217 protein-coding genes, 3 tRNA genes and 6 pseudogenes (1 of these 226 cut by a window edge) are annotated in these 230,686 nt (G+C 55.4%); 114 read left to right on the top strand and 112 right to left on the bottom strand.

From position 1 onward, the window contains the following. From ftsY to AC2FIB_RS01115, 4 genes are all read left to right on the top strand, one after another. Positions 1–1,095 carry the 3' portion of a signal recognition particle-docking protein FtsY gene (gene ftsY / locus AC2FIB_RS01130; RefSeq protein WP_496841547.1) on the top strand. It extends 69 nt beyond the left edge of the window, so the window shows 1,095 of its 1,164 coding nt (coding positions 70–1,164); its start codon lies beyond the left edge, outside the window; it ends in the stop codon at positions 1,093–1,095. 86 nt (positions 1,096–1,181) lie between these two features. Next, positions 1,182–2,084 carry a DMT family transporter gene (locus AC2FIB_RS01125; protein ID WP_496732939.1) on the top strand — a complete coding sequence of 301 codons (903 nt, stop codon included), beginning with the start codon at positions 1,182–1,184 and terminating at the stop codon, positions 2,082–2,084. Positions 2,085–2,100: 16 nt separating this feature from the next. After that, positions 2,101–2,706, top strand: a complete 606-nt coding sequence (locus AC2FIB_RS01120; RefSeq protein WP_496732938.1) for an inner membrane-spanning protein YciB — start codon at positions 2,101–2,103, stop codon at positions 2,704–2,706. 160 nt (positions 2,707–2,866) lie between these two features. Beyond that, positions 2,867–3,535, top strand: a complete 669-nt coding sequence (locus AC2FIB_RS01115; protein ID WP_058274845.1) for a Crp/Fnr family transcriptional regulator — start codon at positions 2,867–2,869, stop codon at positions 3,533–3,535. Positions 3,536–3,755: 220 nt separating this feature from the next. Here AC2FIB_RS01115 and AC2FIB_RS01110 read toward each other — a convergent pair whose 3' ends face one another. From AC2FIB_RS01110 to rpiA, 6 genes are all read right to left on the bottom strand, one after another. After that, positions 3,756–5,192 carry a Do family serine endopeptidase gene (locus AC2FIB_RS01110; RefSeq protein WP_496841769.1) on the bottom strand — a complete coding sequence of 479 codons (1,437 nt, stop codon included), beginning with the start codon at positions 5,190–5,192 and terminating at the stop codon, positions 3,756–3,758. Positions 5,193–5,377: 185 nt separating this feature from the next. Next, positions 5,378–5,572 carry a DUF2065 domain-containing protein gene (locus AC2FIB_RS01105; RefSeq protein WP_282118760.1) on the bottom strand — a complete coding sequence of 65 codons (195 nt, stop codon included), beginning with the start codon at positions 5,570–5,572 and terminating at the stop codon, positions 5,378–5,380. Beyond that, a complete protein-coding gene (gene hflC / locus AC2FIB_RS01100; protein ID WP_108858947.1) occupies positions 5,572–6,468 on the bottom strand; it encodes a protease modulator HflC in 897 nt (298 codons plus the stop codon). Before hflC ends, AC2FIB_RS01105 begins: the two co-directional genes overlap by 1 nt. Continuing rightward, entirely contained in the window at positions 6,468–7,613 is a 1,146-nt protein-coding gene (gene hflK / locus AC2FIB_RS01095; RefSeq protein ID WP_496732937.1) for an FtsH protease activity modulator HflK, read from the bottom strand. The genes hflC and hflK overlap by 1 nt, the downstream gene beginning before the upstream one ends. Before the next feature lie 72 nt (positions 7,614–7,685). Beyond that, positions 7,686–9,044 (bottom strand): glutathione-disulfide reductase, encoded by a 1,359-nt coding sequence (gene gor, locus AC2FIB_RS01090; RefSeq protein ID WP_496722148.1) that lies wholly within the window; start codon positions 9,042–9,044, stop codon positions 7,686–7,688. Between the two features lie 323 nt (positions 9,045–9,367). Then, positions 9,368–10,153 carry a ribose-5-phosphate isomerase RpiA gene (rpiA, locus tag AC2FIB_RS01085; RefSeq protein ID WP_496732936.1) on the bottom strand — a complete coding sequence of 262 codons (786 nt, stop codon included), beginning with the start codon at positions 10,151–10,153 and terminating at the stop codon, positions 9,368–9,370. A 167-nt stretch (positions 10,154–10,320) separates the two neighbouring features. On the opposite strand from rpiA, the gene AC2FIB_RS01080 reads away from it, so the two are divergent. Genes AC2FIB_RS01080 through AC2FIB_RS01065 form a run of 4 tightly spaced genes read left to right on the top strand, consistent with a single transcriptional unit; the run spans position 10,321 to position 13,786 of the window. After that, positions 10,321–11,022 (top strand): glutathione S-transferase family protein, encoded by a 702-nt coding sequence (locus AC2FIB_RS01080; RefSeq protein WP_496732935.1) that lies wholly within the window; start codon positions 10,321–10,323, stop codon positions 11,020–11,022. A 1-nt stretch (position 11,023) separates the two neighbouring features. Continuing rightward, a complete protein-coding gene (locus AC2FIB_RS01075; protein WP_496732934.1) occupies positions 11,024–12,397 on the top strand; it encodes an L-serine ammonia-lyase in 1,374 nt (457 codons plus the stop codon). A gap of 24 nt (positions 12,398–12,421) precedes the next feature. Next, entirely contained in the window at positions 12,422–12,832 is a 411-nt protein-coding gene (locus tag AC2FIB_RS01070) for a GFA family protein (protein WP_109311724.1), read from the top strand. 39 nt (positions 12,833–12,871) lie between these two features. Then, positions 12,872–13,786, top strand: coding sequence for a DMT family transporter (locus tag AC2FIB_RS01065; RefSeq protein WP_496732933.1), 915 nt, complete (start codon positions 12,872–12,874; stop codon positions 13,784–13,786). Here AC2FIB_RS01065 and AC2FIB_RS01060 read toward each other — a convergent pair. After that, positions 13,731–14,438, bottom strand: coding sequence for a thiamine diphosphokinase (locus AC2FIB_RS01060; protein ID WP_109311722.1), 708 nt, complete (start codon positions 14,436–14,438; stop codon positions 13,731–13,733). The two genes, AC2FIB_RS01065 and AC2FIB_RS01060, sit on opposite strands and share 56 nt — an antisense overlap. Before the next feature lie 121 nt (positions 14,439–14,559). Between AC2FIB_RS01060 and AC2FIB_RS01055 the strand changes: the two genes are divergently transcribed. Beyond that, positions 14,560–16,191, top strand: a complete 1,632-nt coding sequence (locus AC2FIB_RS01055; RefSeq protein WP_496732932.1) for a hypothetical protein — start codon at positions 14,560–14,562, stop codon at positions 16,189–16,191. Positions 16,192–16,266: 75 nt separating this feature from the next. Here AC2FIB_RS01055 and AC2FIB_RS01050 read toward each other — a convergent pair whose 3' ends face one another. The 5 genes from AC2FIB_RS01050 to nthA all read right to left on the bottom strand — a co-directional run bounded on the left by AC2FIB_RS01050 (position 16,267) and on the right by nthA (position 19,521). Further along, entirely contained in the window at positions 16,267–16,509 is a 243-nt protein-coding gene (locus tag AC2FIB_RS01050; RefSeq protein ID WP_496719854.1) for a DUF2842 domain-containing protein, read from the bottom strand. After that, a complete protein-coding gene (locus AC2FIB_RS01045; RefSeq protein WP_496841541.1) occupies positions 16,509–17,801 on the bottom strand; it encodes an adenylosuccinate synthase in 1,293 nt (430 codons plus the stop codon). The genes AC2FIB_RS01050 and AC2FIB_RS01045 overlap by 1 nt, the downstream gene beginning before the upstream one ends. Positions 17,802–17,900: 99 nt before the next feature. Beyond that, positions 17,901–18,236 carry a nitrile hydratase accessory protein gene (locus tag AC2FIB_RS01040; protein ID WP_496841539.1) on the bottom strand — a complete coding sequence of 112 codons (336 nt, stop codon included), beginning with the start codon at positions 18,234–18,236 and terminating at the stop codon, positions 17,901–17,903. After that, entirely contained in the window at positions 18,233–18,910 is a 678-nt protein-coding gene (nthB, locus tag AC2FIB_RS01035) for a nitrile hydratase subunit beta (protein ID WP_282118770.1), read from the bottom strand. The genes AC2FIB_RS01040 and nthB overlap by 4 nt, the downstream gene beginning before the upstream one ends. Further along, complete coding sequence (gene nthA, locus AC2FIB_RS01030; RefSeq protein WP_496841537.1) at positions 18,907–19,521, bottom strand: nitrile hydratase subunit alpha; 615 nt, start codon at positions 19,519–19,521, stop codon at positions 18,907–18,909. Before nthA ends, nthB begins: the two co-directional genes overlap by 4 nt. Before the next feature lie 150 nt (positions 19,522–19,671). Between nthA and secG the strand changes: the two genes are divergently transcribed. The 11 genes from secG (at position 19,672) to AC2FIB_RS00975 (ending at position 28,558) form a co-directional block, all read left to right on the top strand. Continuing rightward, the gene (gene secG / locus AC2FIB_RS01025; RefSeq protein ID WP_058276104.1) at positions 19,672–20,037 is read left to right on the top strand and encodes a preprotein translocase subunit SecG; all 366 of its coding nucleotides are present in this window, start codon (positions 19,672–19,674) and stop codon (positions 20,035–20,037) included. 158 nt (positions 20,038–20,195) lie between these two features. Then, the gene (gene pyrG / locus AC2FIB_RS01020; protein WP_058276105.1) at positions 20,196–21,839 is read left to right on the top strand and encodes a CTP synthase; all 1,644 of its coding nucleotides are present in this window, start codon (positions 20,196–20,198) and stop codon (positions 21,837–21,839) included. A 122-nt stretch (positions 21,840–21,961) separates the two neighbouring features. Continuing rightward, positions 21,962–22,444 (top strand): bacterioferritin, encoded by a 483-nt coding sequence (locus tag AC2FIB_RS01015; protein WP_058276106.1) that lies wholly within the window; start codon positions 21,962–21,964, stop codon positions 22,442–22,444. A 160-nt stretch (positions 22,445–22,604) separates the two neighbouring features. Further along, positions 22,605–23,381 carry an isocitrate lyase/PEP mutase family protein gene (locus AC2FIB_RS01010; RefSeq protein ID WP_496732928.1) on the top strand — a complete coding sequence of 259 codons (777 nt, stop codon included), beginning with the start codon at positions 22,605–22,607 and terminating at the stop codon, positions 23,379–23,381. A gap of 110 nt (positions 23,382–23,491) precedes the next feature. Further along, the gene (locus AC2FIB_RS01005) at positions 23,492–23,941 is read left to right on the top strand and encodes a tellurite resistance TerB family protein (protein WP_058276107.1); all 450 of its coding nucleotides are present in this window, start codon (positions 23,492–23,494) and stop codon (positions 23,939–23,941) included. Positions 23,942–23,961: 20 nt separating this feature from the next. After that, positions 23,962–24,399, top strand: coding sequence for a tellurite resistance TerB family protein (locus tag AC2FIB_RS01000; protein ID WP_496732927.1), 438 nt, complete (start codon positions 23,962–23,964; stop codon positions 24,397–24,399). After that, positions 24,396–25,148 carry a phosphate/phosphite/phosphonate ABC transporter substrate-binding protein gene (locus AC2FIB_RS00995; protein ID WP_496732926.1) on the top strand — a complete coding sequence of 251 codons (753 nt, stop codon included), beginning with the start codon at positions 24,396–24,398 and terminating at the stop codon, positions 25,146–25,148. The genes AC2FIB_RS01000 and AC2FIB_RS00995 overlap by 4 nt, the downstream gene beginning before the upstream one ends. A 125-nt stretch (positions 25,149–25,273) precedes the next feature. Continuing rightward, positions 25,274–26,050, top strand: coding sequence for an ABC transporter ATP-binding protein (locus AC2FIB_RS00990; RefSeq protein ID WP_058274821.1), 777 nt, complete (start codon positions 25,274–25,276; stop codon positions 26,048–26,050). Positions 26,051–26,082: 32 nt separating this feature from the next. Continuing rightward, positions 26,083–26,796 carry a transporter substrate-binding domain-containing protein gene (locus AC2FIB_RS00985; protein WP_058276110.1) on the top strand — a complete coding sequence of 238 codons (714 nt, stop codon included), beginning with the start codon at positions 26,083–26,085 and terminating at the stop codon, positions 26,794–26,796. Positions 26,797–26,867: 71 nt separating this feature from the next. Beyond that, positions 26,868–27,755: an ABC transporter permease gene (locus AC2FIB_RS00980; RefSeq protein WP_108858966.1), complete on the top strand. Its 888-nt coding sequence runs from the start codon at positions 26,868–26,870 to the stop codon at positions 27,753–27,755. Next, positions 27,752–28,558 carry an ABC transporter permease gene (locus AC2FIB_RS00975; RefSeq protein WP_282118774.1) on the top strand — a complete coding sequence of 269 codons (807 nt, stop codon included), beginning with the start codon at positions 27,752–27,754 and terminating at the stop codon, positions 28,556–28,558. Before AC2FIB_RS00980 ends, AC2FIB_RS00975 begins: the two co-directional genes overlap by 4 nt. A gap of 104 nt (positions 28,559–28,662) precedes the next feature. On the opposite strand, the gene AC2FIB_RS00970 is transcribed toward AC2FIB_RS00975, so the two are convergent. Then, positions 28,663–28,739 (bottom strand) — tRNA-His (locus tag AC2FIB_RS00970). Between the two features lie 47 nt (positions 28,740–28,786). Further along, entirely contained in the window at positions 28,787–29,269 is a 483-nt protein-coding gene (locus AC2FIB_RS00965) for a GNAT family N-acetyltransferase (RefSeq protein ID WP_496732924.1), read from the bottom strand. Positions 29,270–29,346: 77 nt separating this feature from the next. Between AC2FIB_RS00965 and AC2FIB_RS00960 the strand changes: the two genes are divergently transcribed. Then, entirely contained in the window at positions 29,347–29,535 is a 189-nt protein-coding gene (locus tag AC2FIB_RS00960) for a DUF6324 family protein (RefSeq protein WP_058274816.1), read from the top strand. Positions 29,536–29,539: 4 nt separating this feature from the next. On the opposite strand, the gene AC2FIB_RS00955 is transcribed toward AC2FIB_RS00960, so the two are convergent. Then, positions 29,540–29,971: an MmcB family DNA repair protein gene (locus tag AC2FIB_RS00955; RefSeq protein ID WP_496732923.1), complete on the bottom strand. Its 432-nt coding sequence runs from the start codon at positions 29,969–29,971 to the stop codon at positions 29,540–29,542. Positions 29,972–30,087: 116 nt separating this feature from the next. Between AC2FIB_RS00955 and AC2FIB_RS00950 the strand changes: the two genes are divergently transcribed. Together AC2FIB_RS00950 and AC2FIB_RS00945 are read left to right on the top strand one after the other, a co-directional pair. Then, a complete protein-coding gene (locus AC2FIB_RS00950) occupies positions 30,088–30,408 on the top strand; it encodes an ArsR/SmtB family transcription factor (RefSeq protein WP_109311983.1) in 321 nt (106 codons plus the stop codon). Continuing rightward, a complete protein-coding gene (locus tag AC2FIB_RS00945; protein ID WP_496732922.1) occupies positions 30,405–30,830 on the top strand; it encodes an SRPBCC family protein in 426 nt (141 codons plus the stop codon). The genes AC2FIB_RS00950 and AC2FIB_RS00945 overlap by 4 nt, the downstream gene beginning before the upstream one ends. Positions 30,831–31,085: 255 nt before the next feature. Here AC2FIB_RS00945 and AC2FIB_RS00940 read toward each other — a convergent pair whose 3' ends face one another. After that, positions 31,086–31,382 carry a hypothetical protein gene (locus AC2FIB_RS00940; RefSeq protein ID WP_058277312.1) on the bottom strand — a complete coding sequence of 99 codons (297 nt, stop codon included), beginning with the start codon at positions 31,380–31,382 and terminating at the stop codon, positions 31,086–31,088. A 94-nt stretch (positions 31,383–31,476) separates the two neighbouring features. Between AC2FIB_RS00940 and AC2FIB_RS00935 the strand changes: the two genes are divergently transcribed. Continuing rightward, on the top strand, positions 31,477–32,256 hold the full coding sequence (locus AC2FIB_RS00935) for a helix-turn-helix transcriptional regulator (RefSeq protein WP_496732921.1): 780 nt from the start codon (positions 31,477–31,479) through the stop codon (positions 32,254–32,256). A 154-nt stretch (positions 32,257–32,410) separates the two neighbouring features. Here the strand turns inward: AC2FIB_RS00935 and nusB are convergent, their stop codons facing one another. Genes nusB through ribB form a run of 3 tightly spaced genes read right to left on the bottom strand, consistent with a single transcriptional unit; the run spans position 32,411 to position 34,565 of the window. Next, complete coding sequence (gene nusB, locus AC2FIB_RS00930; protein WP_108858974.1) at positions 32,411–32,893, bottom strand: transcription antitermination factor NusB; 483 nt, start codon at positions 32,891–32,893, stop codon at positions 32,411–32,413. Continuing rightward, on the bottom strand, positions 32,890–33,441 hold the full coding sequence (locus AC2FIB_RS00925) for a 6,7-dimethyl-8-ribityllumazine synthase (protein WP_496732920.1): 552 nt from the start codon (positions 33,439–33,441) through the stop codon (positions 32,890–32,892). Before AC2FIB_RS00925 ends, nusB begins: the two co-directional genes overlap by 4 nt. 2 nt (positions 33,442–33,443) lie before the next feature. Next, positions 33,444–34,565 (bottom strand): 3,4-dihydroxy-2-butanone-4-phosphate synthase, encoded by a 1,122-nt coding sequence (gene ribB / locus AC2FIB_RS00920; protein WP_496732919.1) that lies wholly within the window; start codon positions 34,563–34,565, stop codon positions 33,444–33,446. A gap of 265 nt (positions 34,566–34,830) precedes the next feature. Here ribB and AC2FIB_RS00915 point away from each other — a divergent pair, with 265 nt between their 5' ends. Further along, entirely contained in the window at positions 34,831–35,943 is a 1,113-nt protein-coding gene (locus AC2FIB_RS00915; RefSeq protein ID WP_496732918.1) for a phosphatase PAP2 family protein, read from the top strand. On the opposite strand, the gene AC2FIB_RS00910 is transcribed toward AC2FIB_RS00915, so the two are convergent. Beyond that, entirely contained in the window at positions 35,898–36,500 is a 603-nt protein-coding gene (locus AC2FIB_RS00910; protein WP_496732917.1) for a riboflavin synthase, read from the bottom strand. The genes AC2FIB_RS00915 and AC2FIB_RS00910 overlap by 46 nt on opposite strands. 141 nt (positions 36,501–36,641) lie before the next feature. Here AC2FIB_RS00910 and AC2FIB_RS00905 point away from each other — a divergent pair, with 141 nt between their 5' ends. The 3 genes from AC2FIB_RS00905 to AC2FIB_RS00895 all read left to right on the top strand — a co-directional run bounded on the left by AC2FIB_RS00905 (position 36,642) and on the right by AC2FIB_RS00895 (position 41,169). After that, the gene (locus AC2FIB_RS00905) at positions 36,642–37,940 is read left to right on the top strand and encodes a capsule polysaccharide biogenesis protein (protein ID WP_496732916.1); all 1,299 of its coding nucleotides are present in this window, start codon (positions 36,642–36,644) and stop codon (positions 37,938–37,940) included. An 80-nt stretch (positions 37,941–38,020) separates the two neighbouring features. Next, the gene (locus AC2FIB_RS00900) at positions 38,021–39,172 is read left to right on the top strand and encodes a polysaccharide biosynthesis/export family protein (protein ID WP_496732915.1); all 1,152 of its coding nucleotides are present in this window, start codon (positions 38,021–38,023) and stop codon (positions 39,170–39,172) included. After that, entirely contained in the window at positions 39,172–41,169 is a 1,998-nt protein-coding gene (locus tag AC2FIB_RS00895) for a capsule polysaccharide biogenesis protein (protein WP_496732914.1), read from the top strand. Before AC2FIB_RS00900 ends, AC2FIB_RS00895 begins: the two co-directional genes overlap by 1 nt. On the opposite strand, the gene ribD is transcribed toward AC2FIB_RS00895, so the two are convergent. From ribD to AC2FIB_RS00865, 6 genes are all read right to left on the bottom strand, one after another. Continuing rightward, positions 41,166–42,266, bottom strand: a complete 1,101-nt coding sequence (gene ribD, locus AC2FIB_RS00890) for a bifunctional diaminohydroxyphosphoribosylaminopyrimidine deaminase/5-amino-6-(5-phosphoribosylamino)uracil reductase RibD (RefSeq protein WP_496841529.1) — start codon at positions 42,264–42,266, stop codon at positions 41,166–41,168. The two genes, AC2FIB_RS00895 and ribD, sit on opposite strands and share 4 nt — an antisense overlap. Further along, positions 42,263–42,733, bottom strand: coding sequence for a transcriptional regulator NrdR (nrdR, locus tag AC2FIB_RS00885; protein ID WP_058274803.1), 471 nt, complete (start codon positions 42,731–42,733; stop codon positions 42,263–42,265). Before nrdR ends, ribD begins: the two co-directional genes overlap by 4 nt. A gap of 121 nt (positions 42,734–42,854) precedes the next feature. After that, the gene (locus AC2FIB_RS00880) at positions 42,855–43,268 is read right to left on the bottom strand and encodes a secondary thiamine-phosphate synthase enzyme YjbQ (protein ID WP_496841527.1); all 414 of its coding nucleotides are present in this window, start codon (positions 43,266–43,268) and stop codon (positions 42,855–42,857) included. An 18-nt stretch (positions 43,269–43,286) separates the two neighbouring features. Continuing rightward, positions 43,287–43,688, bottom strand: a complete 402-nt coding sequence (locus tag AC2FIB_RS00875) for a hypothetical protein (protein ID WP_282118790.1) — start codon at positions 43,686–43,688, stop codon at positions 43,287–43,289. A 78-nt stretch (positions 43,689–43,766) separates the two neighbouring features. Then, complete coding sequence (locus AC2FIB_RS00870; RefSeq protein WP_496841525.1) at positions 43,767–44,315, bottom strand: DUF4166 domain-containing protein; 549 nt, start codon at positions 44,313–44,315, stop codon at positions 43,767–43,769. After that, positions 44,316–44,750, bottom strand: coding sequence for a thiol-disulfide oxidoreductase DCC family protein (locus tag AC2FIB_RS00865; RefSeq protein ID WP_496841523.1), 435 nt, complete (start codon positions 44,748–44,750; stop codon positions 44,316–44,318). 294 nt (positions 44,751–45,044) lie between these two features. On the opposite strand from AC2FIB_RS00865, the gene AC2FIB_RS00860 reads away from it, so the two are divergent. Then, positions 45,045–46,052, top strand: coding sequence for a helix-turn-helix domain-containing protein (locus tag AC2FIB_RS00860; protein WP_058274879.1), 1,008 nt, complete (start codon positions 45,045–45,047; stop codon positions 46,050–46,052). Positions 46,053–46,245: 193 nt separating this feature from the next. On the opposite strand, the gene rpoD is transcribed toward AC2FIB_RS00860, so the two are convergent. The 4 genes from rpoD to AC2FIB_RS00840 form a co-directional block, all read right to left on the bottom strand. Further along, positions 46,246–48,234, bottom strand: coding sequence for an RNA polymerase sigma factor RpoD (rpoD, locus tag AC2FIB_RS00855; protein ID WP_058277324.1), 1,989 nt, complete (start codon positions 48,232–48,234; stop codon positions 46,246–46,248). Between the two features lie 114 nt (positions 48,235–48,348). Beyond that, positions 48,349–50,298, bottom strand: a complete 1,950-nt coding sequence (gene dnaG, locus AC2FIB_RS00850) for a DNA primase (RefSeq protein WP_496841520.1) — start codon at positions 50,296–50,298, stop codon at positions 48,349–48,351. Between the two features lie 80 nt (positions 50,299–50,378). After that, positions 50,379–50,675, bottom strand: a complete 297-nt coding sequence (locus AC2FIB_RS00845; RefSeq protein WP_496738824.1) for a hypothetical protein — start codon at positions 50,673–50,675, stop codon at positions 50,379–50,381. Positions 50,676–50,828: 153 nt separating this feature from the next. Then, a complete protein-coding gene (locus tag AC2FIB_RS00840) occupies positions 50,829–52,259 on the bottom strand; it encodes a Glu/Leu/Phe/Val family dehydrogenase (RefSeq protein WP_496704433.1) in 1,431 nt (476 codons plus the stop codon). A gap of 325 nt (positions 52,260–52,584) precedes the next feature. Between AC2FIB_RS00840 and AC2FIB_RS00835 the strand changes: the two genes are divergently transcribed. Genes AC2FIB_RS00835 through AC2FIB_RS00825 form a run of 3 tightly spaced genes read left to right on the top strand, consistent with a single transcriptional unit; the run spans position 52,585 to position 55,521 of the window. Next, positions 52,585–54,390 carry a TadE/TadG family type IV pilus assembly protein gene (locus tag AC2FIB_RS00835; RefSeq protein ID WP_496732907.1) on the top strand — a complete coding sequence of 602 codons (1,806 nt, stop codon included), beginning with the start codon at positions 52,585–52,587 and terminating at the stop codon, positions 54,388–54,390. Then, positions 54,387–54,920 (top strand): TadE/TadG family type IV pilus assembly protein, encoded by a 534-nt coding sequence (locus tag AC2FIB_RS00830; RefSeq protein ID WP_496732906.1) that lies wholly within the window; start codon positions 54,387–54,389, stop codon positions 54,918–54,920. The genes AC2FIB_RS00835 and AC2FIB_RS00830 overlap by 4 nt, the downstream gene beginning before the upstream one ends. 1 nt (position 54,921) lies before the next feature. Then, complete coding sequence (locus tag AC2FIB_RS00825) at positions 54,922–55,521, top strand: TadE/TadG family type IV pilus assembly protein (protein WP_496732905.1); 600 nt, start codon at positions 54,922–54,924, stop codon at positions 55,519–55,521. Here the strand turns inward: AC2FIB_RS00825 and AC2FIB_RS00820 are convergent. Continuing rightward, positions 55,490–55,984 (bottom strand): hypothetical protein, encoded by a 495-nt coding sequence (locus AC2FIB_RS00820; protein ID WP_496732904.1) that lies wholly within the window; start codon positions 55,982–55,984, stop codon positions 55,490–55,492. The two genes, AC2FIB_RS00825 and AC2FIB_RS00820, sit on opposite strands and share 32 nt — an antisense overlap. 158 nt (positions 55,985–56,142) lie before the next feature. Between AC2FIB_RS00820 and AC2FIB_RS00815 the strand changes: the two genes are divergently transcribed. Continuing rightward, a complete protein-coding gene (locus tag AC2FIB_RS00815) occupies positions 56,143–57,054 on the top strand; it encodes a pirin family protein (protein ID WP_496732903.1) in 912 nt (303 codons plus the stop codon). A 14-nt stretch (positions 57,055–57,068) separates the two neighbouring features. Here the strand turns inward: AC2FIB_RS00815 and AC2FIB_RS00810 are convergent, their stop codons facing one another. Further along, positions 57,069–57,656, bottom strand: a complete 588-nt coding sequence (locus AC2FIB_RS00810) for a TetR/AcrR family transcriptional regulator (protein WP_496841516.1) — start codon at positions 57,654–57,656, stop codon at positions 57,069–57,071. Between the two features lie 99 nt (positions 57,657–57,755). Between AC2FIB_RS00810 and AC2FIB_RS00805 the strand changes: the two genes are divergently transcribed. From AC2FIB_RS00805 to AC2FIB_RS00780, 6 genes are all read left to right on the top strand, one after another. Continuing rightward, the gene (locus AC2FIB_RS00805) at positions 57,756–58,004 is read left to right on the top strand and encodes a hypothetical protein (RefSeq protein ID WP_496732901.1); all 249 of its coding nucleotides are present in this window, start codon (positions 57,756–57,758) and stop codon (positions 58,002–58,004) included. Between the two features lie 127 nt (positions 58,005–58,131). Then, a complete protein-coding gene (locus tag AC2FIB_RS00800) occupies positions 58,132–59,418 on the top strand; it encodes a homoserine dehydrogenase (RefSeq protein ID WP_496732900.1) in 1,287 nt (428 codons plus the stop codon). 69 nt (positions 59,419–59,487) lie between these two features. Further along, positions 59,488–60,471 carry a class II fructose-bisphosphatase gene (glpX, locus tag AC2FIB_RS00795; RefSeq protein WP_058274789.1) on the top strand — a complete coding sequence of 328 codons (984 nt, stop codon included), beginning with the start codon at positions 59,488–59,490 and terminating at the stop codon, positions 60,469–60,471. Between the two features lie 90 nt (positions 60,472–60,561). Further along, positions 60,562–62,304 carry a single-stranded-DNA-specific exonuclease RecJ gene (gene recJ / locus AC2FIB_RS00790; protein WP_496732899.1) on the top strand — a complete coding sequence of 581 codons (1,743 nt, stop codon included), beginning with the start codon at positions 60,562–60,564 and terminating at the stop codon, positions 62,302–62,304. 98 nt (positions 62,305–62,402) lie between these two features. Then, positions 62,403–62,477, top strand: a tRNA-Glu gene (locus AC2FIB_RS00785). A gap of 24 nt (positions 62,478–62,501) precedes the next feature. Then, a tRNA-Glu gene (locus AC2FIB_RS00780) sits at positions 62,502–62,576 on the top strand. A gap of 10 nt (positions 62,577–62,586) precedes the next feature. Here the strand turns inward: AC2FIB_RS00780 and AC2FIB_RS00775 are convergent. From AC2FIB_RS00775 to AC2FIB_RS00740, 8 genes are all read right to left on the bottom strand, one after another. Then, positions 62,587–64,428 (bottom strand): V-type ATP synthase subunit A, encoded by a 1,842-nt coding sequence (locus tag AC2FIB_RS00775; RefSeq protein WP_496732898.1) that lies wholly within the window; start codon positions 64,426–64,428, stop codon positions 62,587–62,589. Continuing rightward, positions 64,425–65,117, bottom strand: a complete 693-nt coding sequence (locus AC2FIB_RS00770; protein WP_496841513.1) for a hypothetical protein — start codon at positions 65,115–65,117, stop codon at positions 64,425–64,427. The genes AC2FIB_RS00775 and AC2FIB_RS00770 overlap by 4 nt, the downstream gene beginning before the upstream one ends. 1 nt (position 65,118) lies before the next feature. Then, the gene (locus AC2FIB_RS00765) at positions 65,119–65,796 is read right to left on the bottom strand and encodes a hypothetical protein (RefSeq protein WP_496732896.1); all 678 of its coding nucleotides are present in this window, start codon (positions 65,794–65,796) and stop codon (positions 65,119–65,121) included. Beyond that, positions 65,796–66,239 carry an ATP synthase subunit C gene (locus AC2FIB_RS00760; RefSeq protein ID WP_496732895.1) on the bottom strand — a complete coding sequence of 148 codons (444 nt, stop codon included), beginning with the start codon at positions 66,237–66,239 and terminating at the stop codon, positions 65,796–65,798. Before AC2FIB_RS00760 ends, AC2FIB_RS00765 begins: the two co-directional genes overlap by 1 nt. Beyond that, the gene (locus AC2FIB_RS00755; RefSeq protein ID WP_496732894.1) at positions 66,236–68,032 is read right to left on the bottom strand and encodes a V-type ATP synthase subunit I; all 1,797 of its coding nucleotides are present in this window, start codon (positions 68,030–68,032) and stop codon (positions 66,236–66,238) included. The genes AC2FIB_RS00760 and AC2FIB_RS00755 overlap by 4 nt, the downstream gene beginning before the upstream one ends. Next, entirely contained in the window at positions 68,029–68,634 is a 606-nt protein-coding gene (locus AC2FIB_RS00750) for a V-type ATP synthase subunit D (protein ID WP_496841510.1), read from the bottom strand. The genes AC2FIB_RS00755 and AC2FIB_RS00750 overlap by 4 nt, the downstream gene beginning before the upstream one ends. Then, complete coding sequence (locus AC2FIB_RS00745) at positions 68,612–69,973, bottom strand: V-type ATP synthase subunit B (RefSeq protein ID WP_170558129.1); 1,362 nt, start codon at positions 69,971–69,973, stop codon at positions 68,612–68,614. Before AC2FIB_RS00745 ends, AC2FIB_RS00750 begins: the two co-directional genes overlap by 23 nt. 192 nt (positions 69,974–70,165) lie before the next feature. Then, positions 70,166–71,569 (bottom strand): MATE family efflux transporter, encoded by a 1,404-nt coding sequence (locus AC2FIB_RS00740; RefSeq protein ID WP_496732892.1) that lies wholly within the window; start codon positions 71,567–71,569, stop codon positions 70,166–70,168. 548 nt (positions 71,570–72,117) lie between these two features. On the opposite strand from AC2FIB_RS00740, the gene AC2FIB_RS00735 reads away from it, so the two are divergent. The 3 genes from AC2FIB_RS00735 (at position 72,118) to AC2FIB_RS00725 (ending at position 75,945) form a co-directional block, all read left to right on the top strand. Further along, on the top strand, positions 72,118–74,040 hold the full coding sequence (locus AC2FIB_RS00735) for a DUF3604 domain-containing protein (RefSeq protein WP_496732891.1): 1,923 nt from the start codon (positions 72,118–72,120) through the stop codon (positions 74,038–74,040). Between the two features lie 76 nt (positions 74,041–74,116). Continuing rightward, positions 74,117–74,947 carry a peptidyl-prolyl cis-trans isomerase gene (locus tag AC2FIB_RS00730; RefSeq protein ID WP_496841507.1) on the top strand — a complete coding sequence of 277 codons (831 nt, stop codon included), beginning with the start codon at positions 74,117–74,119 and terminating at the stop codon, positions 74,945–74,947. After that, on the top strand, positions 74,944–75,945 hold the full coding sequence (locus tag AC2FIB_RS00725) for a HupE/UreJ family protein (RefSeq protein ID WP_496732889.1): 1,002 nt from the start codon (positions 74,944–74,946) through the stop codon (positions 75,943–75,945). Before AC2FIB_RS00730 ends, AC2FIB_RS00725 begins: the two co-directional genes overlap by 4 nt. Before the next feature lie 12 nt (positions 75,946–75,957). Here AC2FIB_RS00725 and AC2FIB_RS00720 read toward each other — a convergent pair whose 3' ends face one another. Next, entirely contained in the window at positions 75,958–79,065 is a 3,108-nt protein-coding gene (locus AC2FIB_RS00720) for an ATP-binding protein (protein WP_496841505.1), read from the bottom strand. 292 nt (positions 79,066–79,357) lie between these two features. Here AC2FIB_RS00720 and AC2FIB_RS00715 point away from each other — a divergent pair, with 292 nt between their 5' ends. After that, on the top strand, positions 79,358–80,695 hold the full coding sequence (locus tag AC2FIB_RS00715) for a serine hydrolase domain-containing protein (protein ID WP_496732887.1): 1,338 nt from the start codon (positions 79,358–79,360) through the stop codon (positions 80,693–80,695). Between the two features lie 30 nt (positions 80,696–80,725). Here AC2FIB_RS00715 and AC2FIB_RS00710 read toward each other — a convergent pair whose 3' ends face one another. The 3 genes from AC2FIB_RS00710 to AC2FIB_RS00700 form a co-directional block, all read right to left on the bottom strand. Then, positions 80,726–81,505, bottom strand: coding sequence for a COG3904 family protein (locus AC2FIB_RS00710; RefSeq protein WP_496732886.1), 780 nt, complete (start codon positions 81,503–81,505; stop codon positions 80,726–80,728). Further along, positions 81,505–82,785 (bottom strand): hypothetical protein, encoded by a 1,281-nt coding sequence (locus AC2FIB_RS00705; RefSeq protein WP_496841503.1) that lies wholly within the window; start codon positions 82,783–82,785, stop codon positions 81,505–81,507. Before AC2FIB_RS00705 ends, AC2FIB_RS00710 begins: the two co-directional genes overlap by 1 nt. Positions 82,786–82,914: 129 nt before the next feature. After that, a complete protein-coding gene (locus tag AC2FIB_RS00700; RefSeq protein WP_496732884.1) occupies positions 82,915–83,583 on the bottom strand; it encodes a TetR/AcrR family transcriptional regulator in 669 nt (222 codons plus the stop codon). 68 nt (positions 83,584–83,651) lie between these two features. On the opposite strand from AC2FIB_RS00700, the gene AC2FIB_RS00695 reads away from it, so the two are divergent. From AC2FIB_RS00695 to AC2FIB_RS00680, 4 genes are read left to right on the top strand one after another with little or no spacing between them, the layout of a single operon-like run. Further along, a complete protein-coding gene (locus AC2FIB_RS00695) occupies positions 83,652–85,007 on the top strand; it encodes a flavin-containing monooxygenase (RefSeq protein WP_496841500.1) in 1,356 nt (451 codons plus the stop codon). Beyond that, complete coding sequence (locus AC2FIB_RS00690; protein ID WP_496841499.1) at positions 85,004–85,918, top strand: bile acid:sodium symporter family protein; 915 nt, start codon at positions 85,004–85,006, stop codon at positions 85,916–85,918. Before AC2FIB_RS00695 ends, AC2FIB_RS00690 begins: the two co-directional genes overlap by 4 nt. Further along, a complete protein-coding gene (locus AC2FIB_RS00685) occupies positions 85,903–86,841 on the top strand; it encodes an SDR family oxidoreductase (RefSeq protein ID WP_496841497.1) in 939 nt (312 codons plus the stop codon). Before AC2FIB_RS00690 ends, AC2FIB_RS00685 begins: the two co-directional genes overlap by 16 nt. Next, positions 86,838–87,617: an SDR family NAD(P)-dependent oxidoreductase gene (locus AC2FIB_RS00680; RefSeq protein ID WP_496841495.1), complete on the top strand. Its 780-nt coding sequence runs from the start codon at positions 86,838–86,840 to the stop codon at positions 87,615–87,617. The genes AC2FIB_RS00685 and AC2FIB_RS00680 overlap by 4 nt, the downstream gene beginning before the upstream one ends. Before the next feature lie 4 nt (positions 87,618–87,621). Here the strand turns inward: AC2FIB_RS00680 and AC2FIB_RS00675 are convergent, their stop codons facing one another. The 23 genes and pseudogenes from AC2FIB_RS00675 to AC2FIB_RS00565 all read right to left on the bottom strand — a co-directional run bounded on the left by AC2FIB_RS00675 (position 87,622) and on the right by AC2FIB_RS00565 (position 114,679). Beyond that, positions 87,622–89,826 (bottom strand): hybrid sensor histidine kinase/response regulator, encoded by a 2,205-nt coding sequence (locus tag AC2FIB_RS00675; RefSeq protein WP_496841493.1) that lies wholly within the window; start codon positions 89,824–89,826, stop codon positions 87,622–87,624. A gap of 3 nt (positions 89,827–89,829) precedes the next feature. Continuing rightward, the gene (locus AC2FIB_RS00670; RefSeq protein WP_496841491.1) at positions 89,830–90,999 is read right to left on the bottom strand and encodes an FIST N-terminal domain-containing protein; all 1,170 of its coding nucleotides are present in this window, start codon (positions 90,997–90,999) and stop codon (positions 89,830–89,832) included. Between the two features lie 51 nt (positions 91,000–91,050). Next, positions 91,051–91,728 carry a response regulator gene (locus tag AC2FIB_RS00665; RefSeq protein WP_496732877.1) on the bottom strand — a complete coding sequence of 226 codons (678 nt, stop codon included), beginning with the start codon at positions 91,726–91,728 and terminating at the stop codon, positions 91,051–91,053. 96 nt (positions 91,729–91,824) lie between these two features. Further along, positions 91,825–92,295 carry a putative molybdenum carrier protein gene (locus AC2FIB_RS00660; protein WP_496732876.1) on the bottom strand — a complete coding sequence of 157 codons (471 nt, stop codon included), beginning with the start codon at positions 92,293–92,295 and terminating at the stop codon, positions 91,825–91,827. Between the two features lie 31 nt (positions 92,296–92,326). Continuing rightward, a complete protein-coding gene (locus AC2FIB_RS00655; RefSeq protein WP_058277356.1) occupies positions 92,327–92,761 on the bottom strand; it encodes a hypothetical protein in 435 nt (144 codons plus the stop codon). Next, positions 92,758–94,824 (bottom strand): glycosyltransferase, encoded by a 2,067-nt coding sequence (locus AC2FIB_RS00650; RefSeq protein WP_496732875.1) that lies wholly within the window; start codon positions 94,822–94,824, stop codon positions 92,758–92,760. Before AC2FIB_RS00650 ends, AC2FIB_RS00655 begins: the two co-directional genes overlap by 4 nt. Continuing rightward, the gene (locus AC2FIB_RS00645) at positions 94,821–95,894 is read right to left on the bottom strand and encodes a glycosyltransferase (RefSeq protein WP_496732874.1); all 1,074 of its coding nucleotides are present in this window, start codon (positions 95,892–95,894) and stop codon (positions 94,821–94,823) included. Before AC2FIB_RS00645 ends, AC2FIB_RS00650 begins: the two co-directional genes overlap by 4 nt. A 14-nt stretch (positions 95,895–95,908) precedes the next feature. After that, positions 95,909–96,229, bottom strand: a complete 321-nt coding sequence (locus AC2FIB_RS00640; protein ID WP_496732873.1) for a hypothetical protein — start codon at positions 96,227–96,229, stop codon at positions 95,909–95,911. Between the two features lie 76 nt (positions 96,230–96,305). Beyond that, positions 96,306–98,309, bottom strand: a complete 2,004-nt coding sequence (locus AC2FIB_RS00635) for a hypothetical protein (RefSeq protein WP_496841487.1) — start codon at positions 98,307–98,309, stop codon at positions 96,306–96,308. A gap of 392 nt (positions 98,310–98,701) precedes the next feature. Continuing rightward, positions 98,702–99,010, bottom strand: coding sequence for a Dabb family protein (locus tag AC2FIB_RS00630; RefSeq protein ID WP_496732871.1), 309 nt, complete (start codon positions 99,008–99,010; stop codon positions 98,702–98,704). Positions 99,011–99,119: 109 nt separating this feature from the next. Further along, a complete protein-coding gene (locus AC2FIB_RS00625) occupies positions 99,120–99,875 on the bottom strand; it encodes an ABC transporter ATP-binding protein (protein ID WP_058274761.1) in 756 nt (251 codons plus the stop codon). A gap of 9 nt (positions 99,876–99,884) precedes the next feature. Next, positions 99,885–100,640, bottom strand: a complete 756-nt coding sequence (locus AC2FIB_RS00620; RefSeq protein WP_282118831.1) for an ABC transporter ATP-binding protein — start codon at positions 100,638–100,640, stop codon at positions 99,885–99,887. A gap of 10 nt (positions 100,641–100,650) precedes the next feature. Continuing rightward, positions 100,651–101,856 carry a branched-chain amino acid ABC transporter permease gene (locus tag AC2FIB_RS00615; protein ID WP_058274759.1) on the bottom strand — a complete coding sequence of 402 codons (1,206 nt, stop codon included), beginning with the start codon at positions 101,854–101,856 and terminating at the stop codon, positions 100,651–100,653. A gap of 3 nt (positions 101,857–101,859) precedes the next feature. Beyond that, on the bottom strand, positions 101,860–102,891 hold the full coding sequence (locus AC2FIB_RS00610) for a branched-chain amino acid ABC transporter permease (RefSeq protein ID WP_109311932.1): 1,032 nt from the start codon (positions 102,889–102,891) through the stop codon (positions 101,860–101,862). A 113-nt stretch (positions 102,892–103,004) separates the two neighbouring features. Beyond that, positions 103,005–104,351 carry a substrate-binding protein gene (locus AC2FIB_RS00605; RefSeq protein ID WP_058274871.1) on the bottom strand — a complete coding sequence of 449 codons (1,347 nt, stop codon included), beginning with the start codon at positions 104,349–104,351 and terminating at the stop codon, positions 103,005–103,007. 702 nt (positions 104,352–105,053) lie between these two features. Then, a pseudogene (locus AC2FIB_RS00600) lies at positions 105,054–105,727 on the bottom strand (IS6 family transposase). Between the two features lie 216 nt (positions 105,728–105,943). Next, positions 105,944–107,506 (bottom strand): trimethylamine methyltransferase family protein, encoded by a 1,563-nt coding sequence (locus AC2FIB_RS00595; protein ID WP_496732870.1) that lies wholly within the window; start codon positions 107,504–107,506, stop codon positions 105,944–105,946. Further along, positions 107,499–108,731: an aromatic ring-hydroxylating oxygenase subunit alpha gene (locus AC2FIB_RS00590; protein WP_496732869.1), complete on the bottom strand. Its 1,233-nt coding sequence runs from the start codon at positions 108,729–108,731 to the stop codon at positions 107,499–107,501. The genes AC2FIB_RS00595 and AC2FIB_RS00590 overlap by 8 nt, the downstream gene beginning before the upstream one ends. After that, positions 108,731–110,791, bottom strand: a complete 2,061-nt coding sequence (locus AC2FIB_RS00585) for an oxidoreductase (protein WP_496841484.1) — start codon at positions 110,789–110,791, stop codon at positions 108,731–108,733. The genes AC2FIB_RS00590 and AC2FIB_RS00585 overlap by 1 nt, the downstream gene beginning before the upstream one ends. Positions 110,792–110,851: 60 nt before the next feature. Beyond that, positions 110,852–111,913, bottom strand: coding sequence for an extracellular solute-binding protein (locus AC2FIB_RS00580; RefSeq protein WP_058278606.1), 1,062 nt, complete (start codon positions 111,911–111,913; stop codon positions 110,852–110,854). 17 nt (positions 111,914–111,930) lie between these two features. After that, a complete protein-coding gene (locus AC2FIB_RS00575; RefSeq protein ID WP_496732867.1) occupies positions 111,931–113,028 on the bottom strand; it encodes an ABC transporter ATP-binding protein in 1,098 nt (365 codons plus the stop codon). Then, positions 113,025–113,813, bottom strand: coding sequence for an ABC transporter permease (locus AC2FIB_RS00570; RefSeq protein ID WP_109310914.1), 789 nt, complete (start codon positions 113,811–113,813; stop codon positions 113,025–113,027). Before AC2FIB_RS00570 ends, AC2FIB_RS00575 begins: the two co-directional genes overlap by 4 nt. Next, positions 113,810–114,679: an ABC transporter permease gene (locus AC2FIB_RS00565; protein WP_496732866.1), complete on the bottom strand. Its 870-nt coding sequence runs from the start codon at positions 114,677–114,679 to the stop codon at positions 113,810–113,812. The genes AC2FIB_RS00570 and AC2FIB_RS00565 overlap by 4 nt, the downstream gene beginning before the upstream one ends. A gap of 109 nt (positions 114,680–114,788) precedes the next feature. Here AC2FIB_RS00565 and AC2FIB_RS00560 point away from each other — a divergent pair, with 109 nt between their 5' ends. Then, positions 114,789–115,442 carry a TetR/AcrR family transcriptional regulator gene (locus tag AC2FIB_RS00560; protein WP_496732865.1) on the top strand — a complete coding sequence of 218 codons (654 nt, stop codon included), beginning with the start codon at positions 114,789–114,791 and terminating at the stop codon, positions 115,440–115,442. A 452-nt stretch (positions 115,443–115,894) separates the two neighbouring features. On the opposite strand, the gene AC2FIB_RS00555 is transcribed toward AC2FIB_RS00560, so the two are convergent. The 6 genes from AC2FIB_RS00555 to AC2FIB_RS00530 are packed head-to-tail and all read right to left on the bottom strand — an operon-like array spanning position 115,895 to position 123,367. Next, entirely contained in the window at positions 115,895–117,550 is a 1,656-nt protein-coding gene (locus AC2FIB_RS00555) for a sulfatase-like hydrolase/transferase (RefSeq protein ID WP_496737995.1), read from the bottom strand. After that, positions 117,547–118,782, bottom strand: a complete 1,236-nt coding sequence (locus AC2FIB_RS00550) for a Tm-1-like ATP-binding domain-containing protein (RefSeq protein ID WP_496732863.1) — start codon at positions 118,780–118,782, stop codon at positions 117,547–117,549. The genes AC2FIB_RS00555 and AC2FIB_RS00550 overlap by 4 nt, the downstream gene beginning before the upstream one ends. Positions 118,783–118,810: 28 nt before the next feature. Further along, positions 118,811–120,295, bottom strand: a complete 1,485-nt coding sequence (locus tag AC2FIB_RS00545) for an aldehyde dehydrogenase (RefSeq protein WP_496732862.1) — start codon at positions 120,293–120,295, stop codon at positions 118,811–118,813. A gap of 7 nt (positions 120,296–120,302) precedes the next feature. Then, positions 120,303–121,835: a tripartite tricarboxylate transporter permease gene (locus tag AC2FIB_RS00540; protein ID WP_496732861.1), complete on the bottom strand. Its 1,533-nt coding sequence runs from the start codon at positions 121,833–121,835 to the stop codon at positions 120,303–120,305. A gap of 9 nt (positions 121,836–121,844) precedes the next feature. Further along, positions 121,845–122,381 carry a tripartite tricarboxylate transporter TctB family protein gene (locus AC2FIB_RS00535; protein ID WP_496732860.1) on the bottom strand — a complete coding sequence of 179 codons (537 nt, stop codon included), beginning with the start codon at positions 122,379–122,381 and terminating at the stop codon, positions 121,845–121,847. A 56-nt stretch (positions 122,382–122,437) separates the two neighbouring features. Beyond that, positions 122,438–123,367, bottom strand: coding sequence for a tripartite tricarboxylate transporter substrate binding protein (locus tag AC2FIB_RS00530; RefSeq protein WP_058274540.1), 930 nt, complete (start codon positions 123,365–123,367; stop codon positions 122,438–122,440). A gap of 108 nt (positions 123,368–123,475) precedes the next feature. Here AC2FIB_RS00530 and AC2FIB_RS00525 point away from each other — a divergent pair, with 108 nt between their 5' ends. Both AC2FIB_RS00525 and AC2FIB_RS00520 read left to right on the top strand, forming a co-directional pair. Continuing rightward, positions 123,476–124,255, top strand: a complete 780-nt coding sequence (locus tag AC2FIB_RS00525) for an IclR family transcriptional regulator (RefSeq protein WP_496732859.1) — start codon at positions 123,476–123,478, stop codon at positions 124,253–124,255. A gap of 35 nt (positions 124,256–124,290) precedes the next feature. Next, entirely contained in the window at positions 124,291–125,643 is a 1,353-nt protein-coding gene (locus AC2FIB_RS00520; protein ID WP_496732858.1) for an aminotransferase class III-fold pyridoxal phosphate-dependent enzyme, read from the top strand. Between the two features lie 33 nt (positions 125,644–125,676). On the opposite strand, the gene hpaR is transcribed toward AC2FIB_RS00520, so the two are convergent. After that, positions 125,677–126,117 carry a homoprotocatechuate degradation operon regulator HpaR gene (hpaR, locus tag AC2FIB_RS00515; protein ID WP_496732857.1) on the bottom strand — a complete coding sequence of 147 codons (441 nt, stop codon included), beginning with the start codon at positions 126,115–126,117 and terminating at the stop codon, positions 125,677–125,679. A gap of 106 nt (positions 126,118–126,223) precedes the next feature. Here hpaR and AC2FIB_RS00510 point away from each other — a divergent pair, with 106 nt between their 5' ends. From AC2FIB_RS00510 to AC2FIB_RS00475, 8 genes are all read left to right on the top strand, one after another. Further along, a complete protein-coding gene (locus tag AC2FIB_RS00510; protein WP_496732856.1) occupies positions 126,224–126,622 on the top strand; it encodes a 5-carboxymethyl-2-hydroxymuconate Delta-isomerase in 399 nt (132 codons plus the stop codon). A 3-nt stretch (positions 126,623–126,625) separates the two neighbouring features. Then, positions 126,626–128,134, top strand: coding sequence for a 5-carboxymethyl-2-hydroxymuconate semialdehyde dehydrogenase (gene hpaE / locus AC2FIB_RS00505; RefSeq protein WP_496732855.1), 1,509 nt, complete (start codon positions 126,626–126,628; stop codon positions 128,132–128,134). A 164-nt stretch (positions 128,135–128,298) separates the two neighbouring features. Continuing rightward, positions 128,299–129,141 carry a 3,4-dihydroxyphenylacetate 2,3-dioxygenase gene (gene hpaD / locus AC2FIB_RS00500; protein ID WP_282170371.1) on the top strand — a complete coding sequence of 281 codons (843 nt, stop codon included), beginning with the start codon at positions 128,299–128,301 and terminating at the stop codon, positions 129,139–129,141. 24 nt (positions 129,142–129,165) lie between these two features. Then, the gene (locus tag AC2FIB_RS00495; protein ID WP_496841477.1) at positions 129,166–130,647 is read left to right on the top strand and encodes an NAD-dependent succinate-semialdehyde dehydrogenase; all 1,482 of its coding nucleotides are present in this window, start codon (positions 129,166–129,168) and stop codon (positions 130,645–130,647) included. Further along, positions 130,647–131,501, top strand: coding sequence for a fumarylacetoacetate hydrolase family protein (locus AC2FIB_RS00490; RefSeq protein ID WP_496841475.1), 855 nt, complete (start codon positions 130,647–130,649; stop codon positions 131,499–131,501). The genes AC2FIB_RS00495 and AC2FIB_RS00490 overlap by 1 nt, the downstream gene beginning before the upstream one ends. Further along, positions 131,498–132,298: a 2-oxo-hept-4-ene-1,7-dioate hydratase gene (gene hpaH / locus AC2FIB_RS00485; RefSeq protein ID WP_496732852.1), complete on the top strand. Its 801-nt coding sequence runs from the start codon at positions 131,498–131,500 to the stop codon at positions 132,296–132,298. Before AC2FIB_RS00490 ends, hpaH begins: the two co-directional genes overlap by 4 nt. Before the next feature lie 11 nt (positions 132,299–132,309). After that, a complete protein-coding gene (locus tag AC2FIB_RS00480; protein ID WP_496732851.1) occupies positions 132,310–133,365 on the top strand; it encodes an aldolase/citrate lyase family protein in 1,056 nt (351 codons plus the stop codon). Between the two features lie 43 nt (positions 133,366–133,408). Continuing rightward, a complete protein-coding gene (locus tag AC2FIB_RS00475) occupies positions 133,409–134,137 on the top strand; it encodes a metallophosphoesterase family protein (RefSeq protein WP_496732850.1) in 729 nt (242 codons plus the stop codon). Positions 134,138–134,150: 13 nt separating this feature from the next. On the opposite strand, the gene AC2FIB_RS00470 is transcribed toward AC2FIB_RS00475, so the two are convergent. Next, positions 134,151–134,333, bottom strand: coding sequence for a hypothetical protein (locus AC2FIB_RS00470; RefSeq protein ID WP_496732849.1), 183 nt, complete (start codon positions 134,331–134,333; stop codon positions 134,151–134,153). Between the two features lie 166 nt (positions 134,334–134,499). On the opposite strand from AC2FIB_RS00470, the gene AC2FIB_RS00465 reads away from it, so the two are divergent. From AC2FIB_RS00465 to maiA, 8 genes are all read left to right on the top strand, one after another. Further along, positions 134,500–135,450, top strand: a complete 951-nt coding sequence (locus AC2FIB_RS00465; RefSeq protein WP_496732848.1) for an MBL fold metallo-hydrolase — start codon at positions 134,500–134,502, stop codon at positions 135,448–135,450. A 25-nt stretch (positions 135,451–135,475) separates the two neighbouring features. Then, positions 135,476–137,110 (top strand): FAD-dependent oxidoreductase, encoded by a 1,635-nt coding sequence (locus AC2FIB_RS00460; RefSeq protein ID WP_496732847.1) that lies wholly within the window; start codon positions 135,476–135,478, stop codon positions 137,108–137,110. Then, complete coding sequence (locus tag AC2FIB_RS00455) at positions 137,107–137,298, top strand: DUF2783 domain-containing protein (protein ID WP_496732846.1); 192 nt, start codon at positions 137,107–137,109, stop codon at positions 137,296–137,298. Before AC2FIB_RS00460 ends, AC2FIB_RS00455 begins: the two co-directional genes overlap by 4 nt. Positions 137,299–137,314: 16 nt before the next feature. Next, positions 137,315–138,349 (top strand): TRAP transporter substrate-binding protein, encoded by a 1,035-nt coding sequence (locus tag AC2FIB_RS00450; RefSeq protein ID WP_496732845.1) that lies wholly within the window; start codon positions 137,315–137,317, stop codon positions 138,347–138,349. Between the two features lie 3 nt (positions 138,350–138,352). Continuing rightward, positions 138,353–138,901: a TRAP transporter small permease gene (locus AC2FIB_RS00445; protein WP_496732844.1), complete on the top strand. Its 549-nt coding sequence runs from the start codon at positions 138,353–138,355 to the stop codon at positions 138,899–138,901. Then, a complete protein-coding gene (locus tag AC2FIB_RS00440; protein ID WP_058278629.1) occupies positions 138,898–140,214 on the top strand; it encodes a TRAP transporter large permease in 1,317 nt (438 codons plus the stop codon). The genes AC2FIB_RS00445 and AC2FIB_RS00440 overlap by 4 nt, the downstream gene beginning before the upstream one ends. A 63-nt stretch (positions 140,215–140,277) precedes the next feature. Further along, the gene (locus AC2FIB_RS00435) at positions 140,278–140,823 is read left to right on the top strand and encodes a VOC family protein (RefSeq protein ID WP_058274548.1); all 546 of its coding nucleotides are present in this window, start codon (positions 140,278–140,280) and stop codon (positions 140,821–140,823) included. An 85-nt stretch (positions 140,824–140,908) separates the two neighbouring features. Then, a complete protein-coding gene (gene maiA / locus AC2FIB_RS00430; RefSeq protein ID WP_496733574.1) occupies positions 140,909–141,541 on the top strand; it encodes a maleylacetoacetate isomerase in 633 nt (210 codons plus the stop codon). A gap of 156 nt (positions 141,542–141,697) precedes the next feature. Here the strand turns inward: maiA and AC2FIB_RS00425 are convergent, their stop codons facing one another. Beyond that, the gene (locus tag AC2FIB_RS00425) at positions 141,698–142,126 is read right to left on the bottom strand and encodes a MarR family winged helix-turn-helix transcriptional regulator (protein WP_113788302.1); all 429 of its coding nucleotides are present in this window, start codon (positions 142,124–142,126) and stop codon (positions 141,698–141,700) included. Positions 142,127–142,571: 445 nt separating this feature from the next. Here AC2FIB_RS00425 and AC2FIB_RS00420 point away from each other — a divergent pair, with 445 nt between their 5' ends. Genes AC2FIB_RS00420 through AC2FIB_RS00395 form a run of 6 tightly spaced genes read left to right on the top strand, consistent with a single transcriptional unit; the run spans position 142,572 to position 149,759 of the window. Then, positions 142,572–143,873 carry an amidohydrolase family protein gene (locus AC2FIB_RS00420; RefSeq protein ID WP_496841470.1) on the top strand — a complete coding sequence of 434 codons (1,302 nt, stop codon included), beginning with the start codon at positions 142,572–142,574 and terminating at the stop codon, positions 143,871–143,873. Between the two features lie 39 nt (positions 143,874–143,912). Then, positions 143,913–144,896 carry a BMP family protein gene (locus AC2FIB_RS00415; protein WP_496841469.1) on the top strand — a complete coding sequence of 328 codons (984 nt, stop codon included), beginning with the start codon at positions 143,913–143,915 and terminating at the stop codon, positions 144,894–144,896. Further along, on the top strand, positions 144,865–146,271 hold the full coding sequence (locus tag AC2FIB_RS00410) for an amidase (protein WP_496732841.1): 1,407 nt from the start codon (positions 144,865–144,867) through the stop codon (positions 146,269–146,271). The genes AC2FIB_RS00415 and AC2FIB_RS00410 overlap by 32 nt, the downstream gene beginning before the upstream one ends. After that, positions 146,268–147,788 carry an ABC transporter ATP-binding protein gene (locus AC2FIB_RS00405; protein ID WP_496732840.1) on the top strand — a complete coding sequence of 507 codons (1,521 nt, stop codon included), beginning with the start codon at positions 146,268–146,270 and terminating at the stop codon, positions 147,786–147,788. The genes AC2FIB_RS00410 and AC2FIB_RS00405 overlap by 4 nt, the downstream gene beginning before the upstream one ends. Next, positions 147,778–148,821, top strand: coding sequence for an ABC transporter permease (locus AC2FIB_RS00400; RefSeq protein ID WP_282121007.1), 1,044 nt, complete (start codon positions 147,778–147,780; stop codon positions 148,819–148,821). The genes AC2FIB_RS00405 and AC2FIB_RS00400 overlap by 11 nt, the downstream gene beginning before the upstream one ends. After that, complete coding sequence (locus AC2FIB_RS00395; RefSeq protein WP_496732839.1) at positions 148,818–149,759, top strand: ABC transporter permease; 942 nt, start codon at positions 148,818–148,820, stop codon at positions 149,757–149,759. The genes AC2FIB_RS00400 and AC2FIB_RS00395 overlap by 4 nt, the downstream gene beginning before the upstream one ends. 256 nt (positions 149,760–150,015) lie before the next feature. Here AC2FIB_RS00395 and AC2FIB_RS00390 read toward each other — a convergent pair. Both AC2FIB_RS00390 and htpX read right to left on the bottom strand, forming a co-directional pair. Further along, positions 150,016–150,692, bottom strand: a pseudogene (locus AC2FIB_RS00390) (IS6 family transposase). Positions 150,693–150,840: 148 nt separating this feature from the next. Further along, on the bottom strand, positions 150,841–151,746 hold the full coding sequence (gene htpX, locus AC2FIB_RS00385) for a zinc metalloprotease HtpX (protein ID WP_496732838.1): 906 nt from the start codon (positions 151,744–151,746) through the stop codon (positions 150,841–150,843). 283 nt (positions 151,747–152,029) lie between these two features. On the opposite strand from htpX, the gene AC2FIB_RS00380 reads away from it, so the two are divergent. The 3 genes from AC2FIB_RS00380 (at position 152,030) to AC2FIB_RS00370 (ending at position 156,249) form a co-directional block, all read left to right on the top strand. Continuing rightward, entirely contained in the window at positions 152,030–152,449 is a 420-nt protein-coding gene (locus AC2FIB_RS00380; RefSeq protein ID WP_496732837.1) for a hypothetical protein, read from the top strand. A 530-nt stretch (positions 152,450–152,979) separates the two neighbouring features. Then, positions 152,980–153,924, top strand: a complete 945-nt coding sequence (locus tag AC2FIB_RS00375; protein ID WP_496841466.1) for a hypothetical protein — start codon at positions 152,980–152,982, stop codon at positions 153,922–153,924. A gap of 429 nt (positions 153,925–154,353) precedes the next feature. Then, entirely contained in the window at positions 154,354–156,249 is a 1,896-nt protein-coding gene (locus AC2FIB_RS00370; RefSeq protein WP_496841465.1) for an amidohydrolase, read from the top strand. 306 nt (positions 156,250–156,555) lie between these two features. On the opposite strand, the gene AC2FIB_RS00365 is transcribed toward AC2FIB_RS00370, so the two are convergent. From AC2FIB_RS00365 to AC2FIB_RS00355, 3 genes are all read right to left on the bottom strand, one after another. Continuing rightward, the gene (locus tag AC2FIB_RS00365; RefSeq protein WP_496737481.1) at positions 156,556–157,446 is read right to left on the bottom strand and encodes a DUF2950 family protein; all 891 of its coding nucleotides are present in this window, start codon (positions 157,444–157,446) and stop codon (positions 156,556–156,558) included. Position 157,447: 1 nt separating this feature from the next. After that, positions 157,448–158,785: a DUF3300 domain-containing protein gene (locus AC2FIB_RS00360; protein ID WP_496737480.1), complete on the bottom strand. Its 1,338-nt coding sequence runs from the start codon at positions 158,783–158,785 to the stop codon at positions 157,448–157,450. 628 nt (positions 158,786–159,413) lie between these two features. After that, positions 159,414–160,823 (bottom strand): amidohydrolase, encoded by a 1,410-nt coding sequence (locus AC2FIB_RS00355; protein WP_496841462.1) that lies wholly within the window; start codon positions 160,821–160,823, stop codon positions 159,414–159,416. 127 nt (positions 160,824–160,950) lie between these two features. On the opposite strand from AC2FIB_RS00355, the gene AC2FIB_RS00350 reads away from it, so the two are divergent. Beyond that, positions 160,951–161,397 carry an NAD(P)/FAD-dependent oxidoreductase gene (locus AC2FIB_RS00350; RefSeq protein ID WP_496841460.1) on the top strand — a complete coding sequence of 149 codons (447 nt, stop codon included), beginning with the start codon at positions 160,951–160,953 and terminating at the stop codon, positions 161,395–161,397. Positions 161,398–161,418: 21 nt separating this feature from the next. On the opposite strand, the gene AC2FIB_RS00345 is transcribed toward AC2FIB_RS00350, so the two are convergent. Both AC2FIB_RS00345 and AC2FIB_RS00340 read right to left on the bottom strand, forming a co-directional pair. Continuing rightward, positions 161,419–162,720 (bottom strand): MATE family efflux transporter, encoded by a 1,302-nt coding sequence (locus tag AC2FIB_RS00345; protein ID WP_496737468.1) that lies wholly within the window; start codon positions 162,718–162,720, stop codon positions 161,419–161,421. Between the two features lie 78 nt (positions 162,721–162,798). Next, a complete protein-coding gene (locus AC2FIB_RS00340) occupies positions 162,799–163,437 on the bottom strand; it encodes a TetR family transcriptional regulator C-terminal domain-containing protein (protein WP_170477235.1) in 639 nt (212 codons plus the stop codon). A 139-nt stretch (positions 163,438–163,576) separates the two neighbouring features. Here AC2FIB_RS00340 and AC2FIB_RS00335 point away from each other — a divergent pair, with 139 nt between their 5' ends. The 4 genes from AC2FIB_RS00335 to AC2FIB_RS00320 are packed head-to-tail and all read left to right on the top strand — an operon-like array spanning position 163,577 to position 169,308. Next, positions 163,577–165,214, top strand: a complete 1,638-nt coding sequence (locus tag AC2FIB_RS00335) for a phytoene desaturase family protein (protein WP_496737467.1) — start codon at positions 163,577–163,579, stop codon at positions 165,212–165,214. Beyond that, a complete protein-coding gene (locus AC2FIB_RS00330; protein WP_496737465.1) occupies positions 165,211–166,743 on the top strand; it encodes a phytoene desaturase family protein in 1,533 nt (510 codons plus the stop codon). The genes AC2FIB_RS00335 and AC2FIB_RS00330 overlap by 4 nt, the downstream gene beginning before the upstream one ends. Then, on the top strand, positions 166,740–167,915 hold the full coding sequence (locus AC2FIB_RS00325; RefSeq protein WP_496841458.1) for an aminomethyl transferase family protein: 1,176 nt from the start codon (positions 166,740–166,742) through the stop codon (positions 167,913–167,915). Before AC2FIB_RS00330 ends, AC2FIB_RS00325 begins: the two co-directional genes overlap by 4 nt. A 13-nt stretch (positions 167,916–167,928) precedes the next feature. After that, on the top strand, positions 167,929–169,308 hold the full coding sequence (locus tag AC2FIB_RS00320; RefSeq protein ID WP_496841457.1) for an aminotransferase: 1,380 nt from the start codon (positions 167,929–167,931) through the stop codon (positions 169,306–169,308). Positions 169,309–169,341: 33 nt separating this feature from the next. Here the strand turns inward: AC2FIB_RS00320 and AC2FIB_RS00315 are convergent, their stop codons facing one another. Continuing rightward, positions 169,342–170,121, bottom strand: coding sequence for a methyltransferase domain-containing protein (locus AC2FIB_RS00315; protein ID WP_496737460.1), 780 nt, complete (start codon positions 170,119–170,121; stop codon positions 169,342–169,344). A gap of 187 nt (positions 170,122–170,308) precedes the next feature. On the opposite strand from AC2FIB_RS00315, the gene AC2FIB_RS00310 reads away from it, so the two are divergent. After that, complete coding sequence (locus AC2FIB_RS00310) at positions 170,309–172,768, top strand: GcvT family protein (RefSeq protein ID WP_496737458.1); 2,460 nt, start codon at positions 170,309–170,311, stop codon at positions 172,766–172,768. A gap of 25 nt (positions 172,769–172,793) precedes the next feature. On the opposite strand, the gene AC2FIB_RS00305 is transcribed toward AC2FIB_RS00310, so the two are convergent. From AC2FIB_RS00305 to AC2FIB_RS00285, 5 genes are all read right to left on the bottom strand, one after another. Then, positions 172,794–173,357 (bottom strand): TetR/AcrR family transcriptional regulator, encoded by a 564-nt coding sequence (locus AC2FIB_RS00305; protein ID WP_496841456.1) that lies wholly within the window; start codon positions 173,355–173,357, stop codon positions 172,794–172,796. Between the two features lie 70 nt (positions 173,358–173,427). After that, positions 173,428–174,270, bottom strand: a complete 843-nt coding sequence (locus AC2FIB_RS00300; protein WP_496841455.1) for an ABC transporter permease subunit — start codon at positions 174,268–174,270, stop codon at positions 173,428–173,430. Next, complete coding sequence (locus AC2FIB_RS00295; protein WP_496841454.1) at positions 174,271–175,233, bottom strand: ABC transporter permease subunit; 963 nt, start codon at positions 175,231–175,233, stop codon at positions 174,271–174,273. Continuing rightward, entirely contained in the window at positions 175,230–176,372 is a 1,143-nt protein-coding gene (locus tag AC2FIB_RS00290; protein ID WP_058280801.1) for an ABC transporter ATP-binding protein, read from the bottom strand. Before AC2FIB_RS00290 ends, AC2FIB_RS00295 begins: the two co-directional genes overlap by 4 nt. An 87-nt stretch (positions 176,373–176,459) precedes the next feature. After that, positions 176,460–177,482 (bottom strand): extracellular solute-binding protein, encoded by a 1,023-nt coding sequence (locus AC2FIB_RS00285; RefSeq protein WP_496841453.1) that lies wholly within the window; start codon positions 177,480–177,482, stop codon positions 176,460–176,462. On the opposite strand from AC2FIB_RS00285, the gene AC2FIB_RS00280 reads away from it, so the two are divergent. After that, a complete protein-coding gene (locus AC2FIB_RS00280) occupies positions 177,451–178,494 on the top strand; it encodes a flavin monoamine oxidase family protein (RefSeq protein WP_496841452.1) in 1,044 nt (347 codons plus the stop codon). The genes AC2FIB_RS00285 and AC2FIB_RS00280 overlap by 32 nt on opposite strands. Before the next feature lie 133 nt (positions 178,495–178,627). Here AC2FIB_RS00280 and AC2FIB_RS00275 read toward each other — a convergent pair. From AC2FIB_RS00275 to urtA, 7 genes and pseudogenes are all read right to left on the bottom strand, one after another. Beyond that, positions 178,628–178,702, bottom strand: a pseudogene (locus tag AC2FIB_RS00275) (IS6 family transposase); the annotation flags it as partial. 101 nt (positions 178,703–178,803) lie between these two features. After that, positions 178,804–178,980 (bottom strand): annotated as a pseudogene (locus AC2FIB_RS00270) (IS6 family transposase); the annotation flags it as partial. A 278-nt stretch (positions 178,981–179,258) separates the two neighbouring features. Continuing rightward, the gene (gene urtE / locus AC2FIB_RS00265; protein WP_496737447.1) at positions 179,259–179,954 is read right to left on the bottom strand and encodes an urea ABC transporter ATP-binding subunit UrtE; all 696 of its coding nucleotides are present in this window, start codon (positions 179,952–179,954) and stop codon (positions 179,259–179,261) included. Positions 179,955–179,957: 3 nt separating this feature from the next. Further along, positions 179,958–180,698, bottom strand: a complete 741-nt coding sequence (gene urtD / locus AC2FIB_RS00260; protein ID WP_496737446.1) for an urea ABC transporter ATP-binding protein UrtD — start codon at positions 180,696–180,698, stop codon at positions 179,958–179,960. Then, a complete protein-coding gene (urtC, locus tag AC2FIB_RS00255; protein WP_496737445.1) occupies positions 180,695–181,924 on the bottom strand; it encodes an urea ABC transporter permease subunit UrtC in 1,230 nt (409 codons plus the stop codon). The genes urtD and urtC overlap by 4 nt, the downstream gene beginning before the upstream one ends. A gap of 3 nt (positions 181,925–181,927) precedes the next feature. Further along, positions 181,928–183,880, bottom strand: coding sequence for an urea ABC transporter permease subunit UrtB (gene urtB / locus AC2FIB_RS00250; protein WP_496737443.1), 1,953 nt, complete (start codon positions 183,878–183,880; stop codon positions 181,928–181,930). 59 nt (positions 183,881–183,939) lie between these two features. Then, positions 183,940–185,220, bottom strand: a complete 1,281-nt coding sequence (gene urtA, locus AC2FIB_RS00245) for an urea ABC transporter substrate-binding protein (RefSeq protein ID WP_496737442.1) — start codon at positions 185,218–185,220, stop codon at positions 183,940–183,942. Positions 185,221–185,595: 375 nt separating this feature from the next. Between urtA and AC2FIB_RS00240 the strand changes: the two genes are divergently transcribed. From AC2FIB_RS00240 to AC2FIB_RS00170, 15 genes are all read left to right on the top strand, one after another. Further along, a complete protein-coding gene (locus AC2FIB_RS00240; protein ID WP_496737483.1) occupies positions 185,596–186,432 on the top strand; it encodes an urease accessory protein UreD in 837 nt (278 codons plus the stop codon). Position 186,433: 1 nt separating this feature from the next. Further along, a complete protein-coding gene (locus AC2FIB_RS00235; RefSeq protein ID WP_058276342.1) occupies positions 186,434–186,736 on the top strand; it encodes an urease subunit gamma in 303 nt (100 codons plus the stop codon). 18 nt (positions 186,737–186,754) lie between these two features. Continuing rightward, positions 186,755–186,916: a hypothetical protein gene (locus AC2FIB_RS00230; protein ID WP_158506935.1), complete on the top strand. Its 162-nt coding sequence runs from the start codon at positions 186,755–186,757 to the stop codon at positions 186,914–186,916. Next, the gene (locus AC2FIB_RS00225) at positions 186,913–187,245 is read left to right on the top strand and encodes an urease subunit beta (protein ID WP_496737440.1); all 333 of its coding nucleotides are present in this window, start codon (positions 186,913–186,915) and stop codon (positions 187,243–187,245) included. Before AC2FIB_RS00230 ends, AC2FIB_RS00225 begins: the two co-directional genes overlap by 4 nt. Then, positions 187,220–188,980, top strand: coding sequence for an urease subunit alpha (gene ureC / locus AC2FIB_RS00220; protein WP_496737438.1), 1,761 nt, complete (start codon positions 187,220–187,222; stop codon positions 188,978–188,980). The genes AC2FIB_RS00225 and ureC overlap by 26 nt, the downstream gene beginning before the upstream one ends. A 121-nt stretch (positions 188,981–189,101) precedes the next feature. Continuing rightward, positions 189,102–189,326: a hypothetical protein gene (locus tag AC2FIB_RS00215; protein WP_496737436.1), complete on the top strand. Its 225-nt coding sequence runs from the start codon at positions 189,102–189,104 to the stop codon at positions 189,324–189,326. 28 nt (positions 189,327–189,354) lie between these two features. Beyond that, complete coding sequence (gene ureE / locus AC2FIB_RS00210; RefSeq protein WP_058272433.1) at positions 189,355–189,807, top strand: urease accessory protein UreE; 453 nt, start codon at positions 189,355–189,357, stop codon at positions 189,805–189,807. After that, positions 189,779–190,444, top strand: coding sequence for an urease accessory protein UreF (locus AC2FIB_RS00205; protein ID WP_496737435.1), 666 nt, complete (start codon positions 189,779–189,781; stop codon positions 190,442–190,444). The genes ureE and AC2FIB_RS00205 overlap by 29 nt, the downstream gene beginning before the upstream one ends. Then, positions 190,441–191,070: an urease accessory protein UreG gene (gene ureG, locus AC2FIB_RS00200; protein WP_299639292.1), complete on the top strand. Its 630-nt coding sequence runs from the start codon at positions 190,441–190,443 to the stop codon at positions 191,068–191,070. The genes AC2FIB_RS00205 and ureG overlap by 4 nt, the downstream gene beginning before the upstream one ends. A gap of 955 nt (positions 191,071–192,025) precedes the next feature. Further along, on the top strand, positions 192,026–193,186 hold the full coding sequence (locus tag AC2FIB_RS00195; protein ID WP_496737433.1) for a LacI family DNA-binding transcriptional regulator: 1,161 nt from the start codon (positions 192,026–192,028) through the stop codon (positions 193,184–193,186). Continuing rightward, entirely contained in the window at positions 193,183–194,538 is a 1,356-nt protein-coding gene (locus AC2FIB_RS00190) for an ABC transporter substrate-binding protein (RefSeq protein WP_496737431.1), read from the top strand. The genes AC2FIB_RS00195 and AC2FIB_RS00190 overlap by 4 nt, the downstream gene beginning before the upstream one ends. A 57-nt stretch (positions 194,539–194,595) precedes the next feature. Then, positions 194,596–195,828 (top strand): carbohydrate ABC transporter permease, encoded by a 1,233-nt coding sequence (locus AC2FIB_RS00185; RefSeq protein WP_496841451.1) that lies wholly within the window; start codon positions 194,596–194,598, stop codon positions 195,826–195,828. Next, positions 195,828–197,036 (top strand): carbohydrate ABC transporter permease, encoded by a 1,209-nt coding sequence (locus tag AC2FIB_RS00180; protein ID WP_058277449.1) that lies wholly within the window; start codon positions 195,828–195,830, stop codon positions 197,034–197,036. The genes AC2FIB_RS00185 and AC2FIB_RS00180 overlap by 1 nt, the downstream gene beginning before the upstream one ends. Positions 197,037–197,041: 5 nt before the next feature. Further along, positions 197,042–198,289, top strand: a complete 1,248-nt coding sequence (locus tag AC2FIB_RS00175) for an MGH1-like glycoside hydrolase domain-containing protein (protein WP_496841450.1) — start codon at positions 197,042–197,044, stop codon at positions 198,287–198,289. Then, positions 198,289–199,344 (top strand): ABC transporter ATP-binding protein, encoded by a 1,056-nt coding sequence (locus tag AC2FIB_RS00170; protein ID WP_496737426.1) that lies wholly within the window; start codon positions 198,289–198,291, stop codon positions 199,342–199,344. Before AC2FIB_RS00175 ends, AC2FIB_RS00170 begins: the two co-directional genes overlap by 1 nt. Before the next feature lie 350 nt (positions 199,345–199,694). Here AC2FIB_RS00170 and AC2FIB_RS00165 read toward each other — a convergent pair whose 3' ends face one another. Further along, on the bottom strand, positions 199,695–200,570 hold the full coding sequence (locus tag AC2FIB_RS00165) for a lysophospholipid acyltransferase family protein (protein ID WP_496737424.1): 876 nt from the start codon (positions 200,568–200,570) through the stop codon (positions 199,695–199,697). Between the two features lie 219 nt (positions 200,571–200,789). Here AC2FIB_RS00165 and AC2FIB_RS00160 point away from each other — a divergent pair, with 219 nt between their 5' ends. Further along, entirely contained in the window at positions 200,790–201,545 is a 756-nt protein-coding gene (locus AC2FIB_RS00160) for an N-acyl homoserine lactonase family protein (RefSeq protein WP_496737422.1), read from the top strand. Positions 201,546–201,638: 93 nt separating this feature from the next. On the opposite strand, the gene AC2FIB_RS00155 is transcribed toward AC2FIB_RS00160, so the two are convergent. Beyond that, positions 201,639–203,312, bottom strand: a complete 1,674-nt coding sequence (locus tag AC2FIB_RS00155; RefSeq protein ID WP_496737420.1) for an acetolactate synthase large subunit — start codon at positions 203,310–203,312, stop codon at positions 201,639–201,641. A gap of 300 nt (positions 203,313–203,612) precedes the next feature. Beyond that, a pseudogene (locus tag AC2FIB_RS00150) lies at positions 203,613–203,864 on the bottom strand (DDE-type integrase/transposase/recombinase); the annotation flags it as partial. A gap of 25 nt (positions 203,865–203,889) precedes the next feature. Here AC2FIB_RS00150 and AC2FIB_RS00145 point away from each other — a divergent pair. Beyond that, positions 203,890–204,615, top strand: a complete 726-nt coding sequence (locus tag AC2FIB_RS00145) for a hypothetical protein (RefSeq protein ID WP_496737418.1) — start codon at positions 203,890–203,892, stop codon at positions 204,613–204,615. Here AC2FIB_RS00145 and AC2FIB_RS00140 read toward each other — a convergent pair. From AC2FIB_RS00140 to AC2FIB_RS00125, 4 genes are all read right to left on the bottom strand, one after another. Next, on the bottom strand, positions 204,597–205,304 hold the full coding sequence (locus AC2FIB_RS00140; RefSeq protein ID WP_496841438.1) for an IS6 family transposase: 708 nt from the start codon (positions 205,302–205,304) through the stop codon (positions 204,597–204,599). The two genes, AC2FIB_RS00145 and AC2FIB_RS00140, sit on opposite strands and share 19 nt — an antisense overlap. 119 nt (positions 205,305–205,423) lie before the next feature. Next, positions 205,424–206,758: a sensor histidine kinase gene (locus tag AC2FIB_RS00135; protein ID WP_496737786.1), complete on the bottom strand. Its 1,335-nt coding sequence runs from the start codon at positions 206,756–206,758 to the stop codon at positions 205,424–205,426. After that, positions 206,758–207,417 (bottom strand): response regulator, encoded by a 660-nt coding sequence (locus AC2FIB_RS00130; protein WP_058278674.1) that lies wholly within the window; start codon positions 207,415–207,417, stop codon positions 206,758–206,760. Before AC2FIB_RS00130 ends, AC2FIB_RS00135 begins: the two co-directional genes overlap by 1 nt. Before the next feature lie 37 nt (positions 207,418–207,454). Next, positions 207,455–208,126, bottom strand: coding sequence for a PepSY domain-containing protein (locus AC2FIB_RS00125; protein ID WP_496739861.1), 672 nt, complete (start codon positions 208,124–208,126; stop codon positions 207,455–207,457). A 206-nt stretch (positions 208,127–208,332) separates the two neighbouring features. Here AC2FIB_RS00125 and AC2FIB_RS00120 point away from each other — a divergent pair, with 206 nt between their 5' ends. After that, a complete protein-coding gene (locus AC2FIB_RS00120; protein WP_496841447.1) occupies positions 208,333–209,586 on the top strand; it encodes a hypothetical protein in 1,254 nt (417 codons plus the stop codon). A 201-nt stretch (positions 209,587–209,787) separates the two neighbouring features. Here AC2FIB_RS00120 and AC2FIB_RS00115 read toward each other — a convergent pair whose 3' ends face one another. Next, a complete protein-coding gene (locus AC2FIB_RS00115; protein WP_496841445.1) occupies positions 209,788–209,976 on the bottom strand; it encodes a hypothetical protein in 189 nt (62 codons plus the stop codon). A gap of 316 nt (positions 209,977–210,292) precedes the next feature. Continuing rightward, a complete protein-coding gene (locus AC2FIB_RS00110; RefSeq protein ID WP_496737789.1) occupies positions 210,293–211,081 on the bottom strand; it encodes a helix-turn-helix transcriptional regulator in 789 nt (262 codons plus the stop codon). Positions 211,082–211,640: 559 nt separating this feature from the next. On the opposite strand from AC2FIB_RS00110, the gene AC2FIB_RS00105 reads away from it, so the two are divergent. From AC2FIB_RS00105 to AC2FIB_RS00065, 9 genes are all read left to right on the top strand, one after another. Further along, positions 211,641–211,832 (top strand): Flp family type IVb pilin, encoded by a 192-nt coding sequence (locus tag AC2FIB_RS00105; protein WP_282171115.1) that lies wholly within the window; start codon positions 211,641–211,643, stop codon positions 211,830–211,832. 170 nt (positions 211,833–212,002) lie between these two features. Next, on the top strand, positions 212,003–212,962 hold the full coding sequence (cpaB, locus tag AC2FIB_RS00100) for a Flp pilus assembly protein CpaB (protein ID WP_282171114.1): 960 nt from the start codon (positions 212,003–212,005) through the stop codon (positions 212,960–212,962). Positions 212,963–212,971: 9 nt separating this feature from the next. After that, a complete protein-coding gene (locus tag AC2FIB_RS00095) occupies positions 212,972–214,507 on the top strand; it encodes a pilus assembly protein TadG-related protein (RefSeq protein WP_496737791.1) in 1,536 nt (511 codons plus the stop codon). Between the two features lie 14 nt (positions 214,508–214,521). After that, the gene (locus AC2FIB_RS00090) at positions 214,522–215,019 is read left to right on the top strand and encodes a TadE/TadG family type IV pilus assembly protein (protein ID WP_496737792.1); all 498 of its coding nucleotides are present in this window, start codon (positions 214,522–214,524) and stop codon (positions 215,017–215,019) included. Continuing rightward, the gene (locus AC2FIB_RS00085; protein WP_496841442.1) at positions 215,016–215,663 is read left to right on the top strand and encodes a TadE/TadG family type IV pilus assembly protein; all 648 of its coding nucleotides are present in this window, start codon (positions 215,016–215,018) and stop codon (positions 215,661–215,663) included. The genes AC2FIB_RS00090 and AC2FIB_RS00085 overlap by 4 nt, the downstream gene beginning before the upstream one ends. Further along, positions 215,660–216,889: a CpaE/TadZ family protein gene (locus AC2FIB_RS00080; protein WP_496737794.1), complete on the top strand. Its 1,230-nt coding sequence runs from the start codon at positions 215,660–215,662 to the stop codon at positions 216,887–216,889. The genes AC2FIB_RS00085 and AC2FIB_RS00080 overlap by 4 nt, the downstream gene beginning before the upstream one ends. A gap of 12 nt (positions 216,890–216,901) precedes the next feature. Continuing rightward, complete coding sequence (locus tag AC2FIB_RS00075; protein ID WP_058278683.1) at positions 216,902–218,293, top strand: TadA family conjugal transfer-associated ATPase; 1,392 nt, start codon at positions 216,902–216,904, stop codon at positions 218,291–218,293. Beyond that, positions 218,290–219,258, top strand: coding sequence for a type II secretion system F family protein (locus tag AC2FIB_RS00070; RefSeq protein ID WP_058278684.1), 969 nt, complete (start codon positions 218,290–218,292; stop codon positions 219,256–219,258). The genes AC2FIB_RS00075 and AC2FIB_RS00070 overlap by 4 nt, the downstream gene beginning before the upstream one ends. 14 nt (positions 219,259–219,272) lie before the next feature. After that, positions 219,273–220,259 carry a type II secretion system F family protein gene (locus AC2FIB_RS00065; RefSeq protein ID WP_058278685.1) on the top strand — a complete coding sequence of 329 codons (987 nt, stop codon included), beginning with the start codon at positions 219,273–219,275 and terminating at the stop codon, positions 220,257–220,259. Positions 220,260–220,357: 98 nt separating this feature from the next. Here AC2FIB_RS00065 and AC2FIB_RS00060 read toward each other — a convergent pair whose 3' ends face one another. The 3 genes from AC2FIB_RS00060 to AC2FIB_RS00050 form a co-directional block, all read right to left on the bottom strand. Then, positions 220,358–221,089, bottom strand: coding sequence for an IS6 family transposase (locus AC2FIB_RS00060; RefSeq protein ID WP_496841768.1), 732 nt, complete (start codon positions 221,087–221,089; stop codon positions 220,358–220,360). Positions 221,090–221,220: 131 nt separating this feature from the next. Next, positions 221,221–222,675, bottom strand: a complete 1,455-nt coding sequence (locus AC2FIB_RS00055; RefSeq protein ID WP_496737795.1) for a SpoIIE family protein phosphatase — start codon at positions 222,673–222,675, stop codon at positions 221,221–221,223. Between the two features lie 25 nt (positions 222,676–222,700). Then, on the bottom strand, positions 222,701–223,078 hold the full coding sequence (locus AC2FIB_RS00050) for a hypothetical protein (protein WP_496699989.1): 378 nt from the start codon (positions 223,076–223,078) through the stop codon (positions 222,701–222,703). Positions 223,079–223,198: 120 nt separating this feature from the next. On the opposite strand from AC2FIB_RS00050, the gene AC2FIB_RS00045 reads away from it, so the two are divergent. From AC2FIB_RS00045 to AC2FIB_RS00035, 3 genes are read left to right on the top strand one after another with little or no spacing between them, the layout of a single operon-like run. Beyond that, positions 223,199–223,753 carry a SiaB family protein kinase gene (locus AC2FIB_RS00045; RefSeq protein WP_496739860.1) on the top strand — a complete coding sequence of 185 codons (555 nt, stop codon included), beginning with the start codon at positions 223,199–223,201 and terminating at the stop codon, positions 223,751–223,753. 10 nt (positions 223,754–223,763) lie between these two features. Further along, the gene (locus AC2FIB_RS00040) at positions 223,764–224,153 is read left to right on the top strand and encodes a DUF1987 domain-containing protein (RefSeq protein WP_282151851.1); all 390 of its coding nucleotides are present in this window, start codon (positions 223,764–223,766) and stop codon (positions 224,151–224,153) included. Beyond that, a complete protein-coding gene (locus tag AC2FIB_RS00035) occupies positions 224,150–225,208 on the top strand; it encodes an adenylate/guanylate cyclase domain-containing protein (RefSeq protein WP_496699987.1) in 1,059 nt (352 codons plus the stop codon). Before AC2FIB_RS00040 ends, AC2FIB_RS00035 begins: the two co-directional genes overlap by 4 nt. Positions 225,209–225,316: 108 nt before the next feature. Here AC2FIB_RS00035 and AC2FIB_RS00030 read toward each other — a convergent pair whose 3' ends face one another. Further along, a complete protein-coding gene (locus AC2FIB_RS00030) occupies positions 225,317–226,024 on the bottom strand; it encodes an IS6 family transposase (protein ID WP_496841438.1) in 708 nt (235 codons plus the stop codon). Positions 226,025–226,067: 43 nt separating this feature from the next. Then, positions 226,068–226,601, bottom strand: a pseudogene (locus AC2FIB_RS00025) (IS6 family transposase); the annotation flags it as partial. A gap of 776 nt (positions 226,602–227,377) precedes the next feature. On the opposite strand from AC2FIB_RS00025, the gene AC2FIB_RS00020 reads away from it, so the two are divergent. Beyond that, entirely contained in the window at positions 227,378–227,737 is a 360-nt protein-coding gene (locus tag AC2FIB_RS00020; protein WP_145974847.1) for a hypothetical protein, read from the top strand. 133 nt (positions 227,738–227,870) lie between these two features. On the opposite strand, the gene AC2FIB_RS00015 is transcribed toward AC2FIB_RS00020, so the two are convergent. Beyond that, positions 227,871–228,302 carry a hypothetical protein gene (locus tag AC2FIB_RS00015; protein WP_496841436.1) on the bottom strand — a complete coding sequence of 144 codons (432 nt, stop codon included), beginning with the start codon at positions 228,300–228,302 and terminating at the stop codon, positions 227,871–227,873. Between AC2FIB_RS00015 and AC2FIB_RS00010 the strand changes: the two genes are divergently transcribed. Further along, on the top strand, positions 228,301–230,166 hold the full coding sequence (locus AC2FIB_RS00010) for an AMP-binding protein (protein ID WP_496737924.1): 1,866 nt from the start codon (positions 228,301–228,303) through the stop codon (positions 230,164–230,166). The two genes, AC2FIB_RS00015 and AC2FIB_RS00010, sit on opposite strands and share 2 nt — an antisense overlap. Before the next feature lie 284 nt (positions 230,167–230,450). Here the strand turns inward: AC2FIB_RS00010 and AC2FIB_RS00005 are convergent. Beyond that, the coding region (locus tag AC2FIB_RS00005; RefSeq protein ID WP_496841434.1) for a CopD family protein at positions 230,451–230,686 on the bottom strand (236 nt) is incomplete at its 5' end.

Genomic DNA, 230,686 nt, shown 5'->3' with positions numbered 1-230,686 from the left:
GCCATCGTCGAAGATGGTGGCGAGGAAACGACTGCCCCCGATCCAGTTATCCCCGAGCCTGAGCCGCAGCCAGAACCAGTTCCCGAAATTCCGCAGCCGGTTCCAGAGACACCTGAACCCGCCCCTGTGCCACAGCCGGTCGAAACGCCTGAACCCGCACCGGTCGATCCAACCCCTGCTCCGCCGCCGCCTGAGGCCGCGCCATCCAAAGGGGTGTTGGGACGCCTGTTTGGCCGGAACGAAGCCAAGGCCGTCATCCGTCGTACGTTGGACGACGATATGCTTGAGCAGCTAGAGGAACTGCTGATCGCCTCGGATATGGGCGTCGACACCGCTTTGCGGGTCACATCCAACATGGCTGAGGGGCGATTGGGCCGGAAACTCTCCACGCAAGAGATCAAGCAATTGCTCGCCCAGGAAGTCGCCCGTGTGATGGAACCGGTTGCCAAGCCTCTGCCCATCTACCCCAAGCGCCCGCAGGTCGTGCTGGTCGTTGGCGTCAACGGGTCCGGCAAGACCACAACCATCGGTAAGCTGGCCAGCCAGTTCAAAGCCGCGGGCAAAAAGGTCGTCATCGCCGCCGGGGACACCTTCCGCGCCGCCGCCGTCGAACAGCTCCAGGTCTGGGGCGACCGCGCCGGCGTGCCGGTGCTGACCGCACCCGAAGGGTCTGACCCGGCCTCCTTGGCTTTCGACGCCCTGACCCGCGCGCAGCAAGACGGCGCAGACCTGCTGATGATCGACACGGCCGGTCGCCTGCAAAACCGGGCGGACCTGATGGAGGAACTGGCGAAGATCGTCCGCGTAATCCGCAAAATCGACAAGACCGCCCCGCACAACACGCTGCTGGTGCTGGACGCCACCACGGGCCAGAACGCGCTGAGCCAGGTCCGGACATTCCGCGACCTCGCTGACGTGTCAGGCCTGGTGATGACCAAACTCGATGGCACCGCCAAAGGTGGCGTATTGGTTGCACTGGCCGACAAGTTCGGCCTGCCAATCCATGCCATAGGCGTCGGAGAACAGATCGACGACCTCGCCCCCTTCGACCCTCAGGAGTTCGCCGCCGCCCTCACTGGCCTGGACCAAACCTGATCCCCCCTTCATCTGGCCCCAAATATCCTCCGGGGGTCTGGGGGTGGAAAACCCCCAGCCTCTCCACCCAGCGAAAAGACTGACATTTGAGCGACTGGCTGATTTCTCTCGAAGGCACCGAAGCGGGCCATCAGCTGGCTCTTGGCCTCGCTCTGATGGCCGCCTTCCTGCATGCTGTATTTGGCGCGCTGCAGAAGGGCCGCCACGATCCCTGGCTGTCCCGTGGGGCAATCGACGCCTGCTATTGCCTGATGGCCGCCCCTTTTGCCTTTTTCGTGGTGCCGTGGCCTGAACCCTACATGTGGTCCATCTTCGCCGTGGTCTGGGTGATCCACATCGCCTACAAGGTCCTTCAGGCCATGGCCTATACAAAGGGTTCATACACTGTCGTCTACCCGGTCGTACGCGGCACTGGCCCCCTTTTCACGGTCATCGGCGCCTATCTGCTCTTTGGCGAGACCTTTACCGGGATTCAATGGTTTGGCGTTTTGGTCCTGCTGGCCGGTATCTTCGGCCTGGCCGCCTATAATTTGCGTTTTCTGGAAACCAACCGGGAAACGCTGGGCATCGCGCTGTTACTGGCCATCGCAACCGGCCTGTTTGTCGCGCTCTACACGACTTATGACGCCTATGGAATCCGGGCCACCGCCGACCCGTTCACCTTTCTGGCTTGGTTTTTCATGATCGACGGTTTTGCGATGCCGATTTACGCCTTCTTCAGATGGCGCGCCTTGATCAACCGCCCGGCCGTCGGACCATTGATGTTGCGGGGGTTGGCCGGAGGCATCATCGCCCCTATGTCCTTCGGAGCAATCATGCTGGCCACCCGTCTGGACAAGGTCGGCGAAGCCGCCGTCCTACGTGAAACCTCGACGGTCTTTGCGGCGCTAATCGGGTGGCTGGTGCTAAAAGAAACCGTGGGACCAAGACGGGTCGCGCTGATGGGACTGATTGCATTGGGCGCCGTAATAGTTGAAATGGGCGGGTAAAAATCAGGAAACCGACATGCCAGGCAAAAAAGAAATCAATCCATTTCTGAAACAGGCGTTGGAGCTTGGGCCCCCACTGGCCTTTTTTTTCATCTACCTACGCCTGCGTGACGACAGTTTCCTGATCGGAGGTACCGAATATTCCGGCTTTATCGTCGCGACGATCATCTTCGTCCCGCTGATGCTGGCTGCCATGGGCATACTCTGGGTTCTGACCGGCAAACTTAGCCGGATGCAGATATTCACCGCCTTCATGGTCATCTTCTTTGGGGGCCTGACCGCTTGGTTCAATGATGAGCGGTTCTTCAAGATGAAAACCACGCTGGTTTACGGTTTTTTCTCGGTCATCCTTGGTATTGGCCTTCTGCAGGGGAAATCCTATTTGGCCTATGTCCTCGAAGATATGCTGCCGATGCGCCATGAGGGCTGGATGATCCTGACCCGCCGGTTGTGCGGCTGCTTTGCGGTTCTGGCCGTTGCCAATGAATTTGTCTGGCGAACCATGTCGACGGACCTGTGGGTCAAAATTGAAACTTTCGCCTTTCCGATCGCGCTGATGGCGTTCCTGATGCTTCAGTTCAGTCTGTTGCAACGCTACATGGATGATCCAGACCACCAATAGGCGAACACTGATACTCGGTGCGCAGCTTAAGCGTTTGCTTTCATATTGAGCCGTCACACAGCGCGCAATCAGGCAAACCAATAAAAACCTTGGAATAATAGCCCGGCTGTGGAACATTAGGACACCACTCAACACCAACAGCCGGAGACCCCTCAACCACATGAAGGCACTCCCAAACAGCGGATTCCTGTCCGAGGCATCAGACCGACTCAGGGCTATGCTTTCGGCACTCGCGACCGAGATTTCCTTGGATCAGGGCCAGGTGCTGTTTGAGCAGGGGGACGAAGGCGATGCGCTGTATGTGATTTCTGAAGGTACGCTCGAGGTTTCATTCCTTGCGATGAGCGGGCGCAAGCTGTCTTTGACCCTTATGAAGCCTGGCGAAGTGTTTGGCGAAATTGCGTTGTTCGACAGCGGACCGCGGACCGCCACGATAGCGGCGGCCGAGCCATCTAGCGTGCTGCGCGTGCGCCGCAGCGACGTGATGGACCAGATCCGCCAGCACCCCGATCTTGCCGTCGACATGATCCGTCTGGCGGGCCTGCGCATGCGCTGGATGGGGTCACAGCTGAACGAACAGGTGTTCTTGCCGATGCCCATTCGTCTGGCGCGCAAATTGCTGCATCTGTCTGCCCTTCAGGACGACCCCGCCATGCGCATCACCCTGTCCCAAAGCGAATTGGCCGAGTTCGTCGGTGCCACGCGCGAGGCTGTATCCAAGACGATTTCCACCTGGAAACGCGACAATGTTGTCGAGGCATCCCGCGGCGGGTTGATGATCCAGGACTTTAACGCCCTGAAAGAACTGGCCGAATCCGACTTAATCTGACCTTGTGACCTCCTTCACATACGGCGCATGCCAAAATAGCTAATGTCTTAGTTGTTACCGTAGGGGGCCAGAGAATCATCCCCGATATCTGTCCACTGGCCTCTCCCTGTACCAGAGCCATGCGCCTCCCCGGCGTGTGGCTCACTTACTTTCAGCGCCACGTGGAACGGAAAAGGCCGTGGCATTGCCCCGGCCTTGTCACAACGTTTGATGTGATGCGTTACTCGCCCAAGCTCAGCGCCACAAAGCGGGGGTCGCCACCGCGACGTACAAGCAACAACAGCGATTTACGCCCGGCCTCACGCGCTTCTTCCATGCGTGCTTCCAGATCTGCAATCGACGTCACCTTTTGCTGTCCAGCCTCGGTGATCAGATCACCGGCGCGCAAACCTTTGGAAAACGCCTCAGAAGCCTCATCCACTTCGGTCACAACCAGCCCCTCGGCGTCTTCTTCCAAACCAAGATCCGTACGTAGCGTGTCCGTCAGTGGCGAAATGGTCAGGCCCAGAATAGCTGCGTTCTCTTCTGATGGAGCTTCAGAGGTTTCCTCGTCGCCCTGCTCGGCCCGTTCAGCATCCTCACGACGTCCCAGAGTAACCAAGACGGTCTGTGTGCCGCCATCGCGATGCACGACAACGCGCACGGCTTTGCCTACGGTCGTCTCACCGACCTGACGCACAAGACCGCGTGTATCTTCGACCTCGACCCCATCAAAACTGAGGATCACGTCACCAGCCAGCAGACCAGCATCTTTCGCCGGCCCATCCGGAACATCGCTGATCAGCGCACCGCCCGGCTTGGCCAACCCCATTGCCTCGGCCATGTCCTCGGTCACGTCCTGAATGCGAACGCCCAGCCAACCACGGCGGGTTTCGCCGAATTCACGCAGTTGGTCGACCACCTTGACCACGACGTTGGACGCCATTGAAAAGCCAATCCCGATCGAGCCGCCGTTGGGCGACAAAATCGCTGTATTCACACCAATCACTTCGCCGTTCATGTTGAACAGCGGACCGCCCGAGTTGCCCCGATTGATGGCCGCGTCGGTCTGGATGTAGTCGTCATACGAGCCGCTCAGCGCCCTGTTGCGGGCCGAAACGATCCCGGCCGAAACCGAGAAGCCCTGCCCCAACGGGTTGCCCATGGCAATAACCCAATCACCGACACGGGCGACGTCACTGTCGCCAAACTGCACGTATTGCAGCGGGCCCGGGGCCTCGACCTTCAGCAGCGCAATATCGGTTTTTTCGTCCGTGCCTATCACCTTGGCAGGCAGTTCCTCCGGCGGCTGTCCATCACCGGGGAAGAACTCCACCAGGATTTCATCGGCCTCGGCGATCACGTGATTGTTGGTGACGATGTAGCCGTCTTCAGAAATCACGAACCCCGAACCCAGCGCGTTACTGCGGCGCGGGCGATTTTCGTCATCACCGTTCCGGTCCTGAAAATCGCGAAAGAAATCTTCGAACGGTGATCCCTCGGGCACAATGCCCTGCGGGCCGGTCTGGCCTTCAATCAACGTTGAGGTGGTAATGTTGACCACGGCCGGGCTGATCTTGTCTGCCAGCGGCGCCAGACTTTCGCTCCGCGCCTGCGCAGCGACGGTTTGGGCCAGAACAAGAATCATCCCCGCAATGGCCAGCCACATCAGCCGCATTAAACCAACACCCTCGTCCTGCCGGACTGAAATACTGCGTGCTTGTGCCTGCACTTGGGAACTCCTTGTCAACAAGTCTTGTAAAACTGCCCTCGGGCAAATCTTCTCAGGAACCAATGTAGTCGGTTTGTCCTTGCCCGCAACTCGGGATCGCGGGGAAATCACCTGCAAGTGAGGTCACCGCATCAAAACCCAACCTGATAAGCCCCCCATAGCAGGACAAACCCACTAACTACGCTCAGCAGACCGGCCAGCCGCCGCGCCTGCTCGGGCAATGACCGCAATGCCTCTAACATGCGCTCAATAAGCGAAGGGGCCAGCGCATAGGCCAGCCCCTCTACAATCAATACCAGCCCGAAAGCCAAAAGGATCAGCCCCATTATTCGGAGGCCGCAGCAGCCGGAGCTGGTCGTCCGGTCGGCGAAGCGAGGTAGTTGAAGAACTCGGAATCCGGGCTCAGAACCAACGAGCTATTGCCGCCCTGCAACGCGTTCTCATACGCGGTCAGCGAACGGTAGAATTCAAAGAACTCCGGGTCCGCGCCATAGGCTTCGGCAAAGATCGCGTTACGTTCAGCGTCCGCTACACCACGGGTGATTTCGGCCTCACGACGTGCATCTGACACCAGTTCGACCACGGTCCGGTCAGCTTGCGCACGCACACGCTGCGCCGCCTCGTTACCACGGGCACGTTCGTCTGTTGCTTCACGTTCCCGCTCGGCCTTCATACGGTCGAAGGTCGCCTCAAGGTTGGCCTGTGGCAAGTCGGTCGCCTTCAAACGCACGTCGATTACAGTCACGCCCAGCGCCTGTGCTTCGGCAATCGCGCTGTTTCGGATGCGCAGCATCAGCGCCGCACGGTCCGAGCTCAGGATGTCACGAGACGAAACCGAACCCAGCACTTCGCGGGTTTCGGCCCGCAAAATACGATCCAGGCGATCCTCGGCAACCGGGATACCGCCGACACCAACGGCCTGACGGAACTGATTCAAATCTGAAATCCGGTAACGTGCGAATGCATCGACAACCAGACGCCGATCGTCCAGAGGGGTCACCTCAAGGGGCTGTACGTCAATAGACAGGATACGGTCGTCATAGCGGACAACTTCTTGAATCACCGGGATTTTGAACGCCAGACCGGGGTCTTCCTTGACCGCGACGACACGACCAAATTGCAAGACCAGCGCGCGTTCACGTTCATCCACGATGAAGATCGAAGACAGGCCAACGACGCCAAGGATCACGACAAGAATGAGGATAATGGGTGATTTACGCATCAGTTGCTCTCCCCGGCTGGGCTACGACGCAGTTCGTTCAGCGGCAGATAGGGCACAACACCCTGCCCTTGCCCGGATGAGTTCTGGTCCAGAATGATTTTGTCAACGTCACCCAGAATCTGCTCCATACGCTCCAGATACAGACGCTTACGCGTCACATCGGGTGCTTTGGTGTATTCTTCCAGAACTGCGCTAAAGCGGCTGGCTTCACCCCGCGCACTGTTGATCTGTTGGGCACGATAACCTTCCGCCTCTTCCAGAACCTGCGCAGCTTCGCCGCGCGCTTCCGCCAATACCTTGTTCGCATAGGCATCGGCTACGTTCTGCAACCGGTCCCGTTCCTGCGCGGCAGCCTGAACGTCGCGGAACGCGGCGATCACGTCCTGCGGCGGGTCGGCTTTGTCAAAGTTGACGCGGACAATGTTGATTCCTGAATCATAACTGTCCATCGTGGATTGGATAAGTTCCTGCAAGCGATCCGCGATAACACCACGATCCCGGTTTAGGATCGGTGCAAGCTCGCTTTGAGCGATAATCTCGCGCATCGCTGATTCCGACACCGCCCGGATCGTTTGGCGCGGATCACGCAAGTTGAACAGGAACTTCGCAGGGTCATTGATGTTCCAGACGACTTGATAGTCGATATCGACCACGTTTTCGTCGCCGGTCAGCATCAAGCCATCATCGCTGCCGCGCGCGCCGCCCATATCTTCGTTCTGTTCGCGGGTGACCGGGATGACCTCGGCGGTAACGAAAGGCCACGGCGCAAAGTTCAGACCCGGATTTCCGACGGCCGAGAATTCGCCGAGGAACAACTCAACCGACTGTTCTTCAGGCTTGACTGTGTAAAAACTGGCCGCCCCCCACAATACCGCCGCGACGACGACACCAATAAGAACCGTACCTTTTGTGAAGATAGGGCCACCGCCGCCAGAGCCCTGACCGTTGCCACCGCGGCCTGAACCACCGCGGCCGCCCATCAGGACGCGCAGCTGTTCCTGGCCTTTCTTCATCAATTCATCAATCTCGGGGATCTGCGGACCATCGCCTTCGGGGGGCTTGCGCCCATCACCGTTATCACCCCGATTTCCTCCGCCGCCCGAAGAGCCTCCGCCCCCCCAGGGGCCGCCGCTATTGCCCGCCATATGTATCTATTCCCTTGTGTTGGACCGTGTGATCACGGGTTCCCTTGTAACTTGTGTGCGCGCGGTTGCAAATCAAGCAGTGCGCACAGGTTGCCGCATTGTTACCAATTCCTCTGCCATCACCGGATGAACGGCAACCGTGCGGTCGAAATCTTCCTTGGTTGCGCCCATTTTAACGGCGATGCCAGCCAGCTGGATCATCTCACCCGCGCCCGGCGCGACGATGTGGCAACCCAGAACCTTACGGGTCGCCTGGCTGACAATCAGCTTCATCAACACGCGCTGCGTTCCACCGGCAAAGGCCTTTTGCATCGGCTTGAACGATGTCGCGTAAACCTCAATCGGTTCCTGTGCCGCGCCTTCTTCTTCGCTTAAGCCCACAGTGCCGAATTCCGGTTGGGTGAAGATCGCGGTCGGGATCAGTTCATGATCCACCGGAGTCGGGTTGCCTTTGAAAACGGTCTCTACAAACGCCATGCCTTCACGGATCGCAACCGGCGTCAGATTTACGCGGTCGGTAACATCGCCAATGGCATAGATCGAGGGCACGCCTGTCTGGCTGTACTCATCGACTACAATCTCACCTTTGCGGCCACGTTCCACGCCCAGCGCCTCAAGGCCCAGGTTGTCTGCATTCGGCGCACGCCCTGTGGCGTACATGACCACGTCGAACTGATCCTCGGTGCCATCGGTGGCCTTAACGCGGATCTTGTCGCCTTCCTTGGTCATTTCCAGCACGTTGGTGCCCAGACGAACATCAATGCCGTTCTGGCGCATCTCTTCGCAGATCAGGCCACGTGCTTCTTCGTCGAAGCCACGCAGGATTTGCGCACCGCGATAGAACTGAGTGGTCTGGACTCCCAACCCGTTCATGATTCCGGCAAACTCGCTGGCAATGTAGCCGCCACCGACGATCAGAATGCTTTGGGGCAGTTTTTCAAGGTGAAAGATCTCGTTCGACGTAATCGCCAAGTCCGATCCCGGGAACTCGGGCACGACCGGACGACCACCTGTGGCGATCAGGATGTGCTTGGCTGTCTTGCGTGTCCCATCCGCCAATTCGACCGTATGTGGATCGACTACGGTTGCACGTTGATCAAAGCTTTCGACGCCGTTGTTTTTCAGGATATTGCGGTAGATGCCTTCAAGCCGGTCCAGTTCGGTCACCAGCTTGCCGTGAAAGGTATCCCAATTCAAAGCACCGGTCTGAATGTCCCAGCCATAGGCCTGCGCATCACCGACCATGCCCGAGAATTCACTGGCGAAGACCATCAGCTTCTTGGGCACACAGCCCCGGATGACACAGGTTCCGCCATAGCGATCCTCTTCGGCCAGCGCCACTTTGGCACCGTTTTCGCCAGCTGCCACACGCGCCGCACGGACCCCTCCTGAGCCTCCGCCGATAACGAACAGATCATAGTCAAAGCTCATTTGTCCTGCCTCTTTCAAATTTCCGCAAGCGCCCGCAGGCCTTGCATGGGGTGTACTCTATCTCGCGCTGCTGTCCAGAGTGATCGCCGGGACTCCAGCCTCTCCGAGTTCTCGAACTTGCGCAGGGAACCGCTGCAGCGTTGTGATCAAACGCCCAGATATGGTTGCATTTGTTTTATTCAACGGCAGCCTCCACGCCTTGGATTGGTCAGGCCAAATACCGAATTGTACGTGTCCCAAATCGTTCGCGGCCACGACTTCACTCAAAACAATGTAGCGTCCGAAGAAAACGAGTGACGTAAAGCGATCTGTGTCTGTTCCGCTTAATCTGCCAGATCCGAGAACAAGTTCTCGCCTGCTTCCACCGACTGATCAAGTTCGATCGTTCCATCGTTGATATCGCGCAGCTCGACCCGGCCATCGCCGTGGCCGATCACAACTTTGTCACAGATGTCGATGAACAAACCATTCTCGACCACACCCGGAACCTGATTAAGCACTAGTGCCAGTTGCCTGGCATTTCCGATGCGCTGAAGGTGGAGGTCCAGAATGTGATTGCCCTCATCCGTGACAAACGGCGCCTTTCCGTTCATGCGCAGCGCGGCAGAAGTGCCCAGAACGTCCATCGTATCCAGCGCCTCTTGGATCAGCGTGCGCGTAGTCTGCCAGCCAAAAGGGATAACCTCGACCGGCAAAGGGAATGCGCCCAGTGTTTCGACCTCTTTCCCGGCATCAGCAATGACGATCATCTGATCGCTTGCCGTGGCAACGATCTTTTCCTGCAGATGCGCGCCGCCCCCACCTTTGATCAGGTTCAGATCGCCGTCGAATTCATCCGCGCCGTCGATGGTCAGGTCCAGCCAACCCGCCTGATCCAGCGAGACAACCTCGATCCCCAACTCACGAGCCAGTTGCGCGGTGCGGGTTGAGGTCGGAACAGCCTTGATCCGCAAACCTTCCTGTTGCACCCGCTCTCCCAGACGGCGGACCATCCAGGCGGCCGTTGATCCAGTGCCCAGCCCAACACGCATCCCGTCCTGAACTATATCGGCGGCCCGTCGCGCCGCGACAAATTTGGCTTTGTCTATGGGTGACAAATCTCCGGTCATTGTTGCATTCCCCCTTGGTATTGCGGAATTTATACGGAATGTCCGACCCAACTGCGAGCGCCAATTCGCCGATCCAGCGGGCCAACTTGTCGCGAAACTACGCGTTTCCTATTGGAAACGTCGCAATCGAGACGTTCGACATCCCTGCTGGTGTATAAATACAGCTCATGAACGCGCCCTACAGATTGCACTTTGCCCCCGACAATGCCTCTCTGGTGATCAGACTGGTGCTGGAAGAGATGGGCCTGCCTTATGAGACAGCTTTGGTGGATCGACGGCAAAACGCACAGGATGGCGCGGCTTACAGAGGGTTGAATCCGAACGGCCTGATCCCGGTTCTTGAAACGCCACAAGGTCCGATCTTTGAAACAGCCGCCATCCTTTTGTGGCTGGCAGATACGCATGCGCAACTGGCTCCCGCCCCTGACAACCCGGATCGGGCTGCGTTCCTGAAATGGCTCTTTTTCGCATCGAACACTTTACATGCCGATCTGCGCATCCTGTTCTATGCCGAAAAATACATCGACACGGCACAGGCCGAAACCTTGCGCAACGGTATTCGCCCGCGCCTGCGCCAACATCTTCGGGTTCTGGATGACGTTGCTAAAACTGCGCCCAGCTGGTTGCACGCCGATCAGCCCTCGGTCCTTACATACTACCTTGCCTGCCAGATGCGGTGGATGTCCCTTTACCCGGAGCGCGCTGATCGCAGTTGGTATCAATTGGCGGATACGCCTTACCTGCAATCCATTCTGATGCGCCTGGAAAACCGTCCCGCAACCCGGGCTGCCATCGCGGCCGAGGGGTTGGGGGTTACCCCCTTCACCAGTCCATCTTATGCTCACCCTCCAGAAGGCTCTGCTACCTAATATGTTCTTGTCTGTTTTTGATATGTTCAAAGTGGGCATCGGCCCGTCCTCGTCACACACAATGGGGCCGATGGTTGCCGCCGCACGGTTTCTGGACCTGATGCGCGCCTCGCCGTTTGAATTCGCCGGTCTTCGCGGATCGCTGCACGGATCGCTGGCTTTTACTGGCGTAGGTCATGCAACAGACCGGGCTACGATCCTTGGACTGGCCGGGTTTGTTCCTGACACCTATGACAACGACAAGGCCGAGGCCGCGTTGGCCGCTATTGCTGAAACGCACTCAGTCACGCCCGAGGGGTTGCCGACCCTGCAATTCGATCCAAGGGCCGATCTGATCTTTGACTACGACCACAACCTGCCCGGCCATGCCAATGGGATGATCCTGATGGCCACCGATGCGCAGGGCGACGTGATCCTGCGGCAGGTCTATTATTCCGTAGGCGGCGGTTTTGTCCTGACCGAGGAAGAACTGGCCGAAGGCAAAGCCACCAATGACGGCCCTGCCGTGCCTTTCCCGTTCCACTCGGCGGCCGAAATGCTTGAGATGGCAAACGCTAGCGGCAAAAGCATCGCCCAGATGAAGCGCGAAAACGAAATCGCGCGGGGCTGTGCGGACAGTTTCGCCAAGGGCACCGCGCGCCTTTGGGAAGTCATGAACAACTGTATCGAACGTGGACTGAAGACGGATGGCATTCTACCCGGCGGCCTGAAAGTGCGCCGCCGCGCCAAGGGTATTTACGACGCTCTGCTGGCCGAGCGAGGCATGAACCTAAACGCACCGCACACCATAAATGACTGGATGAGCGTCTATGCGATGGCGATAAACGAGGAAAACGCGGCTGGCGGACAAGTCGTCACTGCGCCCACAAACGGGGCAGCTGGTACGATGCCTGCCGTACTGCGCTATTACCTCGACCACGTTCCGGGTGCCTCGGAAAGCCATATCGAGGACTTCCTCCTTACGGCAGCGGCCATTGGCGGGCTGGTCAAATACAACGCCTCGATCTCGGGAGCTGAGGCTGGGTGTCAGGCTGAAGTTGGAAGCGCCTCGGCAATGGCTGCAGCGGGCCTCTGCGCCGTGATGGGTGGTACGCCCGAGCAGGTCGAAAACGCCGCCGAAATTGCATTGGAGCATCATCTGGGCATGACCTGCGACCCGGTCGCTGGTCTGGTGCAAGTTCCTTGCATCGAACGCAACGGTTTGGCGGCCATCAAAGCCGTCTCGGCTGCTTCACTTGCGCTGCGTGGCGATGGGAAACACTTCGTACCGCTGGATTCAGTGATCGAAACCATGCGCCAGACCGGGCATGATATGCATGAGAAGTACAAGGAAACATCTCTGGGCGGTTTGGCGGTGAACGTGCCAAACTGCTGACAGTGACAGCAACGGAGGTCAACGATGCAAGGACATTGCCTGTGCGGCACCATCCGCTACGAGGTTGATCCTCCGGTCCTGTCCTGCGTGAGCTGCCATTGCGATAGTTGCCGCAGGCAATGTGCGGCGCCGATGACGACCTATTTTGGCGTGCGCGACGGGCAATGGCGCTGGACTGGCGAGTCTCCGAAAACCTTTAATTCCTCGCCCGGTGTCGAGCGCAGCTTTTGTCCCAATTGCGGCACGCCGATCTCGTTTCGATCCCAAGCCATGTCGGACGTGCTGCATTTGTATGTCGCCACATTAGAGGATCCCAACCAATTGCAGCCCACGCTGCACGTGGCCCATGAAGAACGGCTGGATTGGCTGAAACTGGACGACGACCTGCCCGTCTGCATCGGACCCGACTACACGAAGGTGCAGCCGATTTCATAGACGCTTTCAACCGGGTGCCAAAACCCGTAGCGTCGCCGCATGACCCAGGATCGTCCCGTCTTTGGCATCTTCTTGATGCTGTGTTTTTGCGTGCTTGCACCGATGGGCGATTCCATCGCCAAGCTGCTGGGCGAGACGACACCGGTCGGCGTTCTGGTGTTTATTCGCTTTGCCGTTCAGGCGTTGATCCTGATACCTTTGGTGGCCCTGACCAGGCGGCACTGGCGCATGCGTGGACGTCTTGTGTGGCTGGCGTTCATCCGAACGATTCTGCATATCGTCGCTATCGCGGCAATGTTCAGCGCACTGCAATACTTGCCGCTGGCGGATGCAGTCGCCATCGCCTTTGTCATGCCCTTCATAATGTTGTTGCTGGGCAAGTACGTGCTGGGTGAAGAGGTCGGTATGCGCCGCCTGATCGCCTGTGTTGTCGGGTTCTTGGGCACTCTGCTGGTCATCCAGCCCAGCTTTGTTCAGGTCGGTGCCGCCGCTCTGTTACCTTTGGTCGTTGCGATTGTCTTTTCCCTTTTCATGTTGGTGACACGACAGATTGCCAAGGAAACCGACCCAATATCCTTGCAGGCCGTATCCGGAGTGATGGCGACGGTTCTGCTGCTGCCGGTTCTGGCGCTGGGAACACTCGGCAATGTTTGGGAGCTGTCTTTCATTGTTCCCGAGCGTGAAAGTCACCTGCTGCTGATCGGGATCGGTGTTCTGGGCACTGTCGCGCATCTGTTCATGACGTGGTCGTTGCGTTATGCACCGTCTGCCACGCTGGCCCCCATGCAGTATCTTGAGATTCCGGTGGCGACGTTCTTTGGCTGGTTGATCTTCCATGACCTTCCGGATGGCATGGCCGCTGTCGGCATTGGTATCACCGTCGCCGCAGGCCTGTATGTCATTCTGCGCGAGCGGGCCAGCGCCCGGTCTGCCCCGACAGAAACGCCTGCATAACCTGATCCAGAGCGTATCGCGGCACCATCACCAGCAATCCCGGCGCATCCACCGTCAGTTCAACATCCGCCAGCGCGCGGTTGGATGTGCCTACCTGCCCGCCTGGTTCCATCACCAAATCGTCGATGGGCCACTCCAGCCCTCTGCTGGTACCGGTTACCCGCTGAAACGGAAAAAATGAAACGACATCGCCAGGGGTGATACACAGGGAAATCTGTGGAGGCGCGTGGAAGACGACCTCGGTCTCGCCCAACAGGACACAGGGGCGATCCTGTCTCTGAACCAACGTGTTAAGAACAGCAAGCTGATGGTCCAACCTCCCGCCCAAGAACCCTGCCCCCAACACAACAGGCGCGTCGATGCTGCGCAGAGCCTTGTCAAAATCCGTGCTGTTTTGTTCCCGTATGGGATACAACCGGTCCACTGGAATTTGGTCTTTGTGTCGGCTGTCCAGCGAATCGAAATCACCAATCACGGCATCAGGGAGGCGACCCGATTCTACCAATGGGGCGGCTCCACCATCGGCCGCCACGACCGTATTGGCGCGAATCAGCATCACCTCTAGGTCGTCAGGGCCGATTTCCCCACCTCCGACCAGTGCAATTGGCTCAAATGACCGTACAATTGGGCGTTTTTTACTTAGATTGATCATTTTTCCCGGATTTGGACACATTGAGACCACAAAATGATAGGTTCATGCAGAGAGTTCCGAGCCAATAGGTGTGCCTGCATAAGGTGGTTGGCTCTCGTAGTTTGTAGAGGACGTGCGTCTGATGGTACAGAACAACAAGGTATTGACCGTTTCTTATGGAACCTTCTCCTGCACTTTGGAAGGATTCGACGATTCATTCGAAACGATGAAGGCAATCGCAGAATACTTCCGTGATCTATCTGCCGACGATCGGTATTTTGGTTCTGAACCCCCACAGCCTGACGCAGAAATGCTGACCCGGATCGCACAGCGTGACGCCGCAAAACATGTAGAAGCCAGCCAGAGCGATTCCGGCCTGTTGCTGCGCGCGACCCAGCAGGCTGCAAAGCCAGCCCCAGCTGTGGTTCCAACCGCTGCGCAAGCAGACCCCCAAGTAATGAGCCCCAGTGCCACCCCCCCTGCACAAGGGGCCGAGTCGTTCTTTGCTGATGCCGAGCCGGTTGAAAGCGCGCCTGCCCCAGCTGCCGACAGCATTGCCGCAAAACTGCAGCGCATCCGCGCCGTCGTTTCGCATTCCGAAGAAAACTCGGTGATTTATACGGAAGACGAAGACACAACCCTGGGTAATCAGCCAGCTGCCCCGAAGGATGCGGTCACCGCCGCGTTTGAGGCGGGTTCGCTCGAGGCGTCGGACCTTTCGGAACCGGACAAGCCCGAAGCAGCCGCTGAAACTATGGCACCAGCTTTTGAGGCAGAAGAAATCGAGGACACCCCTGCCGTGGCAGAGCCAGTGGCAGAAGCCGAAACAACGGAAGAACCGGTAGAACCCGTGCAGCCATTCTCGATGCAGCAGGACGCCGAATACGAAGACGAAGAAGAGGCGCCCACGCCATCGGCACTGTTCACCGATCTTGAGGAAACGGCCCAAACCGATGAGCCCGGCAATATCCTGAGTGAAGAGACCGAAGAGGATCGGATCGAAGAGGTCGCAGAGACCCAAGAGGGTTATCTGACCGCCGAGGATGAGGCCAATGTTCTAAGCGAGATTTCGAAGGTCGAGGCCGCAATGGACGGTCATTCATCGAACGAAGATGCCCTGGATCAGGATTTGTCCCGCCTGATGGACAAGGCCGACAGCCAGATGGATGACCCCGCGACCAGCACGCAGCGCGAAACCTATTCGCATCTGCGCACGGCCGTCGCCGCAACCGAAGCTGAGCGCGAGGACCGGCCCCAGCAAGAAGAGTCCGAGGAAAGCGGATATCGCGGCGATCTGACCTCGGTCGTAAGCCCGCGCCGCCCCGAGATTCAAGTCACCAGCATGCGCCCTCAGTCGGACACCTCGTCGCCGCTGAAACTGGTTGCGGAACAGCGTGTCGACGCAAGGGAACAGGACTCCGGTCCAGTAACCCCGCGCCGCGTCACGTCCAAGTCAGAAGACGAAGCAGGCAACTCCAACGAAGAAGGTGGTTTTGCCCAGTTTGCACAGGAACAAGGCGCACAATCGCTGCCCGACCTGTTGGAAGCTGCAGCCGCCTACTTGTCGTTCATCGAAGGTCAGGAACAATTCTCGCGCCCGCAGTTGATGAACAAGATCCGCTCGCTCAAGCAGGATGACTTCAACCGTGAAGAAAGCCTGCGCTCGTTCGGTCAATTGCTTCGGGACGGCAAGATCGAAAAAGCCGGTGGAGGTCGCTTCGCTGCATCAACGCAGATCGGGTTCCGTCCTGACGATGAGCGCGCCGCAGGCTAAATTTGAAAAATCAAAAGAAAAAGGGGCCGATGCAATCATCGGCCCCTTTTTTTGTACAGGAAAAGAAGCGCCCTCTCAATCTTGCGACTGATCCGGGTCTGCTTGCCCAACGCCTTTGAACACGAATTTGAAGGGCAAGGCCCATACGATGCCCAGGCCGACATAGACCAGCAGCTCAAGCCAGATCGGCGGGCGATCAAGCCAGTTCACAACCGTCACCACAGCCACGATATAAAGCGGCAATCCAATCAGCAAGAGCGCCAGAGACCAGCGGCGGCGCGCCTTATAGCTGAGGCCTTGTTTCTGTTCCTCTGCCATCAGTCTGCAAACGGGTCTGTCACCAGAATGGTGTCATCCCGCTCCGGGCTGGTGGACAAAAGGGCGACGGGACAATCGATCAGCTCTTCGACCCGGCGCACATATTTGATGGCATTGGCCGGCAGATCCGCCCAGCTGCGCGCCCCTTCGGTGGATTCGCTCCAACCCGGCATCTCTTCATAAATCGGCTTGCAGCGCGCCTGTTGGTCGGCCGCAGTCGGAAGATAATCCAGACGTTCGCCGTCCAGCTTATAACCAACACAGATTTTCAGAGTTTCGAATCCGTCCAGAACGTCCAGCTTGGTCAGCGAGATGCCGTTCACACCGCTGGTCGCGCAGGTCTGACGCACCAAGCAGGCATCGAACCAACCACAACGACGTTTGCGGCCTGTGGTCGTCCCGAACTCGTGCCCACGCTCACCAAGCCGCTGACCATCGTCGTCGTCCAGTTCGGTTGGGAACGGCCCCTCGCCTACACGGGTTGTGTAGGCTTTGACGATGCCCAGAACGAAATCGATAGAACCCGGACCGATTCCTACGCCTGTGGAAGCTTGACCGGCAATAACATTGGACGACGTCACAAACGGGTAAGTTCCGAAATCGATATCCAGAAGCGCACCTTGCGCGCCTTCGAACAGGATACGCTTGCCCGCCTTGCGCTTTTCGTTCAACACTTTCCAGACGGGTGCAGCAAACGGCAGAATTTGCGGCGCGATCTCTTTAAGCTGAGCGATCAGAGCATTACGATCAATCGGCTCCAGCCCAAGGCCGTTTCTCAGCGCGTTGTGGTGAACCAAGGCGCGATCAACTCGCAATGCCAGAGTTGCATCGTCTGCAAGATCAGCCACTCGGATCACACGTCGGCCAACCTTGTCTTCGTAGCAAGGACCAATGCCGCGTCCGGTTGTCCCGATTTTCGCAACCGAGTTTTGACTTTCACGCGCCCGATCCAGTTCACCATGGAACGGCAGGATCAGCGGTGTATTTTCAGCAATCATTAGATTTTCAGGGGTGATTTCGACGCCCTGAGCCTGAATGGTTCCGATCTCTTTGATCAGGTGCCAAGGATCCAGCACAACACCGTTTCCGATGACACTCAGTTTTCCGCCGCGAACAACACCGGACGGCAGCGCATGCAGCTTGTAGACTTCACCGTCGATGACCAGCGTGTGACCGGCGTTATGTCCGCCCTGAAAGCGTGCAATTACGTCTGCACGCTCGCTGAGCCAGTCGACGATCTTGCCTTTTCCTTCGTCACCCCACTGGGCGCCGACAACAACCACATTGGCCATATCCGGTCCTTTTGCGCTGAGATATCAAACTCGGCTCGTATAACGGGGGTAACGCGACAGGGAAACCGGTAATTCGACGCAGTTGACCAGTTCCGGGGACTACTTTTCCGTTAGCTGCACCGGATTGCCGTGTGGGGTTTTCAGATATGCGTCTTCCCAGGCGTTGCGCAGCCGGTTTACGTCGTCGGGCATGGCTGTGCCTTGCTCGACCAACAATGCCTCAAGCGTTTCCAGCCACGCGAAAAAGTAGTCGTTCCCGCCGTTCAGTTCCCGATCCAGCCCATGGCGCTTCAGGGTGTCCGAGAACCGCGCAGCCCAATCGGGCCAATCAAACCGGCCCGTCTCATTTAGTGCGACCGTCACGGCAAACACCTGCGCATGCCAGGGTTCAGCAAAAACAGGCTCAGGGGCGGTATGGGCAACGCAATCGCTCATACCGGGCCCAGATAGCTTTGCCAAAGATCTAAAACTACCTCGTCATTGGGATGTTCCGGATTGGTCCAAAGTTCGGATGCCGGGAATACAACAGCATATAGAGGCTCAGGCGCGTCTCCCAATCTGTGAGCGCTGGAATCCGGCAGCACGTGCGTCCCGTGCACCATTAGAATGCGCCCCTTCGCTCCGGCGGCATAGTGGGGCAACCGAGTATGACCGCCGTCGACGAGGCGGTTGGCAGTTGGACGTGTTGTCACGACCTCCTGCCCTACCGCATATTCCGTCGGGACGTTCGAAGGTCTATCCGCAGGACCGCCGCTGGCCAGCACACCAGCAACCGCTTCGGCCTTCATCTTGCGGCCCGCCAGCGGGTGTTCTTCTTTGTCTGCCTCGCCACGTAGGTCTTCTTCGGTCAGCACGCCGCTTTCGACCAGCAGGTCCGTCAGGGCTGAAATCCATTTCTCATAATAAGAAAATCGCGTGTAGTCCTTGGGTGAGAGCCTCTCGCGTGCGTGACGTGAGATATCAATATTCCATTGGCCCAGCGATCCAGCAGCCAGCGTGACTGCCAATGCCCGCGCATGCCAGTCTTCAGCAAAAACCGGGGCATCATCGGGTTCGGGGTGCACAGGTCCATCGCCGAACCGCCCCCCCATATCGTGAACTCTGGTCATGACGGCACCTTTGGCAGGCCGGTTCCGATCATGCTGTCGCGTGTGACAAGTGCCGCCAACTCGTCTTCGGTTAAGCCATCCGTGTCTGCTGGTCGCATCGGAAGCACAAGGTACCGCACCTCGGCCGTCGAATCCCAAACGCGAACCGAGGACGTCTCGGGCAGGGTCACCCCGAACTCAGCCAGAACCTTGCGCGGCTCACGCACAGCCCGCGCCCGATAGGCATCGGATTTGTACCAACCCGGCGGAATACCAAGCAGCGGCCACGGGTAACAACTGCACAGGGTGCACACGACCATGTTGTGCTGTTCAGGTGTGTTTGCGACGACAACCATGTGTTCGCCCTGACGCCCGTAGTAACCCAGATCGGCGACAACCGATGTGGCATCTTTCAGCAACGCGGCTTTGAAGTCCGGGTCAGTCCAGGCTTTTGCAACGACCCGGGCGCCGTTCTGCGGGCCGATCTTGTTCTGATAGGTATCAATAATTTCATCCAGCGCCGCCGGATCGATCAGTCCCTTGCGAGTCAGAATCGTTTCCAGCGCCTTTACCCGCAGCGCAGGATCAGGTGGCAAAAGGGTGTGCGGGTGGTCGTGATTATCATGTGGCATGGCCGCAGCCTGCGCGAGGTGCGGCCATGCTGTCCAGTCCCTTTGCCGTGATCTGAAACATCACCGTTCTTGATCCCAACTCCTCCCTTGCCCCCGCTGGAAAACTTGCATAAGTACCACGCGATACACGCCACGCTGTACAGGAACACCATGGAAAACGTCGTTCTCATTATCCACCTCCTCTTGGCTCTGGGCCTGATCGCCGTCGTTCTGATGCAGCGGTCCGAAGGCGGTGGCCTTGGCATGGGCGGCGGGGGTGGCGGCGCCATGACCGGACGCGCCGCAGCGACTGCTTTGGGCAAGGTGACGTGGATCCTGGCCGCTTGTTTCATCGTGACTTCAATCACGCTGACCATTCTGGCTGCACAGAAATCCTCGGGCAGTTCGGTGATCGACCGTTTGGGCGTTCCGGCCCCGGCACCGACCGAGGAAAGTACACCTGCGGTTCCGTCGGCTGACGATCTGCTGCCTCCGGCAGATGGCGACAACGCGCCGCTGATCCCACAAGCCAACTGATCCACAAAACCTAGAAACCTGAAAGAGAACTGCAACAGCATCTTGCGGTTCTCTTGCGCTATTGGCGCGAATCCTTTATATGTGAAGTCCCGTGGTGCAGCGGTTTTTCGGAACCGTCGGGCAGCTGATTTTGACGTCTCACGGGAGCAGCCGAAAACATGGCGCGTTTTATTTTCATCACTGGTGGTGTGGTTTCGTCTTTGGGTAAAGGACTGGCTTCGGCGGCTTTGGGCGCGCTGTTGCAGGCCCGAGGGTATTCGGTGCGTCTGCGCAAGCTGGACCCCTATCTGAACGTTGACCCCGGCACGATGTCGCCGTTCGAGCATGGCGAAGTTTTCGTGACCGATGACGGGGCCGAAACTGACCTGGATCTTGGTCACTACGAACGATTCACCGGCGTGGCGGCCCGCAAGACCGACTCGGTTAGTTCAGGTCGAATTTATTCCAACGTGCTCGAGAAAGAGCGCCGCGGCGACTATCTGGGCAAGACCATTCAGGTGATTCCGCACGTCACCAACGAGATCAAAGACTTTATCTCGATCGGTGAGGATGAGGTCGATTTCATGCTGTGCGAGATTGGCGGCACCGTCGGCGATATCGAAGGCCTGCCCTTCTTTGAAGCTATCCGTCAGTTCAGCCAGGACAAGCCGCGCGGCCAATGCCTGTTCATGCACCTGACCCTGCTGCCCTACATCAAAGCCTCGGGCGAATTGAAAACCAAACCGACGCAGCACTCGGTGAAAGAGCTGCGCTCGATCGGTCTGGCCCCTGACATTCTGGTCTGTCGCTCCGAGGGTCCCATCCCGGTCAAAGAGCGCGAAAAGCTGGCGTTGTTCTGCAACGTGCGCCCGGACAGCGTGATCGCGGCACAGGATCTGTCGACCATTTATGACGCCCCGCTGGCCTATCACCGCGAAGGTCTGGATCAGGCGGTTCTGGATGCGTTCCAGATCAGCCCTGCCCCCAAGCCTGATCTCACAAAATGGGAAGATGTCAGCGACCGCATCCACAATGCTGAAGGCGAAGTCAAAGTCGCCATCGTCGGCAAATACACGCAGCTTGAAGATGCCTATAAGTCGATTGCCGAGGCCCTGACCCATGGCGGTATGGCCAACCGGGTTCGCGTAAAAGTCGAATGGGTCGATGCCGAGGTGTTTGATACCGAAGACGCAGCCCCGCATCTGGAAGGATTCCACGCGATCCTCGTTCCCGGTGGATTTGGCGAACGCGGCACTGAAGGCAAGATCAAAGCCGCGCAATACGCACGCGAACACAAAGTGCCCTACCTGGGAATCTGCCTTGGTATGCAGATGGCTGTAATCGAAGCAGCCCGCAACGCCGCTGGCATTACCGAAGCGGGCTCGGAAGAGTTCGACCACGAAGCGGGCAAAAAACGTTTTGAGCCTGTTGTTTACCACCTGAAAGAATGGGTGCAGGGCAACCACAAGGTCGAACGCAAGGTCGGTGACGATAAAGGCGGTACCATGCGTTTGGGCGCCTATGACGCGGTACTGGCCGATGGCTCGAAAGTGGCAGAGGTATACGGCGGCACCAATATCGAAGAGCGCCACCGCCACCGCTATGAGGTGGATATCAAGTATCGCGACAAGCTGGAAAAGGCTGGTCTGAACTTCTCGGGCATGTCGCCCGATGGCCGTCTGCCTGAAATCGTCGAATGGTCGGACCACCCTTGGTTCATCGGCGTCCAGTACCATCCGGAACTGAAATCCAAACCATTTGAACCGCATCCATTGTTCCGCGATTTTGTGCGCGCAGCGAAAGACACCTCTCGCCTCGTTTAAGAGCTATCTGTGTCGGACTGTCACCCCGCATTGTTTTGTGGGGTGTAACCTCCTAACTATTTGAACAAGCAGGCCCGCGTGCCGCGTAATTTGATGCAGTTCAAAGATTCAGGAGTATTCCGATGAGCAATTCGACAACGATCACAAACCTCCAACAAGCGCTTCACATGGAAATGACAGCAGCGCATCAGTACCAGTTGCATGCGCATGTGCTGAATGACTGGGGCTTGGACATCCTGGCCGAGAAGATGCGCGGCGAGATGCAGGAAGAACTGGGGCATTCTGATGCCTATATCGAACGCATTCTTTTCCTGGGCGCAAAGCCAGAGCTTGAGCTTCAGAAAAACCCAAAGGCGGCGGACGACCTGGAAGAGATGTTTACCGCAGACCTGAAGGATGAAATGGAGGCCATCGATTTCTACACCCAAGCCGCAGCACAGGCAGCCGAGGCCGGCGACGTTGGAACCCGAACATTGTTTGAACGAATTTTGCTGGAGGAAGAAGGCCACAAAGCATGGCTGGAGACCGAGTTGTCTCTTCTCAAGCGGCTAGGCGAGTCGGCGTTCAGCGCCAGATACGTATCAGGCACTGCCGGCCAAGACTAAATCCTCTTCAACTGATCTCACCATGTCGCAGAATTCGGGCCAACAAATGTTGGCCCATTTTCTTTCGTCACCGCAAAGTGACGGCGTGGGGCCAAAAAATACTACTCGCGCACAGTTCCACGTGGTTACTGTTGGGCAGATGATAACAGGAGAGGCCCAAATGACCGATCAAATCCAAAACGCAGAAACCTTTGCGGCCCTGCACAAAAAGGGCGATCCGGTCATCCTTTTTAACATCTGGGACGCTGGCAGCGCCGGTGCCGTGCGGGATGCAGGCGCCATGGCATTGGCGACCGGCAGCGCACCCGTTGCAATGGCGCAGGGGTTTGGCGACGGCCAGAACATCCCGCTGGATGTCGCTTTGGACAACGCCGGCCGAATCGTCAGCGCCGTAGACCTTCCTGTTTCTTTGGATTTCGAGGGGGCCTATGCCGAGGACGCGGTGGGAATCATCGCCAATGTCCAAAGTGCCCTTGAAAAAGGTGTCGTCGGCTTCAACTTCGAAGACCAGATTGTCGGCACCAAAGACCTGTACGACATCGAAACCCAGGCGGCTCGCGTTGGTGCGATGCGCGAAGGGTGCGACGTCGCTGGCGTCCCTGCTTTTATCAACGCCAGAACGGACGTCTTCCTGAAGGCAGCGCCGGAAACGCATGACGAGGCGATGCTCGACGATGCGATGGCACGCGCCAAAGCCTATGCCGACGCGGGTGCCAACGGATTCTTTGCACCCGGCCTCAAGGATGAGGACATGATCGCCCGGCTTTGCGAATCGACTGATCTACCTGTGAATATCATTGCCCTGCCCGGGACCCCGGATACCGCGACGCTTGCGTCACTGGGCGTTGCCCGTATCAGTTATGGGCCTGTGCCGTACCGGAAGATGCTGGGCTGGCTGCAGGAACAAGCGAAACAGGCGCTGCAGTCAGGCGCCTAGCCAGCGGGTAGATACCGATACAAGCGGATACCGGCAAAGTTGTGACCATTCACGGCTATGACGGGTAGTCAGCGCTTGGCGGGCCACAAAATATGGAATAACCTCGCGACATGTTGAAAAAATTCCTTCAGGCGTTTCGCCCGCCACAGCACGACCATTTGCCCGATCCTGACGCCGAACTGGCCTTGGGTGCTTTGATGGTGCGCGTGGCGCAGGCGGATCGGGATTACAAGCTGGAAGAAATCAGCCTGATCGACCGTATTCTTGCGCGGCTCTATCAGCACAACGCGATCGAGGCCGCCAAAGTCCGCGCCACCTGCGAAAAACTGCACGCCGCCGCGCCAGACACCGATACATTCGGCAAGTTGATCCGCGAAACAACCGACCTGCAGGAACGTCTGGCCGCGCTGGACGCTTTGTGGGAGGTCGTTCTGGCCGATGGCAATTCGGACGAAGGCGAAATGAAGATCGTCGAAGAAGCCCGCATCGCTATGGGCCTGAGCTTTAAAGACAGCCAAGAAGCGCATGAACGGGTACAAACGCGCTTGGAACAGAAGTAGTCCGCTTCTATAACCAATTCATGTTCAGCGATTTTCTGTCCCGGCTCACTCAGCCGCAATCCGACCCACTTGCCGATAACGACGCCCGTTTGGCCCTAACGGCCCTTCTGGTGCGCATCGCCAGATCCGACAACGACTATGCCGACACGGAAATGGCCCGAATCGACCGGATTTCAGCGGAACGCTATGGCCTGTCCCCTTTTGAGGCCGCAGCCCTTCGCGCCAGCGCCGAGGATCTAGAAGCCGAAGCCCCCGATACCGTCCGCTTTACCCGCGCGATCAAAGAGGCTGTCGCTTACGAAGATCGTCTGGCCGTGGTTCAGGCGATGTGGTCGGTCGCACTGGCCGATGGGCATCGGACCGGCGAAGAAGATTCGCTGTTGCGTCTGGTGGTCAGCTTGCTGGGTGTCAGCGACGTCGATTCTGCCTTGGCCCGGCAAAAGGCGGCCAAATCGTGATTGCAATGCTGGGCATGTACGACATGCCCGCGCTGCAACCAGCCAATGATCGTTTCTGGTCGTTGATTCGGGCGCATCTTGGATTTGGCCCCGCGCATCTGACACGTGGCGCCGAAGTTTGGGATGTCTGGCATAACCCCGACCTTGTTTTCTCCCAAACCTGCGGCCTGCCTTACCGCACCAGATTGCACGATAAAGTTCAGCTTGTCGGCACGCCGGACTACGGTCTGGCAGGCTGTCCGCCCGGGTACTACCGGTCTGTTATCGTGGCCCGAAAAGACGATACCCGCGATCTGGACCAGCTTGCCGACGGCATCTTTGCGTACAATGAAGCGCTTTCTCAGTCCGGTTGGGCTGCGCCCATGGTCCATCTGTCACGTCACAGCCGCCTTCCAAGTTCCGTGCTGGAAACTGGCGGTCATGCCCTTTCGGCAGCCGCTGTTACGGAAGGCCGCGCGGATTATGCCGCGCTGGATGCGCTTACGTGGGAATTACTCAAGGAACACTCGAATTTGGGGGCTGAGCTTCGCGAGGTCGCAGCAACCGAACCCTCGCCCGCCCTGCCGTATATCACGGCCAATGGTCAGGATGCGCCCCAGATTGCAAAGGCGGTTCGTGCAGCCATCAACGATCTTTCCCCCGCCGACCAAAAGATGCTGCACTTGCGTGGTCTGATCGACATTCCAGCCGAGCATTACCTTGCCGTTCCCGACCCGTCACCTGAGGCTGCCAAATTGATCGATCCGTGACCACTTTGGTCAGAACGTCTGGTCATTTTGACAGTTTGTGGCCCGTTCCGTGTCATTTGCGCATTGCATTGCTCTGAAATTTCAGCCCTAGTACCGCACCAACACCAATAGCAGCTGGACCACCCGTGACAGATTCCACTCCGGTCATCGAGATCAAGAACCTACACAAGAGCTTTGGCAATCTTGAGGTATTGAAAGGGGTGGATATCACCGCCAGACGCGGTGATGTCGTCTCACTCATCGGTTCGTCCGGTTCTGGCAAATCGACGCTTCTGCGCTGCTGCAACCTGTTGGAAGACAGCCAAGAGGGCGAGATTCTGTTCAAGGGCGAACCTGTCCGCTGGACGGGCAACGCACATAACCGCCGTCCGGCCGATCCCAAACAGGTCCTGCGTATTCGCACAAACCTGTCGATGGTGTTTCAGCAGTTCAATCTGTGGGCCCATATGACCATCCTGCAAAACGTGATGGAGGCCCCCGTGACCGTCATGGGCCGCGACAAGGCCGAGGCTGAAGACAGCGCCCGTAGGTATCTGGAAAAGGTCGGCATCGGCGACAAATGCGACGCGTACCCTGCGCAACTGTCAGGCGGTCAGCAGCAACGCGCCGCGATTGCGCGCGGCCTGTGCATGGAGCCTCAGGCCCTGCTGTTCGACGAGCCCACATCGGCGCTGGACCCCGAACTGGAACAGGAAGTGATCAAAGTGATCAAGGATCTGGCCGCAGAAGGCCGCACCATGATCATCGTGACACACGATATGAAAATGGCCGCCGATATATCGAGCCATGTGGTGTTCCTGCATCAAGGCCTCATCGAAGAAGAAGGCCTCCCGGAAGACATCTTTACGACCCCTGAATCCACGCGACTTCAGGGTTTTCTCTCCGCCACCATGGCGGCATAAATTCAGGACAGAACCAAAAAAGGGGAGTAAAAATGAAAAACCTGATTCTGACCACAGCAGCACTGGCGCTGAGCGCCGGTATGGCCATGGCCGATACGGTCCGCATGGGCACCGAAGGCGCCTACCCTCCGTGGAACTTCATCAATGACGCCGGCGAGATCGACGGTTTCGAGCGTGAGCTGGGTGACGAGCTGTGCAAGCGTGCAAACCTGGAATGCGAATGGGTCAAGAACGACTGGGATTCGATCATTCCGAACCTGGTGTCGGGCAACTATGACGTCATCATCGCGGGCATGTCGATCACTGACGAGCGCGACGAAGTGATTGATTTCACTCAGAACTACACGCCGCCAGATCCGTCGGCTTATGTTGCAACCTCCGACGACGTAGATGTCGCGAACGGCGTTGTTGCGGCACAGACCGGCACCATTCAGGCCGGTTACATTGCTGAATCCGGTGCAACTCTGGTCGAGTTCGCCAGCCCCGAAGAAACCATCGCAGCCGTGCGCAATGGCGAAGCTGACGCCGTTCTGGCCGATAAGTCTTTCCTTGCGCCGATTGCAGATGAAGACGCGGACCTGCGCTTTGTGGCCGAAGATGTCCCGCTGGGCGGTGGTGTCGGCATCGGTGTGCGCGAGTCGGACGGTGATCTGAAAGAGAAGCTCAACACTGCCATCCAGTCCATGAAGGACGACGGCAGCCTGAACGAGCTGATCACCAAATGGGAAGTGTCCTCGACCTTCTGATCTGAATCAGGTTGCGCGCCCCAATACCGGGGCGCGCCGCCCCTGAGCCTTAGCACCTCAAGAGGCCCGCCATTTTCTCGTTTTGCACTGATCCCGATACGCTGGGCACGTTCCGCTGGTTTTCCTGCTATCTGACCAACGGCGTACACTGGTCGTTCTACCTGTCGTTCCTGAAGGTTCTGCTGTTGCTGGCCGTCACAGCGCCCGTAGCGTTGAGTTTCGGGTTCGTTGGTGCCATGGCCGCCCGCTCGCATATCCCCCCCGTCAGCTGGCTGGGCAAGGGCTATATCGCGATTGTACGGGGTGTGCCGGACATCGCCTTCTTCATGTTCTTTGTGATCGCTCTGGATCAGGCTTTTGAATGGACGCGCCATAAGATCCTTTGCCCTGATTGGCCGGACCCGATCCGCCAGGGCAACGACTTCATCGTTTGCCAGTCGGCAAAACTACCGCTCAGCACCGCGCCGGAATTTGTGCATGAAACCTATGGTTTCTTCCTCGCGGTGATCACCTTCTCGATCGTTTTCGGAGCTTTTGCGGCCAACGTGCTGTTTGGCGGAATGCGGGCGGTTCCTCATGCGCAGCTGGAAACAGCAGCTGCATATGGTCTGTCCCCCAGCCAGACATTCTGGCGCATCCTCGTGCCGCAAATGTGGGTTTACGCCCTGCCCGGTCTGTCGAACCTGTGGATGGTGCTGATCAAAGCCACCCCACTGCTGTTCCTGCTGGGCATCGAAGACATCGTCTATTGGGCCCGCGAATTGGGCGGGACCAAGACCACGAAATTCACCCAATACCCCCATGGCGACTGGCGGATGTGGTACTTCCTGGCTCTGCTGATCTTCTACCTCGGCATGACCCGCGTCTCGGAAATCGGGCTTGAAAAGCTGATGCGCCGCCTGTCCCACGGACAGGCCACATCAGGCGGAGAGCTTCTGCGCAAGGAGACCACCGCATGAGCTGCATCCAGACCATCCAGGATTACGGCCTGCGTTCCTTGGGCCTTGGTGAGCGGCTACTGCCGCGCAACGATTTTACTCTGTGCGAGCAATTCACCCTGATCGGTTCAGGCATGATCTGGAATATCTATTTCGGCATTATGGCACTGGTCACCGGGTTCTTTCTGGCAACCGCCGTGGCAATGGGCAAAGCATCCACCAACAAGTGGCTGCGCAAACCGTCCGAGTGGTTCATCTTTATCTTCCGCGGCTCGCCGCTGTTCATCCAGTTCTTCTTTGCCTACTTCTTCTTCCTGTCGCTGAAGAAGTCCTATCCCATGTTCGACGCCCTGACGTCGGCATGGCTGGGGGCGTTGATCGTTTTGTTCCTGAACACCGCCGCCTATACTGGTGAGATCTTCTATGGCGCGCTGCGCTCGATCCCCAAGGGTGATATCGAGGCCGCTGATGCCTATGGCATGTCGGGCTGGTCACGGTTCCGTCGGATCATCTGGCCCACCATGCTGCGTCTGGCTTGGCCTGCCTACACGAACGAAGCAATCTTCCTGTTTCACGCCACTACACTGGTCTTCTTTTCGGCCTTCCCCGCTTGGCAACAGCGTGGCGACGCGCTGTATTACGCCAGCTATTTCGCCGACAAGACGTTCAATCCGTTCATTCCCTACCCGATTCTGGCCTTTTACTTCATCCTGCTGACACTAGTGGTTGTCGGTGTTTTTGGGCTGATCAACAAACGGCTGAACCGGCACTTGCCAGCAGCCAGAAAGGCCAAGATGAGGTTCCGTCTGAACCTGGCGCGCTAAGTCAGGCGACCACACAATTCGGCAGCCGGGCTTGTTTTTGGCCCAGTTTTTTCTTGCCGAGAATCTCAGGAAAGTACTGAGAAAGCGTTATGAATAAGGGAAAATGGTACCGCCTGCTGGATTCGAACCGGCGACCTCTGGATCCACAATCCAGCGCTCTAACCAACTGAGCTAAGGCGGCACTCGTGAGGGGCGATGTACCGAACACGCGCAGGGAATGCAAGAGAATTAAAGACGAATTTCCCAGCTTTGTTCGACAAGATCACAGCCAAAGGAATGAACCTTTTTGCTGCCGGTTAATTGCCATCCGGAAGCCCTGTAAAGTGCACAAGCTGCCCGATGGCTTTCATGCGTCCACAAGGCCATATCACGATAACCAGAATCGCGGGCGAACCCCATGCATGTGTTGAGCATACGTTTACCCAAGCCCTGTCCACGGGCCTCTGGCATCAACAGAAACAACCTCAATTTTGCGGTGTGGTCGTTCAGCGCGACACAAAAGATACTGCCAAGGCGCACGCCATCCCGCTCCGCGATCCAGCCTCGCTCTCGTGTCTGATCGTGCGCGTCAACGAATTCCGCCAGAATTCGTTCAACGAGGGGCGCGAAAGTGTCATCAAACCCCTCGTCTAGCTGATAGAGGCGATCGTGCTGTTCTACCAACCAGGGCGCATCATCTGGCCGGAATGGTCTGATCAGAATATCATTCATACCTTACCTGACCTCAAAGGCGGCTTGATTCTCAACCCTTTGCGCGCTAGCAGGAACGCTCAGTCCCGGAGGCGCAAATGGGCATCAACACCGAACGTGACATTCAGGCAAACCTTCAGATCGGCCCGACCGACCACGGCATGGTGCGCCTGTTCATCGAGGCCGACGGCGTCGAAATTCCGATGGATTTCGAACCTGAAGAAGCGGAAGAAATCGCGGACGAAATCCTCGCCGCCGTGCAAGCTGCCCGGATCGTAAAAGACTGACAGTTCAAATTCTTGGATCACGCAATGCCTGCAATCTGCGGGCTGTATCTGTTGCAAACTTCTGAATCATCTTCTTGCGCCGCGCAGGTGCCAGCTTATCTTCCGGTGCCATTCGGATAATTTCGGCGTCATAAGCATCTGCGATGATCAGCCCGGTCTCCTCGGGCAACAGATCGGTTGGGAAGTCGGTATCCACGGCCCAGAAAAAGCGATCACACCAATCCAGATACCCCTGCCACTTGGAATCCGTCAGATAATCTGCGCGGCTAGATTTGCACTCGATCACCCACAGTTCCCCCTTGGGGCCCAATCCCATGACGTCGACGCGCAGACCGCGCGTGGGGACAAATTCCTCAACAGATACAAAGTCATGTGCCAACAAGTGGCGCGAAACCCCACGGGCCAGTTTTTGTCCGGGCTGTAAATCCAGTATCATTCTTGAAATGTGAACAATTAGTGAACAAAAATCAAGCGCCAGAAAGGCCCTTGACATGATACCATTTGGTATTCCATAAATTGCAATACCAAATGGTATCACTACTGAGGTGACCAATGCAGACGCAAATTCAAAACGCATTCCGCGCCCTAGCGGACCCGACCCGACGGGAGATCGTCCAAATCCTTGCCTCCGGCGACATGACGATCGCTCAGCTGACCGATCAGTTCGATATGACCCGTGCTGCGGTCAAAAAGCACCTGACCGTTCTTTCCGATGGCGGCCTCATTACCGTCGAGGCGCGAGGACGCGAGCGCATAAACCGACTGGAGCCGAATGGATTGGCCCCCATCCTCGACTGGTTCAGCTATTTTGACCAGTTCTGGGATGATCGCCTGAATAATCTGAAGGAAGCTATTGAAAGGAATAAAAAATGACGAGTGCAGTTCTGCAAAAGCAAATTTTCCTGAGGGCCTCGCCGGAAACCGTATGGGCCTATTTGACCGAACCTGCCCGCTTGGCAGAGTGGTTTCACAAACCAGAGCGTCCGTTGGCCGCCGGTCAGAAGCTTGAGATGTTCGGGACATCCAGTGGCGATCTTCTGATCTGGGGTGAGGTACGCGCTGCCCGGCCGCCCGAATATCTCGAATATACATTTACCATCAAACCCATGGGAGACGCTGTTAGTGTCGTAAAATGGACGCTGGACCCGGTACCGGGCGGTACCCGGCTGGGCTTGGTTCACGAAGGGCTGCCGCAAGGCGCAGAGGCATTTGGCCTGATCCTTGCACTCGATGACGGTTGGGACGAACATTTGGGCAAGATGCGCAATGCGCTGCACGAAACTGTTGGCGCCTGACCCCTTGTGCAAACCCGCCGCAACCCCTACTTAGGCCCGTGGCGGGTTCTGCCCTTCTTGTGATTGGTAGCATTCTGGTGGCCTTAAGCAATTCCGAGGGGGCTGGCTCTGTTCAGGTCCTGGCCTGATTACCTGGCGCCCACCTGTACATACAGGTCCTCGGGAATCACACCGCACGGTTGACTGGCGGTCCCGCCACATAAACTTATCTCTCGCCCGGTCTGGGTTAGTCTTCATTTTCCGAAATAGGTTGGCTCAGCCCTTGTCCACCGCAACGCGGGCGGGTTCGAATTTGGCCGCAACAGGTGTACCGCGCCTAGGGCCCTGCGGCTTTTCCGCCATGCTCATGATCGCGTAGGCGAACTGAACACCGGCGAACACGATGCCATTCATGAACCAGATCATTGCCAGAGCGATTAACCCGATCTCGGATCCGAAAATCAGGCCGCGCAAGTTGGCCACGTTCAGCGCCAGCAGCACCCCGACAAACAGGGCCGAGATGACAAATCCCCATGCAACTTGCGTGATGTAAAGGCGGATCAGTTTGGGCACGACAAAGCTCCTTGTCTGATACCGTGATGATAGCGCATGGTCGTGCTGAGTAAACTGCAGCCTCAACGGGTGCGACACTATATTCGGAGTCTCTATGAATGCCCTCAGCCTGTTCACGCTTGATCTTCTCGAAGAGCTGTCATTGCGCCATGATGATCAGGAACGTTGGGAGTTCACGTTAAACCGTCTGAATGAGATCGGTTTTAACGCCCTGAACATGCTTTGCTTCACACCCGAGACTGGCGCCATTCATTGGGTTCGAAGTTCAATGTCCAAAGGTTGGCTGAACCGCTATGACAGCCAAGGGTACGCCGAAGCGGATCCGATGCTGGCGCAGGTTCAAAATGGCAGGGAAAGCCTCTACGTGCAGGCCGCAAGCCTCCGGTCCGCGGACGGCCATTCCTCCAAGGCGCTGGGTCTGAACCACGATCTGGAAAAGGCCGGATATATTCACCTTTACTCTCTGGTGGTTCCCTGCCCCGACAACGAGGCCAAGCTGGTGGTTCTGTCATCGGACCGACCGGACGCCCAGGTTCAGATGACTGAACGGCAGCGCGAGATGCGTGTCCTGGCAACCGTGCTGGCAACCAACCTGGGATCGGATATCCCCAGCAATCACGGTCGCGTGTACGACATCGCTAGCATTGCTCCAACCGCTCCGGACCTGACGCCACGAGAGCTGCAGGTCCTGAACCTTTTGGCTCTTGGGCACCGAAACGACAGAATCGCCGAACTGTTGAACCTCTCGGAAATTACGGTACGAACCCATTTGAAGAATGCGCGCGAAAAATTGAGAGCCCCGACCCGAGAATCTGCACTGGTCCGAGCGATGCAACTTGGCCTGATCAATCCGCCGGGCTATCGGAATCGATAGGTGGCACGCCGGCTACGTTCCGGTAAAATGTTGGTGTCTTTGGAAAAAACTGTGAGTGGTGGAGGCCGAAGACTTGTTTGAACAAGTGTATTTTTAGATTTCAGGCGCAGCGCTTTGTGTGGCTGCGCCTTATTCATCTGGCCTAAAGTTTAACTCAAAACGCCTCGGGCTGAGCCTCGCGCGCCATGTGGTCCAGAACGGCGTTGACGAATTTCGGTTCTTTGCCGTCCGGGAAGAATGCGCGCGCCACGTCAACAAATTCGGTGATGACAACCTTTGGTGGCGTATCGCCTTGGGTCAGTTCGGCCCCAGCTGCACGGAAGGTGGCGCGCAGGGTCGGGTCAATGCGCGCGATGGGCCATTTGGCGACCAAAGCGCGGTCGGTCATCTGGTCAATCGGTGCCTGATAATTCACCGCGTCTTCAACCAACTTGCGGAACACGCGGATATCGCCGTCCAGCATTTCCTCGCCCTCATAGACAGCGCCAAACCGATGATCCAAAAACTCGTTCACGACTGCTTCCGTCGTTTGGCCCGACTGTTCCATCTGGAACAGCGCCTGCACGGCATAAAGCCGGGCGGCGGATTTCATCAGGCGTTTCTGGTTGGCCGGTTTCGGCGCGTCTGTCTGGGTCATGCTGTTGTGGGTCCGTTGTTGTCGCCCGCCACAAGGATGGACTCGGACGGCGGCTTGAACCCGACGCCCTTTTTGGAAGAGCCCCACTTACGGCTGAGTGCGATCAGATGCAAGGCCGCAGCGGCAGCGCCGCCACCTTTATTCATCTTTTCCGGATTTGCGCGGACTTCGGCCTGAGCGTCATTTTCGACCGTAAGGATGCCGTTGCCGATGCACAGGCCTTGCAGGCCCATCAACTGGATCGCTCGGCTGGAATCGTTGCACACCGTTTCATAATGCGTGGTCTCACCCCGGATGACACAGCCTAGCGCTACGTAGCCATCATAGTTGCACTGGCGATCCGCCATGGCGATGGCGGTCGGGATTTCCAGCGCACCCGGAACCTCAACAAATTCGCAGGTGCCGCCAGCGGCTTCGATCTCGGCCTTTGCACCAGAAACCAGATTGTCGGCAATGGCGCGATAGAACGGGGCCACCACGATCAAAAGTTTCACAGGCTTGTCGAATGTCGGCGTTGGCAGTACGCCGTGTTTGTCTTGTTCAGCCACGATCAATCATCCTTGAGAATGGAACGGGTTCCGACGATGGAGATTCCAAACGCGTCGAGCCCCAGATATTTCGTTTCCGGTGTATCGGTCAGCAGCACCAGTTCCTGGATGCCTAGTTTGGACAAGATCTGCGCCCCAAGACCTGTTTGCTTGATGGTGCGCGGGCCTTCGTCATCGGTTGCGTAAAGCGCATTGCGCGGTTCACGAAACAGGCAAACCACGCCACGTCCTTCGGCGGCGATCTTTTCCATAGCACGCGGCAGTTCCCGTGGCGATTTCGGCCCCAGGCCCAGAACATCAGGCGCTTCATGCAGTGCATGGGTTCGGGTCAAAACCGGCTCGGGCGTGGTGATGTCACCCTTGATCATGACGACATGTTCGATGCCATGTGTCTGATCCGTGAACAGGCGCATTTCCCATTCGCCGCCATATTCTGACGCCACCGTCCTGCGCGAGGTTTCGACAACCAGATTGTCGTTGCGCGAGCGATATGTGATCAGGTCGCTGATCGTGCCGATCTTCATGTCATGTTCTTTGGCGAACGCGACCAGATCAGACAGGCGCGCCATGGTGCCGTCGGGCTTCATGATCTCGCAGATCACCCCAGATGGGTTCAACCCGGCCAGCCGAGAGATATCGACCGCCGCCTCTGTATGACCGGCGCGCACCAGCACCCCGCCCCTCTTGGCGCGCAGCGGAAAGATATGGCCTGGTGTCGCGATGTGCGCCATCGTATTTTGCTCGTTGATCGCCGTTTCAACGGTCAGAGCGCGATCTGCTGCCGAGATACCGGTTGATACGCCTTCGCGCGCCTCGATGGACACGGTGAATGCGGTCTCGTGACGGGATGAGTTGTTCACAGCCATCATCGGCAGGCCAAGGGCTTCGACGCGCTCCGCCGTCATCGGCAGGCAGATCAGCCCGCGCCCATGGGTGGCCATAAAGTTGATCGCCTCGGCATCCGCAAACTCGGCCGCAATGACCAGATCACCCTCGTTCTCGCGATCTTCATGATCGACCAGAATATACATCCGGCCCTTGCGCGCCTCTTCGATGATATCTTCGATCGGACTGATCGCGTCGCGCAGCTGGGCCTCGACGGGACCGGGGGTTTCAAAGCTCATGGGGCAGCCTTTCACAAGAGCGTGTCTGGACGGCTGGATAGACCAACCGGGCGCCAAATGCCAGACCACAAACGGCAGCGTTATACCGCCTGACAACCCGCTCTCCAACCTTTAAAGGCCGACATTTTATCTCTCGTTCAAGCTCAACAAATCAAGTCCCAATTTTTTGCACTTAAGTCGGCCACAAAAATACCTTAAAGCCGCCCATTACGCGCCAACATACCTCAGGTATTTTTGTTGGAATTCATCAACTGGATTTCAAAAAGTGGCGCAACTGGCTTACGGAGCAATTTCTGCAGGTATCACCGCAGCCGGGTGCGGGCTAAGGTCGGCACTTTGGCGAAACCGCCTGTTTCTTTCAATCGTATTTCTGCACATGTTCGCCGGCGCCGTTATCAGTTTGCCTATTGGCATTCCGTATTGGGCATTGCTTTTGGACAGTCTGCGCACAACACTGTTGATGATCCTCAAGTTCACTAGTGTTTTCGCCACTTTTTTTGTCGGGTGGCGATTTATTTACGCCATTTTCCGAGCAAAGCCCAAAAAACCAATCCACTGGATGGTTGTCGACATTCGAAATTCCTTACAACGATACGTGAAGTTGGTTGATGGCACTATTTGCTTTGTCGCACTCGCAGTGCTGGCAAACACGTTTACTCTGCTAAAGAATTTGATCTCTGATTTTGTTCCATTTTTCTTGGATCCGACTTTTGCCGAACTGGATCGGATGCTGCATGGAGGTTTCGATGTGTGGATCCTTCTCTGGCCCGTGTTTGGATATCCTTTTGTCACGACGGTGGTAAACGTCGCATATCACATTTGGTTTCTTCTGATTTACTTGCTAGCCTTCGTAGCTGCATATGACCGACGCGATCCAGAACGCGGCATGGTCTATTTGGTGGCTTTTGCTCTGACATTTATCATTGGCGGCAATGTGCTGGCCACGCTGTTTTCTTCTGTCGGCCCAGTCTATTTTGAAGCATTCGGATTTGGAGATACCTTTTCAGAGCAGGTGCACAAGCTTGAATCGCTCAATGAGATCAGTCCCGTCTGGGCGCTTAATATACAAAAAATTCTCTTGACCAACTACAATACCGAAGGCGTGATCCGCGGGATATCCGCCATGCCCAGTATGCATGTCGCTAGCAGTGTCCTGATGGCACTCTTTGCGTTCCGCTACTCACGCTGGCTTGGCTGGGCGTTCACAGTCTTTGCACTAGTAATCCAAATCGGTTCCGTACATCTGGCATGGCATTATGCAGTTGACGGATACTTCGGTGCGCTTGTCGCGCTAGTCTGCTGGCATGTCGCCCAAATCCTGACCAAAAAATTCTATTTGGGATCAGTCGGGCTCCATTCAGCAAGCCTGGCGACGTAGCGCGCCAACGTGTCAATCTCGAGGTTCACCTGATCACCGACCGAGACATCGCCCCAGGTTGTCACCTCTTTGGTGTGGGGGATGAAATTGATCCCGAAATCGCAACCGTCCACGTCATTGACCGTCAGCGAGGTTCCGTTCAGCGCAACTGATCCCTTGGGCGCGACAAAGCGGGCCAATTCCTTGGGCGCGCGCAACGTTACTCGGGTGCTGTCGCCTTCGTCCTGCAGGGCAACAACCTCGGCCACGCCGTCGATATGGCCGGAAACGATGTGCCCACCCAGTTCGTCCCCAACCTTGAGGGCGCGTTCAAGATTCACGCGTTTGCCGACTTGCCATGTGTTGAGATTGGTTTTCGACACCGTCTCGGCGCTGATCTGCACATCGTACCAATCATCCCCAAGGGCAATCACAGTCAGACAGACGCCGTCACTGGCGATGGATGCGCCTATATCAATACCCGCAGTGTCATAGCCGGTTTTGATCCGAGCGCGCAGATCCCCTTGCTGGTCCAACTCGGTAACAATTCCGATATCGGTGACGATCCCTGTGAACATTGCTTTCACCCTTAGCTTATAACCTGTGCGTATGTGTAACCGCCGAGGTAAGCCCAAGAAACGCTGCGGGCAAGCCCTGCCTTGCCCGGATTGATGTATACAGGCATAATTTTGGTACCAAACGATAAAGAGCAGTCCCGGATGCATCCACTCGCCTCGCGCTCGCATCGCCGTGTCTTCCTGTTTTTGCAGGGACCGCATGGCCCTTTCTTTAGCGCACTGGCACGCGCTTTGCGCGCCGCCGGGGCTGATGTTCTGCGCGTGGGGTTTAACGCGGGCGATGAAGCGTTCTGGTTTGACCGCAGCACCTACATCCCATTTTTGGACAATTCCGAGCAATGGCCCGAAACCCTTAGGGAACTGATCCGGTCACAGTCGGTCACAGATATCGTTCTATACGGCGACACCCGCCCAGTTCATGCCAAAGCTGCGGATGTTGCGCGCGAAATGGGCGTGACTGTCCATGTCTTCGAAGAGGGATATCTGCGCCCCTGGTGGGTCACTTACGAACGGAACGGGTCAAATGGACACTCACGGTTGATGTCTTTGGACGTCGCCCAGATGCAAGATGCGCTTGACCAGTCCGAGGCACCAGTTCCACCGCCACCGTCCCATTGGGGCGATATGCGGCAACACATATTCTACGGCGCGCTTTATCACTGGTTTGTCCTGTTCCTGAACCGGAGGTACTCCAACTTCAAGACGCACCGGGAATTGCCCGTTTCAAAAGAGTTTCGCCTGTACTTCAAACGACTTGCACTGATGCCTTTCCACAGAATTAGGCGTCGCTGGGCCACCATGCGCGTTCGGCAAAACGGTGCACCCTATCACTTGGCCCTGTTGCAACTGGGTCATGACAGTTCGGTGCAGGCCCATTCAGATTATACCTGCATGTCGGACTTTTTGGAGCATGTCATATCAGGTTTTGCCAAAGGCGCTCCGGCCCATCACCTTTTGGTTCTGAAGGAACATCCGCTGGAAAACCATCGAGAGCCACTGCGCCGCAGAGCGCGCGAAATAGCCCGCGCGCACCAAGTGGCGGATCGCGTGCACTACGTTCCCGGCGGCAAACTGGCTGGATTGCTGGATGACGCGAAAACAGCAGTGACGATCAACTCTACTGCTGGTCAACAAGTTCTGTGGCGCGGAATCCCGTTGCGCAGTTTTGGAAAGTCCGTCTACGACAAACCTGAGTTTGTTTCACAGCAACCCATTGCCCAGTTCTTTGCCGCCCCAAACGTACCGGATCACGAAGCCTATCGGGCATACCGGCAATTTCTTCTGAAAACCAGCCAGTTACCCGGCGGATTTTATTCACTGCGTGGGCGACGGCAACTGCTGCGCCGCGCCGCCGACATGCTGTTGCAGGCGCATGATCCCTATCAGTCCGTTTTGTCTGACAACGAGGCGTCGACGCCACAGTTGAAGCTCGTCGAATAAGCCGGGTTGGTTGGTGCTGGATGTTGAACCCCGAACAAGCTAAGTTGACGCAAACAAAAGACGACTGAGGATAATCGGCAGTGCAGTGCTTTCCAATTCGCTGGGTGCGAGGGGCCGCCCTTGTGGCTGTATGTGGCGTGCTGGCCGCGTGCCAGCTCCCTAAATCTGGCCCCAACAAGTCCGAGATTTTGGCGGGTTCAGTTGAAAATGGTGGCAATGCCTTTGTCGTCGAGGTGGATGACAGGGTCGCACGAGCGACATCCAAAATCCCCCAATTCGGTTTTTCGTCTTCCTTCACCAGCGCGCAGAGCCTCACGGCGGATACCGTTCGCCCTGGCGACGTGTTGGGATTGACGATCTGGGAAAACGTCGATGACGGCCTGCTGTCAGGTGAAGTCGGGTCCTCGACCACGCTGAGTGAAGTTCAGGTGGACGCCGACGGATTCATCTTCGTGCCATATGCCGGACGTGTGCGTGCGTCTGGAAACACACCCGAGCAGCTGCGTCAGGTGATCACTGCAAAACTACAGGATCAAACGCCAGACCCTCAGGTCGAGGTCCGCCGGTCCGCCGGGGATGGCGCAACTGTCGCGGTGTCTGGAAGCGTCGCGGCGCCGGGAATTTATCCAATCGAACTCCCGACCCGCACGTTGACCGGCATGCTGTCAGAGGCCGGAGGTGTATCAACTGGCGTAGGTGCATCAGGTGGTACTGACATTTCGCTCGTGACATTAATCCGCGGAAACCAGAAAGGGACCATCTGGTACGATGACCTGTTCAGCAATTCCAAGCTGGATGTGGCCCTTCGCGGCGGTGACCGCATTCTGGTCGAAGCGGACAGCCGGTCGTACATTGCCCTTGGTGCTACTGGCGGCCAGTCGCGCGTGGCGTTTGACACGCAGGACCTTTCAGCGCTTGAGGCTTTGGCGCAAGTCGGTGGCCTGCTATCGCTGTCTTCGGATCCAACGGGGATTTTTATCCTGCGTGACGAACGTCAGGATATCGCACGCTCGGTGATGGGACGTTCGGACCTGCAGGGTGATCAGCGTATGGTCTACCTGTTGAACCTGACCGCCCCCAACGGGCTGTTCGTCGCAAGGGATTTCGTGATCCGCGACGGCGACACTATCTATGTGACCGAAGCACCATATGCGCAGTGGACCAAGTCAATTTCCCTGATCGCTGGTGGCCTTACGCCGCTGGCCAATGTCGCCACGCTGACAGGCAACTGATGTCGCCTGAAACAACAGCCGGGTCTGAACGTACCCGGCTGCTTGTCTACAATGGCGGCTTCCTGACATCCCGCCGAATTCGCCGAATGTTGTCCCTGTCCGGTTACGACATCCGGATTGGCCTGCCCAAAGATGGTGATGCCGTCGGAGTTTGGGGCAACAGCCCGACGGCCCATCGCGGCCTTGCTGTTGCGGCTCGGCATAATGCCCCATTGCTGCGCGTCGAAGACGCCTTTCTTCGGTCTTTGCATCCTGGCCGCAGCGGAGTGCCGCCACTTGGCCTTTTGCTTGATCGATCCGGCTTACATTTCGATGCGGCTCAGGCGTCCGATCTGGAAACGCTGTTGGCCGCTGATCCCTTGGACGACACCGCCCTGCTGAACCGCGCACGGGGCGGGATTGAACGGATGCGCGACCTGCATCTTAGCAAATACTCGGCCTTTGATCTGACTGCTCCGCCCCCTGACCCCGGCTATGTACTGGTGGTGGATCAGGTTCGCGACGATGCGGCTGTGACGGCCAGCGCCGGGGATGAGGCCCGGTTTCGCGAAATGCTAGTCATGGCGCAGGAAGAGAATCCTGGCGCCAAAGTTCTGATCAAGACACATCCCGACACCATCGCTGGGCATCGTTCAGGCTATTTCTCCACCGCTGACCAAACCGATCGCGTCTCGGTCATCAGCACACCGGTCAGTCCGTGGGCTTTGTTGGAAGGTGCGGTTGGCGTTTACACCCTGTCCTCACAGATGGGGTTCGAGGCGATTTTAGCCGGACATAAGCCGCGTGTTTTTGGCCAGCCCTTTTATGCAGGTTGGGGGCTGACGCAGGATGAAGCACACCTGCCCCGCCGCCAACGCAACCTGACGCGCGCGCAATTGTTCGCTGCGGCGATGATCCTCTATCCAACCTGGTACGATCCATACCGGGACCAGCTGTGCGAGTTGGAAACCGTTCTGGACACGCTTGAGGCGAGAACCCGCGCCTGGCGTCAGGATCACAAGGGATGGACCGCCTCGGGTATGCGCCTGTGGAAACGCAAACACCTGCAACGGATGTTTGGGCGCGAGAAAACGATCCGCTTCACTGACGATCAACCAGCGCAATCAGATCGCCCTCACATGGTCTGGGCAAGTAAAGCCAAGGGCATGGAAAGTGCCGTCCGGGTCGAGGATGGCTTTCTACGCTCGCGCGGGCTGGGCGCAAAACTTGTACCGCCCCTGTCATTGGCAACGGACAATCAGGGGATCTATTACGATCCGACGCATCCCAGCCAACTGGAAGGGTTTATTGCCGCACGGGAAACTCTGCGGCCAGATCAGGAATTGCGTGCCGAAAGGCTGATCGCTCAAATCGTGTCCGCCCAAATCACGAAGTACAACACAGGCGCCGGCGCACCGGATTTGCCTGAGGGGCATCGCATACTCGTCCCCGGTCAGGTCGAAGACGATGCTTCAATCCAGTTGGGCACCAGCACTGTTCGCACAAATGCTGATCTGTTGCGCGCCGTGCGCGAGGCAAACCCAAACGCCATTCTGATCTACAAACCGCATCCCGATGTCGAAGCGGGCTTGCGCGATGGGGCAGTCGAGGCCTCAGACCTCGCCGATGTCATCGCCACCCATTGCGACCCGGCAGCTCTGCTGGCGCAGGTCCAAGAGGTCTGGACCATGACCTCATTGCTGGGGTTTGAGGCTTTGATGCGCGGTGTCAGTGTGACCACCCTGGGCGCGCCTTTTTATGCGGGTTGGGGGCTGACGAACGATTTGGGAACCGTCCCCGTCCGCAGGGGCGCACGACCAACGGTTTTAGGTTTGGTTCACGCGGCGCTGATCGATTATCCCCGGTATATGGACCCTGTGACAGGTGAGCCCTGCCCCGTAGAAGTTGCGGTTGAACGGCTGTCACAAGGTACGGCGCCCGCAGGCGGTCCACTGTTTCGAGTTTTGTCAAAACTACAAGGCGCATTCGCGACCCATGCACATATCTGGCGTCGTTAACGCAGCGCCCGCGCCCAACGGTGCATGATGTCCGGCCCGATGACAAGGGTCTCGATCAACTCAAAACGCGGGGCATTGTCCAACTTGTCCAACCCAAGCGTGCCGATGGCTGACAACCCTTCGGCACCGATCGCAAGCCCGGCGGTGAACCCGACCAATTCATCGACCAAATCCGCAGCAAGCAGCGACGCCGCCAATGCCGCCCCGCCCTCGCAGAATACGCGGGTCAGACCTGCTTTACCCAACTGCTGCAACAAGTCCGCTGCATCGATCTGGTGATCGTCCAGCGCGCAAGGCAGCAGTTGCGCCCCAAGCCCGTCCCACGCGCGGGCGCGCTCGGCATCCGGGGATGGGCCGTGACATAGCCATACGGGTATCTCAGCAGCCGTGCGCGCCAGCTGCCCCAACAAGGGAATGTCCAAATGGCGCGAGACCACAATTCGCACAGGCTGAGCGTCGACCCCTATATCCCGAACGGTCAAGGATGGGTCATCGGCGCGCGCGGTACCTGCCCCGACCATCACCGCATCATGACGTGCTCGCATGGCATGCACGGCACGCCGCGCCTTTGGGCCGGTGATCCATTGACTGTGCCCCGTGGCGGTGGCGATGCGCCCGTCAAAACTGCTGGCCAGTTTCAGGGTTACGAAAGGGCGCCCCTGTTCGGTTTTAAGGAAGAACCCCGCAAGATCCTGGGCTGCCTGTTCTGCCAGAACGCCGGTGGTCACTTCGATCCCCGCCTCGCGCAGCATGGCAAAGCCTTGTCCTGCAACACGCGGATCGCTGTCTTCGATGGCCGCGACAACACGGGCCACACCGGCAGCGATCAGGGCCTCGGCGCAAGGGGGTGTTTTGCCGTGATGGGCGCAGGGTTCAAGCGTAACATAGGTCGTGGCATCCCGTGCCGCGTCTCCGGCTTGTGCCAGCGCTTGGGGTTCGGCGTGCGGGCGGCCACCCGGCTGGGTCCAGCCACGTCCCACAATGCGCCCGTCACGCACGATCACGCAACCGACGGCTGGGTTTGGCCAGCACGTCCCTTGACCGCGCCGCCCCAAAGACAGGGCAAGCGCCATGTATCGCTTATCTGTTTCGCTCACTCGTCCGTCGAAGGCTGCGGCGGGCGCAGTTCGTGGACAAACTCCTCGAAGTCATCGGCCGCCTGGAAATTCTTGTATACGCTCGCAAAGCGAACATAGGCGACGGTGTCGATCCGCGCCAGAGCTTCCATAACGATCTCGCCAATTTTGCTGGACGGGATATCGGTCTCGCCCATGCTTTCCAGGCGACGCACAATTCCAGAAATCATCTGGTCAATACGTTCCGGATCAATCGGGCGTTTCTGCATCGAAATGCGGATCGAACGCTCCAACTTATCCCGATCAAAATCTTCGCGTTTGCCGTTGGTTTTGATTACCACCAGATCGCGCAACTGGACACGTTCGTAGGTCGTAAACCGCCCCCCACACGCGGGACAGAACCGACGCCGACGAATGGCCGCATGGTCCTCTGCCGGGCGTGAATCTTTGACTTGAGTATCGATATTTCCGCAAAACGGGCAGCGCATCCACCGTCTCCTCGTCCCTGGTTCCGCCTCTTTTTGTAAGCACTATGACTTACTTATCCACAACTATAGGGTAGCCGCTAGGATTTGGGTAGTCGGAAATTTCCACCGCAACATAAAGGGGTCAGGCGAAATGCGCCGCGACCTTTCGCACATGCGCTGCGGTGCGGTGTTCAAACAGGTAAATACCCTGCCATGTTCCCAGCGCCGGTTGCCCCGCGGACACGGGAACAGAAAGCGATACAGGTAAAAGTGCCGCCTTGATATGGGCGGGCATGTCGTCGGGGCCTTCGTACGTATGGCGCAGATATGCCATAACCGGGTTATCAGATGGCGGCACCAAACGTTCAAAAAAGGCCTGCAGATCTGTTTGCACCTCAGGATCAGCGTTTTCCTGAATGGTCAGCGAACACGACGTATGCCGCACGAGCAATGTCAGCAAACCATCGCCTGAGACCGAGTTAAGCCAGTTGCGCACGTCCCGGGTGAATTCGTACAACCCTGGTCCGTTCGTCGAAATAATAAACTCGGTCTGCATATGGCGATCAGTCCTCGATCAGTCGCGGAACGGGCGGATGTTGCAACGTCCGTTTGCCCCCTGAACCGACATGCTTTCGCCAGCCTTGAAACCGACTGAGATCGAGCTGCTTTGCTGGGCAACGTTTGTAGGTTGCTGCAGCGAGAATTGAACGGCCGTGCGGCGACCCGTTGCTTCGCTGGGACCATAGCCGCGCACCACATAAATACGTTGCTGCCAACCTGCACCCAAAGTCCGGCGCGCAAAGTCTGCAGCCGCGCACCAATACCCGTCCACGTCCTGCCGGGCCCGCGGGATCACTTCGAACATATTGCTGTTGACGGCAACCGTCTGAAATCCGTTTCGCGCAGCCGAGGCCGACGATAGGGGCACAGACAGCAAGATCGCGGCAGAAACCGCCAATGTCATAACCTGTTTCATAATCATACTCTCATTCATTTCGAGGTAATTTCTCAAATAGTATACATTCTTACCGGGCAAAGCTGGTTCACAATCAATTCAGTCAACGCGGGTCCCCGCGTGATCGAACGTTAGCCAGCCCTGATACCGGATCAAAGCCCCAACAAGCGGCATCCGGGCCGACACGTTAAACCGAAACCGTCCTTCATCATCCTCCCATTCCTCGGTCTTTGATTGCGGCAGAAGCACCTTCGGGAAAGGAACTCGCAACAGGCTGAGGCGCATGATCTGGATCTCTAACCTCTCGGGTGCAAATACCGGCTTTAACCATACGGAGACCTGCCCAAACTGCTCGCACACGCATCCCTGGTCCTGGTCCAAAGTCAGCCGCGATCGGGTGATGTGACCATCGAAATCGCGCGTCCATATCCAAGCGTTCCCCTCTTGCTCGACCCTGAGACGCACCGGGATGTCGTCACCCCCGGACGGCATGCCGGCAAAACGCAACGCGAGTTTGGCCAGCCACCCCTTGCCCGGCGTGACTGAGCATCGCCCGGAATAAATTCCGCCCGTGCTGTGCAAGGCCTGCAGAGACTTGGGCAGGTTCGTACCCACGGGTAAGGCTTTCAAAAAGGGATCAGGGTGCACTCAGAACCCCTCAGGCAGAAAGCGAGCTTGCAGCGTTTTGTCCGGGATCATGCAGGTCGGCGAACGTCCGAAGATTGCATACCGGTTTCTGGCGATTACGTAGTACAGCGGGTCTTTGATGATGCGAGGAAGAAACCTGCAGACCGAAAGAACCCACCAAAACCCCGGCAACTTGCGCATCGCTGCTGCGAAAGCATCCAACCGTTGATGAACCACGCCATCGGTAACGACGAGATTGGTTTCAAAGTCCCGCGTCGGTAGTCCGAGGTGAGAATACAGCCTTTGCCCCAATGGCGACTGCGCGGTGGCAAATTTGAACCGCTGCGCCTTGTCCCGGGCGACCATGAAACGAAAAAACCCCGAACACAGAACGCATTCGCCGTCAAAGACAATGAAATCCTGACCATCTGCCGCATCGGTTGCCAGTGTGGTCATATCAGTTACGCCTGCTAACCCAATTTGAAGCACATTCGCATCACTGCACATTCCGGGCAATGCGACACTGGGCCATCTTTGCGAATTGATATGTGTCGGGGAGCCGCCGGTCATCTGCGCGACAAGTTTCCTGGGCTCTGACCTCATCCCCACAAGGCTTAACCCGACAGCACGCGGAAAATACGTATGACACCCAATGTAGTCTTGCGAAATTCTGCCATTGTTATTTGAATAGATGACAGCGGCCGGAACAAAGGCCGCGAAACGAAATACGCTGCTAACTCGGGTTTGAACATGGACGTCGATATTGCCCGCATTCAAGTGTTGTCCAAAACACTAGATCAAAGGGCAGAAGATCCTTCGATTGGCGATCGCGTGCTGGCCAAATCCGGTCTGAGCCGCAGCGACATTGCGCCACCTGCAACAGCCTATAGCGCGCACAAAGAGGCGTTGTTCGTCCGCTACGCCTGCGACGCGCTGAATGACATCACCTTTTCGGCCAGTGCTGGGCTTGGCTTCAGGTCGTCCTCCAGCCTGACGGCGTATATCAGTAAATACTCGCGTGATCTGAAGCAGGTGATCGAAAACTCGTCGCGATTTCACGGGATGATAGACCCGGCGTTATACTTCAGCCTGCGCGTTTCTGGAAATTTTGCTTCAATCGAAGCCGACTGGAAGGATGCCAGTTTTGCCCGATATCACCGTCGTACCGAATTTTTGATTTTCGCGGCCCTCGCCCGCATTCGCTCGTTAACGCAGACAAGTTTCTTTCCTATAGAAATCCGCTTTCAGCACGAGGTCGGCGAAGCCAGAAAAGAGTTTCAGAAACTAGCGGGCTTTCCTGTGTCCTTTGGCGCAGAACGGTTGGAAATTATACTAACGCTGTCCTCATTGGATCTGCCGGTGCCGACATATGACCCCTCTCTGCGCGAGCATCTTCTGTCATATGGCGACAGGGTTCAGGCCGAAAGTGACCAGCCCGCGCAAAAACTCAGGGCGCAAGTCGAGGGGCTGATCACCCGGTCTATGCCCGGCGCGATTATTCAGGCGGACGACGCAGCCTCGAACCTTGGGATGAGCCCGCGCACGTTTGCCAGGCGGTTGAATGATGAAGGCACAAGCTATCGTGAGATTGTCGAAGACTTGAGGTGCGATCTGGCGCAGACTTTTATCACCAACGGGATGCCTTTATCGGAAATCGCCTATTCGCTGGGTTATGCGGATCAACCTGCGTTTTCTACGGCTTTCAAACGCTGGACCGGTCAGGCACCCAGCACGTTCCGCACTCGGTTGGGACCGTAACACGGAAAGGGTGGCCGGGGGTCGTCAGCGGCACAGCCTCGCCCCGGCCTGTCCCATGAGTGGACAAGGCAGAAATAGGGGCCACATCGCCGCATGACTTGTGAGTTCTCGCCAATTTGAGGTTTGAACCGGTCACCGTGATCAACGCGTGAACGGATAAGAAAAAGGCGCCTCGGTTGAGGCGCCTTTTCGATTACTGATCCAGGAAAGACCGCAGTTTGCGCGATCGGCTTGGATGTTTCAGTTTCCGCAGTGCTTTCGCCTCGATCTGACGAATACGTTCGCGGGTCACGCTGAATTGCTGGCCAACTTCTTCCAGAGTGTGGTCGGTATTCATACCGATGCCAAAACGCATCCGCAGAACACGTTCCTCACGCGGCGTGAGCGAGGCCAGAACCCGGGTGGTCGTTTCCTTGAGGTTTTCCTGAATGGCGCTGTCCAAAGGCAGCACGGCATTCTTATCCTCGATGAAATCGCCCAGTTGGCTGTCTTCCTCGTCGCCGATCGGCGTCTCAAGGCTGATCGGTTCTTTGGCGATCTTCATCACCTTGCGAACTTTCTCCAGCGGCATCTGCAGCTTTTCGGCCAGTTCTTCCGGCGTCGGCTCGCGACCAATCTCATGCAGCATTTGACGGCCGGTCCGGACCAGCTTGTTGATCGTTTCGATCATATGCACCGGAATTCGGATCGTGCGCGCCTGATCCGCGATGGAACGCGTGATCGCCTGACGGATCCACCAGGTCGCGTAGGTCGAGAACTTGTACCCGCGGCGGTATTCAAACTTGTCCACCGCCTTCATCAGGCCGATGTTACCTTCCTGAATAAGATCAAGGAATTGCAGGCCACGGTTCGTGTACTTTTTGGCAATCGAGATCACCAGACGCAGGTTGGCTTCGACCATTTCCTTCTTGGCCTGACGCGCCTCTTTTTCACCCTTTTGAACTTGCTGCACGATACGGCGGAATTCAGGGATATCCAGACCGACATACTGACCGACCTGAGCCATATCGTTGCGCAGTTCCTCGACCTTGGCGGTCGAGCGTTCGATGAACATCTGCCAACCCCGGCCCGGCTTTTCAGCCATCTCGGTCAGCCAGTTCGGGTCCAGTTCGCGCCCACGATAGGCGTCGATAAACTCACGACGGTTGATGCGCGCCTGATCCGCCAGCTTCACCATTGAGCTGTCCAGAGACATGATGCGACGGTTAATGCCGTACAGCTGGTCGATCAGCGCTTCGATACGGTTGTTATGCAGATGCAGACCGTTCACCAATTCGACGATCTCAGATCGCAGCTGTTGATAGGTCGCCTCTTGTTTTTCCGAGAAGGTGTCGTCTTCGTTCAGGGTCGCCGAGATCCGGCTATCCTGCATTTCCGACAGCATCGAGAAGTCGGTCGAGATCCGTTCCAGCGTGGTCAGAACCTGATCTTTCAGCGCGGCTTCCATCGCGGCCAACGACATGTTGGCCTGCTCGTCGTCGTCATCGTCGTCGTCATTGTTCAGCGGGTTGCCGTCGGCATCCAGCTCGGGGCCGGTATCCTTGGCGGGTTTTGCCGCCTGAACCGCAGACGTGTCGACAACCGGCTCTTCGACATCCCCATCTTCGTCCAACTGGTTGCCAAACGTGGCCTCCAGATCGATGACATCGCGCAACAGAATGTCTTCGGACAACAATTCGTCGTGCCAGATGGTGATCGCCTGGAAGGTCAGCGGGCTTTCGCACAGACCGGCAATCATGGTGTTGCGACCGGCTTCGATCCGCTTGGCGATGGCAATCTCGCCTTCGCGGCTCAGCAGTTCGACGCTGCCCATCTCGCGCAAATACATGCGGACCGGATCATCTGTGCGATCCAGCTTTTCAGCACCAGCACCCGCCAGGGCAACCTCTCGGTTGCTTTCTGCGGCAACCAGTTCGGTCGAGCCTTTGTTCTCTTCTTCCTCGGCCTCTTCATCTTCGATGATGTTGATGCCCATCTCGGACAGCATCGACATAACGTCTTCGATCTGTTCCGAGCTGACCTGATCAGGCGGCAGAACCTGATTGAGCTGGTCGTAGGTGATGTAACCTTTCTCGCGGGCCTCGGCGATCATTTTCTTGACGTTGGCCTGGCTCATGTCCAGCGAGATTTCCTGTTCCTGCTCGTCGGATTTGCGGTCTTCGTTTGTATCCTTGGCGGCCATTCAATGCTCCTGCAGGGATGGGTGATTCGTTTGTACCGAATCATTAGCGCGTAGAAGTGATTCGGCCACCCGTTTACCCGTTTTTCTTTTCCAGTGCCTTACGAAAACACCACTTTAGCGACGTTTCCGTTCAAAATTGATGCCAGACATGATCGCCTGAAACGCGTCTTTCTCGTCGCGGTTGATTCGTGCGCCGTTATCGGCGATGTCAAAAACCGCTCTATCCTCGTTCTGACTGCGGCTTGTGCGGTTACGCTCTTCGGCGGCTTGGGCCAGCCGGTATGTCAGCGCTTCATCAGCCAGATCAGACAGTTCCTCTGCAGCTTCGGCAATCTCGGCATCCAATCCCCGGAGCGCTTTGATTTTCGCGAGTTCCTCGGCCAGAGTCATCTCGGCCTTTTCGACGTCGCCTGGTTTGAACACACAAGGGATTACTGCGACATGGCGAAGGGCCAGCAGGTTTTCAAGGATTTCGCCGCCCAAAGTTTCAAAAATGTGGTCTTTCAGATGCTCTGGGTCGTCGATCGCATGTCGAAGGATGGCGGCGCGCAAGGCGGCATGATCGGGATCGTGGCACTCCATCTCTTCAAGTTGATGTTCGAATTGGACCACAACAGTGGGGTTCAGGATGGCGATTGCCAGAATCGCAGCCTCGCGCATCTGGATATCCGCAGTTTCTGAAGACGCCAGAAAAGATGAGCGCGCACCGGGGGTTGCTGGCTGTTTCGGAGGTTGCCACTTGCCGCGTGGCTGCCATTGGCGATTTTGCGGCTGACGTTGCGGGCGGAACAATTGCCAGCGCAGGTCTTTGATCTCTTGCCCGTAATGCGCCCGGATCGAGGGGTCGCGGATCAGTTTGATCTTGTCCCTCAGCGACTTATCCAACGCAGCTTTGCGTTCCGGGCTGTCGAACACCTTGCCCTCTGTCTCACGCTGCCACAGCAGCTTGACCATCGGAATCGCGCCTTCAAGCACTGTTTTCACGGCTGCCGGTCCCTCGGCCCGTAGTAAATCATCGGGATCCTTGCCCTCGGGCATCAGGGCAAAGCGCAGAGATTTCCCGGCCTCCAACAGTGGCAACGCCAGATCAACGGCCCGCATCGCGGCACGCAGACCGGCCGTGTCGCCATCCAATGCGATGATCGGCTCATCCGAGACACGCCAAAGGAGTTGCAATTGATGCTCGGTGATTGCCGTGCCTAACGGGGCGACCGACGCCCCGAATCCAGCTTCGGCCAGTGCGATCACATCCATGTACCCTTCGGCTACGATCAGAGGTTGCCCTTTGCCTGCGGCCTGACGTGCAGGGCCGTGGTTATAAAGACTGCGCCCCTTGTCGAACAATTCCGTTTCGGGCGAGTTCAGGTATTTCGCATTGTCATTGGGGTCCATAGCCCGACCGCCAAACGCGATGCACCGCCCACGCGGATCGCGGATAGGGTACATGATCCGATTGCGGAACGTATCATAAGGCTTTTTGCCCTTGTTCGAAGGTTTGGCCAGCCCGGCCCCAAGGATCAGGTCCTCGGCCACGTTCTTGCCGCGCAGGTGATCCCACAAACCTTGCCAGCCATCAGGCGCAAACCCGATCTCCCACCGGTCCAACGCCTGTGCATCCAATCCTCGACGCGTCAGATAGTCTCGCGCAGCGCCCCCTGCCCCGGTCTTGAGTTGCAAGCGGAAGAATTGCGCGGCCTGCTCCATGACGTCGGCCAGTTGCGACCGGCGGTCCTGTTTTTCCTGTGCCTTTGGATCGCGTGCTGGCATGGGCATACCTGCCTCGCGCGCCAAAATTTCAACCGCTTCGATGAACGAGACATTCTCGGTCTCTTTCACAAAGCTGATCGCATCGCCTTTGGCATGGCACCCAAAGCAGTAGTAGAACCCCTTTTGGTCATCGACGTGGAAGGACGCGGTCTTTTCGTGGTGAAACGGGCATGGCGCCCACATGTCCCCCTTGCCTTGATTGGACTTGCGCTGATCCCACATGACTTTGCGCCCGACGACCTGAGACAGGCTTAGGCGGGTGCGCAGTTCATCCAGAAATCCGGGGGGCAGTGACATGGGTCAAACCTGACAGAAACAAGAACGCGCGCCAAGGGTATGACGCGCGTTTGTCCACAGGGAAATGATGGGGCTGTGGATTATTGCTGCAAACACAGCTCAAGCCAGGCGGCGCCCAGATCCTTTTTGCGCACGTCGCGCATCTTTTGTTCGTAGACCCAAGGCGCGATCAACGGGATGGCAGCATTGTAATTTTCGGGCCAAGTCGGGCTGGTTTCGGCAACTGCCTGGGGCACGTTGCGCTCTTTTACACGGTCCAGCCGTGCCTTCTGGATCGCCGCAACAACGTCTGCCTGATATTGGCAGCTTTGCTCTTTGGTCTCTTCCGCAGCTAATGGGGTAGCCAGCAAAGCGGCTGCAATGGCGATACGCAACATAGAAAACTCCGGTAATCGATTCTGTCGCTGCAGCTTACCTGTCGCAGGCACGGCCCGCCATTACCGTTTTCGGCGTATCTACCGGGGTTGAGGCCGCCAGCCCTTATCGTAGGGGCAGCCTGACAAAGCCAGGCTGCCCCTGATTTCAAACCATCATAGCCCTTTGGCGCGATAGCTTTTGGACACACGGTCGATGGCCACAATATAGGCCGCCGTCCGCAGATCCTCGACATCATCACGGCTGTGCCAGACTTCGCGCATGGATTGATAGGCAATGCGCATCGTGTCATCGAGGCCCGAGCGCACCAGTTCCAACTCGTCCGCACCGCGAAGGTACTTGGCCTTAAAGTCCGGCGACATCGACCAGGCATCGCCTAGGTAACGATCCAGCCGCTCCAGTTCGCTGACGATCAACTCATGCCGCGCCTCTTCTTGACGGCGCTGCATACGGCCAAAGCGAATATGGCTGAGGTTCTTGACCCATTCGAAATAGGAAACCGTCACACCACCCGCGTTTGCGTACATGTCCGGAATGATCACCGTGCCCTTCTTGCGCAGAATCTCATCCGCACCGGCAGTAACCGGGCCATTCGCAGCCTCAATGATCAAAGGCGCTTTGATCCGATCTGCATTGGACAGGTTGATAACCGCTTCCAGAGCAGCCGGGATGAGGATATCGCATTCTTCTTCAAGAACTGCACCACCCTCGGCCGAGTGCGTCGCATCTGGATAGTCACTGACACCGCCATGCTTGACGATCCACTGGCGTACGGATTCCACGTCGATCCCGTCGGGATTATACAGCGCACCATCCCATTCGATGATGCCGACAATTCTGGATCCGTCCTCCTCGCTCAGGAACTTTGCGGCGTGATAGCCCACATTGCCCAGTCCCTGAACAATGATACGTTTCCCATCCAGCTTGCCGGACAACCCTGCCTTTTGCATGTCTTCCGGGTGGCGGAAGAACTCTCGCAGAGCGTATTGGATGCCACGGCCCGTTGCTTCGACCCGGCCGGCGATTCCGCCTGCATTCAGTGGTTTACCGGTCACACAGGCGCGCGCATTGATGTCCGTCGTGTTCATCCGGGCGTATTGGTCCGCCATCCACGCCATCTCACGCTCACCCGTTCCCATGTCGGGAGCGGGTACGTTTTGCGAGGGGTTGATCAGATCGCGCTTGGCCAGCTCATAGGCAAAGCGGCGGGTGATCTGCTCCAACTCGTGCTCTTCGTATTTACGGGGATCGATGCACAATCCCCCTTTTGATCCGCCAAAGGGCGTTTCGACCAGAGCACATTTGTAAGTCATCAGAGCGGCAAGCGCCTCGACCTCGTCCTGGTTCACAGCAAGGGCGTAACGAATACCGCCCTTTACAGGCTCCATATGCTCGGAATGAACCGAGCGGTAGCCGGTGAAAGTATGAATATCGCCGCGCAGGCGGACGCCGAACCGAACGGTGTAGGTGGCGTTGCAGACACGGATCTTTTCCTCAAGCCCCGGCGGCAGGTCCATCAGGGACGCCGCCCTGTTAAACATCAAATCTACACTTTCGCGAAAGCTTGGTTCATTAATGGCCGTCATTTAATCCTCCGTGCCGACGAACGACGAGCGTTCTGACGTTTTGTCGCACCCATTGCCTAAACGATCAATAATTAAGCAACAATAAAACCCGAAATCGTCATTAAGGCGCTCAGACCGGGCTGAGTCGCGCGCTGGGCTCAACACCTGAATAATTGTCGCCCGACCGAAAACAGAGGTGAAAAAGTCGTTCAATTATCTACGGTTCCAGCCCAAAGTTGCCATAACTCTGGCGCTACCGCCCAATTCACGCCACGATTCGCCGTTAGTTTTCATACGTTAACTTTTCCTTAGCAGCGTCGGATATCTGCTCAGCGAGGTCGGCTAGATGAAAATGCGCGTATTTAAGTGCAACACCAAGAATTATGAGAACGCAGCCGCGGCTGCTCGTCGTTTTTCACACGACGAGGATGGTGGCGCATTCATTATCTTCATTGTGGTTGGGTTTCTGCTCATATTTGCGACAGCGGGAATTGGCGTAGATATTATGAATTTTGAACGCGATAGAGCGAGCCTCCAGGGCACTCTGGACCGCGCGGTTCTGGCAGCAGCCAACGTGAAACAAAAACTCCCGCCGGCGGAAGTGGTCAAATCCTACATTGAGAAATCCGACGTCCACGGCGAGCTTACGGAAGAACCTGACGTTGATGACAATCCGGAACTTGGATCAAGAAAAGTCACAGCAAAAGCCAAAGTCGACGTCCCAACGCACTTCATGTGGTTTTTTGGTTATCCACAACTGACAGCTTCAGTCACGAGCGTTGCGGAAGAGGCCATTGGATCGCTCGAAATCACGATGGTTCTGGATATCTCCGGTTCGATGGGCTGGGATTCTGCAACGCCGGGTAAAACAAAGATGGAGGCCCTTCAGGAGTCCGCCATACAGTTCGTGGATACAATCTACCAAGGGGAAGACCCGAACAAGATTTCGATCTCGATCGTACCTTACAACAACCAGGTGAACGCCGGAAAGAATATTCTGGATCAAATGCCGGGGGTTACGACCGAACACGACTATTCCCATTGCGTGAATTTCGAAGATACCACTGCCGAAGATCAATTCAAAGAAGCTGGGATCAATCCGAACGATAGCCTCAATCGCGCGGCGCATTTCGACCGCTCTGGCAAAGGCGACAGATATGATCGAGAAGCCCACACCTCTTCAGTCTGCCCCACCCGAGTCGGCAGTTCCATCACACCGGTGACCAACATCGTCTCGGACCTGCACGACCAGATCAACGCAATGTCCGCCGGCGGAAACACGTCGATTGACATTGGAGTTAAATGGGGTGCGGCACTGCTGGACCCCCAGTTCCAGCCCGTAATAAGCAGATTGTCTAGTCAGAACGCCAACTCAAGCGTAGTAATCGATCCAAACACCGGACTCGACGCGGACGGCAACGAACCTAAGAAGGTTGTTCCACCAACCTTTAGTAACCGTCCACTGGCATATGAATCCAATGTCAAAAAGATCATGATTGTCATGACAGACGGGGAGAACACCAGCAATTGGATTTTGGACGAGGACTTGCGCGACGGATTGTCGGATGTTTGGTACAATCCCAGCACAAGTACTCAAAAGGAATATAGGAACTGCCGCGAGTACTATGACTGGGACGACGGATTATGGATTAAATACGACTGCGCCAGAACGCTTACTCGCTCCGGTGAATACAGTGTTCAAATCTCGGAAAACCCACCCGAGTATTTATATACCCGACGCGGAACAAGAGGGCACTCGGAACCATTTAATGAAGAAGGTGAATCTGTACGCCTGACTTACCCGGAACTTTGGAATCGTGTGAACTTGGACTGGAACGCCGAGTATAACTATGCATTCGAATACCAGCGCACTCGAGACTGGTACAACAATGCCTTCAAAACGATTGGTGGTGGAACCAAAGACACGCGGGTGGGTGATATTTGTGGCGCGATCAAGGCAAAGAATGTTGATGTCTATGGCATTGCTTTCGAAGCTCCGGAAGCAGGTGCTACTGTCATCGAAAATTGTTCCAGCGGCGATGGCTTCTTTTTCAAAGTCCAAAATGGCGGCAATTTGGGTGATGATCTTACGCTTCCGCAAGTCTTTGAATCTATTGCCCTCGCAATCAAACAACTGAGACTGACACAATGATCCGTAAAATTCTGAAAAATGCGGTTAGGTTCAAACGAACAGAGCACGGTTCAGTAACGGTTGAGTTCGCCTTATGGTTCCCTCTCTACATGTTTTTCATTCTGGGAGTCATCGACTATTCGATGGTGTCGATTCAGAAAGCGATGCTGGATCGATCGATGGATCTTGTCGTGCGCGACATTCGCCTTGGGATCAATTTGCCAGATACCGAGCATGAAACGATCAAGGATGCTATCTGCGAGCATATGGTTGTAATGCCAGCATGCTCTAACAACCTGCTATTGGAGATGTTTGTTCAGAATCCGCGTGGCAATATGGATTTTCCGATCGAGCCCACCTGCGTTGACAGAGAGGAAGAGGTTCAACCTGTTACCGAGTTCCAAAACGGCGGATCCAACGCATTGATGATCATGCGCGCCTGCGTAAAGTTTGATCCGATTATCCCAACGACAGCAATGGGTCGGGCTGTGTCAGGTGAAGATGGTCTGGTCATGCTCACGGCGACAACTACCTTTGTTCAGGAGCCTTAATATGACGCGCACCATTTCACGCATCCGTCACTTAATTGGCACGTTTGCGGGCAAAGAGAACGGCAACCTATCCTTGGAAAGCGCTCTGATAATCCCAATGCTCGTATGGAGTGTCACGCTTACATATACTTATTTTGATGGCTTTGTCGAAAGCACCGCAAACCTGAAAGCCGCGTACACAGTAAGCGACCTGATTTCACGTGAGGGCGAGGATTCGATTACCGATACCTACGCGGAATCTATGTATTTGGTTTACAACCGTATGGTAACCGACAACTCACCCCTAAAAATGCGTTTGTCGGTTGTTCAGTATCTTGCCGAAGACCCAGACGCCGGTACGGAAGAGCGCTATAGGGTAGAGTGGTCGACAGCTTGCGGGTTTGAGGGCAACTGGACCAATGACAACCTTGATCCGTTGATTGAAAAGCTTCCGGCGATGGCTGATTTGGACACTTTGATAATTGTTGAAACATCGAAAGATTACGTTCCAATTCTGAAAACCGGTTGGCTGGACAGAGATCACACTTTCAGTAACTTTATTTTCACGCGCCCGCGTTTTGTTCCACTAGTCAAAGGGAACGTTTCAGATCAGTTCTGTTAGCGGGATGTAGCAGTGGGTGTAGCAACTGGAGCATAAATTTGGTTTCGGCGGCTGTGGTCAGGCCGCCGATGCCAACACGGCGCCCCAATCGCCACCACAGTCCCGGTGCCCAGCTGTTTCCTGCGCTTTCCGTAGTCTTCAACAAAAATCCATTTGACGGCTTGAACGCAAACACCCCCTGATCGATCGACTCGATATCTTCGACACGCGCAATCACTTGCCCTGAACCGGTCCGCAATTCAGTCTCGGTCAGCTCGATCCAGTCACTGGTGGCTTGCCACATGCGATAGGCCAGCCAGAACGCCGCCACACCAACGACAAGTAAAAAGACCAGCCAGGCCGGTTCCGGTGGCGTGGTCAAAGCGACATAGATGACCAGCACACCCACGGTCGATAGCATCCCCACCCCTATCCAACGTCTGGATGATGAAGGCCGGACCGTGGCCAGAATTTCTTGTTGCATTGACGTCCCCTGCTCTGCTCGGTCCGGGTTTATCCGCTTTGTCTGCCGAAAAACAGAGGGAAGCCGACTATGGAATTGCGCACAGCACCCGTGTTTGCACGCAAATTGACGCATATCGCCTACAGCATACATGATCCCCACAAATTCAGGAGGCCATCATGTCCCTAAGACCAACATTGGAGACCCGCAAAGCCATGCCAACCATGGAAGGCGCAGGCGTCAAATTGCACCGGGCCTTTGGATTTCAGGACCCGTCCGAGCTAGACCCGTTCCTGCTGTTCGACGACTTCCGCAATGATCACCCCAAGGATTATCAGGCAGGCTTCCCCTGGCATCCGCATCGCGGCATCGAAACCATCACTTATGTCCTGTCCGGCTCGGTCGAGCATGCGGATTCGCTGGGCAACACCGGCACTTTGGGCGCAGGCGATGTTCAGTGGATGACCGCCGGGTCCGGAATCCTGCATCAGGAAATGCCCAAGGGAAACGGTGCGGGCCAAATGCACGGTTTCCAGCTGTGGGGCAATCTGCCGTCAGATCAAAAGATGACAGCCCCCCGCTATCAGGATGTCCAAAGCAAAGAGATCCCCGAGGTCATTGATGATGACGGCACCACTGTGCGTGTTATTGTTGGTGAGTTCTGGGGCAAAACCGGCCCGGTAGACGGTATTGCCGCCGACCCGCAGTACTTGGATGTTCAGGTTCCGGCCGGTGTGAGAAAGACCTTTCGCATCGACACCTACCGCCGGGCGTTTGCCTATGTGTTCCAAGGACAGGCGGCCTTTGCCGATGCATCACAACCTACCGGCGTGCTTTTGGAAAAAGAAGTCGCGGGACAAGAGGTCAACATCCGTGATCTGTCCGGTGACCGCACTCTGGTTCGGTTTGGCACCGGTGATGAGGTCACGGTTCAAGCTGGTCCGGAAGGTGTCCGGTTTCTGTTGATCACCGGCGCGCCCATTGATGAGCCTGTCGCATGGCATGGTCCAATTGTCATGAACACGCGTGCCGAACTGGAACTGGCGTTCAAAGAACTCCGCAATGGCACATTCATCCGCGCCGCGCACTGATTAAACAAAGTTGGTCAGGCGGTTACGGCGCGTCTGACCATATCCCAATAAACCTGCTCTACTTCGTCCAGCGACAAGCGTCCGCCTGCACGATACCAGGTCATCACGCCGTTCAGCATGGCGATCACGGCCAGGGTCGCGATTTTGGTATCGGCAACCGAGAAGAGCCCAGACTTCTGCCCATCCTGCAAGATGGCTTCAAGCGAATCCTCATAAGCCCGGCGCAGGCCTTCGATTTCCGAGAAGTTTTCGGGCGTGAGGTTGCGCAGCTCCATATAGGCAATAAAGACTTCATCCGGTCGCTCCATATGAAACCGAATGTGAAAGCCGACAAAGCGGCGTAGCGCGGTCTCGGCATCGGCGGTTTTTTCAAGTTCACCATAAGCAGCCAACAGATCCCGCATGTGATCCTGCATCAGGCGAAACAGCAGGCTTTGCTTGTCAGGTGTGTAGTTGTACAGCGCCCCCGCCTGCACACCCACATCTTTTGCGATCTGGCGCATGGATACAGCGGCATAGCCATGTCGGGCAAACAGCCCCAGCGCTGCTTTTCGAATGCGCGGGCCGGTGATATCGGAGTGTGAGCCTTGGGTACGTGCCATACCGCCACCGTATATGAACAAGCGTTCATATAGAACCCCGCTTGAACGACCGCCGCAAAAGGTGCATCACGGGGGCAGTCTCCATTGAAAGGGTTCGGTATGAAGCCCCTGCCACTTTTGGTTCTGCTTCTGACTTGCGCAGCCTGCACGGACTTCCCGGAATTGGAAGGACGCGAACAGCCGAATGTGCGCTCGGCCTCGTACCCGAAGCTGGTCCCACTTCAGGACATTCTCGGCCCGCCGATAGATCCCGTGAACGAAGCGGCCGAGGTTGAAGAAGACCTGACCGCGCGCCGCGAAGCGCTGGCCAAAAGGGCCGAAGCGCTGCAAAACGCGCAAACCAACTGACCTTTCGCGTTTCAACCGACTGTTACCGCTGTCTCGGATTGCGCCTCGACGCCGAACCCGTTAAGGCACCAATGAACGGGCAAACAGCCCGAAACCAAGGACATTCGAGCGGAAAGGAACCCACGGGATGACACAGGCGCTGCGGCTGGGAATTGCGGGCTTGGGAACGGTTGGCGTGGGTGTCGTGCGGATCGTTCGCCGCCATGCCGACCTGCTGCAGGCGCGTACAGGTCGCGCGATCGAAATCACAGCTGTTTCTGCGCGCGACGCAAACAAAGACCGTGGCGTGAACCTGTCGGAATATGCATGGGAGACTGATCCCGTCGCTCTGGCGCAGCGCGACGATGTCGATATTTTTGTCGAACTTATGGGCGGCGAAAACGGCCCCGCCAAAGCATCTGTCGAGGCCGCGTTGGCCGCTGGCAAGGATGTGGTGACCGCGAACAAGGCTTTGTTGGCCATTCACGGTCAGGAACTGGCTGAAAAAGCCGAGGCCGCAGGCCGTGTAATCCGGTTTGAGGCCGCCGTAGCAGGCGGTATCCCCGTGATCAAATCCCTGACCGAGGGGCTGGCCGGGAACGAGATCACCCGCGTCATGGGCGTGATGAACGGCACCTGCAACTATATCCTGACGCGGATGCAATCGCAGGAACTAGGGTATAACGCGCTGTTCGAAGAATGTGCCGAACTGGGCTACCTCGAGGCTGACCCGAACCTGGACGTGGGCGGCATCGACGCGGCGCACAAGCTGGCGCTGTTGTCCTCGATCGCGTTTGGCACCAAACCGAATTTCGACGGCATCCAGATCGAAGGCATCCAGCATATCAGTCTGGATGACATTCATCAGGCAGCCGACATGGGCTATCGTATCAAGTTGCTGGGTGTCGCTCAGCGCTCGGCACGCGGTCTGGAACAGCGGATGCAGCCCTGCCTTGTACCCAGCGGCTCGCCCTTGGGTCAGCTGGAAGGCGGCACGAATATGGTCGTCATCGAAGGCGACGCAGTCGATCAGGTCGTGCTGCGCGGCCCCGGTGCAGGCGAAGGTCCAACGGCAAGCGCCGTGATGGGCGACGTCTGCGATCTGGCGCGGGGGTTGCAAATCCCGACCTTTGGCCGCCCTGCAGAAACGTTGGAAGACGCAAAACCCGCTATTACCGGCCTGCCCGCCCCCTACTATCTGCGCCTCGCGCTGTTCGACAAACCCGGTGCGCTGGCCAAAGTAGCCGCCATTCTGGGTGACGCGGGCGTCTCGATCGACCGGATGCGCCAGTACGGGCACACCGAAGCCACCGCGCCGGTTCTGATTGTGACCCACAAAACCACGCGGGCCACTTTGGATGTCGCTTTGGAAGGGCTTCGCGCGACCGATGTCGTGTCGGGGGAACCCGTCGCATTGCGGATTGAAGAGGTTTGACCCTTGCGGCCTGCACAAAACGCAGGCTATGCCCGATGAAACGCCTTTATTGACCTGAGGATACGAAAAATGAGCGCTGCCAAAATCGATTTCAACGACCGCCTGTTGTCTCTGGGCCTTGCACGGGTTGCAGAGCAGGCCGCACTTGCCTCGGCCTCGCTGGTCGGACGTGGTGACGAAAAGGCTGCGGATCAGGCGGCTGTAAACGCGATGCGCGAACAGCTGAATCTGCTGGACATTGCCGGCGTGGTTGTCATCGGCGAAGGCGAGCGTGACGAAGCACCGATGCTGTATATTGGCGAAGAGGTCGGCACCGGAAACGGCCCCGGTGTGGATATCGCACTGGACCCGCTTGAGGGCACGACTCTGACCGCCAAGGACATGCCGAACGCGCTGACCGTGATCGCGATGGGCCCGCGCGGCTCGATGCTGCACGCACCCGATGTTTATATGGACAAGCTGGCCATTGGTCCGGGCTTTCCGGAAGGCGTCGTGAACCTCGACATGAGCCCACGCGAGCGTGTTGAAGCGTTGGCCAATGCCAAAGGCTGCAAGCCTGCCGACATCACCGTCTGCATTCTGGAGCGTCCCCGCCACGAAGCGATGATCGCTGAAGTGCGCGAAACCGGCGCCTCGATCCGCCTGATCACCGATGGTGATGTGGCCGGCGTGATGCACTGTGCCGAAAGCGAAGAGACCGGCATCGATATGTACATGGGGCAAGGCGGAGCACCCGAGGGCGTTCTGGCCGCTGCCGCGCTGAAATGCATGGGTGGGCAGATCTTTGGCCGCCTGCTGTTCCGCAATGATGACGAGCGTGGTCGTGCCGCCAAGGCGGGTATCACCGATCTGGACCGCGTTTATTCTCGCGATGAGATGGTGACCGCAGACGTGATCTTTGCCGCAACTGGCGTGACCGGTGGCTCTTTGCTGCCGCGGATCAAACGCCAGCCGGGTTGGGTTGAAACCACCACCCTGCTGATGCGTTCCAAAACCGGTTCGGTGCGCCGCATGTCCTACCGCACGCCAACCTGGCCGCACGACAACGCGTGATGGCTTGCACCTTTGCCTTTGGCAGAGGTTTCGATAGATACAATGAGGCCGGACCCGAGAGGGTCCGGCCTTAGCATATGAGAGGCAGGCATGAGCTTTTTAGGGGTTGAGCAGTCACTGACCGGGCGGCGTTGGATCGGACCGGAGGCCGAGGTCGAACGGGCCACGGAAATGCTGGTGCAACAGTCCGGGCTGCCACGTGCGCTATGTCAGGTTCTGGCACGGCGCGGAGTGCCACCCATGGAAGCCGAAAGCTTTCTTGAACCAAAGCTGAAGGAATTGCTGCCCGATCCCCGGTCCATGAAAGATATGGAGACCGCCGCAACGCGGTTTTTGGAAGCTGTCCGAAACAAGCAGCGGATCGCGGTTTTTGCCGATTACGACGTCGATGGGGGCAGTTCGGCGGCTTTGTTGCTTGTCTGGATGCGTCAGATGGGGCTGCAAGCCACGCTGTATGTGCCAGATCGAATTGATGAGGGTTATGGGCCGAACGTGCCTGCAATGCAGGAACTGGCGGCTGCGCATGACCTAATCATCTGCGTGGATTGCGGAACGCTTAGCCATGAACCTATCGCGGCGGCAAAAGGCGCGGATGTCATTGTGCTGGACCACCACCTTGGTGGTGAAACGCTGCCCGATTGCGTGGCGGTCGTGAACCCAAACCGGCAGGATGAGAGCGGTGATTTGGGGTATTTCTGCGCTGCCGGCGTGGTGTTCCTGATGCTGGTTGAGGCCGGGCGGCAACTGCGTGAGGCTGAGGTTAAGGGTCCCGACCTGATCGGGCTGCTGGATCTTGTGGCATTGGCAACCGTTGCAGACGTGGCCCCGCTGATTGACGCGAACCGGGCGCTGGTGCGGCAAGGCCTTAAGGTCATGGCACAGAGGCAACGACCAGGGTTAGTGGCGCTGTCGGATGTGGCGCGTATGGATTCAGCCCCTACCAGCTATCACCTGGGTTTTCTTCTGGGTCCGCGCGTCAATGCGGGCGGGCGGATCGGTCAGGCCGATCTGGGCGCGCGACTGCTGAGCACGGACTCGATGACCGAAGCTGAAGCGCTGTCTCAAAGGTTGGATGAGTTGAACACCGAGCGTCGTGATATCGAAAACGCGGTACGAGCGGCAGCACTGGAACAAGCCGAGGAACGCGGCTTGGACGCTCCTCTGGTTTGGGCGGCGGGCGAAGGATGGCATCCCGGTGTCGTCGGCATCGTAGCATCCCGCCTCAAGGAAAACGCCAACAGGCCCGCCATTGTCATCGGCTTTGACGGTGATGAAGGCAAGGGTTCAGGGCGGTCGGTATCGGGTGTTGATCTGGGGGCATCAATTCAACGGTTGGCGGCCGAGGGACTTTTGGTCAAAGGCGGCGGGCACAAGATGGCCGCAGGGCTGACCGTTATGCGCGATCAGTTGGAACCGGCCATGGAACGCCTCAGCGAGTTGTTGGCCAAACAAGGCGCGGGCAAAGGCGGTCCTGCGGACATGAAGTTAGACGGCGCCCTTATGCCGGGCGCTGCTTCGGTCGATCTGATCGAACAGATTGAAAAAGCCGGTCCTTTCGGGGCCAGCGCCCCTGCCCCGCGCTATGCGTTGCCGGACCTGCAGGTGCGCTTTGCCAAGCGTGTCGGCGAATCGCATCTGAAACTGTCGCTGTCCGACGGGGTTGGTGGTGGCCTTGATGCCATTGCCTTTGGTGCTTTTGACGGACCGATGGGTGAAAAGCTGTCCAACCATGGCGGCGCGCGCTTTCATTTCGCCGGACGGCTTGAGGTGAACACATGGGGTGGACGGCAAAGCGTTCAGCTGAGACTGGAGGACGCGGCAGAGGCAAACTGAGCCCATTTCCAGCCTTGCCAAAAAAGTTTCGCATCCCTGCATTTTTCGGCTTGCGGGGGTCAGAGGTAAACCGTAAAAGGCCCTCCACAAGCCAGCGTGGCCCGTTCGTCTATCGGTTAGGACGCCAGGTTTTCAACCTGGAAAGAGGGGTTCGATTCCCCTACGGGCTACCACTTGTGCTAATGCCACTACCAGATGGCCCGTTCGTCTATCGGTTAGGACGCCAGGTTTTCAACCTGGAAAGAGGGGTTCGATTCCCCTACGGGCTACCATTTCCCTGACCTACACTCCAAATTTTTCGCGGCTCAGGTCCTGTATCTGTCCCCACAGCGACTTGAATTCCGGCGTGTTTTCCGCGGCGTAGTGGAAGTTCTTCATCAGACCTGTGAGCTGGGTGAACACCTGACGCACTTCACCCTTATCTTCGAATTCCGCAGTTGATTGCGTAACATCATAGATCAGCTTGAACGTCATCTTCTGACGCTCCAGCGGGACGGTTGCGTCGACTTTGTCAAAGGCATCCTGCTGTAGGTACACCATGTCCACGAACAGCGCTTTTTGCTGCGTGACGAAGTCCTCGATGGTGACACCTTCTTCGCCGGTCACCTGCATCATCTGGTCGACCTGTTCGCCTTTTTCAATCAGGGCCAGCAGATCGCGCACCTTGCCTGTCCAACCGGGCTCAGCGTTCTTGTCGTACCAATCCGAGAGCTGATCGGTGTATCGCGACCAGCTAAGCATTGGGTCAACCGCAGGATAGAACCGTTTATAAGCCCGTTCCGAGGACAGCCCCAGAAAGCACTTCACGGTAGACAACGTGGACTGCGTCACAGGCTCGTCAAAATTGCCACCCGCTGGTGAAACCGTACCGATCAGCGTCAGACTACCCAGATTGCCATCATTGGTCTTCATCGCCCCTGCGCGCTCGTACAGGCCCTTGATCGAGCTTTCCAGATAGGCAGGAAAACCCTCTTCACCCGGAATTTCCTCCAGCTTGCCGGAAGTCTCGCGCATGGCCTGCGCCCAGCGGCTGGTGCTGTCAGCGATCAACAGCACGTCATAGCCCATCTGGCGGTAATACTCGCCCAGGGTGATGCCGGTGAAGATCGAAGCCTCACGTGCCGCTACAGGCATGGAAGAGGTGTTACAGATGATAATTGTCCGGTCCATCAGACTGCCGCCCGACATCGGGTCGGTCATCTTGGGGAATTCGTGGATCGTTTCCACCACCTCGCCCGCACGCTCACCGCAGGCCACCACGATCACGATATCCACTTTGGAGTTCCGCGCGATCAGGTTTTGCAGCACGGTTTTGCCCGCACCGAACGGGCCGGGAATACAGGCCGTGCCACCGCGCGCTATGGGGAAGAACGTGTCGATCAGGCGTTGCGAGGTCAGCACGGGTTCAGTCGGGTACAGGCGTTCAGACGAGGCACGTTTCAGGATGGTTTCGGGCAACGGTCGTCGTACCGGCCACTTTTGGCACAAGGTCAGCGTGTGCTCCCCACCCTGCTCGTCTTCAAGACGCGCGACAATCTCGTGGATCGAGGCTGCACCTTTCTGTACCCACACAACATTGTAGTCGCCGACCCAGTTGAAAGGCAGCATGATTTTGTGGGTAAACCGGCCTTCGGGAACAGTACCGATGCTGTCGCCGGCCTTGACCATATCGCCAACTTTGACTGTGGGAGTGAAAGACCATTTTGCCTGATCATCCAGCGGCGCCACATCCGCCCCGCGCGGCAGGAAAGTCCCGAACTCGGCCGCAACCTTGGTCAAAGGCGATTGCAGGCCGTCAAAGACCTGCCCCAAAAGCCCCGGCCCAAGTTCGACCGAAAGCAGCTGTCCTGACTGTTCAACCGGATCACCAAACGCTACGCCGTCCGTGCTTTCGTAGACCTGAACGTCGGCAGTATCGCCGCGCACGCGCAGCACCTCAGCCTTTAGGCGTTCCTGACGCCCGCCCGGGCCCGGACGGGTAGGAAGGATGAACACGACCTCGTTCTTGACCAGTTGTCCCGGAACGCCGGCGGCGTCTTGGTTGGCCTGAATTTTCACAAGCCCTTCCTGGACAGAGACGACGCGGGCGGTTGCGGTTTGAACCGAAGATGTTTGGGCAGTCATGCGCTTACTCTTTCAAAATCGAAATCTGCGACATTGCTCATGGCTTGCTGGGCTAGCTTCTCAAATCTTGCGGCCGCATTCTGCGCGTTGCTTTGCGCCCAGCGATCGAAAATGTTCCAGATCAAGACATAGATGGCCACGGCCTCAAAATCGAACAGGTGACGGGCGGCGTGTCGTTTCAATTGCTTATGGCTGACTGACAGCAGCAGTCGTTCCAGACCCAAGGGGTCCTCGGCCTCAAGCAGCTGGCGTGCTTCCTTGATCCACGGCATCGCCGTGGACAGACGGAAATCCGGGTCACCCCAATTGGCGGGGATGTGACGGTTCCAACGTCCACACCCATACGCACCGGACGGCGGATTGCCACCCTGCCCGCGCAGGCGCAGTGCTGCAAAAACAGCACGCAGGTCCATCCGTTCAAGGAACAGGCGGCGCAAGGATGGTTGCGGGATTTCGGCCAACGCGTGTTTGCACCTCAATACAGCCTGCGCGTCAGTGACATCCATGTCATATGCGCTCCAATTCAGAGCATGCTCCATAACCTTCAGAACCTTAGCGTCCTCGGGCGTCAGCACCTTAAGGCGACGATCCAGCCGCAGCCGCGACAGCGGAGGTTGTTTGGCCACGAACAACCGCTCAGAGCCTGGCAGGCTGCTGATCAGGGCGATATAGGCGTCTTGGTCAGACATCTCAGCGGATCACACCTTCCAGCACGGCGCGAAACCGGGGCTGCAGATGCTCCATCAGCAACGAGGCGACCGCCTTGTCTGTTAGATCAAGTACAACGCCCTGATCTTCGGCCCGCACGCGGATACCGCCCTGCGCGTCATCCGATGCATGCAGCTCTACCTGTTCACGCAACATGTCGGCTGTCAGGCCGAGGACGAATTTAGTCAGCTTACCGGATTGAATGTCATCGGCGTTCTGCTTGATGTCTTCTTGCGTTGCGACTTTGGCGGGCAGAATGACCTGCACCTTGCCATCCAGGTTGACGCCTTCGGATTCGCGGCCGACGACCTCCAAAATCATCTGTTTCAGCAGGCCCGGCTCAGCCATTTCCTTGGTCACCAGACGTTCGACATCTTCGCGAAAGCGGTCGGTCAATCCACCCTTCATGGTCAAAACCGCATCACGCATGGCGGTATTCAGCGCCTCTTCCCCCGCCGCGCGGTATTTGTCGGAATCGCTGCGCGCCATTTTCTGATAGTCGTCCGCTTCGCGTTTCGCGTCAGCCAAGATTTTGGCGGCTTCGGCCTTGGCCTCTGTCCGCAGTTTTTCAGCGTCAGCCTGACCAGCCGCCACGCCATCATTGCGCAGCTTGTCGATCAGGGCATCCACGCCATGAGAAATCATGCCATCCTGTGCCATCAACTGATCCCCGCGCTTATCACCAGGGCAAAGACAAAGGCGAACACGCCAAACCCTTCGATGATCGCTGCCGGTGCAAGCGCCAGGCCAAAGATCTCAGGCTTTTCCTTGGTGGCATTGATCGCCGCAGCACAGGCCCGGCCCTGCCAAATCCCGCAATACATCAAAGCGATACCGGACAGGATACCGATCCCGAACAAGCCGCCCGCGTTTTCAGGCGTTACCTCGCGGTTCAGGGTAAACATAATGACGATGCCATAAATCACCATCGTCGAAGGAAAGGCCGAAACGCCGACAAAGCGACCATAGCCGCCGTCGGTTTCCGTCATGGCCCCAATACTGGCCATGCCAGCGATTGAGCATCCGACGGCGCTGGCGGCGGCGCCCAGCGCCATGGGCGCGTAGATGCCAATCCAACCCAATGTCAATACAAGCTCATTCATTCCTGAACCTCCTTGCGGGCGAACGGGCGAAAGACAATGCCTTCATCCGGCAGACCCCATTTAAAGAATTCGATGTAATTGAGACGCAAACCGTGGACGACGCCGCTCATCATGGCGAGCGCGAAGTTGAGAATGTGGCCGATGATCAGGATCAGCAGGGCGAACAGAACGCCCAGACCTTTGAGCGAATGCATGACTGAAACCGCCAGATCGTTGAACGTGATCGCCAGTGAGGCCGAGGCCAGACCCAACGCAAACAGGCGCATGTAGCTTAGCACGTCTCCAAATGCGCCCATGGCCCCGGCAAGGCTTTGCAGCCCTTCGATCAGACGCCAAACCCAGTCGGTTGGTTTCTTGATTATCCGCTCGCTTGAGAACCAGACGATGGCCAGAACCCCGATCCCTATCAAGGCCGCGCCCGGCACCGGAGAGTTACCCTTCATGTAGCTGAGCCACAGAACGAACCCGCCAATCAGCGCAGCGATCCAGCCCAGATTGGCGATGGCCTTCGGGTGCCCCCATGCCGCCCGTGCGGCAAGCGCATTGGCCAGTACCAAATGCAAAACGCCAACGACAATCGAGACCAACATCATCGCACCGAAATTGTTCAGGTCGAGCAATTTGAGCTTGGACCAGAACGACCCCTCGGCTGGCGACACGCCGAAAAAGCTACCGACCAGGACGCCGTACAGGATTGTTGCGCTGGAAATGATCACACCAAAGCGTCGCCAGGATCGTTCACCCGGTGTTGCATCAAGCCGCTTCCAGAATAGTAAAAGGCCCAACAGGATAATCGCGCCGTATCCCGCGTCGGCTACGATCATTGCGAAGAAGACCGCAAATGAAACGGCGACGATGACACTGGGGTCCCAGTCCTTGTAACCCGGCACTTGATAAAACAGCGCCAAGTCCACGGCAGCACTGCGCTTTTCTGGTTGTTCCAACAAAGTAGGCGGGCTGTCTTCGGGGCCGGGTTCTTCGATCAGTACGGCAGCGTCCTTGGCGATTGCCATGTCCAGAACCGCATCTATACGATCCTCGGGCACCCAGCCCTGAAGGGCAAATATCGCCTCTTCGTCGCGAACCTTTTGCGTGGCATGGGCCAGCTCGGCCGCGCTTTCGGCAACCGAAAGGTTCCGGCGCATCAGTGCTAGGTATCGGGTTTGCGCAACGCGTTCAGCCTCAAGCGCTTCGATGGCGATCTCAGCCTCTTCCAGTTGCGCCTCAAGCTCGTGAATGGGCAGCGATCCTGTGTGCGTGCGCGGAACTGGCAGGATATCGTCATCCGGCTCATCCGGGTCGATCAGTACGGCATAGATGAACCTATGGTCCTGCTCGAGTATGGCCCAGGGCATATCCAGGGCCTCCAACGCATCGCGATACTTCAGTGGCAGTTGATAAAACCACAACCGGTTCCCCGCCAAAACATCGTCTGGTGGAAAATCCAGGTCACCCCAGGGGCGAACCTGCGCGATCCGGTTGGCCAGAAAATCCCTTTGGTCCGTCATGTCACGGGTCCGTTGCATCAGGTCCAGCACATCCTTGACGAACTGCTCCATGTCAAAACCGGGGTCGCGCTGTATCTGGCGGCGCGGTTCGGGCACGTCATGCAGGAATCGCAACGCCTTATAGGCGTCCCGCGCACCGCGCTCGCTGATCTTTTCCGGTTCAGAGGGCGGCGGGGCCAGCGGCAGGACGTGCATGCATCCCAATTCCTGCAGCGCCTCAAGCGTTTCGGTCTTTTGATCTGCTCGCCCGACCAGTGACAGTTTCTTGAGCCTCGCGACACTCACGACACAGCCTCCTGCGCATGCTTGCGTTTCGAGATTTTCGAACGGACTACAGCCTGCATCTGCTCATCGCTCAGATAGATACGGATTTTCTTGATGTTGGCCCTGGCGCGCGGGATCAGGACCTTTTCAAACAGGTTGACACGCTGGGTGATTGTGGCCACGGCCTTATCGAATATCTTCACCCGCTCTTCCGCCACATTAACCCGAAGACGCGCCTCGATCATATCGTGCAGCAGTCGGGCTGCGGCATCGACCCAGTGGGGCTTGGCCAGATAGGAGTACGGGCGCACCGTGACCTCGATCCGGTCCAGCGCAGGCATCTTGACCCCCACGACGTTGACCTCTTTGACTTTGTAGTCTTTCAGCTCGACTAACTCGTCCAGATCGACGCCCTGCTGCGCCAGCATCGGCAGCTTTTTCCCAACCCTTTGTGCCAGCTCCTGCACCTCATCCTGAAGGCGCTGCACATCTTCGCGCGCCTTGGCGCGCTCGGCCATCAACTGCTGACGCTTGAGGTCCAGCGACGGCAAGAACCGTTCATAGCTTTTCAGCTGCGTCTGCTCGCGTGCGAGCGACGATTTATTCAGCTGCAACCGCGCCATCGGCATCCTTTGGGAAATACTTGTCGATCAGGGTTTGCTTCATCAGCAATTGCTCGGGCGCGAAGCACTCCGCCAGAGTTTTCCAGCCCAGATCCAGCGCATCTTCGAGCGGGATCGAAACGTTGATGTCCATGAAGCGCGCTTTGAACAAAGCACCGAACTTCAGCAACTGGTGGTCATAGTCCGAAAGGTCGAACGCCATCGCCTGTTTCTGCGCGGCGTCTCGGCTTTCGGAATAGAACCGGATCATGGTGTTCATGATCTGACTGTGGTCCTCACGCGTGGTTTTGCCGATCACGTTCTGCTTGAGTCGCGACAGGCTGCCGAACGGGTCAATCACGCCCGAGTGCAAATAGATTTGCCCCTCGGTGATATAACCCGTGTTATCCGGCACAGGATGGGTCACGTCATTACCGGGCATCGTCGTCACGGTCAGCACAGTAACCGATCCGCCCTTGGCATAATCACAGGCCTTTTCGTACCGACGGGCTAATTGGGAATAGAGGTCACCCATATAGCCACGCTGCGACGGTACGCGTTCCTGGCTGATCCCGACCTCTTTCATCGCATCAGCATAGGCGGTCATATCGGTCAGCAAGACCAGAACGCGCTTTCCTTCTTCCACCGCGAATTTTTCGGCCACGGCCAGCGCCATATCGGGTACCAGCAGCCGTTCGACCAGCGGATCCATCGCCTGATTGACGAACATCACCGTTCGGGAAAACACGCCCGCATCCTCGAAGGACGTCCTGAAGGTAAAGTAGTCGTCAAAGATCAGCCCCAGCCCGCCAAACACCACGATATCCGCGTCCGCCTGAATACCAATCCTGCTGAGGAACGCGTTGAAAGGCTCACCCGAGACCGAAAAAATCGGGATTTTCTGACTTTCGACCAACGTGTTGAACACATCGATCATCGGCACATCCGTTCGGATCATCTTGTTGGGAACGGCGCGTTCTGCCGGGTTCACGGTCGGCCCACCGATATCCACGCGCGGCTCAGACGACAGGTCAGGTCCACCATCAATAGATACACCCGCGCCGTCAAAAACGCGGCCCAATATGTTCTGTGAATATGGCGTCTGCATCGGGTGGCCCAGAAACGTCGCCGTCGCCTCGGTCGAGATGCCCTTGGTGCCGGAAAACACCTGCAGGGTGACAACGTCCCGGTCAATGAAAATCGCCTGCGCCAGTGTCTTGTGGCCGTCCACGGTTTCGATCACGGCCAGATCGTTGAAACGCACCGCTGCGTCGGTCGATCCGTCCAGAGGCACCCTGACTTTTATTGTGTCTCCGACAATCTCAAGAACACGCGTGTATTTCAAAAGACTTCCGGACATTGCTCATCCTCGGTCGTTAAAGGTGTTTTTTGAAATCAACGCCCCGTAATAACTTGGCGTTTTTTGCAATCGTAAGCTCAGCTTACAACGAATTCATGAATTGACAAATGAGGTTGTCTTAGTTGCGGCAAAGGAGACAAATGTCGCTTTTGTTGACCAAAAACCGATGGTGTTTTAACGCCCAGGGATGGTTCACCACCCCCTGCGCCCAAACAGGGATTGCAGCCGGCTTTGTCCGGCAAATGGATCAACCTCTGTTGGTGCAGTCAGGCCCGAGACAACGCCGCGCACCATTACCCAGCAGATTGCAGCAAATATCACACCGCCCAGCGCCTGCCCCAACAACACCCCCGGAGCGCCAGCCAAATAAGCCCCGGCGACCGCAAAGGGCCACGTGCCCAGCGTATGTCGCCCCCAGTTAACCCACGTGGAATAAATGGGATAGCCAAGGTTGTTGAAGCTGGCATTCGCAACAAAGATCACACCGTTGAAGAACGACGCCAGGGCCAGCGGCCCGCAGAACAGATAGATCAGCGCCCGCGTCTCGCCTTGGGCCTGAAACAAGTCGGCGATGGGTGCACGCAGGACGAACAGCACCGCCGCCATCAGAACCACATAGACGGCAGTAAATTTCACGCCCGCCAGAAATGCGCCCTTCACCCGATCATACTGCCCTGCCCCAAAGTTCTGCCCCACGATCGGGCCTATGGCCCCGGACAGCGCAAACACGACGGAAAAGGCAACAGGCATCAGCCGTCCTATTACGGCCATGCCTGCCACGGCATCGGTGCCAAACTGCGCAACCTCACGGATCACGATGGCGTTGCCGACCGGCGTGGCGACATTGGTCAGAACCGCCGGTATCGCAATCGCCCGCACCGGCTGGAGGTCTTCCCTCAAGTGCCTCAGCGACGGTCGCGCAAATCCACGGTGCACGCGCACGGCGGGCCGGACCGCTGCCATCAGCATACAGATACGCGCAATGACCGAGGCAATCGCCGCCCCGTCTAGGCCAAGACCAACAGCAAAGATCAGGATCGGATCCAAAATTGCGTTTGCCAGCCCGCCGTAAATCGTAGCCTGCATGGACCGGCGCGCATCACCATGCGCACGCAACACAGCCATACCCGTCATTGCCGCAGCCATCACCCACATGGTCGGCAGAATGATGCTGACATACCGTGCGGCCAATTGCAGAACCTCACCCTGCGCGCCCAGCAAAGACAGCAGAAACTTGATATTAATCATGACTATGGCAGACACAATCAATCCCATCAAAATACCAAGAAGGGCAACGCTGGTTCCGAATTGCCGGGCTTTTTCGGGCCGCCCGGCCCCCAACTCGCGGGCGACAAGAGCCCCGGCTGCGATGGACAGCCCCACATTGATCGAGTTGGTGAAAAACAAAAGCGTGCCCGCATAGCCGACCGCTGCGGCCAACGCGTCGTTGCCCAGCATCGAGATGAACACCATGTCCACGAAATCCACGGCAAAGATTGCCATAAGACCAATGCTGGTGGTCAGCGACATTCGGGTCACATGCCGCATCAAACTGCCGGTCAAAAAGACAGCCATGCCCTTGGATTGTTGTGTCATTGGCTGGTCCGTCCCTTTGCCCTCACAAGCAATCTGCCCGTGATGGGCACCAGTCAGCAACCTCAAACTGGTGCCATGCGCGACGAATACAGCCCTACCATTTTTGGCAATCCGCAATTTGCACCGCTGCGATGATGTTGCAGTACGAAAATCCTTGCCGTTTTGGATATCGGCATCCAGCGTTGCGTCCAATGGTGGCTCGCACTAGGCATTCTACGTCAACGGGTTTCGCCGGAAATGCCTGATCGATGCGCAGGTCATCGTTCTCAACGAACTGGGCAAACTCACCCATCCCGGCGTGTACGGCCTTTTCGACACCGAAGTTCGCGCTGTGTATATCGAGGGCGGGCACGCAAGTGGCGGCCGTGCGAAACGGTCGATGGTGGTGAGGTACTCAGAGCGCGAGTACTGCCAAGCGAGGCACCAGCCTTCACTGGACGCAGGTCCCAAGGTAGAAAAATCAGTACCAAAACTCGCTCAATACATTATAAGAAATGAATATACTGAATTTACGATATTGATTAGCACGACAACCTGGGGAGGATTCAATGCTTCGACTTACAACCTGTTTGATCTCTTTGCTGACACTACCAGCGCTTGCTTGGGCAGACGCGGTCCCCAGCAAAGAGGCGGCCGAAGGCACCTTTGCCGACCGCCCATATTCGCCCTACGCCAACCGATCATTTCCCGAACGGCCACTCTGGGGTGACACGCACCTGCACACCGGTTTGTCGCTGGATGCGGGCGCATTCGGAAACACCTTACTTCCTGATGAGGCATGGCGGTTCGCAAAGGGGGAACAGGTTATTTCGTCGACCGGTCAACCTGTCAGACTGGCACGCCCCCTGGATTGGATGGTGCTGACGGATCATACTGATTTGATGGGCTTCGCCCCGGACCTGCAGGCCGGTAAACCTGGCGTTATTGGTGACCCAAAAGGCTTGGAGTGGTACGAAGGTTACATGGCGGGTGGTGAAGAAGCCGGGAAAGCGGCCTTCGACATTATTACAAATTTCTCTCAAATGACCCTGCCGGAAATCCTACTTGAGTCATACAGCCCGGGCGCGGACGCATTCGCATTTACATGGGAAAACATCGTTATGGCAGCGGAACGGCATAACGACCCCGGCAATTTCACCGCCTTTATTGGGTTTGAATGGACGTCCGTTCCCAAGGGATTCAACCTGCACCGCAACGTCATGCTGCGCGACGGTCCGATTCGTGCACTGCAGGTCGTGCCACCTGTGACTCAGCCTCCTTACGGCGACACCGACCCCAAGGCGCTATATGCGTGGCTTGAAGAGTATCAGGGTAAAACCGGTGGTCGCGCAGTTGCTTTTGCACATAACGGCAACCTGTCAAATGGCTGGATGTTCCCCACTGAGGATACTTATCACGGCGGCAAGGTAGACGAAGAATACGTGCAGAACCGCGCCAAGTGGGAGCCGCATTATGAGGTCACCCAAATCAAGGGCGACGGAGAAGCACACCCCTTCCTAAGCCCGGAAGACGAATTTGCGGACTATGAAAACTGGGACGTCGGCAACCTCGACATTACCGAGCTGAAAACAGAGGACATGCTGGCCGGTGAATATGCCAGAGAAGCCTTGAAGCGTGGCCTGATGCTGGAAGAAAAGTTCGGGGTGAACCCTTATAAGTTCGGAATGGGTGGGGCAACAGACAGCCACACATCGCTGGCAACAGCTGAAGAGGACAACTTTTTCGGAAAATCCGTCAGCGTTGAACCGTCGGCCACAAGAATCCAGCACCCCTTCATCGCCAATGATCTTGGCGAAATCCCCGGCGACCTTCTTGTCGCATCTGGTTACACTGCCGTCTGGGCCACCGAGAACACGCGTTCGGCGATCTTTGATGCTTTTAAACGGCGTGAAACCTATGCCACGACTGGTCCTCGGATCGGTCTGCGGTTCTTTGGTGGATGGGAATTTGACGAAGCAGATCTTGAGACCCGGTTCCTTGCGGACGTTGGCTACACCAAAGGCGTTCCGATGGGCTCGGACTTACGCCCTAACGAAGGTGATGGAGCGCCTTCATTCCTGATCGCTGCGCTACGCGATCCGGTTGGGGCCAATCTGGACCGGGTACAGGTCGTAAAAGGGTGGCTCGATGGCGAAGGAGAGTTGCACGAGAAAGTCTACGACGTTGCATGGTCGGATGACCGGGCTGCTGATGAAAACGGCAAAGTCCCGGCTGTCGGCAACACCGTCGATATCGAAACCGCCAGCTGGAGTAACACGATTGGAACCGCCGAGCTTGTGTCGGTTTGGGCCGATCCAGACTTTGATCCAAATGCGCGGGCCTTCTACTATGTCCGGGCGCTTGAAATCCCCACACCCCGTTGGGTCCTGTACGACAAGGTCCGGTTCGGTATTGAATTGCCGGAAGAGGCGCAGCTGATCCATCAAGAGCGCGCGTATTCGTCGCCGATCTGGTACACACCTAGCGAATAACCGAACAATACACTAAAGACATTGCCGGGCGGTCAACCCCGCCCGGCAATATAGCGACACGACATTGAGAACACACATGCAAATTCTAAAACAGCCTTTATTCCATTTCATTTTGATCGGGGTTGCCATTTTCGGCTGGTTTGCATGGGTTTCCCCGCAACAGGACGTAGTTGAAGAGACCGACACGATCACAGTCGATGGTAACGATGTCGCCCTTCTGAAAACACGTTTCCAAAACAGCTGGAACCGCCCACCGACGGAAGACGAGGTAAAGGCCCTGATTGACGGGGCGATCCGCGAAGAAGTTCTTGTGCGCGAAGCACGCAAGCTGGGGCTGGATCAAGGTGATCAGGTCATCCGTGCTCGCCTGGCGCAGAAGATGGATTTTCTGACTGACGCAATCGCGGCTTCGATCGAACCCGAGCCCGAAGTGTTGCAGACCTTTCTGAACGAAAACCCAGAACGGTTTACCAAACCGGCACAGATTGCTTTTGATCAGATCTACCTGAACGAGAACGCCGATCCGGATGCCATCGAACGCACGATCGAGGCTGCAAACAATCAGCAGGACTGGAGCAGCATCGGAGCGACAACTTTGCTTCCAAAGTCGATGCCCCTGACGGTAGTGCGCGCGGTGGACGCAAACTTTGGCACTGGCTTTTCGGCGGCCCTGAGATCGTTGGAGCCAGGCAACTGGTCCGGCCCAGTCCGATCCGCATATGGTATCCACGTCGTTCGCGTTACAGACAAACAAGACCCCATATTGCCAAAGCTGGAAGATATCCGCGATACCGTTTTACTGGAATGGCGCCGCGAAGCCGGGTCGGACCTAGCGCAGGCGCAATATGAAAGCCTGGCGTCGAATTACCAGGTCGAAACACCCGACATGGATAAGGCGGTCGAATGAAGCGGCTCTTTTGCCTGTTATTCCCGGGCTGGCTGATGTTCGCCGCACAAGCGGGACATGCACATGCACTTGACCCCGGTTATTTGGACCTGCGGCAATTGGCCAGCAACACCTGGCAAGTGCTATGGCGCAAGCCTGATGTGAATGGCCGCCCCATGGGTATCGATGCCATATTACCCGCTCACTGTGCCCAAAACCGAGGACCCGAGCCACGGTCCGACGGAACAGCTTGGATCGCGACCTGGGTTCTTGAATGCGAGGACGATATCGCCGGTCACACCATCACCATTGAAGGGCTGGAGCAACAACGAAACGACGTTCTGCTGCGCATCCAACCTATCTCGACGGAACCATCTACTTTGCGGTTCACACCCGAGACGCCTGCTTTGATCATACCAGAACAGCCAACGACCTGGTCGGTTCTGAGCAGTTACTTCCGCCTTGGGTTCGAACATATTCTGGAAGGTTGGGATCACCTTCTGTTTGTTTTCGCCTTGTTTGTGCTGGTTCGCGACCCATGGCGGCTGGTCGGGGCAGTGACCGCCTTTACCGTCGCGCATTCCATTACGCTGGCGCTTGCCACACTAGGCGTTCTGAACGTGCCCGGCCCACCGGTCGAAGCCGTGATCGCCTTGTCAATCGTGTTCCTCGCTCTGGAAATCCTCAACCGAAAAGATGGTGAGCTACGCCTGTCCGAACAATATCCCTGGATCGTCTGCTTTTGCTTCGGGCTGTTGCACGGGCTGGGATTTGCCGGCGCGCTGGCCGATATTGGAGTTCCAACTGAGGATATCTTCGCCGCACTGCTGGCCTTCAACATCGGGGTCGAGGCCGGGCAGCTTTTGTTTATTGCCGGACTGTCGGCCCTGATCTTGGTGTGGCGCCTTACGCTGCCCACAATTTCCCAAAGGGCTGGCGTAGTCGCCGTACCCGTCACAGGATATGCCATCGGCTGCGTGTCGATGTACTGGTTGGTTGAACGCGTCAGCGGGTTTTGATTGGAGCGACCGCTACTTCGCGGCCTCTTGCTGCTGCAGTAAACGCGCCTGAACCCGGTCCGTTTCCATCTGAGCCCAGCCTTCGTTGGTTAGTTTCTGGTGCTTGCGTGCCTCGATCAATACCTGCTGGGCACCCTCGGGATCACCGGCTTTCAAAATCAGCTCGGCGATTAAAGTCAAAAGGAACGGTTTGTAGTTCCCCGCGCCGCTGTCCCACCAGGCCTCGGCCGCCTGACGTACCGCGCTGATGTTGTTAATGGTCGGCACATCATAAGCAGTCGCCCAACTGCGCCACAGATTGGCAGTAACAGTCATGAAGGTAAACGAGTGCCTCTCGGACACCTCTTCAAGCTGTTGAGCGGCTTTCAAAACATGATCCGGTTCACGACGCAAAGTATGCAACATGCAAAGATAGGTCAGCGCCTGGGCGATACTGTGGGCATGCTTTAGGTCCTTGGCGGCATCGACGGCCCTTCGCTGGATATCAACGGCTCGGTCAGGGTCGCCTTTCAACCACAGCGCCATGCTTAAAAAACACGACGTTATCGCTGCGTGGTCGGATCCGTAGACATAAGCAAGCCGTCCATGCAGATCGGGTTGATAAAGGTCCATCGCCAACTGTAGATGTTCATGCGCCGCGTCCAGATCACCGATATGCAGCAAGACCGCCCCCATCGCGCGATGGGCAATCATGACATGATGCGCCTCGTCAGAATGACCTGCCAGATCGAGGATTTGCCGCGCTGCGTCCTTTGCCAAATCATATTCGGCCCGCACCAAATGGAACGAATAAAGGCCATTGAGAACAGGAAACAGGTTCTCGGTCTCGTCCAAGCGATTGCACAGCTTTCGAATTCGGGCATAGACAGCGCCCGTTTCGTCGGCGGCAATGCCAGCCGTCGAACGGGTCACACCCGCGCAAAGCACTTGTATCTCGACCTCTTTGCGGTCGCGTTCAACGGTGCTTTCCAATTCGTGCAACTGCTGTATCGCATGTCCCAGCTGGGTCACCGCTTCGACATTCGCAGAGCGCTCGGCTGCGCGTTGGCCTGCAAGGTGCCACTGTTCGATGGCCTCGCGGGGCATTTTCGCCATGGTGTAGTGGTGCGCCAGAACTTCGGGGCCTGCATCTGCGTGACTATGCGTTCCGTGATGCAAGGCCTCTGCTACGCGCGCATGCAACCCGCGGCGTTCGCTTTTCAGGAGACTGTTATAGGCCGTGTCACGAATAAGAGCGTGACGGTAGGCAAATGTCTCTTCTGCCTTTTTCTGCGCCACGGTGACAATGCCCGCGTCGACCAGCAGATCCAGACCCGCGCGTAACGCTTTATCCCCAAACCCGGACACGCCGGAAATCAATTGATAGGTGAAATGCGGGCCGATCACGGAACCGATTTGTGCGACTTCCTTCGCCGAACTCAAACGGTCCAATCGCGCCATCAACGCATCCTGTAACGTGCTGGGGACCAAAGGTGCAGGACCGGGCGCGCCATCCAACCCAAGTGCATCTGCCCGATCGGCCAATTGACCAGATTCCAGCAAATCTTTTGTCACCTCTTCAACATAGAGGGGAACACCGTTCGTCCGCCCCGCGATCACGCCGAACATTTCGGGCGAGATCGGCTTATCCCCAGCCACCTGATGAACAATCTCGCGGACCTGCGCGAAATCCAACTGCCGGAGAGGGACATGAGTGACGTTGGGCTTGGCGGCCCAATCCGGATCAAAAGCCGTCCGGTACGTCATGACGATCAGAACCGGTACTTCCTGAATTCTGTCCACGATCCGGTCAAGCAAGGTTTTCGTCGTCGGATCAATCCAATGCGCGTCTTCAATGAGGCACAGTATGGGCTTTCGCGCGGCCCGTGCAATAAGCTGACCGGCTAACATGTCCAAGGTCTGATCCATGACTTGCTGTGGCGTCAGATCAAGCGAACCAAGTTGGTCTTCGAATGGAACAGACAAAAGCGCCGCTGCCAGCTTCACGCTGTGGTCAGGCGGATTTTCCAAATGTTTGGCAATTTTCCTGAGCCGGACACTCCCTGTATCATCAGCACGCAGGTCCGCAGCGTTTTCAATCTGACGGATCACAGGGTAGAGCGCACTTGTCTCATGATACGGTGAGCACTGAAACCGCACTTGCAACGCTTCTGCCTTGGCAACACCCAACCGCAGCTCTTCGATCAAGCGGGATTTACCGATACCTGCTTCGCCGGATACCAATGCGACCTGCCCCTGGCCTGCCCGGGCCAGCGCCAATTTGCTGCGCAGAATGTCAAACTCCCGGTCTCGTCCAATCAACGGGCGCAACGCGGTACTGTCCGTCGTCATGAACCGGCTGATCGTCTCTCGTGTTCCGGTGACCTGCCATGCCTCAACCTCTTTCGCGAAGCCTTTGAGTTTGAACGCACCGCGCAAAACATACTCGAACGCGTCGCCTGCCAGTTGGTGCGTGGTCGGAGCGACGATCAGAGTGCCTGGATCGGCCATAGCCTGAAGGCGCGCTGCCAGGTTTGGCGTTTCGCCCATGGCGGTGCCGTCTTCAAACATGTTCTCACCGCGCAGGTCACCGACAACGACCAACCCCGTCGCGATCCCTATCCGCACTTCGAGCTTTGCGTGGGTCCGAACTTCCGGCATTTCCTGAATGATCCTCAGCCCCGCACGTATCGCGCGTTCGGGGTCATCCTCATGCGCATGCGGAAAGCCAAAAAAGACCATGATGCCATCGCCATAATAACTTGCGATATGACCGTCGTACGCAGCCACAGCCGCCGCGCAGGTTTCCTTGAACAGGCGCAGAACCTCGGCCAGATCCTCAGGGTCCAAGCGCTGCGCGATCTCGGTGGACCCGACGAGGTCGATGAACATGACAGTCAACTGCCGCCGTTCGGCAACGATTGTCGGGCTGAGGGTCGAATGTAGTGACGGAACGCCGGCCCCGGATTGTTCGCGCAAGGCTTTTGCAAACCGTCGCCGTGGCCCAAGCGGCAGTCCAATTGCGACAAGATCGTCTTCTGTCAGCTCAGGCAGATCACCCACCACTATTTCATGACGGGCGAAGGCCTCGGCGTATTTTGACAGGCCGTTTTTTTCCAGCCAGATCTCGATTTCAGACATGCAATCGTTTCATTTGCGTCAATCCAAACAGGGCTCAGTCAAGCGAACCTTCCCTGATCGCGCCCAGGATATCGGAATTGCCGGTTCAGTTACCGGCGTGACCGACAGGGCTTGTCACCATCAAGGACGACCCCAAGGCTTTGGTCAAGTGAAACGAAAAAGGCGGGTCCACAGTCGAAATTGGGCAGAACGAACGCGACGGAAAGGTGGCAACCAAAGACGATACGCTCTTAACTCGGACGAAATCCGGAGATAAACGGGAGGCGGCCGGTACGACCGGTTCGAAAATCGATTGATCATCAAAGCGCTGAAAATCGTCACAGGCACGCTTATTCTGGGTGTCGTCGCAATTGTGGGTTATCTGCTGATCTCCCCGCCTGACCTCTTAAAGGTTGGGACGAACTATTCGGCCAAGATCGTCTGTTCCAACGTCTTCATTGCGGGGCGCGACCCGGAAGACGTTCTGACCGTCGATGTTCAGGCCCCGGGGCACCCACTGCTTAAGCAGATCTCGATCGATGTGGACGCCGAAGCCCAAACCGTGACCGCGCGGATTTTCCGGTTCTTTGCCGCCGCGACCTCGCAATACCGCGAGGGGCTTGGCTGCACCAATGTCCATGACGCGACGCTCAGCGACGCGGCCCTGACCGCGATTGAACCCTTGCCCACTGGAATCTGGCCCGTCGGTAACGAAGTTCAACTGTCACAAGATCCTGAAGTTGCGCGTGTCCTGGCGGATGGCACACTTCTGGGCGAAGGATACCGCGCCGTGGTTGTCGTGCGGGATGGGCGTATCGTTGGCGAAACCTATGCGGAGGGGTTTGATGAAAACACGCCTTTGCTTGGGTGGTCGATGACCAAGACAGTTACTGCGGGCCTGATCGGTACCCTGATCAAATCCGACCAGATGTCGCTGGAGGATACGCTGACTGACAGTTATCCGGACTGGACAAAGGACGGACGCAAAAACATCACCCTTAAGGACATGCTGGCCATGTCCAGTGGCCTGCAATGGAATGAGGAATATGGCGACGTCTCGGACGTGACCAAGATGCTGTATCTTAATGATGACATGGCAGATTTTGTCTCGGGCCGCCCGGCGGAAAGTGAGATTGGCGCGGATTTCAACTACTCTTCGGGGACAACTACAGCCCTGTCGCGCGTCTGGCAGGACAAACTGACCGATGGCAGTCTGACCTATCCACAAGAGGCGCTGTTCGAACCATTGGGCATGACATCCGTCGTGCTCGAGACCGATGCGGCGGACACATTTGTCGGTTCCAGCTATATGTATGCCACTGCGCGCGACTGGGCGCGTTTTGGGCAACTGCTATTGCAGAAAGGCGAATGGAACGACCAACAAATCCTGCCCGAGGATTTTACGGACTGGATGTTTGAGCCGGTTGCCGCATCTGACGGAATGTACGCCAAAGGTCATCTGTGGCTGGACTCTCCGGGTGGGTTACCACCCTATGAAGATGCCGTCTGGCTTCAGGGGCATGACGGGCAGTTTATCGGCGTGTTTCCATCCCAGGACATGGTCGTTGTGCGGCTGGGTCTGACGCCCTCCTGGCACGGATATTCCTCGTTGCCGCTGGCCGAGGCGCTCATCTCTGTCTTGCAGGATTGATAAGAAGGACCCGCGCGTCGGGCCCTTTTGTCATTCCAGAATTTGCGTTGCAATACCGGTGCTTGTCAGCTCGTCTTCTACAAGGGCATAGATCTGATCCGGCGGCGTGTTCAGAGAATACAACATCAATGCAGGATCGACACCCATGTCGATCAGATGCTGCATCGTCTCGCCCTGCCCTTTCTGGATGCTTTCAACGGCAAAGACCACGGGGATCAGGCGCGGTTGGTCATAGTAATGCTGATGAAGTCCGACAATGCCTTGCAGTGACACGATACGCGCGACCCCACCGGCCAGAATATATGGACAGGCGGACATGCAGACCGCGCCGGGCAGTACGGCCGATGACAACCCGGCCTCGCGTATCTGCCCGCCAATCAACAAAGCTTCGGACACTTGGCCGCCCGGGCTGTGCAGCGCGATCAGGTCGGGTTGTTCCTGCATCTCGGACAAATAAGTATCGAACCGATCAGCATCACCTGTTTCGATCTGACCACTCACCAGAAGGACCCGCCCCAGATCACCGGCTTGTTTTTCAGTAAATTCCAACCGCGTGGGAAAGCTCTGAGGCACCGGCACATCCGGCGGTTGGTCCTGCGGCAACAGCGACGGATCGGTGCGGTCAGTGCGGTACTCGCGCCGCTGATCCCCTGGTGAGATGGGGCCTGTCGGCAGTTCAACCCTTGGCGTGAACGGGCTGGAGACAACGTTGGCCACATCCGACAGGATCAGAATACCTGCGATCACCAGCTGGATCACTAGCACGTATCGCAGCCCCCTGCGCACATCAATTCGGGACAGGAAGCCCATTATGTTTCGTCTTTTTTCGACGTGGCCCGATCAAGGATTGCGGCATCTGCGACGCCCATGGTTGCCTCGACATCTTTCATCGCATTCATGGCCGCACGCAGGTCAGACAGCGTTAACGTGTCCTCAATGCTCATACCGTCCTTCCCGCTTCGGATGGCGGCTTGGGTGATCGCCAGCACGAACACAAGAACGGCGGGCAGCAGGTCGATTGCGATGGCTCCGGCCCAGGACGGCACAAAGTTGTGCGCATACTTGATTACCGCATCTGCACTGGAAATGGGATTATAGGCCGTCTCAATTGGCGGCTCGATCTCCAGAACCTCTTCAGCAGCGGTCCGAAGGGTTTTGCCACGCTGATCAAGTGCGTTCAGGACCGAGTTGATGGTCGATGACTGGGCATCGCGCACCTCGGAACTGCGCCCATCAAGTTCGGGCAGCACGACCGACGACGGCAAATCCCCGGCTGCGCGCGCAACAAGCGGTGCCACATTGTACTGGTTCAGACGCGAAATCACCCCGGCCAGCTTGACGCTTTCTTCGGAAAACTGCACTGACCGGCGATCAACCGGTCCTGGAGCAACAGTAAGCTCACGCATCCGGGCGAGGATTTCGTTGCCCTGCTGGAACGCATCTTCGATCAGCGGCTGTTGATTGGCGATCTGCTCTTCCAGATTGCGCAGCTCTTCGGCCTTTTGGGTCAGCACGCGGAACACTGCCCCACGGCCCGCCGTGCCCGAAAGATCACCGGATTGCTCCAGCTCGGCCAGTTCTTCGAAGCTTTGACGCGCGCGTTCGACCTCGCGCCCCAGCGCCTGTCCGCTGAGTGCAATGTCGTGCGCCTGCTCAAGCGCCGCCTGGTAGTCGCGCACGGTGTTTTCAAGGTGCTGTTCGACCGCAGCCGCTCCGGCCAGGGCAGCAGCGTTAAGCCAGCTGGACATGGCGATGATTGCAACGGATCCAACGATCGTCGAGATCGTCAGGCCAATGAAACCGCTGGCCGTGCGCATCGACGGCAGTAAGCGCAGCATATAGCTCCAGAACACAAAGATGCCGACCGACACCGCGATCGAATAGGCGACCGCTGCGAAGAAGGTCACCGCGCCGTTGTCTTCCAACAGTGACGAAACACCCAGGTAAGTGTAAATTCCCGAAGCGATCGCCAAAACACCCAAAGCGGCGGGCGTGAACGTGTCCAACCAGACTAGATGCGCCTCAAGCTCCTTGGCCGTCCGCAGCCCCCTCGCCTCCTCCGCGGTCAGGCGGTCCCTGGTCTCTGTCATGTCACCCCACGCTCCAATTCTTTAATCTTGGTTAATCACTAGATAATAACGCACGGGACCATTTGATATGGTCCTGTGCGTAACTTCAAGTTGAGCGGGTTGGGGCGAAGTTGTTTGATCGTCGCTGGATTACCCGGACGGATCCAAAACACCGGTGAGCCCAGCATGACAGAACTGCAACAGGTTCCGGATTGCACCCTCGGTGTCGCGTTTTTGGTCAGGGCCGGAAAGTGCCCCGATCCGCCATTCCGACGTGCACAACGCCAGCATGGACGACACCGAAAAAACCAGCGCCCCAGCAACGTTCGCCGGGTCGGCCTTGGGGTATTTTGTGCACAGCTTTTGGACGACCAGCGAGGCGACGGGATCAAAATGGGTTTTCGCCAGTGTATGCCAACGTGCATCAGCGGAAACTATCGCCACAATGCGCGCATAGGCCAGCCATTGGGGATCATTACTGAATGCGCGGGTCAACAACGGCCTCATGAAGGCTGACATCAGGTCCGCGGCGTCCCAATCGCCGCACTCCTCCAATCGGCTGATGGTTTCACGGCGCTCTTGCGATAGTTCACTGGCGCGACGCGCAACGATGCGTTCAAAAAGCTCATCTTTTGGACCGCCGTGAAAGTTCACGTTGGCCTTCTGAACCTGCGCCCGCTCGGCGATGTCGCGAATCGAGGCACCGTCGAATCCCTGCTCGGCAAAGACCAGTTCCGCAGCGTCAAGAATACGCTCCCGAGCCGCAATGGATCGCTGCGAGGGCGCCCTTTTTCTTTCTTTTACAGCGTGTTGTGCCATTTCAAAAACTAATTTGCCTTATTTCGAACGATCGTTCAAGATAAATAGTGTCGCAGGAGGAGAGACGGATGGAACAGGTGCAAGTCGGAGCGGGCCAGCCGGTCACGGTGAAGGCCCGCCCGGAAGAGTGTTTTGCTCTGATCGGAGCTGGGCCCATGGGTCTGGCAATGGCCAAGACACTTGTCGAGCAGGGAGTGCCATTTCAAGGATTTGAACTGGCTGACGATGTGGGTGGTCTGTGGAACATCGATGCCCCTCGGTCTACGATGTACGAGACCGCCCACCTCATATCGTCCAAGAAAATGACCGAATTCACCGACTTCCCTATGCAGGAAGAAACGGCGGAGTATCCATCACATCGCGAGCTCAAGACGTATTTCCACGACTTCGCAAACGCATTTGACCTGTATCAGCACTATCACTTTGGTGCCGAGGTCCTGAGTACCACACCGCTGGATGCAGGCGGATGGGAGGTGAAATGGCGTGACAAGGCAGGCACTGAGCACTGCCAGATCTTTGCGGGTATCCTGATCGCCAACGGCACATTGTCCGAACCCAACCTACCCAAGTTTGAGGGAGAGTTTTCAGGCGAGCTGATCCACGCCTCGGACTATCGTTATCCGACGCAATTCACAGGCAAGCGGGTTCTGGTCATCGGTGCCGGAAACTCGGGCTGCGATATCGCGGTTGACGCCATTCACCACGGGCAGTCCTGCGATATCTCGATGCGCCGGGGGTACTATTTTGTACCCAAATACGTCTTCGGTGTTCCTGCCGACACGATGGGCGGGAAGATCAAACTGCCCATGTGGCTGAAACGAAAAGTCGACGGTGCAATCCTGAAATGGTTCGTGGGTGATCCGCAGAAATATGGCTTTCCCAAGCCAGATTACGCCCTGTACGAGTCCCACCCCGTCGTCAACTCGCTGATCCTGTTCCACGCCGGGCATGGCGATTTGAAGGTGCGCCCTGACATTGAAAGATTTGACGGCAAGACGGTCCATTTCCGTGATGGCACCAGTGCTGAATACGACATGGTTCTGGCCGCGACCGGATATAAACTGCACTACCCGTTCATCGATAAGTCACACTTGAATTGGCAGGGCGACGCCCCGCACCTGTACCTGAACTGCATGCACCCAACCCGCGATGATCTGTTCATTCTGGGAATGATCGAGGCGTCGGGCCTTGGGTGGCAAGGGCGGCACGAACAGGCCGAGATGGTGGCGCGCTATATCGCGGGTCTAAGATCCGGAAACTCTGCCGCAAAGACCATTCACTCGACCAAATCCCAAAAATTCGAACGTGCGACCGGCGGCATGAACTATATCGACCTGCCCCGGATGGCCTACTATGTCGACAAAGCGACCTACCGCGGTGAAGTGACCCGACAGATCGCGGCGCTGAAAGCGGCCCAGTCATGAACGGGATCGACGATGTCGCGCTGAACTTCGATGCAGGCAACCTAAAGCTGCTGAACGTCATCCTTGCCGTCGTGATGTTCTCAATCGCGCTGGATCTTAGGATGGATGACTTTCGCCGGATCCTGCGCGGACCGAAACCGTTGCTTGTAGGGCTGGCGTCCCAGTTTTTGGTTCTACCCGCACTCACCTTTCTGATGCTGCTGGTGGTCAATCCACTACCGTCGGTCGCGATGGGGCTGATCCTTGTAGCGGCCTGCCCGGGAGGGAACATCTCGAATTTCATGACGCACCGTGCTGGCGGAAACGTGGCGCTTTCGGTGTCGATGACAGCTTTCGCAACCGTCGGCGCGATCATCATCACGCCCGCTAATGTTGCGCTGTGGGGGAATCTTTACGCTCCAACACGAGAAATCCTGCAAAGGACAGAAATCGACCCGATCGCAGTGGCCATTACGGTCGGCTTCATGCTGATCCTACCGCTGATCCTTGGCATGCTGGTCAATGCGCGTTTCACAGCCGTCGCCGATAAATTCCGCCGCCCGATGCAGTGGCTCTCGATGGCGATCTTCATCACTTTCATCCTAGTGGCGCTCGCCGCGAACTGGGGAATTTTCCAACATTTTGCGACCGCGATCATCGGAATCGTCATCCTGCATAACGCGCTGGCTTTTATGGGCGGGTATCTGACCGCGACGGCCGCCAACCTGTCGGAACGCGACCGCCGGTCTGTCACAATCGAAACTGGGATACAGAACTCGGGCCTTGGCCTCATCCTGATTTTCGCCTTTTTCGGAGGGCTTGGCGGAATGGCGGTGGCCGCCGCACTTTGGGGCATCTGGCACGCAATCTCGGGGTTGGCTCTGGCTGCCTTCTTCGCAAGACGAGAGGTGCCCGAATGCGCCACATCCTGATCACCGGGGCCGCCGGTGCGGTGGGAACTGCCCTGCTGCAACGACTGGGCAACCGCGCCGACGTCACAATCACCGCAACAGATATTCAAGAGCCCGCCAACTTGCCAAAAAATGCACGGTTCGTACGGATGGATGTCACCGGCAACGCGCCTCTCAACGTCATACTGGTCGAAGAACCGGACACCATTGTTCATCTGGCGTCCATCGTGACCCCCGGTCCGAGCTCGACCAGAGACCATGAATATCAGGTTGATGTCGAAGGTACCCGAAATGTGCTGAGTGCGGCGATTGCCGCCGGGGTCAAGCGTTTGGTGGTTACCTCTTCGGGGGCCGCTTATGGGTATCATGCCGATAACCCGGTTCCCTTGCGCGAAACGGATGCGATACGAGGCAATCAGGAGTTTGCCTATTCCTGGCACAAGCGGCTGGTCGAAGAAATGCTGGCCGAAGCCAGACAAACCACGCCCGGCCTCGAACAGGTAGTTCTGCGCGTGGGCACTGTGCTGGGGCCAAAGGTTGAAAATCAGATAACGGCCCTGTTTCACAAACCCCGTCTGCTGGGGCTGAAAGGATCAGACAGCCCGTTTGTGTTCATCTGGGATGAAGATCTGGCCGATATCCTGGTTCGTGCGGCGACTGACGGGCCTGCCGGCGTTTTCAACGTTGCCGGCGACGGCGCGCTGACCATCTCACAGATCGCATCACAGATGAGCAAACCGTTGCGTCGGCTATCTCCGGCGGTGGTCAGGGCCGCTCTGACCATTGCCCGCCCGCTGCGCCTGTCGCGTTATGGCCCAGAGCAAGTGCGTTTTCTTCTGTATCGCCCTGTATTGAACAATGCCGCGCTGAAAGGCGAATTCGGCTATCACCCCAAATTCACGAGTGCCGAGGCGTTCGATCGCTGGTGGGAGGCTACCCAATGAAACCAACCGCTGTCATTACAGGAGGAGCCGGAGGGTTGGGCCGTGCATTGTCCGCCGCGCTTAGGGCCGACGGTTGGCATACCGCATTGATTGATTTACCGGGGCAAGAACTTGACGCGCTTGCCAATCAGGATGACGTCAGCATCTATGCCTGTGATCTGACCAACGCGGACCAGTGCAAAGACACTTGCGCCCGGATCATTGCGGCAAGAGACTCCATAGATCTGGTGATCTACAATGCAGGTGTCTCGCAGATTTCCGCGTTTTCGGACAGCGATATGCGCTCGCACCGAAACTTGTTCGAAATCAACTATTTCGCTGCAATTTCTTGCGCTCAGGATTTTCTGGACGCGGTCAGGAAAGCCAAGGGTACGCACCTTGCGATCTCTTCCGTTGCAGGTTTTGCACCCCTCATTCATCGAACCGCCTATGCAGCCAGCAAACACGCGATGGAGGGGTTCTTTAAGTCCCTTCGCGCCGAGGAATCCGCCCACGGGGTTCGCGTTTCCATCGCCGCGCCATCCTTTGTTGCGACCAATATTGGGCGACCCGAAACTGCTGACGATGGGTTCGTTCGTCCCGGCTCAGCCTCAGATGGTATCGACTATATGGAGCCGGAAGCAGCGGCGCAGGTAATCTTGCAAGGTTACCGGCGACGTAAAGACTACATCCCAGTCGGGCGGATCGCACAGATCGCCAATCTGCTAAACCGTCTGGCACCAAAGCTCTATTTCCGTCAGATGATGCGGACAGTAGGTAAGCGACGAACGCCTTGACCTTTCAACTTACCGAAGCCTCTAACACGGATTTTAGCTTTTGTGCATCAATCGGCTTGTGCAGCAAAAGGTAGCCTGCCGTCTTGCAAGAGGCTGCCAATTCGGTCGAACGATCAGCGGAAATAATGCAACCGGGCAGTTGCCCGAATTCGCGTGTCAGTTCGGCGATGGCTTCGGTACCGGTCTTGCCGCCGTCCAGTTGAAAATCGGCGACAATGACATCCGGTAAAATCCCGATCTCGTGCAGCAGGTTTGCCGCCTCATCTTTACTGGCCGCTTCCAATACCTGAACGCCCCAGTTTTCCATCGTCATGCACAGCGCGCCGCGCAGGTTGTCATCGTTTTCAATCAGCAAGGCAACCGTCCTGTGCAGCACGTCCGAGCGCGACTGTATCGACGGCTCACCACTATTCAGCGCATCGCGTGCCTGGCCTGCTGATGGAACCGTGATTGAAAAAACGGTTCCGCGCCCCAGTTCGGACTGCAAATGTATCGGATGTTTCAGCAAACCACAGGCGCGCTCCACAATGGCAAGGCCCAAACCCATCCCTTCGGCCGCACTGGCGTCTGAATGAATACGTTTAAACTCTTGAAAAACAACGTCTCTCTGGTCTGGCGCGATCCCAATCCCTGTATCCCAAACCTGGATCGAAACGGTCTTCCCCAGTCGTCTTACACCGACCAGAACCCTGCCCATTTCCGTGTAACGGATCGCATTTGACAGCAGGTTTTGCAGAACACGCCGCAGGTAACTGGCATCACTTCTGACAACTGTATCAGTGCCGACAAATCGCAACCCAAGCCCCTTGGCTTGCGCCATAGGCCTAAAGGCGTCCTCCATCTGGGAAAAAAGCTCACCGACCGGGACCGAGGATAAGTGAACCGATGCCCGTCCGGAATCCAGTTTCGAAATATCCAGCAGCGCCTCAAGAATGTGTTCGACACTGTTTAGGGCGCTCTCTGCTTTCACCGCGACCGCGCGCGCATCGGCCTTGTCCAATCCACTGCCCAATGTCGAGACGTAGAGTTTTGCAGCCGACAGAGGTTGCAACAGATCATGGCTGGCCGCTGCGACAAAGCGCGATTTTGATGCGTTCGCGCGTTCTGCCTCGTTCAGCGCGTCCGCAAGCTCCATTGTCCGCGATGCAACGCGCTGTTCCAACAGTTCCTTGGCCTCGACCAGGGCTTGCGCGGACTTTCTTTCAGCCGTCACATCAGTGAAGGAAATCACGAAACCCCGATCCGGCATTTCTTGCGCGAAGACTGACAATATCTTGGCACGACCGCCGTGCATCTGGAACTGCAACGGCGGGCGCTCGGTCGAGCGATTGACCCAGGCCAGCAGGTCGGCGTCGCTCACACCCCCCTCAAAACTGACGGTCGCGCTTAACCGGTGAAACAACGTCTGGAACGGTGCTCCCATCTGAAATTGCGCATTGGGAATGGCCAGAAGTTCGCTAGCGCGGTTGTTCCACCCGACCAGACGCAGCTTGCTGTCAAAGATACAAACCCCCTGATCGATATGTTCCAGTGTCGCGCGGATCAGCCGGGCCTGGTCATCTAGGATACGATCCCTTTCCTGCCGTTCGACCCGCATGATGTCGGTTACATCCGTCTGCAAAATAACGGTACCGCCATCCGGCGTCCGGTGTTCGGACACCTGCATCCAGCGGTTGCCACTAAGGCGGATGTTGAAGACGACGTGATCTTCAGCATGGCGCGCCATGCGTCGTTGCACCCAGTCTTTTGGGGATACTACTCCAGGCAGGGACAGAAACCTGGACTGGCTGACCAACCCGACATAATCGGTGAACCGCAGCCCCGGTGTCAGCTTGGTTTGGATGTCAGGCATATGCAGGCCAAAGCGGCTATTGCACAGAACCATTTCTTCATCTCGGTTGAACAGCGCAAACCCTTCCTGCACCGCCTCGATCGCATTGGCGAGGTTTGCGCGGGCGGCTTCGGTTTCCTGATTGGCCTGCGCGAGGCGCGCGTTCGAATCGTTGAGCAAGTCCAACGCCCGTTCAAGGTCATCCGTACGCGCCCGCACTTCTTGTTCAAGCGTGGCAGCCCGTTGAAACTGTGCGTAAGCCGCGCCCGAGGCGTCAGTGGATTCCTCGACCCGTCGCATCAGGGCCGCGACGATCTTCAGCAGCTTTTCATTTTGCCGATCAAGCGGATCATTGGGGTCGGTCAGGGATTCAATCATCGCCTACCCGTCTTCCGGGGGGTAAATCGCGACGCCGGTCAGCGTCTGGTTCACATGGATCGAATTGAATTGCTCGCCATAGGTCGAAAACCCTACGACATGGTTCTCAGAAAGCAGTCGCGAAATCTCGCGCGTCTTTTGCTTTTCCTGTGCCTCCAGCCGGCGCAGGATGCAATCGCAGCCCAGGATCGTGTCCGGACGGGTGGTCTGTGTCAGCGCAGCGATTTCTTCTTCGAGATGCGAAACCATGTCGCGAGGTTCGGCCAGCGTCAGCACCAGCCCCTCATCAATCGCGGAAAAGAACACAAGGTCACCATTGCCCGCGACGCGCTGGATGGCCCGTACATGATGCTGGCCGCCGATCTGCACAACCAGCGGGTGGGCCGCAAAGGTAAAGGTCGTCAGCTGTTCAGGGTCTTTTCCAAGTAGACGGGCATATTCGCGCGCGGCTGGCTCGGCGTTGATTTCCTGCACGATACGGTTTGCCGGATCGGCCTTGGTGACAACCATACGCCGCGCCGTTGGCACCAGGTGATCCGTCTTGAACACTTTGATCGGGCAGCGCGTGCGAACCTGCGTCAGGATCGCCGCGTTCTGCATGGCCTGACCGTCCATCAACACATAGGTCGCGCCGAAACGGGTTCCGTCCCCTGCGGACCCGCCGAACAAGGGCACCGGCCCCAGTCCAACGGCGAGTTCCGACGTCAGCGCATCCTCTTTCGTCGACAGCCCGTCGATCATCAAAAAGGAAAACTCGTGTTTCCAATCCGGTGCGGACGCCGCCATTCCGTTACGGTTGCGGATCATCTGGTCAATGATGTCCTGCGCCGAGAAATTCCCAAGGTCGGGCACCAGCAGAGTGCGCACCTCGAAATGCGAAGACGGTAATCCGATGGCGACAATCTGATCTTCGCCATAGCCGCAATCTGCAAGCTCGCCCGCTGTGGTGCATCCGATCACCGGCGCTGGCGCAAAAGCATCGACTGCCTCGGAAATAACCGCCGCCGCATCCGCGCCGGAGCTCACGAACAGAATAACCAAGGACAAAAGATCATCGCCCAAGGATCCGGCGAGTTTTTCAATCGCCTGATCCGTTTCGCGATGTACAAAGCCCGTTTTGACGATACCTGGCGCACGGGCAGCAGCTGTCGCCCACCCGACTGCTTGGTTCATCCTGCCCTCCTCCCTGAAGCGCAACGTTTTCATATGATATGGCGCGAGGGCTTATTCTTGCAAGACGCTGGCAAGAGAAGCCTTCTTGGCAAGCAGCACGGCCTGCGTACGACTTTGCACGCCGAGTTTACGCATGATTGCAGTTACATGCGCCTTGACTGTGGTCTCGGCAATGGACAGATCAAACGCAATCTGCTTGTTCAGTTTGCCTTCACAAATAAGCTGCAGAATGCGCGATTGCTGATTGGTCAATGTGGCAAGCCGATTTGCGGCGTCGCTGTGTTCGGAGTCCGCATCGTCATCAATCAGTGCAAAACCGTCTGGCACGAAGACGCCCCCGGAATGAACTGTCTCGAAAGCTGTACGAAACACGTCTCGCTGGCTGTGCTTGGGGACATAGCCTGAAGCACCCGCACGGATCACCTGACTGATCACGCGGTTCTCTGAAATCGACGACACCACGATGACCGGTGCATCGGTGGCCGCTTTGACGCGCACCAAACCTTCAAGCCCGTCCACATCCGGCAGGTTGAGGTCCAATATGACCGCATCTGGTCGCAACCCACCGGCAATCAGAGCAATCGCGTTTTCCAATCGATCTGCGGTGTGGATTTCACCGATACGAGTGACACTTTGCAGCGTCATCGACAAAGCATCACAAAACAATGGATGGTCATCGACGATCAGGACCTTGTCAAAATCAATCTGTCCGGCGGTTTTTGCAAACATGAAACTTGGCCTTCGCAATCTGGTTGTCCCAACCCTAGCAACCGGCGGGTGCCGCGCCTACTGGCGAAACGTCGTATAGCCGGAACCCATGTTTGGCTATGCCTCCGGGCTTTGGGGCAAAATAGATTGAAGTAAGATCGCTGTCGCTTTGGCTCCGATCTGGGGGGCTTCACTTTCTCTGGGGCCAGCGATGTTCAATATCGTATTAGGTCTGGCCATGACCCATTGCTTTACTTGGCGTGCGCACGCCTCAAGCCCCTGCCCTAGATCAACGACCAGAAAAGGCTTTCCGATCTCTTGCGCAAAATCGATGGTCAACTGCGTTCCCGGACTGGTCGATCCATCCACAAACACCAGCAATGCGTCACAGGCCAAAACGTTCAGCTTTGTGCGTTCGGCGAAATCCGCGGACTGTGTTTCATTCAAACCAGAGAAGCGATCCGGAATGCGGCCCGCCTCATTCAAGCGGCCTTTCGGAACCCAGCCGCCATAGGGAATGTCGTTTTCCAAAGCGAACTGGAAAGCCGCCATATCAACGCCTGTTTGCCCGCCGGTTATGATTTTCACAAGACGCTCCTTACCCTAAATCAGCGCCTTGCTAGCCCAACAGACCGATTTCATGCCCGTCAATGATAATCGCCAGATCCCAATATTTTCTGATTTCTTCCTCGGCGGCCTGGGCTGCAGCAGCCTCTTCGGGAACGCGTTCGACCCGAAACCCGAACCGTTCAAGCCCGCAATAGTCCACTCGGCTGAGAATGACGGGAAAAACCTCCCGCTCCATCGCCGCGGCGGCCAACAGCCTTGCGATACGATATGGCGTTTCTGGTGGTTCATGCACCCGCACGCCGATATGTACCGGGCCGCCGGGCTCCCGGTCCCACAGCATGAGCGAGGGGGCCAGCCGCATATTCGGAAAGATAACCTTGCCAAGCGGCTTGGTGTCACGATCCTCATTGATCAGATCGTCCAGCGGCTCGGGTCGATTTGGCGACGCTCTGCTGAGGATTTCGAACCATAGATCACTGGTCATATCCGCGCCCCCAAATCGGTTAGCAATTCGGCGGCCTTGACTGCCCCCGTTTTGGGCAGCTCAAAACCATTCAATGCAGATCGGTAAAATTCGGCTCCGTCGTGATCCAGCCAATCTGCCACTGTGCGCTCGAGCGTCATGAATTCGCGTTCGGTGATGGCTGCGCACAAATCCCGGTCGGCCATGGCTGTGGCGCGCCGTTCCTGATCGTCCAGATAGGGGGCTGACTGCGGAATAAATATCGCCGGGATGCGATGGTACAGCATCTCAAGGACCGAGTTGTATCCGGCCGCAGATATGACCACGTCCGCGGCAAGGCTAAGCTTGGTCGCCTCCAGTGTCTGAACCACGCGGGTGTTTTTCCAACCGAATGTGGCAGGCTGAACCGTGCTTCCGGGCCATGTTACAACAAGGTGCAGGCAATCATCGCGCGCCTCAAGCATGCCCGAGATCGCCTGCAATTGCGCTGACCTGTCCGAGGCAACGCCGCCGCCCAGCATGCTGACAACCAGTTGCTTGAAGTCGCGCCCGAAACGTTCCGCCAGCCGGGCCCTGAGTTGTTCTTTTTCCGCGGCGGATTGTTCCACCTGACGCACGATTGGCCCGACATAATGGACATGGTCACCATAGCTGTAGGCGTCGTTCAGTTCGTCAAAAGCCTCAGAGGGCACGATGACACGGTCAAACACGCTTTCGCGGCGCAGCATAGTCTGCCTTGACCGACCTTCAGGCCACAACCCGCGCCGGATCCAAGCCGCCGACAGTTTGCGTTCACGGATCACACGATAGACGGAGTCAAACACGTAGCCGCCGTCAAAAACCAGCGTGTCGTTTTCTTGAAGCACCGCACCAAGACGCCGATAGGTCAGCACGTCATTGCCATCTGAATTGGTCTTTGTATCGGTGCGCTGAACCAGCGGGATACAGTCGATACCCTCACGGCGAACAAGCGGGACGCAGCTGGGAAAGGCCGCGAACATTTTTGTTATGGTGTCCGGCATTTCACGGGCAATAATGCTGCACCGCTGCGCATGACCCAGCCCCACCCCATTTGTCGGGAAAAACAGGGTTTTGGGCTTGTCCTGTTCTGCCTGACGCTGTTTCGTCTTCAGACCTGCAGCCGTTTCCAGGCGCGAAATGTCAACTGTATGCAACCACTGGGATTTCGAGGCCTGTTCGACAATTTGCGGCACGTTCCCGATCACATTGCCGATCAGATACCCATCCAACGCGAAAGGAGTCTTGGGCCCTAGCAATGCAGGTGCGCCCGAGGACATCAGAACCTCATCGTCGGTACAGTCAATGGCGACGCCGCCAGTTGCAATCAGCTCAACCGCAAAAGCGGCCATGCGAACTCCCGCAATTCCATTGCCGAACATCGCCAGAATATCCGTCGAAATCGCCAAAGTCAGCGGCGACAGTCCGGTATACAGGTAGGTTGGCAAATCGTGAAACGGCGACGCCTTGATCGCCTCATTCTGTGCGCCGCTGACAATGAGTTTCAGGTTATAGCCACTCTGGCTGCTCATCCGGGAAAAGCAAGACAGCGTCTCGGGGTTGTCCAGCTCCATCGAACCCAACACAAGGGTCACGTTCGGCACCACCCGTTTGGACCGCCGCGAAACGGGACGAACATCCGCCACCAAAGGACTTGAGGTCGATGGCAACACCGGGCGCGGTTGAAAATCTGTCAGGTCGATCACCTGGGCTTCGCGCCCAAGCGCATAGGCCAGCCGGGCCTTGGCCGCGATATAGCTTTGCTGGGTCATAAAGCGGCCCGTCGCAACAACCGGGACGCTTGGGTCGAGCTTTTTGTTCCGCAGCGACGCAAGAAGAAAATCGTCGATCTCTTCGGCACCCAGTACGAATACGGTCTGCACCTTGTTCTCGCCCGGGTCCACAAGGAACTTGGCTGCCTCATATATCCTGCCACGCCCTGCATCCTCGGGCAGATAATCGGCATCAATGCACACATTGAAACCACGTGCGGCAAGCTGCTCGGCAAAGATCAACTGCGTGTCAAACGACCGCAATGAGCGCGTGCCGACTTCGACATAGATCATTTATTCACCTCGCTGTCGGCGGACAAAACCCCCGACAGCATCGCCTTGAATTTACCTGCAGAGTAGTTCTGCAGCGCCGATTGCGATCTGGCCACCTGATCATGGTATTTTTGCGGTTGGGCGATCAGGTCAGCAATGAATGTGTCAACCTGAGATGGTTGGCAAGTCAAGACGGCTTTTCCGAACGTGGCACCAGTATCGGGGTTGGTTAGAACAACCTTACCTGCGGCAACCGCCTCGGCCACAACGCGACCAAAACTTTCCTGCCAGGTCGGCGCCGTGAAATATACAAAAAAGTCAATCATTCCAAAGAACTCTTGCACAGTTATGGCGTCAAAGGGAAGCAAGGTCCAATGCGCGCGAAGAACACGGGCATTCAACAAGGCATCGGCCCCAAGAATTACATTGCACTGAGAGTGGCTTGGAAAACAGCTGTCCAAATCAGCAATAACCGGGAACTTCTCGAATCCGGGTCGTGAATGACGCCCACGGCGGTCCTGTGGCGTTTCACACGGGGCGCTCATCTCGGTCTCGCAAATGTTGAACCAGTCAGAGCCCAAGACGCCCCACTGCCGCGCCACGCGAGAGGTTGCCAACCAGTCGACAACGCCGCTTCGGTTAAACGGTGATATCGGCGCGAGTGTTTTCCTGAGCGAAATTGTCGAGGCTTCGATCTGGCTTAAACAGCTTGAAACATCAAACCCCTCTGCCCCGCCCGGACGCAGAAAATTCTCATGCGTGATCACGTACAGCTCGCGCGCAATGATCCTTGTGCCAAGCGTGTCCTGAAATTTCAAAAAAGACGGGTTGTGTAAAAATACGAAATCCGCGCTGATCCTAGGTGCATCCCAAATTATCGGAATGTTCAAGTCGTCCAGCACCTGCCGCAAAACCGGTGAAACGTGTTGGTTGGTGCCAAACGTCCTGGACGTGATCGCGTGCACGACCACCTGCCCGCATTCGGCGGCCACCGGCAATTCGGCCGCCACAGCCGCAGAAGTCCCGCCAGAAAACCGCGGCTCGATGACATAGGCGATCGTTGGTGTGTTTGATCGCCCGAAGGCAAGCATTTCTGACATCCGACTCAGTGTTGCCGCGAGGCATCGACTGCCTCTTTAGCCGCACGGTTCTCGCTGCTGGCCGGTGCACTGGTGGCATAGCTGAAATCCAGATTGCCAACAGATGCGACCTCGTGAAAGCTCCGTAGCTCCAGCGACAGTTCATCTTCGCCGGTCAACAGCTCAGGGTTTTTGTCGAGGTAGGAATACAGTGCCTGAATGTCATTGGTGGACAGCATTTGGTCGATGGCCAGAAGATGCTCAAGCGTAATTTCGGCACGCGCGTTTTGGGTCGTCGATAAAAATAGCAGAGCAGTTACGATGCCGATAAGTCGTCTATCCGTCATTTTGGATACCTCGTCGGAAACTTTTAACAGTACACAAAATTGAATCAGTCCTTTTCAGTATAGCTTAAAGTCACAGTCATTGGGTCGTCGCTTTCTTAAGTTTGCTTAGGACCTGACTTTTCAGGCGATTGACGCGGTTCGGGTCTTGGGCTGCAGCCGTGGAACGCGTGGTGGTCCGCTTGACCCTGGCAACATCACCGCTTTGTCCGGCCAACCATAGCTCGATGATTCCACTAGGAGTTTTGGCGTTGGACCCTGTGAAATCCCGCAACAGAGCACCAGAGTCCCTGGCAAGAGCGGATGCCCTTTCCTCGTCTTGTTTATGATAGAATCGAACGTTCGACTGGGTGATTTTGAACCCCACGCGCGCCTGCCCATTAAGCTCATGTCCAGTCGAAGTCAGGTTGGCCACTACAGAATCAACAACGCTCTGCGGCACGTTGGTTGGTGAAAAGAGCCGGAAGGCAACCACCTCATTTGTCGGGGCAGCCTCTGGTTCCGGGAGGGTGACTACATCATTAGGAGGAGCCGGCATCCGAGGCGAGACTGGTGTTTCTAGCGAACTTGGTGTTGCTGAAAGGGCTGTTGCCCGCAAAGCTAATGATGTCTCGTAGGTGGCCGGTGTCACCAAAGGGGCGGGTGCATCGAATAGCTTCGGCGCGTTTGGCAGTGCCACCAATTCAATTGGCTCTGGCAGGGACGGCTGCGCAATCTCGGCGGCAAGGCCTTTGCCCTCTGGCCGCACGGCAAGGTCCGAACCAGCTGCTTTACTTGTCTGGGCACCCTGTTCCGCCTGATAACCGCGCGCGTGCTCAGGCACTGTCAGTAGAACAGACAAAGGCACTTGAGGCACCGTGCGACCCAGTGCGACGGGCTGGACCGGAACCACAGGCGGGCGCATTGTTGTTGGCGTTACCGCTACGGTTACACCTTTCAAAAGTTCTTCGGGTTTTGCTATAGTCACAGTTGTTTCAAGCAAGGCGACAGAAGTGCTGAAAATCTCGGGCGTCGATTGAAACCGGACAAAACCCAGATTCAACTCTTCCCGAGGCCGATAGCTTAGCATGGTTTTCGGCAGTGGTGGTTGGACAAGGGTCGGCACGAAAGACCGAACACTGGGAGCCGAGCGTGACAATTCTGGTTTGATACCGCCCGATTGCTCGGACGAAACCGATTGGGGCGGTGACAGCAACGCCAAATCAGTTGACGCGGCTTTGTCACCGACAGCCGAAATCGATTCAGATGACATATCAAACACGGAAGCAGAAGTTACTGCCAGGTCCGCCCCGCCGCTTATAACGTTGGGAGGCAGCGCCGAGCGCTCGGTCAATTCCTCGTCTTGTTGCGTGATCGCAACTGCAGCCACGGTCTCCTGGCTTACTAAACCCGCGTTTTGTGTTGGGCCGGAGGCGTTCAGCCCAGACAAGATCAGATAAACCGAAGACGACGCAACTACACCGATGCCGCATCCTACTGCAACCCAACCCAGCCGAGTACTGTGACGAGAACGGCTCTGATCATCTATCTTTCCAAGACGACTTTTACGCAAACGATCCGCCACCTGATCCTCGGATAGCTTTTGGCCCAGCTCCGGGTCGATTGGTTTCTCTGAAACAATGTCGGGATTGATACCCTGCGCGGACCCGCCATCGGGCGGCACAGCGCTTGCTTCAAATCGCTCACCGCGCGCCTCGTTTTCGGTCGCACGACGGCCATTTTTGACGCTTTGGCTATCAGCTCGCCCTGCAGTTGCTTTTTGAACCGACTCATAAGATTGGTGAGAATTTGGTTCTTGGGTCGGCTTGCCGGCGATTTCAGGCCGCCCCGCCGCTTTATTTAAAGCCTGTCTCAGTCGATCATCATCGGTTGAGCGGATGTCCTTTTTTGGGTCAGTATCAGACGATTGCGAAGCAGCGCGATTTGCCTTGCGGGCCGCGAGGTTAATCGCCCTCTGTTTCCGAGCGTTTTCAAGCATCTCCTGCCATTCAGAAGATTGCAAAAAGTCATATACACCCGACACTTCGTCAGCGTCTTTTTTGGCAGCTTTAGGGCGAGCTTTTCGATCACTGGCCTTTGTCATCAATACCCCCGAACTGGTCGCCGGAACACGCTCTTCGCTGTCGAGATTCGGGCGAACCAAACACACTCGTGAACATCAAAATAATAAAGAAACAATTTGCAAAACAGTATATAAAATTGACCTTTGGAAGACAAGTAATCCGGCGTCCGACTTACATTTTCAGCCTTTCCAACAATAGAAGAATACCCAGCTAAACGCCCCCGTCGTGCATGCTCATCCATTCCGACAGTTCCATTTTGGCCAGGTTCTCGTTGAACAGAAACAGCACAGGGACGCTGGCCGCATGGACATTTGTGCGACTCAAAAAACTTTAAGCCCGGCACCAGGAAACACAGGTGAACGCAAAGGATTCAGGCTGTTCCTAGGGATTTGCCTAAACCAATCCCACTTTCTCAGACATGCAAATCCAGAACCAGAATTCCGTCGATGCCGCCCACGGTGTTTTCGACCAACTGTGCGCCCAGCGCTTTGTGCCTCTCGTTGCTTTGGTAGCTGGCCAATGCGGCCCAATCATCGAAATCAATCACAAACCCATGCTTGTAACCGCGTTCGATCTGTTCAGGGCTTTCGCTGCGGCCACCAGTGAACCCACCTGCACCCGGAAGGGCGTCGGTCAGGTCCGACAGGCCCTTGTAAATCTTCCCGATGGTTTCTTCGGTCACGTCGGACCGGAATTTTGTCAGGACTATATGGCGGATCATAGTTAGTTGCCTTGATCATGAGTGTAGGAGCGCAAGCGTCCGAAGAATTCGAGCGTCACCATAACTAAGGCGTTTGCAACCGGAATGTTCCTAAGACTTCGAGCTTACCCTAGATCGCCAAATACTCCTCGCGAAGGCCGGTGTCTTGAAGCACCTCGTTCGCCGTCCCATCAAATACGATAGTGCCGGTGTCCAGAATGATCGCGCGATCCGCTAACTCCAATGCTCGGACGGCGTTCTGTTCGACGATGATTGTAGTCATGCCCTGTTGCTTAACGTGGGCCAGTGTTTTTTCAATCTCGTCGACAATGACCGGGGCCAGACCTTCGTAAGGCTCATCCAGAAGCAGGACCTTGATATCCCGGGCAAGGGCTCTGGCGATTGACAGCATTTGTTGTTCGCCACCCGACAACGTAATCCCCTCTTGTTTCCTGCGTTCGCCCAAACGCGGGAACAGTTCATACAACCGCTCGAGGGACCATCCGACCGGCGGTGCAATCTGGGCAAGCTGCAGGTTTTCCTCAACGGTCAGCCCTGGGATAATTCGTCTGTCTTCCGGCACAAGGCCAAGGCCAACAGACGCCGCTTCGTAGCTTGTCATATTGTGTAGCGGCTGATGATCCAGCCAGATTTCACCGTGCCTTACTTCGGGATCGCCTACCCGCGCAATCGACCGGAGTGTCGAGGTTTTGCCAGCGCCGTTCCGTCCAAGCAGGGCCAGAATCTCGCCTTCGTGCACATTAAAGCTGACGCCTTGCACGATATAGCTTTCTCCGTAATACGAATGCATGTCCCATACAGACAAGAACGCAGGCGCGGTGCTTGCCCTATTGGCGTTTTTTGAAAAGTCGGGTTTCTCGTTCATAGCTTTTCCTTACGCCGCCTCGCCCAAATAGGCTTCACGAACCTTGGGATGTCCACGGATTTTCTCTGGAGTATCTTCGACCAGCGGCGTCCCTTGCGCCAGAACTGTGATGCGTTCCGCAAGGCTGAAGACCACATGCATGTCATGCTCGATAATGGCGATGGTTATGTCGCGCTCATCCTTGATCTGTTTTAGCAAATCAATGGTGTTGTTGGTGTCCGCCCGCGCCATGCCAGCCGTAGGTTCGTCCAGCAACAACAGCCGCGGATTTTGACTGAGGCACATACCAATCTCCAGTCGCCGCTTGTCGCCGCGAGACAGCGACGCCGCGTGCATTTCGCGCTTGTCGGCCATGTTCATCTCTTCCAGCATGACTTCGGCTTGTTCGACGACCTCACGTTCGCTAGCGATGGTCTCATAGGCATGCATCCGGAATGCCCCATCCCGCATCGCGAAGATCGGGATCAGCATGTTCTCCATCACGGTCAGCTCGCCAAAGATCTCAGGCGTTTGGAACACGCGGCTGATGCCCATCTGGTTGATCTGGAACGGCTCGAGTCCCAGAACCGAGTTGTTGTTGAACAACACCGATCCGGTGTCTGGCATCAGCTTGCCCACCAGACAGTTCAGCAGCGTCGATTTTCCCGCGCCATTGGGGCCGATGATCGCATGAACCGAGTTCTCTTCGATATTGAGGTTCACATCTGTCAGCGCCTTGAGGCCACCGAAGCGCTTGCTGACGTCTTTGACTCTTAGAATTGCCATTTCTCGCCCCTTATTCCGCCGGTTCTGTTTTGCCCGACGGCGCATCGTCGGTGTCTTTTTTCTTACGCTTGAAGCGCTTGAGCAAACGTTGCCCGCCTTCAACAAGACCACCCGGCAGATAGATGACGACCAGCATGAACAGGATGCCCAGCGTCAGGTGCCAGCCTTTGCCGATGAACGGGTGGATCACGAACACCACGGCGTCCTCCAACCCGTCAGGCAGGAATGCGAACCAGCTGTGCAGGACGTTGTCGTTGATCTTCGAGAAGATGTTCTCGAAATACTTGATGAAACCTGCGCCCAGAACCGGCCCGATCAACGTGCCCGTACCACCGAGGATCGTCATCAGAACCACCTCGCCTGAAGCGGTCCATTGCATCCGTTCGGCACCTGCCAGTGGGTCCATGGCGGCCATCAAGCCACCGGCCAAACCGGCATACATGCCAGAAATCACAAAGGCCGCGAGCGTATATGGCTTGGAGTTCAGGCCCGTATAGTTCATCCGCTGTTGGTTCGATTTTACCGCCCGCAGCATCATGCCAAAAGGCGACCGGAAGATACGGATAGACAGGTAGAACACGGCCATCATTATGATTGCGCACAAGTAGTAACCCGCGTTGAAGTCAAAGCTCCACGCGCCCACATCCATCGTGTACGTCGCGCGCATTGGCAATCCAAACAGATGCGGTAGATCCGGCGCGTTAGCGCCCTGCAGGATCTGCGGATCGTCCGCATAAACCTGCAGGCCGGTTTCCCCGTTCGTCAGGTTAAACTTGGGATTTGACAGTACCGAGTAGGCCAGCGCAAAGCTCATTTGTGCGAAGGCCAGTGTCAGGATCGAGAAATAGATCCCCGACCGCCGTAGGCTGATGAACCCGATAAGTAGTGAGAACAGGCCCGCGACGACGACACTCAGCGCGATGGCTGGAATGACATTGTAGCTGAGCAGTTTGAACATCCAAACTGCCGAGTATGACCCTACGCCCAGAAAGGCCGCGTGACCGAAGGACAAGTACCCGGTCAGGCCAAACAGAATGTTGAACCCGATGGCAAAGATCCCGAAAATCACGAACCTCTGCATCAAATCCGGGTAACCCGCGTTGAACTGCGCCATGGCGCTGCCCTCTGGAAACGGGTTCAGGATGAAAGGCGCCAGCAAGGTCAGGAGTGCGACGACGATCAGCAGGCTGGTGTCTTTTTTATTCAGTCCCAACATTGATTATTCCTCCATCACGCCCTTGCGCCCCATCAGCCCGCGCGGACGCGTCAGCAGCACGATGATGGCGACAAGGTAGATGATGATCTGATTGATGCCTGGGATCGTTGTGGTGGCCCAGGTGGTCGAGGCAAAGCTTTCCAGAATGCCCAGCAAAAAGCCTGCCAGAACGGCGCCTGGCAATGACCCCATTCCGCCAACAACAACCACGACGAAGCTAAGGACCAGAAAGTCCATTCCCATGTGGTAGTTCGGCGGGTTGAGCGGCCCGTACATCACACCGGCCAGACCGGCGACACCGGCGGCAATGCCAAACATAATGGTAAACCGGCGGTCAATATTGATGCCCAGCAGGCCCACCGTTTCCCTGTCAGCCATTCCGGCGCGGACAACCATCCCGAAAGTGGTGAACTGCAGGAACGAAAACACTGCCCCGATTATGCCCACGGCAAAGCCAAAATAGACCAATCGCCAGATCGGGTAGATGATTGCATTGGGATCAAAACCAACCATGGTGCCCAGATCAACAGATCCGCTCAGCACATCGGGCGGCGGGGTCTGGATCGGGTTGGCGCCAAAGAAATACTTGACGATTTCCTGCAGAACGATCGCAAGACCAAAGGTCACCAGGATCTGGTCTGCATGCGGGCGCTTATAGAAGTGTTTGATCAGCCCGCGTTCCATCACATAGCCAACCAGCAGCATGATCGGGATCGCAAACAGGATGGCCAACGGGACGGACCAGTCGATGATCGTTGCGCCGACTTCGGGGCCGAACCAGGCCTCGATATAAGGGGTTTCGACCTTCAGCGGATTACCCAAAAAGTCTTTTTGGGTTTCATCCAGGGTCACGAAACTCAGGTTCAACAGCTTTTGCAAAGTAACGGCGCAGAACGCGCCAATCATGAACAAAGCCCCGTGGGCAAAGTTCACGACGCCGAGCGTCCCGAAGATTAGAGTCAGACCCAGCGCGATCAGCGCATAAGCCGAGCCCTTGTCCAGACCGTTGAGTATTTGCAGTAGGATGGCGTCCATTGGGCCCACCTCAGGGTTGGTCAGTGTGGATTGAGTGGTTGGGACCAGGCCCACAGGCCTGGCCGTAAGTCGCCTGACCGCCGAGAACGACGGTCAGACATGCGCCAAAAGGCTTACGCGCCCGGATTGCACTTGCCCAGTTCGCCACCGGCGAACATCGGGTGCTCGGGATCGTACTCGACCTGTGAACGCGGCGTGATCTCGACGATTTCAAGCGTGTCATAGGCGTTGGTCGGGTTCTCATTGCCCCGCACAACCAGCACGTCCTTAAAGCACTGGTGATCGGCACCGCGATACCATGTCGGACCATTGCCCAACCCGTCGAACTCAAAGTCTTCCAGAGCTTCGGCAACACCACAGGGGTTGAAGGTGCCCGCACGCTCACATGCATCCGCATAAAGCAGCACTTGTGCATAACAGGTCTGAGCGGAGTTGGACGGCGGCTTGCCGTATTTCTCACCAAAGGACTTCACGAAGGCCTTGGTGCCCTCATCCTGCAGCTGCCAGTTCCAGTTCATCGAGCCCAGCACACCTTTGATGTTCTCGCCCGCACCAGCGGCCATCAGCTCGGAATACAGCGGCACGACGATCTTGAAGTCCTTGCCGTTTGCAACCTTGTCGAGCAGACCGAACTGGATCGCGTTGGTCAGCGAGTTCACCATGTTCCCGCCATAGTGGTTCAGAACCAGCACGTCCGCGCCAGAGTTCAGAACCGGTGCGATGTAGGACGAGAAGTCGGTCGACGCCAGTGGCGTCTTAACTGTGTTGACCGTCTCCCAGCCCAGAGCTTCGGTCGAGGCAACGATCGACTCTTCCTGGGTCCAGCCCCAGTTGTAGTCGGCCGTCAGGTGATAGGCGCGACGTTCTTTACCCATCTCAGCCGCCAACACCGGTGCCAAAGCGGCACCCGACATGTAGGCATTGAAGAAGTGACGGAAACCATTGGCCTTCTTGTCCTTGCCCGTGGTGTCGTTTGCATGTGTCAGGCCAGCCATGAAAATGACTCCCGCCTCTTGGCACAGGCCCTGAACCGCAACGGCCACGCCCGAGGACGAACCACCATTGATCATGATTGCGCCGTCTTTTTCGATCATCGATTTGGCCGATGCGCGGGCTGCATCCGATTTGGTCTGGGTGTCGCCGGTGACGAACCCGACCTTCTTGCCGAGGATACCGTTCCCCTGAAGCGCCTTCGACGAGAATGTGTTCAAGCAACCACCGTCGCCTTCGCCGTTCAGATGTTCGACCGCCAGCTGTTGCGCCAGCAATTCGTCATTGCCTTCGTCGGCATAAGGTCCGGTTTGCGGAACATTGAAGCCCAGAGTGACGGATGACCCTGTCGGCTCATTCGTAAAGGCAGCGGCCGACGAAGCCGTAAAGATCGTAGGCAGGGCCAGACCGGTTCCTGCAACGGCACCAGACTTTAGCACGCCGCGGCGCGTGACATTTTTCTTAGTCATGTATTCCTCCCATTTCCATTTTTCGTCCTTTGGCTCCTCTTCCAGCAGACGAAAGCGCACTTTTGTGCATTCCAATAATGGAAATCGGACTGAAAATTTCTCAATAAATTACTAGTATTGAAACAAAGTTTTGTAAATTTGTTCACGAATAACTGAGGTATTTGTAAATAATTTGGAAAATTGCCATATACCATGAATGCTTTCATGTGCTTAGATGTGAACCGCCACAAGAGCATTCCTGCGCCTCAGCCCCTCCGGCCCCATGAGCCACCACCAGGCGGAACGTCAAGACCGCCGCATTACGCATTCTTTCCGCTGAATAAAGCAAGAGAGCCACTTGGGCTATCAACGTTCCGACAAAGGGAAAATCTCATACTGAGACAGTTTAGTTCGCTCATTAGCTTTGGCAAACCCGGTCAAACAACCGAAATGCTACTGAATCTTATGTACGAGATCTTTTTCTCAGTCTGTTTTTCGAGAACCCCTTCAAATTGCCGAAAATCCGGTGAATGGTGCCCATGGCAACCTCGCCAGAACACGGACCCAAGACTTAAACTCGAGTTTCACTCCTAGCGAAAATACAAGAATCTGAACGTAAACAGCGCTTCAAATCACTGGAATTTCGACATAATCCTGAAGCGCGAAGTTAATCGAGGCGGGCATGAGTGGCGGCACTGTTAGACAAATTCGAACTCGTGTCGGTTAGGCCAATAGAGCTGGCATTTTTGCGACGCCAAGTTTGCGCCACTCGGCAAGAGCGGCGGTGCGTGTCAGCTTGAAAGTGTTTCGGCTGGTGAGATGTTGCTTCAGATTGAAATGGTTGTAGACGGAGGAATGAATGGAGGCGAGTTTCTGCTAACTTCGCATGCGCCCTAAACGCAGTATGGCACGCTCTCTTCGTCGGAATGTGTAGTGCCAGTTCTCAACCTGAGTGTTGAACCGCTTGCCCGCCTTCTTTTTTTTCGTCGCACCGAGACCTTTAAGTGTAGCGCGGTATGACTTGAAGCGATCCGTTACAACTTTGTCCGCGCCATCGCACCGCGCCGCTTTATCAATCTCCTGAGGAATTTCATCCTTGCTTGTTTGTTTCGGCGTTTGATGAAAATTGCTTCAAGCACCTCGCCTTCGTGATTACCGGCACGCCACAGATAGTGCCGCCGACCGTTTACTTTTACGAAGATTTCGTCGACATGCTATTTCACTTTTGAGCATGCCCGCAGCTGCTGAACCCGCATTCAGCGAATTTCAGACGCGAACATTGGGCGGAAACGGTTCCACCAGTCGCGGACTGTCTTGCGGCTAACTTCGATCCCTCGCTCAAGCAACAGATCTTCAACGTTTCAAAGCGATAGTGGGAACCGAACGTACGGCATCATTGCCAAACGGATTATCTTGGGACTGGTTTCGAAGTACTTGAAGGCCGTGGGTTAATCATTCCCAAACGCTTCGCAACCACCCTGCCCCGCTAAAGCAAAGTTAATCTAGCAGGACCCGAGATTCTATCCGTCAAACTTTTTAGCCCGGATAGGAATGTTGCCATCCCTTCCCACGGGCGCAGGAAGTGGTCGTTGTCCCAGTGCTTGGCGTTAGAGTTATCCACGGAGGGCCATACTTTCTGCGCTCATCGCAATTGGGAACTCTTCGCGCACCTGAGCGTCTGAAGCACCGAAGTAGTTGGGGAAATGGCTGTCGAGAATGGAATTGGCCTTGTCACGGGCGCGATCCAGCAGATCAGTTTTACCTTCGTTTTCCCATGTATCTGTACGCTCACGATCCATGAGCCGCGGGTAGACAAATTCAGTGTTCATATAGTTCAGCGTGTGTGGGTTGCCGAGGAAATGACCGGGATCAATGGCGCATTGGTGGATCACATCCACCGCCATGGTTTCATCTGTGACCTCTATCCCGCGCAACGATCGCAGGATCATACCACCTGCTTCGTCATCGATGACCATGCTTTCAAAACTGCATCCCATCAGGCTGCCGATCATCCCGCCGAACTCGCACAGCCGATTGGCACCAGCATGGGCGGCAAGCGTGAAGGTTAGTGCCTTTTCCAACCCGTATTGCGCGTCAGGTATTTTGGCATCGGTCATGCCTGCGCCAACGGATGTGGGCAGGCCATAGAAATTGCCCATCTGAATGGCCGCGGCCCCGATAAGAGCCTGTTCGCCGCTGCCGCCGGTGAACGACCCGCTGCGCAGGTCTGTGATGAAGGGCCAGGCGGCAAAGCAGACCGGACAGCCCGGTGTGATGAGGTTAACAATGGCAACGCAGGCCAATGTTTCAGCCACGGTTTGAACTAGTGTTCCCGCAAGCGTCGCGGGGGCTGTGGCCCCGGCCTGAGGAGGCACAGCCAGATCGACCGTCAGGCCCAACTTGGCAGTATCAATCAGGATTTCCATATTTTCCTTGCCGATCCGCAAGGGGGAAACCATTGGGCAGCCGCCAAAAATGACGCTTGGCTTTTTCATGAAAGCGCCTTCACCACCCTGCGCTAAGTCAAACATGCGGATGGCATGCGGGATATGGCTGCGGTCGCGAAAGGTCAGACAGGCAGGTTTTTGGCTACCTGCGAGCATCGCATATATGGTATTCATGTCGTGAGCGAAATCATCGGCCACGTCGGTGGCTAAAACCGTATCGCCCAGCATATGGATGTTGTCCAAACAGTCCACCAGACGGGTGAAATCATAAACGTCGCGCAGGACCGAAGGGCGATAAGTTTTGGTCTCGGAATCGAAGGTTGTGACGGCTGTGCCAGAGTTGGCGAAATAGACACTCTCTGCCGAGCAATGCATGTCGTCTTTGCCTTCACGCTCTCCGCGGGCATAGACATAAAACTCCTTGGCAGCACCAGCCAGGATGTCTTCCATCAGCGCACGGGGAAAGCACAGCCGATTAAGGTCATTCATCACCGCGCCCTTGGGCAGCACCAGATCAAGCAGTTCCGGGAAATGGTCGGTGACGCCGGTGTTTTCCAGAACGGTCAGGGCCGCTTGGTGGATGTTCTCCATATCTGATTGGGTCAACGGCTTATAGCGTCCGCCGCTTAAGCCTCCACGCACGGCCTCGTTGCCCGTAGTCGCCTGTTGCACCTTTATGCGCGCGGCGCGCCCACCACCACCGCGACGGCGTGATTTTACCTCAGCCATTACCGGCCATCCTTTGTTCTGGTTCCGGACTGATCATTGCGAAATAGAAATCGTAAAAATCCTGGATCGCGGTTTCCATTTCGCCCAAGGGGCCCGGTTGGAAGTATTGAGAATTCACGCCGGACTGGTTGTGTCGAATGATGCGTTCGTCATCCAAAGATGTGACATGCCAAAGCCAGGTCAGGTCTTCTTTATTGTAATCTTGGCCTTCTTCGGCGTCAGCGCGAACCAGCCAGACCACCTGAATGTCGGTTTCCTGTAGGCCACGTGGAACAAAGCGGTAACCCACCATGTGATCCGAATAAATCAGGAACCAATTCAATGGACCAATATCAAAGTCAGTTGCGCCACCGTCGAAGCCATTCAACGTTCCAAGCAATGGCGCAAGCGCCTCGCCCGATTTGCTGCCGGTTTTGTAACCTTGGTAAAGCGGGTAGCGCCGATAGTACCCGCTGGTGAATGGGGTGGGCGCAGCCTCACCAACAAGCGCCAATTCATCAGGCGTCAGCCCGACTTCTTCAGCCCTTGCATTTAGCGGCTCGACCAAGCCAGCCATGTCTTGTGGCGATTTCAGGCTATGAGAGCGAGAGTATTCTTTGTGTGCTGGTCCGCAGTGGTAGCATTCAAGATAGTTCTCAACCGCCAGTTTCCAATTCGCTGGAACCGGAAATGACGCAGTATGCGCCACTTTCAGATCGTCAAAGCCATAGGGTTCGACGAGTGGCGAAAGCTGGCTGAGGACAGGATCAAGCGATGGCGTGTTTGCATCGGCACAGACAAAAATCAGGCCTTTAAAGACACTCACCTGAACGGGAAATAGCCCGAATTTGGACGGGTCAAAGTGTTCCCCCATGTTATGGCTTGCACGAAGTTTGCCCGATAGCTCATACGTCCAGGCGTGATAGGGGCAAACAAGAACGCGGGAGTTGCCGGACTGTTCTGTACAGACGCGAGATCCCCGATGCCGGCAGACATTCAAATGAGCGCGAACTTCGCCTTCGCGGTCGCGAACAACGATGATGCTCTCCGGGCCATAGTCGAACAGGAAGTAGTCACCGGCGTTTGGGATTTGGCTGACATGCCCTGCCCAAAGCCAGTTGCGGTTCCAGACTTGAGCAATGTCATAGTTATAGATGTCTTGCGAGGTATAGAAACCGCGCGGTAAGGCGTGGCCGTACTGGTGCGAGGCTATCAACGCATCCAACTCAAACGGTCGGCTGTTCATCACGTTTCCTCCAAATCGATTATCTCGCGGCGAAACCAATCTTGGTCTGCTTCTGCCTTAGGGCGTTCAAAATCGCGGGCGGCGCGGTGGCCCGCGAAGACTGCGTCGACGATCAGTCCCGGAGACGCGGCATCGCCAATAAGTTCGAGGGTTTTCAACCCGAGCCCGCGCAAGCTGTCATAAAGCGCTGTCTCTCGATGGCGTTCGGTCACCAGAATTGTCGAGGCACAAGGAATATCTGTTTCGCGACCAGTAAAGGCACACCCGATGCGTGCCACGTCACCTTCAACCGCCGTCAGCACCTGATTGCAGCGAATGTCGATACCAAGCTCGATCAGGCGGGCCTGAATACGAGGCTGCTCCAAAGTATTGACGGCGTAAGCTGAGACCAAACTCTCCGGCGTGACAAAGACCACTTGGTATCCGGCGGCCGCCAGTTTTTCGGCGATCACCCCTGCCAGATAGATTTGGTCATCATCATAGATCATCACCGGGCCATTCGGAGGCAGATGGCCGTTCATGATGTCATCAGGCGTCAGCACTTTGGCGCTTTGCTCGATCTGAGGCATATGGCGTTGCGTTTTACGGCCTATGCCATCGGCGCGCCAATGGCTGCCGGTGGCAACAAAGACGTGTTCGACGCCAAGCTCTGCCACCTGATCGCCATCAAGTCTGCTGTCAGTGAACAACTGAACGTTGCTGCGCTGTTTTAGATCACTCAGCCGATAGTCGACAACGCGCGACCAGGCCGCAAGGCCGGGTAGCTTGCTTTCCTTGGCAACACGTCCACCAAATTCAGCTGAGGCTTCGGCCAAGGTCACCTGATATCCTCGCCTTGCCAATTGCGTGGCGCATTCAAGACCGGCGGGGCCACCGCCAATAACCAAAGTATCCGCGTTGCTCTTCTTCGGCGCGATGATCTCGGGGTGCCAACCGCGTCGCCATTCTTCACCCATGGTCGGGTTTTGAGTACAGCGGATCGGGATGCCCAGATTGTCAGATGAGACGCAGATATTACAGCCGATGCATTCGCGAATTTCGTCGATCCTGCCGTCTTCAATCTTTTTCGGAATGAATGGGTCCGCAATGGAAGGTCGTGCGGCTCCGATGAGGTCGACAATTCCCTTTTTGACCATCGACAGCATCATGTCGGGGGACGTCAGGCGACCGACACCAACCACAGGTTTCCGTGTGATCTGTTTGACGTGCGACAGAAACGCGTTCTGATATCCGTCTTCTGGCTGAAAACGGGTTGTCGCACTGTCATTGGACCAGTCGGCTACATTCACATCCCATAGGTCAGGAAGATCGGCCAAAAGCTCGACCACGGCACGGCCTTCTTCTGAAGCCTGCATGCCGTCAGCGCCCACCATCTCATCAATGGCAAAACGGAGCGCCACAGCGCAGCTGTCACCTACAGCTTCGTGGGTATCTTCCAGCAGTTCGCGTGTCAGGCGCACGCGATTTTCAAGCGACCCGCCATATTCATCACTACGCTGGTTCATATGCGGCAGCATGAAATGTTGCGCCAACGTCATGTTGTGTCCGGCATAGACGTAAATGATGTCAAATCCGGCATCTTTCGCGCGCAGGGCGGCCTCGCGGTGCCAGCGGCGGAACTCGCGAATATCAGCTTTATCCATGGCCTGCGCCTGCTTGGGATGCGTCGTATCGAGGGACATCTCAGAAGGTGCAAGAACCGGCGCGCGGGTCAGCAGGTTCTGTGCATGGTTGCCATTGTGAACCAGCTGAATGGCCGCCAGCGCACCATGCGCATGTACCGCATCCGTCATCAGCCGCAACGCGGGCACATCGCGCCCGTCCCATAGCCGCCCCTCGGCATAAGGAGATAAGTCTGAGGTTGGGTGAATCTCGGTCTCCTGATTGGAAACCACCGCCCACCCGCCTTCGGCCTTCATCCCACGAACGGCGGCATCCGCCCGCGGTCGGACATGCCCCAACCCGGTGCAATGCGGCACCTGATAGAAGCGGTTTCTGGCTGTGACTGGTCCGATCTGAACCGGTTCAAAAAGCAGAGCATATGGGTTCGCGTTCGACATGTTCACGCGTTTTCCTGTATCTGGGATCCGGAGCCGTAAGGCCCCGGAAATGTTGTTGTGTTAGAAGCCGGCTTTGATCCGTTCAAATTCTGCCAGCATTTTCGCCTCAAGCTCGGGATTCACCGCATCAAAGAACAAACTGCCTTCGAAGAAGCTTTTAGGGTCAGCAAAACCATAGGCTTCGATGTTGGCCTGATCAGCAACTTCGAACGCTTTTGCGTTGGAATGCGGGTAGCCCCAGTTGTCGATGATGTACTGACCGCTGGCAGGGTCAGTGAGCGCGTTCAACAGATCATAGACCTGATCGACCGGAGTCGTGGAAGACTTCAGATGCACGTAACCGCACGCCCAAGTCGCGATGCCCTTATCGACATCACGCATCATCGCGGCAGGCACTTCGTTCCAGATCAGGTTCAGTTCTGACTGGTTCCAGGCCCAACCCAATTCGATCTCACCGCTGGTCATGGCCTGATCAAATTGACCCGCATCGGACCAATAAAAGCGCATGTTCGGGTGGATCGAGCGCAGAAAATCAGATGCTTCCTTGAACTGCTCGTCGCTCAGATTGGTGTAATCGTCGGCGTTTCCAGTGGCCAGCGCAGCCAGGGCATACGCAGATGACGCGGCATCCGGGACGGCGATCTTGCCTGCATAAGCCGGATCCGCCAGCATTTGCAGCGAGATATCGTCGCCTGAGATTTTGTCGGTGCGATAGATAAGGCCCGTGTTCCCCCACTCGAACGGCAACATGTAAAGCTTGCCGTCTAGGACGATGGCGTCGACTTCCTTGATCTCGGGCAGAACATCAGCCCAGTTGGTCAGTTTGCTTTCATCCAGCGGCTGGATCAGGTCGGCTGCGACCCATTTCCTGACCGCGTCAGAACAAGGATGCGCCAGATCAGCCGTGAAACCCGAACTCAGTTTAGTAAAGGCTTCTTCCTGACTTCCGAAATAGGAATAGCTTGGCGCCTCATTCCCGTATTTTTCCATGTAGCTGGCAAAGAACCCGGGATCTTCATATCCCGACCAGTCAAAAACCGTCAGATCAGCGCCACCTGCTATGGCAGTTCCCGTACTTATCGCCGTCGCACATGCGAAGGCCGCAATTCCCTGAAGTCTCATTTTATCCTCCCACTATTTTACTTTGTGTCTGTACCTAGATCGATCACGCTTGCCCCCTGTAGCCCCAGCCAAACTGCGTCGCCGCGTTTGAAATCGACCGTGTGAAAATAATTTGGAACTGAGACCGAGATTGGTTTTTCAGCTCCCGCCACCTGAATGTGGTAGTGAATGTTCTCGCCATAGAAGGCGACGTTGCTGACAGTGCCTTGAACCGTTGACGGATAGTCTTCTGGTTTTTCAGCAGCGATTTCCAATTGTTCCGGGCGAATACCGATGTTCATGTCTTTAGAGCTGGTCGCAACGTTGGGGTTTCTCTCAATCTCAATCCGCCCGAAAGCAGCCGCATCAATCGACAATATATCGCCGGTTTCTCCCAACATCTGGGCAGGCAGTATGTTCATCTCACCGATGAAACTGGCCACTTGCTGATCACAAGGACGGGCATAAAGCGTGGTTGGTGTGTCCACCTGCTTGAGCCGTCCATTGAACATCACGCCAATACGATCGGACATGGTCATCGCCTCATATTGGTCATGGGTGACCATCACAAAGGTGATGCCAAGCGATTGCTGCAGGTTGCGCATTTCAAACTGCATCTGTTCGCGCAGCTTCTTGTCAAGTGCTGACAAGGGCTCGTCCAGCAACAATACTTTGGGTCGCATGATCAGCGCGCGGGCAAGCGCCACCCTTTGCCGCTGCCCACCCGACAATTCACTTGCGCCGCGATCCTGAAGACCGCCCAGCTCGACCATTTCCAGGGCCTCGGCTACGCGCTGGTCGATCTCACCCTTGGGCGCCTTGCCCCGTAATCCATAGGCCACGTTGTTCCCAACGTTCAGGTGCGGGAAAATGGCGTAACTTTGAAAGACCATGTTTGTTGGGCGGTTGTTGGCCGGGACACCTTCCATATCCTGACCATCGATCAGCACGGTACCCTCGGTCGGTTCCTGGAAACCCGCGATCATCCGCAACACCGTGGTCTTGCCGCATCCCGATGGGCCGAGAAGCGAGAAAAACTCACCCTCTTTGAGGTCGAGATTGATCCCGCTGGCCGCCAGGAATGTGCCATAGCGTTTCTCGACGCCCCTGAGTTCTATGATGTTTCTGTCTGTCATCGGACCTCTGATGCGGATGAGCGGCGCCGGAAGTACTCGGCCAGCACCAAAAGCAGAACCGAGGTAAGCAGCAGGATAGAACCCAAGGCCAAAACGTTTGGAAGCTTGGCGGGAAAACGGATCTGGCTCCAGATATAGACCGGTAGGGTTGGCTGGTTGCCTGACAGGAAAAAGGCCAGGACGAACTCATCGAAGCTGACCGTAAAAGTGACCAGCATGCTGGCAATGATACCGGGGGAAACGACCGGCAGTGTCACGCGGCGGAAGGTTTCGAACACGCCGACGCCCAGATCGTAAGATGCCTCTTCCAGCGACGCGTCAAAGTCATCAAAGGCAGACTTCAGGATCGAAACGGAAAACGGCAAGGCGAGGAACGTATGGCCCAGAACAACAGTCAGCAGAGATGGTTTGAGACCGAGAAACAGAAACAGAACCAGCATTGACGAAGCCACGATAATGCCCGGAATAACCAAAGGCAGCATCACCAGTCCTTCAGCTGCACGCTGACCCCGAAAACGATAGCGAACAAAGGCACGAGCAGCAAAAAGCCCCATAGCGGTGGATAGAAGTGCGACGACCGTGCCGACACCCAGCGAATTCCAAAGGGCCTGGATCAACGTATCCTGCTCGCCCAGCTTCCGATACCAGTCCAGCGTCCAGCCCTTGATCGGAAAGGCAACGATTGTACCGCTGTTGAACGAGAACAAGGGCAGGAAAAGGACCGGCAGGTACAGAAAAACCAAATACAGGAAAGCGTAAGCTGTCAGGGTCGAAGGACGTTTCATCTGATCCGCCTCCCAAGCCGGGTGGCGGTAATGACAAAGACAATGGCGACGAAGCCAACCGACAGCATTGCGATCAGTGACAACGTAGCTCCGAGCGGCCAATTGTTTGCGGCACCAAACTGCACCTGAATAAGATTGGCAATCATCTTCCCGTCCGATCCGCCGACCAGTGCGGGCGTTACGTAGTCGCCGACAGTCGGAATGAAGATGATCAGGCAAGCAGCAATGATCCCCGGGATCGTCAGCGGCAGCGTCACCCGCATGAAGCGTTGCAAAGGACTGTTGCCGAGGTCTGTGGCGGCCTCCAACAGACTTGGATCGATCTTCTGCAACGAGACATAGATCGGCAGGATCGCAAAAGGGGCCCACGCATGAGCAAGCGTCAGCACGACTGCGAATTCATTATAAAGCAAGAAGTCGAGCGGTTCGTCAATCAGACCAAGCATCAGCAGTGCAGAATTCATCACCCCGTTGAACCCAAGGATGAGTTTCCAGGCAAATACGCGCAGCAGATAGCTGGACCAGAACGGAATGGTGATGAGCAGAAGCCAGATGGTCTTTTTCCGGGCCTTCATCGCGATGAAGTACGCAATGGGATAGGCCAATGCGACAGTGACTACCGTAACTGCTCCGGCAATCCAGATCGACCTTAGCATTAAGTGTCGAACCAGCGGATCAGCAAACGCGTCGCTATAGTTTTTCAACGTCGGTGTCTTGTCGAGCGTTACGTAGGTTTGGGTCCAGAACGAATAGGCAATCAGGATCACCAAAGGCGCCGCCACCAGAAACCCCACGTATACCGTGGCTGGTGCGCTGAGGGTATAACCCCGGGACGCTTCGCTACGAAAAATCACCCTATCTCCCATCTCGGTACTTACGAGTCGCTAATGGACGATCGTCCATTTAATGTTGCGCCAGAAAGGCCTTTCGTGTCAATCTCCCTGTGAGCGGCCCATATGAGAAGACCCTAAGCTTATGGAATCATTGAATAGAGTGACAGAACCCAAAGGAAGAAAGCGTAGTTCGAAGCGCGATCCGGAAGCCAACAGGCAGCTTCTGATCAAGGCTACACTGGATACTATTGCTGATATTGGAGTTACCGACACCTCGGTCAGTCGCATCTGCGAGCGCTCAGGTCTGTCGCGCGGAATGATCCATTTGCATTTCGGGGGTAAGGACAATTTGCTGACCGCAGCGGCCCAGCATTTCAGTACCGAATATTATGCCGAGATGGACAGATTGACCGATCTGGGCTCGGATGCATCGCCCGAAGACCGAGTGATGGCCGTGATTGAGGCTGATCTGTCTGAAGCTTTATTGAATCCACGAAGTACAAAAATCTGGCATGCATTCCGCGGCATCGCGAGCTCACACCCAGGCATTGCCCGTTACAGCAGCACTCAGGATCCCAAACTTGTCGAGACTTTGCGGCATGCGTTCACGGAGATAGCCCGGAAAAACGGGCATGATCCGAACTTGGTGAATGATGCCACCAGCGGAACGCTGGCCTTGCTGGAAGGTATGTGGGTAAATTACCTTACCGATGTGCAGATTTTTTCGCGACAACGCTCTGCTGAACTTATTCGAAGGTTTTTAGGCGGACTTTTTCCCGGCAATTTCATGTTATGAGCCTTAGCGACGCTCAGATTTGACTTAGAGACAAAGCCTTTTTTTCGAAAACCGACGACTGGCAGTGGTGAGACCCCTAGCAACCAAGTGGCATCCAGCCTGCGCTTGATGAAACTCGACGCCCGCTTTGCGCTGGAGAAATGTTGCATGTGCACCAACAACCAAAACATACCTTCTGCTCAATAACCCGACCATGCCATCCAATAAACGTCGGTATGACCTATGGGTCGTTTTTTTGAGAGAACTACGGGCCATACCACCCATTTTTTTGCCGAATTTGAAAAGCCTGGTGCTGATTAACTATGTTCTCGGATCCAGGCCGTTTTCTCTCATTTTTCGTTGTTGTTTGTGTTGTTGCCCTGAAGATAGTTGAATGGGGTCATCGCAACTGCTTAAACAACTTTGCGACAGATCCGCAAAAGACCCACAACATGACAAAACCCCTGCATGTCTTACCGACGCCTGATCGTTTTCTCTATTACCTCGTAGGGCAGTTCACGCTCATCATAAACACCGATAAAAATACCGACATCAGCCGCACTCCCGTCTCGCTTCTTCAGCAACGTTTCATTTGAAACTGTTGTACGTTGCGATGGACGGCGCGCCCATTCTGACAAGCGCTTCATGAACATGTTGATCACCTCGGCTTGGCCCAAGTCGGCACCGAGATCATTCAACTCTTTAGGGTCGTTTTTCAGGTCAAATAATAACGGGCGAAACCCACCATCGGCAAAGATGAACTTCCAATCCTTGTCCGCCAGCATGAACAGGCGTGCTTGTTTGGGGTCAAGGCCCAGAGCCGCGGCTTCGGGCGTGGCAGAATAATCATATTCGCTAACCACATACTCGCGCCATGCCTTGGGGTTTTGGCCATGCAGTAACGGCAGTAGCGAGCGGCCTTCGATAACGTGATCCGGGACATCTCTACCTGCCAGATCAACAAATGTTGCCGCAAGATCAATACTTTCGACCAGCGCGCTACAAACAGTGCCGCGTGTTGCGTCTGCTTCTGGTGACGGGTCATAGAAGATCAGTGGAACGCGCACCGACGGATCATGGAAGAGATCCTTTTCACCCATCCAATGATCACCAAGGTAGTCCCCATGGTCGGAGGTCACGACGATCATCGTGTCTTCCATGTGGCCATTCTCTTCTAGCCAATTGAACAGGCGACCCATCTGATCATCAGCCTGTTTGATCAGCCCCATATAGGCGGGTATCACCTTTTCACGCACACCCGGCTTGCTAAAGGTTTGACCGATTTCGTTCTGCATGAATTGTTCATAGACAGGGTGAGGATTATGTAACTCGCCATCCGAGCGAACCACCGGCAAAACATCCACTGCCGTGTACATGTCATGATACGGCGCTGGAACAATGTAAGGCCAGTGCGGCTTGATATAGGACAGGTGGCACATCCATGGCCCAGCGGAATTTGCATCCTGCGTTTGAATAAATTCAATCGCCTGTCCCGTTAGCCACGGCGTTTCGCTATCTTCTTCCTTAATGTTTGCAGGCTTATCAGCGTGCCGCATAAACCAACCCGAAGCGACACCACCATCTTCATCAACCCCGGCATTGGCATTGTGCTGCCAGGGGTTTTCAGCCTCATACCCCTGCCCTTTCAGATACTCATTATAAGGCGAACGTCTTTTGTCATAATAGCCTTGCGGCCCCTCACCCCATAAGCCGTCATCACGGAGGAAGACATCAAAACCACATTCCGCGACACGTGCTCCGATAACGCCATCGCGCGAAATGCCCAGACGATCCATCCCTGCCTGATCCACGCTCATATGCGTCTTTCCGATCAACCAACTATCCATCCCACGTTCGCGTAGATGATCGCCCAGAGTGACCTCTCCGACCTTGAGCGGGAAGTTATTCCAGGCAGCGCCGTGGCTGTGTACGTAACGCCCTGTGTAAAAGCTCATCCTTGAGGCCCCGCAGATGGGCGATTGAACATAGCAATGGGAAAATCGCACTCCCTTGGCAGCAAGCGCATCCAAATGGGGGGTGTTCAAACTCGGATGTCCGGTGCAGCTCAGGTAGTCGTACCGAAGCTGATCGAACATGATAAACAGGATGTTCTTGGCTTTTCTGGTCATGTCGCCTTAACCACCCCTTCATTCATCCATTTATCGAACTGTTTGAGTACAGCATCGCAGAAGGCGTCGTCATTGATATGGGCGTCAATTTCCGTAGTTGATGCAACCGTAGGCATCACGTTGCGGGCCTCGTCAACCATTTCGGCAAGCGCTTCCGGGTCATGCGCTTCTTGACCTTCGCGATCCCATTCCTCAACACCGCCGGTAGGCAGGAAAAAATGGGTTGGGCCGGTGGCTTGTTTCAGACGATCGGCCATTTCTCGAATAGCGGCCCGTCGCTCTTTTGCATTGAACACCGCACTTTTGATCAGGCGATTATGTTCGTGGAACGGACGGTCGGCATATTGGTCGGGAATGTCCTGCCAACCGGCAAAATCCAAAAGATCCAGCGCGCCTGGGGCCACCATTTGCGGCACGCCCGCGCGCCCGGCATTTGTCAGCCGATCCTGCCCCGAGGACACCAGCGAACCTGCGAGCATATTGGCAAATTCCTGCATGCAGAAATCCATTACACAGCAGAACGCACCCTCACCCGCGAGCTTCTCGAAGGCCATACCTCCCATGCCCGTTGAATGGAACACGGCCACTTCGTATCCCCGTTCTTCTAACGCAGGTTTCAGGGTTTTCATATATCGCAGGCAGGATGAGCCCAACGAGGTCATTCCGATCATCGGGCGATCGCGTTGAGGGCGTTGAACCACGCGGGCTGCACCTAAAACAGCGCCTGCGGCCTGGCTTAGCGATGAGCGGCAAACCGAGTTCATACCATAAAGCCCGCCCGCCCACAGGATCATCTGAATATCCGGCGCCAAACGGTGTGGCGGAATCAGCGGTGAAAAACTGACGGTAGAGACAATGTATTTCGGCACACCCATTGGCAAAGCCTGCGCACAATCCAGCGCCAGATCGGTGCCCATCGTGCCACCAGTTGCGAGCATCCCATCAAATTTTCCCTCGGCGTAGACCTGCGCAACAAGCGTTGCTGCGCCCCGCGACATCACGCGAAAAGCCTTGTTTTCGTCACCGAGCGCGATCACCTCATCTATGGTCATACCACCGGCCGCGGCCACATCATGTTTGGAAATGTCCGTGGGCGTGGTTGGATCCCCAAGAACCGAGACATCCATGGTCAGCACGTTGCCACCCTGCGCCGTGATGCACTCTTCGATGTAGCGCATCTCGGGGTCTTTGGTGTCATAGGTGCCGATCAGCAAGATAGTCTTTTCGCCCATGGTAATCTTCTCCTCGCAGGCTATCGTCTTACAGCTGAATCCAGGCTGTTTTTAGATCGAAGTACTTTTCCATTGCGTGCAATGACTTGTCGTGGCCGTTGCCAGACTGTTTTACACCACCCAAAGGCACAGTGGCGTCCGCACCGCCGTAAGTATTGACGTGAACGACGCCAGAGCGGATGCCCGCCACCATGCGATGGGCCCGGCTCAGGTTTGCAGTCCACACGCCCGAGGCCAATCCATAAACGCTGTCATTGGCCAGGCGCAGTGCCTCATCTTCGTCTCTGAACGATGTCACGGCCAGAACCGGACCAAAGACCTCATTGCGGAAAAGATTGTCGGTGGGTTTGACCCCGTTCATTACTGTGGGTGCCATATAATAACCGCCCGTTTCCGTCAGAATTCGGTCACCGCCGGCACGGCGCTCAGCACCTTCCGCTTCGGCTTGGGCGACAAAATCCAGATTGCTTTCCAATTCCGGCAATGAGTGCACTGCCCCGATCTGTGTGTTCAAATCCAGCGGGTCGCCGACGCGGAAAGCTTGCGCGTGTTTGACAATCTCGGCGACGAAATCTTCGTGAATATCCTCCTGAACCAGCAAGCGCGATCCCGCGACGCAAATCTGACCTGAATTTCGGAAAATACCTGCGGCGGAGACCTTGGCCGCCTGCGCGAGATCCGGGGCGTCGTTGAACACGATGTTGGGGGACTTTCCGCCAAGCTCCAAGTAGCAACGTTTCAAGTTCGAGCGCGCGGAATATTCCAGTAGCCGCCGCCCTGTCGCACCCGAGCCGGTAAAAACCATGATGTCTACATCCATCGACAGAGCCAGTGTTTCACCAACAACGCTGCCTTTGCCTGTGACGACGTTTAGGACACCGTCCGGCACACCTGCCTCAAGCGCCAACTCGGCCAATCGCAAAAGTGATAGCGAGGCCGATTCCGCAGGTTTCAACACCACCGAGTTACCCGCCGCCAGCGCCGGCGCGATCTTCCACGCACCGATCATCATCGGCATGTTCCAAGGCACAATCGCCCCGACAACGCCGACAGGCGCGTGATGCACGAGACCCAGCACATTTTCAGCTGTGGGCGCAATCTGACCATAGATCTTGTCTATGGCCTCGCCATAATAGCGGAACGTTCCCGCAGCCGACATCGGCTCGGCCTTCATGGCCATGTTGATCTCTGTGCCGTTGTCCCGCACGCCCAGAACGGCCAGTTCCAAAGCGTGTTCTTCAATCAGATCGGCCAGTTTCAACAACACCTTCTTGCGTACAGAAGGTGCAGCCCGCGACCAGCGTCCGTCTTCAAACGCCGTGCGGGCCGCCGCAATAGCCCGCTCCATATCCGCGGGGGTGCCCTCGGCAATTTGAGTTAGAACCTGACCGTCAATTGGAGAAATGACATCCAGTTGCCCTCCTGCCGCTGCGGCCTCGTGACGCCCATCAATCAGAAGGCTCCGTGCCGGTACGGGCTGACCACGTAGCGCATCGATGGCAAGTTGATCCATAGGTCGCTTATCCTTGCTGGTTCGGATTATCGGAATCCACGGGTTGCATCGTAGGTTCCGGCCGCAGTTTGTTTTTGAATTCGAAATACAGCGTTCGGCAGTGCAGGATCAGGATCAGAACGATCAGGCCAAACAAAATGGCTGCGATGGGCCGATCGATGAAGTCGAGCAGCGTTTTGACCCGTGCCATTGCGCTGCGCAACTTGGTTTCCATAATCCCGCCAAGAACCATGCCTAAAATGATTGGAACAATCGGCAGGTCCAGCCGTTTTAGGATCAGCCCAAAGACCCCGAACCCGGCAGCAATGGCGCAATCGGTGATCGAATTACGCAGACTATAGACCCCCACGAACGCCAAAATCAGGATCATGACACCAAGGAACCGGGTCGGGATCTGGATAATCTTCAGCAGCAGGTTCGTCGAAAACAACAAGAACACAAGAACGATCACGTTAAGCAGGATCAGCGCCATATACAGGGCCAATACGAAATCCATCTGGTTTTCGAACAGCTGCGGTCCGGGGATCACGTTGTGGACATAAAACACCGACAGCATCATCGCCGTCAGCGCCTCGCCAGGAATACCCAGAGCCAGCAGAGGAATCATCGCAGCGCCTGGAACGGCATTGTTCGCCGCCTCGGACGCTACAAGTCCCTCGGGTGAGCCATCACCAAACTTTTCTGGGTTCTTTGACGTTTTTTGAGCATAGGTGTAGGATAAAAATTGCGATGTAAACTCGCCTGTGCCCGGCACCATGCCCATAAAAACACCGATACTTGAGGACACGGTGGCAACGCGTTTCACGCCCAGAAGTTCTTTGAGACCGGCAAAGATATTGCCACTTACATGGGTGTCGCCTGGCGCGTGGTTCTTTTCCAATAGCAGCAGAAATGCCTGGCTAATCGCAAACAGACCCAGCACGACCACAATGAGATCAATGCCGGAAGCCAGCCAACTTTGATCGAAGGTGAACCGGCGGGTGTACTTCACGGGCTCCAGCCCCACCGAATTCAGGAAAATGCCGAAGGCCGCCAGCATACCAGCGGCAAAAATCTGGCCCCGGTGGGCCAGCACAACCAGAATGATGCCCAATAGCGCGGCCAGGAAAATCTCGCGACTGCCGAAATGTGGGGCGACAAGGGCCAGAACCGGTGACAACACCATCAGACAGATGATCGCAAACACGCCCCCGAAGAACGAGGCCGAATACGCCAGAGATAGCGCACGGTGGCCCTGCCCACGTTTGGTCATGGGATATCCGTCATAAGTGGTCAGCGCGTTCACCGCTGTGCCGGGGGTGTTGATTAGGATCGCGGGAATGGCTCCGCCATACATGGACGAGCCGTAGATACCCAATAACAGGGTTAGTCCTACGATGGGCTCGAACGCAAAGGTGGCAGGCAACAGGATTGCGATGGCCACCGCCGCACCCACGCCGGGCAATGCACCGATGATGACGCCGCCGATCGAACCGATCAGCAGGGCCACGATTACCTGCCATTGTAGCAGGATCGAAATGCCGGAAAGAAGCGTTTCCATAGTGGCCCCTTACAGATAGGTCAGCGCAAATGCCCGCACGGAATCCGGAAGGTATTCATAGACCGCTCCGGCGGGGATTTTGACCTGAAGAAAGCCACGGAAAACGATGGTGACCACAAAGCCGAACAACGCAGCTATTCCGATAGCATTTGCACCACGAAACCCTACACGAAGGGTCAGGAAGACTGCGAACAACATGGTTGAGAGCAGATACCCCAGCTGCGGAACCACCAGCACATAGATCAGGAAATAGGCAACATATTCGAACGACCGAACCCAGAACCCGACCTCGGTCCAGCGGCCGCTGATCCGGTCTGACAAGGCCGAGCTAAGCCAATGCAGAAACCCGAACACCACCATGCACCAGATTGCAATTGTGGGCCAAAGACCCGGCTGTGCGAACCATTTGGTTCGTTTGACGACCTTGGTCTGATCACCCAGTTGGGATAACAGAAACACTGCGAATGCCAGAAACAGTGCGGCGAACACGACATCGCCGGGTCGGCGATATCTTTTGAACATGTCCTGTAAAGTCTTTGCAATCATCGTTTCCTCCCAACCTGAAAGAGGCGTGAGGCAGTGCCCCACGCCCGATCTGGATCTTACTCGCCCAGAATTTCTTCAATTTTAGCGAAAGAGGATTTGTCTTGCTCAATCTGAGCGTTGGATGCGTCTGGGTCCTGCCAGTAGATCAAAGCACCAGTTTCCTCAGCAAGCTGCTTGGCTTTGTCCGACTGCACCGCCTTTTGTGCCGCTGCGGTGATTTTTTCGCGTGCCTCGGGTGGAGTATCCTTGTGAACGAACAGGCCGTTCCACAATGCCAGCGGCAGATCCGGGTTGAGCTCGACGATCGTCGGCGTATCGGGGATCAGCGAAATCCGCTCGCCACCAATGCTCGCCAGAATGTTCACGTCGTCCAGGCAAGGTAGTACAAGTTGCAACGTGGTGTTGATGACGTCCACGTCACCCGATGCCAGCGTGTTGCAATCCAACGCGTCAAAGGCTGCTTCACTTGCAAAATCAAATCCGCTGCTTACAGCAGCAGCAAAGGTGACCTGCGTGGGCGGCAAGACCGAGCCGAAATGACCAAGCGCCAAATCGTTATCCTTGCCGTGTTCCGCCAGTTCTTCCCAGTTCGAGAACGGCGCATCCTTGCTGGATGCGATTACGAATGGGTAAGTCAGAAAAATACCGATCGGATCGAACGGGTTCGGGTTCAGTTCAGGGATACCGATTTCCGGTCCTATGACGGGAACGCCAATGACGAAAGAACCAATAGTGTATCCGTCCGCCGGGGCGGTGGCGACTTCGACTGCACCTGGGAACGGACCGCCGCCGCCGCCGGGCTTGTTCACGACCGCGGCCGGGACGTCGTACATGGCTTGAAATTCGTCCGCGATCATTCGCGTCAGCACGTCCTCAAGATCGCCCGGAGGCCATGGAACCACGAAGGTTACCGGTTTCTCTGGATACTCTGCCAGTGCAGCGGTTGCTGACGCTACAAATGCGGCGGTTGCTAGAAATTTCTTCATTGACACCTCCCGTTAGTGGTTCAATAAATGAACCGCGTTAACAATAATAATGTTGCGTTGTTAAGTTAATTCTGTCAAGTATAACCTGACCGGGAGGAGGCAAAACACATGGGCACCGCACTTAATGCCTTGAAATTGCTAGAGTACTTTTCAAGCTCTCGGCCGGAAATCGGGCTGAGTCACATTGCGCGCCTGGCTGGTTTGAACAAGGCGACCGCCCTCCGCCACTTACGGGCACTGGAAGAGTTCGGCCTGATCGAGCAGAATCCGCAGACGAAATCATATGCCATCGGACCAGCTGCTCTACGGTTGGCCGCCCTGCGCGAAATTGCCAAGCCGGGCCTTGATGGTGCACGCCAGAAAATGCAGGCCGCGATGCATGAGGTTGGCGAAAGCCTGCACCTTACCCTGCTTGAGAAAGACACCCTACAAACCGCATTGGTGGTTGAAACCACGCAGCACAGCGTTCGCGTAAGTCTCGACCCTAGCGAAATTATTCCGGTCAACGCGACTGCTTCCGGATTATGTATGCTGAGCTTCGGTCCCGCTTTCCTTCTGGAACGCTTGGAATCCGACACGCTCACCCGATTTACCGAGGCAACAATGACGGACCCGGAAATTATCCGTGACCGGGTTGCACAAATCGGGCATGCGGGCTGGGCCAATAGTAATGGCAGCTTTGAAGATGGTGTCTTCGGATATGCGGCGCCTATCTTCGGTATTGATCAGATCGCGATTGGAACCATTGCGATTGCCGTTCCCGAAATTCGTGCAACCAGCGCGCGACAGCCGCTGATTTTGACCTCACTCCACACCCTTTCGAAAGAACTGACCGCAAACTTTGGCGGCCAGATGCCCGAAACTTTTCCAACTGAATTCCACCCATGATTGACGGGCGGACTTAATCTCCGGAGACACGTTACATGAAAGACTCCAACTTTCTGAAGGAAAACAACGCCCGACATTTCTGGCAACCAATGGCCCACCCGGCCGACAGCCAGAAAAACCCGCCGACCATTCTGACCGGAGGTGAAGGGGTCAGCATCATTGATGTAGATGGTCACAAGGCGCTGGATGCTGTGGGTGGCTTATGGAACGTCAATCTGGGCTATTCCTGTGATCCGGTGAAGCAGGCCATCACCGATCAACTGAACGCGTTGCCCTATTATTCAACCTTTCGCGGCACCAGCAACGACAAGGCGATCGAATTGTCTTATGAATTGGCGCAGTTCTTTGCGCCTGACGGATTGACCCGTGCATTCTTTACTTCGGGTGGATCGGATTCGGTTGAGATCGCGCTGAAACTTGCACGTCAGTTTCACAAAGTTCGAGGCGAGGCTGGCCGTACCAAGTTCATCAGCCTGAAACAGGGCTATCACGGCACCCACTTCGCGGCTGCCTCAGTCAATGGCAATCAGAAGTTCCGCGCGGCTTATGAGCCGATGATGCCGGGCTGTTTCCACGTGCCAGCACCTTGGACCTATCGCAACCCGTTCGATGAGACGGACCCCGAGCGTCTTGCGCAGCTTTGCGTAAAAGCGCTGGAGGCCGAAATTGAATTCCAGGGTGCAAACACCGTGGCCGCATTCATCATGGAGCCAATCTTGGGCGCAGGTGGAGTGATTCCGCCGCACCAGAGCTTTATGCCCATGGTGCGTGAGGTCTGCTCGAAACACGGAATTCTGCTGATTTCGGACGAGATCATTACTGCCTTTGGGCGTACAGGCAGCGAAAGTGGCGCGCGACATTGGGGGGTGCAGCCCGATATCATGACAACGGCCAAAGCCATCACAAACGGCTATTTCCCATTCGGCGCAGCAATGATCTCTGGCGCGGTTGCGGAGGTGTTCGAAAGCGACACTACCGGCAGAGCTTCTGTCGATCAGGGCTACACCTATTCCGGGCACCCGGTTGGCGCGGCCGCAGCCTTGGCCACGCTGGCCGAGATCAACCGCCTGCGGGTATGGGAAAACGCAGCTGCACGGGGGGATGAGTTATTTTCCGGGTTGAAAAAACTGGCCGACAAATACGACGTAGTCGGTGACGTGCGAGGGGGTGAAGGTCTGATGTGCGCGCTCGAGCTGGTTTCGGATCGCGCAACCAAGGCGCCAATTGCCAAACATCTTCCGCTGCAGGTTCAAAAAGCGACTTATGAAGATGGCGTGATGGTCCGTGTATCTGGAAACAACATCATACTGTCTCCGCCGCTGGTCATCACGTCTGATGACGTAGCCAAGATCCTGTCCGCTCTGGATACAGGACTAGCGAGACTGTAGTGATCACGCTGGCCCCGGTCTTCAAGGTCGGGGTCACACCTTTACGGCCTGCAATTCCTCAAGTAGATCCAGTAGGTTGTCGATTTTTTCCTGCCCCATTTGCGCCTCGATTGTATTGTGAATCGCCAGCGAGGTCGCAAGGTTCTCTTCAAGAATTTGACGCCCCTCATCGGTGATCTTCACCATGGTGCGGCGCTTGTCTGTGCTGCCCTGACGGCGGGATATCTGCCCATCAGTCTCCATCGTGCGTAGAATTCGCGTCAGGCTGGGAAGCAAAAGGCAGGCCTCATTTGCAATAGTGCTTTGTTCCACTTCGCCCATTTCGTCCAGAACACGAAGGATACGCCACTTTTGCTCGGTCAGCTGTATCCCCTGCAGCATATCCCGAATTGGGGCCATGACGGTTTCGCGTGCGCGCAGCAGGGCGATCGGAAGAGCGCGAGAGGTTCTCGTGGTATGGCTTTGTCGTTTCATTCCAGCCTTCTAGAACGCCATTTCAGGAATTGCAAAGATTAACAAAGCAAGTTCTTGACGGTCGCGATGCAATTTACTAAACATGTTAAGTAGTAAAGGAGAGGTCATGCCACACTTCCACGTCGAATACTCCGGCAATCTGGACGATCGGGTCGACATCGGTGGCTTGTGCGAATGCATACGAGACACCGCTGCGGGGATTGAGGCTTTTCCAATGCCGGGAATTCGCGTCCGCGCCACGCGTGTCGACTATTTTGCCATTGCGGATGGAAATCCCAAGCATGGCTTTGTGGACATCTCAATCCGCCTTCGCGCTGGCCGTCCTGACGACGTTAAGAAGGACGCCGCACAGCGTATCTTTGACGCGGTTGAAGCGTATCTGGAACCGGCCTTCTCGAAACACTCTATCGCGCTTTCACTAGAGATGCGTGACATCGACCCAGACCTTTCGCCCAAGACCGGCACAATCCGGAATCATTTGGCTGCGACAAAGCAGGAGACCTGACGCATGAGCGTACTGGATACGAATATCGAGAAACTGGCAGGCTTTCTAGCCCGGTTCAAAGAAACGGGCATCAAGAACCGTATCGCAGGCGAAGACCGGGATGGCGCAGCGGGTGTTTTCCAATCCACCTCTCCGGTGGATAAATCAGTAATCTGCGACGTTGCGCACGGTACGTCCGGCGATATCGACGCAGCGGTCAAAGCGGCCCATGCCGCCTTTACTGAATGGCGCGACATGCCCGCCACCAAACGCCGCCGGATCCTGCTGAATGTAGCCGACGCCATCGAATCCCGGGCAGAAGAAATTGCGCTGTGTGAATGTTGGGATACGGGCCAAACATTACGGTTCATGTCCAAGGCGGCGCTGCGCGGTGCCGAGAATTTTCGCTACTTTGCGGATCAAGTCGTGCAGGCTCGCGACGGGCAACACCTGAAATCGCCGACGTTGATGAATATCACCACTCGTGTACCTATCGGCCCGGTTGGTGTGATCACTCCGTGGAACACGCCCTTCATGCTGTCGACTTGGAAAATCGCGCCAGCTCTGGCCGCGGGCTGCACCGTGGTCCACAAACCAGCCGAAGACTCACCTTTGTCCGCCCGCCTATTGGTGGAAATTGCCGAAGAGGCAGGGTTGCCCAAGGGCGTGCTGAATACCGTGAACGGTTTTGGCCCTGATGCCGGTAAGGCGCTCACAGAGCACCCCTTGATCAAAGCCATCGCATTTGTCGGAGAAAGCCGGACAGGCAGCCTCATCACAAAGCAGGGCGCCGATACGCTCAAGCGGATGCACCTGGAACTGGGCGGTAAGAACCCCGTTATCGTGTTTGATGACGCCGATCTGGACCGGGCTCTGGATGCGGTGATTTTCATGATCTACTCGATCAACGGTGAGCGCTGCACCTCGTCCTCGAGGCTGCTGGTGCAGGACTCTATCAAGGAAGAATTCGAGGCCAAACTGGTCGAGCGTGTGAACAACATCAAGGTCGGGCACCCCCTGGACCCTGAGACCGAGATCGGCCCGCTGGTCACTGAGGAGCATTACAACAAAGTGACCTCATACTTTGACATCGCAAAAGAGGATGGTGCGACCGTCGCGGCCGGTGGGGTCAAGGTTGGTGATGGCGGATTTTTCGTACGCCCAACATTGTTTACCAATGCCAACAACGACATGCGCATCGCGCGAGAGGAAATATTTGGCCCCGTGCTAACTTCCATTCCATTCTCGACCGAAGAAGAAGCGCTGCAGATCGCAAATGACACGCCCTATGGGTTAACCGGCTATGTCTGGACCAACAATCTTACACGTGCCCTGCGCTTTACCGATAAGTTAGAAGCAGGGATGATCTGGGTGAACTCGGAAAATGTTCGTCACCTGCCCACGCCTTTTGGCGGGGTAAAGGCGTCAGGTATCGGTCGCGACGGCGGTGATTGGAGCTTTGACTTCTATATGGAGCAGAAACACGTGGGCTTTGCCACTGGTCAGCACAAGATTATGCAGTTGGGAAAGTAACGCCTCTCGAGCGACGTCTGGACAAGGTGCCGCTCGAAAAAAGATAAGATACGCGCGCACATCTATGGTCCATGAACTCTTTGAGAGTCGGACCAAACGACGTCTGGTCGTCCGCTCTCCCTTCCAAAGCGGTCAGACGCCACCTTAAGTGAGGAGGAACTGTCATGGGAAAGATTGTACAGGCTGCTAAGATCACACATGTGCCCAGCATCTGGATGTCCCACACGATGCCGAAATACAAAGGTATCCGGCAACCTGCGATAGATGGCTACGCACGTCTGCGTCAGGACGCGATTGACCGCGAGGTCGACACCTTCATCGTGTTCGATACACATTGGATCACCAATCAGGGCTTTCACCTGAACACAAAAGAGCGCCACAAGGGGCGTTTTATTAGCCATGAACTGCCGCACATGCTGGCGGATATGGAGTTCGACTATCGCGGTGATCACGACCTTGGTGAAACCATCCTTGACGTTCTGAGAGAGCGTGGGGAACGGGCACTGGGTCATTCGCATCCCGACATGGGAATGGAGTACGGTACCCTTTTGCCGATGCATTTTATCAATGACGATGTGAATGCCCGGGTGCTGCCAGTTGCGGTCAACCAGTTCTCGTCAATCGCCGAGAACCGCGTTTGGGGTGAAGCCATCGCCGAAGGCATCCGGCGTTCGAACCGCAATGTTTCTATTCTGGCCTCCGGGTCTCTAAGTCATGACTTCACGCCGAATGAGCGCTCGGTCGAGGGTCTGAACGCAGTGAATGGCGAGTTCAACCGCCAGATGGATATGCGCGTTCTCGAATTGTGGGAACAGGGCCGGTTCGAAGAATTCTTGGACCTTTTGCCTGACTACGCCAAGAAATGTACGGGCGAGTGTGCGATGAACGACACTGCGCTGCTGTTCGGTGCGTTGGGATGGGGCAGTTACAAAGGCGAGATCGACATCTACACCCCGTATTTCGGTAGTTCCGGAACGGGTCAGGCAAATATCAGCTTTTCGGTCTGAGGCCGAGACACGGGAATCCTGCAAATGACAGACTTACGTCTCAACGACCCCACGTTGCTTATCGAAGCAGCGCGGGTTGGCTCCAAATGGGTCGGTGCCACTGAGGTATCCACCACTCTGGAAGTGACCAACCCGGCAACTGGTGATCTAATCGGACGAGTCCCCAATCTTGGGGCGGCCGAAACGGCCGAAGCAATCGCCGAAGCGCACCGTGCACAGAAGGGCTGGGCCAAGCTCACAGCGAAGGACCGCAGCCAAATTCTGCGCCGCTGGTATGACCTGATGATCGAAAACCAGGATGATCTTGGCGCTATCCTGACCGCCGAGCAGGGCAAGCCGCTGGCTGAGGCCAAGGGTGAAATCGCTTATGGTGCCAGCTTCATCGAATGGTTCGCTGAAGAGGCCCGCCGCGCCTATGGCGACGTCACCCCGGGCCACGCGCCGGACAAGCGGATTATCACCATCAAACAGCCGATCGGGGTTGTCGCCGCGATCACGCCGTGGAATTTCCCCAATGCCATGATCACGCGAAAGGCGGGGCCCGCATTGGCGGCAGGCTGTTCCATGGTGCTCAAACCTGCCAGCCAGACGCCATTCTCGGCTATCGCGCTGGCAGTTCTGGCCGAGCGAGCCGGGTTGCCTGCGGGATTATTCTCGGTCATCACTGGATCAGCGCGCGCCATCGGAGGTGAGATGACCTCGAGCAAAATCGTGCAGAAACTGACCTTTACCGGGTCCACCGAAATCGGCGCGATGCTTTATGCGCAATGCGCACCTACGATCAAGAAACTAGGTTTGGAATTGGGCGGCAACGCGCCGTTCATCGTGTTTGACGACGCAGATCTGGACGCGGCAGTCGAAGGGGCAGTGATCGCCAAGTTCCGAAACAACGGTCAGACATGCGTCTGCGCCAACCGCATCTATGTCCAGTCTGGGGTCTACGACACGTTCGCCGAAAAACTGGCCGCTAAGGTCGCAAAACTGCCGACTGGAAACGGCTTTGACGAGGGCACCGTCTTTGGCCCACTAATCGATCAAGCCGCAGTCGCGAAAGTGTCTGAGCATATCAAAGACGCAACCGCCAAGGGTGCAACAGTCACACTGGGCGGCAAGCCGCACGCCCTTGGCGGCACTTTTTTCGAGCCGACCATCCTGACTGGCGTGACCGCAGACATGGCGGTGGCGACCGAGGAAACCTTCGGCCCAGTCGCGCCTTTGTTCAAATTCGGCAGGGAAATTGAAGTTATCGCAGCCGCCAATGATACCGAATTCGGCCTCGCTTCGTACTTCTATTCACGCGACATGGCCCGTGTCTGGCGCGTGTCCGAAGCATTGGAATATGGCATGGTCGGGATCAACACCGGCCTGATCTCAACTGCTGAAGCGCCCTTTGGAGGCGTTAAGATGTCAGGTCTGGGGCGCGAGGGGTCGCGCCATGGGCTGGATGACTTCATGGAACTCAAATACTTGTGCATGGGTGGCATTGACGCCGCCGAGGAGGCCTGATGCGCTTTGCAACTTTCACCGCAAACGGAGCAACTTTTTTCGGCGCGATCACCAAGGACGGTGCAATTGCACTAAACGACGCCTTTCCCGATCAGGCCAGCCTTTATGAGGTGATCGCCGCGGGCACGTTTGAAAAGTTGACCGAGGCCGCGGTAGGCCGCGAAGTAACCCACAAGGAATTCACTTACGAGATGGTGATGCCGGATGTCCGCCGCATCCTCTGCGTCGGAGTGAACTTTCCCGACCGCAACGCCGAATACAAAGACGGCAGCGAACAGCCGAAATACATGTCGTTGTTTCCGCGCTTTGCCAGCGGTTTCATCGGGCACGACCGCCCGCTGATCCGTCCTCCGGAAAACCACACGCTGGATTACGAAGGCGAGGTCGTTATCGTGATTGGCAAATCCGGTCGGCGAATTTCGCAGGAAGATGCCTATGACCACATCGCAGCCCTGACCTTGTGTAACGAAGGCACAATCCGCGACTGGGTGCGCCATGCCAAGTTCAACGTCACGCAGGGAAAGAACTGGGACAATTCCGGTGCCATCGGCCCGTGGCTAGTGCCATTCACGGAAGCGGCCCAGTTGGACGATGCCCGAATTCAGACCCATGTGAATGGTGAATTGCGCCAGGACGATACGCTGAATCGCATGATGTTCCCGATAAGGCGCGAGATCGAATATATTTCGACCTTCATGACGCTTCTGCCCGGTGACATCATCGTCACCGGCACCCCGACGGGTGCGGGAGCGCGGTTTGATCCACCAAAATACCTGGAACCGGGTGACGTAGTGGAAATCTCAGTCGAGGGCATTGGAACGCTGCGCAACACAGTCGAGGACGAACAGGTATGACCCCCGAAGATCATGCCCGTGCCGCAGCCGACTTATTGCAGGCTGAATGTTCGCACGAACAGATTGGCCTTCTGACACTGCGCCATCCCGAAATGGGGATGAGCGACGCCTATGAGGTGCAGAACGCCATTTATAGAAAAAAATTGGCCGAAGGGCGCAAGGTGATCGGCTGGAAAATCGGGCTGACCTCTAAAGCGATGCAATATGCGCTGAATATCGATATTCCCGACAGCGGAATTTTGTTCGATGATATGAAGTTCGATCACGGCGAAACCGTTCCTGCGGGCCGGTTCATCCAGCCCCGGATCGAGGCCGAGATTGCTTTTGTCATGAAATCTGCGGTAGGCGGAGAGAACATCACCCGTGCCGACATCATTGCCGCCACGGATTACGTCGCGCCTTCGATTGAAATCCTCGACACGCGTATTCAGCGTGTCGACCTCGCGACCGGACAAACACGTACAGTCTTTGACACAATAAGCGACAACGCCGCCAATGCCGGCATCGTGATGGGCCCCGAACGTCATTCGATAGATGCATTTGATTTGCGTTGGGTCGGGGCACTGACCTTCCGCAATGGTGAGATCGAGGAAACCGGTCTGGGCGCGGGTGTTCTGAACGACCCGGTCGAAAGCGTCGTCTGGCTGGCCCGTCGTATGGCGCAGTACGACCAGAGCATAGAACCGGGTCAGGTGATCTTGTCTGGTAGTTTTATTCGACCCGTCGAATGCCCGCCGAGCACCGAAATCCATGCTGATTTCGGGCCATTTGGCTCGGTCGATATCAACTTTGCCTAAAGGAGGCCGGGATGCCTGCGCCACTAAACGCTTTCAAGGCCGCGCTGCAGGCTGGTCAGCCGCAGGTCGGCTGCTGGATTGGAATGGCCGACACCTATGCCGCTGAAATCGCGGCCACGTCCCAGTTCGACTGGCTGCTCGTTGACGGGGAACACGCCCCAAACGATCTTCGCTCAATCCTGGAACAGGTGCGGGTCATCGAAGGAAGCGGCAGCCAACCGGTCGCACGCTTGCCGATAGGTGAAACCTGGATGATCAAGCAATACCTCGATGCCGGCGTTCAGAATATTCTGGTGCCGATGGTCGAAAGCGGAGATCAGGCACGGGATTTGGTACGGGCGGTGCGATACCCGCCCCACGGAGTTCGGGGCGTGGGTTCGGCGTTGGCCAGGGCCTCGCGCTTTGCGGCGATCCCGGACTATCTGAAAACGGCAGATGAACAGATCTGCCTGCTTGTTCAGGTGGAAAACCGCGCCGGGTTAGAGGCACTAGACGATATTCTTGCCTCTGACGTTGATGGGGTCTTTCTCGGTCCCTCCGATCTGGCCGCTGACATGGGCCATATCGGTGATGTTGGTCATACAGAAGTGGTCGAGGCCGTTTTGGACGCGATAACTCGGGTCGTCGCGGCAGGCAAATTTGCCGGGATACTGACACTTGATCCGGCCATGCAGCGTAAATGTCTGGATCTGGGGGCGACCTTCCTGGCCACAAACATCGACGTAACTTTGTTCGCGCAGGCGGTGCGCCGGGCCGCCGATGAAGCCTTGGCGTTGCTACCTGACCAAAGCGTTTCGGGTGTTGCCAATACGGAAGCGGCCAGCAAGTACCTGCAGCAATTGTGCAAGCACTGGTCCCACAAGGCCCAGGTGACTTTTGACGACAACCACGGCAGCGTGGAATTTCCGGGCGGAAACCGGCTGACCTTGGTCGCGGGTGAATCCAGCCTTTCGCTGACGGCTGAAACCGGCCCTCGCGGAGATCTGACCTGCTGGCAGGAAGTCATCGAAGCGCATCTGGTACGGTTTGCTTTTCGCGAAGACATTAGCATTGACTGGGTGGGCTGATCCCAAATCAACTACCGCCTGAAGACGACGACAAGGAACACTCATGTCAGATCCGGTTTATGTAATTGGCGATATCCATGGCCAACTGGGGATGCTTGAAGACGCACTGGACCGGATCGAACGGGATGGAGGGCCAGACGCCAAGATCGTGTTTCTTGGCGATTATACGGACAGGGGTGCGCAAAGTTGCGGGGTTTTGGATCTGCTGGTCCGAGGGAACGCCGACGGTAAGAACTGGGTCTTTCTACGTGGCAATCATGACCAGATGTGCGCAATGTTTCTGGAGGACTATCCGCGCAATGATGCGCGCCTGCTGGTCGGGTATCACTGGCTTCATCCTCGGATCGGCGGGATCGAAACGCTGCAGTCCTATGGGGTTGAAGCCACCAACGTGGACAGAATCTATCAAGTTCACGCCAAAGCCAAACAGGCCGTCCCTCAGGCTCATATCGATTTTCTGAACGGGCTAAAGCCGTTCCATCAGGACGGCGCATTGCTGTTCGTGCATGCAGGTATTCGACCCGGGGTGAAACTGGAGCAGCAAGACCACGACGATCTGATATGGATTCGTGACGAATTCCTGAACCATAAAGATCCACATCCATGGTTGGTAGTCCATGGCCACAGCCACGTGTCCGCACCTGAACATCATGGAAACCGTATCAATCTGGATACAGGAGCAGGCTATGGCCACGCCCTGACCACCGCCGTGTTCGAAGGCACCAAATGCTGTGTGCTGGATGCTGGTGGGCGTAGACTTGTGACCCACTGAGACAGACTCTGACTCACATGGCGTAAAAATGTGGAGTCGCCGATGTCGTTTCTTTTTTAAAAAGCTTCTCAACCATGATCGCCGTCATCGCTAAGCCTTGAACCACCACATTGGGTCCATCAGACGTTTTATGGAACAGCAGTTCTTTACGACGGTCGGCAGGATTGGCGGCAATAATAGCTGGAATGGACAACATTTTTCTACGCCGGCAACTTCGGAAAAATCTTCGAATGCACTCAGCAACAATAGTTCAAACACGTGACTCCAAACGAAACGGCATTGACTTTAGTTTCATATGTAACGATATTCGTTGCAAATGAAACAAAACGAGTCACGCGAGCGACATACTTCGGGAGAACACAATGGCTAAGGCATTCGCATCTCAGGGAGATTTGGGTGAAAAGACGATTAGCTTCACCGAAGTGGGTGAAGGGCTCTGGGCCTTTACTGCTGAAGGTGATCCCAATTCCGGCGTGATCATCGGCGATGATAGTGTCATGATTGTCGAGGCGCAGGCCACGCCACGTCTGGCTGGCAAGGTTATTGAGAAAGTCAGAGAAGTTACCGATAAACCGATCACGCATCTGGCGCTAACTCACTATCACGCGGTTCGTGTTCTAGGCGCTTCAGCATATGGCGCAGATCAGGTTCTCATGTCCGAAACAACCCGAGCGCAGGTTGTCGAACGCGGTCAGGAAGATTGGGACAGTGAGTTTCAGCGTTTTCCACGTCTGTTCGAAGGCCATGAAAGCATTCCCGGGCTGACCTGGCCCACCACGACCTTCAAGGATCGCATGAGTGTATACCTCGGCAACCGGCGCGTCGATCTAATGCATCTTGGTCGCGCCCATACTGCCGGTGACATCGTCATTCACGTCCCCGATCAGAACGTCATGTTTACCGGTGACATCGTCGAGTATCACTCGGCCTGCTATTGCGGCGACGGCCATTTCAACGATTGGGGTGGCACTCTGGACAATATCGCCGCATTTGACGTCGATGCTATCGCCCCCGGACGCGGTGATGCTCTGCTCGGAAAAGACATGGTTGAAGCAGCAATCGAGTCCACCCGGGATTTTGTCGAAAGCACCTATCGCCCGGCTGCTCGTGTCGCCGCTAGCGGCGGCACCCTGAAAGATGCCTGGGACGCTGTACGCGACGCGTGCGACCCGAAATTCGCTGACTACGCGATCTACGAACACTGCCTGCCGTTCAATGTTGCGCGCGCCTATGACGAAGCCCGCGGCATCGACACACCACGTATCTGGACGGCGCAGCGGGATCTGGAAATGTGGGAGCAACTGCAAGGCTGAAAGCCTGAAGGGAGGGGATTTTCCAATGTTTGATGACCGTTACACGCTCGCCTACAAGAGCTATCCATACGAGAAGTCGCCCGATCAGGATATTGACGCACCGGTGCGTCACCCGGTTGTGGTCATGGGCGGCGGGCCGATCGGAGTCGCCACAGCCCTGGACCTCGGCCGCCAAGGTATTCCGGTGGTTGTGCTTGATGATCATGAGGGCATCGGCATGGGCAGTCGGGCGATTTGTTTCGCAAAGCGCTGTCTGGAAGTGGCCGACCGCTATGGCTGCGGCGAACCGATGCTCGAAAAAGGCGTTGTCTGGAATCTCGGTAAAGTATTCCATCGCGATGACAAGGTATTCGAATTTAACCTGTTGCCGGAAGACGGGCATAAATACCCCGCCTTCATCAATCTGCAGCAGCCTTATTTCGAGCAATACATGATTGACCGTCTGCGCGAGCTGCAGGACAAGGGTGCCCCGATCCAGTTGCGTGGCAAGAACCGTGTGGACAGCGTCGAAGTACACGACGATCACGTCACCCTGACGGTGATGACACCGGATGGACCTTACACGCTTGAAGCGGACTGGCTTATTGGTTGCGACGGCGCCAATTCACCACTGCGTGGGATGCTTGGTCTCGATTTCAGCGGTCGCGTCTTTCAGGACAGCTTCCTAATTGCTGATATCAAACTGAAAGGCGATCTGAACTTCCCTACTGAGCGCTGGTTCTGGTTTGAACCGACCCACGGCTCTGGCGCCTCAGCTTTGTTGCACAAGCAACCTGATGATGTCTGGCGGATCGACTTCCAGATCGGCTGGGATGTTGACCGCAAAGAAGAACTTAAAGAAGAGAATATCCGTCGCCGATTGGATGCGATGCTGGGGGATGTGGACTATGAAATGGTCTGGTCCTCTATCTACACCTTCCAGTGCAAGCGAATGGACAGTTTCCGCTCGGGGCGGGTGTTTTTTGCTGGTGATGCGGCGCACCAAGTCTCGCCCTTTGGTGCGCGTGGTGCCAATTCCGGCATGCAGGACGTGGACAATCTTGGTTGGAAACTAGGGTTGGTTATTCAAGGCAAAGCGCCGGAGAGCCTGCTTGACACCTACGATACCGAACGGGTTCATGGCGCGGACGAAAACATCATGAACTCTACACGGTCCACCGATTTCATCACGCCGAAATCAGAAACCAGCCGGATATTTCGCGATGCCGTGCTCAGCCTGAGCGGAACGTTTGAGTTCGCACGACCGATGGTCAACTCAGGTCGGCTCTCGGTTCCATGCGTGTACAGTGGATCGGGACTCAATTCCGCTGACGCACTGGCAGGCGGTCCCGAACGGACGCAGCCTGGCGCCCCCTGCCCTGATGCCCCGTTGGGCGATGAATACCTGTTGTCGAAGCTGGGTGATGAGTTCATCCTTTTGACAATCGATGCAGAAGCACCTGAAATTCTGGAAGAGGACGGCATCACGGCACGCCGCCTGGCTCTTTCAACCCGCGACGACCCGACTGGTCAGCTCAGGAAACGCTATCTCGGCGAAGCCAGTTCGGCGGTCTACCTGATCCGCCCTGATCAGCATGTCGCCGCCCGCCGAGCGGAATACAACGAAACCCTGATGCGCACTGCCTTGCGCCGTGCGGCCGGTAAGGAAGTAAGCCAATGAGCGATCTGACCCTGACACCGAATATCGACGGAACCGACGATTTCTACGCCGACCTGCTGGCAACGCATGAGGGCAAGACCAAGGCCGAAAGCGATATAATCAACGCGAGGTTAATTCTGATCCTAGCCAACCACATCGGCGACCGGGACGTCCTGAGCCAGGCGCTCAATGCCGCCGACATCACATAATCCAAGGGAGGATACCATGAATATCAAACTGAAGGGCAACACCCTGCTGCTCGCCGGCATTGCAACCGCTGCAATGTCAATCGCAACGACTACCGTGGCAGAGACCAAGCTTGCGCTTTCGAGCTGGCTGCCGCCGCGCCATCCGATCGTCGTTGAGGCAATCAAACCCTGGGCCAAGCAAGTGAAGGAAGTCACCGATGGCCGCGTGACCGTACGTGTGCTTGCAAAGCCCATGGGCCCGCCCCCGGCACATTACGACATGGCTGCCGAAGGTATCGCTGACATCACCTATGGCTTGCATTCCTTTACCACAGATGACCGTTTCACCCGCTCTCGGATCGGTCAGTTCTCGTTCATTGGTGACGATGCCGTTGCTGGCTCCAAAGCATTCTGGAATGTCTATTCCGGCCCGCTGGAGGCGCAAAAAGAACATGAGGGCACCAAGCTTCTGGGGCTCTTTGTGCACGGACCCGGCATGTTGCACAACAATGTCCGTAAGATCGAAAAGACAGACGATTTCTCGGGTCTCAAGATCCGCGTTCCTGGTGGCTACATATCGGACCTGATGTCCGGTCTCGGCTCCACAACGCTCTTCATGTCTTCGGGTGAGGTGTATGAAAAGCTCTCGCGCGGAGTAATCGACGGTGTGACGTTCCCCTACGATGCTCTGGCTGCATTCAAGCTAACCGAAGACGTCAAGTACACGATGCAAGTCCCCGGCGGCATCTACAACACCACTTGGTTCATGGTCATGAACGAAGACAAATGGAACGAGATCTCTGAAGAGGATCAGGCAGCCATCGAGGCGATTTCCGGTGAAGCCTTTGCCGCACTGGTTGGCGAAGCTTGGGTCGGTGCAGACCAGAAAGGCAGCGCCGCGGCCGAAAAGGCCGGGATCGAAATCTACGAAGCGCCAGCCGAAGTCGTTGATGCGATCAAATCACAGGCAGCAGATGCAGAAACAGCGTGGTCCGAAGCCATCTCGGCGGACGGCTACGACGGTGCGGCGGCGCTAGAAGAAATGCGCAAACAAGCTGGCGTGGACTTCTGATCCATGGAGCGGCTTCGCCATCGTTTCCCCGACCAGCCCCCCGATGAGGGGCTGGACATCGGGCTGCTGCTCGACAGATCTCTGGGTGTCGGGGCCGCACTGATCCTGTTCAGCCTCGTCCTCATCACCTGTGTGGATGTTGTTGGGCGTTACCTGTTCAACGCACCGCTTTCCGGTGCCTTTGAACTCACTGAAATACTCCTGGCAGCGCTTGTTTTCTTGGCCTTACCACTGACGACAGAGCGCCGTGAACATGTCGAGGTCGACCTGTTGAATCTGGCGCTTGGACGCAAGACGCAACGTCTTTTGTCTGCGTTTGCAGGCCTGTTCTCTGCAGCCCTGTTAGCCACCTTTTCTTGGCGGCTTTTCACCCATGCGGCCAAGGCCGCACATGACGGCGCGGTGACCAACGCGCTTGAGATTCCACTGGCGCCATTCGGCTATCTGGCCGGGGTCTCCTGCATGGTTTCGGCGTTCATCGCATTCCTGCGCGGGCTACAACCGCCCATCGAACACGACACCAATCAAGATCACCTAGAGGGCGCCCCATGATTGAATCTCTGATCGGCTTTGCGATCCTTCTGGGACTTATACTTCTGCGCGTGCCCATCGCCTTCGCAATGGCGGCCGTAGGCGGCTTTGGGTTTGCCTATATGCGTGGATGGGAACCTGCCTGGGCTATGACAGGGCAAGTGGCGTTTGACACCTCTTTGTCTTACTCCCTTTCGGTCATCCCTCTGTTCATCTTCATGGGCAACGTGTTGGCCGGCTCAGGCGTGGCACACGGGCTGTTCGCCGGTGCCGATCGGCTTTTTGGCAGGCTGCGCGGCGGACTTGCCATGGCTTCGGTTTTTTCTTGCGGCGGTTTCTCCGCAGTGTGTGGCTCGTCCTTGGCCACTGCTGCCACGATGTCAAAAGTTGCCATGCCTTCTATGCGTCGTTTTGGCTATGATGACCGGCTGGCGACAGGCTCTATCGCCGCGGGTGGGACACTGGGCATTTTGATCCCGCCGTCGGTGATCCTGATCATCTACGGACTGTTGACCGAAACCAACATTGCCAAGCTTTTTATCGCGGGAATTGTGCCAGGTATCATTGGTGTGCTGTTTTATCTTGGCGCGGTTATGGTTGCGGTACGGTTGAACCCTTCTCTGGCTCCGGAGGAGGAAAACACCGAACCGATGAGCCGGGCTGACGTCATTGGCGTGATCTGTGTGCTGGGCCTTTTTCTCTTCATCATGGTTGGCATTTATGGTGGGTTCTTCACACCGACTGAAGCGGCCGGAATGGGTGCAGGCGCTTCGATCCTGATCGCCATTGCCCTCAGGACGATGACCTGGCGCAGCTTTTTCGCAGCTACGCTGGATTCGATCCGGGCTACAGCAATGATCTTTGCTGTGATCATCGGTGCCGAGCTGTTCACCAACTTCATAAACTACGCCGGACTGCCGGATGCCCTATCAGGCTTTGTTGTCGACAATGAATTGCCGGTCTGGGCGGTCATCGTGTTCATCATGCTCACCTACATGGTTCTTGGTTGTGTGCTTGAAAGCCTGTCGATGATCTTGCTAACAGTGCCGGTCTTCTACCCGCTGATGTTTGAGCTTGAGTTTGCCAATGAACTCCTGCTCGATCCCGAAAACGCCCTGATCTGGTTCGCCATTGTGGTTGTTGTGGCCACTGAAATCAGCCTGATCACACCCCCGGTCGGTATGAATGTCTTTGTGCTGAAGGGCGTGTTGCAAGATGTCTCACTCGGAACGATCTTTCGCGGCGTGCTGCCATTCTGGATCGCGGACATCCTGCGTCTGACCCTGCTCATCCTTGTACCCTCACTGTCACTCTGGCTGGTGGGGTTGATGTAACCGCCTGAGGCTACCGTACGTTGCCTTGACCTTGAAAACTGCACCCTCGGAAAGGAGAAATCGATGAAAATCGAGAAGATCCATCACGTCGCTTACCGCTGCAAAGACGCAAAAGAGACGGTCGAATGGTATGGAAAAATGCTGAACATGGACTTCATCTTGGCCATCGCCGAGGATCATGTCCCATCTACGCATGAGCCGGACCCCTACATGCATCTGTTTTTGGATGCCGGGAATGGGAATGTTCTAGCTTTCTTCGAGCTGCCCACGAAGCCGGAAATGGGCCGGGATCCTAATACCCCGATTTGGGTGCAGCACATCGCCTTCAAGGTGAAGGATCGTGAAACGCTGCTTCAGTTCAAGGACCATCTGGAAGCTAATGGCGTCGAAGTACTCGGCGTGACCGACCATTCGATTTTCCACTCTATCTACTTCTTTGATCCTTCCGGCCATCGTATCGAACTGGCCTGCCCGGACCCGGAAGAAGAAGCGCTGCTGGAGCGCATGGACGAAGTGAAATGGCTTATGTTGGACGAGTGGTCGAAGACCAAGAAAGCTCCGAAACATGCCGATTGGCTGCATGCCAAAGAACTCAACAAGTCTGCCTGACGGGCGTCCCGTGCCGGATCGGTTTCCGGCGCGGAAACTTATCTTTGGCAAAATCCGAGACGGTTTACCACAAAACAAGGAAGTCATGAAACTATACGGCTATTGGCGCTCGACGACCTCTTTTCGGGTCCGGATCGCACTGAATCTCAAGGGTGTTTCCTATGAAACAGTTCCGGTCAACCTTGTTGCCGGAGAGCAGCGCGCGCCGGACTATGTCGCGCTGAACCCCGGAAAGGGCGTTCCTACGCTGATCCTTGAGGACGGTCGTGTACTCACCCAATCGCTTGCGATCATCGATTATCTCGACGCCACCATACCCGAACCTCCGTTCCTGCCGGAGGACCCGTTTGAGCGTGCGCGGGTACAGTCTGCGGCCCATACCATCGCGATGGACATTCATCCGGTTAACAACCTTAGGGTCACTGCGCATCTGAAGTCCCAGTACGGGCTTACGGCTGAGGATGGGATCGAGTGGTTCCGGCATTGGATGACCGAAGGTTTCCATGCCTACCAAGCGCTTTTGCCAGCTAACACCATCTTCAGTTTTGGGGATAAGCCGGACCTCGCCGATATCTGCCTTGTCGCACAGCTTTACAATGCACATCGTTGGGGCGTCGATATGGCTCCATTCGACCGTCTGCTTGAGATCGAAGAACGCGCATTCACTCTGCCCGCTTTCGACGCCGCCCGACCTGAAAATCAGGCCGACGCTTCCTGAGAGAAATACACTGGCAGACCTCATTCTATTGTAGGTCGACGGCCTTAGCCCAACCAAGAAGGCAATGCTCTTCCGCGTCACCGACTACACAGATTTCTACGCCGGTCGACAGCCTGCGCTCCAGATGGCTTGAGTTGCGCAGATTGGCTTATGTACCTATGTCACCGACGCGGCCTTAAGCAGCGCAGTCACGCCTCGGTCCAGCGCTGCACGGTCCTCGGCCGACATGGAATTCAGCATCCCTTGCGCGCAAGCATCGACTTGTGGCAGCAACTGTTCGAAACGTCGATGGCCTTCCGGCGTACAATGATAAACTCTTATCCGGCGATCTTCTTCGGAAATTGCTCTGGTTATCAAACCTTTATCGTCAAGCCTCTGCGCGGCTCGGCTGACTTGAACCTTATCCAGAGTGGTGCGTTGCGAGAGTTCGAGAGAGGTCAGGCTTTTGGCATTGGCAAGTAGAAAAAGCAGGCGCCATTCCTCCCGTGATAGCCCGAATTCGCGCTGGTATACTTCCGTGAGTTTTCGTGAGAACGCTTCGGACGCCACGGCGAGGCGATAGGGAAAGAAGGAATCTAGTTGCATACGAAACTATAATCCCGCTTTGTTTCACATGCAACGACATTTGCCTGCATTGATCTTCGCCATCCTTATGCAGGTTGTTTTGCAAACTATAATCCGAAGTTTACGAAATCGCGGTTCCCAGTGCTTTAATTTTGTTACGAAGATTTTTTCTGCTTGCCAGAAGACTGCGGATCCGCTGGATCAAGGTTCCGGATCGGCAATCTGCTGAAACGACAGATTCCCAGCGTGAACCGACCTTTGCAAAATTTAGCAGTTCTGCAACGCAAATTCCCAAAAGCGAAAGTTGATCGTTGTGTCAGCTTCAGCTGCCAAGAAAGGTCAACACAAGCCTTGGTTATAGGCACGCACCGAGGCTAGCGGAAACAATGGGTCCGGAACTGCCGCAAAAACTATTAGCATTCTTGCAGAATACTTTTTACCATGCGGTCAAATTTGGGGGAGTTGGATGCTCGATATAATCATCAGACAGGCCAGCCTGCCGGATGGCAGCGGGCCGGTGGATATCGCGATAAAGGCAGACCGCGTTGCGGAAATTGCGCCTGAAATCAAGGCTGAGGCGCATGAAGAGATTCAGGCGGCTGGGCGTTTGGTTTCCCCTCCTTTTACGGACCCGCACTTCCATATGGATGCGACCCTGAGCCTAGGGTTGCCGCGCATGAATGTCTCGGGCACGCTTTTGGAGGGTATCGCGCTTTGGGGTGAGTTGAAGCCCCTGCTGACACCTGAAGCGGTGATTGAGCGGGCCATGCGGTATTGCGATCTGGCCGTGTCGCAGGGACTGCTCGCCATCCGTTCGCACGTGGATGTTTCATCCACTCCATTGGTGGGTGTTGAAGCGCTCTTGGAGGTACGTAAACAGGTCGCCTCCTATATCGATCTGCAACTGGTGGCATTCCCGCAAGATGGACTTTACCGATCAGAAAACGCAGAGAGAAACCTGATCCAGGCGCTCGATATGGGTGTCGATGTCGTGGGCGGGATCCCGCATTTTGAACGCACGATGTCCGAAGGGGCTCGATCGGTCACAAGACTGGCCGAGATAGCGGCGGGCCGCGGCCTGATGCTGGATTTGCACTGCGATGAAAGCGACGATCCGATGTCTCGCCACGTAGAAACGTTGGCCTTTGAGACCACGCGCCTTGGGCTTGGGGGCCGTGTAACTGCAAGCCACGTCACTGCGATGCATTCTTATGACAACTACTATGCATCGAAGCTAATCCCGCTCATCGCAGAAAGCGGTATGAACGTGGTACCCAACCCTCTGATCAATATCACGCTGCAAGGGCGTTCGGACACCTATCCGCGCCGCCGAGGTCTGACCCGCGTGCCAGAGCTGCGCGCGGCCGGTGTAAACGTTGCCTTCGGGCAGGATTGCACAATGGACCCGTGGTATTCGCTCGGGTCCGCTGACATGCTGGAAGTGGCTCATATGGGTGTGCACGCGGTACCGATGACATCCCGGGAAGCGATGGAATGGGCATTCACATCGGTAACCCAAAATGGCGCCAAAGCCATGGGCCTGCCCGACCCGACAATCCGCGAAGGCGGCCCTGCCAGTATGGTTGTACTGCAGGCGCGTGATCCGATTGAAGCTGTTCGCATGAAACCCACCCGCCTTGCCGTAATCAAAAACGGCAAGGTGTTGGCCCGTACAGAACCCCGAATGGCGGCGCTTTCGTTGCCCGGCCGCCCCACGACCCTGGATCCCGCAGATTACGCGCCCAGGCCCAATACTCAGGAAGCTTAAGAACAAGAACAATTGCCACCAACAGAAGAGGATCTACCAATGAAACTCACCACAACCCGCCGTCAACTGATGGTCGGCGCTGCGGCCACGCTGGCCCTGCCGACCTATGTCCGTCGCGTGAACGCACAATCTGCGACTCGAGTCGCTGGCGTGCATATGTCTCCTGTCGAAAACGCGTGGAACAGTCGTATCCATGTAGCGATGCAGGAGGCCGCGGACGCTGGTCTGATCGAATATGAGTTTTCGGAAGGTGTAGCTCCGACTGACTATCCCCGCGCGATGCGCGAATATGCCGAAGGTGGTGCGCAAATCATTTGGGGCGAGTCCTACGCCGTGGAACGCGAAGCACGCGAAGTGGCGGGCGATTACCCGGATACCGCTTTCCTCATGGGCTCTTCCGGTGGGCCGGAAGGGGATAATTTCGGCGTCTTCGGCACCCGCAACCACGAGGCGGCCTATTTGGCCGGGATGCTTGCGGGCCAAATGTCAGAAAGCAATGTCTTTGGTTCGGTCGGCGGTTATCCGATCCCCGAAGTGAACCTGTTGATCAATGCTTTTCGAATGGGGGTGACCGAGGTGAACCCAGATGCCACCTTCGTGAACGGCTTTATCGGAGCATGGTTTGATCCGGCCCGCGCGCAAGAAGCTGCGATTGCCCAGATCGACGCGGGCGCAGGTGTCCTGTTTGGTGAGCGCATTGGCACTGCGGATGCCGCCCAAGCCCGGGGCGTGAAGGCCATCGGTTCGCTTATCGACTATACGCCTCGCTATCCAGGCACAGTCTTTGCCAACGCGATCTGGAATTACGGTCCTACTATCGAGGCTATCGTAGCCGACGTTCAGGCCGGTAACCCAACGGGGCGCAACTACACAGAATATTCCTTCATGGCCCATGGCGGCAATGAGTTGATCTATGTCGCCGATGAAGTGCCTGCTGACGCCATCCCGGCGATGGAGGCTAAACAGGCCGCGATCCAATCCGGCGAATGGGATGTTCCGATCGACGAAAGCGAGCCCTCCTGATCCTGCGGGCTTTGACGTGACCGATGCCACGGCTCTTGCGGCCGCCATTACGTCAGGGCAGATCACTGCCGTCGACGTGATGGAGGCAAGCCTTTCTGCCTGCCACGCGCAGGCGGATTTGGGGGCCGTGGCATTTCTGGACGAAGACATGGCGCGCGCCGGGGCGAGGGCAGCAGACGCATTGCCATCTGACCAGCGCGGTCCGTTTTATGGGGTTCCGTTTCTGGTGAAAGACCTCGGTGGTTTCGCAAAAGGACTACCCGCTGCGGCCGGATCCGCAGCAATCCGCGCACAAGCGCGTAAACCCGAAAGTGACAGTCGCCTGTTACAGTATTTGCGCCAAACCGGCTTGATCCCATTTGGCTTGACTACAACACCCGCATTCGGCCTTTCCCTGACATGCGAACCAGATGGCATGGCTGCGACCCGAAATCCATGGAATCCCGCGTTGACACCCGGTGGTTCATCTGGAGGCGCTGCGGCTGCGGTTGCAGGTGGTATCGTTGCAATTGCTCATGCCACGGATGCAGCCGGATCCATCAGAGTACCTGCTGCGTGTTGCGGTTTGACCGGGCTCAAGCCGTCTCGTGGTGCGGTGCCCGGAGGCCCTGATTTTGCCAATCACCTGATGGGCATAGCGTCTGAGTTGATCCTGGCGCGATCGGTCCGTGACGTGACTACCGCCCTTGATGCTGTTGTCCAACCTATGGCCCCGGTGCACTTCCCAAAACGTCCCCGTGTCGCGGTGGCATTGCCGGATCGTTGTGGACCTGATCAGCGCAAAGCTGCGGAAGGTGCTGCCGACGCGCTGCGCGACGCAGGCTGTGAAGTGCATGATGTTCGTGCCCCCGACCGGATTGGGGCTGAGGCTCATGAAATCGCCCGAACCATATTGGCTGTTTCGTTGGCTGAGTGGCTGACCGCACTCAAGATATCTGACGACCAGGTTCCACCGCTCGCAGCCGCCATGGCTACTGAGGGTCGTGCGACACCTGCCACCGCGCTTTTTGCGGCCTCGCGACAGCTGGCACGCCTGACAAGTCGCTCCCGCAAGCTTTTCAAATCCGCCGATGCCATCCTGATGCCGGTCCTCTCCTCTGCTCCGCCCGTTGTCGGCACTTTGGATCTGTCTGGCACTTCCCCCGATGAACACATGGCGCGGCTGGAAGCTTTTGCCCCAAACGCAGCACTTGCCAATGTTGCGGGCTTGCCAGCCCTGGCGCTGCCTTTTGGCATGGCAAATGACCTTCCTCTCGGTGTGCAACTGATTGGTCCCACCGGTGCCGATTTCGCACTGCTAAAACTCGGTGCACTTATCGAGACCCGCGCGCCCGCACTTTCCTTTCCGTCCCCAATCGCAGGCCTACCCGCATGACCAAGGTTCTGGAGCTTCACGGCATCACCAAGCGTTTTGGAACGCTTACCGCAAATGATGATGTGACCCTGACACTGGCGGAGGGGGAAATCCTTGCGCTTCTGGGTGAAAACGGCGCTGGCAAGACGACGCTGATGAATATCCTGTTTGGCCACTACGCAACCGACGCAGGTACTGTCAGGGTGTTCGGCGAAGAGCTGCCTCCGGGCCTTCCGCGCGCAGCGATCGAGGTGGGTGTGGGAATGGTTCACCAGCACTTCACGCTTGCGGGCAACCTCACCGTTCTTGAAAACGTCATGCTTGGCTCCGAACCCATGACGCGCGCGCGTTCCGCTCGTGGTGAGGCGCGCGAAAAGTTGTTGCAGATCGCAGAGCGGTTTGGCCTGCCCGTGAACCCCGAGGCCAAGGTTCGGTCGCTTTCCGTGGGAGAACGCCAGCGTGTTGAAATTCTTAAAGCGCTCTACCGCGACGCGCGCATATTGATCCTGGATGAACCTACCGCCGTTCTGGCCCGGCCAGAGGCGATGCGCCTGTTCGAGACCCTGCGCGACATGACGAAGGAGGGTCTTTCGCTTATCTTCATCAGCCACAAACTGCATGAGGTCATGGCTGCCTCAGACCGTGTAGCCGTACTTCGTGGCGGCAAGATGGTTGCAGAACGCAAAACGTCTGAAACCAACCCCGGAGAGCTGGCGGAACTGATGGTTGGCCGCAAAGTGGAACGGCCCGTACGCCATGACCATAAGATTGGCGCGCCAGTTCTGATTGCAAACAATGTGCGCGTGGAAGAGGACGGTGAGTTGCGCCTGGATGACGTGTCATTCACCGTCCATACTGGTGAAATCCTTGGTATCGTTGGCGTTTCAGGCAATGGTCAGGCATCGCTCGGCGGCCTACTGTCTGGGTTGGTCCACCCAAGCGCCGGGCGGTTGACACTCCTAGACGAAGAAATCAGCCATCTGGGACCGCGTGGAATGATCCGCGCCGGAGCAGGCAGGGTGCCTGAAGACCGCCATGCAGAAGGTGTCGTGGGCGAGTTGAGCTTGTGGGAAAATGCAGTGCTCGAACGGCTGCGCACACCGGAATTTTCGCGGCGAGGATTTGTCCGGCAACGTGCCGCCCGCGATTACACTTCAGGGCTGATTAAACGTTTTGATATCCGTGGTGCCAGTCCCGACACGCGAACACGGTTGCTGTCTGGCGGCAATATGCAAAAGCTGATCCTTGGTCGGGTCCTAACCAACGGGCCACGCTTTGTCCTCGCCAACCAACCAACGCGCGGCCTTGATGAGGGGGCAATTGCCGCGGTTCATGTCGAGCTCTTGGCGGCACGGGCTGAAGGTGCAGCGATTCTGCTCATTTCTGAGGAATTGGAAGAAGCCGTGGCCCTGTCAGACCGAATCCAGGCCATCGTTAAAGGGCGCTTGTCGGAGCCCATATCCGCCGACGAGGCTGACCCGCAACGTCTTGGCCTGATGATGGCGGGTGTTTGGAAGGAAAATGATGATGCGGCTTGAACGACGCACACATGTGCCACTGCACCTTGTGATCATTGCGCCGCTGGCCGCGATCTTTACTGCGTTACTTCTCGCTGCGGGTCTCATCGCAGCTGCGGGGGTAAACCCGCTCACGGCGTATGGCGAAATGCTGACCGGTGCGCTTGGCTCACGCCTTTCGATCACTGAGATGCTGACCCGCGCCACGCCGCTTATTTTCACCGGGCTGGCCGCAGCTGTCGCCTTTCGCGCGCGACTTTGGAATATCGGTGGCGAGGGACAGTTCTTTATCGGCGCGCTGGTCACCGCTTGGATCGGCCATTCGCTCGGGGTTCCGGGATGGATCGGTATTCCTGTTTTAATGTTGGCGGGCATGGCGGCAGGCGCGGCCCTGTTGGCGGGACCTGCCTATTTACGCCTGCGTTTCGGGGTGGATGAGGTGGTGACGACCCTTCTGCTCAACTTCATCGTAATCCTCTTCGTCGGCCTCATGATTGAAGGTCCGATGCGCGATCCGTTGGCCTTTGGGTGGCCCTCTTCAGTGCCCGTAGACGGAGATTTTCGTCTCCCGGATCTGATCCCGCGCACGCGTCTGCATATCGGGCTGCTTTTTGCCATTGCAGCAGCAGGTGCCGTTTGGCTGATCCTGGCGCGCACCGTTTTTGGCGCTGAAACGCGCGCCGCAGGTTTGAACGCCAGTGCCGCTGCCTTTGCCGGAATATCCCTACCCCGAACGATCATGGGCGTAGCCCTGCTTTCGGGCGCCCTGGCGGGGCTCGCCGGGTCTGTCGAAGTCATGGGTGTAACGGCAGGGGTCACCACCACCATGAGCCCCGGTTTTGGCTATGCGGGCATCGTTGTCGCCATGCTCGCAGCCTTGCATCCGGCCGGCGTCGTTGCTGCCGCTGTTTTCGTTGCCACAGTCTTCGTCGGGGCCGACGCCATGAGCCGCGCGACCGGCGTTCCCAGTTTTATCGCCGATGTGATTGTAGCGCTCTGTTTGCTTACCATGATCGTGGCCCTTCTTTTCACAACCTATCGGGTGCGTCGATGAGTGATGCAATTGAACTGCTGCTGAATACCAGCCTCTGGGCTTCCGTGTTGCGTATTGCTACGCCACTTATATTTGGAGTCCTTGGCGCATTGCTCTGCGAACGTTCGGGCGTGCTCAATCTAGGGATCGAAGGGATTATGACCATGGGCGCGATGAGCGGTTGGCTTGCCGTCTACTTGGGTGCACCTTTGCTGGTGGGCCTGATGATTGCGGCCCTTTGCGGCGCCGTGATGGGCTTGCTGCATGCCATGCTGACGGTTCCGCTTGGGCTTTCGCAACATGTATCGGGGCTTGGTATTACGCTGTTTGCATCTGCTTTGGCCTACTACCTCTACAGGCTACTTGTCGAAGTGGGTGACTTGCCCCCAACGATAGAGCCTTTCCAGCCACTCAATGTTCCTGAGCTTTCCGACATACCTGTTCTCGGTCCGATCCTGTTTTCCCAGGCCCTGCCGACTTATCTGGCGCTCTTTGCTGTGGCTGCAATGGCGTATGTCCTTGCCCGAACACCACTAGGGCTGGCCATTCGTATGACCGGTGAAAACCCGCATGCGGTTGAGGCACAGGGGTTGAACCCCATCCGCATCCGCATCGGTGCAGTCGTTGTCGGATCGGCTTTGATGGCGGTGGGCGGGGCTTTCCTGACGACAACGGCGTTTAACAGCTTTTTCCCAGGTATGGTTCAGGGGCGGGGCTGGATTTGCATTGCGCTGGTCGTCTTCGCCAGCTGGCGGCCCGGCAAGGCGCTGATTGGCGCCGTGTTATTCGCATTCTTTGATGCATACCAGCTGCGGCTGCAGACAGCGATTGAAGGCGTACCCTACCAACTCTTCCTGATGGCGCCTTACGTACTTTCTATCGTCGCGCTCGTCCTTGTCGCCCGCAGAGCCGAAATACCCGCGGCGTTGATGGCACCCTACCGGCGCGGTGAACGTTAGCGCCATTCGTTCGCGCATATTGGCCGGGAAAGGAACAAGTTCAAAAAATGTACTTGCATATGGTACCCACGAAGAGCGACGAATCGGACTTAAAGCCGCATTCCGGAAATCTCCGAGCAGTACCAATTGTATTGACTCTCCTACTTTCTGCAGCATCGCAGGAGGAGACCCAATAAAACGTCACCTGGGTGCTGTCAGACGAATTCGAAATCGTCTCTGTTAGGCCGGTGACGCTGTCCTGTATCTCACGCCTTTTTCACGCCAGTGCAGCGGAGCGTGTCAGCTTGAATGTGTCTCGATTGATTATCGGCCTTTCCTGGTTGAATTGGTTGTAGATTGAAGAGTGGGCGGCGGCGAATTTCTGAAAACTTCGCATGCGTTTGAAACGTTGCATAGCGCGTCCTCGTCGTCGGAATGGGGGGGACGAATTATCAACACTGTTGTTGAGCCACCAACCCGTCCTTTGTTTTTCTGGCGCACCTAATTGTCTGAACGCTGTTGAGTAAGACGCAAAGCTGTCAGTAACGATCTCTTCCGTATTACCGTGACGCTTTATCAATTATTGAGGGATTTCAGTGTCGCGGCTTTATTTCGACATTTGGTGGCGATTACTTCCAGCACTTCGCCTTCATGGTCGAGGGCACGCCAGAGATAGTGTCTCATGCCATTCACCTTCACAAAGTCCTAGTCCACGTGTCGCTTCCATTGCGAAAACGCATACAGCTGCCGCACCCGCCTTCCGCCTGATGTCAGCGCGGGCCGAACCTGTTCCACCGGTAGCGGTCAGTGTCATGGTTTACGTCGATACCGCGTTCATGAAGTGTGTCTTCGACATTCCATAGTGAAAGTGAGAAACTGATATCGAGCATCACCACCAGGAAGATGATCTGAGGGTTGGTTTTTTAAGTACTGGAAGGAGGCAGATTTCGTCATTCCCAGTATGCTTTGCAGCCGCCCTGCCCTGCTCTAGCCAAGTTGGTCCGACAAGACGCCAGATGGGTCCTCGTAGTCGTTTTGCCGATTCTGTCGACGAATAAACTGACAGCTAAGAACTATAGGCAGCAGTTCTTGTGCGCGACTTTCATCCCCATGGTCCAATCGGTGGTTGCTGGTTTCTGCTACTCGTAATCCTCCTTTCGTCGGCTGCGTTAGACTGCTGGGCGACTGTCCTCAACGCAGCTATCCGGTTTTTCGTCGACGGATGAGTTGAAAACAGCTTGTCACGTGCGTGCGCATGTAATGGATTGACAATAAAAATATGTGTGGTTGCCGGGTTGCGCTCTGCGGCATCTTTATCGATGCGCGCAGCTCCTTGCTGGATAAGTTCGAGGGCAGATGCCAATGCCAGAGGTTGACCGCAGATCTCGGCGCCGACGCGATCAGCTGCGTATTCTCTTGTCCGACTAGTCGCCATTTGGACCAACCCTGCGGCCAATGGTGCCAAGATCATAAGTGCAATCGCTCCCACTAGACCAAGAGCGCTATCCCGTCTTCCACCAAAGAACAGTGCGAAGTTTGCTAGCATCGCAATCGCACCGGCAAATGTGGCAGCTACCGTCATGTTCGCAATGTCATGGTTCTTGATGTGCGCCAGTTCGTGCACAACAACGCCCGCCAACTCGTCCCTTGTTAGGGTTTGCAGTAACCCCGTGGTAACTGCAACAGCAGCATTGTTGGGGTTGCGGCCTGTAGCAAATGCATTGGGCTGGGGTGTTTCAACCAGGTATACAGCTGGCTTTGGAATGCCGGCGCTCTTTGCGAGATCCCCGACCATTTGGGACAATCCCATTTGGTCACCAGATGCAACTGGTCTTGCGTTATGCATGCGAAGAACCATTTTGTCTGAGTTCGACCAAGTAAACATGTTTATGCCTGCCGCTAAAACCAAGGCGAACAGCATGCCGCCCGTTCCGGCCAGAAGGTATCCCAACCCCATGAACAAGGCCGTCATTGCGGCCATCAATATTGCAGTCTTCGTATAACCCATTCGAAGCAGGCCTCTACGCGGCTCATTCTGGATGTGTGATCAATACGCTCACGTTGCAATGATTATTGCCCCGATCTGTGGCAAGGCAGGCTATCGAGCTGAACAGTGGATGATATATTTTCGAACTAAATTAGAAAAAAATTCATTTAAATTCAATTATCTAAATCTAAGTCCACAACTCAGCTAAAGAACGCATTCCAAAGTGTGAACTATTACACTTCCAAGAAGTTGAGATTCTGACAGTATTGTCCTGTGTGTTTTTGCGAGTACTGTTGGTTAGAAGATGTATGTTGCCAAGTTCGAAGAACCGATTTGCGCGGTCGATGACATCCGCAAAGTTGAGTTTGCCCGGAAATATCCGTTGCTGGACAATAGATCTGTTCATGCGCAGTGGAAGAAAGGTTCCTGGCAAATCACGCGAATAGGTGAGATCTGGAAGAGGACCGGAAAGGTTTTCTCTGTCCCATATGAAGGCATCGACGCGTACCCATCTTTCCAATTCGCAGAAGACGGAACTCCGCTTCCTTTGATGCAAACGGTGTTAAAGGCGCTGCCGGCCGACATGACGCCTTGGCAACGAGCTTTTTGGATGACCTCCGCTAAGGCTGAGCTTGGAGGAGGCAATCCCGCGAACTCAATTCAAACTGACGATAACCGTGTGGTCGACGTGGCAAGTAAATTCGGTGAAGATTTCCTCAACTAAATGAGTTCCCAACAAGGAAATTCGACTACAGGTGGGATTTCTTGCCGATCTATTGCCGTCCATAGCAACAGAGCTACAATGTTTTTCGAACAAAACTTCAGATTGGCCAACCTATCCAAGCCAGCGCCATGTTGGGCTTGAGCAAAATGACCTCGTCTCCGCGTTGAACTTGAAGTGAGTGCAACTGCGGAAGACTGCTTACCGTATCATTCAGCGCCGCCGTTTATCCCAGCGCAATGTGCGGAGCAGCCATTGCGATTACCAACAGAGACTTTCGACGAATAGTCGTTGCATTCACTTGGAAGTCGATCTCCGAGTGTCCAGACACCTATGCAACGTCGCAGCACTTTTGTTCAAGATGAACGACAAGCCCCTCGAAACGCAAAACGGGATTTGAGGCAACAGGAAGCTTCGTTTGTACACTTGGCTGGCATCCGATTGCATGGGATTTGTGGTAGACTGGCCCCGAGGACATTCTAGCAGGAGATCTCCCGGTGCTACCGAATTCACTCCGTCTTGCACTCTCCGCCATGACAATTGCCATCGCGGCAGGCGCCCTGCCCGACCGGGTTGAAGCGATATCACAAGATGTCCCGGCGTGGTTACAAAAGCACGTGGGCACGGGTGACGGGCAAATCGCCCCGATCGTTTTGAAAAGGGCGCGAGCGCTTTACAAAGAGAAAGTACGTCGAGGCGAGGTAAGGAACCCCTGCTATCTTGCCAAAGATGCAACCCGCCCAAGTACCACAAGAAACGGCAATCCCGGCAAGCGGTTTTACGTCATCTGCGAGTCGCAAGAGTCCTTTCGAGCAGTCTCGTCCGGCTACGGCAATGGTCGAAAACTCACGCGTGCCAATTTTTCGAATGGTCGGCAATGCGCGAAGAACTTCAGCAATGCAGAAGGATCGAAACTAACCGCCGGCGGTGCCTATGTGACGGCTGAAACCCGCACGTCATTCAAGGGGTACTACAGTCAATCCGGCAAAACGCAGCCGTTCTACCGCACGTTCCTTTTGTTTGATGGTCAAGGAGAAACGAGCAATGCCCGGGAGCGCGCCATCGGCGGCCATCCCGCCGTTTTCCTAAAGTGGCAATGCAGGTTCAAAAACCCACAAAGCACGCACGCAGACAACGACAGTTATGTCCCCTACGGAAGGCTTGTGAACTACACGGGTGGTCGCAGCAATGGTTGTACAACATGGTCACAGTCCGCCTCTAAAGAAATCCTGGCGCTTGTAGAAGGGAACCCGACGACCCTCTACATCTACCCGGAATCCAAAGACATCAACGCTGTCGCCAAGGCGGTAAAAAAAGGAAAATCATTATCGCGAGCAGGGGTTTATTGGAACGCAGCTTGCCTACAAGCAATCGGCGCACCAAAGTTTTGGCCCAAAAGCAGCCTCCAGCCTATCATAAACAGTTGGAGAGCATCCTTGCCCAAACAACCACCGCTGGAATTGCCGATCTGCAGGTAGATAACGTAGGTAACACTGAGCGAGAAAAACTAAGCACGCGCTGCTCCTCACGCATTTCGGCCCTGGGCTCCAAACGTCAAACGCTGCGTCGCCACCTTCCCCTTTTTTGTGATGGCTGATTATCCACTCGGCGACACCGGATGCACCGCCTAGTGCACTCACTCAATAAGTCCTATTGTGAAGGAGTGTTTATCTTTAGATCCGGCTACTCAAAACACTTGGCGAGGCGACGCAGGCTTCGAGCCCAAGGCGGTCACCTGACGGTTTCAGTAGGACATTGGGCCAGCTCAGACGACAGCAATGTCCGCTTTGCGGTCAAAGCGGACGCTCGCAAAGAAACAACTTCAGCAAAAAAACATTCAAAAAATCTTTTGGCTGCCGCCGCGTTGCTCCGGCAAAGTGCAAAAAACTGACGTCAGGAGGTCAGAAATGCCCAATATCAACCGCCGCAAATTTCTAAGAGCAGGACTTGCTGGTGCAACGGCCTTAACACCACTCAGCGCTGCGTTTGGACAGTCCGGTTCGCTTTCTGAATTGGGAACGGCAATCGTACCACTTCCCGAGGTGACGGTTTACACCGCCAGAGAAATAATGACGCTTGATCCGGCAAAGCCCTCAGCTGAAGCCGTCGCTGTCGTAAATGGCCGCATCCTTTTGGTCGGTAGTCTTGAAGACGTTCAAGGCATCCTGAAAGGGCAGCGCTATAAAGTAGATACAAAGTTTGCCGACCACGTCATTGTGCCTGGCTTTCTCGCCCAGCACGATCACCCGTTACTGGCGGCTCTCACGATGTCTTCGGAAATCCTTTCGATCGAAGATTGGGTTTTACCCGCGGGCACAGTCCCTGCGGTCAAGGACAAAAAGGACTTCACCGACCGATTAACAAAAGCAGTCGAGCAACGTACCGACCCATCTGAGCCAGTCGTTTCATGGGGGTATCACCCAGCCTTTTATGGTCCGCTTACGCGGGAGGATCTCGACGCCGTAAGTTCGACCCAACCAATACTGGTTTGGGCGAGGTCTTGTCATGAGATGATCCTGAACAGTGCCGCACTAGAAATGGGAAATGTCACGCAGGACGTCGTCAATGGGTTTGCAGCTACGGAGCAGGCACAGTCCAAATTTTCGGAGGGACGATTTTGGGAACAGGGATTGTTTGCGGTGCTGCCCTTCATCGCTTCAATTGCTGCAACCCCGGAGCGGTTGCAGTCCGGTTTGGAGCTGACGCGTGACTACATGCACGCCAAAGGCATTACGTTTGGAAACGAACCCGGTGGCATTCTGGCCAAACCTGTTCAGGACGGTATCAACGCGGTTATGTCCAGTCCTGGCATGCCCTTTCGTTGGTCCTTCATGCCGGACGCTAAAACCTTGGTCGACACCTACGCCGATGATGATCAGGTAATCGCCGAGACCGAAAATCTCGAAGGCTGGTATGGGGGCATGACCAGCCTTGCGCCCAAGCAAGCCAAACTGTTTGCAGATGGGGCAATCTATTCGTTGCTTATGCAGGTACGTGATCCATATCTGGATGGCCACACGGGCGAATGGATGATGGACAAGAGCCTGTTTGATAGAGCATTCCGCATTTACTGGGATGCAGGTTACCAAATTCATGTGCACGTGAACGGCGACGCAGGACTTGATCGCGTTCTTGACGCACTCGAAATGAATCTGAGACGCAATCCGCGCTATGACCATCGGACCGTTCTGGTTCATTTCGCAGTCAGCGCGCAAGAACAGGTGCAGAGAATTTCGGAACTTGGAGCCATTGTCAGTGGCAATCCATACTACGTCACCGCCTTGTCAGACCAGTATTCCTCTGTCGGCCTCGGGCCAACCAGAGCGGATGCGATGGTACGTCTGGGCGATGTTTCAAGGGCGGGAATCTCCTGGTCACTGCATTCCGATATGCCAATGGCACCAGCCGATCCTCTTTTCCTGATGTGGTGTGCTGTAAACAGGGTGACCGCGTCAGGTCGCGTCGCGGGGCCGGATCAACGGGTCAGTGTAGAGGAAGCCCTTCGTGGAGTAACGATCGAAGCCGCTTACTCATTGAAACTTGAACATGAGATCGGCAGCATCGAACCGGGGAAACGCGCAAACTTTACCATTCTCGACGACAACCCTATTGCGGTGGATCCAATGAAAATCAGGGACGTTAAAGTCTGGGGAACCGTGATGGAAGGGCGGGTTCTTCCAATTGAAGATGCAGAGAGGAAAGCGTCGTTGATGCCTCCGGTCGGTGGAGTTGGCAACATAGACGCTGACTTTGCACGAGCAACACTTGAGCATGCTCTCAAAGTTGTACACACACACCTATAACTCTTATTTTTATGCTACGAGTTGTAGGAAGAGGTTGTCCGGAATGGGCTCAATGCAGTCCTTCGCAGAACTCGACGTGAACGTCTGCTCTGCGAACGGTGTGGCCATTCAGTCAAACCACTGCTGGCAAGATGGGTCAAATAGAACCGAGGACAGCTATTTCATCGGAAAAAAATAGTTGCTGCAAGACCGATCCGTCCCTAACCAATTCTAATCAAGTCGGCAACGCATTCAATCTACTCCAGCACACCGTAAAAAAGCGGCTAAATCAGATCCCGGTGACTAAGCGTCGTCGCCGATCTAAGTTTACTCGATTGGTGACCAATTAGTGCCGGGATTGTAGGTGGAAATTTCCTCTGTAACACTAAGTGTCTTCGGGCCAAAATCAGCCTCGTAAACAATGCCGTTTTCACCAACCAGAAAGGAATGGATACCAGTTTCTCCGTATTCAGAAGGTACTGCCAGCAAGGCATGCCCCGCGACGAACCGATCGCCGACAAAGTAGGAATAGGCACCACCCGGGGCTTTCGGTCCCTGCCCCTGCAAAATTGTGAAGTAGTAACCGAGGAAAGGTTCGGGTTCGTAATCAGCCGCACCGTCGCTCCACCCCGAGGCGGCGGCGCGGGCAAGCGCTGCTCCGACAAAACTGTCTTCTTCTGGCCAGAAGAGGCCGTTCCGCTTCCCTGGATCTGAAATGATTGACTGAGCGAATTCCATGACGCCATCACCGTTGTGGTCCACAAGGCGGAATGCTGCCTGAAGATCAACATAGGCCTCAAGCAATTCGATCACTTCCAATTCATTCAAACCTATTTCGCGGGCTGAGAGTTCCTCGATCCCAGCTTCTAGGTCAAATTGCCAACCGTCTTCTGCTCGCAGAATTGGGATCGGGAAGGGCCAACTGTCTTCACCCAGGAGAAGTACAACCCCATCATCCTCAGGCTGAAAACGGTACCCCTCGGCGTACATACCAAGCACTTCTTGCCTTCTTTCTTGATCTTCCGCCGGATCACCCGTTCCAACCAAATCCTCGGCTTCGGGACCGAAAATTTCGAGCAACTTGCTCTGATCGTTGGCCTGCAAAGCACCGACAAAAGCGTCCAGTGCGGTTTGAGGCGTATCAAATTGGGTTCCGTCCGACAGCGCCGGGCTTGTGGTCGCAGCGAGCAATAAAAAAGAAATTACCGATCTACGCATCTTACCGTCTCCGCTTGCCTTTGGCGGCGTGCCCACGTTTGGACGCGCTTTGAGTTCTGTTGCCGGACGCTTTTTTCTTCATCGCTTGCCCTTTGGCCGCCGAGGTCTTGCGCTGAGTTGTTGCGGCTTTCTTCGCCTGCGGCTTCTTGGCGGTCTGCGGTCTTTTTGCGACAGGCTTTTTCGCCGTATCCGGACGCTTGGTGCGGTCGATAACCTGCTGTTTTGCGGCAGCCCTATCCCGATCAACATTGCCCCGATTCACCTGCGGCAGGGATTTGTTTCCGTTACCCCGATTTGCCAAAGCACCGCCAGCAACAGCCCCCGCACCTGCGCCCGCAGCGACCGCAGCAGCTGCCCGGTCCTGACTAATGTCTGCGGAACCGGACTCGCGACTCAACTTTGCGCGCAGTTCATCCGTACGACCCTCAGGGCGGTTGACTGGCAAATCGCCACGTCCGCCTTCAGGTCTTTTGTGATCTGCGATTTTGTCTCGGGCTTCCTGTTGACGGCCAGCATCGGGTTTCCATCCGATATCCGTACGGTCGCCAAGATCTATGTCATTGCCAATATTGACGTTGCCATCGACATCTATGTCGATATCAGGGTTTCTGTATATCGGGCCACCTCCCCAGCCACCGCAATTTCGGCACCCCCAGTAGTCATACCAATCGTCGTCATCGTCAAAAATCTCGTCGATCAAGGCCACGGTGCCAAACGTTAACAATGCCGCACCCACAACATCGCCAGTCGAAGGGCCAGTGTACACTGTCTCTGGATTGTATTGCGGAACGTACACTGTCTCGGGTTCTGTCGGCGAAATTACAATTGTGTCGTCATTGGACACCTCGACGGTTTGTTCGGGCCCGGAAATAAGAGCACCGCTGTCAATTGCCTGATCCCGCATGACCTGCACCGCATCCATCACATCATCGGACTGGGCCAGCATGGCTGTGCCGACTGTCTCGGTCCAATCGATATGGGTAGCCATCTGACCAACGACGTCTGGGAACGCAGTCGCCAATACACTGACAGAAGGGTCCCAGCCCATGGCTTCGATTTCCGGTTCAAGCTCGACGGGATCACGGTCGGCGTTATCCAGCAAATACCGTTCAGCCTTTACTATCTCCAAGGGCTGTGTGGCAGCGACAAATATCTGTATCAGCAATGTGTCGGGGTAGAGAGCTACTGGGGCTACCATAGTCTGCAATTCTGCATCAGTTAGTAGGGCAGATGAAGTCGCCGAGGTATCTTCAGTTGCAGCGGCATCATCGGATGCCTCTTGTGCGAACAGGACAGTAGATGCGCCAATGCTGAGAGCAATTATTAGGTATCTAAACATATTGCGATCCTTCAATTTATCGAAGGATCACCTAAGAATGTGATTCTGGCAACCGGGCGGTGCCCATGCTGTGCGGCGGTTTGGAATCTTGGGCTTCTGCGGCAATTTCCACGCTGCAAGTCCGCGCAGCAAAAAACCAAATTCACGATTAGCTTGAAGTGGACGTCCCGCGACGCGAGTGCAAATTATGAGGTTCGCATGGCATCTTCTGGCTGCATCTCAGGCAGACGAATCTCCAGCCACCGGAGGTAGGCAAAGGGCACAACCTGACCGTAGTCGTAGAGCACAAGCCCCTGAACAAACTTGTCACCGCAACCTTCTGTCAATTTGCGACTCTGTTGCGAATGTCTGATTGTAGACCGTACATTTTTTCAACAGGCCGTCCCAATAACTTGTCAGATGCTTTTGAAGGTCGGATCGTAGCCTGAAGTTGAGTGATTGCGAGATGAATGTGAAAAGATGATTTCAGTTCTTTCCGAACCAAAGGAAATGGGGCAACCCGAGAATCTATGAAATTCAGGGGCTGCGTAATTCACCGCCCACGCTGTTCCGCCATCGGTTGGGCCTTCCAACCAGTAGGTTTGCGTTCCGGTCTCGATGTTCAAAGAACGTCTACGTTTCCACAACCTTAAAGGCCATCTTTGTGGGTGAACGTTCCTCCTTTCATTGTTGCGATAACTCTCACGTCAGCAATCTCAGAAGGAAGCACTGAAAAGAGATCATCTTCCAGAATAACCAGATCGGCATACTTGCCAAATTCAAGGCTTCCGATCTTATCTTCCATTCGCGCTTCATATGCACCGCCCATGGTTGCCGCATATAGACACTGATCAAGTGTGAGGGACTGATACACAGGCGGGAAGACACGTTCATCCTCCGCGTTTGACGGATCGCGCCGGGTAACCGCTGCTTCGCATAACGTCAAAGCCCCCATGAGATTGGGGTCGGTGCTTGGAACATCTGCACCGATACTGACGGGCGCGCCCGCATCCATCAATGTGCGGATGCGCTGAAACTCGGAAACGGTCCGTTCAAGACCCATGATTTCCAATGCACCGTCAAGTCCACCGCTCCATGTTGTACCCCAGATCGGGGTGATGTTGGACAGAATATTATGCTCAATAATGCGTTCTACATCATCCGGATGCGCAAACGCCAAATGTTGCAGCGAATTGCGGGCGCCGGTGTACCCCGCATTCTTGGAGGTGATGAACGAGTCGACAGTTTCACGAACAGTTTTAGAGCCGTCGACATGTACAGACACGTCAAGTCCGGCTGCGTTTGCCTTCAGAACTATTTCGTCGGTAAGGGCTGCAGATACGCCCCGCACCGCTGTTTTTTCCGGTTGGTCCTTCCATGGTTCAAGCATGATCGATGCGTGACTCGTATGGACGCCTTCTGGATGGACCTTGATCCCGAGGACGCGAACGTCATCATTGTTAAAAGAAGACCTCAGCTCCAGAGTATTGGCAACGGCGTCGTCAGCATCAAAATCATCACCTTTGACAAGGGTCATCATCAACGTGCGTAGCTTCAGGTCGCCTTCATCGGCTTGCGATTGCAAGATTTCCAGTGCCACTTTGTTGTCTTCGTGATGTTTTGCCTGGGATTTAATGTTTGGCGTCACTAACCCCTGGTTGATGTAAGTGGTGTAACCAAATTTAGCAGCAAGATCATAAAGCGTTTTTTGGCTTTCAGGGATCATCGTATCCGGTTGCCAGGCACCGGATTCGACATATGCTCCCATCCACGCGAATTCTTTTGCATAGCCAGTTGGATTACCGTCTTCATCTCTCACAAAATAGATAAGGCCGGGAACTGGGTCTGGTGTATCTTTGTTAACGCCGCCCATTTCCATCGCCTTGGTGTTCAACCATGCGTCATGAATGGTGTAATCCTGTAAGAAAACCGGTCTGTCGGGGACGACCGCGTCCAGATCAGCTGCGGTGAACTCACCGCCCATCAGGGTCGCATTCCATCCGATACCCCGAATGAATTCCTCGTCGGGATTGGCGTCTGCGAAGGTGTTGATTTGCACGAACGCCTATTCTGGAGATCTGCATCCGCGGTTGTCTCAGTCAGTTCTGCCCGTTCGCTCAGTTCAGGTTGCTACGTCGCCCCTGTCCGACAATGTCCACTAGACAATTCTGCCAGAAGGCGACGCTTTGTCAGACGCACGACGCCTACTTCTTTACTTCAGGCAAGACGCGGAGGGTCGCTTTCTAATGGGAGGTCGCGGCACCTACAACGACAACTCCACTCTCAAACAAATTGAACGTTTGAAACGCATCTCTGTCGAACTTTTTCCCCAATTGTCCGAATTTCAGTGGGAATACGAGTGGGGCGGCTTTGTTGCACTGACAAGAGATCACTATCCACACCTGCATGAGCTCACTCCGGGGGTTATGACAGGTTTGGGATACAATGGGCGCGGCGTTGCCATCGCCACGGCAATGGGGCGCGTCCTCGCCAAATGGGCGATAGGAACCAAAGCGGACGAGCTGGAATTTCCGGTTACCCCCCTCGAACCATTACCTTTTGCGTTCGCGAAAGAAACTTTTGTCGAAGCAGAAATCCTACGCCTTAAACTCTTAGACAAGTTGGGCCTTTAGTAAGCCAGCAAACAGCGTCGCCTAGCGGTTTTTGGAGAAAAAGCGATAGGTCAACGCGATAGCGGCCAAAGAGAGACCTGAGCCGTATCCAATCCAAACTCCATTGGGGCCGAACCCAAGCCAAAAGCCCAGCGCATATCCAAGCGGCAATGCAAAGACCCAGTATGCAATCAAGGTGATGGCAACGGGGACATGGTTGTCCATCATGCCTCGGAAAGCACCCAGCATTGTCCCCTGCACACCATCTGCAATCTGCATTGCTGCAATCACAAGGAACATCGATATCGCGAGAGAAATGACTTTTGGGTCATCTGAAAGGCTATTGGCCAAAGGATCGCGGCCAATCAAAATACCAGTAACGACAACAGCCATCCAACCAACAACGACCATCAGCGACGCCAACACAATCGGCTTGAGCCTTTCTTTTTCATCCGCACCAACTGCCTGAGCTACACGTATCGAAATCGCAATCGAAACTCCCAATGGCACCATGTAAATGACGTCGCTGACCGCAGAAACGATTTGATGCGCGGCAAGCGCGGCTGCGCTGAACCAACCGAGCATAAGGCCAGCTACTGCGTAAGCTGCCCCCTCCCCTAAGTAACCAACGGAAATAATGAACCCTTCTTTGATCTGCGCCTTAACCTCGGACCAATCAAAACCTGCGGCCTTTAGGAAACCCTGCTTCTTTCTCCACGCGCGCAGAATCAAGAATGCCATAATTAACGGTACCATCTGGGACAACAGACTAGCGATCCCGGCACCGACGAGACCCAGACCCGGCCAACCAGCAACCCCGTGGATCAAAACATAGTTCGAAGGGATATTGAAACCGACCGCAAGGAACGCGAGGCCAACCCCAATCCACGGGCGATTCATGGCGTCAAACAGGGCTTTCAAAGCATAGAAAATCGTGAAGGGCACCAAAAGGAGGCTCATCGCGATCCAGTAGCCGCCAATCAGACCGACCACTTCGGGCGGCTGCCCAATCCAGGAAAGGGCAGGTTTGAGGCAGATCATTACAGCAGCCCCAACGACACCAACGACAAGCGAAACGCTAAGCCCAGCGCTTGTGGCCGATGCAAGCCCTCGTTCACTCGTTTTTCCAAAGGCTTCAGCCATCCGCACACCAATTGCGGAAACAAAGCCATAGAGCGCTGAATAAAAGATGATCAGCACCGAGGCAGTGATTGAGACCGCCGCCAGAGGAAGCGTTCCCAATGGTGCCACCATCAAGGTGTCAACGACGCCAATCAAAGCAGCTGCAGCAAGAGAGATAACTATCGGAAGAGCAAGCCGCGCAAGGTAACGCGCCTCTTTCAAGATCGCGCTCCAAGATGGCCGAGGCTGCTGCGATAACCGCACGTGCGTCATTTTGTTGGGCCTTTCAGTCGTAATTGACTAAGCCGTATCCCCAAGTAATTCCGGGACCAGGCGAACAAGGCAACCCCAGGCAGCCTGTTCCGCCTGCTTTCGGCTCAGGCCTTGAGGAGCGAGATGCAATCGTTGCCAATATCCATCTGTCAATGTCTCCATCCATTCAGCCATTTGATCTGGCGAAGTGACCTCATCGTCGGGCAGCAATTCGTTCCAGATTACACGCAAGGTCTCTCTCCGACGTGTTTCGAAATGCTCGGCAACTTCATCGTACTGCAGTTGAAATCGAAGCTCGCCCCAAAACGCATACCAAAGGGGTAAGACATCCGGACCACATGCATCAGGGTGGAAATCAGCTTTTATCAGAGCCCTTATTTTTTCGGCGGGCTTATCCCCTGCTCGCTCTAAAGAAGCTGTCCAGTGATCTTCGTAGCGCTGGTAAAGGTCGCGCAAAGCTTCGGTCAGAAGACCAAGCTTTGACTTGAAGTAAAACGCCGCAACACCCTGAGAAAGCTCAGCTTCTGACGCAACCGTTGCGAGCGTCGTTTTTGCCAACCCATGCGCCAATATAGAGCGGCAAGCCGCGTCCAGCAGCTGTCGGCGACGACGATCTGCGTTCTCCTTCCGCTCTTTGCGGGGACGTTTACGATCTGCTTCGACCAATTGCCGCTCCTTCTACGAATACAGCCATCTACAGCGCGCAAAAAAGATGCGTCAATAGTTTGAAATTTATTTGAGCGCTCAAATAAACTTTACGAACCCGAACCTGATCTGTAAACGAGAGAGAAAGGGATGGAAAAATTTGACGGTTGAGAACAGATACGACGTTATTGTGGCCGGTGCTGGTCACAACGGATTGACTGCCGCCGCCTATTTGGCACGTGCCGGCATGCGTGTTTTGGTGGTCGAAAAGAACGACTGGATTGGAGGCGCTGCAGTCAGCCGCTCGCTGCACGATGGTTGGACGTACTCGAATTGCTCGTACGTTTGCTCTCTTCTGCGACGCGAGATTGCCCGGGACCTCGAGTTACCGAAATACGGACTTCAGGTTATTCCGTATGAAGGTGGCGCGAGCTTTACGCGCGATGGGGATTACTTCGCCTATTATTCCGATCACAACGCCCTTAAACGCGAGATGGCGCGACATTCTGCGAAAGATGCCGACGCCTATCGCGGTTACTCGCAAGCCATCATGCGGCAATGCCGTTTTATCCGTCCATTTCTGCTTCGAGATGCACCGGACCCTGCGTCTCTCCACCCACGTGATCTCGGCGAACTGGCTTATCTCGTAAAAAAAGCACACGGGCTGGGCAGTCGGGAGCTAGGCGAAACACTGAAATTCTGGACAATGTCCATTGGTGACTTTCTGGATGAGCATTTCGAAAACGACCTGATCAAGGCCCATTTGGCTGGCTCCGGCATTATCGGTACCGGACTTGGGGTGTACTCACCCGGCACGGCCTATGTTCTGCTGCACCACTACATGGGTGACATTGACGGCGGCATCGGAGCATGGGGTTTCGCGCGTGGGGGGATGGGTGCAATTTCGAATGCCATTGCAGCCTCTTTCAAGGATCACGGCGGTACGATCCACACAGGTTCGGGGATTGAGAAAATCCTCAGCAAAAATGGACGCGTTGAAGGCGTTGCTCTCGAGGACGGCAAGGTTTTTTATGCCCCTGTCGTTGCCTCCAATATGGATATCAAACGCACAATTCTGCACCATATTGACGCGGCCGAGTTGCCGGATAATTTCACCAAGGCGGTGCGAAACTTCAAAATTCGTGGCTCTTCGGCGAAACTAAACATCGCGCTTGATCGCTTTCCAAATTTCCCTGCAGCACCCGAGCACACCAGCTTCCTCAGGGGTGATTTGCATGTGTCGCAAAGCCTCTTTGAACTTGAAAAGGCCTATGATGATTGGAAAGTCGGGCGCTGGTCGGAAAAGCCTTATATCGACATGCTAATCCCCAGCCAGATTGATCCGACTATGGCTCCGACAGGTGCCCACATGATGACGGTTTTCGTCCAATATGCGCCTTATGATCTAGAAGTCGACGGCGTTAGATCAGCAGAGAATTGGGACGAAAAGCAGCGCAGTGCGATGGCAGAAACTGTACTCGACCAGATGTCTGTGGCGTGCCCAGACATTCGCGAGCGCATTGTTCATATGGAAGTGCGTTCACCATTGGAAATCGAACGCGAGGTCGGTCTGACGGAAGGCAACATTTTCCAAGGTGAACTGACTTTTGATCAGCTTTTCTTCAATCGGCCAGTCCCGGGTTGGTCTCAGTACAGCCTACCTATTAAGGGGCTTTATCTGTGCGGTTCGTCCGCCCATCCGGGCGGAGGGGTTATGGGAGCACCTGGTGCAAACGCTGCCCGCGCAATCCTGAGGCACGAAACACGGCATGGCCGAATGAAGGGGTATGCCGCATGAGCCAATTTGATGCGATTGTCATTGGCGGCGGTGTTAACGGTCTGGTTGCCGGAACACTCCTTAGTCGACGCGGCAAGAATGTCTGTATCATTGAGAAATCCAACAGGTTCGGCGGCATGGCGTCTTATTCCGTGGATGGCGGCCCGCCTCTGGCCCATTCGCTATATAACCTGAGCCCGCGGGTCTTGAGTGACATCGGCATAGATCCTCAACACCCTGTCCTGTCCGGCAAACCTGTCTCCACGGTTTCTTTGTCTGAGGATGGGCGGCATATCGTCTTCAAGAACGAAGGCGTTTTTTGGAGCGAGGGGGCAAAACACCCGGAATCCGACGCCTGGACCGATCTGAAACAGCAGTTGATTACGTATGGAGGCATTTTGCGCCAACTCGCCGAGGCCCCACCACCCGGCGGTCAAAAAGCCATCCTTTCGCGGGGTGGGCTGAATGAGCTTTTGCGCCTGGCAAAACTGAGCATCGGATTGAAAAAGCTTGGAAAATCCGAGATGCGGCGTTTCTTGCAGGTCGTTTTGTCCAATGTCCACGACATTGTACTTGATGGCTTGCCGGAAGGACCGGTGGCTGGAATGCTTGCTGCTGATGCAATCTGGGGGTCAGCCACCGGTCCAAGATCTCCGGGCACCGTGTTCAATCTGATTTATCGGCTTGGCCACGGAGGTAACATCACACAACCAGCAGGTGGGATGTCCGCGCTGACCGATTTGATGGTTGAATCAGCACAAAAGGCGGGGTGCGTGCTGATGCCGGAAACTGAGGTGTCTCGCATTATGTTGCACGACGACACAGTCTCCGGAGTGGCAACTAACGATGGACGAACTTTGACCGCCCCCATTGTGCTCAGCAACCTTGCTCCAAGACTAACAAGCCGAATGACCGGACCCTCTGCTTTTGACATCGAAGCAATGCGGCGAGTTCGAAATATTCGAGCTCGTGGAACAGCGGCTAAGGTCAACCTACGGTTAAAAGACGACGCCACCCTGCCCGGCCTGCCTAGCGAACTAGCCCGCGAACGACTGATCTATGCCCCTTCTGTGGAGTACATCGAAGCTGCGTTCAATCCAGCTAAGTATCGTCAAATGTCTAAAGCACCGGTAATTGAAGCCTTCAAAATGCAGACAGCCGATGGGGCAAACTGGCTGTCAACCATAGTGCAATATGCGCCATCTGACATTGAAGGCGGTTGGACTGAGACTGCCAAAGAACAGCTTGCGCAAATCACAGTTGAAACTCTTAGCCGTGCCCTGCCCGGCTTGGGCGATCAAATCTCTGGTAAACAGGTCATAACACCGGATCAAATCGAAAGCGCGACCGGCGCACCAAGGGGCCATTGGCACCATGCGGAAATGTCATTGGACCAACTGCTGACACTTCGGCCCGCGAACGGGATGGCCAGATATTCCATGGGGCCGAAGGGGCTGTTCCAATGTGGTGCGGCAACGCACCCCGGCGGTGATGTCATGGGGCTCGCTGGTCGCAATGCTGCGCTGGCGGCGCTGGAGGCACAGGCATGAGCATCTTCACCGATCCGAAACTAGGTTTGATCCCCGGACCGTTTCACAAAAGACTCGAAGAGCAAAATCGCGCGCAAAATTGGTACGATTGGGCGGGTTATGCCGCCCCGGGCGTGCTGGACAGTGTCGAGTTCGAGTACTTCGCGCTACGCAATCAGGCATCCTTGTTCGACATCTCACCAATGCACAAGTACCGATTGACTGGGCCGGATACGACAACGATGCTCAATCGCCTAGTGACACGGGACATCCGAAAAATCGGAGTTGGTCGCGTGGGGTACGCAATCTGGTGTGATGAAGAGGGTATGGTCATCGATGACGGGACCCTTTTCCACCTTGGCGACAACGATTGGCGCCTTTGCTGTCAGGAACAAATGCTGACATGGCTACTCGACGCGGCTTGGGGTTTTGACGTTTCAGTCGTCGACGAAACTCACAGTATCTCTGGGCTTTCGTTACAGGGCCCGACCTCCTATGCAGTTTTGGAGGCCGCCGGCTTAGATGTCAGCCAGCTGAAGCCATTCGATCTTGCTCACGTTGACCATGATCTCATGACTTCGCGGACGGGTTTTACCGGTGATCTGGGCTATGAACTCTGGTGCGACTGGGACGAAGCAGAAGCGCTTTGGGACCGTATTTGGACAGGTGGCGCACATCAGGGATTGCGCGCGATTGGCTACGAAGCTGTAAATTTGGCCCGCATCGAAGCGGGGTTTCTGACCTCAGGCGTGGACTTTCAACCAGTTCATGCAACCGAGCGATTGCATCGGGGACAAACCCCCTTCGAACTTGGTCTTGGCCGGCTAGTCGACTTCAACAAAGGTCATTTCAATGGTCGGCGAGAGCTGCTGTCCAAGCGAGAAACTCCAAGAAGCCTGCTCATGCGTTTCGACGTTGAAGGATTCAAACCCTCAGAAGGGTCATTGATCTACAACCGACGCAAAAAAGAAGTTGGGCACATAACGTCCGGAATATGGTCGCCGACCGCCAAACGCAACATAGCGTTGGCACATGTCCGTATGCCGGATGCAGGCCGGTCATCCGGCTTAAAGGCGGAAATTTACACTCTGCAAGAAGGCAAATGGGACACCAGGATGGCGCGCCTTACACCTGTCACCAAAGCCTTTTTCGCACCGCACCGCGCACGTGCCACGCCACCGGCCCATACCTAACGGAGAAGCAGACGTGAATACTCTAGGCAATACACCAACCGACGGCGACCTTGTCGCTTGGGATCGCGACCATCACCTACATCCTTGGGCCGGAACCGAGGGCTTTGGATCCGACGAATACATGCGAGTAAATACAGCGGATGGTATCTACCTTTGGGATGCTGCCGGGAAGCGATATATTGATGGCCCCGGCGGTATGTGGTGCACACAGATCGGATACGGGCGTCAAGAGATGGCTGATACCATTTCCCAACAGGTTATGAAGATGCCTTACGCGTCGCCGTGGTCGTTTACGACTGAACCCGCGGCTATTTTGGCGCGCATGATCGCAGAACGCACACCGGGCGATCTGAACACCGTGCACTTCACTACCGGTGGGTCTACGGCCGTTGATACCGCGCTGCGGACCGCGCTTTTTATGAACAAACGGCTTGGCCGGCCGGAGAAGAGGATCGTGATGGGCCGGGAAAAAGGCTACCATGGATCCACTTTTCTCGCCGCGACTGTCACTGGGAAAGAGCGCTTCGAAACAAGCTTTGAAAAAGCTCAGGATCTGGTGCGTTTCCTTCCCGACGTGAATCCCTACCACCGGCCGGAAGGCATGAGTGTTGATGCCTGGTGCGACGCTAAAGTCGCCGACCTAGAAAACCTGATTGCTGACGTAGGCGCCGACCGTATTGCCGCCTTTATCGCCGAACCGATCCTGTGTTCCGGTGGCGTGATCGTTCCACCTCCGGGCTATCATAAGCGCACGCTCGAAATCTGCCGGGCAAACGACATTCTGTACATTTCGGATGAAGTCGTAACCGGCTTCGGCAGGTTGGGCCATTGGTTCGCCTCAGAAGACGTCTTTGGCATAGTCCCCGACATTATTACCTGCGCAAAAGGTTTGACCTCGGGCTATCTGCCGCTGGGCGCCTGCATAATCTCGGACGCTGTAATGAAACGCATTTCAGACGCACCGGGCGACGATGTTTTCTACAACGGCTATACATACTCCGGACACCCTGTGAGTTGCGCGGCTGCAATCAAAAATATCGAAATCATGGAGCGCGAGGACATTCTAGGACACGTTCAACGCGTCACACCGCATTTCCAGGACCGCCTACATCAAATTAAAGAAAAGTTTCCGATAGTTGGGGATGTGCGCGGTGACGGGCTCCTTGGGTGCATAGAATGTCGCCCCGGACTGAACGCCGAGAGTTACGAAGCACATGTGAAGTTTGGGCAGAAACTGGACGATGCGTGCGAGGAGATGGGATTGCTCTTGCGCCCGTTTGGAAACATGGCCGTGTTCTCGCCCCCTCTGATCATATCTCCCTCGCAGATAGACGAAATGTTCGACATCATGGAGGCTGGTATGGCGCAGGTCAGCAAGGACTACGACGCATAACAGTCAACGCGCTAAGACAAGGAGCCAGTTAGATCAGGCTGGTTTCCGACCACGGATGTGATGTGGGCAATGCTCTCCGGTTTTTAGCACGGGCTGCATAGTGTCCCAGATCTCGATCTGGTGCTCGATAAACTCCGCTCCATGCCGGGCTTCCCAGTCGGCGCGGTTTGGTCCGGTCAATTCCTCAAGTTCCGCAGCGGATACCTGAGCATACCAAGGGTTGCGATTGACCAACTCTACGTCTTCAAAGCCCGCCAACTCCATGGCAGCACGGTACTTAGAGGGCGACGCCATCTGAAACTCCAAGGCTTCCATCTTTACGTAGTGCGCCATCTCGGGTGACATTTCCCCGTCGTGATTGGTCAACCAGTCAGAAGCCGCGAAATGACCACCCGGTTTAAGCACGCGATACGCTTCCGCTGCCATCGCTACTTTGTCGGGGATATGGATGATCGAGTCCTTCGAAAACACGACGTCAAAAGTACTGTCTTCGAATGGCATTGGACCTGGGGTGAACTCTATGATTTCGATCTTTCCTTCCAGACCTGCCCGCCTAACTCGGTCTCTCGCAGCTGCGCATACTGGGGCCTCTACATCAATGCCGGTCACATTGGCAGCGCCGAGTTCCTGTGCCATCAACACCGCGATAGCCCCAGAACCACAGCCAATATCGAGGATATGCTTATCCCTCAGATCCATCCCCTCAACAACTCGAGCAACTTCTTCAGGGCCCCCAGGTGAAAGAAACCCCTCCCCCCAAAGCTCCTCCAGAAAGTTGATCACCTGTCGATCATATAGAATTTCGTCTGACATAGGATTTCCCCGCATCTGATTGTCAGTCAATCACTGTAGTGAAGCCTTTTCTCCCTGCTCAGACAAGCTTTAATGCGAAATCGAAGGTCAGTGATATTATCTTAATTGAATGATCATTCAGTCAATAGACACTAGTCGTATTGAGTGATATTCGGAGAAATGAACGCTAAGATAGGAATTTCTTGCCATGGACGACCTCCTTCCGACGCATGTCCAAACCGTGATCATTGGCGGGGGATCTATCGGCGCGAACACGGCCTACCACCTTACTAAGCTCGGCCATACCGATGTCGTAGTTCTGGAACAGGGACAGCTGACATCAGGAACCACTTGGCACGCTGCAGGTCTGATTGTAGCCGGCCTTCTCAAGTCGGAAGCTGAGTGCGCCATCTACACGCATGGACGGGACCTTTATGCAAACCTAGAGAAGGAAACCGGTATATCCACAGGTTTCCGCGACGTTGGATATCTGCAAATTGCAACCAACGAGGAACGCCTGCATGAGATGCGCCGTGTCGCAGCCTTCATGCGGCGTTTTGGGATAAACAATCATGAAGTCTCGGTAAGAGAAGCGCAGGAGATGTTCCCTATTGCGAACCTATCAGACGTCGTTGGAGCATTCCTAATTCCCGAGGACGGTCGGGCTAACCCTGTGGACGTGACAATGTCTCTGACCAAGGGAGCCAAAAACAGAGGCGCACGTTTCCACGAAGGCGTGCGGGTTGAAGAGATTTTGGCCAGTAACGGTACCGCGACAGGGGTCCGCACCGCAAGTGGTCACACCATAATAGCGGAAAATGTTGTGATCTGTGGTGGCATGTGGTCTCGCCAACTGGGTGCAAAACACGGTGTAAATCTACCCCTCCAGGCGGCTGAACACTACTATCTGATAACGGAAAGTATCCCGGGCCTACCCCGCGATCTGCCCGTTCTCGAAGACCCTTCCACGTACACGTATTACCGTGAAGAGGTCGGCGGGATGATGTTAGGGCTCTTTGAGCCCGGAGCGGCAGCTTGGAAGCTCGATGGTATCCCAGATGAATGGCAATTTGGAGAGATCGAGCCAGACTGGGAACGTGTTGGGCCCGACCTGGAGAAGGCCTATTCGCGCATGCCAGACACCATGAACTACGGCGTTAAAAAACTATTCTGCGGACCAGAAAGCTTTACACCTGATCTTGCGCCGCTTGTTGGCCCAACGCCTGAACTGCGCAATCTTTGGGTTGCATGTGGGATGAACTCACTTGGCATCCTGAACGGTGCAGGCACAGGAATGGTGCTGGCCCATTGGATGGTGGACGGTTTGCCGCCAATCGATGTCACCGGTATCAACGTCAATCGTTTCTCCCGTGAAATGGCAACACCGGCCTTTCGACGCGACAGGACACCTGAGTTGCTCGGAAAGCTGTTTGGCCAGCACTACCATAACGAAAACTACAAAACGGCAAGGAACGTTAAGCGTTCAGTGCTGTATGACCGCCTCAAGCAGGCCGGAGCCTTTTTCGGCGAAGGAAATGGATGGGAACAACCTGATTGGTTTGCTCCGACACCCGAACAAGCCAAGGTCGAGGAATACAGTTGGTATCGCCAAAATTGGTTTGATTGGCACGCTGAAGAACATAAGGCAGCACGCGAGGATGTCATCGTAATGGACATGACATCAATGGCGTGTTTCAGCGTCGAAGGCCCAGACGCATGCGCCCTTCTCTCTCGCCTTTCTTGCAATGACGTTGATGTTGAACCCGGTCGTGTCGTCTACACGGCCTGGGTAAATGAACGAGGTGGGTTTGAGGCTGACCTTACAGTTACCCGGCTATCCGATCAGAAATACTGGGTCATCGTGGGAGAAAACTCGGCGGGTCATACCGAGATGCGCATGCGACGGCACATCCTGAACAACGAGAACGTTGTTATTTCAGACATCACCGCAGGGCGCTGCCAGATCAACGTTCATGGTCCAAAGTCACGCGAACTTTTGAGCAGAATATCTGGTGCTGATTTGTCCGATGAAGGTTTTCCCTTCATGACTGCTCGAGAAATCGACATCGGGTACGCCGTAGTTACGGCCTATCGCGTGACCTTTATCGGCGAACTGGGCTGGGAGCTTCACGTGCCTGCCACTCAGGCAGTACAGACCTACGATCTGATTATGGAAGCAGGTCGTTATTTGGGCGTTCGCAATGCCGGAATGCAGACCCTTAATTCCCTGCGACTCGAGAAGGCTTACCGTGACTTCGGAATTGATGTGGACAACACAGACAACCCGATTGAGGCCGGTCTTGGCTTTGCCGTTAAATTGGATAAACCCGGTGGCTTCATCGGCAGGGAAGCACTAGCCGCGATCAAAGCAAAAGGCACGCCCAAGAACCGAATGTTGCAGTTTCTGCTCAAAGACCCAGAGCCTCTCATGTACGGCAACGAGATGATTTACCTAAACGGCAAGGAAGCCGGATATATTCAGGTTGGCGGATATGGCCACACACTCGGCGCCGCAGTCGGTATTGGTTTTGCAGAAACCGAAGGGCCGTTGACTGCTGACGTAGTCGCAGCGGGGCAATGGCAGATCGAAATTGCAGACGAGAAATACGATGCGACTGCCTCGTTAAAGCCGCTTTATGACCCCGGCATGCACAAGATAAAGTGCTGAAGTACTTTTGTTGGATGCTTTTAGCTCAGACTGGAAAGTGTTTTGGGAAATACCGCGACAGCGAAAGCATGCAGACATCCCTGAATTCCCGACGATCAGCCACTTTGGGATACAACATTAAGCTGAGCCAGGCCCCATCTGACATCGCCTCTACAGCCCGGGCTGTTTTTTCCGGATCGAGATCGTCATAACCACCATCGGCGATCAATTCACCACACAGTTGCAGAATTCGGTCGTACCTTTCGTTGTCGTATTTATTGTGTATTTTCATATAATTAGGACGATACTTCGCCTGCCCCCAGAAAGCAAACCAGACAGCCAGGCGCTTGTGGGTGCAGATGCTTTTGTCAAAATCCGCTCGAATGATGGCAACCAGCCTATGTGCGGCTGTAGGTTCCGCGGCGTCGTAGGATTTTAGCCAATTCTCATAGTGTTCTTGTGCAAGGAAACCCAGCGCAGCGTCATACAGTGCTTCCTTGCTGTCGAAGTGATAGTTCACAACGCCATGGGACAGATTGGCAGCTTCGGTCACATGTTTAAGCGTCGTGTCAGAAAACCCGCGCTTCGAGATCGAGTCTATGGCAGCCATAATCAACTGCAAGCGACGAACTTCAGGAGGTTCGGTGCGTCGTTTTTTCTGAAGCTCATGCGTCTCCAATTCAACTCTCCTCTCGTTCGGCCATCTGCCTGTCCAGCAAATCCGCCCTTTGTTGCCGGAACATAACGATAGCTGCGATAGCGACACAAATGGCGATCACAAGGATCATGATGGTCGCCAGTGCATTAATATCCGGCCTGAGGCCTAGTCGAATGCGCGAAAATATCAAAATTGGCAAGGTATTTGCACCTGGGCCAGTGACAAAACTTGCTATGACCAGGTCATCGAGAGACAGAGTAAATGCCAATAGCCAACCGGAAATAAGGGCTGGTGTCAGCTGGGGGATTGTGATGGCAGTCAGAACTTTGAACGGTTTTGCTCCAAGATCGGCGGCAGCTTCTTCCAAAGTTTGCCCCACGCCGGTCAAACGCGCCTGAATTGTCACCGCCACGTAAGCCATTGAAAAGGTAATATGCGCGATCGTAATCGTCGCAAAACCACGTTCTGCCGGCCATCCGATCAGCTGGTTCAGGGAAATAAAGAAAACCAACAAAGACAATCCGGTTATCACCTCGGGCATCACCAAAGGAGCGACCAACATACCACCAAACAACGTCCGCCCCTTGAACCGCCCAAAGCGCACCATAGCAAGCCCCGCCAAGGTGCCGAGCGCTGTCGCAAAAGTAGCATTCACCACAGAAATCTGAAGACTGAGTGAAACAGCACTCCAGACTTCGGCAGATTGGAAGAGCTCCTTGTACCAACGCAGGGACCATCCTCCCCAAACAGGCACGAGTTTGGAGTAGTTGAATGAGTAAATGACCAACAGGATCATCGGGATGTAAAAGAATGCCAATCCCAAGGTCAGCATGATGGTCAAAAAGCGGGAGCGTTTGGCGTACATTTATTGCTCCTCCGATGCTTTGCCCTGGTAGTGCTGGAACACCATGATGGGCAGCACCAGAATCATAAGCAGAACAATCGCCACTGCCGCAGCGACCGGCCAATCACTGTTTCTAGAGAACTCGTTGTAGAGAACCCGACCAATCATCTGCACGTTCCCGCCCCCCAACAGGTCGGGGATAACGTACTCCCCGGTCGCGGGGATAAAGACCAACAACGAACCAGCGACAATACCGGGCATCGTTAGCGGCAAAGTGATTTTGAAAAACGTGTTCGTTGGCCTGGACCCAAGATCGGCAGCCGCTTCGTTCAGACTGTTGTCCAACTTCTCCATATTCGCATAGAGCGGCAGGATCATGAATGGCATATAGGTATAGACGATCCCGATATAGACGGCGAATTCCGTGTACAGCATGCGGATTGGCTCGTCGATTATACCCAGCGCTATCAGAAGATTGTTGATCGTGCCGTGATCCGCAAGCAACCCCATCCACGAATAGACCCGCAACAGGAACGACGTCCAAAACGGAAGAATTATTGCGAACAACAATAGCGGTTTTGCAACTGGCCCCGATCGTACAATTGCGTAGGCGATGGGATAACCAAACAAGAGGCATAAGAACGTGGAGGTCACTGAAATCTTGAGAGAATTGGCATAAGTGTCAAAGTATAGGCTGTCTTCCCAGATGTAGATAAAATTGTCGAACACAAGACGGATCGTCATGATCCAGTCGCCCGTCCACTCAATCAAACTGGTAAATGGAGGGCTTGCAATCGCCAGTTCGGCCAAGCTTATTTTGGCGACAATAAAGAACGGCGCTAGGAAGAAAACGAGTAGCCAGAGGAACGGCACAACGGTAACGATCTGTCGCCACCTGTTTTGTATACGCCGCAAGAATTGGCGTGATATCGGCAGTTGTTTAACCGGAAGCGGTTCAGGCATATCCTCCGTGAAATCTGTCATGAGTGGAGCAACATGGCGCTAGACGGATCCCAGCTGATTTTCACCTTGTCTTCCCAAGTTATTCGCTGTGTGGCATGCGTCGGACGAGATTGGTTGGGCATAGTGACGTCGAAGACTTCATCATTGGGAAGCCTTACCTTGTAGATCGATGTCTCTCCCAAATACCCAACGTCGTCGATAATTGCCGATGTCTGGTTAGGGCCTTCAGCAACCTCATCCGATTTCTCAAGTCGAATTTTCTCCGGCCTCAGCGCAACCCAAATCCTGCTGCCAACCTTCACCGAATGACCGTGATCAACAAAAACTTCGCAGAACCCGGTCTCAACCCGAACATGGTCTGCGCCGTCCTCGGTTACCCTGCCCTCAAAGATATTTGCTGACCCGATGAAGTCAGCGACAAAGCGGGATTCAGGGAACTCATAGATCTCTGTTGGCGTACCAATCTGCTTGAAACGACCCGCGTCCATGACAGCCATTCTCGAGGACAAGGTCATTGCTTCTTCCTGATCGTGTGTCACAACGATAAACGTGACACCGACCTTGTCCTGAATGTTGGCGAGCTCAAACTGCGTTTGCTTACGCAGTTTTTTGTCAAGCGCAGCCAAAGGTTCATCCAAGAGCAGCAGTTTGGGGCGCTTGACTAAGGCCCGCGCCAACGCGACCCGCTGACGTTGTCCGCCAGACAATTGCTTGGGTTTTCTTTTTTTGAAATCTTCCAGCTCAACGAGCTTAAGGATGTCGTGAACCCTGTCAGCTAAGTCGAACTTGGGGACATGGTCCTGCTCCAACCCGAAGGCCACATTTTTTTCGACGGTCATATGCGGGAACAACGCATAGCTTTGGAACATCATGTTAGTAGGACGTTCGTAGGCTGGCACATCGGCCATATCAACACCGTCGATCGTGATCATGCCCGCATTCAAATCCTCAAACCCTGCAAGCATTCTAAGCAGTGTCGACTTTCCGCATCCCGATCCACCCAGAAGGCAGAATAACTCTCCCTTGTAGATGTCCAGATCGACGTTATCGACGGCAGTCACTTCACCGTATTTCTTGGTCACACCTCTGATTTGAACTAGGGGTTGCTGCTCTTTTTGCTCGAGCCAAGGTGCTGCACTGACAGTTGTGGAAACAGTCAATTTGGGCCTCGCAGTCTGCCAGTATGGATTGGAGGGTGCAGCAGCGATCCAATGGGAACCGCTACTGCACTTGCCAGTGTGAGTGGATCAATTTCCAGCCTTGAAATCAGTCCAGGTGCGGGTCTGCAAACGCTCGACCTTGGGAGGAAGAACCGCAGTCGTATACATCTTGGCAACCTGATCTGATGTCGGGAAAGCGGCCGGGCTGGACGTGACGGCTTCATCAACCATTGGTTTGGCTGTCAGGTTGGCAGTCGCATACCAAGTGAAGTTACTATCATTGGCTCCAACCTCGGGTCGCATCATGTAGTTGAGGAAAAGATGTGCGTCTTCCTTGTTGGTAGCGTCTTGCGGGATCAGCCAGCCATCAATCCACAGCTGTGCTGTGCGATCACCTTCGGGCAAAAAGAAGTCTAGCACGACACCAGTATCGGCTTCAGCTGCACCGGACATCGCAAGAAGACCATCCGGGCCCCAAGTGGTTGAGACACAGAACTCTTTCTGAGGCATCCGCTGATAGGCATAGTTATCGAAGGTTTTGATGTACGGCCTAATTTCCGCCAGCATCTCCCCAACTTTCTCATAGTCTTCCTTGTTTGTAGAGTTCGCATCCAAACCCATATGCGCCAAAGCCATTGGAATGATGTCGCCCGGAGAATCCAAGAACGAAACGCCACACTTGGACAGCTCTTTCATGTGCACAGGGTCGAATACCATATCCATCGAACCGATGGGGGCGTCAGGATAAGTCTCTTTCACCAATTCTTCGTTGTATGTGACCCCGTGCGTTCCCCACATATACGGAATGAAGTGCTGGTTGCCTGGATCCCACTCGCTGGCCAGCTGTTCCAAAATGGCCGGATCAATGTGCTTAATGTTATCGAGCTTCGACACATCAAGCGGAGCGACGATACCCGCCTTAATCAGTCGAGCCGTATCACTGCCGGCATGACTAACCACGTCATATCCGCTGTTTCCTGCCAGCAGCTTGGCATCAATTGCTTCGGCAGAGTCATACGGATCATAAATGACCTTGATGCCGTATTCTTTTTCGAAGTTCGAAATTGTGTCTTCAGCGATGTACTCTCCCCAATTCGTAACCTTCAACACACGCTCTTGCGCGAATGCCGATCCCGAAATTGCAGTAGCCGTTACTGCTGAGGTCGATGAAATTCATGACGCGATAAATGAGGCGGCGCGCATCGATGCAGAAATTGAGGCAAGCACCGGAATTCCAACAGATCGTTCCCTAGCTGATATTTGGGAAAACAAAGGATCTTGGTCCTTTACAGCGGCGATGACATTTGCGTTGTCAATTGCCAGAGACTTGCCGGACACATCGCTGCGAGACATCAGTGCCTGGGAAGGCGGTGATGATTGGTTTTGCCGTGAAGGCTTTGGACATCTCATTGCATGCACTGCTCAGGGTCTGCCAATCAAACTGGACACCCCAGTCACAGAAATAAAATCTCTCGCGGATGGCGTGCACATAACGACGGCTAGGGGCAACATCAAAGCTCGTACCGTAGTCGTTACAGCTTCCGTTGGGGTTCTCGCCGAAGACATCATTCGCTTTGATCCCCCGCTCGGATCCGACCGGCGGGCAGCGCTCGAACTTATCACAATGGGCGACTACAATCACGCGGGGTTACTTTTCCAACCCAACGCGTTGCCAGTGCAACCCGATACTTGGCTGACCTATCACTTAGAACCCGACGCGTCGGGCGTGGCCCGTGGTGGCGGTTTTCTTTGCAACATCTCAAACACCGGTCTAACCAGCTTTGAAAGCTCTGGAAGCTTTTCCAGAGACTTGCAGAACGCAGGACCTGAAAGTGCCATCGAACACGCACTCGAGACTTTGATTGGCTTCTTTGGCACGGCCATCAGAAAGAACTTCATCAAAGGGTACGCGACCGCCTGGCGGAATGAACCTTATGTGTGTGGTTCTTACGCTGGAGCCAAGCCAGGAGGCCACAACCAACGCGCTGTCCTACGTCAGCCTCATGCTAAGTGGGTGCACTTCGCCGGTGAAGCGACGCATCCCAACCAACAATGCTCGGTCAGTGGCGCACACCTGGAAGGGTTAAGGGCCGCGGAAGATGTATTGGCGCAGTTACGCTGAACAACTAGTTATCAAGCTGTTCCAAAAGTGGAATAACCATAGAACATCGAACAAACCTTTCGAGGAAAGTCGCAAAGCTATGCTTCGCTTTTGTGTATTCAGCGGCCAATTCAGGTCCTGCAATCCAGTCACAGTCATGCAGCAGATCTTCGACATTTCGCAATGAAAGCGGAAATCGGATGTACAGCATCACCGCCAAAAGGATGATCTCAAGACTAGTTTTGACCTACTAGAAGGAGGCAGGTCGGGTCATGGGCAAAAACTACGCAACCACCCCGCCCCTCTCAAGCAAAATTCTTCTGACAAGACCGCTGCGAACATTGGACCAAATCCGTTCCACCAAAACCGCACCGTTTCGTGGCTTACGTCGATGCCGCGCTCATGCAGAAAATCCTCCACGTTCCGCAGCGACAGCGGGAACCGGACATACATCATAACCGCTAGGCGAATGATCTCTGGGCTGGTTTTGAAGTAGCGAAATGGTATGGTTTTTGTCGTCCCACGAAGCTACTGAACCACCCTACCCGCTTCAAGCCGGTTTCCTCTGACAATGCCCAATTTGAACCTCAGTGGTACACGAAGCCAGTTGATCTGTCCGATAGTACTCACCTATCAAGACAAGAGACATCGAACGACAGTATCTCAAAAATTAGCAATTCTTTTTTTTAATTGTATTTGGAGGATCAAACCATGTCCCCAGCTTCAGTGCAGAACGTGATTTGGGCTTCATGAATCTAATTCGAAGCCAACTACACGGAACAGTGCTAAACTGTTACGGCCTGCAACACTTGATCACGCGTCAGGTCATCTCGTGAGCCTTTGACCAGGATTTCTCCGCGTCGCAACACGACAAACCTGTCAGCAAGGTCAAAGGCGAAGTCGAAATACTGCTCGACTAAGACAATTGCCATTCCGCTCGTCTTTCTGAGGTGCCGGATCACCTCTCCAATCTGTTGGATTATGTTCGGCTGAATACCTTCGGTTGGCTCATCCAGCAGCAGCAGGCGCGGTCTTGTGATCAGTGCACGTGCGATGGCCAACTGTTGCTGCTGCCCGCCAGAAAGGTCGCCCCCGCGCCGGTTCTGCATTTTTTTGAGGACCGGGAACATGTCAAAAATATCATCTGGGACGAAATGTTCGCTGGCAGGCAGACAGGAGAAGCCTGTTTCCAGATTTTCTCGAACCGTGAGCAATGGGAAAATTTCGCGGCCTTGGGGGACATATGCCACACCTTTCCAGGCCATCTGATGAGCAGGCAAAATACCCATTTGCTTTCCGTCAAGCTCCAGTTCACCACCGGAACGGGGATGCGCCCCTGAGATTGCCTTCATCAGACTGGTTTTTCCGACGCCGTTGGTCCCCATGACGCACGTTACTTCACCTTGTAAAGCTTCCATGGAAATCCCGTTGAGGATTTGCGAGTGCCCATAGTGCAATGTCAGATCGGTCAGCTTCAACATTTTCTAGCGCCCCAGATAGACGTCGATGACGTCCTGATTTGATGTCACGTGATCAAGACTGCCCTCAGCTAACACGGATCCTTCATGCAAAACCGTGACTTTGCAGTTCAGGCGCCTGACAAATTCCATATCATGTTCAACGACCACAACCGCGCGGGTCTTTGCAGCTTGAACTAGCAAGTCTGTGGTATGTTCGCGTTCTTGCGGGGTCATGCCAGCGGCGGGTTCGTCGACCAACAGCAGACGTGGGTCCTGCGCAAGCAGCATGCCAATTTCCAACCATTGCTTCTGCCCGTGGCTCAGTTCACCTGACTTACGGCTTAGTTCCTGATACAGCCCAATTTCGGTGGCCAGGTCCTCGACCTTCTGCAAATCACTTTTGGACGGACGGTAAAGCAGTACGCCAACCCAGCCACGATTTTTCTTTAGCGCCATTAGTAGATTATCGCGCACGGGCTGATCCTCAAAAACCGTAGGCTTCTGAAACTTGCGCCCGATTCCCGCCTGCGCGATTTTTGCCTCGGTCATATCCAACAAAGATACGGACTTTTCACCCCATATGACCCGCCCCTCATCTGGTCGGGTCTTGCCGGTGATGATGTCCATAAACGTAGTCTTGCCGGCCCCATTCGGGCCAATCACGGAACGTAGCTCTGCGTCACCAATCTGGAAAGACAGGTTGTTGATGGCGCGGAACCCGTCGAAGGTAACCGATACGCCACTTACCTCTAACAAGGTGCTCATAGGCTAGCCTCTTTCTCACGCAAAGCGCTTTCATCGGGTCCCAGATTGGCGCCATGCCGATCGGGATGACGCTGGTTGGTATACAAGTCGAACAAACCTCCGATACCTTGCGGAGCAAACAGCGTGACCAGCACAAAGGACACACCCAGCAGCACTTGCCACCAGTCGACCCATTTGATCGTGTAAAAGCCAAGCGGGATATCCGGGGCCTGCCCGCCCGTGAACCACGTGCTCAGAAGGCTGACAAAAGCTGCGCCAATCACCGCCCCGTACAAGCGGCCCCGCCCGCCGATGGCGACCCAGACGGCCAGATAGATTGAGGCGATGGGGGCCATCTCCTCGGGGTTGATAATGCCAGCCTGCGGGTAGTAGAGCGCACCTGCGATTGCAGCGATGCAAGCCGTCAGGGTGAAGACAGCCAACTTGTAGGATTCGACCGAATAGCCGAGGAACCGAACCCGCGCCTCGTTGTCTCGAATGCCACGCAGGACTGAGCCGAACTTGCCCGACACGATCCATGCCGCCAGCATGTAACCCAGTCCCAACGCAAAAGCCGAAGCCCATAGGAACCAGAGCGAAACAACGTCTTGAGAGACAGTGACACCGGGCAGGTTCTGCAAGCCGGACAAGCCATTATTGCCGCGCAAACCACTGTCGTTCTGAAACAGATACAAAGCCAGAGCCAGCGTCATTGCTTGCGTCAGGATCGACAGATAGACGCCCGTTACTCGACTGCGGAAGGCCAGCCAGCCAAAGATCAGTGCCAGCAGGCCAGGCACCACAACGACCAGTATCAACTGCAGCGTCAAGCTGTGCGAAAACGCCCAGATCAGCGGGAATTCGGATGATCCGACTACGCCGAAAATCTGAGTGCCGATGGCGTCCACAACTTCGGCAGGCGTTGGCGGGATGTCGGCTTGTGACAATGACTCGACCACGATCAGCCGAGTGCGTTCGTACATCAGCCACATGCCGATCATATAGCCACCGAGCCCGAAGAAAGCGAAATGGCCTAGTGATAGAATGCCGGTAAAACCCCAAACCAGATCCATCGCGACAGCGATCAAACACAGGCACAGGGTCTTGCCCAGCGTTTTGACGAAACTGGTTGAGATCACACCGATCCCGAACCCTTCGGACAGGACAGTTACACCCAGCGTAAACAGCGACAGGATGGTCAGAAAGACCAGCACAGATGGGTTCTTAGCAACAAAACTACGTTCCATAACTCAATCCCCCGCCGCGCGACCTTTGAGGGCAATAATGCCTCGTGGTCGAAATTGGATGAAAATGATGATGAAGATGATCATGTAGGTTTGCGCCGCGAGGGTATTCGACGGGTTCATCCACTCGATCCCTTTTTGCAGGAACCCGATCATCCCCGCGCCTGCCAGCGCGCCCCAGATGTTGCCGACACCACCGACAACCACGGTCATGAAACTTTGCACAATGTAGTCGTTGCCCAGATCCGATGTGACTTTGGCGAACAGGCCAATGGCCACACCCGCGATCCCAGCAATGCCGGAGCCGAGACCGAAGGTCAGCATATTCACCCGCCCCGGGTTGATACCCATTGATCCGGCCATGCGCGGGTTCTGCGTGACCGCACGCATCTCAAGCCCCAGCCTTGTCCGTTTCATGATGTAAAGGAACAGCCCCAGAAAAATCAGCGCCAGCACGAAGATCGCAATGCGGATATAGCTGATCGAAACCACATCGTTCATCACCCAGGCACCGTCCAGCCAGCCCGGAGCAGTCAGAGGGCGGGCCTGTGTACCAAAGATGTTCTTTGCCAGTTGCTGCAAGGCAATCGAGATACCAAAGGTCGCCAGCAGTGTTTCCAACGGGCGGGCATAAAGCCAACGGATCACCAGGCGCTCCATGGCGACGCCCATGGCAAACGTGACGGCGAAAGCCATTGGGATGGCAACGATGATCGATACCGTATGGTCGGGGACATACTGCTGAACGACATAGCCCGTATAAGCGCCCATCATGATAAATTCGCCATGGGCCATGTTGATTACACCCATCACTCCGAAAGTGATGGCCAACCCAATGGCGGCAAGGAAATAGATCGAGGCCAGAGAGACCGCGTCCAACGTCAGGTCGAGCGTCTGGTTTAGGCCAACTTTCAGTTCGATCTTCTTTAGCGCTTTTTCGGCAGCGGCGGTTACTTCGACGGACGGCTCGGCATAAGTCTCAAAGAACACATGCGCACCCAGCGCCGTGTCGATATCGGCCTCAGTTACCAGCGCAGGAACAAGTCCGGCTTCAGCCAAAATGCTGTAGGCTTGCGTGCGCGCAGTATTGTTGTTCAGTTGCGCGACCGGGACACCCGCTACGCGACCACCGTCGATGTTCGCAGCCAAAGCCAGGCGGATGTCGTCAGGCAACACATGGGGCGCAGCCAAGTCACTCGCGACCAACAGGTGGTATGCGTCATCCCGTGACAAAGCGTCTGATCCGGGTTCCAAAATGATGGCGACGTTAACATCCGATGGCAGGTCCGCAGCGGTCTTTCGTGAGGTCACGAGTAACGGGTTCAGCGCCGCGCGGACGTCGACACCCAGATCGTTCGACATCTCTTCAATTGCAGCCACGCGGGCCGCAACGTCTTCGTCATATCCAATCGTCAGCAGCCGTTCGAGCCGTTGCTTCTGGGCCTTCAAATCCCCATGTGGCTCGTCCTCGATCGAGGCACGAAGAGGTTCGAGCAGCGCGCCTTCGGGATCACGTTGAATGGATTTTAGTGCGGCTAGGCGCTTCTTTCGATCCGGGTCGGTCAACTGGAACTGCACCAGAGCTGTCCCGATCATAGCGCGTACACCGCTGTTGGGTTTCAATTGCTTCAGGTCGGATTTCTCAAACGTGCCGACCACTTCGCCCGTGTCGAAATCGGTCAGTTCGTACAACCGCTCTTCGGCCTTTGTTCCGGCAAAGAACAGACCGTCAGACTTGCGCATCCACATGTCTTTGGCGGCCCATGTCTCAAGCATCACCTGCGCTTGCGGCAGCCCAGTGGCGGCAAGCGCATCAATCGCCGGTTTGATCGTCTTGCGCGAGCTTTTGACAATGATCTCCTGATGATCCTGCAAGATCGGCTGCAGGCCACCCTCTTGCGCGTTGGCGTTCAGGCAGGCGAAGAGAATTGCCAGGCCCGCAAGGAATAGTCTTAACATGTGGTGAAACCCGCGTGTCTTTGGGCAAGGCGGGCGATCACACCCGCCTTGCGTACGATTTAGTAGTTCGACAAGGTTTGAACGCAGCTATCGGTCTCGGTGTTGTACATACCGCAGCCGAGATCTTTCCAATCCGATTTCAGCACTGCCGATTCAGGCAGGAAGTCGGTCCATGCATCGCCCGGCACAACGTCCGTTTCGCTGATGATGTCGAACTGGCCGTCTTCCTGAATCTCACCAATCAGAACCGGCTTAGCCAGATGGTGGTTCGGCAACATCACAGCAGTACCTCCGGTCAGGTTCGGGAATTCCTGCCCGTACATGGCGGCGCGCACAGCGTCTACTTCGGTCGAGCCGGCTTCGGTCGCGGCATTCACCCACATGTTGAAGCCGATAAAATGCGCCTCCATAGGGTCGTTGGTCACCCGTTCGTCACCCATGGTGGCTTTCCAGGTTTCGACAAATTCGGCATTTACATCAGTATCCGCCGACTGGAAATAGTTCCAAGCCGCTAAGTGACCGACGAGGTTCGCGGTATCGAGACCGGACAGTTCTTCCTCACCAACCGAAAAGGCCACGACAGGAATGTCATCTGCCGAAACACCAGCTGCGGCCAGTTCTTTATAGAAACCAATGTTGGCGTCTCCGTTGATGGTCGAGATCACACCAACCTTTTTGCCATCTTCGCCCAGTGCGACGACGTCAGATACGATCTTGGACCAGTCAGAATGGCCAAAGGGGGTGTAGTTGACGAAGATATCCGCGTCCGAAATACCCTTTTGCTTAAGGTAGCTTTCCAAAATATTGTTGGTGGTCCTGGGATAGACATAGTCCGTGCCGAGCAGAGCGAATTTCTCAACCCCCAGTTCCTCCAGGAAATAATCAGTCGCAGGGATCGCCTGCTGGTTCGGGGCCGCACCGGTGTAAAAGACATTTTTAGAGCTTTCTTCGCCCTCATACTGAACCGGATAGAACAGCAAACCATTCAGTTCTTCGATCACAGGCAGTACTGATTTGCGGCTGACCGAAGTCCAGTTGCCAAAGATCACATCCACCTCGTGGACGGTCAGCAGCTCACGCGCTTTTTCCGCGAACAGCGGCCAATCAGATGCGGGATCCACAACAACGGCCTCAAGCTGCTTGCCCAAAAGACCACCTTTGGCGTTTTGCTGGTCGATCAGCATCAGCATGGTGTCTTTCAGAGTAGTCTCCGAGATTGCCATCGTGCCCGACAGCGAATGCAGCACTCCGACCTTGATCGTGTCTTCGGCAGACAAGGCAGCGGTGGCTATGGCAGCAAAGACAACCGATCCGGCGAGCGTGGATTTGAGCGATTTCATGTAATCCTCCTGGCGGGGCCGGGAGAGAGGGCTTGCGCAAAGGCACACTCTTCTTCTACCTGATCCCCGCAACTGTTGTTGCGTTCCGTGTGGCGGTTGTGTTCGAGGTCCAATTCGCGCAGCCGTCACACACCCCCCGGGTCATTTCCGCGGTGGCACCCATACGGTTTCTGCATTGCAGCAAGGTTGGCAACTTACCTTTAGCCTAATTTGGGAAATCGGCGAGAAGCGCATATTTTTTCATCTAAGTCGGACGTTGCTGTCTAAAATTTAGACACACGATGTGGAAATAAGCAGATTCCGACACTGCAGATTAGTGTTCCGACACTTTAATAGAGAAACAGGTGGCACCAAACGACGCGCTAAAGGTGCCCTATTACACAAGTTGCAGCCATACTACCCACGCACAGCGCGGTACCGCCACGTGCTGCAGGCACCGTCAGCTTAAGCACCAAGCAATTGGGCAACAGGACTGTACTGGACAGATTTCGCCAGTCTGGGTCCTTTAAATGCCTGTTCCCCAGAACGATCACACCTGATCTTGATGCGGTTCTTCTGAACACGGCGGGCGGCGTGACCGGAGGCGATTCATTCCGATTTTCTTGTAAGGCAGCAAAATGCACGGCGCTGACTTTGACGACACAAGCCTGCGAGCGCGCCTACAAAGCCCAGCCCAAAGAATGGGGCCAGATTACAAACCATTTGACGGTTGAAGATGGCGCCCAGCTGAACTGGTTGCCGCAGGAGACCATCCTGTACAACGGCAGTGCTTTGGACCGACGCCTCAGGATCGACATGGGGCTTGATGCTGAAATGCTGATGGTTGAGCCGCTGGTCTTTGGGCGCGTTGCCATGGGCGAGACGCTCACCGACATCCGCTTGCGCGATAGAATCGAGATTCGCCGCGAAGACACGCCAGTGTTTCTCGAGGCGATCAGGTTCTCAGGTGATTGGCATACGCATTTGTCCAAGCCGCATATTGCGAACGGCGCAGCGGCGATGGCGCTAATCGTCTTAGCGTCAAGGTCCGCCGAAGGTCATCTGAAACCTGTCCGGGAAATGCTACCGGACACCGCCGGGGCAACCCTGATCCGGAAAGACCTATTGGTCATTCGTATTCTGGCGGACAACAGCTTTGCACTGCGCCGAACGCTGATACCAGTTCTACGCCGACTGAACAAAGACACATTGCCCCGATGCTGGATGCTCTGACATGAACCTGACACCTCGAGAAAAAGACAAATTGCTGGTCGCCATGGCCGCCGAGGTCGCTCGAAAACGGCTGACCCGCGGCGTTAAGCTGAACCACCCCGAGGCCATTGCGTTGATAACCGACGCCGTGGTCGAAGGCGCGCGCGATGGCCGTTCGGTCGCGGACATGATGCAAGCTGGGGCTGAAGTAATCTCCCGGGACCAATGCATGGAAGGCGTGCCCGAGATGATCCACGAGGTGCAGGTCGAAGCCACTTTCCCGGATGGCACAAAACTCGTGACTGTCCACAACCCCATTCGCTGATTTCTAAAGGAGTCACCTATGAACCGTATGCTGTTTCCCGCTCTCATTCTGGCTGGTCCGGCCATGGCCCATTCGGATACCCAAGTCCACGCCCATGGCAGTGATTACGCCGCGCTCGCAGTTGGGTTGGCCTTGATTGCGGTCATCGCCATTACCGTGATTTTGAAGCTGCCGAAATGATCCCGGGGGAGATCATTCCGGCCGAAGGGTCACTGACGCTGAACGCAGGACGCAGCAGCCGTCTTGTTATTGTCGCCAATACCGGCGACCGACCAATACAGGTCGGCAGCCACTACCATTTTTCCGAAGCAAACCCGGCTCTGGATTTTGATCGGTATGCAGCTTTGGGTATGCGGCTGGACATCCCGGCGGGCACTGCGGTGCGATTTGAGCCAGGGCAAACTCGCGAAGCTATGCTGGTGCCATTTGAGGGGCGCCGGCACATCTACGGTTTCAATCTGCATATCATGGGGGCTTTGAAAGATGCCGGGCAAGATCAGTCGGAGTGACTATGCCTCCATGTTCGGCCCCACGGTCGGCGACAAAGTACGATTGGCAGATACCGATCTGATCATCGAAGTAGAAAAAGACTTGATCGTGGAGCGCGCAACGACTGCGCGTTTCAGCGAAACCGGCCACCGCGAAGATGTCTATGGTGAAGAGGTTAAATTCGGTGGTGGCAAAGTCATTCGCGATGGGATGGGGCAGTCACAGGCCACGCGCGCCGAAGGCGCCGTGGACACGGTGATCACCAATGCTCTGATCGTGGATCACTCGGATATCTACAAGGCGGATGTCGGCCTAAAGGACGGGCGCATCGCCAAGATCGGCAAAGCCGGAAATCCGGATACGCAGCCCGGTGTAGACATCATCATCGGCCCCGGCACCGAGGCCATCGCTGGCGAGGGTCGCATCCTGACGGCTGGCGGGTTCGACAGCCATATTCACTTCATCTGCCCTCAACAGATAGAGGACGCGCTGCATTCTGGCCTGACGACCATGCTTGGTGGTGGCACTGGCCCGGCACATGGCACTCTGGCGACCACATGCACACCGGGCCCATGGCATATCGGCCGGATGTTGCAGGCGGCAGATGCTTTTCCTATGAATCTTGCTTTTGCGGGCAAGGGAAATGCTTCGCTTCCCGCTGCTTTGGAGGAACAGGTAAGAGCCGGGGCTTGTTCCCTGAAACTGCACGAGGACTGGGGCACGACCCCGGCAGCCATCGACTGCTGCCTTTCGGTCGCTGATGCGATGGACGTTCAGGTGATGATCCACACCGACACGCTCAACGAATCCGGGTTTGTTGAAAACACAGTTGCCGCGATAAAGGGCCGTACTATCCACGCTTTCCATACCGAGGGTGCGGGCGGCGGCCATGCCCCCGACATCATCAAAATCTGCGGTGAGGACCATGTCCTACCCTCCTCTACCAACCCGACGAGGCCCTTTACAGTGAACACGGTAGAGGAACATCTCGACATGCTGATGGTCTGCCATCACCTCGACAAATCCATCCCCGAGGACGTGGCCTTTGCTGAAAGCCGCATCCGGCGTGAAACCATCGCGGCTGAAGATATCCTGCACGACATGGGCGCGTTCAGCATCATCGCGTCCGACAGTCAGGCTATGGGCCGCGTGGGCGAGGTGTTGATCCGTACGTGGCAAACGGCTGACAAGATGAAGAAACAACGAGGCCGTCTGCCGGAGGAATCCGGTGACAACGACAACCTGCGCGTTCGCCGTTACATCGCCAAGTACACGATCAACCCTGCCGTTGCTCATGGCCTCAGCCACGAGATTGGCAGTATCGAGGAAGGAAAACGCGCCGACCTGGTCCTATGGGACCCTGCCTTTTTTGGAGTGAAGCCTGAGATGATTTTGCTGGGCGGCACCATCGTTTGTGCACAGATGGGTGATCCGAATGCTTCGATTCCCACCCCGCAGCCAGTTTATAGTCGGCCAATGTTCGGTGCCTATGGTCGATCCGTTGAAAACTCGGCCATCACCTTTGTGTCGCAAGCCGCGCTGGCGGACGGGATCGGTGATACACTTGGATTGGCAAAGCAGACCGTCGCTGTCCAAAACACGCGAGAGATTGGCAAACAGGATCTTCTGCTCAACAACGCGACACCTCATGTCGAAGTTGATCCAGAAACCTACGAAGTCCGGGCAGATGGCGAATTGCTGACCTGCCAACCCGCCGAAGTGCTGCCAATGGCACAGCGATACTTTATGTTCTGACTAAAAATTATGCTGCATTGCACCGCGCGCAACCCAGAAATGACCAAACACCCACTTCAAAGTGAGGCCGATATGACAGATATTAATTCCCAAGGGAGGGCCAACGTTTACGAGGGTCCAAATGGCACACTCAGCAACACAATCTCACGCACGCTTTTCGCTGCCCGGTCTGATCGCGTCCATCGCAGCATCAGTCTACGGGGCTCTGATCAGTGTGGCCGAAGCTCAATCACGCGTCCGGCAAGTCGAATTCCTGCAATCGCTCAGCGACGAAGAGTTGAAAAGGCGCGGCCTGACGCGCGAACGGATCGTACATCGGGTATTTTCGGACTCAATCTGGCTCTGACCATTCCCGCTACAGAGGAGGTGACGGTATGACCGCCCTGCTCTGCACCGCACGCCGTTACTCGGATCACATGCACGGCGAATCTGCAGATTGCCTGTCGCTGACTTATGACGATCGTTTTTTGCGTCGCAAGGTTCTGACCTGTGAAAGTGGCGAACAAATTCTCGTCGATCTGTCGCAAACGACCTCGTTGAACCACGGTGGCACATTGGTTCTGGACGACGGTCGCGAAGTGGAAATACAGGCTGCACCCGAAGCACTGCTAGAGGTTTCCGCTCCGGACCTGACACGCATCGCGTGGCATATCGGCAATCGCCACACGCCCTGCCAGATCGAAAAGGACCGTCTGCTGATCCAGGTCGATCATGTGATCCGAGACATGCTTTTGAAAATCGGAGCCACAGTGCGCGAGGTGCACGAACCGTTCAACCCCGAAGGCGGAGCCTATGGCCATGGCAGGACACATGGCCACGCCCACTGACGCCGATGTCCTGACGCTGACCCAGTGGTTGTCTCCGGCATACCCTGTGGGGGGCTTTGCCTATTCTCATGGGTTGGAAGCTGCAATTGACGAAGGAGCGGTCGCCAGCTCCCAAGACGCCGAAGCCTGGATTTCAGGCGCGCTGGAACACGGATCTGGATGGAACGATGCTCTGTTCGTGGTGTCCGCATACAATGCGCGGGACAAAGATGAACTTTTTAGCATCGATGCCAAGGCACGGGCTATCTGCGCGTCATCCGAAAGGAAAATGGAAACCGAACTGCTGGGGCAGGCATTCGGGACTGTCACAGGAGATGTCTGGGATTTAGACATCCAAGAGCTTTCCTACCCAGTTTCAGTAGGCCACGCCGCGTGTCTGCAAAACCTCCCTCTACTACTGACGACGAAGATGTATCTACAAGCATTCGCAAGCAACTTGGTCGCTTGCGCAACGCGTCTTGTGCCGCTGGGGCAAACCGACGCTCAGAAACTGATCCGTAATTTGACACCGCAATGTGCTCATATCGCTGAAAAGGCGCAATTGGCAGGTTTAGAAGAACTAAGTTCGACTGCGTTCCTGACTGACATCGCGTCGATGAGACACGAAACACAGTATTCAAGGATATTCCGAACATGAGCAGTATGAACGGCCCTCTTCGCGTTGGCATCGGTGGTCCGGTTGGAGCCGGAAAGACCACATTGACCGCTGCCTTGTCTGAAGCTCTGCGCGATGCTTGTTCAGTGGGCGTTATCACCAATGACATTTATACGCAGGAGGATGCCGAAGCGCTGGTGCGCATGCAGGTCCTTCCCCAAGATCGGATTATCGGCGTCGAAACGGGCGGTTGCCCACATACAGCAATCCGCGAGGATGCATCGATAAACCTTGCCGCTGTCGCTGAAATGCAGGAACGCCATCCAGATCTTGATATCGTTCTGATCGAAAGCGGTGGCGACAATCTGTCGGCTACTTTCAGCCCGGAACTCGCAGACCTTACAATCTATGTGATCGACGTCGCCGCTGGAGAGGAAATCCCGCGAAAAGGCGGACCAGCAATAACAAAATCCGACATCTTGGTCATAAACAAAACCGACCTGGCGCCACATGTTGGCGCTTCACTGGAGGTCATGGAACGAGATGCAGCCAGAATGCGCAAAGGACGGCCATTTTTGTTCTCGTCCCTTCGCCACAAAAAGGGGGTTAGCGCAATTGTTGACCTCTTGGTGAAGCAGGGGGGGGTAATAATCTCAGAAGTGAATTAGCCCCCAGAACGGACTTGCCAAATTGTCAGCACCTAAACCCGATTGGAGAGGCCGAAAGTACAATCTTTCATTTCAAAGTTAGTCTGGGTGTTAGGTTTTGTCTTCACTCATCGGCTGTCCGTATACGAAATGCTCTAGCCAAGCTAAACAACCATCCGCAACCATACCATTCTTCGGGGCCGATTTGTTACGCGCTACGCGGGTTTCGCCATCAGATATTTCTGCCTGATGCGCGAAAGTTCGGCATCGCTGCAGCGCTGCGTCTTGGTCGTTCGTGCCTTTGCAGAAATTTCTCCGTTTAGGGCACGCAAGTCGCGAAATTGCGACGTTTGTTGCGGGTTCGGAGCAGTCGTTTCTAGAATTCAACTCAATGTTTGTTCCGCGGACATTTCTGTCATTCGCCATTGCTGCAATCCGCTGGGCAAAACAAAGGATAGCGGCCACCAACCTGCCGTTCGCTGCATAGGCGAATAGTCTGCCGCAAGCGCAAAGCCATCCACCGGCAGGGCGGAAAGTCGACATTCCGCACGCGAACTTCATCCAACCGGTATTATTCCTGACCTGACCAGTGGTCACAAAAACGCTCAGCCGGTGTCCTTGGCTGTCGCAGATGGCCTTTTGTTTCGAGCTTGCGCTGCCTTTGGTTCGGCCGAACAGCCCTCTTTACCCCTTTAGTCCATAGGGTTGGACGACGTGCGTCCATCTGCAGATAGGTCTGATCAATCACCACGGGTACGTCCTCGCTATGATCAGCGTCCAGGCCCTTCATCATTTCCGCGAAGAGGCCTTTGTTGTGAGCGTCCCTAACCAATCAAACAAGTAAAAAATTATCGAACTGTCAGAGAACAGGTGAACATCGGAGCGCCGGACTTTTAGCGTGGTCAAACGAGTAATCTGAGAAGTTTTTCGATTTTTTTTAGTTGCCGAAACCGGTTTCGGAGAACCAAATAATGGAATGATAACGAATCCCAGTCTATCGAAGCGCCAATCTTCACTCCGTCGCGACCCCTCATCCGGAAGGGTGAAGCTGGACGAATTGGCTCATCACCTCGGACTTTCAAAGAGCACCGTGTCGCGCGCTTTGAACGGGTATTCCGACATCTCAGAGTCCACCAGAAAACGGGTCGAAACTACTGCACGGAAGATGGGCTATCGCCCGCTCAGCCACGCGCAGGCGATCCGCACAGGGAAAGTGCGTGCAATTGCGATGGTCATTAACAGCGGGGAACCGGACCGGCATAATCCGTTTCTGCAGGACTTTTTGGCAGGCGCTTGCGAAGGTGCCAGCGCATTCGATTGGACGATGACTATCTCAACAGCCAAGTCCGAAGAGGATATGCTCAACGTTCTGGGGCGCCTTGTGGAAGAGCGCAAAGCGGATGGGTTTATTCTGCCCAGGACGGAAGTCGACGATCCTCGTATCAAGTATCTAAACGCGTTGAATGTTCCATTCATACTCTACGGTCGAACGGGATACGGGCAAGTGGGCCCTTACGACGATATATCTTGGTTCGATATCTCGGGTGAGACGGCAATCTGTAGCGCGGTCAGCCGTTTGAGCGGCTTTGGCCATCGTCGCATTGGCTTTGTCGGCAGCGATCCGAAATTCAACTACAGCCACCTTCGACGCGATGGCTATCTCGAAGGTCTGAGGACCGCTGGCCTGCCTATCGATCCTGAACTGATCCGCGAGGGCGCGCGCACCCGTGATGAAGGGGCAGTCCAGGCGCAAGCCCTTTTGGAGCTTGAGAACCCACCAACCGGAATCGTCTTTGCGACTGATCTGGCCGCATTGGGGTCATACACTGTTTGCGCCGAGTTTGGTCTGCAAATCGGTCAGGATGTCTCGATCCTTGGGTATGACGGCATACCCGAAAGCCAATACGTCAGCCCGGGTCTTACGACATTCAGCGTCGATTCACAGCGGGCTGGCGAACGCCTTGCTGAAATGCTCATCCGGCAAACCCGTGGAGAAGCACCCGAAAGCCTGCGTGAGCTGGGCGAAGCCGTTCTTTTGGAACGGAATTCTGATGGACCACCGCGCCTGACACCAGAAGAGTTGGCGCGAAAAATTACACAATTCAAAATTGGAAATCGGGGAGGAGACCGATCATGAAACTTACACCAAATGCATCTCGACTGATGCTTGGCACATCGCTGGCGCTGGCGTTGGCAGCCGTATCAGCACAGGCAGATACAATTCGTTTCTGGACAACTGAGGAGCAACCAGAACGGCTGGCCAAACAACAGGAAATGGCGGACCAGTTTAAAGCGGAAACCGGCACCACCGTTGAGGTGATCCCGGTCACCGAGACCGATCTGGGCACGCGAGCGACCGCAGCCTTCGCTGCTGGGGACCTACCTGACGTGGTCTATCATCCGTTGCAATACGCGCTGCCTTGGGCCGAAGCAGGTATCCTTGACACCGAAGCTGCGACAGAAGTGATCGAAGAGCTGGGCGCCGACACATTTGCACCCGGCGCATTGGGTATGGCGGCCTTTAATGACGAAACAGCCTCGGTACCTGTCGATGGTTGGACGCAAATGGTTGTCTACCGCAAAGACCTATTTGACGAAGCCGGCCTGGATGCGCCCAACTCATTTGACAGCGTATTGGCTGCGCTGGAAAAACTGCACAACCCGCCGGAAATGTACGGCTTTGTCGCCGCGACCAAAGTTGATGAGAACTTCATGAGCCAGGTGCTGGAACATGTGTTCCTCGCCAATGGCGTCTCGCCAGTTGGCGCTGATGGTTTCCAGCCACTGGATGAGGCCAAGACAACCGAGGTTCTGGACTTCTACAAAGCAATCTCAAAAGCGTCGCCTCCGGGTGAGCTGTACTGGAAGCAATCGCGAGAGCTGTATTTCGACGGCAAGGCCGCGATGATCATTTGGTCGCCCTTCATTCTGGATGAACTGGCCGGCTTGCGGGACAGCGCTCCGCCAACAATTAGCGACGATCCGACCTCAAGCGAATTGGCAAGTAAGACTGGAATCGTGACCAACTTCTCTGGCCCGTCCAACCCGGATGGCGCAGCATGGGGCGATGTGCGGTATTTCGGCATTACCAACGATGCGGATACGGACGCCGCGATGGAATTCGTGAAATTCGCGATGGATGACGGGTACACCCAAACTCTGGCAATTGCGCCTGAGGGCAAATTCCCTGTTCGTCGCGGCAACGCCGACAATCCGACAGCCTTTTCTGAAGCATGGGCCGAGCTGCCTGTAGGCGTTGACCGCAAGGCCCCCCTGGGTGAGCTTTATGACCAAGCCATGATCGACGAAATCGTGGGCGGTCTGGACGTTGCACAGCGCTGGGGCGTGGCTGAAGGTCAATTGGCGCTGGCGTCGAAGATGATCAACTCTCAGGCCATCAACCGCGTGGTCCGGCAGTATATCGACGATGAGATTGACGCGGCTGCCGCAGTTGCAGCCATGAACGAAGAGCTGGCCAAGGTTCAGTAATCAACCGGCACCTGCAGCGGCGTTCGCGCCGCTGCTCGCAACCCTTCGAGGTATTCCATGTCTTCGGCCACCCCACCGACCGGAACCGGGGCTCTTGCCAAACGCGAGGCGCGTCTGGCTTGGGCGCTGCTGGCTCCGACCGTGATCAGCGTGTCGCTTGTGGTGATCCTGCCCTTGCTGGCGATCATCTGGATCAGCTTCAAACCGTTTACCCTTTCCGACCTGCGCCCGCCTGCTCCGGTTGTCCGTGAAAGCCTGCGCGGCTCTGGTGACGATCTGCGGATCGAATACCGCCTGCGTAACTCCAGCCAGGAAATCGCCGTTGAAGGCGTGAGCCTGAGTGATGTGCTGCCAGATGGCGTCGCCGTCGGAGAAATCGTCGAGCCCTGCGTCCTGGAGGGGCGGGATTTGTTTTGTGATTTTGGCACCTTGGACGGCGGTCAGCGTGAGCGTATCCGCATCCCGGTCTCGGTCGACGGAGATCTCCAAGCATTCGAGGATTTCGTCGAAGAATCCGAGCCTCGCCTCACAGGAAGCGGGCCAAACGTTCTGACCAACCTTGAGTTCAGCCTGGAAAACTTTGCACGTGTCTTTGATGGTTCGGAATTCTGGGGCGTTCTCTGGGTCACGCTGTTCTACACAGTCTTCGGCACGATTGGCGCTTTGGTCATGGGCTTGTTCGCCGCCTTATTGCTGAACAAAAGCTTTAGGGGACAAGGCTTCATCCGTGGCCTCTACCTGTTCCCCTATGTCGCCCCCGTCATCGCCGTCGCATTCACTTGGGTGACGCTGTTTGACCCTTTCTCAGGTTCCGCTAACGCTTTGCTAGTGCAGATGGGGCTGAGCAGCGAGCCAATCAATTTCTTCGGTGAACGCCCGTTGGCGCTGATCATGGTCACCGTGTTCGAAATCTGGCGCTACTTCCCGCTGTCGTTCCTGTTCATCCTGGCCCGGATGCAGTCCATCGACTCCAGCATGTATGAGGCGGCGGATATGGATGGGGCTTCTCCGTTCCAGAAGTTCTGGCTGCTGAGCATCCCGCAACTGCTGGGCATCCTGTCGGTCTTGTTCCTGCTGCGCTTCATTTGGACGTTCAACAAGTTCGACGACATTTTCCTGCTAACCGGCGGCAATGCAGGCACCCGTACGCTGACCGTCAACGTCTATGAGCAGGCCTTTGCGATCTCGAACATCGGTGCCGGTGCGGCGGTGGCCGTTGTGATCCTGGTGTGCCTGATCGCCTTCAGCTTTGTCTTCTTCCGCTTCATCAGCCGTGAGGAGGGTCTGTGATGCGCAAAGGGTATCTTACTGCCCCGGTACTGGGCGCAATCTGGCTAGTCGTGATCGCAACCACGGTGGCAATTACCATGTCGTTTTCAACCGGGGCCGCTTTTCGCCCACAAGTTCTGCTCTGCCTGATCTGGGGTGCAGTCGCCGGTTTGGTCTATGTCCGCTTTCCTGCGCAGCATGCTCCGGCCCGCCTCGGCATATCGGCGTTTCTGGGCCTGTCCGGGCTGACCGGGTTTGGTCCGGTTCTGATCGGCTCGGACACATCCCTGCAGGCTGTTGTGGTCACAGTTGTCGCCATGGCCGTCGTCATGCACCTTTCCCTGGCGGCGATCCTTAAAGAAACGCCATTCGGAGAGCTCACGCGCCATGAATACGAAGAGGCAGTGATCCGCTTCTTCACAGGGTTCGGGTACATATTCTTCACGGCAATCGTCGTGATCCCGTTCTACGTGATGGTCATGACCAGCCTGAAGTCTCAGCAGGCATTGTTACAGAACCCGTTGGACTTCTCGGTCGACCTCTCCCAAGGCACCGACCTGTTCCGCAGCTACACCGAACTGTTCCGTGACTTCAATTTCGGTACATACCTATGGACTTCGCTTTATGTCTCGGTCCTGACCGTATTCATCACGCTGCTGTTTAGCGTGCCTGGGGCTTACGCGGTGGCACGGTTCCGGTTTCAGGGTCAAAAGGCGTTCTCGCGCTCGATCCTGTTGATCTACATGGTGCCGATGATCGTTCTGGCGCTACCGATCTATATCGCCTTCTCGCTGACAGGGCTGCGCAACTCGATCCTCGGCATCGTCATGATCTATCCGGTCACCACGATCCCGGTGGCCCTGTACATGCTTCAAGGTTATTTCCGGGGCCTGCCGACCGAGGTGGAGGAAGCCGGGCTGATGGACGGTCTGTCCCGTCTGGCAGTGATCTGGAAGATCACCCTGCCCCTCAGCCTGCCCGCGTTGGCGTCGGTCTCGCTCTATGTCTTCATGATCGCGTGGAATGAATTCCTGCTGGCCTTCATGCTGCTGGACGACCCGTCGAAATTCACTCTGACCCGAGGGGTCACGATGTTGAACTCCTCAGAAATTCCCCGTCAGCACCTGATGGCCGGTGCGGTGATCGCCACCGTTCCGATCATGGCGCTGTTCCTGGGGCTTGAACGTTTCATGACCAAGGGCCTCACAGCGGGGTCTGTCAAAGGATGACACAGATGAACCAACATACGAACCCCGACCGCGAAGCGCGCAATATCCTGATTGCCAACGATCGCGGCGGCTACACCATTCCTACCGAGGGGCTGTACCCATACCAGTGGAACTGGGACAGCGCGATTGCCGCGCTTGGCTTTGCCCAATTCGACCTCGATCGCGCCTGGACTGAGATCGAGACGCTGTTCACCGGGCAATGGGCAGATGGCATGGTTCCGCATATCCTGTTCCACCAGCAGGATGAAGGGTATTTCCCCGGCCCCGATGTTTGGGGATGCAATGGCCCGATCCCGTCTTCGGGCATCATCCAGCCCCCCATTGCTGCGACCATGGCACGTAAAATCTGGGAACAAGATACCGCGTTTGGGGATGCTCGCATGAAGGAGCTGTTCCCTAAATTGTTGGCGTGGCATCGTTGGATCATGAAATGGCGCCTTGATGAATTCGGTGCCGTTTGCACGACCCATCCGTGGGAGGCAGGTCGCGACAACGCACCTGATTGGGACAACTCCATGGCGCGCATGGATGCATCGGATGTTGGGGAATACCAGCGCCGCGACACCAGCCACGTGAACAGCGACGACCGGCCTACAAAGTTCGATTACGACCGATACATCAAGCTGGTTCAGATCGGCAGAGATGCGGGATGGGACCAGCAAGCCCTGTTGTCCCTGAACCCGTTCCGCGTCGCCGATCCCACTATGACGTTCACCACTCTTCGTGCTGCACGGGACGTGCTGATGATCAGCGAGAAGCTCGAACTGGAGGCCGAGGGCCTGAGTGAGGACATTGAAAAGCTGGAATCCGGCGCGCGTTCGCTTTGGAACGATGACCTAGGGAGCTTCGACTCCCGTGACGCGCATACCGGGGAGATGGCCGAGAGTATTTCCAACGCGTCATACTTGTGTTGGTACGCTGGCATGGAGTCTGATCGGATGCTTAAAGGATTGAAATCAGTACTGGAAACTGTGCCTTACCCCGTTCCAAGCTATGATCCGGACATGCCAAAATTCGACGCACGTCGGTACTGGCGAGGTCCGACCTGGGCTTTCATGAACATGATGATCGGGTTTGGCCTGGCGGATATGGGGCATGCACAACAGGCAGAACAGCTGCGCCAGAAAACTGCCGAACTGATTTCGGGCTATGGGTTCGCAGAGTACTTCGACCCAAAAACCGGCAGCCCTGCGGGTGGCCAGGCATTCACCTGGACAGCCGCCGTCTGGCTTCACTGGGCAGGGAGGGCCTGATGGGTAGCATCGAACTAAAGTCAGTCGAAAAATGGTTCGGCTCGGCGCAGGTTATCAAGGGCGTAGATCTCAAGATCGAGGAAGGTGAGTTCATTGTCTTCGTCGGCCCGTCCGGCTGCGGAAAGTCCACCCTGCTGCGCATGATTGGCGGGCTCGAGGACATCTCGCGCGGATCTCTATTGATCAGTGACAGCGACGTCACAGATCATCCGCCCTCAAAACGCGGGCTGACGATGGTGTTCCAATCCTATGCGCTATACCCGCACCTGACGGTTGCTGAAAACATGGGGTTCTCTCTGAAAGTTGCAGGGGTACCTAAGGTCGAGATAGCCGAACAGGTCAACCGGGCTGCCGAAGTTCTCAAGCTGGGACCGTTCCTTGAGCGCAGACCAAAGGACCTGTCTGGCGGTCAGCGGCAGCGGGTGGCCATCGGAAGATCTATCGTACGCGATCCGACGGCGTTCCTGTTCGATGAGCCGCTTTCAAACCTAGATGCAGCGCTTCGGGTTGAGATGCGGTATGAGATCGCCAAACTTCACCAAAGCCTCAAGCGCACGATGATCTACGTCACGCATGATCAAGTTGAGGCAATGACACTCGCCGATCGCATTGTCGTTCTCGAGTACGGCAAAATCGCTCAAGTCGGCACGCCTCGCGAGCTGTACGAACACCCGGCCAACCTGTTCGTCGCACAGTTTATCGGCAGCCCGAAGATGAATGTACTTCCGTGTTCCACCCAGGCGGGCAGATACACCCTGGAATACGGCAGAGGCGGTGATTTTGCTCTGCCAGGTGTTGCCAAGAAGTTGGGTGTTCGTCCTGAACACATCGAGGTGGTTGCCGCGGGTGAGGGTCAGAGTGATGGGATAATCGAGGTGATCGAATACCTGGGTGCAGACACTTTCCTGATTGTTGATTGCGGCGTGGAAGAAAAGGTAACCGCCCGACTTAACGGTGATACGGACCTTAAGCCTGGGGCGAAGATCGGTCTGCACTTCCCGACCGACAAACTGCACTTTTTTGACGAAAACGGGCAGGCTCTGGGGCATGGATAGCAAACCCACCGATCAGGCTTTTCGATGCTGCCAGACCAATTCGAACTAGTCTGAGCTAGGCCAATATAGCTGCCCTTTGCGCTGCACCATGTTCGCACCATTCGGCGAAGGCGGCGGTGCGTGTCAGCTTGAATGTATCTCTGCTGGCGAGCGATCGTTCCTGGTTGAAATGGTTGTAGACAGAGGAATGGACGGAAGCGAATTTCTGTATTGGTTTCGAAACCTGAACCAAGGCATATCATACCAGTTCAGTTTTAGCCTTAAGCTAAAACTAACGCGCGACCTAACTCTCACTGACACCCACAACCCATGGTGCTGACCGATCTTTTCTTTCGCCCTGCTGTAGTACCCTAGGATTTGTAAAGACCAGGCACCAATCCTTCTGATAGCTCTTTGAGAAGGTCCGGTGCAGTTCCCGCAGGCTGTATTGGGCCATAAAACACATTGTAGGTTCCACCCAGTTTGGCAATCAGCTCTGACACGTACCTTAAGGATGCCACCCTGCGTCCGAACTCGTCGTTTCCCCCACTGAGTAGCGCCGCCAATCGTCGAGTTCGGTAGTAGTGCCGCGAATTACGCATATTCGCCGAGGCCGGAACTATCGGCGCTCCGCTTTCTGCGGAAACACGAGTAACCCCGGTTCGCCATTGCGGCTCGATCAGAAGCCCGTCTTTCAACGTTGGTACGCGGCCCGAGCCGAAAACCAGAAGCGCGCCCTCCTCCTGTAGATGCGACAACATGCCGGCCCGAGTTTGGCGCGCCGTCAGCACCTTGTCCTGTCGATCTAAATCCACCGGGACGATCAAATCGCGCCCAAGAAACCGCTCGGCCTCGCGACCGGCGACGACTTTCAAGTCTGAACGGTGGTCAAGCAGAGCTCCTGCATGGGCCAAAAAATCGAAAGTGCCGATTGGATGTGTCGATCCAATGATGACGGGGCCGCTGGCAGGAATGTTTTTAAGCCCATGGGCTTTGACAACAGTTCCCCCATTCATCGCAAGCACCGCTCGTACCAAGTCGTGCCCAGTACGTTCATCTAGTTCCAACAGAATTCGTTCTGTTTCATTCAATGCAAAAAACGCTTGGCCGGTCGTGGTGCGACTAATCCAGTCAACACCCTTCATTAACTGGCATAGCGCCCTTAACCTAAGGTCAGCGCCAACCGGAATGCGCAGTCGAGCGCGTAGTAATTCATCCAGCGGATCGTGTTTCTTGTCGTTGGTCAATACCGTTGCCCCATCGTTACCGCAAAACTAGCACGCATTACCAACAACGGCACACGGCCAAGCGAACACTTTTGAATCTTTCTGTGGTACAGACTGTGGGTTGGCTAGATTGACCACCCAGGGAGGCACCCCGCCATCCATTTGGTATCGTAATTGCGTATGTGCACTGACTTTCGAAGCGTGCGCAAAGTTCTTGCCGGACAACGGAGGAGAGACCGAGTGCGGGCTGAAGGTTTTATCAAAGGTCGACCGGTGAGCCTTGCCGTGTTGGATTACGGTTTGTTCCAAGTTCACTCCAACGGTCGCATAATCGGCATTTCGGGCTTTGCTATCCAAACGGATGAAAATGAAACGATCCTTGTCGACACTGGCCTCCCGGAAAAATACGCCAAGAATGCCCAATCTGCTTCTGAAGAAGATCGATTGGATGAGTTTGGCGAGGTGCTTAAGTGCAAACCAGACAATCTACCTGCAGCACAGTTAGCAAAGCTGGGGTTAACCTCTGAAGATGTCACACTTCATGTTTGCACGCATACCCACATTGACCACGTGGGCGGGTTGCATGCATTTCCAGAGGCGCCGATCCTGATGTCCGCCAATGAACGCAAACTCGCCAAGCCGCTGTACTGGGGTAACGCGCAACCATTAGACTGGCCAGAGTGCGATTATATACTGGTTGAAAGCGATGTGCGCGTTGGTCCGGGGCTGACGGTGTTGGAAGCGCCGGGTCATTCGCCGGGGCAAATCGCACTGTTGGTTGAACTGCCATCACGATCGGTGATGTTGACCAGCGACGCGATTTCAAGAGTGGAGGAATTTGACGAGAAGTTCGTGGGGGCTTGGGACGAGGCCGCGGCAAATGCCAGCGCAGAACGGTTGATGAAACTGGCCACAGAGAAAAACGCGTTCGTGATTTACGGCCATTGCCCGAAACAATGGCCCAGCCTACGAAAAGCTCCAGAGACTTACAGCTGAGCTTCACTAATCGACAATTTAAAGAAACGAGCGGTCACATAACGCCCCGCCAACCTCAAGCCAAGTTGCTCTAACCAACCTTCGAAAAAAGGATCAGATTAGACAGACTTTTTCCGCCAGTTCATCTATCAGTACGCGTTGGTTTTCGCTGTAATCAACAGGAACATCGATCAGATGGACGCCACCCGCTGCAAACGCTTGTTCAAAGGTGGGGACAAGATCCTCAGTTCGCTCTACCCGGTGGCCGGTCGCACCATAGCTTCTGGCATATTGCACAAAATCAGGGTTTTTGAACTCCAGCCCCCAGTCTTCAAACCCGGCGTGAGACTGTTTCCAGCGGATCATCCCGTACGAGCTGTCGTTCAGCACGGTCACAACCAGATTGAGGCCCAAGCGAACGGCCGTTTCAACTTCCTGACTGTTCATCATAAAGCCGCCGTCGCCACATATCGCCATTACGCGTCGGTCAGGATAGAGTTTGGCCGCCATCATGGCTGAGGGAAGGCCGGCTCCCATCGTGGCCAGTGCGTTATCCAGCAGGACTGTATTGGGCTGGTAGGCCTGATAGTTTCGCGCGTACCATATTTTATAGATGCCATTGTCCAATGCGATGATATCGCAGTCACCCATAACTTTGCGTGTGTCAGCCACAAACCGCTGCGGGATCACTGGGAAGCGCGGATCATCTGCTCCTGCCGAGATGTGCACGTCGGTTTCCTGCTTGACCCTCTCGAAATAGCTGCGATCAAACTCCAAGGGGCCATCAAGCTTCTTTCCCAGCCGCTCGATGGATTGAGCCAGATCGCCGACAACCTCGACCTGCGGGAAATAGACTTGGTCAACCTGCGCGGCCTTGTAGTTCACATGGATCACTTTGGTTCCACCTTCCTTCATGAAGAAGGGCGGTTTTTCCACCACGTCATGACCCACGTTGATAATCAGATCGGCCCGCTCGATGGCGCAATGTAGGTAATCACCGTCGGAGAGCGCGGCCGTTCCCAAAAACAGATCGGACCGCTCGTCCACCACACCTTTGCCCATCTGCGTGTCAAAGAATGGAATCTGCGTGTCATTCACAAACTGACTGAGCGCACTGCGGGCGTGTTTCCGATTGGCTCCCGCCCCCAACAAAAGCAAAGGCATTTTAGCTGAGCGGATAATCTCGGCCGCCTCATTCAGAACCGTGTCGCCAGCGACAGCGTAGTAGCGTGGATGGGGTTGCAGGACCGGCTCGGTGGTGTCTTCGGCCGCAATATCCTCTGGAAGTTCCAACAGAACGGCGCCGGGACGTTCCTCTTGCGCGACGCGAAACGCTTCGCGGATCAACGAGGGGATGGTGTTGCCGTGCACAATCTGCTTGGACATCTTGCAAATCGGGTCGAACAATCCCACCACATCAATGATCTGAAACTGGCCCTGCTTCGATTTTTTGATCGGCTTTTGGCCCGTGATCATGACCAGCGGCATCCCACCTAAATGCGCGTAGGCGGCGGGTGTGGCAAAATTTGTGGCACCGGGACCCAGTGTTGCCATGCAGACGCCAGCTTTTCCTGTCAAACGCCCATATGTTGCCGCCATGAACGCTGCGCCCTGTTCGTGACGGGTCAGGACAAGCTCAATCTTGGACGTTCTCAAAGACTCCAGCACATCCAGGTTTTCCTCACCTGGGACGGCGAAAACATACTCAACGCCCTCCGCCTCGAGCGCTGCGACCAGCAAATCCGAGGCTTTGGTGAGGGACGAAGCGGTTTGGTCAAAAGCAGACATGTGCTCTCCTGATATCACGGTGGATCCGTCGGTCTAACCTGACCTGCAGATGGAAATATAACCCTTCCAAGTTAGGGACGGGCCGCTCAGTTTTTAGTAGCTTGCAACTATCGGGTTTCGAAATCAGCACATCTATCGATACCCATCGGCCATATTCCAATACAACACGCGCGCGACAGAGGTTCAACAGGCCCCATGGCCGACAATGTCGCGGTGCGAGCAGGTCAACCGTCACCGTCCCGCGTTCGGTGCTGTCAGACAAATTCGAACCAGTCTCGGTTTGCCGCGGAAACCGTGAATCTATCCGGAACAAAGTTGACGCCACTCGGCAAGAGCAGCGCTGCGCGTCAGCTTGAAGGTATCTCTGCTGGTTAGCGATCTTTCCTGATTGAAATGGTTGTAGACGAAGGAATGGACGGCGGCGAATTTCTGTAAACTTCGCATTCGCCTGAAACGCTGCATCGCGCGTTTGCGTCGTCGAAACGGCAGGTGCGAATTCTCTACGCGATTGTTGAGCCACCCGCCCGTCCTTTGTTTTTCGGTAGCGCCAACCCACACCACGCGCACAGACCGACGGTTGCGCTACTATATCTCCAACAGACTAATCTCGGGCGGCAAGGATACTTCCGGCTTGCGACTGCCCGGCCCTGCGCTGGAGAACGCGGTCATTGATGTCATCGTCAGACATCTGCAAGACGCCGCCGTCGCGCATCAGGTACTGGCGCAGCCGGAGGCCGGGTCAGCCGAGGCAGTCCAGACCTCAGTTGCAGATTTAGTAACCCGGCTTCAACGCCAAGGCGGTCAGGTCGGCGCTGCTCTTCTGGCCAAAGGTAAATTTTCACCAGGTCAGATCGACCTCGAATTGAACCCCAAAACTCTAGCAAGCGCAGTTGGCATTGCTGCGGACCATCTGCGCCCGGATCTCACCCACGTCACCGCATCTTTCGGTCTGCGCCGCCGCGGCGTCGAGGCCAAGGTCATCGCCGGAGATATGGCACCCCAACCTGGTCCCCACCTCCGGTCCATGCTGATCCGCGCCCATTGCTGGACGCGCGATCTAAAAGCCGGAGTTCAACTGATGGAGATCGCACGCCGCGAAAGCGTCCCCGGCGCCTTCATCCGCACCCGCGCCCAGCTCGCCTTTCTCTCCCCGAAGATTCAGGCTGCGATTCTCGACGGCACACAGCCGCCCGAACTCACACTCAAGCGTCTGGTCAGCATGACCTACCCAGGTGCTGTCAGACGAATTCTAACCAGTCTCAGTTTGCCGCGGAAACCGCGAACCTATCCGGAACAGAGTTGACGCCACTGGCTAAGAGCGGCGGCGCGGGTCAGCTTGAAGGTGTCCCGGCTGGTGAGCGATCGTTCCTGGTTGAAGTGGTTGTAGACAGAGGAATGGACGGAGGCGAATTTCTGTAAACTTCGCATGCGCCTGAAACGCTGCATCGCGCGTTCTCTTCGTCGGAAAGGCAGGTGCGAGTTCTCGACGCGGTTGTTGAGCCACCTGCCCGTCCTTTGTTTTTCGGTAGCACCAAGCTCTCTGAGAGCGGCCCGGTACGATGCGAAGCGATCCGTGACGACGGTTTCCGCTTTACCGTATCGCCTCATCAATTTCTTAAGGAATTTCAGTGCTGCAGCTTTGTTTCGGCGTTTGGTGACAACGGCTTCCAGTACCTCGCCTTCGTGATCGACGGCCCGCCAGAGGTAGTGTCTCTTGCCATTCACCTTCACGAAAACCTCGTCCACGTGCCACTTCCATTTCGAGAACGCGCGCAGCTGCTGAACACGCTTCCGCCTTATCTCAGCAGCAAACATCGGGCCAAACCTGTTCCACCAATATCGGACAGTTTCGTGGCTCACGTCGATGCCTCGCTCGTGCAGCAGATCTTCGACATTCCGAAGCGACAATGGGAACCGAACGTACAGCATGACTGCCAGACGAATGACCTCTGGACTGGTCTTGAAGTACTTGAATGGCGATTGTTTGATCATGCGCCAAGGCTACGAGAGCACCCTGCCCGCCTCAACCCAAGTTCTTCCGACAAGACCAGTCAGATGAGGCTGCTCAGAAATCCACACATTGAGCCACTCATTCTCCGAGCCGTCGCCGCTTATGACTTGGTTGGAATCACCACCCGACCGCTTAAACCTCCAAGCGAGACAGATTTTCCCAAGTCAAAGTGCGCACCATATGCATCGAGAAGATCAACCGCTATTGCCAGCCCCAGCCCGCTGCCTCTCACCGAAGTGTCAAGCCGCCCACCAGAGCGCAATGCTTCGCGTATTGCGTCCTCTGGAATACCCGGCCCGTCATCTTCGATACAGATCTCGACGCAGTATTCCCGACGTTTCGCAATCAGTCTTACTTGGCCGCGACACCATTTGACTGCGTTATCCAACAAGTTTCCAAGAACCTCTTCGATATCTTGTGTATCCATGCGCACCCAGAGTTCGGGGTCGCTTTTGACGTCCAGCTTTTTGCCTTCTCTTTCGGCAATCGTTGAAAACAGCCGTGCGAGACGTTCGACTGAGTGTGAAATATCCGTGCGCGAATGCGTCAACTCAGCTGTGTTTAAAGCTCGGATGCGCGCGAGTGACCGACCGAGTTGAGCGTCGATTCGATCAAGAGCTTCGTCAGCGATATTTGTGTCGACGCCGGACTGGGACATAGCCTGCAATTCATTTCTCAGAATAGTGGCAGGTGTTTTCAAAGCATGTGCCAGATCAGCGGCTTGCCTGCGTGATCCGGACACAATGTCCCTATTGCGACGCAAAAGCTGATTCAAGTCATTAACCAAAGGGGCCACTTCCTCCGGATAATCCTTTGGTTTCAGGTCGTCATCAGCGTCCCAACGATAAGCCACATCCCTGCGCAATTTACGAAGAGGCCCCAGGATGACAGACATCAGCATCAATGAGCTCGCAACGCCGATCAGGCCAACCAACCCAAACACTGGCAGAAGACTGCGCTGTGCCGCCTGTCTTTCGTTGACCAATTGCGCCTGGCTTTCAGCAACACTTATGCCCCAGACAGTGCCATCTTCGAAGGTAATCTGTTGGTAAGCGCTGCGCAGCGCTTCGCCCTCGGGGCCCGAAGTGTTCCAAAGGGTTGCGTTTTCTGAGGCGTTGGGTGGCTCGGCGATTGTTTCATCAAACAGAGACGCCGACGTGAAAACCTCTCCGTCGCCGCTGGTGACCTGCCAGTATCTGCCGGAATATGGCGCACTGTATGCCGGATCAAACATGAGATCACGCAGGGCATCCGGGTCTTGGGTCGTGACGCTCAGCCCGACAACAAGCTGGGTGTGGCGATCTAGAAGCGTGGCGTCGAACCTGTTTGAAACTCGGGAATCGATGAATGAAAACACCGCGAGTGTGCCCACGCCAACCGACAAAGCCCCGGACGCAATCCCCCCAAGCAATGCCCGTTGACGCAATGACAACATCAGAGTGAATCGATCATGTATCCGCGCCCCCGAACCGTCGTGATCAGGTCAGGTCCCAACTTGTTACGCAGCCGGTTTATGAAAACCGCGATGGTATTCGAGTCCCGGTCACCATTGTATTCGTAGATATGCTCTGAAAGCTCGGATCTTGGAATCAGGCGACCGGCGTTATGGGCCAGGTAAGTCAGAACAGCAATCTCCTGGGCGGTTAAATCGATCGGAACACCTTCAACAGTCACCCGTCCATTACGTGTATCAAGAATTACGTTGCCCATCTCGATAATGGGGTTAAGCTGCCCACTCTGACGGCGCAAGATGGCGCGGACACGCGCGGCCAGCTCGGGCAAATGGAATGGTTTGGTCATGTAATCATCCGCACCAGCATCCAACCCGTCGACCCGTTCGCTCCACCCATCACGTGCCGTCAGGATCAATACCGGAGTTTTTACGCCTGCGCTGCGCCAGTCGCGCAAAACAGAGATGCCATCTCGTTCCGGAAGCCCGAGATCGAGGATGATCATATCATATGGTTCTGTAGTTCCCAGATGCTGGGCGTCAATGCCATTGTGGACGATGTCGACCACTCGGCCTTCAGCGTTCAGCAGCTTTTTGATCTGCTCACAAAGGTGCGGTTCATCTTCAGCGAGTAATACTCTCATACTTTTTTCTATAGGCCTGCGACCGAAATTTTAACCACTATTTTTTGCCACCACCATTACCGTTGCCGCCGGAGTTGCCGTTACCGTTGCCACCGCTGTTGCCGTTGCCGCCAGAGTTGCCGTTGCCACCGGAGTTGCCGTTGCCGTTGCCACCGGAGTTGCCGTTACCGCCAGAGTTGCCGTTGCCACCGGAGTTGCCGTTGCCGCCAGAGTTACCATTGCCGTTGCCGCCGGAGTTGCCGTTACCGTTGCCGCCAGAGTTACCGTTGCCGTTGCCGCCGGAGTTGCCGTTACCATTGCCGCCGCTATTGTTGCTCTGATTGCCCTTACTGCTGGCCTGTCCTTGCGAGTTGGATTTGGCAGAATTGCCGGGTGTGGACTTGGCTGCATTGGAAATCTGGCGTCCGATATTTGAACGATTGGGCACAACCACACCGGTTTGAGCATTCACTATAACACTGATGATCTTGCCGTTGGGTTTCTTTACAAGGATCCGATAGTAGACCTTGTCAGTCTGGAACGCACGCGCATCAACCGGCGTTCCGCCAAAGACTCTTTCAACGCCTTTAAGAACCCTCTTCAACCTGATGGTGCTGCCCGACGTTGTCACTTTGCGCAATTCGGACTGCTTTAGTTCGCGCACAGCAGCATGCCCGTCCCCGACTTGGAGAAAGGCGAACAGACAAGCGATGATAAAAAATTTTCTCATCCTCAGTACTCAATATCGCGTAACTGCGCCTCAATTCTACAGATTTTAAGATGAACTGGCGATGAACGGCCGGTTCGTCGCAGGTTCAATGATAATGGGCTTAAATCTGTCAGTTAGTTCCTGATTCCGACACGCACACTCGTGCTGTCATGTTTCTACGCATTTCATCGTGTGTGGAAATTCGCATTTAACAAACGAGGACCGTCATGAAGATCAAAACGACCGGCCTAATGAAAGCCTCTGCAATAGCAATCGCTTTGCTTGGATCTACTGCAATTATTGGGGCGTTCACATTCCCCGATACCGCCTATGCCAAGCAAGGCAATGGTAACGGCGGCGGCAATGGTAACGGCGGTGGCAATGGTAACGGCGGTGGCAATGGTAACGGCAGTGGCAATGGTAACGGCGGTGGCAATGGTAACGGGGGCGACAAAGGCAACAGCGGTGGCAAAGGCCACGGCAGCAGCGCGAGTAGCGGAAAAGATAAAGGTAAAGGATCAACCGCATCCACAAACGGCGCAAGCAAAGCTGCCGGGAAATCTGGTCACAAGTCAAAAGGCTCTGAACGGAGCTCCTCGAAATCTTCCAAGAAGGGTCAATTCTCTCTGAATGGATTGTTTGGCGGCAATAAAAAACAAACTGCCAAGAAGACACAAAGGAAGGGAATTGCCGGCCTGTTCAAAGGTAGCAAGCCAGTCACCACTGCAGAACGAACAAAAACTACTTCAGTTAAGCGGTCTTTGCGCCCGCCAAGCAGGAAAGCAACGATTCTAGAAGATAGTACGCTTGCGCTTGAACCGCGCAACCTCGGCAAGTTGAACGGCGCCACTAACTCCAGCCCCAAGGCAAAGCTCGCGCATATTGCCAACGGTCAGTATATGAAAGGTACGGGGCCGGTCAGCCTTGCAGCAGGCCTTGCCGTTGCGGACACCAAATTCAATCACATCATGGGTGAAAACAACACGTTGAGTCCCAAAGACGTGAAAGAAATCAACGCAGCGCTGGACTACTTGGACGAAGCCCCCCTGTCCCTGGAAGAAGCCGAGGATATCCTTGCCAATGAGGAAGCCAACCCTGGGACAACTGATCCTGAAGATTTGGAAGACGCGCAAGCCGTTAAAGATGCGCACGACTTAACCACGGATGAAGATGGTAATCCGATTGATCGACCGACGGAAGATCAGTTGGCGTCCGCAGAAGCCGTGCATCAGGCAGAAGACAACCTTTTGGATCACCACAAGGGCGGGTTTTCAGAAGATGACGCCATCGCAGCGCAGCAGCAAGACAGTGTTCTCGACGCTGTACGAGCCTCTAATCCTGACGAGGAAGCCGTCAAAACCGCTCTTGGCAATTCGTATGACGAAGACAAGTACGATGACGAAGAAGTCAGTATCGATCCGGTCGAAGAAGATCAGACGCCTGATGGAGGGGAAGAGGAAGAACTTGTTAGTAATGGCTAAGTGCTAGGTCAGAAGGGTGTGGGTAAAGACCTGGTCCGCGCCAATATCGCACGGGTTCGCATCATGCCCCAATAACCATTTGGATTCTTTACCTTGCCTCCCACTGTAAGAAAAGCCCGCTCTGATTAGAGCGGGCTTTTGCATTGATGTTTTCCCGGGTAGGACGTGGCCCTGGAAAACTGCAGACGTCTTTATGTAGGGTCAGACGTCCTTTTTTGCTCTTTCAAACTGTTCGCTGTTTACGATAGCCGTCAGAGCAATCTCGACAGGCGAGAAACGCCCGCTGCCGGATTTCGTGGTGTTCGACAGGCATTTGTGCGCGGTGGAACGTGATGGTTTCATTCGTACAGGAATCGGATCCAAAGCTTTTTCAGTGGCAGACTTAATCATGCTGTTCCCCTTCCAGGGAGCCAAGCGCCCTTAACCGTCTCGGCTCGGTAGAATGAGTATGCGCGATGTTTGTTGAACACTGCGAGAACACATTGTTCATCCTTGGTTAAAGTTGTATCCGATACGTCAACAATGGTCTAAGTTGCTCTTCGATGCTCAAATCCCCAATGATGGTTTAAGTAACCCTTGATAGTAGATGAGCAGCAATTGTCGTATTTGGCCTTGCACCATCGCTGTGTAGTTGAACAGACAAAGGAACGTTTTGCCAACCTGTGCCGCTAACTTGGTGCTTTACAGCTATCGCATTCACTAGCCGTCAGCCGATACGTGCTGTTTCAGCATTGTTGGAGCCGCGGTCTGCATCATTTCTTCGATTTAACAAATGCAGCAGTTCAACTTGATTAGAAGCGCCCGTCTTTGAAAAAACTGAACTCAGATGCGACCGAACAGTCGTTGGGCAGACAGTCAGGGCTTCGGAAACCTTTTTGACCGTAAATCCTTCCTTCAACATGGCACAAACCCGAAATTCACACCGGCTCAGGCCTGCTGGATTTTGAGGACCCAGTATCGGAACACGTTTGTTTCCCGAAACCTCCTTAAGATGGTGATTTCGGCCCTTCTCAAAAATCGCGGAAGCTGAACCAGGCGTTCGATTGCTCCAACCGGACGCTAGTGTCGACGCCATTATGGCCAGTAAGTCCAAATCAAATTGGGCAGGCTTATGCCGGAAATGCAGCTCGATGTGATCCACATGCCCGCCACTCGTATCAAGCGGAACGATGATCACCTCACCCAAATCCTTTAAATCGCCCTCAAGATGTCGTGGTATTGCTGCTTTGTCTGCAATCAATGCATCTGACAATGTCCAAATTGAACCAGCCTTTGCCGTCGCAAAATTGTCACCCAAAACCAGCTCTGCCTGAGTTTGAGATTGAGAGGGCCAGACTTTACCTTCTTCTCTGCAACACCGAGCAACGTATTTTACTTTTCGGTCCAGCTTAAATGTTCGCGCAATTAATGCAGCGTCTGCATTAACCAACTCTATTAATTTTCTTAAAGCTTGTGGAATGGAATTATTACCCGCTAAAGCGTGTGTCCATTCCATAACGAATCTGAAGCTGTTTTGCGCCTGGGCGCTTCTGGGAAAACTGACACTCATTACTCTACCAACCAAATCAGCAAACTTTGCTGGTCAAAATTTCTTTCGCAGCCCCCGCCGCAGTTACAAACTTGTTTAGGTCTCATCAGCTCAGCAACTGGTTTTTGAAGCTTCAAATGAAGATGAACAATAAAGCTTGGCGCCGAACTAGTTACTAATTATCTGAATTTATTACTAAAAATTCAATTTTGTGAAAATTAAACGTCGACATCCGATCGATCCAAAGAACGAGATTTTAGACTACAGTTACCCCTCGAATCACTAAATTGTTTCCAAACATGCTGATTCGAATGAATGTTAAGACCTTGTTAATGCAAGGTTTATTTTTGTCACCTTCAGGTAACTAGTGAAATTAAAAACACACTTTAAAGGTGTATTTTTCCTATTCTTCGCGGAAGGCGGGAATTTTTATCACGGCTACCGTTATTTCAGAGCCAATGCAAAATGTCTGGCTTGCGTTGCGACAAACGCAACGTGGATTTCAATTTAACCTTTCGAGGGAAACATGACCAAATTTATGAAGAAGTTTGTCAAAGAAGAAAGCGGCGCGGCAATTGTTGAATATGGCCTTGCCCTTTTGGTTGTCGCGTCAATTGCGGTTGGTGCGTTCTCGTTTTTGGGAAGTGAAACGGCCAACAACGTTGCCGCAGCTTGTAATGCGCTAAACGCACAAAATGACTGTGCGCCTACTAACTAACAATGACTGCGCACCCGCCGTCTAGGTGGGAACCGATTCTGGGATTGCAAAAAATAACAGTTTTCTGCGCCGCAACGACGCCCTCGCGGCGCAGAAAACACCGCCGGGATTTTCGACAACAAGATATTCCGTTGTTTCGAATTTTTTGAGCGTAACTTTTGGAGACAGAGATGCGTATCAGACCAGTTATTACCACATTATTCGGAATCGCAATTGCTTCGGGCTCTGTGTTCCTGGCGAAAGATCACATTCAATTTAAAACGACTGAACCCAGTGCTACGACGAACACCGATCTTGTTGAGATCTACGTCGCGCGTTCTGAAATTGCATTTGGTCAAACCATAGAAAATCATCACGTCACCACTCACCTTTGGCCCCGCGAGGCGCTGCCCGCCGGTGTATTTACCGAGCTTGGAGTACTTGTTCCGGATAATCACCGACAACTACGCCGCGCTAAGGGGCGGTTCTATCCCGGCGAGGTCATGCTTCAGTCCAAGGTTTCGAACTATGGTGAAAAGGTCACCTTGGTTCAGAAGCTTGGCGAGAACACGCGCGCAATGGCAATCAAGGTCGACGCGGTCACTGCGGTTGGCGGATTTGTCACGCCCGGTGACTGGGTCGACATCGTTCTAACTCAGGGTGCGAGCTCCGAACTGAGCGCTGTAACCATTTTGCAGAAGATCCGGGTGATCGGTGTGGATCAACAGTCCGAAGAACTGAGTGATCAACCCGGGGTCGCGCGCACGATTACGGTGGAAGTGACACCTCAGCAAGGACAGCGCCTGGCTTTGGCTCAAAAAGCCGGGACCCTGAGCCTCACTCTAAGAACGCTGGACGGTGTCGAGGATGAGCCAATGGAAATGGTTCGCCTGCGCGATCTTTTGCAAGAAGAAGGTCCAGCTGAAAAAGTCGAAACTCAACCGACGGTTAGGTTGAATCGCGGCACGGAATCCGAAGTTGTCATCATCCAGAGGAACTCCCGCGGAGCCGAAGAAGCGACAGAGGCGGCGACGACCCCCCAGACGCAATCCAGCAATCAGACGGATGCTTCGTCCACCCCATTAACTGTCAGCCCAGAGATCAAGCCAAAAGCCCGCTCGATCGAAGTCAGCCAGAACTCTGCACAGTAAGTCTGCGCCATGCATTTTAAAGCCAACATATCATTCTTTGTAAGGGACGAACGCGGCACGGTCGCGATCCTTTGGGGCACAGCATTTGTTGCATTTCTCGGTTTCTTTGCGATCACGCTGGATGTTGGCCGATTGAACTCGACCCACGCAGAGTTTCAGTCCTTCGCGGACCACGTAGCCTTGGCAGCCGCTGGTGAGTTGGACGGACAACCCGACGCTATCACCCGCGCAACCAATGCAGCGGCCAACTTGATCAGTGACAGCCAGACATTTGCCAACGGTCCTTCCACGCTTTCGGGCTCGTCGGATTATACGCTTTTGTTTCATTCCGCGCTGCCGGTTTCGGACCTCACGCCGTTGGGCTCAGATGTCACCACCAACCCACGAGAAGCCAAATTTGCGCAGGTCGTGTTAACACCCAAATCCCTTAGCATGAACCTTGCTTCGGCTTTGGACAGAATGTTTGGTGGAAGCGGCATTTCGGCCAGCGTTTCGGCCGAGGCCGTCGCCGGTTACTCCAAAGCGGCCTGCGATATCTCACCTTTGATGTTCTGCCTGCCGCCGGATTGGGAAAATACCCTGACCGTCGGCGATCAAATCTTGCTGCGCAGCGGTGGCAACGGAACCGCCTGGGGACCGGGTAACTTTGGGTTTATCGACCTGGCGACATTTGAAGATGCCTCTGGCGTATGTGCGGACGAAGGCGGGAACAAACTTGCCTGCCTCATCGCAGCGCAAAGCCAGATTACGCAATGCGTGTTGACTAATGGTCTGGATACCGAACCGGGTCAGAAGGTCGGAATCACCAATGCGGCGTTCAATGTCCGCTTTGATATTTTCCGCTCCGTGCTTAATGGTGAGAAAAACAACCCGGACTTTGCACCGGCTCCGAACGTCATCAAAGGGATACAGAAAAAGGGGGGTGGTTCCTGCATTCAGGGTAACGAAGAGGTTACGCCTGACACGGTCGCTCTTGGTCGAGACACTTGCATGGCGGCAGGCACATGCGGTGGCAGCAACCGGTTCGGAGACGGCGTCTGGGATCGCGCAGGGTATCTTAACCGGAACCATGACCTTGCAGACGGTATCGCAGACGGAATTGGCAGCGATGCTCACCTTCCGGCTCTTAGCGTAACGGATAGCGTGTTTGCTGGCACAAGATACGGAATGTATCTGCGGGAAATCGCGCACGGCAATAGCAACCCACATTCACCGCCGAACGCAAATTCGATCCTGGACCCTTCGCTTGCGGAAACCGGCCGCCCGATGTGCTCGAACCAAATGTCGACTGACCCGGCCCGTCGTGTCGTAACAGCGGCAGGCATCGATTGTACCCAAAATCCGGTTTCCGGCTCGACCACGGGCGTTCCGGTTGCAAAGTTTGTTGCTGTCTTCCTGACAGAACCAGTTGGGGATGATGGCGGCTCGCCACCCAGCTTTGACATCCATGGCGAAGTTGTCGGCTTCCCTGACGTTTCAGGTGTCGGCAGCGGCGGTAATGGGTTCGGCGGTATCTTTCGCGACCTCGTGCAACTGTATCGGTGATAGGACGCAGGATCATGAAAAGCCGCCTCGCAAAACCCTTCAAACGCTTCGCAAAAAAGGATGATGGCGCGATCCTCGTGGAATTTGGCCTGGTCATGCCACTTATGCTGTTGCTGCTGGCGGTCACGTTGGAATCTGCACGCATGATGTGGTCCTACCAATCGGTCATAGCAGGCGTTCGCGACGCCAGTCGCTATCTATCCAGAGTGACACCCGCAGATATCTGCACCTCTGGAGGCAATGTTGCCGGACTTACTACTACTTTGAAGGGCATCGTCGAGGACGACAAAAATGCCAACAGCCTGTTCCCGCCCAGCATAACGGTCAATTCGGTGACACCCAGTCTGTCCTGTGTATCAGGAACCTATCGGGTCAACCCGGCGCCTGTCGGTACGGTCAGCGCGAACATTACTATTCAATTTCCTTTGGGCGGAATCCTGTCTCTCTTTGGCAACGGGCTGTCTTCGGTGACGACTGACGTTTCGGACACTTCACGGATTTTTGGGCAATGAAAGGTCTGCTTCATATCCACACGCACATGCTTCGCAGAGGGCAGAAAGTTCTTTGGGATCAAGGCGGCGGCGTTCTTGTCGAGTTCGCCATTATCGTTTCCCTGTTTCTGTTCCTCTTCATGGCGCTACTGGATTTCGGTCGCATGTCCTATAGCATTGCAAATGCTCAGAAAGCCTCGCAACTGGCAGCGCGCATTGCAATCGTTCGACCGCCTGCGTGCCCCGGAGTACCCACGACGCATCAGCGGGGCACCTCTACTTCGTCACCACGGTTTGGCACGTCCTGCAGTGCCTCGGCCGGGGTTTGTGCGGATCCTCAAACCCCTTCGTGTTCGGGTGTCGCAATCAATGCTACGGCCTCGGAAGTCTGGGCGCGGATTAGCCCGCTTTTGCCTCCGGATGCCACAATAGACAACTTACAGTTTCATTATGACTTCAACCCCAATCTGGGTTTCTTGGGTGGCCCGTATACTCCCATGGTCTCAGTCGAATTGAACCTTAACGATTTTCAATTCGTTTCACCGTTGGCCGCGCTGGCAAATGCCGCGGGCGCAACTAACAGCACAATATCTTCGACAGTCGGTTACTCAAACTTCAGCGTCTCGCTGCCTGCTGAAGACCTTGCATTAGGAGAGTCAGGATGAGAGATCAGAATGTTTTTACACCGAAATCGCAGGCAATTATGCTTGTTTCGGAAAACGAAGAGATCGCGCAGCTGGTTGCGGATGTCTTTCCCGTAAATGAGGAAAATAAAGTCACCAGGAACGGGGCATCGTTTCAGATGTTGAATGGAACTGCCCTCGATCTTGCATTCAAGCACGATCTGGTGATCTTTGAAATCGACCCTGATGACACAGGGGAGCTCCGCGCTATCGAGGCTGTCCTGACGCACCGCGACGATAACACCTTGTTTGTTGCACTCACTCAGAATGATCTGTCGATCACCAAGGCGCGTGAATTGTACAAAATCGGTATTGATGAGGTTTTGCCGCTGTCGATTGATGGCGAAGGTTTGAAAGCCGCAGTCAGTGAGAAACTAAATGCGCGCGCGGTTTCGCGAACCACTATTTCAGACGGTTCTTCGGCGTTGGGCAAGGTCATACCAGTCGCAAAGGCGCGCGGTGGAATCGGAGCTACAACAGTTGCTGTCAACCTCGCTTGCTCGCTTGTCGGCGGGCGGGGATCTTTCTTCAGGAAGTCCGCAAAAAACCGAGTAGCCCTTTTGGATTTTGACCTTCAGTTCGGAAACTCAAATGTTTTTCTAGATCTCGAGGACAACGGCGGGTTCCTTCAACTTATCGAAAACGCTAAGATTCCTGACGATCATTTTCTGTCTTCGATCCTGCAAGAGCATGGGCTTGGCGTCGACGTTCTGTGCGCGCCTACCCCGATGGTGCCCCTACAATCGATGCGGCCTGATCTGATCGAAAGGATGCTGGACCTTCTGCAACAGCGCTATGATTATATTATCATCGACCTTCCCTGCGCCGTCGTTGAATGGGTTGAACCTATTTTCAAACGGGCCACCAAATTGGCTTTGGTTACCGATACTACTGTCCCCTGCGTGCGCCAGGCGCGGCGGTTGATTGATTTCTACCGCGAGGCAAACGTCGGCCTTCCGGTGGAGTTCGTGGTCAACAGAGAGCGGAACACATTGATCAAGCCTTCGCATGTCCGCGAGGCCGAGAAGGTATTGAAGACAAGCCTGAAACACTGGCTGCCCGAGAATTCGAAAGTTGCCAGAAACTCCGTAGATCTTGGACGGCCGATTGTGGACTTGAAGCGGCAAACGGATCTTGGAAAAGCCTTGGCAAAACTGGCCGCTGCGGTCTCGGCTGAAACTCAGCCCGTGGCAACGAAGAAAGCGTAAAAGGAGATCAACGTGTTCAACGAATTTAGATCACGCAAGGTTGCTTCCAAGTCGAATGTGCTGACACTGGATCGCCCCATAGACATGCCCACCAAATCCAAGGCGACTCCTGATCCAGTAGATGTCGATCTGCAGGCGCATCTGGAACTCAAAAGCCGCCTGCATGGTGAGCTTCTGGACCGGCTCAATCTTTCAGTTATCGATAAGGTTGAACGATCGGAATTGAAGCGCCAGATTGCATCTTTGGTAACCGGTCTGATCGAGGCTGAAAACCTGCACATGCGTTCTGAGGCTTTCACTGCGCTGGTTGATGAGCTTATTCACGAAGTTATGGGTCTGGGGCCATTGGAGCCGTTGCTGGAAGACCCGACTATCAACGATATTCTCGTAAACTCTTTTGATCAGGTTTACGTCGAACGCTTTGGTCTTCTGGAGCTTTCTACTGTTCGCTTCCGCGATGAACGTCATTTGCTGCGGATTATCGACAAGATCGTCAGCAAAGTTGGTCGGCGTATCGATGAGTCTCAGCCCTGGGTTGATGCGCGCTTGGAAGACGGCAGCCGCGTTAACGCAATTATTCGGCCGTGTTCCGTCGATGGACCAGCTTTGTCAATTCGCAAATTCTCCCGCAACCCTTTGACAATAAAAAAACTTGTTGATCAGAACAGCATGAATGATCAGGCAGCCAAACTCCTTGCGGCCCTTGTCGAAGCAAGGTTGAATATTCTCATTTCAGGCGGCACTGGCACGGGTAAAACAACCATGCTGAACGCTGTATCGTCGTTTATCGATGGCAATCAGCGTATTGTTACTATCGAAGACGCTGCCGAACTTCAGCTTCAGCAAAGCCACGTTGTTCGTCTTGAAACCCGCCCACCGAATGCTGAAGGGCAAGGTGTAATCACCCAACGTGACCTAGTTCGCAATGCCCTGAGGATGCGGCCTGACCGCATCATCGTAGGAGAAGTTCGTGGGTCAGAGTGTTTTGACATGCTTCAAGCCATGAATACGGGCCATGACGGGTCTATGACTACCGTTCACGCAAACTCGGCGCGTGATTCTCTAAGCCGGGTTGAGCAGATGGTAACAATGCTTGGCACTGACTTGCCGATGAAAACCATCCGATCACAGATTGCTTCGGCGATACAGATTGTACTCCAGCTCAGCCGCCTTAGTGACGGCTCCCGCAGAGTCGTCAGCATTTCGGAAATTACCGGCATGGAAGATGACACAATCACCATGCAGGACATTTTTGTTTTCAAACGTCGCGGCAAGTCGGAGGACGGGCAGATTCTTGGGGAATTCCTGCCTACCGGTATTCGGCCAAAATGCTTCGATCAGTTGGTTGCCGCAGGGGTCAACGTAGATACCAACATGTTTATTCGTGGGGCTATGTCGTTATGATTGACCTGCAACCGAACACCCTGAACATTCTGTTCTACATTTCGATTTTCCTTGGAATTCTTCTTGCATATGAAGGATTACAGCAGCTTTTCCTGCGCAAGGAATCCCTCAGCGAGGCCAGAAACCGGCGCATGAAGCTGATCCAGGGGGGCGCCTCGACCGATCAGGTTCTGCAATTGTTACGCGACCCTGCAATGATGGCTCCTGGCGAAAAACCCAGTTTGATCGCGCGCTTTCGCCGTCTGCTTGTCCAAGCCGGGCTGACGATCAATCCGATCTGGATAGTCCTTGCAGCCACTTGTGTAGCCCTAGCGGCCTTCGTTGCAATATCCCGGCTCCTAGCCCCGGAAATTGCCGCAGTTCTTAGCGGCTTTCTGGCCGTTATTCTTCCGGTGCTGGTACTGATCGCCATGAAGGATGCCCGATCCAGGAAACTGACAAAACAGTTGCCGGATGCATTGGACCTTATGGCCCGTGGCCTGAAGGTCGGACACCCGGTGGCTGTAACGGTCGGGAATGTGGCATCGGATCTTCCGGATCCGATAGGTTCCGAGTTTGGCATTATTCAAGACCAAATTAACTACGGCGACGACGTCGCAACGGCGTTTCAGGATTTCTCGAAACGTGTCGGAACAGAGGACGCAAACTATCTTGCGGTCAGCATCGGTATTCAGCACGGAACCGGCGGCAACCTTGCACGTGTCCTAAGCATTTTGTCCCAAGTCATCCGCGACCGGCAAACCATGCAAAAAAAGATCAAGGCAATCTCCGCCGAGGGCCGTCTTAGCAGCCTTATTCTTACGGTCTTGCCGGTGTTCATCTACTTCTCAATCGAGATGTCCACACCTACGTTCTACGGCGATGTACGAAATGATCCGCTATTTCCCTATTTCGCGTGTGCGATCATCGGCCTGACAATTGCTCAAGGGCTTATTCTGAAACGGCTCGTAAAGTTCAAATTCTGAGAGGGAGCGGAAAAATGGAATTTATTCAAGGTTTTCTGAACAGCCAAGATCTTCCCCTTCAGTATCTCGTGCTGGGCGGGATCGCCGTAAGCGTATTCTTTGTAATCCTCGGGATTTCCGGCATGACCGCAACTGATGACACGGCTGCACGCCGGATGCGGGTCGGATCAATTTCTCGGGGGCATGGCGCAGATTTCGACCTCATCCAGGGGGATAACAGCGACCCGCACGGTCTTCTAAAGGCTTTTGTGCCCTCGTCGAAACGTGAGCGTTCCAGAATTGGCAGAATGCTTAAGCAGGCTGGTATTCAGCGCAAACACGCCATCCGCACTTTCTATTTGTTTCGTGTGGTTATGGGGTTCGTGCTACCGGCCGCTTTCGTTACGGCGTTGGCATTACCGTTAGAAATTCAGGTTCAGCTTGGTATTGCCAGTCTTTTGCAGAGCATCTCCTGGGTAAATGCATTGCAGATTGTCACCGCGCTGATGGTAGTCGGATTCTACGGCCCTGCTCTGTGGCTGCGGTACCGTATTAGAAAGCGCCGTCAGGCCATTGAACACAGTCTTCCAAATGCGCTGGACCTGTTGCAAGTAGCGATAGAGGCAGGATTAGGATTTGACGCCGCGATGGTGCGTGTGTCGCATGAAATGGCGCACGCAGCACCGGAAATTTCGCAAGAATTCACGATACTCCAACTGGAACTGCAAGCTGGGAAAGAGCGCCAAGCCGCCTTTATGGACATGGCGGAACGCGTCGGCATTGATGAGGTAAACTCTTTCGCGAACGCCTTCCTGCAATCCAACCAATACGGTACCAGCATTTCTGCTTCTCTACGGAGGTTTGCCACCGACATGCGTGTGGATCGCGAACTTCGGGCACAGGAAAAGGCCAACAAACTGCCAGTGCAGATGTCAGCTGTTATGGCCATGTGTATGATGCCCGTTCTTCTGCTGATCTGCCTTTCACCGATGGTGATCCGATGGATCAACATGTTTGGGTGAAAGCGAGGAAGACAACAGTTAGAAGTTTGACGTCAATCCGGGCGCTGCCGGTCCGTCACAGAGCCCGGAGGGTGCTGTCAGACTAATTCGAACCAGTCTCAGCTAGGCCAGTGACGCTGTCCTTTATCCGCACCAAGTTGACGCCACTCGCTAAGAGCGGCGGCGCGGGTCAGCTTGAAGGTGTCTCGACTGGCTAGCGATCTTTCCTGGTTGAAGTGGTTGTAGACAGAGGAATGGACGGAGGCGAACTTCTGCAAACTTCGCATGCGCCTGAAACGTTGCATAGCGCGCTCTCTTCGTCGGAAAGGCAGGTGCGAATTCTCAACGCGGTTGTTGAGCCACCTGCCCGTCTGTTGTTTTTCGAGGGCACCCAAATCTCTGAGCGCTGCTTTGTAGGATGCAAAACGGTCGGTCACGACCTCCTCGGCGCAACCGTGCCGTTTCATCAATTTCTTAAGGAATTTCAGTGCTGCAGCTTTGTTTCGGCGTTTGGTGACAACGGCTTCCAGCACCTCGCCCTCGTGATCAACTGCACGCCTGAGATAGCGGCGTTTGCCATTCACCTTCACGAAAACCTCGTCCACGTGCCACTTCCATTTGGAGAATGCGCGCAGCTGCTGAACACGCTTTCTTCGGATCTCAGCAGCAAACATCGGGCCAAACCTGTTCCACCAATATCGGATAGTTTCGTGGCTCACGTCGATCCCGCGTTCGTGCAGCAGATCTTCGACATTCCGAAGCGAGAGCGGGAAACGGATGTACAGCATCACCGCAAGGCGGATAATCTCAGGGCTGGTTTTGAAGTATTTGAATGAGGCAGGTCTGGTGATGAACAAAAGCTACGCAACCGCCCTACCGCTCTCAAGCAAAGTTCTTCTGACAAGACCGTACTGGAGTAGATTTCAACGTTTTGGGATTAGCAGAGGGCGTCGCACCTCTTAAACACACCTCAATCTGCATTTCAGGCAGTGCGAAAAGCAATCATTGTCAAGTCATCCAAGCGTTCTTCCTTCGTACTATAGTCTTGAAAAGCGCTGTGAATAGCCGACAATAGCTCTTCCGAACACGACCACTCTTCCTGTTCAAATACAGATACAACTCTCTGAAAACCAAAAGCTAAACGTTTTTCTCCACCTAATTGGTCAATCAAGCCGTCAGTTGAAACAAAAAAATCTGTGATTTGATCCAATTGAACTTCGTGTTCGAAAAATTTTGGGCCAATTGGAGTATCCACATACCCAATGCTCAACTTGTCACCTCGGATTCGGTCAATGCCGGTCTTGGATTTGACCAAAAGAGACATATGCGCACCTGCAAACGTCGCTATCCCTTTTGCTGAATCGATCTGGCATATCGCAGCGTCCATGCCGTCGTTGGAAGCCCCGTTTGCAGTATCCTGATTTAGAAGTGCACGCGTCAAATCGCTCAACTTGGACAGTGCCAGCGACGGGCTAAGCATTTCATTTTCGAAGTAGAGCCGCTCAAGAGAAGCGATTGCTAACATAGTCATGAAACCCCCAGGAACGCCATGACCTGTACAATCAATTACGGCGAGCGTCGAAATTGGGCCATCCGACTTAATCCAGTAGATATCTCCTCCAACCAAATCGCGAGGTTCCCATTTAACAGCAAAATCGGCAAATGCGGCATCACACTGACTTGTCGTGGGTAACAAACCCTGTTGAATTCGCGTGGCATAATTTACGCTTGCGACGATCTGATGGTGCGCCTCTCGGATTTCGTTGACTCGTTCAACCTCTCGATCCAGCATTGAATTATAGCTTTGAACTACTTTGCCAATCTCATCTTCCGACTCGTATGGGACAATCTGAGGGTCATCGTATCGCTCAAATCTTTCGATGGCTTTCAACATTTGGCCGAGAGGTCTGTTGATGAGCCATAAAAATGCAGCAGCGCCTGCTAAGATCAGTGCAAATCCGCCGAGAATTCCAAGAAGGACCACAACGCCTACTTCTGTCCTTAGCTCATTGTTCAAGATCTCCTGATCAATTCGGGCCAACATCGTGGTCGGCCCTGCTGCCGTGGGAACAGTAACGACGATGTCTAAGCCAAGTTTTTTTATTTTGTCGCATCCTATAGCAGGCCAGGAAACCAGAGTTTCTGAGCTTTGTTCTAAACTCTGTTCAGCGCAGATAACGTAAGGAAAACCCGAATAGACCGCCAGCAGGCTCGTTGCTTGCGCAAGATTTCCTGCTTCAACCAATTCAGCCAACGGGCGCGCGATACGATTGGAAATCGTTGCAACTTCCGCGGCAACCTGATCTGTTTGAGCTTGCCTTTTGAATTCATAGTAAAAGAGAAGCACAATGGCGTTTAGCACACCTCCGAGCAGGAGGGTCGCCAGAATATGCTTCAGGAATATTCGGCGCTTCAAGAATGTCCAGAGTTTATGCACTAAATGCCTCTATAGTTTCCGGCATTTAGTTCCCGATGTTCTTCATCGCGGCCTGAAGAGCGTCACGATTATTGACGATCATCTGTACAACTTTGTAGTCCCCGGAAACTTCCCGAACTAGAAAGTCTGCGGTCACGGTGTCGCCACCTTCGGTTATCATTTCAGAGCAGACGAAATAGTCACTTCCCGCAAGAATAACCATTGGATGAACATTTGCAGGATAAACGGTTTCAAACGCGTTGGTGGTCGTGTCCAGATAAGTGTAAGAACCGTCGACCATCACTCCATCAACATGTGAAATCATGGCGGATTGGAGCTTTGCCTTGACTTCAGTTGGAATGTCGGCCGCTGCTGCCGGGTTGGACGATATTACTACGGCGACCATACACAATAGCCTAATCATGCTAACCTCCCCACTAATAACACTGCACAATTGATACACTAAAAATGCATAAATGTGTATCTTATGATATTAAGGCCTGAATTGAACTTGGTTCCACCCAAGCATGACCAAGGGGAACAAATGCTTGCAAGCGAAGTCTACGAACTGCGCGCGAACCTGCGCCGACAAGGCGTTGTCTTTGCATACAGTGGTTATGTAACTGAAGGTATCCTCAGCGGTGTTGGCGATGCGTTAAAGCAGAAATTAGTGTCTGAAGACGCTGACACCAAAACTCTCCGAAGTGTTTTCGCTGTTTTTGTCGAGCAAATGCAGAACATCATCAGATATTCTGTTGAACGACTACCGACCGACGGTGAGACTGAGGTGCTGGACATAAGTTACGGCATTGTGACCATCGGAAACGAGGCCGGCGGCTATGTCGTTCATGCGGGCAATCTGATCCTTTTAAATGACGTAGACAACATGCGAAGACGGCTTTCAGAACTACGCGCCATGAATCGTGAGGAACTTAGGGCCGCATACAAAGACCAACTCCGGTCAGAAACTGACGCTGTCGGCAATAGTGCAGGTATCGGGTTAATTGAAATTGCGCGTCGAGCGTCAAAGCCAATCGAATTTGATTTTATGCGGATTGACGATCAGCACGCATTCTTCGCACTCAAGGCGACGGTTTAAGAGGGTACGGATGCAAAATATTGATATCCCGGCAACAAACCGCACTCCGGCCGTCGCGTTCGATTTTGACGTTGGCCACCTCAAACTGATTGGGGAGTCCTACCCTGAGGATGTTACGACCTTCTACAACCCGTTGTTTGATGCCTTGAAAAGTTGGTTGTCGGATGGCTCAATATCCAAATGTCGATTTGAATTTGAACTCATCTATTTCAATTCGTCCAGCGCCAAGGCCATCATGATGATCATGGAGCTTTTGGATTCCGCTGCTGAGGCGGGGAAAAGCGTTGACGTCTATTGGTTTCACGACCCCGAAGACGAGACCATGGAAGAACTTGGGGAGGAGTTTGGGGAGGACCTGAAACATGCCAAATTCACACTGGAAAAGTTGTTGGATCGATGACTATCGACGATCTCTTTGTTCGCGAGAATGAGGCTTTGGAAGTCGCGGAAGCAGCTTTAAACAGTGGACAATTTCCGAATGATGAAACGCGCAAGTCAATTGAAAACCTTGTCGGAGAATACAGAAAGCTGCTCAGAACCACGCGGCGCATGATGCGATTGAGTGATCGCAACGAGCGGGAATTGAATGCATTAGCCGAAAAACAGCGCATCGCCGCCGAAGAGGTTACCCAGAAAAACCAAGAGCTTGAGGCATTGTCAGGAAAGCTTGCCAAATACTTATCGCCTCAAGTCTACAACTCGATCTTTTCCGGTCGCCAAGAAGTTAAACTCGCGAGTAAGCGAAAAAAGCTGACAGTGTTTTTCTCGGACGTCGCCGGCTTCACAGAGCTTACGGATCAGATGGAGTCGGAAGACTTAACAGAACTCCTGAACAGCTACCTGACCGAAATGGCGGAAGTCGCTCTGAACCACGGTGCGACGATAGATAAGTTTATCGGCGACGCAATCCTTGTCTTCTTTGGAGACCCGGAGACTAAAGGTGTGCGGGAAGATGCTTTGGCATGCGTGAGAATGGCAATTGCAATGCGAGACAAGTTGGCAGAGTTGCAGGCAAAATGGAGGCGTCAAGGAATTAGACAACAGTTACAATGCCGTATTGGTATCAATACCGGCTTTTGTACTGTCGGAAACTTTGGGAGTGACGACCGTATGGACTACACCATTATTGGTGGGGCTGTAAACGTAGCTTCTAGGTTGGAGCATCAAGCCGACGAGGGTGCGATTTATATCTCGTACGAAACTTGGGCGCACGTAAACCACGAAGTAGAAACAGAAAAAGTCGGCGCCATCCAGGTAAAGGGTGTGGCTCAACCTGTCATGACCTACCGTGTCTTAGGTCAAAAGAATTCGAGACCGCGCGTAGAAAAAGTTGTATACGAAAACCCGAATTTTCGAATGATGTTAGACCCGAGCTCAATGACATCAGAAGAACGCGCCGCGAGCTTAGAAATACTCAAGTTGGCGCTTGCTACACTCCGCAAAAACGAACACTGAAGTCGGGCAGCCAGTGTTTGAAAGTGTTTGAAGTGTTTTGGCAACATCTCTGGAAGGTGCTGTCAGACAAATTCTAACCAGTCTCAGTTTGCCGCGGAAACCGCGAACCTATCCGGAACAGAGTTGACGCCACTGGCTAAGAGCGGCGGCGCGGGTCAGCTTGAAGGTGTCCCGGCTGGTGAGCGATCGTTCCTGGTTGAAGTGGTTGTAGACAGAGGAATGGACGGAGGCGAATTTCTGTAAACTTCGCATGCGCCTGAAACGCTGCATCGCGCGTTCTCTTCGTCGGAAAGGCAGGTGCGAGTTCTCGACGCGGTTGTTGAGCCACCTGCCCGTCCTTTGTTTTTCGGTAGCACCAAGCTCTCTGAGAGCGGCCCGGTACGATGCGAAGCGATCCGTGACGACGGTTTCCGCTTTACCGTATCGCCTCATCAATTTCTTAAGGAATTTCAGTGCTGCAGCTTTGTTTCGGCGTTTGGTGACAACGGCTTCCAGTACCTCGCCTTCGTGATCGACGGCCCGCCAGAGGTAGTGTCTCTTGCCATTCACCTTCACGAAAACCTCGTCCACGTGCCACTTCCATTTCGAGAACGCGCGCAGCTGCTGAACACGCTTCCGCCTTATCTCAGCAGCAAACATCGGGCCAAACCTGTTCCACCAATATCGGACAGTTTCGTGGCTCACGTCGATGCCTCGCTCGTGCAGCAGATCTTCGACATTCCGAAGCGACAATGGGAACCGAACGTACAGCATGACTGCCAGACGAATGACCTCTGGACTGGTCTTGAAGTACTTGAATGGCGATTGTTTGATCATGCGCCAAGGCTACGAGAGCACCCTGCCCGCCTCAACCCAAGTTCTTCCGACAAGACCAGTGCGAGTTCTCGACGCGGTTGTTGAGCCACCTGCCCGTCCTTTGTTTTTCGAGTGCACCCAGTTCGTGGAGCGCGGCTCTGTATGAGGCGAAGCGATCCGTCACGACGGTTTCCGCTTTGCCGTGTCGCTTCATTAACTTCTTGAGGAATTTCAGTGCTGCAGCCTTGTTTCGGCGTTTGGTGACAACGGCTTCCAGCACCTCGCCTTCATGATCAACAGCCCGCCAAAGATAGTGCCGCTTGCCATTCACCTTAACGAAAACCTCGTCCACGTGCCACTTCCATTTGGAGAATGCGCGCAGCTGCTGAACACGCTTCCGTCTGATCTCAGCAGCAAACATCGGGCCAAACCTGTTCCACCAATATCGGATAGTTTCGTGGCTCACGTCGATGCCTCTCTCGTGCAGCAGATCTTCGGCACTCCGAAGCGAGAGCGGGAAACGGATGTACAGCATCACCGCAAGGCGGATGATCTCGGGACTGATTCTAAAGTATTTGAATGAGGCAGGTCTGGTCATGGGCAAAAGCTACGCAACTGCCCTGCCCCGCTCAAGCAAAGTTCTTCTGACAAGACCCTCATAACAATCAAGAAACAACGCGACCAGAGGGAGTAGGCAATTTACGAAATCGTCGAACTTAGATGAAGTATTTACCATAGGCCGTTTAACAACCAATTGGCCTTGGGTTCGTCTACAATGTGCGTTTTTCCGTTGTGACTGTAGACCTATTTTGTCGAATTTGGAGCAAAATCTCTGAAAATTGCGAAAACTTTACGGGTCTGAGACCATGAATGTTAGTTTTCAACCGTTGTTTTTTAACGAGTTGAATATGTTAAGACTAGGTGAATGGAAGCTATTGCCTGCAAAAAGTAGGCTCTCTCAGTATTTCTCCCTTGGGAATAGCTCCCAATCATCTTTCAAAGCGTTTTTGGAAATAGCCGGCCCAATATGCGTTCTTGCAGTTTTGCTTGCCTATAGCCTTCATAAGGCTTCTGCCGCGAGCTACGCATCGATCCTCATGTGAAACAATTTAGCTTCGACCGAGATGCCAGGTTCTTTGCTTAAAGATGCTGCAACAACTACTGGTCTTAAAGCGGGCATTCGCTTCAATTGCCACAAAGTCTGACCGCTAAAAACACAATTCATGAACAGACTGCTCCAGAGGCCTTCAAATTCAGACCGACGTGAACACAGGCTAGGGCATGATTGTTCGTTGGTTCATTAAATGAAGTCTCCAAAGAAAATGTAACAAATGCAACAACAGTATGAGTTCAGTGAAATTGAAGGAACACCGCGTGAAGATCTATTCTGTATTCGTTTGGATGCTGGCCCTGACCTTGATGGTTGGCGTCATCGATGTGGCTTCCGCCAAAGAAAAAGGCGGGAAGTCAAAAGACAAGAAAGTTCAGTTGGATGGCAAGCCGGATAAGGGTCAGAAAGCTGTGCCGCCAGGGCAAATAAAGCGCTATACAAGAGGAGCCAAACTTCCTGCCGACTTGGATTACTCGGACATCGGCGACCTTTCCAACTGGAAATTGAAACCTCCAGGAAAAGGAAATCGTTACATACGCGTCAACGATGAAATTTTGGAAGTTTCTGATGATCTTTCGACTGTCGTCGACGCCGTTGGCATCGTTGGTGACCTTGCTAAGTAAAACGGCTGAATCATAACCCCTGGACTCAACGCGGTCAGCTGATTGATTTGGTCAGATGTCGGCTTTTGGACGGATAGCAGACCCAACGTTGCAAAGCGCTAACGTCCGCCTTGCGGACTTAGCCGTCATTCATTTACAGGCCAATTCCTTCAATAAGCTCTGGCACTTCAAGCTTTCGAAGCGAGTCTGCGACAGCAATCTGTGAGTCATGGTCAGCTAACCGTAGATGAGCTGCAATGTCTTCCAAGGCGCTAATATCGTTGTCACAATCCGTTTCAGCTTCGCGCGTTTCAATGTGTTTCACTGCAAGTGCAAGAGCCATAGCCAAATTTTCCATTGCGCAACCTCGATATGTTGAGATTTGAAGGTACAGGGCCGAAATCATTGTAACAATGGGCTCGAAGCTGTCATTCGCTGCGCTCGGCATGAGTATCCGCTTTGCGGACAAAGCGGTCGTTCGTAGATTGGCTTGTTTTTGTGCTTTATCTTGTATGTTGGTGTTGCAAAGTTCGGCTGCTCGACCAAAGCTCAGGTGACACTTTCCAGAAGTTGAAGGAGATCCCATGGTCAATCTGGGCACACAGCCGATCAGGACTCAAAGTGATATTTCTGAGTTCGAAGAAGAAATGACGCTTGAAGAGCGTTTACCTGAACAAAGCATCTTGGATGTCTTTATCAACAGCGCTGACCGCGATCCTGATGCGACTGCGCTGACAATGCTGATGACCGGAACTGAAGACGAAGAGCCGCGTCGTGTGACCTATAAACAGTTGCTGGGACAGATAATTCGCGCTGCAAATCTGTTTGCAGCGATTGGAGGTGAAGCACCGGGCGTTGCGTTTATGCTGCCCGCTTTGATTGAAACCCACGTCACTTTGTGGGGAGCAGAAACAGCTGGGTACGCTGTCCCGATCAATTTTCTTTTGCAGCCTGAGAGCATAGCAGAACTTCTCAAAGCCTCCGAGGCAAAGATCCTTGTTGCTCTTGGCCCTCATCCACAGCTGGACATTTGGGAGAAAGCTCTAGCAATGCGGGAGCAGGTTCCGGGCCTCGTACTTGTGCGCGTTTCTCCGCCGGGTACGCCGCCCGAAGAAGGAGTTATTGATCTTGCCAGTGCTTTGATGGCCCAACCTGATGATCATCTGACTTTTGGGGAGGCGCGCAGGGGTTCAGATCTGGCGGCCTATTTTCACACCGGGGGCACAACCGGTGTGCCAAAGCTCGTTGCACACACCCACCGCAGCCAGCTGGTCGCAGCATTCGGGGGAGCTGTAATGTGCGGCTTTCGCTCCGATGACGTATTTACCGCTACTTTTCCTCTTTTTCACGTCGCCGGAACGATTGTCGGCGGCCTCAGTTGCTTTATGGCAGGCGTTGAACTGCTCGTAATGACTCCTGCCGGTCTGCGAAACCCAGCAGTTGTCGCAAGCTTTTGGCGTCTTGTTGCAGAATATAAGGTTACAATTGTTGGCGGCGTACCAACTGCTATTGGGGCGATTTTGCAAACGCCAATCGGCGATCATGACATCTCGCACGTGCGGGCGGGCGCGACTGGTGCTTCATTGCTACCGCCTGCGGTCGGGCAGAAGTTCAAGGAAGTGACCGGCTGCACTCTTTTTGAAATTCTGGGCATGACGGAAGCTTCCGGATTGATCAGTATCGATCCACTCTGCGGTACGGGTACTGCAGGTTCAGTTGGCTGGGCGTTACCTTACACAAATGTCGACGTTCTAAAGCTGGAAAGCAATGGTGGTCTTGGAGCGGTGTGTGAGATTGGCGAAATCGGTGTTGTAGCCATCAAAGGTCCTCACGTGTCGCCCGGTTACAGCGTTACAGAATTCAACAGTGAGGTGTTCGTAGGCGGTGTCCTGAATTCGGGCGACTTGGGGTACAAAGATGCGAATGGGTGCCTTTATGTTGCCGGGCGCTCGAAAGATCTGATTATCCGAAGCGGCCACAATATCGATCCGGTCATGATTGAAAATGCGATGAGTACCCACCCTGCTGTCGCGTTAGCAGCAGCGGTCGGCATGCCCGATCCTTATGCCGGAGAACTGCCGATATGTTTCATTCAGGTCCACACATCCGATGAGGTTACCGTTGAAGACCTAATGGCACATGCTCAGAACACTATCGATGAAAGACCAGCTTGGCCGAAGATCATTAAGATTGTTGATGAGATACCCCTGACGTCAGTCGGCAAAATCTTCAAGCCCAGTCTGCGGTGCGAAGCTGCAAGGCTGGTAGTATCAAATCTGCTTCGTGAACAACTGAAGTTGCCCGACGCTCACGTGCAAGTGGAGGCCGGTGGGCCACGCGGACTTTGCGTCACAGTGAGCCTTTCTGAGACAGACGCGTCGTCTAGGCCCAGCGTTGAAGAGAAGCTTCAAGACTTCCTTTTCGAGACGCGCGTTGAAGTCGGATCGTAGGGGACAATTCTCAAAATGGCTCAAATTGCCAATCGCAAAAAATATTGTGTTGCCGGTGGCCATTGTGCGAGCCTTTTGATTGTTCAGCTGCTAAATGCAATCACAGAATCCAGTTCCCATGACAACGGCTGCAATGGGCTCAATGCGGTCTTTCAGCCAAATTCATTGAACGGCTGCAATGCGGACTTTGCAGCCATCCGCATTTTTACTCCAAAGGACCGCAGTCAGCCCAAAGCGGACACTCGTAACAAGGCTTTGCAGTTCCGGCTTCGGACTATAGGCCGTCACAGATTGGTGGGAGGTGTCGCCACACTGGTAAGCGTCGCCGTTGTAAACAGGATCAGGACAACAGCTAACATCTCCATTGAAATCGACCGCCGGAGAGCAATTTCCGCGCCACGCTTCTCAGCCCTGAGAGCTGGAACATATCTCAGCTTGTTCAGCGCCGCGAGGCCAAGAAGGGCGGAAACGATCACGACCTTGACCAAAAGTACTAATCCATAGGCCGTCCCAAACAAGG

Source organism: Ruegeria sp. YTSA072 (genome assembly GCF_059610285.1).
This window is presented reverse-complemented; position numbering and strand designations above follow the sequence as displayed.

Coding starts and splice junctions, on each gene's coding strand:
- AC2FIB_RS00040 (WP_282151851.1), top strand. CDS start 223,764: ATGCAAAATATTGATATCCCGGCAACAAACCGCACTCCGGCCGTCGCG.
- AC2FIB_RS00415 (WP_496841469.1), top strand. CDS start 143,913: ATGAAACTCACCACAACCCGCCGTCAACTGATGGTCGGCGCTGCGGCC.
- AC2FIB_RS00845 (WP_496738824.1), bottom strand. CDS start 50,675: ATGTTGCGTATCGCCATTGCAGCCGCTTTGCTGGCTACCCCATTAGCT.
- AC2FIB_RS00840 (WP_496704433.1), bottom strand. CDS start 52,259: ATGACGGCCATTAATGAACCAAGCTTTCGCGAAAGTGTAGATTTGATG.
- AC2FIB_RS00305 (WP_496841456.1), bottom strand. CDS start 173,357: ATGGCTGCCATAGACTCGATCTCGAAGCGCGGGTTTTCTGACACGACG.
- AC2FIB_RS00050 (WP_496699989.1), bottom strand. CDS start 223,078: ATGATTAGGCTATTGTGTATGGTCGCCGTAGTAATATCGTCCAACCCG.
- AC2FIB_RS00330 (WP_496737465.1), top strand. CDS start 165,211: ATGAGCCAATTTGATGCGATTGTCATTGGCGGCGGTGTTAACGGTCTG.
- AC2FIB_RS00510 (WP_496732856.1), top strand. CDS start 126,224: ATGCCACACTTCCACGTCGAATACTCCGGCAATCTGGACGATCGGGTC.
- hpaD (WP_282170371.1), top strand. CDS start 128,299: ATGGGAAAGATTGTACAGGCTGCTAAGATCACACATGTGCCCAGCATC.
- AC2FIB_RS00085 (WP_496841442.1), top strand. CDS start 215,016: ATGAAAGGTCTGCTTCATATCCACACGCACATGCTTCGCAGAGGGCAG.
- AC2FIB_RS00910 (WP_496732917.1), bottom strand. CDS start 36,500: ATGTTCACAGGGATCGTCACCGATATCGGAATTGTTACCGAGTTGGAC.
- AC2FIB_RS00650 (WP_496732875.1), bottom strand. CDS start 94,824: ATGATCTATGTCGAAGTCGGCACGCGCTCATTGCGGTCGTTTGACACG.
- AC2FIB_RS00725 (WP_496732889.1), top strand. CDS start 74,944: ATGAAGCGGCTCTTTTGCCTGTTATTCCCGGGCTGGCTGATGTTCGCC.
- AC2FIB_RS00595 (WP_496732870.1), bottom strand. CDS start 107,506: ATGGCTGAGGTAAAATCACGCCGTCGCGGTGGTGGTGGGCGCGCCGCG.
- urtA (WP_496737442.1), bottom strand. CDS start 185,220: ATGAAATCGCTCAAATCCACGCTCGCCGGATCGGTTGTCTTTGCTGCC.
- AC2FIB_RS00615 (WP_058274759.1), bottom strand. CDS start 101,856: ATGTTGGGACTGAATAAAAAAGACACCAGCCTGCTGATCGTCGTCGCA.
- AC2FIB_RS00115 (WP_496841445.1), bottom strand. CDS start 209,976: ATGATTAAGTCTGCCACTGAAAAAGCTTTGGATCCGATTCCTGTACGA.
- AC2FIB_RS00215 (WP_496737436.1), top strand. CDS start 189,102: ATGGCACACTCAGCAACACAATCTCACGCACGCTTTTCGCTGCCCGGT.
- AC2FIB_RS00625 (WP_058274761.1), bottom strand. CDS start 99,875: ATGAACGAGAAACCCGACTTTTCAAAAAACGCCAATAGGGCAAGCACC.
- AC2FIB_RS00105 (WP_282171115.1), top strand. CDS start 211,641: ATGACCAAATTTATGAAGAAGTTTGTCAAAGAAGAAAGCGGCGCGGCA.
- AC2FIB_RS00015 (WP_496841436.1), bottom strand. CDS start 228,302: ATGGGATCTCCTTCAACTTCTGGAAAGTGTCACCTGAGCTTTGGTCGA.
- AC2FIB_RS00685 (WP_496841497.1), top strand. CDS start 85,903: ATGCGCCACATCCTGATCACCGGGGCCGCCGGTGCGGTGGGAACTGCC.
- AC2FIB_RS00835 (WP_496732907.1), top strand. CDS start 52,585: ATGAAAATGCGCGTATTTAAGTGCAACACCAAGAATTATGAGAACGCA.
- AC2FIB_RS00540 (WP_496732861.1), bottom strand. CDS start 121,835: ATGGAAACGCTTCTTTCCGGCATTTCGATCCTGCTACAATGGCAGGTA.
- AC2FIB_RS00665 (WP_496732877.1), bottom strand. CDS start 91,728: ATGTTTGCAAAAACCGCCGGACAGATTGATTTTGACAAGGTCCTGATC.
- nthA (WP_496841537.1), bottom strand. CDS start 19,521: ATGCCACATGATAATCACGACCACCCGCACACCCTTTTGCCACCTGAT.
- nrdR (WP_058274803.1), bottom strand. CDS start 42,733: ATGCGCTGCCCGTTTTGCGGAAATATCGATACTCAAGTCAAAGATTCA.
- AC2FIB_RS00820 (WP_496732904.1), bottom strand. CDS start 55,984: ATGCAACAAGAAATTCTGGCCACGGTCCGGCCTTCATCATCCAGACGT.
- AC2FIB_RS00530 (WP_058274540.1), bottom strand. CDS start 123,367: ATGAAGAAATTTCTAGCAACCGCCGCATTTGTAGCGTCAGCAACCGCT.
- AC2FIB_RS00065 (WP_058278685.1), top strand. CDS start 219,273: ATGGAATTTATTCAAGGTTTTCTGAACAGCCAAGATCTTCCCCTTCAG.
- AC2FIB_RS00705 (WP_496841503.1), bottom strand. CDS start 82,785: ATGACAGAGACCAGGGACCGCCTGACCGCGGAGGAGGCGAGGGGGCTG.
- AC2FIB_RS01115 (WP_058274845.1), top strand. CDS start 2,867: ATGAAGGCACTCCCAAACAGCGGATTCCTGTCCGAGGCATCAGACCGA.
- AC2FIB_RS00985 (WP_058276110.1), top strand. CDS start 26,083: ATGAAAAACCTGATTCTGACCACAGCAGCACTGGCGCTGAGCGCCGGT.
- AC2FIB_RS00880 (WP_496841527.1), bottom strand. CDS start 43,268: ATGCAGACCGAGTTTATTATTTCGACGAACGGACCAGGGTTGTACGAA.
- AC2FIB_RS00865 (WP_496841523.1), bottom strand. CDS start 44,750: ATGACCACACTGGCAACCGATGCGGCAGATGGTCAGGATTTCATTGTC.
- AC2FIB_RS00410 (WP_496732841.1), top strand. CDS start 144,865: ATGTTCCGATCGACGAAAGCGAGCCCTCCTGATCCTGCGGGCTTTGAC.
- AC2FIB_RS00135 (WP_496737786.1), bottom strand. CDS start 206,758: ATGTTGTCATTGCGTCAACGGGCATTGCTTGGGGGGATTGCGTCCGGG.
- AC2FIB_RS00950 (WP_109311983.1), top strand. CDS start 30,088: ATGCAGACGCAAATTCAAAACGCATTCCGCGCCCTAGCGGACCCGACC.
- AC2FIB_RS00395 (WP_496732839.1), top strand. CDS start 148,818: ATGAGTGATGCAATTGAACTGCTGCTGAATACCAGCCTCTGGGCTTCC.
- AC2FIB_RS00155 (WP_496737420.1), bottom strand. CDS start 203,312: ATGTCTGCTTTTGACCAAACCGCTTCGTCCCTCACCAAAGCCTCGGAT.
- AC2FIB_RS00295 (WP_496841454.1), bottom strand. CDS start 175,233: ATGACAGATTTCACGGAGGATATGCCTGAACCGCTTCCGGTTAAACAA.
- AC2FIB_RS01080 (WP_496732935.1), top strand. CDS start 10,321: ATGAACGCGCCCTACAGATTGCACTTTGCCCCCGACAATGCCTCTCTG.
- AC2FIB_RS00905 (WP_496732916.1), top strand. CDS start 36,642: ATGCATCCACTCGCCTCGCGCTCGCATCGCCGTGTCTTCCTGTTTTTG.
- AC2FIB_RS00690 (WP_496841499.1), top strand. CDS start 85,004: ATGAACGGGATCGACGATGTCGCGCTGAACTTCGATGCAGGCAACCTA.
- urtB (WP_496737443.1), bottom strand. CDS start 183,880: ATGTTAAGACTATTCCTTGCGGGCCTGGCAATTCTCTTCGCCTGCCTG.
- AC2FIB_RS00875 (WP_282118790.1), bottom strand. CDS start 43,688: ATGAAACAGGTTATGACATTGGCGGTTTCTGCCGCGATCTTGCTGTCT.
- AC2FIB_RS00480 (WP_496732851.1), top strand. CDS start 132,310: ATGCCTGCGCCACTAAACGCTTTCAAGGCCGCGCTGCAGGCTGGTCAG.
- AC2FIB_RS00675 (WP_496841493.1), bottom strand. CDS start 89,826: ATGATTGAATCCCTGACCGACCCCAATGATCCGCTTGATCGGCAAAAT.
- AC2FIB_RS00580 (WP_058278606.1), bottom strand. CDS start 111,913: ATGAGACTTCAGGGAATTGCGGCCTTCGCATGTGCGACGGCGATAAGT.
- AC2FIB_RS00975 (WP_282118774.1), top strand. CDS start 27,752: ATGAGCTGCATCCAGACCATCCAGGATTACGGCCTGCGTTCCTTGGGC.
- AC2FIB_RS00450 (WP_496732845.1), top strand. CDS start 137,315: ATGAATATCAAACTGAAGGGCAACACCCTGCTGCTCGCCGGCATTGCA.
- AC2FIB_RS00445 (WP_496732844.1), top strand. CDS start 138,353: ATGGAGCGGCTTCGCCATCGTTTCCCCGACCAGCCCCCCGATGAGGGG.
- AC2FIB_RS00750 (WP_496841510.1), bottom strand. CDS start 68,634: ATGGCGCGGTTGCAGCTGAATAAATCGTCGCTCGCACGCGAGCAGACG.
- AC2FIB_RS00605 (WP_058274871.1), bottom strand. CDS start 104,351: ATGACTAAGAAAAATGTCACGCGCCGCGGCGTGCTAAAGTCTGGTGCC.
- maiA (WP_496733574.1), top strand. CDS start 140,909: ATGAAACTATACGGCTATTGGCGCTCGACGACCTCTTTTCGGGTCCGG.
- ureC (WP_496737438.1), top strand. CDS start 187,220: ATGCCGGGCAAGATCAGTCGGAGTGACTATGCCTCCATGTTCGGCCCC.
- AC2FIB_RS00375 (WP_496841466.1), top strand. CDS start 152,980: ATGACAATTGCCATCGCGGCAGGCGCCCTGCCCGACCGGGTTGAAGCG.
- AC2FIB_RS00310 (WP_496737458.1), top strand. CDS start 170,309: ATGGACGACCTCCTTCCGACGCATGTCCAAACCGTGATCATTGGCGGG.
- AC2FIB_RS00655 (WP_058277356.1), bottom strand. CDS start 92,761: ATGACCAGTGATCTATGGTTCGAAATCCTCAGCAGAGCGTCGCCAAAT.
- AC2FIB_RS01015 (WP_058276106.1), top strand. CDS start 21,962: ATGAGCAATTCGACAACGATCACAAACCTCCAACAAGCGCTTCACATG.
- AC2FIB_RS00425 (WP_113788302.1), bottom strand. CDS start 142,126: ATGCAACTAGATTCCTTCTTTCCCTATCGCCTCGCCGTGGCGTCCGAA.
- AC2FIB_RS00770 (WP_496841513.1), bottom strand. CDS start 65,117: ATGTCTGACCAAGACGCCTATATCGCCCTGATCAGCAGCCTGCCAGGC.
- AC2FIB_RS00090 (WP_496737792.1), top strand. CDS start 214,522: ATGAAAAGCCGCCTCGCAAAACCCTTCAAACGCTTCGCAAAAAAGGAT.
- recJ (WP_496732899.1), top strand. CDS start 60,562: ATGAGCTTTTTAGGGGTTGAGCAGTCACTGACCGGGCGGCGTTGGATC.
- AC2FIB_RS01120 (WP_496732938.1), top strand. CDS start 2,101: ATGCCAGGCAAAAAAGAAATCAATCCATTTCTGAAACAGGCGTTGGAG.
- urtC (WP_496737445.1), bottom strand. CDS start 181,924: ATGGAACGTAGTTTTGTTGCTAAGAACCCATCTGTGCTGGTCTTTCTG.
- AC2FIB_RS00185 (WP_496841451.1), top strand. CDS start 194,596: ATGTCTTCGGCCACCCCACCGACCGGAACCGGGGCTCTTGCCAAACGC.
- AC2FIB_RS00765 (WP_496732896.1), bottom strand. CDS start 65,796: ATGGCACAGGATGGCATGATTTCTCATGGCGTGGATGCCCTGATCGAC.
- AC2FIB_RS00610 (WP_109311932.1), bottom strand. CDS start 102,891: ATGGACGCCATCCTACTGCAAATACTCAACGGTCTGGACAAGGGCTCG.
- AC2FIB_RS00420 (WP_496841470.1), top strand. CDS start 142,572: ATGCTCGATATAATCATCAGACAGGCCAGCCTGCCGGATGGCAGCGGG.
- AC2FIB_RS00745 (WP_170558129.1), bottom strand. CDS start 69,973: ATGTCCGGAAGTCTTTTGAAATACACGCGTGTTCTTGAGATTGTCGGA.
- AC2FIB_RS00045 (WP_496739860.1), top strand. CDS start 223,199: ATGCTTGCAAGCGAAGTCTACGAACTGCGCGCGAACCTGCGCCGACAA.
- AC2FIB_RS00495 (WP_496841477.1), top strand. CDS start 129,166: ATGACAGACTTACGTCTCAACGACCCCACGTTGCTTATCGAAGCAGCG.
- nthB (WP_282118770.1), bottom strand. CDS start 18,910: ATGACCAGAGTTCACGATATGGGGGGGCGGTTCGGCGATGGACCTGTG.
- AC2FIB_RS00565 (WP_496732866.1), bottom strand. CDS start 114,679: ATGGGAGATAGGGTGATTTTTCGTAGCGAAGCGTCCCGGGGTTATACC.
- AC2FIB_RS00130 (WP_058278674.1), bottom strand. CDS start 207,417: ATGAGAGTATTACTCGCTGAAGATGAACCGCACCTTTGTGAGCAGATC.
- AC2FIB_RS01000 (WP_496732927.1), top strand. CDS start 23,962: ATGTTCAGCGATTTTCTGTCCCGGCTCACTCAGCCGCAATCCGACCCA.
- AC2FIB_RS00560 (WP_496732865.1), top strand. CDS start 114,789: ATGGAATCATTGAATAGAGTGACAGAACCCAAAGGAAGAAAGCGTAGT.
- hpaE (WP_496732855.1), top strand. CDS start 126,626: ATGAGCGTACTGGATACGAATATCGAGAAACTGGCAGGCTTTCTAGCC.
- AC2FIB_RS01055 (WP_496732932.1), top strand. CDS start 14,560: ATGGTACAGAACAACAAGGTATTGACCGTTTCTTATGGAACCTTCTCC.
- AC2FIB_RS00225 (WP_496737440.1), top strand. CDS start 186,913: ATGATCCCGGGGGAGATCATTCCGGCCGAAGGGTCACTGACGCTGAAC.
- glpX (WP_058274789.1), top strand. CDS start 59,488: ATGAGCGCTGCCAAAATCGATTTCAACGACCGCCTGTTGTCTCTGGGC.
- AC2FIB_RS00555 (WP_496737995.1), bottom strand. CDS start 117,550: ATGACCAGAAAAGCCAAGAACATCCTGTTTATCATGTTCGATCAGCTT.
- AC2FIB_RS00830 (WP_496732906.1), top strand. CDS start 54,387: ATGATCCGTAAAATTCTGAAAAATGCGGTTAGGTTCAAACGAACAGAG.
- rpiA (WP_496732936.1), bottom strand. CDS start 10,153: ATGACCGGAGATTTGTCACCCATAGACAAAGCCAAATTTGTCGCGGCG.
- ureG (WP_299639292.1), top strand. CDS start 190,441: ATGAGCAGTATGAACGGCCCTCTTCGCGTTGGCATCGGTGGTCCGGTT.
- AC2FIB_RS00035 (WP_496699987.1), top strand. CDS start 224,150: ATGACTATCGACGATCTCTTTGTTCGCGAGAATGAGGCTTTGGAAGTC.
- urtD (WP_496737446.1), bottom strand. CDS start 180,698: ATGAGCACCTTGTTAGAGGTAAGTGGCGTATCGGTTACCTTCGACGGG.
- AC2FIB_RS00070 (WP_058278684.1), top strand. CDS start 218,290: ATGATTGACCTGCAACCGAACACCCTGAACATTCTGTTCTACATTTCG.
- AC2FIB_RS00030 (WP_496841438.1), bottom strand. CDS start 226,024: ATGATCAAACAATCGCCATTCAAGTACTTCAAGACCAGTCCAGAGGTC.
- AC2FIB_RS00520 (WP_496732858.1), top strand. CDS start 124,291: ATGAAAGACTCCAACTTTCTGAAGGAAAACAACGCCCGACATTTCTGG.
- AC2FIB_RS00735 (WP_496732891.1), top strand. CDS start 72,118: ATGCTTCGACTTACAACCTGTTTGATCTCTTTGCTGACACTACCAGCG.
- AC2FIB_RS00640 (WP_496732873.1), bottom strand. CDS start 96,229: ATGACGGATAGACGACTTATCGGCATCGTAACTGCTCTGCTATTTTTA.
- AC2FIB_RS00490 (WP_496841475.1), top strand. CDS start 130,647: ATGCGCTTTGCAACTTTCACCGCAAACGGAGCAACTTTTTTCGGCGCG.
- AC2FIB_RS00550 (WP_496732863.1), bottom strand. CDS start 118,782: ATGGGCGAAAAGACTATCTTGCTGATCGGCACCTATGACACCAAAGAC.
- AC2FIB_RS00360 (WP_496737480.1), bottom strand. CDS start 158,785: ATGTTTAGATACCTAATAATTGCTCTCAGCATTGGCGCATCTACTGTC.
- AC2FIB_RS00205 (WP_496737435.1), top strand. CDS start 189,779: ATGGCAGGACACATGGCCACGCCCACTGACGCCGATGTCCTGACGCTG.
- urtE (WP_496737447.1), bottom strand. CDS start 179,954: ATGTTGAAGCTGACCGATCTGACATTGCACTATGGGCACTCGCAAATC.
- AC2FIB_RS00175 (WP_496841450.1), top strand. CDS start 197,042: ATGAACCAACATACGAACCCCGACCGCGAAGCGCGCAATATCCTGATT.
- AC2FIB_RS00475 (WP_496732850.1), top strand. CDS start 133,409: ATGTCAGATCCGGTTTATGTAATTGGCGATATCCATGGCCAACTGGGG.
- AC2FIB_RS00235 (WP_058276342.1), top strand. CDS start 186,434: ATGAACCTGACACCTCGAGAAAAAGACAAATTGCTGGTCGCCATGGCC.
- AC2FIB_RS00815 (WP_496732903.1), top strand. CDS start 56,143: ATGTCCCTAAGACCAACATTGGAGACCCGCAAAGCCATGCCAACCATG.
- AC2FIB_RS00380 (WP_496732837.1), top strand. CDS start 152,030: ATGTATGTTGCCAAGTTCGAAGAACCGATTTGCGCGGTCGATGACATC.
- AC2FIB_RS00700 (WP_496732884.1), bottom strand. CDS start 83,583: ATGGCACAACACGCTGTAAAAGAAAGAAAAAGGGCGCCCTCGCAGCGA.
- AC2FIB_RS00195 (WP_496737433.1), top strand. CDS start 192,026: ATGATAACGAATCCCAGTCTATCGAAGCGCCAATCTTCACTCCGTCGC.
- AC2FIB_RS00315 (WP_496737460.1), bottom strand. CDS start 170,121: ATGTCAGACGAAATTCTATATGATCGACAGGTGATCAACTTTCTGGAG.
- AC2FIB_RS00405 (WP_496732840.1), top strand. CDS start 146,268: ATGACCAAGGTTCTGGAGCTTCACGGCATCACCAAGCGTTTTGGAACG.
- AC2FIB_RS00620 (WP_282118831.1), bottom strand. CDS start 100,640: ATGGCAATTCTAAGAGTCAAAGACGTCAGCAAGCGCTTCGGTGGCCTC.
- AC2FIB_RS01075 (WP_496732934.1), top strand. CDS start 11,024: ATGTTCTTGTCTGTTTTTGATATGTTCAAAGTGGGCATCGGCCCGTCC.
- hflC (WP_108858947.1), bottom strand. CDS start 6,468: ATGCGTAAATCACCCATTATCCTCATTCTTGTCGTGATCCTTGGCGTC.
- AC2FIB_RS00110 (WP_496737789.1), bottom strand. CDS start 211,081: ATGGAATGGACACACGCTTTAGCGGGTAATAATTCCATTCCACAAGCT.
- AC2FIB_RS00710 (WP_496732886.1), bottom strand. CDS start 81,505: ATGGGCTTCCTGTCCCGAATTGATGTGCGCAGGGGGCTGCGATACGTG.
- AC2FIB_RS00585 (WP_496841484.1), bottom strand. CDS start 110,791: ATGTCGAACGCGAACCCATATGCTCTGCTTTTTGAACCGGTTCAGATC.
- AC2FIB_RS00325 (WP_496841458.1), top strand. CDS start 166,740: ATGAGCATCTTCACCGATCCGAAACTAGGTTTGATCCCCGGACCGTTT.
- pyrG (WP_058276105.1), top strand. CDS start 20,196: ATGGCGCGTTTTATTTTCATCACTGGTGGTGTGGTTTCGTCTTTGGGT.
- AC2FIB_RS00945 (WP_496732922.1), top strand. CDS start 30,405: ATGACGAGTGCAGTTCTGCAAAAGCAAATTTTCCTGAGGGCCTCGCCG.
- AC2FIB_RS00730 (WP_496841507.1), top strand. CDS start 74,117: ATGCAAATTCTAAAACAGCCTTTATTCCATTTCATTTTGATCGGGGTT.
- AC2FIB_RS00965 (WP_496732924.1), bottom strand. CDS start 29,269: ATGAATGATATTCTGATCAGACCATTCCGGCCAGATGATGCGCCCTGG.
- AC2FIB_RS00810 (WP_496841516.1), bottom strand. CDS start 57,656: ATGGCACGTACCCAAGGCTCACACTCCGATATCACCGGCCCGCGCATT.
- AC2FIB_RS00680 (WP_496841495.1), top strand. CDS start 86,838: ATGAAACCAACCGCTGTCATTACAGGAGGAGCCGGAGGGTTGGGCCGT.
- AC2FIB_RS00590 (WP_496732869.1), bottom strand. CDS start 108,731: ATGAACAGCCGACCGTTTGAGTTGGATGCGTTGATAGCCTCGCACCAG.
- AC2FIB_RS00125 (WP_496739861.1), bottom strand. CDS start 208,126: ATGAGAAAATTTTTTATCATCGCTTGTCTGTTCGCCTTTCTCCAAGTC.
- cpaB (WP_282171114.1), top strand. CDS start 212,003: ATGCGTATCAGACCAGTTATTACCACATTATTCGGAATCGCAATTGCT.
- ribB (WP_496732919.1), bottom strand. CDS start 34,565: ATGAGCTTTGAAACCCCCGGTCCCGTCGAGGCCCAGCTGCGCGACGCG.
- AC2FIB_RS01060 (WP_109311722.1), bottom strand. CDS start 14,438: ATGATCAATCTAAGTAAAAAACGCCCAATTGTACGGTCATTTGAGCCA.
- AC2FIB_RS00095 (WP_496737791.1), top strand. CDS start 212,972: ATGCATTTTAAAGCCAACATATCATTCTTTGTAAGGGACGAACGCGGC.
- AC2FIB_RS00805 (WP_496732901.1), top strand. CDS start 57,756: ATGAAGCCCCTGCCACTTTTGGTTCTGCTTCTGACTTGCGCAGCCTGC.
- AC2FIB_RS00300 (WP_496841455.1), bottom strand. CDS start 174,270: ATGTACGCCAAACGCTCCCGCTTTTTGACCATCATGCTGACCTTGGGA.
- AC2FIB_RS01050 (WP_496719854.1), bottom strand. CDS start 16,509: ATGGCAGAGGAACAGAAACAAGGCCTCAGCTATAAGGCGCGCCGCCGC.
- AC2FIB_RS00575 (WP_496732867.1), bottom strand. CDS start 113,028: ATGACAGACAGAAACATCATAGAACTCAGGGGCGTCGAGAAACGCTAT.
- AC2FIB_RS00740 (WP_496732892.1), bottom strand. CDS start 71,569: ATGACACAACAATCCAAGGGCATGGCTGTCTTTTTGACCGGCAGTTTG.
- AC2FIB_RS01065 (WP_496732933.1), top strand. CDS start 12,872: ATGACCCAGGATCGTCCCGTCTTTGGCATCTTCTTGATGCTGTGTTTT.
- AC2FIB_RS00190 (WP_496737431.1), top strand. CDS start 193,183: ATGAAACTTACACCAAATGCATCTCGACTGATGCTTGGCACATCGCTG.
- hpaR (WP_496732857.1), bottom strand. CDS start 126,117: ATGAAACGACAAAGCCATACCACGAGAACCTCTCGCGCTCTTCCGATC.
- ureE (WP_058272433.1), top strand. CDS start 189,355: ATGACCGCCCTGCTCTGCACCGCACGCCGTTACTCGGATCACATGCAC.
- AC2FIB_RS01105 (WP_282118760.1), bottom strand. CDS start 5,572: ATGGGGCTGATCCTTTTGGCTTTCGGGCTGGTATTGATTGTAGAGGGG.
- AC2FIB_RS00535 (WP_496732860.1), bottom strand. CDS start 122,381: ATGATTGCAAAGACTTTACAGGACATGTTCAAAAGATATCGCCGACCC.
- AC2FIB_RS00180 (WP_058277449.1), top strand. CDS start 195,828: ATGCGCAAAGGGTATCTTACTGCCCCGGTACTGGGCGCAATCTGGCTA.
- AC2FIB_RS00080 (WP_496737794.1), top strand. CDS start 215,660: ATGAGAGATCAGAATGTTTTTACACCGAAATCGCAGGCAATTATGCTT.
- AC2FIB_RS00400 (WP_282121007.1), top strand. CDS start 147,778: ATGCGGCTTGAACGACGCACACATGTGCCACTGCACCTTGTGATCATT.
- AC2FIB_RS01070 (WP_109311724.1), top strand. CDS start 12,422: ATGCAAGGACATTGCCTGTGCGGCACCATCCGCTACGAGGTTGATCCT.
- hflK (WP_496732937.1), bottom strand. CDS start 7,613: ATGGCGGGCAATAGCGGCGGCCCCTGGGGGGGCGGAGGCTCTTCGGGC.
- AC2FIB_RS00860 (WP_058274879.1), top strand. CDS start 45,045: ATGGACGTCGATATTGCCCGCATTCAAGTGTTGTCCAAAACACTAGAT.
- AC2FIB_RS00120 (WP_496841447.1), top strand. CDS start 208,333: ATGAAGATCAAAACGACCGGCCTAATGAAAGCCTCTGCAATAGCAATC.
- gor (WP_496722148.1), bottom strand. CDS start 9,044: ATGAGCTTTGACTATGATCTGTTCGTTATCGGCGGAGGCTCAGGAGGG.
- AC2FIB_RS00800 (WP_496732900.1), top strand. CDS start 58,132: ATGACACAGGCGCTGCGGCTGGGAATTGCGGGCTTGGGAACGGTTGGC.
- AC2FIB_RS00230 (WP_158506935.1), top strand. CDS start 186,755: ATGAACCGTATGCTGTTTCCCGCTCTCATTCTGGCTGGTCCGGCCATG.
- nusB (WP_108858974.1), bottom strand. CDS start 32,893: ATGACCCAGACAGACGCGCCGAAACCGGCCAACCAGAAACGCCTGATG.
- AC2FIB_RS00635 (WP_496841487.1), bottom strand. CDS start 98,309: ATGACAAAGGCCAGTGATCGAAAAGCTCGCCCTAAAGCTGCCAAAAAA.
- AC2FIB_RS00720 (WP_496841505.1), bottom strand. CDS start 79,065: ATGTCTGAAATCGAGATCTGGCTGGAAAAAAACGGCCTGTCAAAATAC.
- AC2FIB_RS00630 (WP_496732871.1), bottom strand. CDS start 99,010: ATGATCCGCCATATAGTCCTGACAAAATTCCGGTCCGACGTGACCGAA.
- AC2FIB_RS00010 (WP_496737924.1), top strand. CDS start 228,301: ATGGTCAATCTGGGCACACAGCCGATCAGGACTCAAAGTGATATTTCT.
- AC2FIB_RS00895 (WP_496732914.1), top strand. CDS start 39,172: ATGTCGCCTGAAACAACAGCCGGGTCTGAACGTACCCGGCTGCTTGTC.
- AC2FIB_RS00170 (WP_496737426.1), top strand. CDS start 198,289: ATGGGTAGCATCGAACTAAAGTCAGTCGAAAAATGGTTCGGCTCGGCG.
- AC2FIB_RS01110 (WP_496841769.1), bottom strand. CDS start 5,192: ATGCGGCTGATGTGGCTGGCCATTGCGGGGATGATTCTTGTTCTGGCC.
- AC2FIB_RS00435 (WP_058274548.1), top strand. CDS start 140,278: ATGAAAATCGAGAAGATCCATCACGTCGCTTACCGCTGCAAAGACGCA.
- AC2FIB_RS00760 (WP_496732895.1), bottom strand. CDS start 66,239: ATGAATGAGCTTGTATTGACATTGGGTTGGATTGGCATCTACGCGCCC.
- AC2FIB_RS00775 (WP_496732898.1), bottom strand. CDS start 64,428: ATGACTGCCCAAACATCTTCGGTTCAAACCGCAACCGCCCGCGTCGTC.
- AC2FIB_RS00465 (WP_496732848.1), top strand. CDS start 134,500: ATGGCTAAGGCATTCGCATCTCAGGGAGATTTGGGTGAAAAGACGATT.
- hpaH (WP_496732852.1), top strand. CDS start 131,498: ATGACCCCCGAAGATCATGCCCGTGCCGCAGCCGACTTATTGCAGGCT.
- rpoD (WP_058277324.1), bottom strand. CDS start 48,234: ATGGCCGCCAAGGATACAAACGAAGACCGCAAATCCGACGAGCAGGAA.
- AC2FIB_RS00280 (WP_496841452.1), top strand. CDS start 177,451: ATGTACTCTCCCCAATTCGTAACCTTCAACACACGCTCTTGCGCGAAT.
- AC2FIB_RS00670 (WP_496841491.1), bottom strand. CDS start 90,999: ATGAACCAAGCAGTCGGGTGGGCGACAGCTGCTGCCCGTGCGCCAGGT.
- AC2FIB_RS00365 (WP_496737481.1), bottom strand. CDS start 157,446: ATGCGTAGATCGGTAATTTCTTTTTTATTGCTCGCTGCGACCACAAGC.
- AC2FIB_RS00695 (WP_496841500.1), top strand. CDS start 83,652: ATGGAACAGGTGCAAGTCGGAGCGGGCCAGCCGGTCACGGTGAAGGCC.
- AC2FIB_RS00140 (WP_496841438.1), bottom strand. CDS start 205,304: ATGATCAAACAATCGCCATTCAAGTACTTCAAGACCAGTCCAGAGGTC.
- AC2FIB_RS00440 (WP_058278629.1), top strand. CDS start 138,898: ATGATTGAATCTCTGATCGGCTTTGCGATCCTTCTGGGACTTATACTT.
- htpX (WP_496732838.1), bottom strand. CDS start 151,746: ATGGGTTATACGAAGACTGCAATATTGATGGCCGCAATGACGGCCTTG.
- dnaG (WP_496841520.1), bottom strand. CDS start 50,298: ATGTCACTGCCCCCCGGATTTCTGGATGAACTGCGCACCCGCCTAAGC.
- AC2FIB_RS00545 (WP_496732862.1), bottom strand. CDS start 120,295: ATGGATCAACTTGCCATCGATGCGCTACGTGGTCAGCCCGTACCGGCA.
- AC2FIB_RS00455 (WP_496732846.1), top strand. CDS start 137,107: ATGAGCGATCTGACCCTGACACCGAATATCGACGGAACCGACGATTTC.
- AC2FIB_RS00935 (WP_496732921.1), top strand. CDS start 31,477: ATGAATGCCCTCAGCCTGTTCACGCTTGATCTTCTCGAAGAGCTGTCA.
- AC2FIB_RS00955 (WP_496732923.1), bottom strand. CDS start 29,971: ATGATACTGGATTTACAGCCCGGACAAAAACTGGCCCGTGGGGTTTCG.
- secG (WP_058276104.1), top strand. CDS start 19,672: ATGGAAAACGTCGTTCTCATTATCCACCTCCTCTTGGCTCTGGGCCTG.
- AC2FIB_RS00825 (WP_496732905.1), top strand. CDS start 54,922: ATGACGCGCACCATTTCACGCATCCGTCACTTAATTGGCACGTTTGCG.
- AC2FIB_RS00570 (WP_109310914.1), bottom strand. CDS start 113,813: ATGAAACGTCCTTCGACCCTGACAGCTTACGCTTTCCTGTATTTGGTT.
- AC2FIB_RS01005 (WP_058276107.1), top strand. CDS start 23,492: ATGTTGAAAAAATTCCTTCAGGCGTTTCGCCCGCCACAGCACGACCAT.
- AC2FIB_RS01010 (WP_496732928.1), top strand. CDS start 22,605: ATGACCGATCAAATCCAAAACGCAGAAACCTTTGCGGCCCTGCACAAA.
- AC2FIB_RS00470 (WP_496732849.1), bottom strand. CDS start 134,333: ATGTTGTCCATTCCAGCTATTATTGCCGCCAATCCTGCCGACCGTCGT.
- AC2FIB_RS00645 (WP_496732874.1), bottom strand. CDS start 95,894: ATGCTTGCCTTCGGGCGATCAAACACACCAACGATCGCCTATGTCATC.
- AC2FIB_RS00525 (WP_496732859.1), top strand. CDS start 123,476: ATGGGCACCGCACTTAATGCCTTGAAATTGCTAGAGTACTTTTCAAGC.
- AC2FIB_RS00370 (WP_496841465.1), top strand. CDS start 154,354: ATGCCCAATATCAACCGCCGCAAATTTCTAAGAGCAGGACTTGCTGGT.
- AC2FIB_RS01040 (WP_496841539.1), bottom strand. CDS start 18,236: ATGAGCGATTGCGTTGCCCATACCGCCCCTGAGCCTGTTTTTGCTGAA.
- AC2FIB_RS00460 (WP_496732847.1), top strand. CDS start 135,476: ATGTTTGATGACCGTTACACGCTCGCCTACAAGAGCTATCCATACGAG.
- AC2FIB_RS01045 (WP_496841541.1), bottom strand. CDS start 17,801: ATGGCCAATGTGGTTGTTGTCGGCGCCCAGTGGGGTGACGAAGGAAAA.
- AC2FIB_RS00960 (WP_058274816.1), top strand. CDS start 29,347: ATGGGCATCAACACCGAACGTGACATTCAGGCAAACCTTCAGATCGGC.